The sequence below is a fragment of the Mycolicibacter heraklionensis genome (assembly GCF_001021505.1).
Taxonomy (GTDB): domain Bacteria; phylum Actinomycetota; class Actinomycetes; order Mycobacteriales; family Mycobacteriaceae; genus Mycobacterium; species Mycobacterium heraklionense.
This window is the reverse complement of record NZ_LDPO01000001.1, coordinates 1-228659: the sequence shown is the minus strand read 5'-3', so window position 1 is coordinate 228659 and position 228659 is coordinate 1. Positions and strand designations below refer to the sequence as shown.

The following is a 228659-nucleotide window of genomic DNA, read 5'->3' as shown; positions in this document are numbered from 1 at the left end:
CTACTGCGGCACGTACTACCCCAAAGACGCTTTCCTGAACCTGCTTTCGGCGATCACCGCCACCTGGAGCGAACGTCGCGACGAAGTGGAGGAGGCGTCCGACAACATTGCCGCCGAGTTGCGCTCGATGGCCGCCGGACTGCCGGGGGGCGGCCCACCGGTCGATGCGATGCTGTGCGACGCCGCGGTGGCCGCGGTGCTGCGGGACGAGGACGTCGTCCACGGCGGATTCGGCGGTGCGCCGAAGTTCCCGCCGTCGGCGCTGCTGGAAACCCTGCTGCGCCACCATGAACGGACCGCGACCCGCCCGGCGCTCGACGCGGTGGAACGCGCCGGGGCGGCGATGGCCCGCGGCGGCATCTACGACCAGCTTGCCGGCGGCTTCGCCCGCTACAGCGTCGACAACGCCTGGGTGGTGCCGCATTTCGAGAAGATGCTCTACGACAACGCCTTGCTGCTGCGGGCCTACGCGCACTGGGCCCGGCGCACCGGCGACCCGCTGGCCGCGCGGGTGACCGCCCAGACCGCCCGATTCCTGCGCGACGAGCTGTCCGACGGCGGGATGTTCATCTCGTCGCTGGATGCCGACGCCGACGGCCGCGAGGGTTTGACCTATGTGTGGACGCCCGAGCAGCTGACCGAGGTTCTCGGTGCCGACGACGGGGCTTGGGCGGCAGAGGTTTTCGGGGTCACGGCGAGCGGCACCTTCGAGTCCGGCGGTTCAGCGAGGCTCGACGAAGGAGAGGGGAAGCTGGGACCGCCGAATGAACAGGGCCGCTCCGTGCTGCAACTTCAGGCCGATCCCGATGATTCGGAGCGCCTCGACCGGGTCCGGCAGCGGCTGCTGGCGGCTCGGCGGTCCCGGCCCCAGCCCGGGCGCGACGACAAGGTGGTCACCGCCTGGAACGGAATGACGCTCACCGCGTTGGCCGAAGCGGCTGTGGCTCTGGGAGATCCAAGCCTGGCCGCTGCGGCCCAGGAGTGCGCCGGCACGCTGCTGGACCTGCACCTGGTGGACGGCCGGCTGCGCCGGGCCAGCCTGGGCGGCCGGGTGGGGGACAGCGTCGCGATCTTGGAGGACTACGGCGCGCTGGCCACCGGCCTGCTCAGCCTGTACCAGCTCAGCGGTGAGCAACACCTGTGTGATGCCGCGGCCGGCCTGCTGGACACCGCGCTGGAGCATTTCGCCGACCCGGACTCACCCGGGCGCTGGTTCGACAGCGCCGACGATGCCGAGGCTCTGGTGCTGCGGCCCAGCGACCCGCTGGACGGCGCCACCCCGTCGGGCGCGGCGTTGATCACCGAGGCGCTGCTGACCGCGGCCCATCTGGTCTCCGCCGACCGTGGCGAGCGTTACCGCCAGGCGGCCACCGATGCGCTGGCGGCGCATGCCGTGCTGTTGGAGCGCACCCCCCGCGCCGTCGGGCACTGGCTCGGCATCGCCGAGGCCTACGTGCGGGGTCCGCTGCAGATCGCGGTGGCCTGCGACCGGCCGGACTCGGAGCTGTTGGCGCAGGCGCGCCGCCTGGCTCCCGGCGGGACGATCGTGGTCGGCGGGGCGGCCGACTCGTCCGAGCTGCTGACCGGGCGAGACCGGGTCAACGGCGTCGACACCGCCTACGTCTGTCGGGGCCCGGTGTGTGACTTGCCGGTGCGTAGCGCGGCGCAGTTGGCCTCGGCACTTGGCGTTGCCCTTGAGGTGCCCGTAAATCCGCCATCCGTGTAACGTGCGGCACATGACGACCGCACCGGAAAAGGCACAGGCCATCACCGAGACCGTCCACCGCTACATCGAACTGGTCGGCGGCGGTGAAGTCGAGGATCTGGTGCAGCTGTACGCGGCCGACGCCACCCTGGAGGACCCGGTCGGCGGCGAGGTGCACATCGGTCACCAGGCCATTCGCAACTTCTACTCGACCCTCTCCGGGCTGAACCGTCAGTGTGAACTGGTGACGCTGAGGGTCTCCGGAAACGAGGCGGCGTTGCACTTTGCGCTGACAATCACCAACGGTGAGCACCGGATGCGCATCGAGCCGATCGACGTGATGGTGTTCGACGGCGACGGCAAGATCGCCGGGATGAAGGCCTACTGGTCGGCGGAGAACGTCACCCAGCTCTAGCCGGAACCGCGGCGCCCCCGGCTAGTAGAGCGCCGCGAACCAGATCGCGATGTACTGGCAGACCGCGGCCAGTGCGGTGCAGGCGTGGAAGAACTCGTGGTAGCCGAACGTTTCGGGCCAGGGGTCTGGCCACTTCAGCGCGTACATGATCGCGCCGACGCTGTAGAGCATGCCTCCCACGGCCAGCAGCACCATTGCGGCGACACCGGCGTTGTGCATGATCGTCGCGATGAAAAACGCTGACACCCAGCCCAGCAACAGGTAGAGCGGCACCCCGACCCACTTCGGGGCGGTCGGCCAGCACAGCTTGAGCACCACGCCGGCCAGCGCGCCACCCCACACGATCGTCATCACCAGCCGTTCTTGGGCGCCGTGGTCCATCGCCAGCAGCGCGAACGGGGTGTAGGTGCCGGCGATGAAGATGAAGATCATCGCGTGGTCGAGGCGCTTCATCCGCATCCGGGCGGCGACCGTCTTCCAGGTGATCCGGTGGTAGGTCGCGCTGACCGCGAACATCCCCACCACCGAGATGGAGTACGCCACCGACGCCAAGCCGGCCTCGAGCCCGGCCAGCGGCCAGGTCACCGCGACCAGAGCGATACCGGCCACGAGCGCCACGATGGCGGACACGAAGTGAATCCACCCGCGGGCCCGCGGCTTGGCGTGCGGCACGGTGATGCCCGCCGGCAGATCGTTCGGATTCGGCTCGGCGATGGTTTCGGTGTGGGTGCTCATGGGCCTTCCTGAACTCCACGCGGATCCCGGACTGATTCCCGTCAATGCTCGCAGATCACAGTAGTCTGGGTTTTTGTGGCGATCATCCCGGCGCGCTTGAAGGAGCCGCTGTACCGGATCTATGAGCTGCGTCTCCGGCAGGGCTTGGCGGCGTCGCGGTCGAATCTGCCGCGCCACATCGCGGTTCTCTGCGACGGTAACCGGCGGTGGGCGCGAGACGCGGGCTACGACGACGTCAGCTACGGCTACCGGATGGGCGCGGCCAAGATCGCCGAGATGCTGCGCTGGTGCGCCGACGCGGGCATCGAGATGGCGACCGTCTACCTGCTGTCCACCGAGAACCTGCAGCGCGACCCCGCTGAACTGGCCGCGCTCATCGAGATCATCACCGACGTGGTGGAGGAGATCTGCGCGCCGGCAAACCGGTGGAGCGTGCGCACCGTGGGGGATCTGGAGCTGCTGGGCGAAGAGCCCGCTCGCCGCCTGCGTGAGGCGGTAGAGAGCACCACCGCCAACGGCGGTGGGGCCTCCAACCTGCACGTCAATGTCGCAGTCGCCTACGGCGGCCGGCAGGAGATCGTCGATGCGGTGCGCGGGCTGCTCAGCAAGCAGCTGGCCAACGGCGCCACCGCCGAGGAACTCGTCGACGCGGTGACCGTCGAGGGCATCTCGGAGAACCTCTACACCTCGGGTCAGCCGGACCCGGACCTGGTGATCCGCACCTCCGGGGAGCAGCGGTTGTCCGGCTTCCTGCTGTGGCAGAGCGCCTACTCGGAGATGTGGTTCACCGAGGCGCACTGGCCGGCGTTTCGCCGGGTCGACTTCCTGCGAGCGCTGCGCGACTACAGCGTGCGGCACCGGAGATTCGGGCGGTAGCGAGGGAGTGGTCGTGTTGTCGGCGCTGGTCTTCACCCTGAGTTGGTGGCTCGGGATGTACCTGCTGGCCCGCGACCCTCGCAAACCGGTACTGGTGCTGGCCGCTGTCGGGCTGTGCGGTTTCGCCGCTGTTGTGGCCGCCGACGCGGTGCGGGCGGTGTGGCATCCGGCGCTGCTCGGGCGCGTGGAGATCTACCTGGCGGTACTGCCCGGGGTGGCCTGGTTCGCCGTGCTCTTGGAGCTGACCCGGCCGTGTGACCGCTGGACTGGTCGGGCACGCGATGTGGCGTTCATCGGCGCGGTCGCGGCCGCCGCGCTGGTCGGGGCAACGTGGGCCGGCAGTGTCGAAGGCCCACCGCGGGCCGGGCACTGGCTGCTGTTCGCGGTGATCTCGGTGTCGACGTTGGCGGCCATGGTCAAGGCGCTGATCCGTCCGGCGCAGCCCGGTTCGGTGCTCGGCGTGGCCGCCGTCGCGACGTTGTTCTTCGCCCTGGCCAACGCCATCCTGATCATCCCGCTGGGCGTGGTGCCCAGCGGATTCGCGCTGGCCAGCACCGGCGTCGACGTGCTTCTGCTGGGCCTGGCGGTGGCGCTGTGGGACGCCTTCGACGAGGGGCAGGCGCTGCGGCTGGACATGCTGCGGTCGTTTCTTGCCGCCGTCGCGATGGCGGCGTTGCTGGGCGGGCAGGTGTTGATCGGGCTGTGGCTGACCCGAACCGAATCCGTGGCCCAGACCGCACTGACGGTGCTGCTGTTCACCACGATCGCGGTCGGCATTGAGGTCCAGGTGTTCGTCGACCGGCTGGCCGGACTCTGGGACCGGCTGGCGTTCTGGCGCTCTCCGGCGCTGCGGGCCGACCGCGCCGCGTTGCGCGGCACCGAGGCCGCGCTGGCCCTGCGCTCGACCAGCCCGCTCGACGACCTCGACGAGGAAACCTTCGTCCGGCTGACCCGGCGGGCGTTGGGGCACTACAGCGACCTGTCGAAGCTGGTCGCCAGCCCGCTGACCGCGTTGCCGGTGATCGACGAGCGGTTGGCCGCCCGTGGCGCACCCGATGCGCCGCTGGAGCGAGCCAACGAACTCAAGGCCCTGCTGGCCGACCGGATCGCCGCGCTCAAACCGCGCGACGGCGGCGAGTTCGGCACCACCGAGCAGTGGCGGCACTACAACGCCCTGTACTTCCCCTACGTGGTCGGAGTGCGCGCCTATGCGCAGAACGCCACCGCGGCCGGACTGGATCCCACCGCCCGGCAGGCGTGGCAGTGGCTGGTCACCGAGGTACCGCAGCGTTCGCTGCACAACTGGCAGAACGCCGGGGCCCGGGTGATCGCCGCCGACCTACGAGGCCGGACGACGGTGTCGTCAGGTCTCTGACCTGCGCTTGGCAGTGCTTGGCAGCGTCGCGGGTCGATGTGGCAGCGGTTGCGCCGCAAGGTCGAGGGGTGTTCCCACCACACTCGAAGGGAGTTTCCTCATGACCGCCATCACCACCCCGGTCCTGTTCGACTCGACCGACTCGCTGTTGCGCTTCGCGCTCCGCGCCGACGCCGCCGTCACCGGAACCGTCGGCCTGGCCGGCGTGTTCGCCGCCCGCCCCATGGCGGCCCTGGAGGGCCTCACCGCGGCCCATGAATACGCCGTGGCCTCCTTCTGCATCCTTTACGGAGTCGTCGTCTACTTCCTGTCCGCGCTGCCGGACCTGCGCCGCGCGGGCATCGGTGTGATTGCCGCCAATGTGGCGTGCACCGTTGCGGCGATTGCGGTGGTCGCGGCGGGCTTGCTGCCGCTGACCGGAATCGGCGTGGTCGCCATGCTGGCGAGCGCCGTCTACACGGCGTTCTTCGCGCGGATGCAGTACCGGGGGTTGCGCCGCCTGGGCTGAGACGCAGCCCACTCAACGTGTCGCCGCGGCCGTCACCGTCTACAGTTCTGTCCCATGAAGTGGCGGCTGGCGGCGATGACGCTGATCCCCGGAACCCTGATCTACGCCGCCGCGCCGGCGCAGGCCGACGAGAAGACCTACCTCAGTTACCTTGAGTCGCACGGCTTCAAATACCAGAACAGTCCCGGGCTGACCACCCCGTCCGGGGCGGTGCAGTTCGGCAAGATCATCTGCGAGAACCTGCGGAAGGGTCGCCCGGCCAAGGACCGGTTCGGCACGAAGGTTGCCGACGGCGTCACCAAGGTCATGATCGACGGGGCGCAGCGCGAAATGTGCCCGGACACGTTGGCGGCCGCCGCCAACCCGACACCGACGCCCGCGGTGCCGCCGCCGCCCGCAGGTGAACTGCCGCCCCCAGCGGGCGAGATTCCGCCGCCGGCGCCCGAGCCGGCACCTCCGCTGTTCCCGCCGCCCCCGGGCTTTCCGCCGCCGCCGGGTTTCCCCCCGCCGCCCGAGCCGCTGCCGGCGCCCGCACCCGCGGACGAGTTGCCGCCGCCACCGCCTGGGCCCGAGCCGGCGCCCCCGCCGCCAGGCCAGCCGCAGCCGGGAACCGCTACGCAGCCCTAGCGATCTAGGGCTAAAGCTTGCGCAGCCGCAGCCTGTTGATGGAGTGATCGGCGTCCTTGCGCAGTACCAGGGTCGCTCGCGGCCGGGTGGGCAGGATGTTCTCGATCAGGTTGGGCCGGTTGATCGATCGCCAGATGTCGCGCGCGGCGGCCACCGCCTGCTGGTCATTGAGTGCCGCGTAGTGGTGGAAGTGCGAGTCGGGGTTGGCGAACGAGGTGGAGCGCATCGCCAAGAACCGCGAGATGTACCAGTGCTCGATGTCTTCCACCCGGGCGTCGACGTACAGCGAGAAGTCGAACAGGTCGGAGATCATCAGCGTCGGCCCGGTCTGCAGCACGTTGAGGCCTTCGAGGATCAAGATGTCGGGGTGGCGGACCACCTGCTTGGCGCTGGGAACGATGTCGTAACTCAGGTGTGAGTACACCGGCGCGCACACATAGTCTGCGCCGGACTTCACCGAGGTGACAAACCGCATCAGCGCCCGGCGGTTGTAGCTTTCCGGAAACCCTTTGCGGTGCATCAAGTTCCGGCGCGCCAACTCGTCATTGGGATAGAGGAAGCCGTCGGTGGTGACCAGGTCCACCCGCGGGTGGTGATCCCAGCGGGCCAGCAGCGCCTGCAGCACGCGGGCCGTCGTCGACTTACCGACGGCCACGCTGCCGGCCACGCCGATGATGAACGGCACCGGCCGGTCGGGGCTCTGATCGTTCTCCCCGAGGAACTCCGCGGTCGCGGCGAAGAGCTGCTGGCGGGCGGCGACCTGCAGGTGCAGAAGACGCGCGAGCGGCAGATAGACCTCTTCGACCTCCAACAGGTCGACCTGCTCGCCGAGGCCGCGTAGCGCCACGACTTCTTCCTCGGTAAGCGGCATCGGCGTCGACATACGCAGTGTCCGCCATTGACGTCGGTCGAACTCCACGTAGGGACTCGGCTCGCTAAGCCGCCGCATGACCATACAGTCTTGCAGTAGCCGCGACGGTTAGCCTGATCGGGTATGGAGCCCGCCGCCTTGATCCGTGAATACCTGTTGCTCGGTCTGCGCTTCGACCGCATCGAACAGGGTTATGTCGACGCCTTCACCGGCGACCCCGAGTTGCAGCGACTGGTCGCTAACGAGCCGATGCCCAACCCGTCCGACCTGGCCCGCCAGGCCGAGAAGCTGGTCGCGGCGCTGCCCAGCGGCCTCGATCCGGCGCGTGCCGAGTACCTCCGGGTGCACCTGCGGGCGCTGGCGTGCGCCGGGCGCAAGTTCGCCGGGGAGCAGGTCGGCTTCGTCGACGAGGTCAGTGACTATTTTGACCTGCCGGTCATCGTCAAGGGGGACCCCGACCGCTATCGCCAAGCCCATGCCCGGCTCGACGAAGCGCTGGGTGGCGCTGGTCCGCTGGCCGAGCGGATGGCCGCGCACCGGCGGGCCGAGGAGATTCCGCCGGAGCGGCTCGAAGCGGCCATCCACGCGTTCTCCTCGGCGCTGCGCGACCGGGTGCGGGTGGACTTCCCGCTGCCGGAAACCGAAACCATCACCTACGAGGTGGTCACCGACAAGCCGTGGTCGGGGTTCAACTATTACCGCGGCGACTACCGCTCCACAGTGGCGGTCAACGCCGACCTCAAACAGCTGATGTCGAATCTGCCGCGGCTGGTGGCCCACGAGTCCTACCCGGGTCATCACACCGAGCACTGCCGCAAGGAGGCCGGGCTGGTCGCCAAGCTCGGCCAGGCCGAGCAGACCATCTTCCTGGTCAACACTCCGCAGTGCCTGATGGCCGAGGGCCTGGCCGACTTGGCGCTGTATGCCGCGGTCGGGCCGGGCTGGGGTGCCTGGGCCGCTGAGATCTACGCCGACCTGGGCCTGCAGTTCGACGGTGAGCGGGCCGAAGCGGTGTCCGAGGCCGCCGCGGCGCTGGCCGACGTCCGGCAGGACGCGGCGCTGATGCTGCACGACGAGCACCGCGACGCCGACGAGGTGGCCGACTACCTGCGCCGCTGGCTGCTGATCACCGACGACCGGGCCCGCCAGACGCTGCGGTTCCTGTCCTCGCCGCTGTGGCGGGCCTACACCTCCACGTATGTGGAGGGCTACCGGCTGCTGCGCGGCTGGCTGGACGCCGCGCCGCCCGGGGTGAGCCTCACCGAGCGGTTCGGTCGGCTGCTCGACGAGCCGCTCACCCCGTCGGCGTTGCGGGCCCAGTAGCGCCCCCACAGCACCGGCCCGGCCGGGTGAGTGTGCGGATTTACACACCGGACCTCGTAATTTGCGGATAAATCCGCACATTCGGCGCAACGGGAGCGATCGCTGGCCTGCGGCGATCGAGTGAACGTCACCGTGCCAGACTGGAGGGCGTGACTGCCGCACCGAACACCCGCCCCGCATCCACCATGTCGACTCCGCTGGCCGACCTCGACCCCGACATCGCCGAGCTGCTCGGCAAGGAACTGGGGCGTCAGCGCGACACGCTGGAGATGATCGCCTCGGAGAACTTCGTGCCGCGGGCGGTGCTGCAGGCGCAGGGCAGCGTGTTGACGAACAAGTACGCCGAGGGCCTGCCGGGCCGGCGCTACTACGGCGGGTGCGAGCACGTCGACGTGGTGGAGAACATCGCCCGTGACCGCGCCAAGGAGTTGTTCGGCGCCGACTTCGCCAACGTCCAGCCGCACTCGGGCGCGCAGGCCAACGCCGCGGTGCTGCAGGCGCTGATGGAGCCCGGTGACCGACTGCTGGGCCTCGACCTGGCCAACGGAGGACACCTGACCCACGGGATGCGGCTGAACTTCTCCGGCAAGCTTTATGAGAACGCCTTCTACGGCGTCGACCCCGTCACCCACCGCATCGACATGGACGTGGTCCGGTCGCAGGCACTCGAGTTCAAGCCGAAGGTGATCATTGCCGGCTGGTCGGCCTACCCGCGCATCGTTGACTTTGCGGCGTTCCGCTCGATCGCCGACGAGGTCGACGCGACGCTGTGGGTGGACATGGCCCACTTCGCCGGGCTGGTGGCCGCCGGGCTGCACCCGTCGCCGGTGCCGCACGCCCAGGTGGTCTCCACCACCGTGCACAAGACCCTCGGCGGCCCCCGCTCCGGTCTGATCGTCGGCCAGAAGGAATTCGCCAAGCAGATCAACTCGGCGGTCTTCCCCGGCCAGCAGGGCGGTCCGCTGATGCACGTGATCGCCGCCAAGGCCGTCGCGCTGAAGATCGCCGGCACCCCCGAATTCGCCGAGCGTCAGCAGCGGGTGCTCTCCGGCGCGAAGATCCTCGCCGAGCGGCTGCTGGCCGCCGACGTGGCCAAGGCCGGCGTCTCGGTGGTCAGTGGCGGCACCGATGTGCACCTGGTGCTGGTCGACCTGCGGGACTCGCCGCTGGACGGCCAGATGGCCGAGGACCTGCTGCACGAGGTCGGCATCACCGTCAACCGCAACGCCGTCCCGAACGACCCGCGACCGCCGATGGTCACCTCCGGGCTTCGGGTGGGCACCCCCGCGCTGGCTGCCCGTGGCTTCGGCGACGCCGAGTTCACCGAGGTCGCCGATGTCATCGCCACGGCGCTGGCGGCCGGTTCGGCCGCTGACGTGCCGGCGCTGCGGGCCCGGGTCGCCAAGCTGGCGCAGGACTTCCCGCTCTACGACGGCCTGGAGGACTGGAAGCTCGCCTGACGGGACACGCCGCACCCGGGTTGACAAGATAGTGTGAATTCGGGTTACAGTTACTTTCATGGCTGAACGTCCCGTTGCTAATGCACTGATCCGCGAGCTGGAGCCGGTGGTCGACGCGAACCTGGTCCGGCACATTGACACGGTGGACCCGTGGTTCGCGCACGACTTCGTGCCGTTCGAGCAGGGCCAGAACTTCGCCTTCCTCGGTGGCAAGGACTGGGACCCGTCGCAGGTCAGCTTGCCCAAGGCGATCACCGACGCCTGCGAGATCCTGCTCGTCGAGAAGGACAGCCTGGCCGGCTACCACCGTGAGCTGGTCGAGCACTTCATCCTCGAGGACAAGTGGGGACGCTGGATCGGCAGGTGGACCGCCGAAGAGCACCTGCACGCCATCGCGTTGCGCGAGTACCTGATCGTGACCCGGGAGATCGACCCCGACGAGAACGAGCGTGTTCGCATGGAGCACGTCCAGAAGGGCTACCGCGCCAACCATTACAGCCAGGTCGAGACGCTGGTGTTCATGGCCTTCTACGAGCGCGCCTGCGCCGAGTTCTGCCGCAATCTGGCCGACAAGACCGACGAGCCGGTGCTCAAGGGGCTGATCGGTCGGATCGCAGCCGACGAGGAACGCCACGAGGAGTTCTTCTCCAACCTGGTCGCGCACTGCCTGGACTACGTGCATGACGAGACGGTGGCCGCGATCGCAGCCCGCGCCGCCGAGCTCAAGATCGTCGGCGCCGACATCGATGGCTACGCCGACCGGCAGGCCGGAATCGCCGAAGCGGGCATCTTCGGGCCCGACCAGTTGCGCCGGGTGATCTCCGACCGAATCAGCGCTTGGGGCTTGGCTGCCAACCCCGATCTGAAGCCGTTCGTCATCGGCTGAAAACTCCGGCGCGCCTGCGCAGCGCGCACGCGGCGACGGGGGTACCGTCGCAATCGATGGCTAGCCACACGCTTCGCTGTCTCATCGGCACCACCGGTCGTGATTACGACAGGACCGGCCCCGGTCCTGTGCCGTGCCCCCCGTCGAAATGTTCGCGCGGGGTCGCGCGTGCCCTCACCGCTGGAGCGCTTAGTGCCTGAAATCCGGACGTACGTGCTCGACACCTCCGTGCTGCTGTCGGACCCGTGGGCTTGCACCCGGTTCGCCGAACATGAGGTTGTCGTCCCACTGGTGGTTATCAGCGAGTTGGAGGCTAAACGCCACCATCACGAGCTCGGCTGGTTCGCCCGCCAGGCACTGCGCATCTTCGACGACATGCGACTAGAGCACGGACGGCTTGACCAGCCCATTCCCGTTGGGACGCAGGGCGGTACGTTGCACGTCGAGCTCAACCACAGCGACCCGGCGGTGCTGCCGACCGGGTTCCGCACGGACAGCAACGACTCGCGGATCTTGACCTGTGCGGCTAACCTGGCGGCCGAAGGGCGCCGGGTCACGTTGGTGAGCAAGGACATTCCGCTGCGGGTCAAGGCCGCCGCCCTGGGGCTGGCCGCCGACGAGTACCACGCCCAGGACGTCATCGTCTCCGGCTGGACCGGAATGGACGAGGTCGAGGCGTCTGTCGAGGACGTCGACGCGCTGTTCGATGAGGGCGAGATCGACCTGGCCGTCGCCCGGGATCTGCCGTGCCACACCGGAATCCGTCTTCTCGCCGGCAGCTCGCACGCATTGGGCCGGGTGAACGCGGCCAAGCGGGTGCAGCTGGTCCGCGGCGACCGGGAGGCGTTCGGCCTGCGCGGGCGGTCCGCCGAGCAGCGGGTGGCGCTGGATCTGCTCCTGGACGAATCGGTGGGCATCGTCTCGCTGGGCGGCAAGGCCGGCACCGGGAAGTCTGCGCTGGCGCTGTGCGCCGGTCTGGAGGCCGTCTTGGAGCGGCGCACTCAGCGCAAGGTGGTGGTGTTCCGCCCGCTGTACGCCGTCGGCGGACAGGAACTCGGCTATCTGCCGGGTAGTGAGAACGAGAAGATGGGGCCGTGGGCTCAGGCGGTGTTCGACACCCTTGAGGGCCTGGCCAGCCCGGCGGTGCTCGAGGAGGTGCTGTCGCGCGGCATGCTCGAAGTGCTGCCACTGACGCACATCCGCGGCCGCTCGCTGCACGACTCGTTCGTGATCGTCGACGAAGCGCAATCGCTGGAGCGCAACGTGCTGCTGACCGTGCTGTCGCGGCTGGGCACCGGCTCGCGGGTGGTGCTCACCCACGACGTCGCGCAGCGGGACAACCTGCGGGTCGGCCGGCACGACGGGATCGCCGCGGTGATCGAGAAGCTCAAAGGTCACCCGTTGTTCGCGCACATCACCCTGCTGCGCAGCGAACGGTCGCCGATTGCCGCCCTGGTCACCGAGATGCTCGAGGAGATCAGCGGACCCGACCTGAGCTGAGCCCCGGTAGGCTGCCGGGGTGGCAAAACCCTGGCATGTCGGTGTCGTTGCGATGGCCGTTGCGGTGCTCGGCGCCTGCACCAGCCATGTCCACGAGGCGTCGGCCGAACCGGTGGACTGCGCCGTGGACAAGTGTGTGGCGCTGACATTCGACGACGGTCCGTCGCCCTACACCGACCGGCTGTTGGGGATCTTGAACGACGCCGGTGCGCGCTCCACGTTCTTCCTGATCGGCAACAAGGTGGCGGCCGACCCGGCTGGCGCCAAGCGGATCGCTGACGCCGGCATGGAGATCGGCAGTCATACCTGGGAACACCCCAACATGACCACGATCCCGGCGGCGGACGTGCCCGCGCAGTTCGCCAAGGCCACCGACGCGATCCGCTCCGCCACCGGCGTCACTCCGACGCTCTGGCGCCCACCCGGCGGGCTCACCGACGCGGCGGTCAACGCTCGGGCCGCCGAGGCCGGACAGGCCGCGATCCTGTGGGATGTCATCCCGTTCGACTGGATCAACGACGCCGACACCAATGCCACCCGCTACATGCTGATGACCCAGATCAAGCCGGGGTCGGTGGTGTTGTTCCACGACACCTACTCGTCCACGGTGGATCTGGTCTACCAGTTCCTGCCAGTGCTCAAAGCCAATGGCTACCACGTGGTTACGGTCAGCCAGCTGCTCGGCCCGCGCGCGCCGGGCAGCGTGTACGGGAGCCGGGAGAACGGCCCGCCGGTCAACGAGCTGCACGACATCCCACCCTCGGACATCCCGGGACTGCCGGCCACGCCGTCGCCGCCGCCGATGCCGAATTTCCCGATCACCGACATCGCCGGGGCGAATTCGGGGGGACCCAACAACGGGGCGTGACGCTGCTAGGTGCTTGTTCGCGAGATTGCGCTCACGCAGGTGGCTACTCGAACTTTTCCTGCATGGTTGCGATCTCGCGGCTTGGGTCCGGGGATCCTCGGCTCTCGACCCTTGACACCTTGACACAAAAAACTATTCTTTGTGTCAAGCGAGCCGAGGAGGCCACAGATGACGGCAGCGACCCGTCCGATCACCAGCATCGATCCCGCCACTCGGATTCGGCCTGAGGTGATGGCCCAGTTCCGCAGGCACTCCGGCAGCGTGTTGTCTGGCCTGTTCGGGGCCGCGGCGTTCGACGAGGTGGCGTTGGTGCCGGTGGCCGCCGCAGTGGACAAGACCGGACGCTTCGAACGCAACTTCACCGACCGCGCCATCCGCAGCGGATTCTCTGCGCTGCTTGCCATCTGGGGCGACGCCGAGGATCGTGCCGCCGAGGGTGAGCGACTCAAGCGGATGCACCGCGACGTTCACGGCCGCGGCAAGGGGGACTTCGCCGATGTCCGCTACAGCGCGCTGAACCCGCGCCTGTGGAACTGGATTGCCGTCAGCGGCATGTTCGTGACCCTCAATTCGTTCACTCCGGTCACCGGTATCAAATGGAATGACGCCGAGCGAGAGGCGGCCTACCAGCAACTGGTTGAGGCGTTCCGTGCGCTCGAGTTGCCCGGCAAGGCCGGCAAGTTCCCTGCGACCTACGCCGAGGCCGTCGAATACTACGACCAGATGGTGCAGACCGACTTGGCGGCCAACCCGTTCTTGGATCGGGTCACTGCCGGCCTGGGCAAGTTGCCGCTGCCGTCGGCGCTACCGGCACCGGTTCGTACCGCGGCTGCTCCGCTGTGGTCTGTGGTCAGCGCGGGGGCCGGCCGGGTGGTCAAGATCTGTTCGTTCGGGATCATGCATCCCGGCGTACGGGAGCTGACCGGCTTCCGGTGGCAGCCACACCACGACGTCGAATTCAACTTCTACACCCAGCTGCTGCAGATGGCGTGGCGGGTGTTGCCCGATCGCGTCGTGCTGGTGCCGCTGGCCTACAACCGGCTGCAGTACGAGAAGCTGGTGAAGATGCACCGCTCAGTCGCGCTGGATTCCTTTGCGCCGCCCGGCGGCTGCCCGATGGGATGACACACTGGTGCCGATGACATCGCGACGCAGTACCGCGAGCCCAGCCGAGCAAGAGGCGGCCATCCTCAAAGCGGCCGCCGAAGAAGTCGGACTGGTCGGGGTGGGCCGCGCCAGCCTCGATGTCATCGCCCGCCAGGCGGGGGTCAGCCGCAGCACCCTGTACCGGCGCTTCCCGACGCGGGACGCACTGATCACCGAGCTCGGTCGCCGGGCCTTCGACAATGCGATGGTTCAGCTGCGCACCGTCGCGGTGGACTCCGGGCCGAAGAACGCGGCGGTGGCGGCGTTTCGTGCTGGGTTGCGGCTGCTCACCACCGATCCGGTGGTGCGAAAGCTGCTCCGGCTTGACGCCGGTGTGCCGATGATGGCCGGGATGTACCAGGAGGCCGAGGCATTCCTGGAAAGCGCGTCGAGCGCGATGGCCAAGGCACTGCGCGCCGCCGGCGCCACCATGCCCGACGCCGACTTGGTGGCCGCCGCCGAACTGCATGTGCGCTTGGCTGCGTCGATTGCCCAGGTGTCGACGCCGGTGCTCGAGCCGAGTGACGACGAGGCGGTCAGCGCCTACGCGCAGAAGTATCTGGCGCCGCTGGTCTGGTAGACGGGGCGGAGCCGAGAACGATCACGACGGCGGCCGAAGCCAGCGAGAATGCCCCCACCACCCATAGTGCGGCCTTGCCGTCGCCGGTCAGATCCGTCAGCCAACCCGTGACGTAGGGACCACCGAAGCCGCTGATGTTGCCCAGCGAGTTGATCAAGGCGATGCCGCCGGCCGCCGCGGTTCCGGTGAGGAACGTCGAGGGCAGCGCCCAGAACACCGGCATGGCGCACATGATCGAACACGTCGTCAACGTGATCGCGACCATCGCCAGGTACGGGTTGGCCATATACAGCGCCGCCGGGATGCACACCCCGCCGACGATCGCGGGGATCGCCACATGCCAGACGCGCTCGCCCGTCCGGTCGGCGTGGCGGGCCCAGGGCACCATCACGATCGCCGCGATCGCGTAGGGGATAGCGGTCACCAGGCCGCGCCCGATGATGCTCAGGTGGCTGCCGTACTGCTGCTGAAATCCCGAGACGATGGTCGGCAGGAAGAACCCAACGGCGTACAGCCCGTAGACGATCCCGAAGTAGACGAACGCCAGGGCCAGGATCCTGGGGTGGCTGAGCGCCTTGCGCAGCGGCCAGTGCTGACCGGCCTCCGCGGCAGCACGTTCGTCGGCCAAGGTGGTTTCCAGCCACTGCCGCTCGTCGGCGTTGAGCCAGCCCGCCGCGGCCGGGCGATCGGTCAGGTAGAACCAGCAGGCGAACGCCAACGCAATGGCCGGCAACCCCTCGACGAGGAACATGAACCGCCACCCGGCCAGTCCGAAAACGCCATGGCCCCAGTCGATGACGAGTGCGGACAAGGTGGCGCCGATGGCTGTGGACACCGGCACCGACACCATGAACAGCGAGATCGCCCGGGATCGCTGCTTCTGCGGGAACCAGAACGTGAGGTAGAGGATGATGCCCGGGAAGAAGCCGGCCTCGGCCACGCCCAGCAGGAACCGCAGCGCGACGAGCGTCGCTGCGTTGGGCACGAAAGCGATTGCGGTGCTGACGATTCCCCAGGTCAGCATGATCCGGGCCAGCCAGCGTCGGCCGCCGAACCTGTGCAGCGCGATATTGCTGGGTATCTCCAGCAACAGGTAGCCGAAGAAGAAGATCCCCGACGCGAACCCGAAGGTGGTGGCGGTCAGGCCGAGCTCGGCGTTCATCCCGTTGGGCCCGGCGAAGCCGATATTGACCCGGTCCAGGTAGTTGACGACGAACAACAGCGCCAGGAAAGGGATGAGCCGACGAGAGACTTTCGCCAGCGTCGCCCGGCCCAGCTGAGGCCCGGCGGGGTCAGCGTTCATCCGCGGCCTGGCGGACTAGTCCTTCACCTTGGCCATCGCCAGCACGTCGAGGCGCTTGTCCAGCTCGGCCTCCGACAGCTTCTCGCCGATCAGGCCGCGGTCGATCACCGTCTGACGGATGGTCTTGCGCTCCTTGAGGGCCTGCTTGGCCACCGCGGCGGCCTCCTCGTAGCCGATAGCGGAGTTCAGCGGCGTCACGATCGACGGGCTGGACTCGGCCAGCTCCCGCAGGTGCTCCTCATTGGCGACCAGTCCGACGATGCAGCGCTCGGCGAACAGCTTCGAGACGTTGGTCAGCAGCTTGAACGACTCCAGCATGTTGCGGGCCATCATTGGGATGTAGACGTTCAGCTCGAAGGCGCCGTTACCGCCGCCCCAGGCGATCGCCGCGTCGTTGCCGATCACCTGCGCCGCCACCTGGGTAACCGCTTCGGGCAGAACGGGATTCACCTTGCCCGGCATGATCGAGCTGCCGGGCTGCAGGTCCGGCAGCTGAATTTCGGCCAGGCCGGTCAGCGGCCCCGAACCCATCCAGCGGATGTCGTTGGCGATCTTGGTCAGCGACACCGCGATGGTGCGCAGCGCCCCGGACGCCTCGACCAGGCCGTCGCGCGCCGCCTGGGCCTCGAACGAGTTCGCCGCGGTACGCAGCTCGGTGATCCCGGTCTCGGCGACCAGCACCTCGACCACCTTGGCGCCGAAACCCTCCGGGGCGTTCAACCCGGTGCCGACGGCGGTGCCGCCGATGGCCAGCTCACCCAGCCTCGGAAGGCACCCGCGCACTCTTTCTATGCCGGCCTCGATCTGGCGGGCGTAACCGGAGAACTCCTGGCCGAGTGTCACCGGGACGGCGTCCATCAGGTGGGTGCGGCCCGACTTGACCACGGTGCGCCACTCGACGGCCTTGGCGGCCAGCGCGTCGTGCAGGATCTGCAGCGCCGGAATCAGATGGCGCACCGCGGCCTCGGTGGCCGCGATGTGGGTGGCGGTCGGGAAGGTGTCGTTGGAGGACTGCGACATGTTCACGTCGTCGTTGGGGTGCACCGTGACGCCGTTCGCGGCGGCGATCGATGCGATCACCTCGTTGGTGTTCATGTTCGAGCTGGTGCCCGAGCCGGTCTGGAACACGTCGATGGGGAACTGGTCGTCGTGCTTGCCGTCGGCGATCTCGGCGGCGGCGGCCTTGATGGCGGCGGCCTTCTCCGGGGCCAGCAGGCCAAGGTCGGCGTTCACCTGCGCGCACGCGCTCTTGAGCAGCCCGAGCGCCCGGATCTGGGTGCGCTCCAGGCCGCGCCCGGAGATCGGGAAGTTCTCCACCGCGCGCTGGGTCTGCGCGCGCCACAGCGCGGTCACCGGCACCCGGACCTCGCCCATGGTGTCGTGTTCGATGCGGTATTCGATCTCGCTCATAGCTTTGGGTCCTCGCTTGACGGTCAGGGCAGGGGGTAGGCGGCGCGGGAGTCGCCGGTGAAGTCGACGGCCGAGTACTCATTGAGCTTCGACAGCCGGTGGTAGGCCTCGATCATCCGGACGGTGCCGGACTTGGAACGCATCACGATCGACTGGGTGGTGCAGCCGCCGGGGTAGTAGCGCACGCCCTTGAGCAGGTCGCCGTCGGTGACCCCGGTGGCACAGAAGAACACGTTCTCACCGGAGACCAGGTCCTCGGTGCTCAGCACCGCGTCCAGGTCGTAGCCGGCGTCGAGGGCTTTCTGCCGCTCGGCCTCGTCGGTGGGCGCCAGCTGGGCCTGGATCGCCCCGCCCATACAGCGGATCGCGGCCGCGGCGATGATGCCCTCGGGGGTTCCGCCGATCCCGGCGAGCATGTCGGTGCCCGAGTCGGGGCGGCACGCCGAAATGGCGCCGGCCACGTCACCGTCGGTGATCAGCCGGATGCGCGCACCGGTGGCGCGCACGTCGTGGATCAGCTGGCGGTGCCGGGGCCGGTCCAGGATGCACACCGTCATATCCCGGGGTGACAGGCCCTTGACCTTGGCGACCGCGGCGATGTTGTCCGCGATCGGCTTGGTGATGTCCAGCACGTCGGCGGCCTCCGGGCCGACGGCGATCTTGTTCATGTAGAACACCGCCGACGGGTCGAACATCGCGCCGCGCTCGGCCACCGCCAGCACCGAGATCGCGTTGGGCATGCCCTTGCTCATCAGGGTGGTGCCGTCGACCGGGTCGACGGCGAAGTCGCAGTCGGGGCCGTCACCGTTGCCCACTTCTTCGCCGTTGTAGAGCATCGGCGCGTGGTCCTTCTCGCCCTCGCCGATCACCACCACGCCGCGCATGGACACCGAGTTCACCAGTTCGCGCATCGCGTCGACGGCCGCGCCGTCGCCGCCTTCCTTGTCGCCGCGGCCCACCCAGCGGCCGGATGCCATGGCACCGGCCTCGGTCACCCGCACCAGCTCCAAGGCCAGGTTGCGGTCTGGGGCTTCGCGTCGAGTTGGTCCCGTCATGCCAGTCACGGCTGATGATTCTCCCAGAACCAGATCGGCACCGTTGAGCTGGGATACTGGCTTCCGTGACCACAGAGCCCCAGCCGGCGCCCAAGCCCGCGAAACCACGCATATTGCAGGACTGGCGCGACATGTTCTGGTCGCTGGTGCCGCTGGCCCTGGCGTGCGTTGCGCTGGCCGGACTGGCCGGAACCTGCGCATTTCGGCCGGGGGGCATCACCGCCGGGCCGGTGCCGCCCTATGACGCCGTCGCGGCGCTGAACGCTGATGCGCAGACTCTCGGGTTCCCGGTCCGGCTGCCGCAGCTGCCCGACGGCTGGCAACCCAACTCCGGCACCCGCGGCAGCATCACCGACGGCCGCACCGACTCCGCGGGCCAGCGGTTGCGCGCGGTCACCTCTCGGGTGGGCTACGTCAGCCCGACCGGGATGTACGTGAGCCTGACGCAGAGCAACGCCGACGAGGTCCCGCTGGTCGCGTCGATCCAGCCTGGCCTGCACCCGACCGGGACCGAGGACGTCGACGGCATCCGGTGGGTGGTCTACCAAGGCGACGGCGATTCGGTGTGGACCACCCGCCTGGCCGGAAAATCCGGGGCAGCCCAGCTCGCGATCAGCAGTTCGGGCGGTCCCGAGTTGTTCCGGACTCTGGCCGCGGCCGTGCAGTCGCAGGCGCCGCTGCCGGCGACCCGATAGGGGACGACTCGGTAGGGACTACGACCCCACAGATTTCGGCTACGCGCTTTGACCGATGGTGCGAGCCCGCCGGTGCCACATCCTGAGCTGAAACAGGAGGTGGACGGTGATGGGCAATCACGCGATCGTGTTGGGCGGAAGCATGGCCGGTCTCCTCGCCGCGCGCACCCTGGCCGACTTCTACACGGCGGTGACGGTGATCGAGCGAGACACCGTGGCGGAGTCGGTGGCGGTCCGCCGCGGAGTGCCGCAGGGCAGGCACACCCATGGCCTGTTGATGCGCGGCGCAATGGCGCTGGAAGAGCTGTTTCCCGGCTTCTTGGATCAACTCGTTGAGCGGGGCGCGGTCCTCAATGACGGCACGGACCTTTCCCGGCTGCACTTCTGCATGAACGGGCATGTGGCCGTCCATTCCGGTGCCGCCCCGGCATTCCGGGCCTACAACATGACGCGCCCTTTCCTCGAACGACACGTCCGCGGTCGGGTCATGGCCCTGCCCAATGTCAGCGTCCTCGGTGGCCGTGAGGCAGTGGAGCTTTGTCTCACCGAAACCGGCCGGGTGAGCGGCGTACGCGTCGTCGACCGCACCGACAACGTCACAGCCGAGTTGGCAGCCGACCTGGTGGTAGACGCGACGGGGCGCGGCTCGCGGACTCCCGCGCTGTTGGAGCGGGCCGGATTCGCCGCGCCCACCGAAGACGAGGTCCGCGTGGACCTGATGTACGCCAGCCAGCTCCTGCGGCTACCCGACGAGAGCTTGCGCGAATACGGTCTGATCGTGTCGCCGGTGCCGGGGCGCCCGACCGGAGTTGCCCTCGCCAAGTGTGAGAACGACACCGTCTTCTTCACGGTCTTCGGCATGGCGGGGCGTCATCCACCACTCGACCTGGCGGGCATGTGCGACTTCGTGGCCGCCGTGACACCGCCGCACATTCTGGCAGCGGTGCGTTCCGCTGAGCCGGCGAGCCCAGTCGCCCAACACCGGTTTCCTTCCAGCCGGTGGCGTCGCTATGACAAGCTGGCTCACCCACCGGCGGGACTGGTGGTCGTCGGTGACGCCGTGTGCAGTTTCAACCCGATCTATGCGCAGGGCATGACGGTGGCGGCGGTGGAAGCACTCGTGCTGCGCGACTGCCTGGCCCAGGGCACAGATGACCTGTCGCGGAGGTTCTTTCGGGCGGCGGCCAAGCCGATCCGGCAAGCGTGGCAGATGGCCGCCGGTGGTGACTTGAGCCTGCCCGAAATCGCCGGAACACCGCCGTTTGCGACGCGGGTGCTCAATGGCTATCTGGAGCGAGTGCTGGCGACCGCCGAGCACGACATCGAGGTGTTCGAGCAGTTCATCAAAGTTGCGTGGCTCGTCGACCAGCCGAGCCGGCTGCTGCGTCCCGGCATGATTCGTCGGATCGCGTTCAGTCGTCGTGGCGTCCGGCTTCCTGAACCAGTTGTACCCGTGAGGTCAGGTTGAGCTTGGTGTAGACGTGGGTGAGATGGGTCTGCACGGTGCGCGGTGAGACCAGCAGGCGGGTGGCGATCTCCTTGTTGGCCAGACCAGCGCACACCAGCCGGACGACCTCGCGCTCGGTCGGTGTCAGCGAGCCCCAGCCCATGGAGGGCCGCCGGCGTTGCCCTTTGCCGCGCTGCGCATACTCGATCGCTTCGAAACCGGTCAGCGTCGCGCCTTCGGCTAATGCGGCGTCGAAGTCCTTGTTGCCCAAAGCATTACGGACCGCCCGCATTGTCGCTCGATTGGCGGCGTCGTGAACCGTGAACCGGGCCGTGTGCATTCGTCGGCGCATACCGTCGGCTGCGCCCAGCAGCCGGGCGGAACGGCGCGGAATTCCGTTGACGCAGGCCGTTGCGGCCAGGCATTCGAGCAGGTCCGGAAGCGACAGACCCGCGTCGAGGTCCACGGCGAGGGCGAGAGCAGCGTAAGCGTCGCGTTCGCAGAGCTCCGGCTCGCGTTCGGCCAGCTTCACCCGCGCCCGGGTGGTCAGTGACAGGATGCGATGCCACCCGGTGGTCGACGAGACCGCTTCGTCGGCCACGCGACGTGCCCCGATCAGATCACCGCGCGCCAGCGCGACTTCGGCGAGCACATAGGTGTACATCCGTTGGTGCAGCGGAACCCCAGACAGCGATTCCCAGGCCACTCGGATGCAGTGATCGGCTTCGTCGATACGGCCGTCGGCCAACGCCATGATGGCACGTACGCCGCGCGAGTTGCCCATCCATAGCTGCCCAAGTTCTTCGGCCGCCGACACCGTCGGGGCGATCTCGGCCATGGCTGAGCGCGGATCTCCTTGATAGCTGAAGGATTGCGCACGGTAGTGCCCGCTCACCACTTCCCAGAGCACGTCCCGGTCGGTGCGGGCTTCGTCGGCTATCGCCCCGAAGTGCGCTGCCGCGCCGACCGCATCTCCAGCGACCAGCTGCGCCCAGGACGACCACGTGCGGCACTGGCGGGAGGTGAACCGATCACCGATCTTGTCGGCAATCTGGACACCTTCGGAGGCTGCAGCGCGCACCCTGACCGGATCACCTTCCAGAAAGGCCATATTCGCTCGCCAGCCCAAGATTTGGCAGAGCCGCCAGCGGTCGTCCACCGACCGGGCCAGCTCGGCGGCCTCGGCGAAATACTGCTCGCCTGGCTCGCCGTGCAGGGCAGCAATGATGCCGCGGGTGGTCAGGGCCCGCGCGAGCAGCGCCGGGTTGTCCTGTGTTCGGGACTGGGCCACAGCGAGCTCCGCTGGTTCGGGCTGGTGGGCACTAGCCACCCAGCCGTCCAGCAGTGCTCGATCGGCCAGTGCGGCCGCCCGCGTAGCGGGCGCCAGGTCTGTCGAGTGGTCGTTGGTGAGGACAGCGTCAAACCAGGCCAGCCCCTCCAGAATGCGGCCCGAGGCCAGCCAAAGCGGTAGCAGCGACGACGCCATTGTCAGCGCCGTGTCGTCGTCGGCGCAGTGGCGGCTCCAGGCGAACGCGGCGCGGAAGTTGTCGAGTTCCAGGACGGCCTGCTGCAGCCCGCACTGCAGGCTGGTACCGGAGAGTGCGTCGATCGCGGATGCCGTCGCTGCGTAGAAGTCCCGGTGCCGGCACTGCGCGACGTCGCATTCGCCGGCCTCCTCGAGCCGTTCAAAGGCGTACTCACGCACCGTCTCCAGTAGCCGGTACCGGGTCCGGTCCTGGTTGTCGACGACCATCACCAGGGACTTGTCGATCAGCTGGGTGAGGAGTTCGAGGATCTGGTCAGCGCCCAGGCCGTCACCGGAGGCGGTCGCGGCAGCAGCGGACAGATCGAATCCCCCGACAAACACCGCAAGACGCCGGAACAGGACGCGCTCATCCGGGGTGAGCAGCGCGTGTGACCAGTCCACCGATGCCCGTAACGTCTGCTGACGTGGAACAGCCGTGCGCGCGCCACCGGTCAGCAGCGCGAAGCGATGCTGCAACCCCTCAAGAATCTCGGTGGGCGACATGGCCCGTAGGCGGGCGGCAGCCAGTTCGAGGGCCAACGGCATGCCGTCGAGGCGGCGGCAGATCTCAGCGATCGTGGCCCGGTTCGCGTCGGTCAGGGTGAACGTCGGGAGCACCAGGCGAGCTCGGTCGGTGAACAACGTCAACGCTTCGTCATCCAACGACAGCGACGGCACACGCCAGGTGGTCTCTCCGGCCAGCCCCAGTGGCTCCCTGCTGGTGGTCATCACCGTCACATTCCGGCAGCCGGTCAACAGCACATCGATCAAGGATGCGATGGGGTGCAGCAGGTGCTCGCAGTTGTCGCAAACCAGGAGCAGCTGCCGGTCGCCGATGAAATTCAGCAGGCTGTCCGTAGCTGAGCGGCCAGGTTGATCCGGTAGGCCCAGTGCCTGGGCAAAGGCGACCGCTACCAGATCCGGGTGTGCGAGCGGAGCGCAGTCGACGTAGCAGGCTCCCGCCGTGAAGAGGGGCGCGATCTGACGGGTGACTTCAATCGCCAAACGAGTCTTTCCCGAACCACCCGCGCCGCTCAGCGTCAGCAGCCGACTCACGGCCAGCAGTGAGCGCAGCTCATCGATCTGCCCCTGGCGCCCGATGAAACTTGTCAGCGGCACCGGTAGATGCGGCACCGTGCTGTCGCCCACGAGGAAGATCGTGTCATCACATCGTCGTGGCGGGCGTCAAAATGACCCGGGGTGATCCGCAGCTGACACCGGTCGCGGTCGGCAATGGCTCGCGGTGTTGCGCCACCGTGTTCGAACTGGTGGCCGGGCTCAGTGACGGCGAGGCCGCCGCCGCATATGTGTCTCGGGATCTTCTTGGCGGGAGCTAACTCAGGGGCACCATGGCGGGATCGGGCAGAAGTTGAGGGCCGGCGCGGGTGGGGGCCTGGGCGGTGGATTCTCTCCGTCCCAGATCAGGCTGGAAACGTTGCCCATCCCCGGCCACACGAAGTAATACGTGTGACACACATTCCAATCCCAGTTCAGTGGGTCGGTGATGTGATTGCCGGTCTTCGGCACCGGCTGCTCTCCGGGGCACCAATGATGTGGTGGGCCCCAATCACTGTCGCTTGCTCCGGGCTCGGCGTGGGCGATGCCCGCGACTAGTGCCGAAGCGGCTCCGACACTCCACAGCAGGGCCCCGGCAATGGCCCGTTTCAGCGAATAGCTGCTGTTCAATTCTTTTCCTCCCATTCGCGACTAGGGGATCCACAAAGGCGGAATAGGTCGCGCAGGAGCAATGCCCTCGATGACTTGCATACCAGGTGCGTCCGCGTAATACCAGCTTTTCCCTGGCGCCAGGTGTAACAGGGGCATAGGTCGTTGCGCGCGGGATTGGGCCTGGCCCGGGAGGCCCCCACGTGCCCCGGGGCGTGAGCAAGTAGGAATTCAATTCTCTATTCCTTTCGGCCCATTCCGATACCCGCGGTATCTGGCCCCGCGCACGCTTCTCAATGTGCGCGACGGACCCGTCGAAACGCATGAGGTGTTCACCCCATATTTGGCCCGAAGATGCGGTGATCGCCATGGCGGCGTCGGCCGCTGGATGTTCCCCCCGCGATGTCGATATCCCGACAACCGCCCAGGGCCAGCTTGCCGTTCACCGACCTCGATCATCCCTCCGGCGTGACCGTCAACACCGGCGGCGCCGTATACCTCGTCGACGCCTGCAACTTCCGGGGTCAGTGGCTCTCACAAGTCGATGGCCCGCAGGAAGTTTCGGTGTCCCGCACGGAACTCTCTTCGCTGCTGGCCTGAGCCGCTCGGCGCCGCAACCATTTTCGTCGCTGCTTCGGTTCCTCGTCGTGGGTCTGCAATTCCACACCGTGGTATACCGCCAGGTAGACGTCGATAGTGGTGACGATGATGATCATCACCACCGGGCCGATCACGATGCCCCAGAAGCCGAACATGGCGATACCGGCGAAGACGGCCAGCAGCATCAGCGCGGAATTGAGCCGGGCGTCGCGCGGCACCAGCACCGGGCGCAGGAAATTGTCGATGTTGGTCACCACGATCAGGTGGAAGAAAAACACGAAAAGCCCACCGGCGACGTTGCCGAACAACGCCATGCCGATGCCGAACGGCATGGTCACGATGCCCCCGCCCAGTGGGATGATCGACAGCGCAGTCAGCAGGATCGCGAAGATGAAGAACGCCTGGTGGAATCCGGCGATGTAGATCGAGGCGGCGCCGGCGACCCCCTGGCAGAACGCGATGACGAACTGGCCGCCGACGGTGCCGCGCACCATCGAGCCCATCTTGGCCAGGTACAGATCGGTCACCTCGGCGCCCAGCGGGTTGAGCCGGCGAATCAGGGTCTGCAGTTCCTCGCGGTGGGTCAGCAGCGCGAGGAATACGTACAAGAAGATGATCGCCGAGGTGACCGCGCCGACCACGCCGCCGACGGCGCCCTGCAACACGTGCAGCAGCAGATCGCCGCCCTTCTGCGCGACGTTGACCATCGCGCCGCGCAGCGATTCCATGGTCAGCTCGACGTGCACGAACGGCACCTTGGCCAGTGCGCCGTTGATGAATTTCAGCACTTTGTCGCCCAGGGCGTTGGGGTCGGTGGCCTGCACCCATTCGGCGACCTCGCCGACGGTGCGGGAGATCTGCACAACGGCCAGAAAAACTGTTAACCCGACCGGCACGATGACAGCGACCAGTGCCGCCAGCAGTGTCCCGGTGGCCGCCAACCCGGTGGACACCCGCCGGCCGAGCAGCCGGAACAACGGGGTGAACAGGTAGGCGCCGACCGCGGCCACCACGATCAGCACGAAGTAGATGCGCAGGAAATAGGCGCCGAACATCAGCGCGATCACGGTGAAGACCGCCAGCGCCCGTCGTTGGGTGGGAGTGAATTCTTGGTTCATGGGCGTGGGTCACTCCATTTGTCGGCGATGGCCCGCCACGGGTCGGCGAACCGCTGGCCCGTGCGGTGGTAGGGGGAGCGGGTGCGCAGCACGGCGCGGGCCAGTGGAGCGACCGCCCGCAGCAGGTAGCGCTGTGCGCCGGCTCGGGCGGCCGTCTCGGCCAGCATGTCCGGCCAGGAGTGGTGCTGGAAGCCCAGCGCCTCCTGGGCGCGGCTGGAGTCCATCCAGTCGGTGTTGAACCAGTCCTCGTCGCGGTCGGGATTGCCCGGAAGTCCGGCGGGCAGGCCGTTGACCAGCCCCAGCGCGCCGGCTATCGCCGACGCGACGTCGCCCTGGATCTGGCGGTGCGAGTCGTCGCCACCGATCAGCAGGGTTTCCCCGACGACGGGCGCGGTGGTGGCTGCGACGAACGCGGATGCGACATCGCGGACGTCGACGGTCTGTAGCCTGCCGTCGGTGGGGAGCAGCTGCTCGAAGTACAGGTTGTCGAGCTTCATGTAGGAGCCCGGGTTGACCGTCAGCACCCCGCCCAACCGCAGGATGACCCAGTCCAACGGCGAGGCGCGGACCAGTTGTTCGGCCTGCACTTTGTGGTCGCCGTAGACGTCGGCGGGATGGGTCGGGGTGTCTGCGGTCAGCACGCCTGAGACGGTGTGGGGGTTGCGTGACCCGTACACCGCGATGCTTGAGGCCAGCACGAATCGCGGCGGTTTAGCGAGGCTCGACGGAGGAGAGCCGAAGCTGGAACCGCCGTATGAACCCGGCGGTTTAGCGAGGCTCGACGGAGGTTCGGGCTGCGCGGCGAAGGCCGCCAACAGGTGCCCGGTGGCCTCGACGTTGACCCGTCGCGCCAGCTCACGGCGCATGTAGATGAACGGCGGGATCACCGCGGCCAGGTGGATGATCGCGGCGGGTCGGACAGCGCCGACCAGGGCGTCGACCGCGGCAGGATCGGTCAGATCGGCGTAGCGCACCTGCACCGACGCCGGCAGGGCGGCGACCGCCTTGCGGTGGGCCGGGGTGTTGAGGTCGGTCGCGACCACGGCACGGCCCTCGGCGGCCAACTGCCGCACCACCGCCGAACCGACCAGCCCGAATGCGCCGGTAACCAGGACCGTGTCCATGAGACCCCTCGATTGGAAAGTGTTCTCGCGATTTTGCAATACGTAGCTGGTCAGGGTGGATGAGTTTATTCTTTTCCGGTCGGATGAAATTCCGGATCGGCGGCCTAGCGATGAGCGCGACAATCATGTGCCGGACGTGCGGCAGGCACTGCTTGGGGCTGCGCGCGTCGGCGCTGGTGCGGCGGCGATGACATGACCGCCTGCGCTTCGTGTGCCACCGAGTTGCCGCTGAACGCCAAGTTCTGTTTCGAATGTGGCGCTCCGGTCGCGGCGCCACCGCCCGCCGAATACAAGCAAGTCACGGTGCTGTTCGCCGACGTGGTCCATTCGATGGACATCGCCGCTGCGGTGGGCCCGGAGCGGTTGCGCGAGATCATGACCGAGCTGTTCAACCGGTGCGCGGAGGTGGTGCGGCGGTATGGCGGGCGGGTGGAGAAGTTTATCGGAGATGCCGTGATGGCGGTGTTCGGTGCGCCGGTGGCGTTGGAGGACCACGCTTTTCGGGCATGTCTGGCGGCGTTGGAGATTCAGCGGGTGAATACCGCGACCGGCGACGGTGGGCTGCAACTACGAGTCGGCCTGAACTCGGGCGAGGTTGTTGCGGGTGAGATCGGTTCGGGGCCAGGCAGCTATACCGCGATGGGTGAGCAGGTCGGGCGGGCGCAGCGGATGGAATCGGTCGCGCCGGCAGGCGGGGTCTTGCTCAGCGATTCGACGGCGCGCTTGGTCGGGGGCTGGGTGGTACTGGCGGACCCGGAGTGGGTCCAGATCAAGGGTGCGACAGAACCGGTACGGGCGCATCGGTTGTTGGGGGTGTCGCCGGAGCATCGGCATGCCGCTCGACAGGATCCTTCGTTGGTGGGTCGCGGCTGGGAGATGGGGGCACTGACCGGCATTCTCGAGCAGGCGATCAGCGGTACTGGCTGCGTGATCGGTGTTGTGGGACCACCGGGAATAGGGAAGAGCCGCATTGCCCGCGAGATCAGCGGCGTCGCTCAAGGCCGGGGCGTGGAGGTGTTCGCCGCCTACTGCGAGTCGCACGCCGCCGATGTCCCGTTCCACGCGGTTACCGGGCTGCTTGTCACCGCGCTCGGGATCAGCGGACTCGACGACGCGGCGGCGCGTGCGCGAATCAGGGGGCGCGCGCCGGACGCCGATCCACAGGATCTGCTCCTGCTCGACGATCTACTCGGTATTCGGGGCGACAGCGTCGATCTGGCTGTGATCGATCCCGATGCGCGGCGCCGCCGACTGACGCGGCTGGTCAACAAGGTTTCCATGGAACGGCAGGAGCCGGTCGTGTACGTCATTGAGGACGTGCATTGGATCGATGAGGTCAGCGAACTGTTGCTGGCCGATTTTCTCGCGGTGATCCCGCAGACCGCATCACTGGTGGTGATCACCTACCGGCCCGAATACCACGGCGTTCTGGCCCGGACGCCGAACTCGCAGACCATCACCCTGGCACCGTTGAATGCGGCCCACTCCCTAACGTTGGCAACCGAATTGCTCGGCTCGCACCCGTCTGTGTCGACGTTGTGCGGGCGGATCGTCGAGCGGGCGGCCGGAAATCCGTTCTTCGCCGAGGAGATCGTGCGGGACCTGGCCGAGCGCGGGGTGCTCAGCGGTTCCCGCGGTGGCTATGTCTGCGCTGTCGATGATGCCGACATCGTCGTGCCGGCGACATTGCAGGCCGCCATCGCCGCCCGTATCGATCGGCTCGAACCGGTCGCCAAACAGACGCTGAATGCCGCTGCGGTGATCGGACTGCGTTTCGACGCAGAGCAATTGGCGGTTCTCCACAGCGGTGTGCAGCTGGATGGGTTGATCGCTGCCGAATTCGTGGAGCAGGTGCGGTTCACCCCGCACGCGGAGTACGCCTTCCGTCATCCGCTGGTTCGGATCGTCGCCTACGAGTCACAACTCAAGGCGCAGCGTGCCGATCTGCACCGGCGGCTGGCCACCGCGATCGAACAACGTCACTCCGATGCGGTCGACGAGAACGCGGCGCTGATCGCCGAGCATCTGGAGGCCGCCGGTGACCTGCCCGCGGCGTACGGCTGGCGCATGCGGGCCGGGGCCTGGGCACAGCATCGCGACATCAGAGCCGCGCGAGTCAGTTGGGAGCGTGCCCGCGCGATCGCCGACCGATTGCCCGCCGACCACCCGGGTCGGGAGTCCGAGCGGATCGCCCCGCGCACCATGCTCTGCGCGAGCACCAGCTGGGTCAGCGGCAGCGTCGCCGATGCCGGCTTCGCCGAGCTGCGCGAACTGTGCACCGCCGTCGACGACAAACTCTCGCTGGCCATTGGCATGGCCGGTCTGATGACGGTGCTGATCTTTCACAGCCGGTGCGTCGAGGCATCACGTGTCGCCTCGGACTGCAGCCGACAGCTGGAGTTGATCGGCGACCCGACCATGACGGTTGCGCTTGCCATCGCGCCGTGCAACATCAAGGTTCAGGCCGGCGAGGCCGCTGAAGGCCTGCGCTTGGCGCAGCGCGTCATCGACCTGGCCGACGGAGATCTGGCCAAGGGCAATCTGCTGATCGGCTCACCGCTGGCGATCGCGCTCATGTTCCGCGGTTCCTGCCGGTATGGCCTTGGGCTCACCGGCTGGAAAGAAGACCTCGATCAGGCGATGGCGATGGCCCGCCGTGTCGACGCCAGGACCTATGTCACGGTCGTGCTGGGCAAGTATGGCTTCGCCGTCTACGCCCGGGTGGTATTGCCCGACGCGGCGGCCGAGCGCGAGACCGCTCGGGCGCTGGAGATGGCCGAGCAGTCCGGTGACGACTACGCGGTGGATACCGCACGACTGGCTCGAGGTCTCGTTCTGCTCAACCAGGATGCTTCCCAACGTGAAGCCGGCTTGGCGCTGCTGACTCAGTACCGCGACGCCTATCTGCGGCACGGCTACGCACAAGGGGCCGTGCGATTTTTTGATGCCGAGCTCGCGCGGGAGAAGGCTCGCATCGGCGAGATCGATGACGCTGTCGAGCTGGCCCGCACCGCCGTCGACTACCTGTACGACACCGGCGACATGATCACCCGCGGTGAGACCACCAGAGTGTTGGTGGAAGCACTGCTACAGCGCGGCAACAGCACTGACCTCACGGAGGCGCAGGTCGCCATTGACCGATTGGCAGCGGTGCCCACCGACGAGGGCTACGCGTTGTTCGACGTCCCGCTCCTCGGGATGCGTGCGTTGCTTGCACGCGCGAACGGTGACCAGGACGGCTACCGCGGACTCGCCGACCAGTACCTCAAGCGGGCCACCGAGGTTGGCTACGAAGGGCATATCGTGTTGGCCGAGGCCATGAAGTGAGGGCAGGGATCGTGCGTGTGTCGTGGCCGTTGACCGCCCGCCCGGCGGAGATGCGGACTGTTGAGGCGGCCATCGCGGCCCCGGATGTCGCCGGAATCGTCATCCACGGCGCTTCCGGTGTGGGGAAGAGCCAGATCGCACGTGAGGCATTGTCGGCGGCCCAAGCGCGCGGAGTCGAAACGCGCTGGGCGGTAGGCACATCTGCGGCCCGCGCCATTCCGCTCGGCGCCTTCGCGGCGTGGACGCCGCCGGGTGTCACCGACACGGTTCAGTTGCTGCGGGGGGTGATCGAGTCGCTGGTCGCGGCCCCGCCCGGCGCCATGGTGGTGGTCGGCGTCGATGACGTGTACCTGCTCGACGACCTGTCGGCATTTGTTGTGCAGCAGATCGTGCAGCGGGGCTTGGCCAAGGTGATTCTCACCGTCCGCGACGGCGAACCCATTCCCGCCGCGGTGCGCGAGCTTTGGGTGTCCGGCCGGTTCGAACGACTTGACCTGCAGCCGTTGTCGATCGACGAAACCGACACACTGCTGTCGGCAGCTCTGAACGGGCCGGTGGATCCTCAAGCGGTTCAGCGTCTTTGGAAGCTGACTCACGGGAATGTGTTGTACCTGCGTCACATCGTCGAGCAGGAGTTCGCCGACGGCCGGATCGAACAACAACGCGGCTACTGGCGGTGGATCGGGGATCCGATCATGCCGCTGGGCCTGGTCGATCTCATCGAATCCCGTTTCGGCGCCTTGCCCGGGCCGATCAGCGATGTGATCGACACATTGGCGGTCGGGGAGCCGATCGATCTGACTGCCTTGACCCGGATCACCGATCCGGCGGCGGTCGAGGAAGCCGATACCCGCGGCCTGATCACGGTGGAGTCCCTCGTCGGCGGTGTACAGGTGCGGGTCGCGCATCCGCTCTACGGTGAAGTGCGGCGCACCCGCGCGCCGGCCACCCGGCTGCGGCGGTTACGAGGCCTGGTTGCCGCGGAACTCGCCGCGGCCGAGGATCGAGACGATATCCAGGTGGTGGTGCGCCGTGCCACCTTAAGTCTTGACTCCGACCTCGTGCCCGACGCCGAGTTGCTGGTCAGGGCAGCCCATGGCGCCGTCTGGCTGGCGGACTTGACTCTCGCCGAAAGACTTGCCGGAGCCGCGATCCGGGCCGGCGGGGGACCGGAGCCGACTTTCGTTCGCGCACACGCACTGTCATGGCTGGGACACGGCGGGGAGGCTGACAGTGTGCTCGCCGAGATCGCCGGCGGCGACCTGGCCGACAGCGACCGCGCCCGGTTGGCGTTTCTGCGAGCCAGCAACATGCTCTGGGCACTCGGTGAGCCGGCGCGGGCGAAGGAGATCATCGACGAGGCGTCGCGCACCGTAGCGCAGCAGGCTCGCAGTTATATCGATGCCTTCCTCACGGTGTACTGGTTTGCCGTGGACCGCCCGGATGCGGCGAGGCAGGCCGCCGAAGTACTTGACGTGGAGGAGTTGCCGGCCGTTGTCGGCGCTGAGATCGCCTGGGTGCTCTCCGCCATAGCCGCGGACGCCGGGTGCACCGCCGAGGCCCTGGCCACGGCTGAGGCCGGGTATGGCATTGTCGCCCGTTCCCTGGACGCGCCACAGATGAGTTTCAACATCGCCGATGCACACGTCGGCGCTTTGCTGTTGGCGGGACGAGTGAACGAGGCGGTCGAGGCGGCCGAGCGGGTCAGCCAACAGGCAGCCGAGCTGCCGGGAGCGGCCGGGTCACTCGGCGCCGCCGTGGCAGGCGTGGCTGCCCTGGGCGCCGGTCGCCTCGACGCCGCTTGCCGACTGCTGGAACAGGCGGCAGCAGGATTGTCCGCCAGCCATGCCATCGGTTGGGGTTACCGCTATCTCGTGCCGGCCATCACCGCGCTGGCGATGCGTGGTGCAACTGACGAGGCCGTCGCTGCTCTTGCCACGCTCGACAAGCTGCGGCGTCCGTTCCGACTGCTCGACTGTGACCGGAGCCTGGCCCGGGCGTGGGTGGTCGCCAGTCAGGGCGCAGTCAGCGAGGCGATCACGATCGTGAGGTCGGCGGCCGAGACAGCCGCGGCGAGAGGGCAATTCGCAGCGGAAGTGGTCTGTCTGCAGACCGCCGCCCAGTTCGGGGATCGTACCGGTGCGGTCCGATTGCGCGAACTCGAAGCTGTCGTCGAGGGTCCGCGGGTGGGGCTGGCCGCACGGCTCGCCGCCGCGCTGCGTGACGGCGACGCCGCGGAGATGGCTGCTGTGTCGCTGGAATTCGAGCGCATCGGGGATCTGGTTGCCGCGGTCGATGCCGCCGCCCGCGCAGCGATCGAGTACCGCCGCCAAGACCTGCGGGGAACAGCGCTGGTGTGCGCGACCCGCGCCGCCACACTGGCCGATCAGTGCGGTGGTGCCAGTACCCCGGCGCTGCGCCAGGCCGCAGAGCCGTTGCCGCTGACCGATCGCGAACAAGAGATCGTGATGTTGATCGGCGCGGGACTGTCCAACCGAGCGATCGCCGAGCGACTGAGCGTCTCCGTTCGTACCGTGGAAAGCCACATCTATCGAGCCATGTTGAAGACGGACACCAAGGGCCGTGACGAACTGGCAGCCCTGCGTCCCCGCCGCCGGAGCTGAACGGTTACTCAGTGACGCCGTCCGAAGACTGAGTGAAACTGCAGTGCTGCACTACTGACGTCGTCCTATCTCACGTCACTGACGATTCGTATCGCAGAACGAAATCGGCGGGAGATGACGATGATCGCTCCACATGAGTGCGGTCACGATTGGGCCAAGGACGGCACATTGCTGCGCGTCGACTACGAACACGGCATCGGCTGGGTTGCCACGCATTACAGCCGGAACATGGAAGTCGTCCAGCTGGTCAGGGGTTCTGCGGAGGAAGTGCACCGGGCAGCGGCCCGGTGGGCGCTGATCAAGGAGGAACAATTATGACTCATGCCTCTGGCGCCCTGCTAGGTGCCTTCCTCCTCGTCATCCCCCCGGTGGGCGGGCCCAATGTCGAGTACCGGGCGGTGGCGCTTACGGCCGCTGAGCATTCCATCGATCTGGTGAGTCCCGTCGATGCGGTGGCGAATAGTCTCGGCGCCGAGAGCGTGTCGCCGTTGGCTGCGGTCATCGAGGACCTGACCTCCGATGACGGGGCATTGAACTGGGTGCTCAGTGCCGAACCGGCCCTTGCCGATCCCCTCGGTGATTTCGGGGACTTCATCGCGAACCTCCTCACCGATATCCTTCTCGGCGGCTTTTTCGTCTTTGGCGGCCTCGTGGTCAGCGTTGGGCAGTTCTTCGAAACCGCATGGGACTGGATCGCGGGTCTCTTTGGTTTCGATCCGTATGTCTACTCAGCAGAGGCTTCGGGCACCGGGGACATCACCGCGCTGGTCGAAGATCTGAACCCGGTGCTCGATCCCGGCGCGTCCGGCATCGAGGACATCGGGGCACTTGTGGACAGTCTGATCTCCTGACCCGGGTCAGCCGGCACGTTGAAACCGGTGCAGGTGTTCCCGGATCGCAGGACTTGACATGGCCTCGAATTCCCGGGGCGGCAATGACATCTGAAAGACCAGCCCACGGCCGTCTGCCCCTTCCATCAGGGCGCCGAGTCCCGCTACGGGCAACCTCATCAACGGAGTGCAGTACGACGGCAAGGTGTCTTCGAAGTGGATGCGGTAAACGCCGAAGCCGCTCCAGTTGGTGATTATCGGATTCCACCGGGCCGGATTGAAGGCAGTGGATACGCAGCGAGCGGCCCGCCATGCGCCGGCAGCGTCCAGAAACTGCTGGTTGATGCGCATGTCGCAGTGTTCGTCGGCAAAGTGGTCCACACTGTGGCGGATGCGTTCGGCGATTGAACTGGCGGCCTCCCCACGTCGCAGGTCCAGGTTGAGCGTCGTGATGATGTTGCCGACAAGCATCGGATCGAGGCCACAACGCTTCCGTGCATTCACGGCGATCGCGAGACTACGTCGATTCACCGCGGGATCTGACTTCATGAGCGATTCGGACACATGCGCGCATACAACGTCGTTGGCAGACAAACGCATCCGGCTGCCGTAGGCGTCACGCATGCGGGCGATTTCGTCGTCGCTGAAGTAGAGATTCAGAGTCCGCTGCTTCCGGGCATCCTTTGCCAGGTACAGCGCACTGCGGGCAAGTTCGGCGAACCCGAGACAACGCACCCCGGGCTCCCGAGTGCCGTCGGCAGGCAGATGGTCATCGAGGAAGGCGGCACGATCTTCCACGATCAAGGGCTCGGCGACCGGCTTGCCGGCAGCGGCAGCTACCCATGAGTTCATCAAGTGCATCGCTGTCTGCATGTCGCCGATCGCGTGGTGCCAGGAGACGCCGATCGCCGTTGCATCGTTCGCGAGTTGCGTGACACGCACCTTGCACAACGGACCTCGTCCCCATCGAGCCGTCGGGCCGCTCACCGGGTCGACGAGCCAGCCTCCGGTGTCATCCGACGCCGAACGAATCGCCTCACGCAGCGTGCGGTCCGATGACGCAGTGCTGAACGGCACCCCCTGCCCGTGGCATCGGATCCGCATCCTGCCGCGGCTCATGCCCATCCGTCCCGCGAAGACTGGAAGATCGGTGAGCGCCTGCGCAAATGCGCCGGCGAGCGCCCTGGCATCGAGTTGCCGTTGGAAGAAGAAGACCATGTGGACCGCCAGGTTCGCGACAATCGCATCGCCGACGTTGCAGCGGATTTCGAACCGCCGTGGGTGCAGTGGCCGGACGAGGTGGGTCGACATGATGGTCTACGTTCGCCGGTGCATTGTGATGCGGGCGCCAAGTTTCGGGGTATGAGCGACTCCCCGGAAATACGACTTCTCGGCGGCGGCGTCGTCGGACTGGATCGAGAAATTCCGCAACACCGTCCGCAGCACGACATCTATTTCGGCGATCGCAAAATCAGCGCCGAGGCAGCGGCGTGCTCCACCACCGAACGCCAGCCATGCAGGTGAAACGGGCCTGGTGTAGCGGAAGCGATACGGATCGAACCGTCCCGGGTGCGGGAAGATCTCTGGATTGTCGTGCAGATCGGCGATACGCACGAGCACGGTGCGTCCCCGCGGAATCCGCCACTGGCCGAGGTCGAAGTTCGACGCCGTAACCTGGCGGCCGATCACGTCGACGACGGTGCGTACTCGCAGCACCTCCAAGATTGTGGCCCGGCGAAGCTCACCGCCCCCCTCATCGACCTCTCTGACCAGATCGGCCAGCAGATCTGGGTGACGACGCAGCCGCTCGAACGTCCAGCTCAATGCCGTTGCCGTGGTTTCGTGCCCCGCGCCGATGAAGGTCAGCAGCTCGTCGCAGAGGTCGCGTCGCGGTATCGGGGTTCCGTCGTCGTGCCTGCTGCGCAGCAACATTGCGAGGATGTCCGCCCGTTTGGCGAGATCCGGATCGGCATCGGCCTGCGCGATCTGGGTGAACATGATCCGGTCGATCGCCTTGCGGAGCTTGTCCAGCTTGGCCCACGGGCCGTGGCGTCCGGCCCAGAATGGTGGCGCCGGCACGAAGGCCATGACCTGCCCCAGCTTCATATAGGGCGGGACGATCTCACGTAGTTGGTCGAGGTCCGAGGCTTCGGCGCCATCAGCACCGAAGATGGCCCGCAATATCACGTTCAGTGTGATCCTGCTCATTGGCTCGAGAATCCGAAATTCTTTGCCCTCAGGCCAGTTTGCACATTCGCGCTGGGTTTCTTCCTCGATGACCTTCTCGTAGTTTTCCAGACTCCGGCCGTGAAGTGCCGGCGCGAGCAGCCGGCGACGAGCGTGATGCACAGCGCCTTCGAGCCCGAAGACGGATCCGGGTCCGAACCAGTTGCTGAGGTTCGGTTGCACATTGGACAACTGATCGGTGCTCGCAGTACACACCGACCTCACCAGGGCAGGTTCGGACACGACGACGGATGGGCCAAAGAAGGGGACGTTGATCTCGAAGACGTGTCCGTGCCGCGAGATCCAGTACCTCATCGCTTTGCGGCGGAAGAAGGCGAATCCAACCCCCTGCACGAGCTTGGGTAGGCGCACCGGTGGCGGGTTTCTGGATGCCGTCGTTTCTTCGCCGGGATTGGCCATAGCCAGAGCGGTCATGCGTCCCTCCAACGGTGATGTGCTGCTGCGCCCTGAAGAAATGGTCGCTGGTGTGCCGTGGAACGAGCTCGGTAGTGCAGTACTGCAAACCGGCGAGATTGCAGTGGTCCGCTACTGCGCTCGCCGTGCCAGGCGCGAGCAACGATTTCAAGATCGCAGGACAGAAGAAAGAAGGCGCACATCATGTCCACGTTGTCCGCGGTGCACGCCCATCCGTTGCTGACGCCGCGCTTGAACCATTTCCATGTAGTCGACGCCTTGCGGGCGATGATCCACCCCGCGAGGCGGCCGGAACGGACGCACTATCCATCTCCGTTGAACTTCTTTCTCGAGGACGCTGCCATGGCGCGAGAGATGCGCCACCTGTGACGGCGCAACCCGCGCCGGTCGGTGAGCAGCGTGCTTCCGGCCGACACCGCTATCGCGGTGATCCGAAGCCGGCAGCACTGCAGCTCGAGGGAGTCGCCAAGCACTACCACCGGGGAGACGAGCAGGTGAGCGTGCTTGTCGAGTTCGACTTCGGAGTCAACGCCGGAGAATTCGTCGTCGTGACCGGACCGTCGGGGGCCGGCAAATCGACCCTGCTGCACATCGCGGGCGGGTTGGATGCGCCGGATACCGGCACGGTCGCCGTGGCCGGTCACGACGTGTGGGCGATGAGCGCTCGGGCCCGCGCCGAGTTCCGGCGACGCAACCTCGGGTTCGTGTTCCAGTTCTTCAACCTGGTGCCGATGCTGACTGCCGTCCAGAATGTGTCTTTGCCGTTGGTGCTCGACGGCGTGTCGGCTCGGTCAGCGGACGCACGCGCCGAGGAACTGCTGCACCGGGTGGGGCTCGCCGACCGAGCCAGACACCGGCCGGCGGAACTGTCAGGTGGACAGATGCAGCGGGTCGCGGTGGCGCGTGCGCTGGTGGCCCGGCCGTCCGTCATCCTCGCCGACGAGCCGACCGGGAACCTCGACCGGCGTACGTCGATGGAAATCGTGGAGCTGCTGCGCTCGCTGTCTGATGAGGACGGCACCGCGGTGGTGGTGGTGACACACGACCGGGGTGTAGCCCGCTACGGATCCCGCGAGGTGCACTTGGTCGACGGTCGCGCTTACGCAGTCGCCGGCGTAGCCGGCGCGAGGCGATGATGGCGCGACCGTCGTTCGGATGGCTGTCTTTTCGGCGGATCCACCTCGCCGCATTGGCAGCCGATTGGCGCCGCACCCTGCTCAGTGTGATCGGCGTCGCGGTGGGGGTGACGGTGGTTCTCGGGGTCTTGGTACTCAAGTCCGAGCTGGTCCGTCCGTTCGACGCGTTCGGCCCGTCGCTTGCCCACGCCGCGGGCAACGGGGTGGTCGAGGTCACTCCGAACGTCAACGGCCGGTTACCGATCGAGACGGTGGACCGGCTGAGCGCCGAGGTGACCGGAGCGCAGGCGGTCATCCCGATCGTCGCCAATCTGACACCGGTGGACATCGACGGAGGCGGCGGCACACGTGCCGCTCAGTCGCCCCCGGGTTTCTTCCTGCTGGGCGGGTCGTGTCAGATCGAGCTGCTGGTCGGTTCGTTCAACTGCGAGCGGCGGGCCAATGACGAGAAGCCCGCGGCCGGCCCCGGTGTGCCACTGGAGATTCCGACGGTGATCGCGCAGCGCCATCACCTGCAGCTCGGCGCCGAACTGCGCATCCCCGGTCTGCCCCCGGGCTCGGCGCATGTGGGGTGGACGTTCTCGGAGTTCGACCGCGTGTCGGGAATCAACGGCGGCTACGTCCTGTTGGCGCCCTCCGCGGACATCGCCGCTGACCTGCTCTCGGCGCGCGGTTACGCTACCGGCGCGTTCGTGGTGCCGAGACCGGGCGGTGAGATCACCGCCGGTATCGACCGCGTCATCGCCGGCGTCGCAACGGCAGGCCCGCCCCGTCCGCACCAGCCGGCCGTGTTCGCCAACGCCACACAGAGTCTTGACTTGACCGCGCTGTGCGGTGTCTTGATCGGTTTCCTCATCGCGATGAACACCATCCTGTTGGCCGTGGAGGATCGGCGGGCGGTGCTGGGGACCATCGGAGCGATCGGCGCCAAGCCGGTCGGGCTGTTTGGCGGAATGCTCGGCGAGGGCGCCGCGGTGGGCTTTCTCGGGGGACTGGCGGGGGTTCCCGGCGGCTTTCTGCTGGGATGCTACTTGGTGGACCGGTTCGGGCGGTCCATGTTGTCCGGCTCGGGTGGCACTGTGACAGCGCACTTCACACCGAGCCTGATCGTGGTGGGCGCGGCGGCGGGGACGCTCTGCGGAATCCTCGCGATGATCGGACCGGCCATGCGGCTGGCCCGGGAGGGGCCGTTGGCGTCGATGGCGAGCGCCGGCGGGGTGCAGCGTGCCCGGACCATCCCGATCTGGCCGCTGCTGGCCGGGACGGCGGCGCTGGCGGGCGCCTTCGTCGTGATGACGATCTTCGAACACGGGTCGCTGCCTGCAAATGTAGGTATCAACGCAATATCGTTGTGGCAGTTCGGGGTGGCGATGATGACGGTGTGGCTCGCCCCGCGTGGTGCACGGCTGCTGATCGAACTGTTGACTGTCGCCCGCCCCGACGTCGGGCGTCTGCTGGGAGCCGACGTCCGGCGCTACGCGCTGCTGTTCGCCGTCTCCGCGGCGATACTGGCTACCGGGGCAAGCTTGGCCATTGCGGCGCAGAGCATGCAGTTGCTTGGCACCGAGCAGGTCGCAGCGCAGAAGGCCCAGCGATTGCCCGACTCCTTGCTCATCACCGCGCAGTCGATACTCGATCAGCGGGACGGCCAACTCCCCGACGCCACGCTGGCGCTGGTAACCGACGCGGCCGACGGGCACAGCGTGTCGTCGCGGTGGAGGTCGATGATCTCCTCGGGCACCTTGGCGCGCCTCGTCATCGGCGTTACGCCGGGTGACTGGTTCAGCCAGGGGTTGTACCAGCCGACCGGTGCCTCAGACACATTCTGGGAGGGGCTACGGGCCGGGCAGATCGGCCTGAGCGAGATCGCCGCCAGCCGGCTCGGCGTGGCCAGGGGCGGGACGGTCGAGCTGCCTACCGTGGCGGGATCGAAGCGATACCGGGTGGCCGGGATCATCTCACCGCGGATGATCGATGACTCCGCGGTGGGCGACATCGTGGTGGCCTCGGAAGCCGTGGCGCGCTCGGACTGGGCCGCGGCGCGCGATCAGATCGCCGTGCGCTATCCGACCGCCGCCGAGGCGACCGCGCATCGCGCTGACTTTCTGGCGCTGGGCGCCGGCCTGTCGGTGTATGACAACCAGCAGTGGCGTACTGCCGCCACAGGCGGACTCACGCGATTTCTGGAGCCCCTGACGGTCGCCGCATACGTGGTGATGGCCGCAGCCGGGCTGAGCGTGCTCAACGTCTTCGTCCTGGGGCTGGTGCAACGCAAGCGGGAGCGGGCCGTGTTGCGGGCGATCGGCGCACGGCCCGGGCAGGAGCAGGCTGTCGTCGCGGCTCATGCCGGGCTGCTGGGCCTGCTGGTGGCGCTACTCGGTGGGCTCGGGGGAGTGGGACTGACCTATCTCTGGTCGATGGGCTCACCGGTGTTCTACGGCACCAAGATTGACGGTGATGTGCTTGGCCTACCGCTGCGAACCGGGGTGGCCGCGGTGACTGTGCTGGTGTTGGCAGCAGCGGTGTATCCGGCGATCCATGCGCGGCGGTTGGAGACGGCCGACGTACTGCGAACCGCCTGACGTGTGATGCGGGCGCCGGGCAGCTCAACTCCCCACTCAGTGGTACGGCCGCGCAGACCGTGAGATTGCAGTGGCGCGTTACTGAGCGCGGCTTACCCCAACGTGGGTGACGATCCTGGCAGCGGAGCGCCAAGCGAATTCGGGCGTTCCTGACCATGACGGGAGATGGCCATGCAGGCAATACGGCGACCGCATTTCATCACGGCCGCAGCAGTACTCGGCGCCAACCTGATCGCCGTCCCCGCAGTGGCGGCACCGCCAGACTCCCAGGACCGCGACATCCAACTCGCCAGCGGTGGTACGGCATTGGTCTACGACGGCAGCGGTGGCCCGGTGCTGCCGCCCCCGCAGTTTCTCGATGCGATCAACACGCTGTATCTGCAGCCGGGCGGCTTCACCGGCACGACGCAGGCCGCGCTGCTGCCCAACGAGCTCTATCCGATCACCGGCGTCAAGAGCATGGGATTCGGGGCGTCGCTGAGCCACGGACAACCGATCATGCTCTCCGACATCCAAAACCAGATCGCCGCCGGTGGGGTGACGTCGGAGAATCCCGTCGTGGTTTTCGGCTACTCGCAGAGCGCGGGGGTGGCCTCGCAGATCATGCCGCAACTTCGCGACGCGGGTGTCCCCAGCGACCTGGTGCACTTCGTGCTGGTGGGCGATGTCAACAATCCCAACGGCGGCCTGTTGAGCACCTTCGATTTTCCGGCCGGCAACAGCTGGGCCTTCACCGCCGCGAACTTCCCGTTCAGCCCCGCGACCCCGTCGGATCTGTATCCGACCGACATCTACAGCCTCGAATACGACGCCAGCGCCGACTTTCCGCACTACCCGCTCAATCTGTTGTCGGTCCTCAACGCCCTGATCGGAAACTTCACCCAGCACTTCATCTACGCCAACCTCACCCCGGAGCAGATCGATAGTGCGATTCTGCTGCCGGGATCCGAGGCGCTGTCCGGCGAAGGCCTCACCGACTACTACATGATCCCGAGCGCGAGCCTGCCGTTGCTGATGCCGCTGCTGTTCCTGCCCGGGATCGGCCAGCCCCTGTATGACCTGCTGGAGCCCGTCACTCGGATCCTGGTGAACCTGGGCTACGGCAGCATCGACGAAGGATGGAATCAGGGGCCGGCGAACGTCCCCACGACGTTCGGGTTGTTCCCGCAGATCGACCTAAGCCAGCTTTCCACGGCACTGGGCAATGGCCTGCAGCAGGGAATCAACGACGCCCTCAACGCCATTGCGAATCCAGTCAGCTACGAAGAGCAGCTCGCGCCCTGGCTGCCGTTCGCGGACTCGATCTACACCCACGGATTCGCGCCGGAGAACCCGACATTCGACGATGTGATAGAGGGGATTCTCACGCTCGCCGGCTTCCCGGTTTCCGACGTGACGCTCAACTCACCGCCGGCCGACATCATCACCATGATCAACAGCACGCTGGCCTACGACTACTCGGCGCTGCTGCCCGCCGCCGACGCGGTCAGTGCGCTGTTCACCAGCCTCCCCGCATACGCCGCGAACATCTTTGTCGACCAGCTCCAGGCCGGTGACCTTCTTGACGCGATCGGGCTTCCACTGGCGGCTTATTCAGGTCTGGTCCCCTTCGACGCGCTTCTCGGTGCCGCACCAGCGCTGTTCGCCGTCCTGGGCACCGTGGACAACTTCATCGAGCTGTTCTCCTAGCCAGCATTGCCTCCGCCCAGTCGATGTGGCGTTCGAAGCCGAGCGATTCCGCCAGGGCGCGATAGCGATTCACCATCTCCAGGTAGGCGGCCTCGTCGCCGCGCGCACGGCAGAGCAGCGCGGTCAGCCGTAGCAGCGTGATCTCGCACATCGCCGAACTTTGACCGGTCGGCAGGCTCGCCAACCAGTCGATCGCCTCTTCGGCATCGGCGAGGTCGTCGGCTGTGCCGCGCTCCAGCAGCGTCTCCACCAGGACGCCGGTGCCCCACATGCCATAGAAGACGTTTCCGGCATGGCGCAAGTCGTCGACCGCTTCGCGCATCGTCGCAATGGCGCCGTCGCGGTCGCCGGCGCGGGCCGTCTCCCGGGCGGCCCAGACGTCGGTGACCGGGATGAGGAAGAGTGCGCGCTTGCGCAGCCATATGTCGCGGCACTGCATGATCAATTCCAGCCCGCGATGACGGTCGGCCGCGTTGTCCCGGTTGAGCAGCACGACCCCTAACGCGTAGCCGGCCAAACCCAGTGCGCGGTCGCTGCTGGCGCGTTGGGCCGATTGCACCGCCTCCTCGCACGCGCTTTGCGCGGAGTCGCTGGGCCGAAGCACCCCGTACTGCATCGCGAAACCGTAGGTCCAGGCGACGGTGCTGCCGAGGGTTTCCGCGTTGCTTAATCGGGCCATCGCGACGGCATCATCGATGTCTTGACGCCATCCGGGACGACCCAACCACCACCGAGCAGTGCCGCGCCATGCCAACGCGATCGCCAGCGGCGATCCCACACCGAAGTTGGCACCTTTGGCGGGGTCGCCCGCGGCCAGGTCGACGATGGTCTGCGACCACCGCAGGATCGCACCGAATTCCCCGACGCAGAGCCAGTTGACGAAGGCCATGAACGCCAACCCCATGGTCGGGGAGGGATCGCCGATCGACTCGAACAGCGCCATCTGTTGGAATGCCAGCTGCGAGCCTTCACGTGAGCGGCCCGCGTAGATCAGCTCGGTGGCCAGCGCGGTCATCCCGATGGCCAGCGACACCTGGTCCCCGGCCGCGCTGCACAGTTCCCGCAGCTCCTCGAAGCGGCCACGGCTTTCCTGGACCTCTCGGGCTTGCCAGTCGGTGGCGCACAACATGGTCCGCGGGGCGATGCGCATCGACAGTTGGTCTGGGTCGTCGGCAGGCAGTGCGTCGGCGATGCGCCGGGCCCGCTCCCAGCTGCCCCGGGCCGCGACCAGATCGCGGTTGGTGGACCATGCGCCGGCCCGCATGTGCCAGGCGTAGGCCGCGTTCAGCTCGCCCGCGGCCTGCAGATGTTCGGCAATCAGCGCCGCGTTGTCCTCCAGCGATCCGGGAGCACGTTCTTGGATCGCGGCGGCCAGCTTCCGGTGCCACTGGGCGCGATCGGATTTGAGCTGTGATTCGTAGACCACCGCGCGGATCAACGGATGCCGAAAGGCATATTCGGCGCTCGGGGTGAAACGCACCTGATCGATCAGTTCCGCGCCGAGCAGCTCGTCGAACTCCGCATCGACGCCCAGTGCGGGCAGTAACTCCGCGCCGAAGCGTGCCCCGATCACCGACGCCGCGTTCAATGTTCGTTTGGCCTGGCTGCTGAGCTGGTCGATGCGCGCCTCGATGGCCGCCTGTACCGTGGCCGGCACCGTGACGTCCGCGGCCCTGGTGTGGCAGATGTAGTCGCCGTGTTCGCCGGCCAGCTCCCCGCGCTGGGCCAACTCGCGCACCATCTCCTCGGCGAAGAACGGATTTCCGGCAGCTCGCCCGGCGATGATCGCGGCCAGCTCGCCGACTGAGGGATGCGACCCCAAAAGCTCGCCGATCAGCGCCGATATCTCCGTATCATCCAGTGGCGCAAGGACTATTCGCTGGGCGCCGGGTATCTGCATCAGCGCGCCGCGGTATTCAGGGCGATAGGTGATCAGCACCATCGATGGGGTGCGCGGGATCACCGCCAAGAAATCGGCGATCAGCGATTCGCTGGCGATGTCGATCCAGTGCGCATCTTCGATGACGAACAGCGTTGGTTCGGTGCGGGCCAACGATGCGGTGTTGATCAGCCCGGTCAGCCGGCTCCGGCGCACATCCGGGTCGATCTGGGGCAGGGCCACGTCGGGGTCGGCGATGCCCAGCAGATCATCGAGCAGCAGCAGATCCTGCGGATCGGAATGGGGAACGCGTTCCCGGACCCACGCGCGGGCGTCTTCGCCTCGCCGATCGGCCACGCCGAGACTTGCCCGCAACAGTCTCGCCACTGCGTGGAACGGGACGTCGCCAGCATGCGACTCGCAGAACGCCCACGCCACCTCCACCCCGCGACCGGCCGCAGTCGCGGCGGCTTCCCGGGCCATCCGGCTCTTTCCGATACCCGGCGCCCCCACCACGGTGGCCACACCGCCCTGACCGTGGATCGCGCGGTCCAGCATCGTCTCTACGGTGGTCAGCTCCCCGCGCCGGCCGATGAGACTCGACTCAGCACGCCGGACAGCGGAATGGCGGTCGGCCATGCCCAACAGCCGGCGGGCGGGCACCGGTTCCCGGGCACCCTTGATCCGAACCAACTCGACTTCACCCAGTGCAGCCGTGCCTTCAACGAGTTGGGCGGTCGAGACGCTGAGCATGATTCCACCCGGCGGCGCAACCGATTCCATCCGCTGGGCCATCCCGACCTGCTCACCCACGGCGGCGTAGCCGAACGGGCCCGAGCCGATCCCGCCCGCGATCACCTCACCGGAGTTCAACCCGACCCGCAACCGCAGCTCGACGCCATCGCGCTCACCGACATCGACAGCAAGCCGCTTCGACTCCTCTTGGACGTCCAAGGCCGCCCGACAGGCCCGTATCGCGTGGTCTTCCAGGGCGACCGGGGCGCCGAACACCGCCATGATCCCGTCGCCCGTCCACTGTGTGACCGTGCTGCCGTAGCGCTGCACCACCGCCGCACAGCGGTCAGCGAGGTCGGCCATGATCTCACGTAAACGCTCGGCGCCCACCGCTGCGGCGATGTCCATCCAGCGCACCACGTCGGCGAACAGCACCGTCACCTGCTTGTACTCGGCCGGTGGCCGGGCAGTCGGCACTGCTGTTCCGCACTCGTTGCAGAACCTGAAGGTCGCGGGCAGCCCAGTGCCGCATGAACTGCACACCAAGGCTGGCAGTTCCGATGGCGGCCCAACGCCGTTCACGTCGTTATCGTGTCACCGCAGACCCGTGGCTGGATACAGCGTTCCGAAAGAAACTTCCCAGTAATGATGCCGGACTACTCGGGGTGCGGCTCGGCGACCACCGTCGCCAGGTGCGGATGCGCTTCGGCCTTGACCTTCGCGAAGAGCTCCTTGTAGTACGGCATGCAGTCGGCCATCGCCTGCTCGGTGGTGAACAGCGGCCGGTAGCCGAGGTCGCGGTGGGCTTTGTCGATCGAGAAATAGTTGTTCAGGTAAAGCCGTTCCACCGCACCGGGTTCCAACAGCGGTTCGGGCAGACCGAACCGGAAGTGCAGCCACTGCCAGGCGAACATCACATCACGCACCATTCGGCCGGAAACCCGCAGTCGGGGCCAGCGCTCACCGCATGCCTCCATGACCGGTCGAGCGAACTCGAACATGTTGATCGGTTCGCCGTCGTTGATGAAGTAGGCCTGGCCGGGGGCCGACCCGCCCGGCACCAAGTGCTCCGCGGCCAGGATGAAGCCGTGAATCAGGTTGTGCACGTAGGAGTTGTCGAGCTTGGCGCGCTTGCTGCCGATGAGAACTTTGACGTGACCGGCGACCACGCTTTCAAACAGCTTGCGGAACATGGTCTGGTCACCGTCACCCCAGATGCCCGACGGGCGAATGGAACAGGTCAGCATGCCGCCAACGCCATTTTCGCCCAGCACGAACTTCTCGGCGACCACCTTCGTCTCGGTGTAGAGGTCGTTGAACTTGGTGGTGTAGGCCATGGTTTCGTTGCCACCCGAGATGGCTTTGCCGCCCATCACGACGCTGTTGGATGCGGTGTAGACGAACCGCTTCACCCCGGCCAGCTGCCCGGCCTGAACCAGGTTCTTGGTGCCGTCGACGTTGACCGCGAAGCTGCGCCGGCGGATCTCGTCGGTGACTTTCGCACCGCCCTGCAGATCGATGATCGCGGCGGTGTGGAACACGGTGTCGATATCGGAGACCGCCGCGGCCACCGTCTCGGGATCGCAGATGTCGCCTTCCAACTTCTCCAGGTTGGGATGGTCGGGCAGGGAAGACGGCGCGCGGTCGAAGGACCGCACCTGGTAGCCGCGTTCCAGCAGGGTCTTGACGAAATTGGTTCCGACGAAGCCGGAGCCCCCGGTGACCAGTACCCGGCCGAGTTCAGTAGTCAGTGATGGATCACCCATCGGCCGAGCATAACTGAACGTGTTTCAGTTCCCGTGGTCTTGTAAAGAGGGAAGTCACGCGCGGCCGTTCTCGCCGGGGTCGGAATCCAGCGCCTCCTGGACTCGGCGCCGGGCGCCGGCCAGGTGCTCTTCACACCGCTTGGCCAGCTGCTCGCCCCTTTCCCAGAGGCTCAGCGACGCGTCGAGATCCATCCCGCCCTGCTCCAGCCGCTGCACCACGTCGATCAGCTCGTCACGGCATTGTTCATAGCCGAGTTCACTAACGGGTGTCACCGGATCGGATTGCTCAGCTGGCATCGCTGGGTCCTTCAAGAAGTCGCCCCTCACTCGTCGCCGCGACGGCCCCGTCGGCCACCCGGATTCGCAGTCGGGTGCCGGCCGGTGCATCGTCGACCGACCGCAGTACGTGCGGCCCCGCTGCGCCGACAGTCTGGACGACCGCGTAGCCGCGCGCCAATGTCGCGGCCGGGCCCAGGGTAGCCAGCCGCGCCGCCAGGTGCCCCACCCGTTCGGTCTGCACCGTGATCAGCCGAGTGACATCACGGCGCACCGCGGCCAGGGCACGCCGCACCTCCTCGCCGCGCTCGGTCAGCGCGCGCAGCGGGTCAGCCAGCACCGGTCGGCTGCGCAACTGCTTCAGCACCCGGTCCTCGCGTATCACCCAGTTGCGTACGGCCTGCGCGCTGCGCCGGCGTAGGTCGTCGACCAGCGCCTGTTCGGCGGCGGCGTCCGGGACGATCCTCTTCGCCGCGTCGGTGGGGGTGGCTGCGCGCAGGTCAGCGACCAAATCGCACAGCGGGCTGTCGGGTTCGTGGCCGATCGCGCTGACCACCGGGGTGCGGCACGCCGCGATCGCCCGGCACAGGGTTTCGTCGGAGAACGGCAGCAGGTCCTCGACGCTGCCGCCGCCGCGGGCCAGCACGATCACCTCCACGGCCGGGTCGGCGTCCAGGTCGCGCAGCGCCTCGACGATCTGGGGGACGGCGGTCGGCCCCTGGACGGCGGTATTGCGCACCGCGAAGCGCACCGCCGGCCAGCGACCACCGGCGACCGTCATCACGTCGTGCTCGGCGGCGCTGGCGCGCCCGGTGATCAGGCCGATCGTGCCCGGCAGGAACGGGAGCGGCCGTTTGAGTCGCGGGTCGAACAACCCCTCGGCGTCCAGCAGCCGACGCAGCCGCTCGATGCGGGCCAGTAGTTCGCCGATGCCCACGGCGCGGATCTCGCTCAGGCGCAGGGAGAAGGTGCCCCGGGCGGTGTAGAAGTTGGGTTTGCCGCAGACCACCACCTGGGTGCCTTCGGTCAGCTTGACCGGCGCCGACGCCACCAGTTCGGGGCTGCACGTCACCGTCAGCGACATGTCGGCGGCGGGGTCACGCAGCACCATGAACACCGTCCGCACGCCCGGACGCAGATTGATCTGGGTGAGCTGGCCCTCCACCCACACCGATCCCAGCCGGTCGATCCAGCCCTTGACCCGGATGGCAACCGCGCGGACCGGGAACGGGTTCTCGGCGGACTCGCCCGGCGCGGGGGCGGTCACTTGGCGGTGGTGCGGGTGATCCTGTTGGCCAGCAACGTCTGGAACGGTGCCCGGGCCTTGGTGGCCTCTTCATAGGCGAGCAGGGTCTCCAGCTCATCGAGGCTGAGCGAGGCCAGCCGGGCCCGCAGCTGGGCCAGGGTCAACGACCCGTAGTCGAGCTCGTCGACCAGGTCGGGGGTGGGCGCGTCTGCGTTGGCGGCGTCCTTCCGGCCGGCGGGCGCGTCGTTGTCGGCGGGTGCGCTCGGCGGGGCGGCTCCGTCTTCGCTGAAGGAATAGAGGGCGAACCGCCCCTCGGTGCGCGGGCCGGTGTCGTCGTCGAAAGTCGCGGCGCTGCCGTCCACGCCGTCTTCGAGATCATCGTCGAAGGTCGCCCACTCCGGCTGCTCGTCCTTCGGCGGGAACAGCGACTCGAGGGTGGTGTCGCCCTTGTTGACCAGCTCGGCGACACCCTGCTGCCAGCGCATCACCGCGTGCGCGGCCTGGCTGGCCAGCGTCATCGGGTAGGTCAGGATGGTTTGCGGCAGCTTCAGGGTCTCCTCGACCGCGACGGTGGCCGCGCCGACCAGAAGCCGGACTCCAAAGGGTGCAGTTGCCATGGCCCCCAGCCTGCCTTACCTGCCGGTCATCTCCAAGTATTGACCGGCGTGACGCGAGCTGGCGGTCTCGCGTCGGCAGACCGTACGCTGGTTGCCATGCCCCAAACCGTCGACGTGGAGATCGCCTACAGTTCAGCCGCGCAGGTGAGCGGCGCCCCCGCCGGCAAGCGGGTGCTGCTGGCGGAGCCACGTGGCTACTGCGCGGGCGTGGACCGGGCGGTCGAGACGGTCGAGCGGGCGCTGGAGAAGCACGGCGCCCCGGTGTACGTGCGGCACGAGATCGTGCACAACAAGCATGTGGTGGACACCCTGACCAACAAGGGTGCGGTCTTCGTGCACGAGACCGACGAGGTTCCCGAAGGCGCGATGGTGGTGTTCTCCGCGCACGGCGTGGCCCCGACCGTGCACGAATCGGCCGCCGACCGCAGCTTGCGGGTGATCGACGCGACCTGCCCGCTGGTGACCAAGGTGCACAACGAGGCCAAACGATTCGCCCGGGACGGCTACGACATCCTGCTGATCGGCCACGCCGGCCATGAAGAGGTCGTCGGGATCATCGGCGAGGCCCCCAACGACGTGCAGCTGGTCGACGGTCTGGACGCCGTGGACTCGGTGCAGGTACGCGACGAGAACAAGGTGGTGTGGCTGTCGCAGACCACGCTCAGCGTCGACGAGACGATGCAGACGGTGGTCAAGCTGCGTGAGCGGTTCCCGAATCTGCAGGACCCGCCCAGCGACGACATCTGCTACGCCACCCAGAACCGCCAGACCGCGGTCAAGGCGATGGCCCCGGAGTGCGAGCTGGTGATTGTGGTGGGCTCGCGCAACTCCTCGAACTCCTGCCGACTGGTCGAGGTGGCGCTGGGCGCCGGTGCCACGGCCGCCCACCTGGTCGATTACGCCGAGGACATCGACCCGGCGTGGCTGGCTCCCGAAGCCGGCCAGGTGCAGACCATCGGCGTCACCTCCGGTGCGTCGGTGCCGGAGATCCTGGTTCGCGGTGTGCTGGAGCGGCTTGCCGAGTACGGCTACGGCACGGTGTTCCCGGTGGCCACCGCCAATGAGACTTTGGTGTTTGCCCTGCCCCGCGAGATCCGGCCGAGTCGCCGTTAGATGTCGAACTCCCAGGAGTCGGCTTCGTCGCGCGGTTGACGCGAGCGAGTGCGGGGTTGCGCGTCGGCCTCGTCGCCGCCGGACCTGCGGTAGCGCACCTGCGAAACGGGGTGGCGGGTGCCGGTTCCGTTGCCACGGCCCTCGGCGGCCGTCGGCGCCGGCCGGCGGCGGGGCAGCGATTCGGATGCTTCGGTGGGGCGGTAGCGTGACGCGTCCTGGGGCGGGCGCGGCCGCCGCCGCGGCTCGTCTTGCCAGTCGGGTGCCGGCCGGCGTCGCGGCTGCCGCTCGTCGTACCCCTCGGGGGCCGGGCGCCGGCGGCGCTGCATCGGCTCGTCACGTCCGTCGGCTGTCGGGCGGCGGCGCGGGCGCGGGTGCTCCGCGGCGCGGGCGTCCATGTCCGGCCGGACGTGCCGCGAACGCGTCGGCGCCGAGCCGTTGGCCGCACCGCGGCGCTCGGTGGAACGGGTCCGCGACCCGGCCCCGGCGGACTCCCGCGCGGCCCGACGGGCCTCCGCGGTGGCGCGGCGGGGACGCTGACCCTTGCGCTGCTCACGCGGCGCCGGCCGCTCGATGGCGTGCGCGGGGTTGCGGTTGAGGGCCGAGGTGAGCATGGCGCCGATTCGGTCGCTGAGCGTGGCCCGTTTCGGGGTGCCGTCGTCCTCGGTAGTGCGCTTCGCGGTTCCGCCCAGCATGCCGAGGTACCAGCGAACCATCCCGATCAGCAATACGGCTGCGGCCGTGAACACCATCAACGGGAATCGTTCGATCAGGGGATAGCCGCAGTTGATGACGATGGCCTTGAGGCCGGGAAAGCCGCCGCCGCGCAACATCCAGTACGCGCTGGGCACGCTGACGAACAGGATCAAGGGCGGCTGAACCACCGTGGTGAACACCGCCGATTGCTGCACCATGAGCACCGCGGCGATACACCCCATCGCGTAGAGCGTGGAGAAGACGATGGTCAGTTCTTTGTCTCCGGAGCCGGCGTCGAACGCCACTCCGATCGCGGTCGCGACCACCGCCACCGCCACGGCGCTCCACCACGGCAAACCGGCGATGCTCGGCAAAATCGAACGGTGGTCAGCTGCCACTGCCGACTTCTCCCGCGCTACTGCCACACACTGACGGTACCGGCTGGCGGCGGCGGGGGCGCACGGCGGCACGCCCCGGGCTTTAGACTTGGCTCCCTGTGAGCCTGAGCCTGGGAATCGTGGGGTTGCCCAACGTTGGTAAGTCGACCCTGTTCAACGCGCTGACACACAACGATGTGTTGGCCGCCAACTACCCGTTCGCGACGATCGAGCCGAACGAGGGCGTGGTGCCGCTGCCCGACCCCCGGCTGGCCAAGCTGGCCGAGATCTTCGGATCCGAGCGGATCCTGCCCGCGCCGGTGACGTTCGTCGACATCGCCGGCATCGTCAAGGGTGCCTCGGAGGGCGCCGGCCTGGGCAACAAGTTCCTGGCCAACATCCGCGAGTGCGACGCCATCTGCCAGGTGGTGCGGGTCTTCGCCGACGACGACGTGGTGCACGTGGACGGCAAGGTCGATCCCGAAGCCGACATCGAGGTGATCGCCACCGAGCTGATCCTGGCCGACATGCAGACCCTGGAGAAGGCGATCCCTCGGCTGGAAAAGGAAGCCCGCAACAACAAAGACCGCAAGCCCGTGCACGAGGCCGCGGTGGCCGCCGCGGCGATCCTCGACACCGGCAAGACCCTGTTCGCCGCCGGGGTGGACACCGCGCCGCTGCGCGAGCTGAACCTGCTGACCACCAAACCGTTCCTGTATGTGTTCAACGCCGACGAGTCGGTGCTCACCGATGCCGCACGGGTCGCCTCGCTGCGGGAGCTGGTGGCCCCGGCCGACGCGGTGTTTTTGGACGCCAAGATCGAAGCCGAGCTCGCCGAGCTCGACGACGAGTCGGCGATGGAATTGCTGGAGTCGATCGGGCAGAGCGAGCGCGGCCTGGATGCGTTGGCACGGGCCGGTTTTCACACCCTGAAGTTGCAGACCTACCTGACCGCCGGGCCCAAGGAGGCGCGAGCCTGGACCATCCACCAGGGCGACACCGCACCCAAGGCGGCGGGGGTGATCCACACCGACTTCGAGAAGGGCTTCATCAAGGCCGAGGTGGTCTCCTACGACGACCTGGTCGAGGCCGGGTCGATGGCCGCCGCCAAGGCCGCCGGCAAGGTGCGCATGGAGGGCAAGGACTACGTCATGGCCGATGGGGACGTGGTGGAGTTCCGGTTCAACGTGTGACGCTCGAGAACACCGCGGTCCCTTCGCCGAGGAGCGTGAGGCCGCTGAGAAGTCGCCGACGTGTGTCTCGGCGGTGACCTCACCGCGACGGCGATAGGGGAGGCTCTTCCTCATGTCGGTGGTTGAGGCGATCTATCTGGTCGCGGCGGTGCTGTGGATTGTCGTGGTGGTGGCCGCGGCGTGCATCGGAGGCCACTACCTGATCAAGCTTCGTGCCAGGCGGCGCCAGGTGACCGGGCTGATCGACACCGTGCGGCTGTCCATCGAGCGCACCATCGTCCCGTACCGGGCAGTGGCCGCCGGCGGTGTCGCCGTTCATCAGCGGGTAGTTGCCGGCAGCGGAGTCTTCGGGAGCATCGCTCAGTTGATGATTACGTCGATCCCCTCGGCTCGCATCGCCGCCAACCGGTCGCGCCATTCCTGAAGCGCCTCGGGCGTCAGTCGCGGCCAATCGTGGATCTCTTCGACGACGCGCAGCGGCTCGCTGCTGCGGTAGGAGCGGGTCGGATTGCCGGGGAACTTCTTGTCGGTGACGTTGGGATCGTTCTCGCACTCACCGGTGGGTTCCACGCGATACACCCGCGGCGTGCCACCGCTGACCAGCGCGGTGAAGTAGATGCGGTTCATCACGATCTCGGGTCGGTAGTTGGAGCAAAAGCCGGTGGTGAGTGGGTCCCCAACCACCAGTTCGGCCTTGGTGCCGTGAAAGAACGGGCCTCGTCGTCGATCGCGTCCATTGGGTCGAGGGTATCGATTGGAGCATCGGCTGTTCCTGCGCCACGGCTCCATTGGCGGCATACGCTCGCACGATGATCTATCGCTGGTTGGTACGCAAGCAGGCTGCGGCCGGGTGGCAACGACTGTCCGAGCAGCGGTTCGACGAAACTCCGCTGGCCGATGACATCCACTTCGTGTTCCTCGGTGACCACGAATTGTCCGCCGACCTTCGCGGGGCTGAGACGGTGCGCAATTGGCTGCGCGATCAGCTGCTGGCCCGGTTGCCGAACCTACGGTTCGTGGTCGACGAGACGCTCGTCGAAGGCGGCCCTTGGTCGACACGGGTGGCGACTCGCTACCACACCGAACAAGACGGCCGGCTCGTCTACCGCGGCGTCTATTTCGGGCGCATCGTGTGGGGCAAGGTCGTTGAAGAGATCATTCTTCCTGATACCAAAGCGCTTTCGGCTGCACTGACCCGGTAGCCTGACCGCGGTGCGGATTCGTGACTGCGTCGGCCCGGCCGAATATCCCCGGCTGGTGGCGATCTGGCGCAGCGCCGTCGACGCAACGCACGACTTTCTGACAGAAGCCGACCGCGCGGCCATCGAAAGCCAGCTGGCGGACAACTACTTTCCCGGGGTTCGTCTCACGGTCGCGGAGATAGACGGTGAGCCGGTGGGTTTCGCCGGCACAGCGGGCGAGCACCTGGAGATGTTGTTTGTCCACGCCGATGCCCGCGGCCATGGCGTCGGGACAGCTCTACTCGAACACGCGATGGCCAAGCAGCAGGTCTGCTTGGTCGACGTCAATGAGCAGAACGGGCAGGCGGTCGGGTTCTACGTTCGGCGCGGTTTCGTCGTCACCGGTCGCAGTGAGCGTGACGACGCGGGCCGGCCATACCCATTGCTGCACATGGACGCACTGCTCACGCCGGTGCTGCGCTATCTGGACGAGCACCGGCCGGGTGAGCTGGTAGGGGCCTATCTCTACGGTTCGGCGGCAAGCTCCGGGCTGCGGCAAGACAGCGACGTCGATCTGTTGGTCCTCACCCGCGCGACGTTGTCCGAGTCCGAGCGGGCGTCGCTGGTCTCCGTGCTGCTGCGTGCGTCCGGGTGGCGCGGGCATGCTGCCGAATTCCCCGATGTCGCCGATCGTCGGCCGTTGGAACTGACCAGCCTGGTCGTGACCGACGTTGATCCGTTGCCGCAGACACCCCGCCGCGACTTTCAATTCGGCGAATGGCTGCGCGCGGAGCTGCTGGACGGCCATGTCCCGCCTGCGGTTTCCGACCCCGACGTAGCCGTGCTGCTGGCCACCGCCCAGAGCGCGCATCGGGTGTTGCTTGGTCAGCCGCTCGAAGATCTCGTCGCTTCGGTGCCGCCGGATCTGCTGCGGAGTGCCCAGCTCGCCTTGCTGCCCGAGCTCATGGACGACCCGGCGGGCGAGGAGCGGTTCTTCCTACTGACCTTGGCTCGCATCCTGGTCACGATCGAGACCGGGAAGATTGTCGCCAAGGACGTTGCCGCGCAACGTGTCGCACCCAGACTGACCGGACAGGACCGTGTTCTGCTGGAGCTAGCCGGACAGGACTACCTCGGCCTCGCCCAGGTGGACTGGCGCGACCACTACGACCATGTGGTGGCGTTGGTTCCGACGCTGATTGACCTGATCCGGCAGGCCGCCGACGTCTGAGACCGCGGTCAGTCGATGGGTTCGACCCATTGAACGCGCGATGGTCCGGGGCTGAAGGGGTCGCCGAAATACTGCGTCTCGCGGACCACCTCACCGTCCACGAACTCCATGAGGCTCACCACGTAAGACGGCTGACTGAGATGCCCCGGTTTCGGTGCACATCAAGGCGTGCATCAAACCCGGGGTGGTTCAGCTCACAACGGGTTGCTGCGAGCGGGCCAGGCGGTGGAAACGGGTCGCGCGTTAAATCATTGAAACATCGGGTGCGCAAAGGGTCGGTAGGCGGTTAGCTGAAGGGTAACTGCGGATGGAGGGAGCGCTGAATGGTTACGCGCAAGCCTCGATTGCGGACGGTTTCGGATGATCCGGCCCGAGTCGAATACCGAACCGTGCACGGATATCGCCGGGCGTATCGGGTGGCCGGGGACGGGCCGCCGCTGCTGTTGATCCACGGGATTGGAGACAATTCGTCGACCTGGAAGCCGCTGATCCCGCTGCTGGCGCAGAAGTACACGGTGATCGCCCCGGATCTCCTCGGTCACGGGCTCTCGGATCAGCCGCGCGCTGACTATTCCGTCGCCGCGTTCGCCAACGGCATGCGAGATCTGCTGTCGGTCTTGAGTTTTGACCGGGTGACGGTCATCGGGCACTCCTTGGGCGGCGGGGTGGCGATGCAGTTCTGCTACCAGTACCCACAGATGGTTGAGCGGCTGGTGTTGGTGGCAGCCGGCGGTGTGAAGCGTGAGGTCAACCCCGCGCTGCGGCTGGCGTCGCTGCCGGCCGCACCGCAGGCGCTGGCCGCACTTTCAGTGCCAGGATTGGAGACAGCGCTTCGGATGGTTCGGGGGCAGATCGACAAGGTGAACCTGCCTGCGCTTCTGGTCGATCTGCCCGAGATCTTGCGGGTGCTAGGTGATTTGAGTTCGCCGAACAAGCGGGCGGCGTTCGTGCGGACGCTGCGCGCCGTGGTGGATTGGCGCGGGCAGATGGTCACCATGCTCGACCGCAGTTATCTCACCGAACGGCTCCCGATCATGATCGTCTGGGGCACCCACGATCTGGTGCTGCCGTATTCGCACGCCAAGCTCGCACACGCCGCTATGCCGCATTCGCGGCTGGAAACCTTCGTCGATTCCGGTCATTTCCCGTTCCGTGACGACCCGCTACGCTTCGCCGACCTCGTCGACGACTTCATCACCAGCACGGTGCCGCTGGATTTCGACCTGGAACGGTGGCGTCGGCTGCTCACCGACGGAGCGGCCGACCCAGCGGTGGCGGATCCGGATGAGGAGTTGCTGCGCGCGTTGAGCGACGTCCGCAGCGCAACCTGACCCGCGGGGCCTGGCGTCATGACCGATGGTCTGAACGCGCCGAACGGGGGGAAACGGGCAGCGCCAGACTGCCCAGAACTACGCCCTCGTCGCCCTCATCCGAGGGCTCGATTCCGAGGAGCGGCCCTCAGAATGTTGGCATCCGAACTGGGTCGGCGCAGTCGATCGTGGCCCCTGACCAGCGAGTTTCCATGCGTGCCCTGGTTCATTCGCCTAGCGTCACCGCGCCCGTCTTCCGCCGCGCTAGAATTCTGTACATGACTACGCTGCCGCTCGCTGAGGTGCGGGCCAACCTGTCCAAATTGGTGGATGAGGCCGTGCGCACGCATCAGCGGGTGGAGGTCACCAAGAACGGGCGCCGCGCCGCCGTGCTGATCAGCGCCGACGACTACGACTCACTCATAGAGACGCTCGAGATTCTGGGTGATCGAGAAGCGATGGAGGCCATTCGCGAGGCGGACGCCGATATCGCGGCCGGCCGCGTCTACCCGCTTAACGAGGTGGAGGCCGAACTCCGTGCGAGGGGCATCATCACTTCATGACGTACCGGGTCGAGCTGACTCGGCGCGCCCGGCGAAGTTTGTGCGAGGAGCTTCCCGAGGTGGTCGCCGCGGCTTGTTGGGAGTTCATTCGCGGTCCGCTTGCCGAGAACCCGCAGAGGGTCGGCAAGCGCCTGCGCGACGAGTTGGCTGATCGCTGGTCGGCGCGGCGCGGCGAGTTTCGGGTTGTCTACGAGATCCACGAGGACGTCGTCGTTGTCCGGGTTATCGACGTACGGCATCGTGGTGATGTTTATCGGTGACGGAACGTGGTGGAGTATCGGTTTAACGTATAACGTTATTGACGAGATGCGTTATACGATGGTCTCGTGATCAGATCGTTCGGCGACAAGGACACCGAGCGGATCTGGCAGGAGCGGTACGTCACGGGTGTGGATCGGACGATCCAGCGGGCGACGTTGCGGAAACTCGAACTGATCCACGCAGCCAAGGTCGTCGACGATCTTCGAATCCCTCCGGGCAACCGCTTGGAACGACTGGGCGGTGATCGTCGCGGACAGCACAGTGTCCGGGTGAATGCCCAATGGCGAATCTGCTTTGTCTGGACAGAAGGAGGTGCAGAAGATGTCGAACTCATCGACTACCACTGACTCGGATCGGATCGAGCCGATCCATCCGGGGGAGATCCTGATGGAGGACTTCATCGAGGGCTTTGGGATCACCCAGAACAAGCTGGCCGTGTCCATCGGTGTGCCGCCGCGTCGGATCAACGAGATCGTGCACGGCAAGCGTGGAATCACGGCCGACACGGCGATCCGTCTGGCGCGGTACTTCGGGACGTCGGAGGAGTTCTGGATGAACCTTCAGTCGCACTACGAACTCCGGACCCAGCGTCGTGCGCTGATGGATCAGGTCGAGGCCATCACGCCTTTGGAGCGTGCGTAGCTGCTGATGACGGAAAGTCTTGCGGGTCAATGGAGTCTCGTACGAGATGTGGTGCTTCGCTCATTGCGGGCCACGCGCGCGTCTGACCGCCCGGTTTCACCGCGATCACCTCTCCAAGGAGCGCGGAGAGCACCGAACGAGAAGTCACCGACGTGTGTCTCGCCGGTGACCTCACCGCGACGGCGGTAGGGGAGGGTCATCCTCATGTCGGTGGTTGAGGTGATCTATCTGGTGGCGGCGCTGCTCTGGATTGTCGTGGTGGTGGCTGCGGCGTGCATCGGAGGCCACTATGTGGTGAAGCTTCGTGCCAGGCGGCGCCGGGTGACTGGGCTGATCGACACCGTGCGGCTGTCCATCGAGCGCGTCACCGTCCCGTACCGGGCAGTGGCCGCCGGCGGTGCCGTTGTTCTTCAGCGGATGGTTGCCGGAAGCAACGTCTTCGGGAGCGTCGCTCAGTTGATGATCTCGTCGAGCCCGTCAGCGCGCAACGCGGCCAGCCGATCACGCCATTCCTGAAGGGCCTCGGGTGTCAGTCGCGGCCAGTCAAGGATCTCTTCGACAACGACCAGCGGTGCACTGCTGCGATACGAGCGGGTCGGATTGCCGGGGAACTTCTTGTCGGTGACATTGGGGTCGTTCTCGAATTCCCCGGTCGGTTCGACGCGATACACCCGCGGCTCCCCGTCGCCGGCCGCGAGCTCGGCCGCCAGCCCTGCACCGTTGACTAGCGCGGTGAAGTAGATGTGGTTCATCACGATCTCGGGCCGGTAGTTGGACCGGAAGCCCGCGCTGAGCAGTTCACCAACCACCAGTTGAGCCTTGGTGCCGTGAAAGAACGGGCCTTCGTCGTCGATCACGTCCATCGGTTAAAGGGTAGCGACCCGCGCCCTGCGGGTTCGTGGCTGCGTCGGCCCGGCCGGCGCCCACACAGCGGCCCGGTCGCGGCGCTAGGGTTGAGCTGTGGTCGCATCCGATGACCGTCAGAAGGCCCTCACGCAGCGCGAGGCGGAGCTGCTGCGGCGCGAGCGAGTCGCTGATGAACGAGATCGCGCCGCTGACCAGCGGGACCAGATCGCAGACACTCGCGAACAGGACGCAGACGATCGAGAGGCGCGTGCGGACGAGCGTGAGGGAGCAACTGCGCAGCGCGAGCGGGAGCGACTACAACGCGTCGACGACCGAGCGGACCGTCAGCAAGCCGCGGCTAGGCGGGAGAACGCTGAAGTCAGGCGCGCGATGGCCGAGTCCCGGCGAGATCTGAACAACCAGCCGTAAGAACCTACAGCTAGGGGACGTTCGTCGTCACGATCACGTTGATCGAAACCAGCGTTGCGTGACGGCTACCAGATGACGGCCAGCCCGGCGGCCGTCAGGGCCAGCGCGCCCGCGGCGTAGAACAGCGGGCGAGGGGCTTCCCCGCCTGACTTGCGTTGCCGGGCCCGGCCGATGCCCAGAACGGCGCCCAGGGCGATCAGGATCACCAGCTTGATCTCGATCTTGGGGTAGTTGAGCACCACTCCAGCGGGCCAGGGCGCGGCCAGCGCAAGTCCGGTCAGCAACGACAGCACCACGCCGTAGTCCATCACCGGGGTGAGCTGGAAACGACGTGCCGCGGCTTCGGCGATCAACGCGCCGAAGGTCACCGCGAATCCGACGATGTGCAGCAGAACTATTACGTGTCGTAGTACCTCCACGTCGCTCAGGCTAGCCCCTGGCGGCGGCAAATGGTATTCGATCCGACGACCTGGTGGCCGCGTCGTTCGCCGACCTGAGGGCGGGTCTCTACCCTTACCGGCATGACTTCTTCGACAACTCGCCTGGCCGCCGTCGTCGCCGCCACCAGTGACCCGGCCGCCGCCGACCCGGCCGGCTCCCAGGTCGTCTTCCGTGCCTCTGCCGTAGCCCATGACGCAGTGGCCAGCACGATCACCCTGGGCCAATACACGGTCGAAGTTGACGAGCCGCCGGCGCTCGGCGGTGAGAACACCGCCCCCAATCCGGTCGAGTACTACCTGGGGTCACTGCTGTCCTGCCAGGTGGTCACCTGGCGGTACTGGGCCGAGAAGCTGGGTATCGCGGTCGACGAGATCACCGGGCGCGCCGAGGGAGATCTCGACGTGCGCGGGTTCTTCGGGCTGGACGACGCGGTCCGCCCCGGCTTCAAGGAGGTGCGGGTGGTTGTCACCGTGACCGGCCCGGAAACCGAAGAGCGGTACCGGGAACTGCACCAGGTCGTCGAAAAGCACTGCCCGGTACTGGATTTGACCACCAACGTCACTCCGGTGCGCAGCACGCTGGAGATCGGGTAGCGGCGGTGATCTTCATCGTGGTCAAGTTCACGGTCAAGCCGGAGTGGGCGGAGCGCTGGCCGCAGCTGGTGGCCGGCTTCACCGCGGCCACTCGCGCCGAGCCGGGCAACCTGTGGTTCGACTGGTCACGCAGCCTGGAGAATCCAAACGAGTACGTGCTCGTCGAGGCCTTCCGGGACGGCGACGCCGGCAGTGCGCACGTCAACAGCGACCACTTCAAGCAGGCCATGGCCGACATGCCGCAGGCATTGGTGTCGACGCCGAAGATCATCAGCCAGCAGATCGACGCCACGGACTGGTCGGCGATGGGTGAGCTGACGGTCGATTAGCGCACGACGACGATCTCCCGGCCCAGCTGGTAACCGGGGGTCAGCGGCAGGATATCGCCGCTCCAGAACGATCCGGGGTCGAACCAGTTGGAGTTCTTGTCGGTCGACAGCAATCCCATCTCCTCGTAGGTGATGGCCACCGTCTCGGCGCAGTACGCGGTCTGCAGTCCGACGCGGCTGTGGCGGGCCTTGCGCCGTTGGGTGATCTCGTGGACCTTGCGGTCCAGAAACGGGATGCCGCGCGTCCAGTCGCGCGCGGTCGGCAGCCGCCCCCGCAGCCACCGGCCCGTGAGCCGCGCTGTGGTGGGGAAGGCGGTGCCGTCCATCCGCGCGATCGCCTGCAGCAGGTGGTTCTCCTGCTTGCGGGTGATGGTCCCGCTGAGCTGGCGGAACCAGCAGCGCTGCTCATAGCGGCCCATCCACTGTTCCACCGCGGCCCGGGCGTCGTTGAGCTGTACACCGCGGTGGTTGGTGCCGGTCCAGAAGTCGTGCAGCTTGTCGCCGAGCTCGGCATGCCAGATCAGCGGCGGCAGGTCATCGAGGGCCACCGTCATCCCGACGTGGTTCACCGGGGCATTGGACAGGGTTTGGATGGCGCGGTCCGGGCCGGAGCGGCCCCGGAAGAGCCAGATATCGCCGGTGCGCGTCTCGGCCAGCGCCCGCTCCAACGTCACTGTGTGTTCGTCCACGCTCAGCACCATAAAGTGTGAGCGTGCGCAGCATCTGGAAATGGATCGGCCTGGCGGGTGTGGTCGGGGTCGCCGCCGGCGGAGTGCTGGTGGCGCGGGACCAGCGACGGCGACGGGCCTACACGCCCGACGAAATCCGCGCCCGGCTACATGAGCGGCTGGCCGAGGCCGGCGGCGAAGACTAGCGCGGACTACTCCGTGGTGAGGTCGACGGCATAGAGGCGGTGCGTGCCGGCGAAGCCCTTCAGCTCGGCGTCGCGGCCGGCGCCGACGACGATGTCGTCGCAGTCCTTGACGGCGTCGCGCACCGGTCCACTGATCAGGATCTGGCCGCCCTCGGCGGCCGCGGCCACTCGTGCGGCCATCGCGACGTTGCGCCCGAACAGGTCGTCACCGCGGCGCACCGAGCGGCCCATGTGCACGCCGATCCGGACCCGGATCGGGTGCTGCGGCTTACGCCCGCGTCGCGACGCCAGCGCGTGCTGGATGTCGATGGCGCACCGCACCGCTTGGTCGGGTTGAGCGAAGGCGATCATGAAGCCGTCGCCCTGGCTCTTGACCACATGCCCGGAGTGCTGCGCGACCAGACGCTGCACCATCTCGTCGTGCCGGGCGATCAGCTTCACCCAGGCGCGATCGCCGATCCGCTCGTTGAGCGCGGTGGATCCTTCGATGTCGGTGAACAGCACCACCACGTGTCCGTTCGGGGTCAGGCGGGCCAGGTCGGGACGTTCCACCTCCGCCCAGTCGGCGAGGTCTTCGATCGAACTGCGTACGGCCGCGCCGAATCCCTTCTTGCGCACCAGGTTTGCGGTCTGCCAGACGGTCTTGACGGCCTCACGTCCGCCGGTCAGCAGTAGGTTGCGGGTGTCGACCTGACTGCGCAGCGCCTCGTTCTCGGCGCGGACCGTCCGCAACTGACGGGTCAACAGCGCGAGGCCGACGGCTTCGGTGAGCGCCACCGCCGCCAGCACACCGGCCGCCAGCAGCGTCGGCGTCAGCCATCCGATCCCGAACATTCAGCCGGACACGAACTCGACGACGGCCGCGCTGAAGGCATCGTTGTCGTCGCCGGCCGCGGTGTGCCCTGCGTCGGACAATTCGACGAGCCGCGCGCCCGGGACCTTGGACAGGAAGTCCGCGACACCCTCGGCGCTGACCACGTCGGACAGCTTGCCGCGGATCAGCAGGATGGGGACCTGCAGGCCCATGGCGGCCGCCTCGATCTTCTCGGTGCGCAGCGCCGGGTCGTCGCCGGGTTTGGTCATCAGCGCCGGATCCCAGTGCCAGTACCATCGGCCGTCGCGGAACCGCAGATTCTTCTTCAGCCCCTCGGGGCTGCGGGGCTTGGTCCGGTGCGGCAGATACGCGGCCACCGCATCGGCGGCCTGTTCGAGGGAATCGAAGCCGTCGATGTGGCCGAACATGAAGTCGCGGATCCGGGCGCTGCCGTCCTTCTCGTAACGCGGCACCACGTCGACCAACACCAGCTTGGTCACCCGCTGCGGCCCGGCCTGATCGGCCACCAGAATGCCGGTCAGCCCGCCCATGCTCGCCCCGATCAGTGCCACCGGCCGGCCGATCGCCGTGATCACCGCGACTGCATCGGCGGTCAGCGTCTCGATGGCATAGTCGGCGTTCGGTGCGCGGTCGCTGTCGCCGTGGCCGCGGGTGTCGAGCGCGACGACGTGATAGCCCCGGTCGGCCAGGATCTGGCCGGTCTTGTGCCAGGAATGCCGATTCTGTCCACCGCCGTGCAGCATCACGATGCTCGGATGCTCAGCGGCTTCGGTGGCACCCCGGTTCCACTCGTCGGCGACCAGCGTTACTCCGCCGACGCCGTCGTACTCGACGGTCTGGGCTGTGCGCATCTCAAGATGGTAGATAGTTTGGACGACAGGGCGGACAGAAACGCCTGCCCGGGGTGGCCTGAGGGGTATGTGATGAGTGAACCGCGGTGGATCGATGTGTCTACGCCCGGGGTCGCGCTCAAGGCCTTGAGTTGGGGGACGCCGGGTGACCCGGTGGCGTTGTGCCTGCACGGATTTCCCGACACCGCCTACGGCTGGCGCCGGTTGGCGCCGCGGCTGGTCGCGGCCGGCTGGCATGTGGTGGCGCCGTTCATGCGCGGCTACGCCCCGTCCGCGATTCCGGCCGACGGCAGCTACCACATCGGCGCGCTGATGGACGACGCACTGCGCGTGCACGCCGCCGTCGGCGGGACCGGTCGCGACGTGGTGATCGGGCATGACTGGGGCGCGATGGCCGCCACCGGGCTGGCTGCGATGCCGGACAGTCCGTTCACCAAGGCGGTGATCATGTCGGTTCCGCCACCGGCGTCGCTGCGCGCGGTCCGCGGGACAGACCGGCTCACCCTGGCCGGCTACCTGCCGGCGCAACTGCTGCGCAGCTGGTACATCAGCTACTTCCAACTGCCGTGGCTGCCGGACCACTCCGCCTCGTGGGTGCTGCCGCTGTTGTGGCGGCGGTGGTCGCCGGGGTATCCCGCCGAGGAGGATCTGCGGCACGTCGACGCGGCCATCGGAACGCCGGAGGGTTGGCGCGCCGCGCTCGGACCGTACCGGGCGCTCCGCAGCCTGCGGGTTCCCGACCGCTACGCCGAGCTGCACCGACACTGGCTGCAGCTGCCACGCTTGCAGAGCCTGTACCTGCACGGGCGCACCGACGGCTGCATGTCGCCGGGGTTCACGCGGTGGGTGGAACCGGCCTTGCCCGACGGGAGCGCCGTGGCCATCGTCGAGAACGCCGGCCACTTCCTGCAACTCGAACAGCCCGATGAGGTTGCGGATCGGGTGCTGCGATTCCTGACCTGATGCGTGCGCCGGCGCGCGGCCGGCTGATGACCGCGATCGACGCGCAGTTCTACTGGATGTCGGCGAAGATCCCCAGCGACCAGTTCCTGCTGTACGCCTTCGCCGGGGTGCCGGCCGACCTCGACGACGCCATCGCGGAGGTGCTCGACCGGGCCCGGGCGATCCCGGACCTGAGCATCCGGGTCGCCGACGCCGGTGTGCTGCGCTACCCGCGGTGGGTGCCGATCACCGAGCCCAGCGAGGACGTAGCCGCGAGCCGGCGTCGCGCCCCGGGCGACGGCTGGGCCGGTTGCCTGGATGCGGTGGTGGGCCTGGCCGGCGAGCAGCTCGACGTCCGGGTGAGGCCCTGGCGTTTGCACGTATTCGCACCGGTCCACGACATTCCCGGGCACCGCGACGCGGGCACGGTCGCGGTGCTGCAAGTGGCGCATGCGCTGGCAGACGGCGGGCGGGCTTCAGCGTTGGCCGCCTGGCTGTTCGGCCGTGCCGCACCGGTGGCCCCGGTGCACACGCCGGGCCGCGGCTTCCTGCCGTGGCGCGCCGTTGTCGCGGCGCGCACCCACCGCAGCCGGGTCGACGACACTGCGGCGGGACTGCTGCCGCCCCCGGTCGGCGACCGCCCGCCGTTGGCCACCAACAACCGGCCGGCCGGCGGCCGAGCAGTGCGCACCCTGGTGCGGCAGCGCAGCGAACTGAGCGGACCGAGCGTGACCGTGGCGGTGCTGTCGGCGGTGTCGGCGGCGCTGTCGGAGTATCTCGACGAACCCTGCGATGAACTGGGCGCCGAAGTGCCGATGGCCAAAGCCGGTGAACGCCAAGCCCACAATCACTTCGGCAACATTCCGGTCGGGCTGTACCCGCTGCTGAGCCACGATGCCCGCTGCGAACGGATCGCTGCCGACATCGCCGGGGGCCGGCTCCGTGGTCGCCACCCCGCGTCGGCCGCGGCCGATCGGGCCTTCGCCGCGACACCCGCGGCACTGCTGCGCTGGGGCGTCGACAATTTCGACCCCGACGCCCGGCCGGAGCGAGTCACCGGCAACACCGTGGTCTCCAGCGTGCACCGCGGCGCCGCGGACCTGCATTTCGGTGCGGCGCCGGTGCTGCTGACCGCAGGGTTCCCGGCGCTGTCCCCGGCGATGGGACTGACCCACGGGGTGCACGGCATCGGCGACACCGTGGTGATCAGCGTGCATGCCGCCGAGTCAGCGGTCAGGGATATCGAGGTATATCTGCGACTGCTGGACGCCGCGTTGTAGTTTGAGCAGATGGTCACTGCTGCTGATGTCGCATTGCTGCTCCTGCGTCTGGTTCTGGGTCTGACCATGGCGGCGCACGGGTTCAACAAGTTCTTCGGCGGAGGCCGAATCCCGGGCACGGCGGGGTGGTTCGAAAGCATCGGGATGAAGTACGGCAAGTTCCAGGCGGTGACGGCGGCAACCGCGGAGATCGCCGCCGGGCTGGGGCTGGCGGTGGGGCTGCTGACCCCGATCGCCGCCGCCGGATTCGTGGCCCTGATGGCGGTGGCGGTGTGGACCGTGCACCGCTCGAACGGCTTCTTCGTGCTGACCAACGGCTGGGAGTACAACCTGGTGCTGGCCACCGGCGCCGTCGTGGTGGCGATGCTCGGGCCGGGCTACCTCAGTGCGGACCACCAGATCTTCTGCCATTGCTGGAAGAACGGCTGGCCGGGCCTGTGGATCTCGCTCGGCCTCGGGCTGGCAGGCGCCATCGGCCAGCTGGCACTGTTCTACCGTCCGGGCGGAACCGACACGACCGGCGAGTAGGGCAGCCCGCTGCCGGCGTTCTCGTCGACGACGACCCGCCGGCCCAGATAGGGGAAGGCGCGCTGCGGGCATGCCTCGCGCTCGCAGATCTTGCAACCCGCTCCGATCGGCACCACGGTGGCGTCGTCATTCAGGGCGACACCGGTGGAGTACACCAGCTTGTCGGCGTGCGCCAGGTCGCAGCCCAACCCGACGGCGAAAGTCTTGTGCTGGCCCAGATAGCCGCGCCCCTCGGGCGGTGTCGTGGTGGCGATCCAGAAGTACTTGCGGCCGTCGGGCATCTGCGCCACCTGGGTGACGATCCGGCCCGGTTGGCTGAACGCGTCGTGCACCACCCACAGCGGACAGCTGCCGCCGACCCGGCTGAAGTGAAACGCGGTGGCGGACTGACGCTTCGAGATGTTTCCCGCCTTGTCGGTGCGCACGAAGATGAATGGCACCCCGCGTCGTCCCGGCTGTTGCAGGGTTGAGAGCCGATGGCACACGGTCTCGAAACCGACCTCGAAGCGGCGTCCCAGCAAGTCGATGTCGTAGCGCAGGTCGGTTGCCGAACGCTGAAACTGCCGATACGGCAACAGGAACGCGCCGGCGAAGTAGTTGGCCAACCCGATCTTGGCGACATCGCGAGACTCCGGGCTCAACGACTGGTCCTGCGCCACAATGTCCGACATCAGCTCCTGTTGGGTGAGCAGAGCCAGTTGGGTGGCGATTTGGAAGGCTCGCTGGCCCGCCAGCAACCAATGCGCGATGCGCAGCACCCGGGTCGCTGGGTCGAAGACCCGTTTGGTTCCGGTGGGGAGGTCGTCGACGATCGCGACGGTGATGTCGAATCGTTCGGCCATCAGCGTCGACAGCTGAATGTCTAAGCCGCCGAAGCGCATCCCGGTCTCAACGAACAGTCGCTCGGCAGCGTTGTCGAGCTCACCGATGTAGTTGTTGCGGTCGTAGAAGAAGTCACGGACCTCCTCGAACGGCATGGGCCGGGCCACCGACTGCGCCGAGTCACCGGAGATCTGTGACCGGTAGGACTCCAATTCCTCGGTGGCACCGCGCAGCTGGCGATGCATGGTCAGCAGACTGTTGCCGATATCGGGCATGCGCGCGACGAGTTCCTCGATCTGACTGTCGCTGGCGGCGTGTTCACCGGCGGTCGCAGTGAACATGTCGCGCAGATCGGCCACCATTCGGGCGTCGGCGTCCCCGGAGAAGTACTGCGCGGGCAGGCTGAACCGGTCGGTCAGTGCCAGCAACACCGGGACAGTGATCGGCCGCTGGTCGTTCTCGAGCTGATTGACGTAGCTGGTCGAGAGGTTCAGCGCGCGTGCCAGGGCCACCTGGGTCAGGCCGCGTTCCTCACGTAGGCGTCGCAGCCGCGCCCCAGCGAAGGTCCGGGTGGTGGTGGGTGCCATGTCGTGCAGCGTAACCCGCCAATACGTTCGCAAAGTTTGCAATTCCGGTCAACATAGGACGCATTAATACGCATTTCCCGTGCATATCAGGGTTGAGCTGTGGTGCGTAGGGTGTGGAATATGCAGCTACATGACGTGAAGACCCGCCGCAGTGCCGATGACTTCCCCCGCTCCGAGCACCTCGCCTGGAAGATCGCGCAAGTGGCCGCCGACCCGGTGGCGGTTCCCGACGACACCGCGGCAATGGTCATCAACCGGATCATCGACAACGCCGCCGTCAGCGCTGCTTCCGTACTGCGCCGGCCGGTGACCGTCGCCCGCCGACAGGCTCAGGCGCACCCATCGACCCCAGGTGCTGCGGTCTTCGGTATCGAGGGAACCTACTCCGCCGAGTGGGCCGCCTGGGCCAACGGCACCGCGGTGCGCGAACTGGACTTCCACGACACCTTCCTGGCCGCGGAGTACTCGCACCCCGGCGACAACATCCCCCCGCTGGTGGCGGTCGCCCAGCAGCTCGGGCTCTCCGGCACCGACCTGATCCGCGGCCTGGCCACCGCCTACGAGATCCAGGTCGACCTGGTCAAGGGCATCTGCCTGCACGAGCACAAGATCGACCACGTCGCCCACCTGGGACCGTCGGTGGCCGCCGGAATCGGCACCATGCTGCGGCTGGACCCCGAGGTCATCTACCAGGCGATCGGCCAGGCGCTGCACCTGACCACCGCCACCCGCCAGTCCCGCAAGGGACTGATCTCCAGCTGGAAGGCCTACGCGCCCGCCTGGGCCGGCAAGGTCGGCATCGAGGCCGTGGACCGGGCGATGCGCGGTGAGGGCGCACCCGCCCCGATCTGGGAGGGCGAGGACGGCGTGATCGCCTGGATGCTGTCGGGCAAAGACCACACCTACCAGGTGCCGCTGCCCGGCCCCGGCGAGGCCAAGCGCGGCATCTTGGACACCTACACCAAGGAGTACTCCGCGGAATACCAGAGCCAGGCGCTGATCGACCTGGCCAAGCGGCTGCGCGGGCGGATCGGCGACCTGAGCCAGGTGGCCACGATCAAGTTGCACACCAGCCACCACACCCACTACGTGATCGGGACCGGCTCCGGCGACCCGCAGAAGTTCGACCCGGACGCCTCGCGGGAGACCCTGGACCACTCGGTGATGTACATCTTCGCCGTCGCCCTGGAGGACGGCAGCTGGCACCACGTACGGTCGTACTCCCCGGAGCGTGCGCACCGTCCCGAGACCATCGCGTTGTGGCGCAAGATCTCCACCGTCGAGGACCCGGAGTGGACCCGGCGCTACCACTCGACCGACCCAGGTGAGAAGGCATTCGGAGCGCGCGCCGAGATCACCCTGGCCAGCGGGGAAGTCATCACCGACGAGCTCGCGATCGCCGACGCGCACCCGCTGGGGGCCCGGCCGTTCGAACGCAAGCAGTACATCGGCAAGTTCACCGAGCTCGCCGAGGGTGTCGTGACGGTGGCCGAGCAGGAGCGGTTCCTCGCCGCCGCCGAGGGCCTTGCGGGGCTTTCCGGTGCTCAGCTCAGTGAGCTCAACATTGTGGTCGAGCCCGCGGTGCTGGACCAGGCGCCGTCGACTCCCGACGGGATCTTCCGGTGAGTGGGCTGCTCGGGGCCGCCGCGGTCCCGGCGGACAAGCGGGCGGACTTCCGGGCCGGACTGCAATCCGGTCGGCTGCAACGGTTCCCGGGGGCGTTCTCGCCCCTGGTCGCCAAGCTGGTGGCCGAGATCGGCTTCGAGGGTGTCTACGTCTCCGGTGCGGTGCTCTCGGCCGATCTGGGGCTGCCGGACATCGGGCTGACCACGCTGACCGAGGTGGCCGGGCGCGGCGCGCAGATCGCGGCCGCCACCGAGCTACCGACGTTTATCGACGCCGACACCGGCTTCGGCGAGCCGATGAGCGCCGCCCGCACCATCACGGTGCTCGAAGACTCCGGGTTGGCCGGCTGCCACCTCGAGGACCAGGTCAACCCCAAGCGATGCGGGCACCTCGACGGCAAGGCCGTGGTGCCGACAAGTGAGATGGTCAAGCGACTGCGGGCCGCGGTCGCGGCACGTCGGGACCCGAACTTCATCATCTCCGCCCGCACCGATGCCGCTGGCATCGAAGGGCTTTCGGCCGCGATCGACCGGGCGAAGGCCTATGCCGACGCCGGAGCGGACCTGATCTTCACCGAAGCGCTGCGCGGGCCGGCCGATTTCGAACAGTTCCGTGCTGCAGTCGATGTCCCGTTGCTGGCCAACATGACCGAGTTCGGCAAATCCGAGCTGCTCACCGCTGCTCAACTCTCCGACCTCGGCTACAACGCCGTGATCTATCCCGTCACCACACTGCGGCTGGCGATGTTCGCCGTCGAAGTCGGGCTGCGGGAGATCGACACGGCCGGAACACAATCCGGGCTACTGGATCAGATGCAGCACCGCAGCCGGCTCTACGAGCTGCTGCGTTACGCCGAGTACAACCAGTTCGACTCTGAGATCTTCAACTTCACCATCCAGGGAGGCCAACGGTGACCACCGCAGAAATCCGCAAGGGACTCGCAGGTGTTGTCGTCGACACCACCGCTATCTCCAAGGTGGTACCGGAGACCAACTCGCTGACCTACCGTGGCTACCCCGTACAGGACCTGGCCGCGCGTGTGAGCTTCGAGCAGGTCGCCTACCTGCTCTGGCACGGTGAGTTGCCGACCGACGCCGAGCTGGCGCTGTTCTGCCAGCGTGAGCGGGCGGCCCGGCGGGCGGACCGGTCGCTGCTGGCGCTGGTGGAAAAGCTCCCGGAGAACTGCCACCCGATGGACGTGGTGCGCACCGCGATCAGCTACCTGGGTGCCGAGGACGCCGAAGAGGACGACCCTAGTGAGTCGGCGAACTTCGCCAAGGCGCTGCGGATGTTCGCAGTGCTGCCGACCATCGTGGCCGCGGACATGCGCCGCCGGCGCGGTCTGGACCCGATCGCGCCGCACAGCCACCTCGGCTACGCCGAGAACTTCCTGCGGATGTGCTTCGGTGAGGTGCCCGAGCCGGTGATCGTGCAGGCGTTCGAGCAGTCCATGACCCTCTACGCCGAGCACAGCTTCAACGCGTCCACCTTCGCCGCACGAGTGGTCACCTCCACCCAGTCCGACATCTACAGCGCGGTCACCGCCGCGATCGGCGCGCTCAAGGGCTCGCTGCACGGCGGGGCGAACGAGGCGGTCATGCACGACATGATCGAGATCGGTGAGCCGGCCAACGCCGCGGAGTGGCTGCACGGCAAGCTATCCCGCAAGGACAAGGTGATGGGCTTCGGTCACCGCGTGTACAAGCACGGTGACTCCCGGGTGCCGACCATGAAAGCGGCGCTGGAACGCGTCGCGGCGGCCCGCGGCGGCCAGCGCTGGTTGGACATCTACCAGATCCTGGAAGCCGAGATGTTCGCCGCCACCGGGATCAAGCCCAACCTGGACTTCCCGACCGGGCCGGCCTACTACCTGATGGGCTTCGACATCCCGATGTTCACCCCGCTGTTCGTGATGAGCCGCATCACCGGATGGACCGCGCACATCATCGAGCAGACCGCGTCCAACGCGCTGATCCGCCCGCTGAGTGCCTACTCGGGCAGTCCGCAGCGCGCCCTCAAGGCGGTCTGAGCCCGACCCGGAGCTACCATCCGGGAATGTCGCAACTGTTCCCCGATTACCGCCCGCTCTGGGAGACCGACCAGCATCGCGAACTGCGCAAGCACGCCGCGGAATTCCTGCGCAAGGAGGCCACCCCCCACCAGGAGCGCTGGGTCGCCCAACACGGCGTAGACCGCGAGTTCTGGAACAAGGCCGGCGACGCCGGCCTGCTGGGACTGGATCTGCCCGAGGAATTCGGCGGAGCCGGCGGCGACTACGCCATGCACTCGGTGGTCCAGGAAGAACTCGTCTACGCCCACGACCAGTGCTTCGGCTTCTCGGTGCATTCGCCGATCGTGGCGCACTACCTGTACGCCTACGGCAACGACGAGCAACGCAAACGCTGGCTGCCCAAGGTCATCAGCGGCGAGGCGGTGCTGGCCATCGCGATGACCGAGCCGGGTACCGGCTCGGATCTGCAGTCGGTGCGCACCACCGCGGTGCGCGACGGCGACCACTACGTCATCAACGGCTCGAAGACGTTCATCTCCAACGGAACCCACTGCGACCTGCTGGTGATCGTCGCCAAGACCGACCCGTCCCAGGGGGCCGCCGGGGTGTCGCTGATCGTCGCCGAGACCAGCGGACTGGCCGGCTTCGAACGCGGCCGGGTGCTGCAGAAGATCGGCCAGCACGGCCAGGACACCCGGGAACTGTTCTTCACCGATATGCGGGTGCCGGTCGCCAACCTGCTCGGTGAGAAGGAGGGTCTGGGCTTCTACCAGCTGATGGACCAGCTGGCCCGGGAGCGGCTGATCATCGGGACGCTGTGCGCGGCACTGGCCGAGGCGGCCGTACTGGAGGCCATCCGCTACTCCAAGGAACGCGAGGCGTTCGGCCGGCCCATCGGCAACTTCCAGCACACCAAATTCGTGCTGGCCGAATGCAAGACGGAGACGCTCGCGATCAAGACCCTGGTCGACTACGCGATCAGCCAGTACGTCGGCGGCAAGAACGACCCGATGACCGCGTCGATGGCCAAACTGTTCGCCGCCGAGAAGTCCGACCAGATCGTCGACAAGTGCCTGCAGATCTTCGGCGGCTACGGCTACATGGCCGAGTACCCGATCGCCAACATGTACACCGGGTCGCGGGTGAACCGGATCTACGGCGGCACCAGCGAGATCATGAAGGAGATCATCAGCCGGTCGCTGTGAGCGCCCGGTTTCGCCGCGCAGACCTAGAACACGTTCTAGTCTGACCGTCATGGGATTTCTCAAACCTGAACTGCCCGTTGTCGACTTCGCCGAATGGAGCAAGGGCACGCGCAGCGAGAAGATCCGGCCGATGGCCCGGCACTGGGCCGAGGTGGGTTTCGGCACGCCGGTGGTGCTGCACCTGTTCTACGTGCTCAAGATCGGCCTCTACATCCTGGGCGCCTGGCTGTTCGCGTTGAGCACCGCCGGTATCGATGGCTTCGGGCAAGTGCGGCAGTGGTGGAGCGAGCCGATCGTCTTCGAGAAGGTCGTGCTCTACACGATGTTGTTCGAGGTGATCGGCCTGGGCTGCGGCTTCGGTCCACTCAACAACCGCTTCTTCCCGCCGATGGGGTCGATCCTGTACTGGCTGCGGCCGGGCACCATCCGGCTGCCACCGTGGCCGCGGCGCATTCCGCTGACCGCTGGAACCGGCCGCACGCCGGTGGACGCCGCCTTGTACGCGGCACTGCTGGGGATGCTGCTGGTCGCGCTGGTCTCCGACGGGACCGGGCCCATTGCCGCGCTGCACACCGAAGTCGGGGTGCTGCCGCACTGGCAGATCCTGACGATTCTGGGGATCCTGGCGGTGGTCGGCCTGCGGGACAAGGTGATCTTCCTGGCCGCGCGTGGCGAGGTCTACGCCCCGCTGGCAGCGGCGTTCCTGTTCACCGGGGTCGACATGATCGTCGCGGCCAAAGCCATCTTCATGGTGATCTGGATGGGCGCGGCGACGTCAAAGCTCAACCGGCATTTCCCGTTCGTGATCTCGACCATGATGAGCAACAACCCGCTGATCCGGCCCAAGGCGCTCAAACGCGCATTCTTCAAGAACTTCCCCGAAGACCTCCGGCCGGGCGGCCCGTCGAAGGCGCTGGCGCACGTGAGCACGGCGATCGAGATGCTGGTGCCGCTGCCGCTGTTCTTCTGCCACGGGGGCCTGCCCACCGCGATCGCGGCTTTCGTGATGGTCTGTTTCCACCTGGGCATCCTGGCGGCGATCCCGATGGGAGTGCCGCTGGAGTGGAACGTATTCATGATCTTCGGGGTGCTGTCGCTGTTCGTCGCGCACGCCGATCTCGGGCTGTCCGACCTCAACAACCCGCTGGCGGTCGCGCTGTTGTTCGCCGTCAGCGCGGGCACGGTGGTGGTGGGGAACCTGTTCCCGCGCAAGGTTTCGTTCCTGCCCGGGATGCGGTACTACGCCGGGAACTGGGACACCACGCTGTGGTGCCTGAAGCCGTCGGCCGAAGAGAAGATCGCGCGCGGCATCGTCGCGATCGCCAGCATGCCCGCCGCGCAGCTGGAACGCTTCTACGGCAGTGCGGAAGCCGCGCAGATCCCGATCTACATGGGATATGCGTTCCGCGGCTTCAACACCCACGGCCGGGCGCTGTTCAGCCTGGCGCACCGGGCGATGGCCGACGGCGACGAGAGCGACTACTCGCTGACCGATGGGGAGCGGATCTGTTCGACGGCGGTCGGCTGGAACTTCGGTGACGGCCACATGACCAATGAGCAGCTGATCGAGGCGCTGCAGCAGCGCTGCGGATTCGAGCCGGGGGAGGTGCGCGTGGTGATCCTCGACGCGCAGCCGATCCATCGCCAGACCCAGGCCTACCGGCTGGTGGACGCCGCCACCGGTGAGTTCGAACGCGGCCACGTCAAAGTGGCGGACATGGTGGAGCGCCAGCCCTGGCAGGACGACCTGCCCATATACGTCGATCGCGCCGCCGCGGTGTGATCCAGATAACTGGTACAACCAGTTGACCAGTGGGGTGGGTTGCCTGAGCATGTAGACCATGGACCTGGCGCCCATTTCCCGCACCGCGCTCTCCGACACGATCTTTGTGCGGCTTGTCGAAGAGATTCTGACCGGACGCCTGCTGGCCGGTGAGCCGCTTCCGTCGGAGCGCGAACTGGCGCTGACTCTGCAGGTCAACCGGCATGCGGTCCGCGAAGCACTCAAGCGGCTGCAACAGGCGGGACTGGTCCGTATCAGTCACGGCGGAAAGACCCGGGTGCTGGACTGGCGCCAAAGCGCCGGTCTGGATGCCCTGACCGGGTTGGCCGTCGCCGGGGCGATCCCGGCGCGCCAGATCATCGGCGACGTCGCGGTGATGCGACGCTCGATCGCCGCGGACGCCGCGCGGCTCTGCGCGCGGAACGCTTCGGGAGAACAGCGGGCCGCGATCACCGCGGCTGCCGCGGAGTATCCGACCTCCGGGGACCTCACCGCGGTCAGCGACGCCGACTTGGCGTTCTGGATCGCCGTAATTGACGGGTCCGGCAATATCGCCTATCGGCTGGCTCTCAACACCTTGGTCGCCGCGTACGACGAGATCGGCCGCGACGCCATCTACGCGCTGGGTGCCGCCGAGTTCGCCGATCGCAGCGCCCACATCGACCTTGCCGCCGCGATCGCCGCCGCCGACGAGGAGGCGGCGTACCGCCTCGCCGACGAGTTGCTGACCCGGTTCGTCACGGCCTGCCAGGCCGGCGCCGAGGGGGAGGGATAGCCGTATGTTCGACCTGATCGCGCACGCCATCCCGGTCTTCGTACTCTGCCTGCTGCTGGAAGTCGTGTCGTTCGCCGTGCGGCCCGACGACGACGAGCGCGGCTACGAACTGCGCGATACCGGCACCAGTCTGACGATGGGCATCGGCAACGTGATCATCAACATCGGCTGGAAGCTGGTGGTGCTGGCGGTCTTCAGCGGGGTCTATCTGCTGGCGCCGGTTCACCTTCCGGCCGCCAACCCGCTGACCTGGATCGCGCTGTTCGTCGCCGACGACTTCGCCTACTACTGGTATCACCGCACCCACCACACCATCCGGGTGTTCTGGGCCAGCCACGTGGTGCACCACTCCAGCCAGCACTACAACCTGTCCACCGCCCTGCGTCAGACCTGGACGCCGTTCACCGCGGTCCCGTTCTGGATCCTGTTGGCGTTCGCCGGTTTCGCCCCGTGGATGATCCTGCTGCAGCAGTCGGTCAGCCTGCTCTACCAGTTCTTCATCCACACCGAGCGGGTCGGCAAGCTCTGGCGGCCAATCGAGTTCGTCTTCAACACCCCGTCACACCACCGGGTGCACCACGGGGCGAACCCGCAATACCTCGACAAGAACTACGGCGGAATCCTCATCGTGTGGGACCGGCTGTTCGGCACGTTTGAGCCCGAGGACGAGCGCGCGGTCTACGGGTTGACCAAGAACATCGACACGTTCAATCCGGTGCGGGTGGCCACCCACGAGTACGTCGCTATCTGGCGCGACATCCGCGCGGCGCGTAGTTGGCGTGCGGTGTGGGGCCACCTGTTTCGCGGCCCGGGATGGGCACCGGCCGGTTAGGAGTTGGGCTTGACCCACTCGTCGTAGAACGGCGGCATCGCCGAGGCCCGGGAGGTGAACTGCGGGTCGCGCTTCTCCAGAAACGCGCGCACCCCGTCGGCGCCGTCACCGATGCTGGTGTAGAACATCGCCAACGAGTCCACCCGGTGCGCCTCGACCGGGTCGGGCTGCGCGGAGTTGCGGTAGAGCATCTGGCGGATCAACGCGAACGAGACCGGCGAACGGCCCTTGGTCCAGGCGTCGGCGATCGCCCGTGCCTCGGCCAGGAGTGTCTCTGGTTCGTGGACGGACTGGGCGATCCCGCAGGCGCGCGCGCCCTCGGCGTCGAGGATGTCAGCACGGTAGAGCAGATCCAAAGCCGTTGGCACACCGACGATGCGGGGCAGGAACCACGTGGAGCAGGCCTCCGGGGTGATCCCCAGCTTCCCGAACACCAGGCCGAAGCGTGCCTTGGTCGAGAACAGCCGGGCGTCCATCGCCAGCATCATGGTGGCGCCGATGCCGACCGCGGCGCCATTGACCGCGGCGATCACCGGCTTGCGACAGCCGTAGATCGCCAGCGTCACCCGTCCGCCGGTGTCGCGCACCCGGGCCAGCTCCGGGTCGTCGAGGTCGGCCATGTCGGCCAGTGACGGCGACTTGGACTCGTCGAGCCCGAACACGTTGCCCGAGCTGGACAGGTCCATGCCCGCACAGAACGCGCGCCCGGAGCCGGTGACGATCACCGCGCGGACGGCGTCGTTGTTGTTGACCTCGACGAAGGTGCGCTCCAGCTCCTCGGCCATTTCGACGGTGAACGCGTTGAGATTGTCCGGTCGGTCCAGGTACACGGTGAGAATGCCGTCTTCGACCTCGTGACGCAGCGTGTTCAACTCCATGCGCCGAGGCTAGTTGCACCGATCTGTTGACTCTGCCCCCGGGGGAGATTCGAGACTGGACTGCATGCCGACACTGTTGCCCATCGGGGACTTCTCCCGGATGACCTATCTGACCGTCAAGGCGTTGCGGCTCTATCACGAGCGCGGCCTGCTGGCGCCCGTTCAGGTCGATCCCTCATCGGGGTACCGCTACTACAGCCCGGGCCAGGTGCCGATCGCCCAAGTCATCCGCCGGCTGCGTCTACGACTAGTTTAGCTATCCTAGCTAGGGGCGCTTCCCGGTGAGTTTCTCTTTCAATCATCAGCGTCCGCCCACATAATGTCGGTTGGGGATTCTGATGCCGCAGCGTTCGTACGCCGCTGGGTCGATTCAAGGTCGCGACGATCCCGAATGAAGTCGGGATCCGCCACTTCCGTCTCAACCTGCCGCATCATCTCGATTGTCTCGTCGAGGAGCTCGGGTTTGCCATGCCCTTGAGCCATAGCGATACCCACATCAGCGAGTACTCGATAGTTGTAGCGATCGTGGGGTGCGTGCGCGACGCACTCGCGAGCAACCCTGGCTGCTTCCAGGAGCATCGCGAAGCGGTCGCTGTCTTGTAGTCCAGGAGCTGTCTCGGCACGACGAATCAGCAATGTTGCTTGGTAGCGTTTGATAATCGAGTCTTTCCCGATCTCGCGTCGAGCCACCCGGATTGCTTGATCGGCTTCGTCGTACTTACCTTCTTCAAGTAGCAATCGGATGAGTCGCCGCCTTGGGGTCCGTTCGGCAGGAACTACGTCGATCAACCTCCGAAGAAGCTGTTCGCGCTGACCTCGATCGGTGAGGCGCTGGATCCCCATTTCGTGCGCTGCCATGCCGCGCGCTGTTTCCAGTTCTACGAATTGCGTGGGGTTCAAACCATCGATCAATCGCTCGATTAAACGGAACAGCTCGCCCTCGTCGGCGAACTTATATTTGGCGATCGTTTCTGCGATCACGTCGTGCCGCGTCGTCAAGCCATACAAGCCGTCCTTCGGTTTAATGTCGTATTCTGACACCACGTCTTCCATGCGCCCTAGCAGATTAAAGAACCCGCCAGCTTCGACCTGGAGGAGGCGCAGCACCAGCTGCCGATGCACTTTCCCGCCCATTGCTTGTATTGCTGCTACATAGCGGTAGACCTTCTGTGCATCTTCATCGAGTTCCGCAAATTCGCGTAGCACAATTGTGTCAAGCTGCTCTGTCTGGAAGATATTCTTCAGGCACACATACATTTCGGAGCTACAGCGCTCGCGCAAACGTCGAATTTTGTCATCAAAGCCTAACCGCAGGAAATCATCTTCTACGAGGTTACGGATCTCCTGTTTTCGATCTACAAGGTTAATTAAGGACCGGAGGTCACTTTCCGCCAGCGAGGACAAGCGCTCAATGGTGCCGCGGCTGAAAAAGAAGGGTGATTTGGGGCGTGTCTTCCATTGGGACGTGTTAACGGTGACAACCAGGCGGAGGAACGGACGATCGATCTTGCCCAAGCCATCTACGAGGCGATTTACGGTCCCTAGATTTCTGGCGCAGTCATCGATCAGGAGCATCCCTTGCCTTTTTGCGCTGCGGAGGGACGCCTCCACGTTGAGCCAAGCTTGGACGTCGAGCGGGTAGTCATTCTGATGCTCCCATGCAACGAATCGTTCCGTATGGCGGCGGTACATTAGGCGTCTTGCAAGAGTGGTCTTACCGACCCCGGCAGCACCAGACAATACGAGGAAATAGCCACGCCGCTGATTTTGGGCCTCAAATAGAAGGTCCTCGCGGTGACGCTGAATGGTGAAGTTATGGTGTATATCCGCATACGATCCGGGACTCCCGTTGAACAAGCGAACGATATTCGGTGTCAAGCCGCTGGCGTGGTCAACCGCAATAGTGGTCGTCGCAAGACTGGGCGGGAGGGTTCCGGGAGAACTCGCCGAGTGCGTCAAGGCATTGCCACTCGGTGGAGGCTGTAGCGAGCCAAGCTGGAATAGAAAATCTTCTAGGGTTCCCGCTGCAACTTGGATTCCACGCTGCTCAAGGAGTTTGGCCCGGTCGGGGTCGTAGTCGTAAACCAGTAGATAAATTCGCCCTGGCACGCCCTCCATTCGAAGGCTGCCGACCGTCTTCGCAAGATCGCGCAAATGAGCGTCCGTCAAAGATTGGCCGATTATCAGGGTGGTGCTGGATATCATTTGAAGCTGGAGGCTTGAGAATAGTGCTTGACGGTATTTCTCGACATCTTCGTAGTCGACCTCGGTCAAGACCATCTGAGCGTGATCGCCAAGTGCGATATCTTTGCTGATGCACCCATGTATTTTGTAGAGAGGGACGATGTTATCGTTCGAGGATTTAGTAGAAAACTCATAGTTGGTTCGAACTACATTCAGCTCGGTCTTTGATAGCTTGTAGGATTTTTCAACCAATTGATCGAAATTAGTGGTGTAGATAGCTTTCCAATTGAACGCAGGTAAAGCCAACATTCCGCCGGTCGGCTCCAGGTCGTTGAGCCGTCGGCGCACCGCCAGCACAAGGTCTTTGCGCCCTAGCCGGTTTTCGAAGATGCCTGCGATTTCGGATAGATCGTCGCCGTCGGGTACAGGTGAGAGCTTCCCTGCGAGGTGCCTCGCGAGAGCCGCGCCTGTCGGCGCCCCGGACGGTATCGATGCTCCAGCGCCGAGCAGAAGCGCTGTTCTTGCTGGCTCAATAGCGTTCGCCAGCTCTGTTAGCTCCAATTTTCTCCCCACACTGGATCGCAGTTTGTTTCCCTGTTGTCCATGTGGTTGTAACATGTAATAGCAGCGAAGTCTCAGACCTGCCGGGCTTGCTCGCGAGCGCGTCGCACGCTCGAAGTCGCAGTCGGTTCTGGGGCATCCCGCCGAGGGGGTTAGCTACCGTCGGAGTTCGTGGGATTACCTGCCTTCCAGGCTTTGATGCGTCTAGTACTCGCGGCTAGCCACGGGACGGACCAAAGCTGCATGCACAGAGAAGAGACTCGGCGGCGCTGAGTGTTTCGTTGAGGGTGGGCAGGCAATGCTGCCTAGCGGCAAGCAGGAGCTTTTTACCAATCGGGCGGCTTGGGCTATAACGCACATGGCCCAAGCCGGCCTACTCGTTAGGCCCGAACGGGGCCCGCATTGATGTTCGGGACTACCCAGATGGGGTGGAGGCCTGTACGTATTAGCACAGTTCCCCGAGTGGCGAGACTTCTGGAATCGCAGCAAGAGTGAGAAAGCAGAACAAGCCCGACGACGTAATTGCAGGGGAGGCGTCGCCGAATGAGGCCGTCCGTACTTTGTTCCGGCGGCGGAACTGGCGGGCGCGGTACACCGCGGGGCGTTCGTCGAAGTGGATCGCACCTACGTCGCTTTGGGCACGCACGTCGTCGAAGGCGAACTCGGTGTCAACGGGCCAATCCGCGAGTATTACCTGGTGTCCGGCTATGACACCGACGGCTTGGCGTAATTCCATTGGCAGACCACGCCGACGGCGGTTACCGATGGAGAATCCTGGCCGACCCCCAGGGCAACGAGTTCGACATCTTGGCGGCCTGACTGCAGGACGGCACCCTGCCGGACGGCTCCGCGATCCGATGGAGCTTCCGCGACATCGGCCCGGACTCCTTTCGCTGGCGAGACGAACGCAGCGACGACGGGCGCACCTGGGTGCTCAAGCAGGAGTATCTCGCCCGTCGCCGCTGAATCCGGTGTCACGCGCTAACAGCGTCCTTCGCACTGGCGGTCGGCAAGAAGCGGGGCGCGATGCCCGCCGCGGTGGTCGCGACCGCCGCCGATCCCAGCGCCTGAGCCCAGCCGATCGGACCCAGCGGCGTGCATCCCATGAACTGGCTGATACCGGGGATGCTGATCAACAGTGCCATTGCCGCGAACGACCCGCCCGCGGTCGCCAGCAGCACCGGCGAGCGTGACTCCAACAGTGTCTGGCCCAGCTGGGTGGTCACCAGGGCGACCAGCGCCACGGTGGATGCGCGTCGGGGAAAACCGGTCAGCCGCGCCATGAACCAGGCCGCAAGGGTTGCGCTGGCCGTGGTCGTGCCACGCAGCGCCACCGCGCGCAACAGTGCCTTCTCGTCGGGCCCGCGACCCCCGAAGGGCATGGGCCGCCGGGGTTGGCTGATCGCCAGCGCCGTGGCCGGGAACGCGTCGGTCACGATGTTGACCAGCAGCAGTTGCCGGGTGCTCAACGGTGACTGACCGGTCAGGGCGCTGCCGATGATCGCGAACAGTGCGCCGCTGGCGTTACCGCCCAGCAGCACCGCCACCGCCGCCTGCACCCGCTGCCACAGTTGGCTGCCCTCGTTGAGGGCGTCCAGCAGGGTCTCGATGCGGCCGTCGAGCAGCACCACGTCGGCGGCCGTGTGGGCGGCGTCGCTGCCCTGGGCGACGATCCCGATGCCGACCGTGGCGGCCCGGATTGCGGCGGCGTCGTTGGCGCCGTCGCCGACCATCGCCGACACCTTGCCGCTGCGTTCCAGCGCCTGCACCACCTGCACCTTGTTCGCCGGCGACATCCGGGCGAACACCACCCGCTCGGCCACCGCGCGTTCCTGCTCCTTACCCGAGAGGGTTTCCCATTCCGAGCCGGTGATGACCTGATCGGGAGCCAGCTGCACACCCATCTTGCGGGCGATGGCCCGGCCGGTGGTCGGGTGATCACCGGTGATCATCCGCACCGGTACCTGCCGGCGGTGCAGCTCGGCGAGCAGGCCGGCAGACCCGGCGCGCGGGGTGTCGGCGATGCCGACGAAGCCGACCAGGGTCAAGCCCTCGGCGCACTGCTGGGCCATGGCCGCGAGCTGGGCTTCGGGGTCGTCAGGATCGGCCGAAAGCGACTGCACCTGAGCGGGACTGAGCTCACGCCGGGCTACCGCGAGCACCCGCAGTCCTTCGTCGGCCAGTTGCTCCACCACATCGTGGATATCGGCCGCGACATCGTCGCAGGCAGCCAGCACCACCTCGGGTGCCCCCTTGATGGTCAATTCGGTGCCGAACACCGATGCCGCGAAGGGCCGCCCGGAACGGAACGGCAGATGGGCGTCGGCGGCCCCCGGCGCGACGGCGCCGGGCACGGATTCGGCCGCCGCCACGATCGCGGCGTCGGTGGCGTCGACGTGGCTCTGTCCCTTGGCCGACGGGGTCGCGCGTACCGCGCAACGCAGCACCTCGTCACGGGAATGACCGGCTGCCGTCCGCACCTCGGTGACCCGCAACCGGTTCTCGCTCAACGTGCCGGTCTTGTCGAAGCACACCACGTCGACGCGGCCCAGGGCCTCAACGGAGCGGGGGACCCGCACCAGCACACCGGATTTGGTGAGGCGCTGCGCCGAGGCGTGCTGAGCCAGCGTCGCCACCACCGGCAGGCCCTCGGGGACAGCGGCGACGGCCACCGACACTCCGTTGGCCACCGCCTGCTGCAGCCGGGTGGCCCGCAACACCCCGAGCACGCTGACCAGACCGCCGGCCATCAGACTCAGCGGCCAGGTCCGGCTGGTGATCTGTCCGAGCTGATGGGTCAGGCCGATATCCCCGTGCCGGCTGGTGACAAGGTCGGCGGCGCGCCGCACCTCGGTGTCGGGACCCACCGCGGTCACCAACGCCAGACCGGTCCCGGAGGCCACGGTGGTGCCCGCGAACAGCATGCAGCGCCGCTCGGCCAGCTCGGCGCCCGGAGTGGCGTCGATCTGCTTGGTCACCGGCAACGACTCACCGGTCAGTGAGGCCTCGTCGACCTCCAACTTCTCCAGTTCGATCACCCGGGCGTCCGCGGGCACCACATCGTCGGGACCCACCTCGATCAGATCACCACGCTGCAGCTGCTCGGGGAGCACTTGAACACGGTCGCGTGTGCCGTCGGGCCGGATCGTCACCTTCCAGGCGGGCGGGATCTGCTCGGCCAGTAGCCGATCCAGCCGCAGCTCGGCACTCAACCGTTGACCGGCCGCCAGGACGGCGTTGCTGGCCAGGACAGAGCCGACCATGAGCGCGTCGATTGGTGCGCCCAGCAGCGCGGTGGCAGCGGCACCCAGTCCGAGGACGGGCGTCAGCGGGTCGGACAGTTCGTCACGCACCGCATCGAGGAACTGCCAGACCACGTGCCGCTTGGCGGTGCCGGCGTCCGGTGCGAAGTCGGGCTGCGACGGCGAGGCCAAGGCGGCACGCACCTGTTCGACCGACATCGCATGCCATTCGTCGACCGGGACCGGCCGGGGCAGCGGCGCCGTGATCACCTGGCGGGCCGACCAGTAGCCGGACACCAGACCCACGGCCGCGCCCAGCGCGACCGGTTCGGGACCGCGTCCTCGCACCGTGGGAATGAGCAGCATCGAACCCAATGCCGAAGCGCCGGTGGATAAGGCGATACCAAGGCGGGTGGCCGCCTGGGCTGCGGGCAGGGCATGCAGTACCCGCCACACCCCGGACAAGTCATCGACGATCAGGTCCGCCACCGGCTCGCTGGCGTCGGGCAGGATGCCGACGCCGAGGTCGGCCGCCGACAGCGCCTGGGTAGCCGTCGAGGAGATCACCGCGACGGTGTGGCCTTCCTGCTGGTAGTCGCGCACCGCGTCGAGCAGCGCTTCGTCAATCGAATCGCCTGTCATTGGAGCGATTTCGTCGAACGCGGGCCGAAGTACACCCAGGCCGATGGCGTCGTCCGCGGTCACTGTCTGCACCTGGGCGCGCTGTGTCTCAGCGAGTGTCGCTGCCGCCAGCGGATGCGGCGCCGGAGCAAACAGTGCCTCGGTGCCGGGGCGGCCGGTGACGGGATGCCAACCTGGCCGCAGGTCACCTTCCTCGAGCATCGCCCGGGCGCTCTCCCAGGCGGTCAGATCCTTCTCGTCGGCGCCGCGAACGCGCGCCAAGCGCAACGATTCGGTCCGCAGCACCCGCGGATCGAAGACCACCACGTTGACGCGGTCCAGCCGGCGCAGGCTGTCAGGGTCGATCTGCAGTGCCTCGTCGCGGTTGGCCAGCCCGCGTCCCAACGTCGCGGCGAACGATTCGTGAGTGGCTCGGGTCGCTTTGGGCACCGCGATCAGTGCGGCATTGCCGGCCAGTTCGGGGTCGCGACTGATCGCGGCGACGACGGCTGCGCCGATCGCCTGAATCCAGGTCCCGCGTTGCAGGTTTTGGTCGACCGGGCTCTCCGGGGATTCCGCCGTGCGCTGGGCGGACCCGGCAGCCGGACGGGCCAGCTCCGGCTCGCGCCGCGCCCAGGCCCGGGCGTCAGCGCGCGCTTCGGCGGCCCTGATGGTGTTGATCGCCAGGTCCACGGCCAGCATCGACGGCGCCGCACCGAGTGCGTTGACGGCGGTGGTCGCCATCCCCAACGCAGTGGCGGTGGCGCGCTTGCCGATTCGTTCCTCCAGCAGACGGCGCAGTTGTGGCTGGTGGTCCAGGGTGATGACAGCGCCCTGGAGACTGGAGGGCAACCGGCGAAGCCGCAGGACGCGACTGGCAACTGCGAGACCCAGGCCGACGGCGTTGATGCCGGCCATCGCGGCGCTGCTGACCGCTATCAGACCATCGCCGGGTTCGGGGGCCGGGCGAAGGTGTCGCCGTGGGTGCTCGACCTCCGCCGGTGGGTCGGCAACCACGTCATAGCCCGGTTCGGCATCGTCGATCAGGGCGGGTATCGAGGGGGGCATCGGTCTCCTTCGCTCGGCGACCGAATCCTTGGAGATAGCCCGCGGGACCTTCGGTCGACATGGTGAATCGTCCGAAGGTCTCGCTCGCGAAAGTCCTGGGTCCGCTGAATGACCGGGCGGGTCGAACCGCCGTATTGACGACCATTCACATCCGCCACTGGTGTGGCGGGTAGGAACTACTCCCCTTCCCGACCGAACTTAGGGCCGGCAGGCAGCGGACAGCTGAACGTCGGCGAGACCCGACTTGAAATGCCGGTGAATGCTCTGCGTTGCAGACGGTTTCGCGCCGGTTTCAGGAGCGCGGCGACCAATAGGCGAGCATCTCGGCGAAGGTGTCGAATGCGGGTTTCGAAATGCCGTAGGGAGCCTCGAAGTGCAGGCTCAACGGGAAGCCCAACTCGGCCACGCCGTCGATCACCCGCTTATACAGATCGAGCAACAGGCGACGTTTGACGTCAGGTTCGCCTGCGGCCAGAGTCCGGACGAAGTCCTGCTCGGCGGCGACGGCCTCATTCCCCGGGTCCTGGATCAGCCAATCGATCAGCCCGACTTTGGACTCCATCTTCGGCACGAAGCCGAACGACAACAGGACCTCCGGCCGGTGGTCACTGACGTTCTTGAAGTCGCGGAGGAATCCCACAATCGCATCGGAGTAGAGCAGCTGCGTCATCCCGAAGGTGGCGCCCCGGTCACATTTGAAGGCGAAGCGTTCCTGCTCTGAGTCTCGTGTCGGGATGAGGATGACACCCCGGTGGTCGACCAGATCGTCGAATTTCGACAGGGCATCGGTGGGTGCGACGCCGCCGCCCTCACCGTCGTTCAGCGTGCGCGGGACACCGACGAAGATGATTCCGTCAAATCCGGCCTGGCGCAGACCCGACAGTCGCGTCCGCAGTGCCGTCTCGTCGAGGAAGGCGGTGACCTGCGTGCACAGCCCGTGTACGCCGGGCAGTTCGGGGTGAATGACCGACCAGAAGTCGGAGACATCGAGTTTGGGTTGGATCTCGACCGGCCGATCGTCATCCTCGGGGATCAACCCGGGGATCATGACATGACCGATCCGGCCCGCGATACCCGCTTGCTCGGATAACTGCAGGACCTTGTGGGCCTCTTCGCGGGCGTGCTCGACTCCGCGATCGGTATTGGGCGGCACCAATTCCAGTGCAATGGTGTTCAACGGCACCAGGGGACTCCGTATCTCATTAGAACGGACATGTTGCGCCCCAGAGACAGCTCTGGGGCGCAACATGTCAGACGGTCACAGGCTGGCGCGAGCTTCCTTCGCGGCGGCGACCAGGTTGGCCAACGACGCGTTCACCTCGTCGGGCTTACGGGTTTTCAGGCCGCAGTCCGGGTTGACCCAGAGTCGTTGCGCCGGAACAGCATCCAGCGCCTCGCGTAGCGAAGCGGCCATCTCGTCGGTGGACGGAACCCGCGGCGAGTGGATGTCGTAGACACCCGGCCCCACCCCGTTGGAGAACCCGATCGCGTTGAGGTCGTCGAGCACCTCCATGTGCGAGCGGGCCGCCTCGATCGAGGTGACGTCGGCGTCCAGGTCGGCGATCGCACCGATCACCTCGCCGAACTCCGAGTAGCACAGGTGGGTGTGGATCTGCGTCGCATCGGAGACCCCCGAGGTGGCCATCCGGAACGAGCCGACCGCCCAGTCCAGGTAGGCCGCCTTGTCGGCGTCGCGCACCGGCAGCAGCTCGCGCAGGGCGGGCTCGTCGACCTGGATCACCGCGATGCCGGCCTTCTCCAGGTCCACCGTCTCCTCGCGGATGGCCAGCGCCACCTGGTAGGCGGTGTCGGCCAGCGGCTGGTCGTCACGGACGAACGACCAGGCCAGGATGGTGACCGGACCGGTGAGCATGCCCTTGACCGGCTTGTCGGTCAGCGACTGGGCGTAGGTGGCCCAGGCAGTCGTCATCGGGTGCGGCCGCGTGACGTCGCCGAACAGCACCGGCGGACGCACGCAGCGGCTGCCGTAGGACTGCACCCAGCCGTTGCTGGTGGCGAAGAAGCCGTCCAGCTGCTCGGCGAAGTACTGCACCATGTCGTTGCGCTCCGGCTCGCCGTGCACCAGCACGTCCAGGCCCAGCTCCTCCTGCAGCTTGATGACGGCCGCGATCTCGGCCTTCATCCGGTTGGTGTACTCCGCCTCGTCGATCTCTCCGGCCACCAGCGCGGCACGGGCCTTGCGGATCTCCACGGTCTGCGGGAACGAGCCGATCGTGGTGGTCGGCAACGGCGGCAGGTGCAGCCGCTCGTCCTGCGCGGCGCGGCGCGCCTCGGCCGAACCACGCTGAATCCCGGCCGCCTTGATCTTGGCGATCTCCGCGCGCAGCGCGGCGTTGTTCAGCCGCGGGTCGGACTTGCGCGACGCGACCGCGGCGTTGGACGCGGCGATCTCGTCGGCCACCGCTTCGCGGCCCTCACGCAGGGCGCGGGCCAGGGTGGCCACCTCGGTCACTTTCTCGGCGCCGAACGCCAGCCAGCTGCGCAGCCCGTCGTCCAGACCGGTCTCGGGCTCCAGCGAGTAGGGCACGTGCAACGTCGAGCACGACGTAGACACAGCTACGGCACCGGCTGGGCCCAGCAGCGCCGCCAGCTTGGCCAGCGCGGCCTGCAGGTCGGTGCGCCAGATGTTGCGGCCGTCGACGACACCGGCGACCAGCGTCTTGGAGGCCAACTCCGGCACTGCGGCGATGGCGGTGTTGGGGCCGTAGACCAGGTCGACGCCGATCGCCTCGACAGGGGTGCGGGCCAGGGCCGGCAGCCCGGCGCCGGGGTCGCCGAAGTAGGTGGCCACGAAGATCGACGGCCGCTTGCTCAGCCCGCCGAGGCGGTTGTACACCTGCTCGGCCAGCGCGGGGGCGTCGGCAGAGATGTCGGTCACCAGCACCGGCTCGTCGATCTGTACCCACTCGGCGCCGGCGTCGGCCAGCTTGCCCAGCAGCTCGGCGTAGACATCGGTCAGCTCGTCGAGGCGGGAGATCGGCGCAGGCGCACCGTCGACGGCCTTGCTGAGCAGCAGGAACGTGACCGGTCCGATGATCACCGGACGGGCCACGTTTCCGCCGAAGCCCTGTTCCTGGGCCTCGGCGAGCTCGGAGAGCACCTTGGCGGGGTTCAGCGTGAACGTCGTGTCCGGGGCGATCTCGGGAACGATGTAGTGGTAGTTGGTGTCGAACCACTTCGTCATCTCCAGCGGAGCGATCTCCTTGTTGCCCCGGGCCGCGGCGAAGTAACGGTCCAGCTCGTCGGCGACGCCGGCTACCCGGGCCGGGAGAGCACCCAGCAGCACCGCGGTGTCGAGCATCTGGTCGTAGTAGGAGAACGTGTTCACCGGCACCGAGTCCAGCCCGGCGGCGGTCAGCTGAGCCCAGGTGTCGCGGCGCAGGCCGGCGGCCACCTTCTTCAGTTCGTCCTGGCCGATCCGGCCGGCCCAGTAGCTTTCGGTGGCGCGCTTGAGTTCACGTCGAGGCCCGATTCGCGGCGAGCCGAGAATGGTTGCGGTAAAAGGTTGAACGGTCACGATGTGGTCCTTCAATTGACGAGGGTGGGTCAACGCCAGCAGCCGCCCAGCTGATCCGGTCCCGTGCCTATATAAAGCACTATAACCCTCAAAACCAGACGCCCATTCCGCGAGGCGTTGATCCGCTGGGCGCGGCGCGCCCAGCACAACGGGCAGGTATTCGGACTCGCAGGCGCGCACCGAGGTGCTCCTAGTGGCCGTCGCTTCCCAGTCGGTGGGCGAACCCGTGACCAGTGCTTTGTGACGGCGGTCGTTCCTGCATACCGCTGCGGGACAGTCCCGGATTCTCACCGGGTTCCCTCTCGCGCTCCGCGGAAAACCGCGTTGCGCTCGATGCCGAAACCGCCTTGCGGCGACGACGGCAAACCAGTTGCGTGATCGAGATTACCCTGGCCGACCGGCCGCAAGTGCCTCCGGGATGGGCGTCTGGCCGTCGTTGAACTCGATGGTGCGCCCGACCGTCGAGTCGTTGGACAGGCAGGCCGCGATCGCTAACGCGACGTTGCCGCGTGACACCTGTCCTTTGTTGGCGTCCGGGCCGACGGCGATCCGGCCGGTCGCAGGATCGTCGGTGAGTCGGCTCGGCCCCAGCACCGTCCAGTCCAGATCCGTGGCCCGCAGGTGGGCGTCGGCGGCGGCCTTGGCCTGCGCGTACGGGAAGAACGGATCCTCTTCGGGAACACCATGGTCGGGGCCGGCGCCGAAATAGGACACCATCACGAACCGCCGGACACCGGCTTTCGCGGCGGCGTCGATGCTGCGGATCGCCGCGTCGCGGTCCACGGCGTAGGTGCGTGCCGGGTTGCCACCGCCGGCGCCGGCGGAGAACACCACCGCGTCATGGTCGGCCACGAGCCGGGCCAGGCCGTCGGTGTCGAGCTGCTCGATATCGGCCACCACCGGGACCGCGCCGGTGACCGCGACCTCTTCGGCGTGGTCGGGGTTGCGGAACACCGAAGTGACCTGGTCGCCCGGTTCATGCGGCGGTTCGGTCAGGATCCGGGCGAGTAGCAGGGCGACCTTGCCGTGGCCGCCGATGATCACGATGCGCGCCATGGAATCGACGCTACCTGCTGCGGTTCTGAGGTCTACCTGCCTGGGCCGTTGGGCCACTTGAGCAATGAGCCGGCATCGACGCGGATGTGCTGGCCGGTGATGTAGCGCGCGTCATCGCTGGCCAGGAACACCCCGAGGTTGGCCATGTCTTCAGGCTCCACGTAGGGGATCGGCATGGCCTGGAAGAGAGTGAACAGCGGCTCGGCGTCCTCGCGGGTGGCCTTCTTGCCTTCGGCGGTCAGGTCGGGACGGAACATCGAATACATGCCGTCGTTCTGCAAGAGGTGGGTGTTGCAGTTGGTCGGGTGAATGGCGTTGACCCGGATCATCCTGGGCGCCAGGTGTAGAGACATCTCGTCGACGTACTCCATGACGATGCGCTTGCTCCAGCCGTAGCCGGCGCCGCCCGGCCCCATGTTCGGGTTGTCGGTGGTTCCGCGGATCATCCCGGCGGTCGAGCCCGTGACGATGATGGATGCCCCGTCGGGCAGATGCGGAATGGCGACGGCAACCGTGTTCATCACGCCCAGCAGGTCCACGTCGGAGGCGTCGACGAACTGCATCGGGTCCGGCTTGCCCATCGCCATCGGCAGAATTCCCGCGTTCGCGACCACGATGTCGATCCTGCCCAGATCGGCCATCCCGGCCTCGACCGCGTCGCGCAACTCGTGGCGCTCGCGGACGTCGGCGATCCGGGCGACCACCCGTCGGCCGAGTTCCTTGACCGCCCGTTCGGTTTCGGCCAGATCGTCGGGGGTGGCAAGCGGGTAGGGGTTCGACTCGATCTGGCGACAGATGTCGACGGCGATGATGTCGGCACCTTCTCTGGCCATCGCGAGGGCATGGGCACGCCCCTGCCCCCGGGCAGCACCGGTGATGAATGCGACCTTGCCGCTGAGCTTTCCGGACATGGACCGAACCTATGCGACCGCTTGGCCTTTATCAATAGGTTTCGGAACAAAACTTTGGTAGCACCCCGGGTGGGGTGTTGCTACCCGGTGGGTTTGCGCTGCGCGGCCCCCCGGACCAGCGTGTCGCGGGCCAGGGTCAACGCGGTACGGGTGCCCTGGCCCCGCACGATGTTCTCCGGAATCCACAGCAAGTCCATCACGCATCGCGACAACATCTCCATGGAGGGAGTCTCGATTCGGATTTCGCCCGAGCGGGTCCCGTCGGACAACAGCGACTTGAGCTGTCGCAGCCGGGTGGTGAATGCCAGGCCGGGGTTGGGAGTGTCCGGCGGGGAATAGCGCATCCACGCGAGCTGGATCTTCCACTCATCTGGGAACTGTTCCAGGGCATTGATATTGATCCAGCTCAGGGCGTCGAGTTTCTCAATGGGCGTTGCGTCCGCGCGCAGCACGGCCGCGAACCCGCCACCGGCTTTGGCTCCGAACGACGCCATGATCGATGCCAGGAGTTCGTCCTTGGAACCGATCAATCGGTAGACCGTGCCGGTTCCCATTCCCGCCGCGGAAGCGATGTCGCGAACGGTGGTGACCTCGTAGCCCTTGCTGCCGAACTCAGCGCGAGCCACCGCGCGAATGTGCGCGGCCTTGTCGTTGTCTTCCGCCGGATTCTCGTCAGCCCAGGTCTTGATTGCCTCTTCGGCGGCGACGAAGGCGGGGGAGTGGTCCAACTCCTCATCGCTGTGCTCACGGGCGGCCAAGCCCTGCAACATGATGCGGCTGAGCAGCGCTGCGGTCTGATCAGCGGCCGCCTTGTGCCGAATGACGTCCAGCCCTACGTGCATCATCGACTGACAGATCCGGTCGGCCAGCGTCGGCAGGTCGATATCGGGCCGGATGTAGCCGCTCCATCGTGCGGCCCGCAGCGTCTGCAGCATCGCCTGCTGGGCGTTGGTGGGCGGTTCCTGAAGCAGCTTGACCAGTTCGGGGTTTGCGCTGGGCGCCTCGTAGAACGACATCTGCAGCGCGGCACGATGTGCGACGGCGCACCGCGCGATCGCCGATCCCAGTTCGACGATGGCTTCGGCACCTGGCTGGGGTCCCAGTTCGTCCAACCGCTCATGTGCCACCTCGCCGAGGCGCTCGAGGTCGGCATGGTAGCGCCGGACCAGCTCGACCAGGATGGCTTCTTTGGAGTCGAAATGGTGGTACAGGCTGCCGGGCAGAATCCCGGCGGCGTCGGCGATCTCCTGCAGCGAGGTTCGTAGGCCCGACGAGGCGATCAACGTGGCGGCGGTCTGGAGAATCTCGGTGCGGCGTGTGCCGTCGTCATAGCCGCCGGTGTGGTTCGCAGAAGATGCCGCTCCGGTTGGCTTTCGGCGCCCCACCGCACCTCCACTGCTCCCGTGATCAGCCGGGACGGCCCGAGCACGAACGACCGAATATTTGGTTGAACGGTACCAGAATGTGACTGCTGGACCGGGCAGTTGGGGCCGGGGCCCGGTCAGGTTCCGGTGGGCAGCTTGGCGGCCAGGTCGAGGACCGTCACGGTGTCGGTGCCGGTCTTCTTCAGCCGCTCCGAGGAGCGGTAACCCAGGTCCACATCGCGGGCCTGCGCCCGCAGTGCGCCTACCGTGACCTGGTCCCGAGCCAGGTGCCCGAACATGTCAAAGGAGAAGAGCCGCAGTGCGTTCTCGTGGGTGATCTTGTCGATCTCGTCATCGGGAACCCCGGTCAGGTAACCGGCGAGCGACTCCGGCGCCAGCGGCCACGTCGAGTCCGAGTGGGGGTAGTCGCACTCCCAGGTGATCATGTCGAGGTTGAGCTTGTGCCGGCTCTCGATACCGAAGCCGTCGTCGATGAAACACGTCACGATCCGCTCCAGGAAGACCTCGCTGGGCAGCTTGTCACCAAAGTTCTGATGGGTCCAGGCGCGGTGCATCTTGTAGACCCGGTCGACGCGCTCGAGGAAGTACGGAATCCAGCCGATGCCGCCTTCGGAGAGCGCGAAGGTCAGCTCGGGAAACTTGCGCAGCGTCGGCGACCAGACCAGGTCCGCCGCCGCGTTGACGATGCTCATCGGTTGCAAGGTGATCATCGTGTCGACCGGGGCATCGATGGACGTGATCACGACCGACGAAGACGACCCGATGTGCAGGCAGACGACCGTGTTTTCGTCACTGCAGGCCTGCCAGAACGGATCCCAATGTGGATCGTGCAGCGACGGGTATTCCAGCTTGGTCGGGTTCTCCGAGAAGGTGACCGCGTGGCAGCCCTTCTTGGCCACTCGCCGGACTTCGTCGGCCATCAGGTTCGGGTCCCAGATCGGCGGCAGAGCCAGCGGGATCATCCGACCCGGGTAGGTGGCGCACCATTCGTCGATGTGCCAGTCGTTGTAGGCCCGCAGCACCGCCAACCCGAGGTCTTTGTCCTTGGCGCGCGCGAAGTACTGTCCGCAGAACTGCGGATAGGACGGGAAGTTCATCGCGGCGGCAACGCCGTTGGCGTTCATGTCGCGGATCCGCTCGTGGATGTTGTAGCACCCCTCCCGGATCTCGCTCAATTTCGTCGGCTCCGCGCCATACTCATCCGGCGGACGACCGGCCACTGCGTTGAGGCCGACGTTGGTGGCCTCTTGTCCCTCGAAGACCCAGGCGTCAGTACCGTCGGCGCGCTGGATCAACTTGGGCACATCGTGTTTGTACCTATCTGGGATGTGACCGTCGAACATGTCGGGCGGCTCGACAAGATGATCGTCGACGGAAACGAGGACGAAGTCGTCCATGTTCATACGGGCTCCTTGTGCTGTGCGGGTATGCCACACTCGTCGCCCGTCCGACTCTACGGCGGAACAGATATTTGGTCAACGTTGGGAGATCGAGAGAAACTCCGGCGCGATCTGATCGTCGATCGTCGGCCAGGGGACCGTGACGACCTTGATCCCTGGGCCGAATTGGACCGGGGGAAAGTGAAACTCAACGCCCTCGCGCGTTGGGATCCAATACTTGAAGTTGACATCGACCGGGGCAAACTGGCCGGCGCGCCGCCAGTCGCGCAACTGCGTCGGCGAAGCCACCGTGGCGAGCCTCGCCTCTACCCCCTCCCCGAGGCGGATCAGGCCGGCCGTTTTGTCGCGAAACAGGTTGTCCCAGGTGATGATGTCGCCGCTGCGGGTGTCGCAGACGACAGTGCCCACCGTTTGCCTTGGCATGTGCGGTTCGGCGGTGTTGTATGCACCGACGAACACCTCGGACACGGTCGCGGGCCGCACGCTGATCGTTCCGGTCGCATCGAATGTCCAGGGCCGTCTGGTGGATCCGTCCCACGTGGCTTGGGTGACTTCACGGTTCGCCTCGGCGTCAATGTGATCGTTGATGGCCTGGTCCACCGGTGAGCCGCCGTCGTCGAGGCGTTGATAGTGCACTGTCCAAGTCCCCAGCCCGTCCGGGCTGGTACCGGAGATCATTGCTTCGGCAGGCCCGGCTCGGGCCACACCCGCAAGGACGATGTTGCTCAGTGTGAGCAGCACCAGCAGCATCGCAATACACCGTGCAGCGAGCACTATTTCAGCTCGACGCGACTGGCCAGCCATCGGCCGCCGATCAGTTCCATCGTCATTGCCACCCGGCTACGGTCAAGCCGGGTATTGGGATTGGCTACGTTGGTGATCGCCTGGTCAACGAACAGCAGGACCTCGACCTTGTGCTTGGCCGCCGACTTGACCGCAGCGTCCACGACAACTCCCTTGCTCATCGCCTTGTTGTCGATCAGCACCTGTCGCAACTGGGTCGCGGACTGGCTGTACATGTCCTTGAACTCGCCCGTGGCACCGTCGACGACCTTCGCAAAGTTGTCGTCGACACCGCTGGAATCGATGCTCGTCAGCGCTACGGCGTAGTCGCGGGCGGCGGCCAGCGCCGCTCCACTCGCCGCCGCGACATCGTCGTGCTGTTTGTATTGCCAGCCCAGGAATGCCAGTGCTGCCGCTGCGGATATGACGGCCGTGGCCGCGAACAGGTTACGGCGGCGTCGGTGCCGGGGTTCGGCGGTTGTCGCGCCAGCAGCTGCGCTGTTCTTCTCGGAGACGCCGGCCGCGACGTCTTGCTCGACGAGTTGCGTTGCCATGCTTGCCTCTTTCATCAGCTCGGCGGGTCCGGGGGTAGTTGCACCTGCATCGGTACGCCACCGAATGGCGTCTGCAGCGTGCGTGGGTCCGGCGGAACCGGATCGGCTTGAGCCCTCGGGTCATAACCGGGGGGTGGGCCCGCCGTGTCATCCTCGGGCGGACGTGGTGCGTTACGGGCGCCGCGGACCAGAACGGACGGGTCGGGATTTTTGCAGTAGGTGTACAGATACGGCTCGGGATAGTTCGGTATGGCGGGCGGAAGCGGCGGAAGCCCGTAGTCGCAGCTGTACCGCGGGTAGAGATCCGCGATCACCCAGACCGCCCCGTCGCGCACCACGCCGCTCAACGCCTCTACCGCCGAGCCGCCGCGATCCGAGTTGACGATTTCGTTCAGGGCGGGCAGCCGCGCGGACGAGAGTTGGGCGGTGCTGACGAGATTGCCCAGCAGCTGGACCATCGTGTCGGAGTTGTCGTCGACGATTCTGTCCATCATGGTGAGGGGACGCTGGCCGCGATCCATCAGGACGCGGAATCCACCATCCATGGACCGGGCTCCTGCCATGATGTCGTGCAGGTTGTGCGAGGTGCTGATCAACCCGGGTCCGGTGTCGGCGAAGGTGGTCAGGACGGTACGGCTGGTCCGCAGGACACTCACTGTTTCGGGCAGTACCGAGTCGAGGGTTGAGATGAGGAATGCCCCGCCGTCAAGCAGGGCCGCGAGCTTGGCCGGCCCCTGATTCGATACCCGAAGTTCGGTGGTGATGGCAGCAAGCTTCTCTGGATCCACTTGAGCCAGCAGCCCGTTGGCGTCGGCAAGAAGTTGCGCCAGCGAGACCGGCACCGCGGTCTGGTCCTGGTCGATGACGGCACCGTCGGTAAGGGCGGGCCCGCCGGGCTGCTCGGGCTGGAAGTCCAGGTACTGCTCGCCAGCCGCTGACAGAGCTGAAACCCGGACTCGGCTGTTTCGCGGCACCCGCTTCCGGCTGTCGATCGAGACCGATGCGACGACATCGGTGTCGCCGAGCAATACCGCGTCGACCTTGCCGATCCGTACCCCACGCAACGTGACGTCCTGATTCGGCAGCAGACCCCCTGATTCGCGCAGGTGCACCCGCACGGCGATGGTCGAACGGAAAGGGCTTATGCCCAGGGTTCCGCCGACGATATAGACCAACACGACGATCAGGGTGATGATGATGCCAGCCGCCGACACCGCGACACGGTGGCGGCGCAGGGTGTGTGCCGAATCGACCAGCAGTCGCGCCGGCGCTTCCAGGAGGTGCAGTGGGCTGTTCATCATCGCGGCTGATGCTCAGGCCCGTATATGCGGCTCAACAACAGGTTCCACTCATATCGGAGGCTGCCGATCATGGCGTGCCAGTCCGTGCCGTCGGGACCGTGAATTCCGGGATCACCGGGATAGTTCTTGTCGGGCAACGCCGCGATCGCCAGCTGCGTGACGACTCCGACCGCGTGGATGTCGGGCCCGCTGGTGATATGGGTGATCCCGGTGATCATCCGATTCCAGATGTTCAGATTGAGGTCAGGGTCGGTGGCGATCTGGTTGAAGACGTCGGACAGTCGGTTGAGATCGCTGATGGTGCTCCGGGTATCGGTGCCCTGCATCGATGGAAAGCGGTTGAGCTGGGCGGTGATCCGGCCGGTCGCAGAAAGCAGGTCGGCGACGCTGGTGGCGTTGTCGGCGAGGGCCTCCGTGGCCGGCGTGGCCGCTGCGAGAACCGTATTGAGGGTCTCGCGGCGATCCGACAAGGTGGCGGCGAGATCGGAGGTGTTGCGCAGCGCGTTGTCGATCTGCGTCGAGCGGTCATTCAGCCGCGCCAGCAGTGCGTTGGAGTTATGCAGCAGTGCGGCGACCTTTTCGCCCCGCCCGCCCACCGCCGTGCCCGCCCCATTGACCGTTGACACCAGACGGCGTATCGCGCCGCCGTTGACCAGGAGCGCGGCCGAGCCGAGTACGTCTTCGATCGTTGCGGCGGAAGTCGTGTGGTCCAAGGCGATGGTGTCGCCGTCGCGCAGCCGCGCAGAATCGTCCGTGGTATTGGATCCGCGTCGCACCGCGATGAAGATGTCGCCCAGTGGAGTCGCTGAGCGCAACTCGGCGATGGTGTCGGTGTACAGCGCTATGTCGGCACTGACTTTCATCGTCACCACAGCCGAGAAGTCTTGAGCATGAATGGATTCGACTTCGCCGATGTCGGCGCCGTTGAGCTTTACCTTCGCTTTCACGGGAAGGTTCAACGCGTTGGTGAATAGGGCTGTCAGGGTGATGTCCCCGTCGACCCGCCCCGGCGCCGGCAGGGGAATGTCTGCCAGGCCGCCCGCGCAACCGGCCAACGCCCATACCAATCCCGCGGCGACCGCGGATCGGACCGCACGGCGGACCGCGGTGATCCCCCGCTGTGGCGTCATCGTCCGACTCCCGCCATGTGTTCGAGTAGTCCGGTCATTCCCTCCACGAAGAAAGTGGTGCCGAATTCTGGTGCATTGTCGGCGACCGTCCCGGTGGCACAGCCAAGGTCTTTGATACCGGCCAGATTGCAGATCTCCTTGGCCATCTGGCCGTTGAGCAGCAGCTTGTCGAGCGTGGGGTGGATCCGCAGGGTGTGGCCGCTGGGATCAACGGCGTTGTAGATGTTGGTGCCCACCAGGGGCAGAACGTCGAGGATCTCTTCGACCTGGCGGCGATTGTCGGTGAGAGTGGTCGTGAGGGCGCCGAAATCACCGACGGCGCCTTTCATGGTGTCGCGATTCCTTTCCAGCAGGGCTGCGGCCTGGTCCAGGATCTGGTTGGCCTTGGCGCCGGTACTGCCGGCACCAAGGTTCTCGGCGGCGATCACATCGCTGAGCGCGCGAATGTTCGAACCGAATTCGCGGATCGTGGTGTCGTTGTCCGCAGCCGCCTGGGTCAAGTCGGCGAGGCTGGCGGCGATGGACGAAATGGTCTTTCCGGTGGCGGCGCCGTTGTCGGAGCTCAGGCGTAAGGCCGCAGAGAGCTGATCGAGGGCCGACTTGATCTCGGGTCCGTTGCCGGACGATATCTTGGCCCCGATTCCGATCAGGTTGGCAAGCGGACCGCGGCCCTGACCATCACCGTCCAGAGCGCGAGACAGCTTGTCGGCCATGGCCAGTGTGCGATCGAACTCGACGGGCGTTCTGGTGCGGGCCAGACCCACCACGTCGCCGTCGCGCAATTTTGGACCGCCGCCGTACGTGGGCGTCAGTTCGACATGCCGATCGGTGAGGATGGACGTGGCGACGGTAACCGCCTGAACATCGGCGGGAATGTCGATGTCCCTATCGATGACGAGCTTCACCTCCACGTAGCTGTCTTTGGGGTTGATCTCGGTGACTTTCCCGACCGGCATGCCGAGCACTGATACCGCATTGCCCTCGTAGAGTCCGACGGCTTCTTCGAACTGCGCCGTAACGGTCAGCGCGCGGTGTGGGTCGCCGGATGTGAGGCACCAGATCAGAATTCCGCTGAACGCGACGAGGGCCAATCCGATCGCGATGGACTTGGTGCGAGTGGTGTGACGGTTCATCCGGGCAGCCTCGCCGGGTCCGGTGGCGGCCAACCCGGAAACGGGTCCGCGGTGGGTTGGCAATCGGTGAAGTATTGCGCCAGCCCGAACTGCGTGCCGCGCCCACTGAGCGCACACATCCAGGAATCGATGAGCACCCCGGACGGCAGATTGATGTCGAGTGCGGTGCCGCTGCCGCTGGCATTGGCCAGATTGCGGAAGGCCACCGGCATCACTTGCAGCGTGTTGCGGACCAGCGCGTCGTGCTTGGCGGCCATCTCGGCGAATTGCTGCATGTTGGCCAGCATTTCGTTGATCGCGGGCTCGTCGTCGAAGATCGTCTTCAAAGTGTCGACCAATACGGTGGTGCCCTCGAGTAGCCGGTGTAACGAAGCCTGCCGGGCGTTGACCGTTTGGAGTAGGTCTCTGCCTTGGATCACCAGCGCGCCGAGGTCGGCCTTCTGGTCGCGGATGACGCGGGTGATGGTGTCTACGTTCTTCAACAGTGAACCGATCTGATCGCGGCGGGCTGAGATCACGGCCGCCAGTGATTGGACGTTGCGCAGGGCCTCGGGCAGCGCCTCGGGTACGCCGGAGAGGCCGTTGCTCATCTCGGCCATCGACTCAGCGATGCGGTCGGCGTCCACCTGCTCGAAGGTGGTGGTCGCGTCGGCCAGCGTGGCCTGGAGGTTATAGGGGACCGACGTGTTGGCCAATGTGATGGTGCGGGAAGGAAGTTCGCCGGCTCCGGCGGGGGAGAGCTCCAGATAGCGCCGGCCCAGCAGAGTTGTCAGTTTGATTGCCGCCCGCGACGCATCGCCCAACCGCACACCGTTGCCGACGGTGAATTTCACTGTGATGCGATCGCCGCTGAGTGCGACGTCTTTCACGGTGCCGACTTCGATTCCCGCCACGGTGACCTGGTCACCGGGACTGAGCTGGGCGGCCTGCGCGAACTCGGCCCGATACCCGGTCCGGCCGAGTGACAACTTGCCGATACCGACGATGGCCATGATGACCAATGCCATGACGGCCACTGAGACGGTGCCCACCCAGATCGGGTTGTAACCCTCGATCGGGCGCTTGCGGCTCAGCGACATCGTGCGTCTACCTGCAGATCGGTGAATGTTGGACGATGTTGCCCGGCGAGGCGAGTTTGACGGTGCCGGGGATCACCCGGCCCAGGAACGCGAACACCGTGGAGTTGATGTCGCAGATGTATCCGTCGATGTAGCTTCCGCTTTGGGTTGCCCGGGCGAGGCCTTTGAGAACCAGTACGAGATTCGCGCCGTAATGAGCGAACCGTTGCCGTCCCTCGCCCGTGAGATGCCCGACGAATCCGGGCTCGCGCAGCAGCAATTCTTCAAGCTGTGGATAGACCGCATCCAGGAGCACCGACAATCGATCCGTTGCGTGGGTGATCGAACCGGTCGACGCCACCAGCTCATCGCGGCGGGCGGCCAGGGTCGACAAGGCGGCGCGGGAGTGGTCGATCACGGCTTGCAGGTCGCGGTCTTGGCGCGCCAGGATCGCGGCGACCTCGTCGAGGTTTGCGATGACGTCGCCGAGGATCTGATCGGGACCCGCGAACGACTCGGCAAGTGCCGAGGTCTGACTGATCAATGTCACCAAAGACGCGGAATCGCCTTGTAAGGCCGCAATGATGCCGCTGGTGAGGTTGTCCACCTGTTGCGGGCTCAAAAGGGTGAACAGCGGCTCGAATCCGTTGAGCAGATAGGAGATGTCGAACGACGGGTTGGTGCGCTCGACCGGGATGCTGGCGTGATCCGGTAACAAGTTGTGCGGGGACGCGGTTCCGGGGGAGAGTCCCAGGTACCGCTGGCCGATGATGTTCTGATACGTCACCGATGCGGTGGTGTCGTCGTAGAGTGCGTGGGTCTTCGGCACCCGGAAGGTGACCTTGGCCAGGTTGCCCTCCAACTCGACTCGGTCCACGCGTCCCACCCGAACACCCGCGGTGCGTACGTCGTCGCCGCTGTGCAGACCGGATACGTCGGTGAATACCGCGCTGTAGCTGTTCGTCGGGCCGGTGACTTCGCGGCGCAGGGTGACGAAGACCAACCACGTGGCGGTGGTGGAAACCACCAGGAACAGGCTCAGCCCGAGTAACGCCTTGCGATACCTCATCGGTCACCGCCGGAGTACGCCGTCAACCGAACCGTATTGCCGCGCAGCAGCGGTGCGAGGAGCAGTTCGGCGGCAGTGTTGGCCTGATCGCCCATGATGACCTCCAACTGTTGCTTCTCCCTGGTGCTGCCGACCGGGCCCACGTTGCCGCCGATGACGGCCGCCTGAGGCTGTGCCGGAGCCGCGGGCTCGGGGCCCGGGGCTACCGGCTCCGGCGGTGCCGGTTCGGGGCCGCCGGCGGGCGGCAACACCGAACCCCGCGGCGGTGCGAAGTTGGGGCGGTTCTCGGTAATGCCGGGAGGCAGTGGAAACCCGCGGGATTCGAGCGACGGTGTCAATGCCGGCGCGGTCGGGACCTCGGGGGCGGTGAAGCAACTGGGCCCGGCCATGTCGCCGTAACGCGGGCAGTCAGCTCGTACGTAGGTCCTGGTCGGGTTCAGCGAGATGACGGCTTTGGCTTGCAGCTGGTTCGTGTCGTAGTTCCAGGCGACTTCCATGACCCGGCCGACCAGTGTGGTCAGCCGGGTGGCGATCGCGTGCAGGGTCTCGGCGTGATCGCCCAGCACGCCCAAGACGGGTGTCAGCTTGGTGGAGATGTCGATCATCCGGTCGGTGTTGTGGTCGAAGGCATCGCCGAGAATTCCGGTTGTACCGAGGCCGGCGGACAGCAGATTCATCAGTTCCGAACGCTTTTCGGCGAGCGTGCGCATGGGCGTAACGGCGCCGTCGAGTGCGTCGAGGAGTTCCGGCGCGGTGTGACCGAGCGCAGCGGTGGCCTCGGTCAGTGCGGCGATCGTCGACGGTCCCAGCTCGTCGCCGGTGACAACCGTGTTGAGTTCGTCGACGATCTCGTTCAGGTTGCGACCGGCCTGCTGCAGCCGATCGCCCCGTCCGCTGGTGGCATCGCCCAAGGCAGTGAGCCATCCGACGCTGTCGGTGGAGGGCCGGCGGCCCACGGCGGCGAGCACTTGACGGAACTTGTTCAGCGTGGTCTGGAACAGCACCGTCGGCAACGCCTGATCTTCGCCGATCACCGCTCCCGACCGCACCGGGGCCGAGTGGGTGCCGTTGTCGACCAGCTGCACTGACGAGACCGCGAAGACGTTGGACGGCACCACTCGGGCGGTAACTGTGTCGGGAATCCCGGGCGCATACGCGGGGCTGAGGTCGATACGGACGATGTTGGGATGACCCGCCGTCGCGGGCGTGACTGCTGACACGAATCCGACCAGGACGCCGCGGAACTTCACGTCGGATTTCACCGGCAGGCCGTCGCCGACGTTGGTGAGTTCGGCACTGACCCGAACGGAATGCTGCAGGACACCCTGTGACTGCGCGATCAGCAGTGCCACGCCGATCGCCACGATCGCCAACAAGACCAACCCGCTGACGAACAGTCGAAGGTTGGAAGGTCCGCGGTCATTGGCGTCGAAAGAGTTCGGCATGATCAGCCACCGAACCTCGCGCCGGCGTTGACGCCCCACATCGCCATCGTCAGTAGGGCGTTCAAAATGATCACCACCGTGATGGTGGCCCGCATCGCGTGGCCCGCGGCGACTCCGACGCCCTGCGGACCTCCCGAAGCGAAATAGCCGTAGTAGCACTGAATTACGGCGGCAAAGAAGATGAAAACGACGCCTTTGATCGTCGCGTAGAAGACGTCACGAGCGCTGCTGAACAGGGCGAAATAGTGTCCGTAGGTGCCCGCGGAGGTGTGCGCGATGACTCCGACCACGACCTGCGCAGAAAGGTATGCCGCAGCCAGGCAGACCAGGAACAGCGGAATGGCAGCCAACACCGACGCCGCCACCCGGGTGGTCACCAGGTAGGGAATGGGCTTGATCGCCAGCGCATCCATGGCGTCGATCTCTTCGGCGATGCGCATGGCGCCCAGTTGGGCGGTGAAACGGCAGCCCGCCTGGGTGGTGAAAGCGATGGCGATCATGACCGGCACCAACTCGCGGGTCGATCCCCACGAGGACAACAGGCCGGTTGCCGGACCCAGGCCCAACAGGTTCAGTGCGTTGTAACCCTCGATGGCCAGTAGTGCGCCGGCAGTGATACCCAGCACGACCGATACCCCCATCGTGCCGCCGCCCACGACGAGCGCCCCGTTGCCCCAGGCGATGTCGGACAGGTTGCGGATGAACTCCCGACGGTAGCGAGCCAGCATGACCGGGACCGCCACCAGAACACGACAGATGAAGTCCAGCATGTGGCCGGCCTTGGCGATGGGCCGCCACACGACCTCGGCCGCTTGAAAGACATGGTGAACCGCACGGGGGCGGTAGACGGCTACGGCCATGGCGACTACAAGCTCGCTTTGGGAAAGAGCAGCAGGTAGAGCTGGCTCATTCCGACATTGACGATCATCAGCAGCAGAATCGATTCGACCACCGCAGCGTTCACCGAATTCGCGACCCCGGCCGGTCCGCCACGGGTGTCCAAGCCCTTATGACATGCCACGACGGCGACGATCGCGCCGAAGGCGATCGCCTTGGCCAGGGCCAGGACGAGGTCATCGACGGTCGCGAAGGAGGCGAAGGTTGCGACGAAAGATCCCGGTGTTCCGCTCTGAACGTAGACGTTGAACAGGTAGCCGACGAAGAACCCGGCGCACGTCGCGAGACCGGTCAACGCAACGCCGACCAGAATCAGCGCGGCGAAGCGCGGAACGACCAATCGGCGTATGACGGAAACCCCCATCACCTCCATCGCATCGACTTCTTCGCGCATGGTCCGGGAACCCAGGTCCGCACTCACCGCCGAACCGACCGCTGCCGCCAGCAATATCGCGGCGACCAGGGGAGCGCCCTGGCGTATCACCACCAGCCCGTTCGCGGCGCCTGACAGAGACTCCGCGCCGACTTGGCCGGCCAGCACGGCGAACTGGATCGACAGCGTGACACCGACGGGGATCGTCACCAGCAGTGTCGGCACCAGTGCGGTGCCGGCCATGAATGCCGCCTGCTTGACGAACTCCGACATCGCGAAGCGTCCGGTGAACAGGTCGATGAACAGGTACTGCACGGTGCGCAGCCCGAGAGTGGTCTGGCCGCCCACCGTTCCCAGCGATCGCAACGGGTGCGACCAGGCGTAGGACCGAAGCCATGCTCCGACCTCGGCGAGCGAATCTCCGTCGGCATACTCCCCACGCTCCGATGAGACAGTCAGCGGACCCTCCCCGTTCTGCTCGACGATCGCGACCCGAAAGTCACCATCGGACGCCAAGCCGTTGACCGACCTACGTACCAAACCGGCCCCACCTGCAGAAGCCGCAATGCCGTCGTCTCGGCATAGCGGACCCAATGTTTGGTTTCGTCAGCGGAGCCTATCGCGCGGTGCGGTATGTGGTCAACGCTTTGGCGCCGCCTGGTGAGGGCCTTGTCAAGGCACCGTCAACGGCCCTCGAGAGGCTGGTTCGGCACGCCCGGGAACAGTGGCTCGCTGGGGCCCGCGGTCACCCAGCCGCCGAGCTTGGTGGCGAGATGGGGCGCGAAGACCGCTCCGTACAACCCGTTTCCGATCACAATGACCGCGATGATGGACAGCACCGACGATTGCAGCCGAGTGGTCGACCGTTTGTCGGCCCACATCTCGATGACATTCCTTCCTTGCGAATCCGTTCGGCCGAGCAGGTAGGTGAAGACCATCATCTGCACACCCATGGCCAGCGAGTCGTAAAGCGGGTACTGGTGCGGGGTTCCCTCCCACAGCGCCAGGCCGGGAATCACGTAGCCGTAACAGAAGTTACCGAGTCGGGCGCCCAGGATGGCGTTGAAAAGAAATGCCCAGCAGCAGCCCACGATGAGCCCCACGGTCAGCAACGTCGTCGGTCGTCGCCAACCGAACCTCGTGGCCATTCCGCGCCCGAGCCGGGCACCCACCAGCGCGGGCAGCACGAAGTACGAGATGTATCCGATGGGCACGGCCAAGGGCAGGCCGCCCCAGGTCATATTCAGCGGCCACCACGAAGGCATGCGGGGCAGTGCCGGCGGAAACTGCGCATACACCGCCCAGTCGTAGGGTGCCTCGATCCAGGAGAACGATATGGCTGAGATGCTCAAGAGCAGCAGTGGGTGCAGGTGTCGCCGCCGCCAGCTCAGGTAGGCGCCCATAGCGAAGAACGCGATTCCGCTGATGTAGGAGAAACTTTGGGCGGCCTGCAGTGAGGGCGCCAGCCCGGCGTTCACCGGCGTGCTTCCGGATCGAAACGCAGCACGAGGGCGTAGATCAGGACGATCAGTCCGAACAGCGTGCCCAGCATGATCACAGCACCCACGTCCGCGCCTCCTTCGACGGCGACTTTCAATAGATAGCGGCCACTATCCAATGTAGATAGTGGAGACTATCCTAAAGTTGTCCGACGGCGAGTGCGATTCAAGGAGTGGAACAGATTGCCCCAGCGAGTTTCCAACACCGCGCAGCCTGGCCCGGCCATGCGCAGGTCGCGCGGCGAGCCGCGTCGGCTGCTGCTTGACGCCGCCCGAGACCTCTTCGCCCGCCAGGACTATCGCAGCACCACCACGCGCGAGATCGCGCAGGTGGCCGGGGTCACCGAACCCCTGTTGTTCCGTCACTTCGGCTCGAAGGCGACGTTGTTCCGTGAGGCACTCGTCACGCCGTTCACTAGTTTCGTCGATGAATTCTGCCGGACGTGGCAGTCGCTCGATCCGGAACAGACCGGCGAAGAAGAGTTGGCCCGCCATTTTGTCGGGCGGCTCTACGACGTGTTCGTCCGCCATCAGGGGCTGCTGGTCACGCTCATGGCCGCGGACTCGCTCACCGAGGAAGAGGCAGCGCAGGCTGGCATTGCCGACGTTCGGCGGGCGATCACGCTGCTCGGCCAGATCAGCGCGGAGGGGATGAACCTGCGATCGATCGGATCAGCGCACCCGAACCTGCCGGCGCACTCCACCGTGGCGATGATCGCCGGAATGGCCGCACTGCGGTCGACGTACTTCGGGGCCAGGCCTCCTTCGCGAAAGGTGATCGTCGAGGAACTCACCCAGGCGAGCCTGCACGGCTTCCTGCACCGGAGCGACCAAGGGACACGACCATGACAGGCGCCAGCGCGGTCGGGCTCTACTACGACCCGTTCGACAGCGATATCGATGACGATCCGTATCCGGTGTGGAAGCGCATGCGTGACGAAACGCCCTTGTACTACAACGAGAAATACAATTTCTACGCGCTGAGCCGCTACGACGACGTGGCGCGCGAGCTGCCGAACTGGGACACCTATCGCTCTGGTCGAGGGACCACCGCCGACATCTTGTTCAACAACCTCGAGGTACCGCCGGGCATCCTGCTGTTCGAGGATCCGCCACTGCACGACCTGCACCGCAGCCTGCTCTCGCGAGTCTTCACCCCGCGGCGGATGCTGTCCGTAGAACCTCTGATCCGTGACTTCTGCGTCAAGGAGCTGGACCCCCTGGTAGGTGCCGGCGGGTTCGACTTCATCGCCGATCTCGGGGTGGTGATGCCGATGCGGACGATCGGCTATCTACTCGGGATCCCGGAGACGGACCAGGAGGCGATCCGGGAGCGCAACGGTTCTTTCATCGAGATGGCCGAGGGGCGCGAACCCGGTGACATCAGCCAACAGATATTCGCCGACGCCATCGTCATGTTCGCCGAGTACATCGAGTGGCGCGCCAACCATCCCTCCGATGACCTGATGACCGATCTGTTGCGGGCGGAGATCGACGAGCCCGACGGCACGCGACGTCCGCTGTCTCGCACCGAAGTGCTGGCCTATACCGCCATGATCGCCGGGGCCGGAAATGAGACCACGGCCCGGCTGATCGGTTTCATGGCGCAACTGCTCTCGGATCATCCCGATCAACGCCGCGAGGTCGCCCGCGATCCTTCGCTGATTCCCGGTGCGGTCGAGGAAACCCTGCGCTACGAACCGCCGTCGCCGGTGCAGGCGCGCTATGTCGCGCGCGACGTCGAGCACTACGGCCGCCAGGTTCCCGAAGGGTCGTTCATGTTGCTGCTGAACGGTTCTGCCAACCGTGACCATCGGCATTTCGCCGACCCGGATCGCTTCGACATCCACCGCGAGGGCGGCCACCTCAGCTTCGGCAAGGGCGTGCACTTCTGCCTCGGGTCGGCGCTGGCCCGGCTGGAGGCGCGGGTGGCCTTCGAGGAGGTCCTCAAGCGGTGGCCGGACTGGGAAGTCGACTACGCAGGTGCTGAACGCGCGCACACCGCCAGCGTGCGGGGGTGGGCGCGGCTACCCGTTGCCACCCGATGACACTCACATCGCGATGCCGAGCCGATCGCAGACACCGAACACCTCGTCGAAAATGGAGTCCGGAACCGTGAACGGCTCGGTCGACGACACTTGTGCCAGGTGCGCCGCGACGTCGTCGGCGGTGGGATCGTCACCGGTATCGGCAGCCCACCCGTGGCCGAGGCCGACGAAGACACGTGCGAACCGGCCTGCGCAGGCTGAGTAGTTGTGATGGGTGAGACCGCAGTCGCGGCTGGCCAGGTAGACCACCATCGGAACCACCAGCTCGGGCCGGATCGCCTGGAGGAACCCGGCTTCTTCGATCGCCGTCGGGTCGGCCACCGTATCGGTGACCATTCGGGAAAACCCAAACGGCAGTACGGTATTGGATCTGATGCCGTGTGGCGCGCCCTCGATCGCGATAACGTTGGACAGCCCGACCAATCCGGCTTTGGCGGCGGCGTAGTGCGCCTCCAACGGTTGGCCGAACATGCCGCCCGATGACGAGATGAACACGAACCGGCCGTAGCCCTGCTTCTTCATCACCCGGTAGGCGGGCCGGCTCAGGTAGAACCCGCCGTCCAGGTGCACTCGTAGCATTCGCCGCCAGCTGTCGGCGGACATGTCCTCAAACGCAATGCTGTTGAAGATCCCGGCATTGCTGACCACGGCATCGAGGCGGCCGAAACGTTCGACGGCACGCGCGACGATTGCCTCCCCGCCGGTCGGGCCATCCACCGAGTCGTGCGATGCGACGGCGACGCCGCCGGCGGAAGTGATCTCGTCGACCACCAGGTCGGCCACCTGGGCGTCCGCGCCGTCGCCGTCCATCGACCCACCGAGGTCGTTGACCACTACCGAGGCGCCGCGCTTCGCCAGCTCTAGCGCGTAGAGCCGGCCGAGGCCGCGCCCAGCCCCGGTCACGACGACAACCTGGCCGATGAAATCGATCAACGCGGCGCCTACCCCTCGACTGATTGACTGCGGTCGTGCCGGACTCTACGGTGGAACAGATATTTGGTCAATTAGCGGATGGGGGTCCGTGACGAACCACCACGAAGCCGCCGAATCCGTGCAGCGCTGGAACCTGTTGGCATCCGCGCTGTCCGGCCGTGCACTGCAGGTGGCAGCAGCCGGTGTCGGCGAACTCGCGTGGACCGACGGCAAGACCGTCTTCGTGGACCCGGCCGCCGGCGCGGCCGGTCAACTCGAGGCGGTCACCGTTCAGGCCTGCCTGCTCGCGGCCGGAAGCCTGGAGCCCGAACTGGTGCGCAGGCTGGTCCGGCGCCCCGCGCTCACGGCCCGCTACCTCGCTGTCGAAGGGCATCGGGCGTTGGCGGCCGGCGTCGAGCTGCTGCCGCCGGCGGTGGCGTCGTTGATCGACCACGAGCTGGCCGCCCGCAGCGAATCGCCCGCCGAATCGCTGACCTTGGCAAACGCGGTCGACGCCACTGCACCACCCGCGTTCGGCGTCATTCGGCCGGGAAAGTTATTGGCTGAGCACAAGAACGGAGCCAAGCCGCTGGCCCAGGACGCGCAGCGACCGCGCCGCCAGAGCGGACCGCTGGCCGACCTCGACGAGGGTGACGCCGCCGAAGACGCGGTAGACATCTTCTCGAGTCCGGTCGGCGGCAGCGGCGCGCTCGGCCGACTGGTCGCCAAGATGCTCGAGGTGACCCGCCGGTTGCGGGGCAATGGGCCACCGGGTGCGGATGCGCCCACCCATCGGACTCGATCGGGGGTCCGGGGTTTCGGCAATGCCGTGTCGTCGGCCGGTGTCGGCGCCGTTGAGGATGACAACGTCGCGCGCGACCCGGTGGGCGCGACGTATCACGAATGGGACGTTCACCGCCGGTGCTACCGGCCGAACTGGTGCACCGTCGTGGAGGTCGTGCCCAGTCCCGATACCAAGACGGTGCTGCGGCCCGCCGACTACGGCTTGCGCCGGCCGTTGGCCCGGCTCGGGGTGGGCTTGGATCGCTATCACCGGCAACCGCAGGGCGACGACATCGATCTGGATGCGGCGATCGAGGGCCGGGTCGAAGCGCTGGCCGGTTCGGCGCCCGACGAAGCGGTCTACCTGGACAGCCTGCGCCGGCGGCGAGATCTTGCCGTGCTGATCCTGCTGGACGTCTCGGCCTCCGCGGCTGAGCCCGGCACCCTTGGTGAGACCGTGCACGAGCAACAACGCGCGGCGGCCGCTGCGTTGGCCACGGCTTTGCATGACCTGGGGGATCGCCTCGCGCTCTATGCGTTTCACTCGCAGGGCAGATCCGCGGTGCACGTCAGCCCGGTCAAGCGCTTCGACGAGGCGCTCGACGTCCTGGCGATGCGGCGGTTGCAGGGTCTGAAACCCGGTGCCTACTCGCGGCTGGGGGCCGCCATCCGGCACGGCTCCACCGTCTTGGAACGCCGTGGCGGGACTCCGCGGCGGCTGCTTGTCGTGCTCTCCGACGGGCTCGCCTATGACCACGGCTACGAGCGCCGCTACGGCGCGGCCGATGCCCGCCGCGCACTCGCTGAGGCGCGCCGACGCGGCACCGGTTGCCTGTGTCTGACCGTCGGGGCGGCCACCGACGTCGAGGAGTTGCGCCGGGTGTTCGGCAGCGCCGCGCACGCGACCATTCCCCGCTTGGACCAACTCAACCGGGTGATCGGACCGCTGTTCCGCTCGGCGTTGTGCTCGGCCGACCTGCGACGACGTGTTGCGTGAAGAGAAGGGTATGAAGAACATGACACCTGCGGCCCACGGTCCGCGCCCCTACTACGTGTCGACCGGCAACGAGGAACAGGTCTTCAAAGCCGCCTACCGGCAAGGGTTGTCGATCGTTCTCAAAGGCCCCACCGGCTGCGGGAAGACCCGCTTCGTCGAAGCGATGGCCCATGACTTGGACCGGCCGCTGGTCACCGTTGCCTGCCATGACGATCTGACCACCGCGGATCTGGTCGGCCGTTTCCTGCTGCGCGGCGGTGAGACCGAGTGGGTGGACGGGCCGCTGACGCGGGCGGTGCGCGAGGGCGCGATCTGTTACCTCGACGAGGTGGTGGAGGCCCGCCAGGACACCACCGTGGTGCTGCACCCGCTGGCCGATCACCGCCGCCAGTTGCCGATCGAGCGGCTGGGCGTGACCCTCGATGCCGCGCCGGGGTTCGGCCTGGTGGTGTCCTACAACCCCGGGTACCAGAGTGTGCTCAAGGATCTCAAGGATTCGACTCGGCAGCGGATGGTGGCCATTGAATTCGGTTTCCCCGCAACCGACGTCGAGGAGAAGATCGTTGCGTGTGAGGCCGGTGTCGACCACGAGCGATCCGCCGAACTGGTCCGGCTCGGGCAGGCGATTCGACGCGTGGAGACCGGCGGGCTGCGTGAGGTGGCGTCGACGCGGGTGCTGATCGCCGCCGGGCGACTGATCGCCGAGGGGCTGGCCCCGCGCGAGGCGGCCCGCGCGGCCATCGCGGGACCGCTGACCGACGACTCGCAGGTGAGCGGCGGACTTGCGGAGATGATCGACGTGTACCTGCCCGAGAGATGATTGACGGTCCGTCGACTGCGCGCTAGTGTCTGAACAAATATTAGGTTCATCACGGAGGCGAGATGTCCTACGAGAGCACCGCGGAACCGATCAAGATCGGTTATCTGATGGACTTCCGGCTCCCCGAAGGCTTCCCGAAGACCTATTTCGAAGACCTGACCCAACCGTTCGACCTGGTCTTCAAGCAGGTGACCGAACAAGGTCTGCTGGACCGGCCGATCGAGATCGTCTATCGCGAAGTCGAGGGCCTGCCCAAGGGCTCGGTCAAGGCGGTCATCGACGCCTACGGCGAATTGTGCGACGAGGGCTGCCTGGCCATCTTCGGGCCGCACATCACCGACAACTGTGTGCCGACGCGCGAGGCGATCGAGGAGCGTTTCAAGGTGCCGTGCATCAGTGTCACCGGCTCCGACGAAGCGCTGGGGGAGTGGTTCTTCGCGTTCCCGCAGGGATCGCTGACCGATGAGCCCATCTTCTGGACGGACCTGCTCGCCAAGGCGGGGCACACGGAAGTCGGAGTGCTCAAGGAACAGTCGCTGGTGGGCGAAACCTACCTGAAGAACTTCCGCGAAGCGTGTCGGCGCAAGGGCATCCGGATCGTGGCCGAGGCGACGATCGCTCAGACCGCCCAAGATGTCTCGGCCGCAGTGCGTACCTTGCACGAAGCCAAGGCGCCGGCGATCGTGCACTGCGGCTTCGGATTCGGTGTGGTCTTCATCAACCCGGCATTGCAGGAGCTGAATTGGGACCCGCCCCGATTCACCAGCACCGCCTTCCAGAACGCCTGGATCAACCCGATCATGTGGAACGCGTTCATGGGCTGGGTCGGCATCGACCAGTACGACGAGGGCAATCCGATCGGGCAGGCGTTCCTCGACGACTACCAGCAGGCTTACGGCCGTCGCACCCAGTGGTGCGTGTCGGTGGTGAACCGGGACGTCGCAATGACACTGGTACGCGCACTGAGCGACGCCCATCCGCTGAGCCCGCGCGGCGTCAAGGAAGCCCTGGAGCGGGTGAAGATGATGCCCGCCGCCTCCGGGGCGCCGGGCACCCGGGTGTCGTTCGGGAACTGGACGCGCCGCGCCTGGATGGGCGCCGGCTATCTGGTGGCCCGCAGGCTCGACGCCGACGGCGTCAACTCTCATCTCGTCGATCGTTTCGGAGAGGAATAACCCGATGACCGCAGAGCAGTCAGCGCCGTCCGCCCCCGCTACAACTCATGAGCCGGAACGGGGATCGCCGTGGCTGTGGATCTGGATAGCCGCCGCGGTCGGAGTGCTCGGCTTCTTTCTGGCCAATGCCCGCACGGGTTTGGGCTCCGACCGGGTCCGTAACCCCGTCGACGTCGGGTCACCGCCGCCGCGGCCGGTGCCGGTGCTCTTCGGATTCGAGCACTGGCTGGGGCTGCTGGAGGCGTTCACCGTCGTCGTGATGGTTCTCATCACCGTGGTCTACGTGGTGGCCTGGCGTCGCCACCCCTATCACCCCGTGCTGTTGATGGGGATCGTCACCACGCTGATCGTCTGGCAGGACCCGATCATGAACTGGGCGCCGTATGCGGTCTACAACCCGGAACTGCATCACCTGCCCGAGGACTGGCCGCTGGTCTCGCTGTCGCCGACCGTCGAGCCGTTCGTGGTGCTGGGCTACATCATGTTCTACCTGGCCCCGTACTTCCCGGGCATCTGGCTGCTGCGCCGGATTCAGGCGCGCCGGCCGGTCGACTCCTTTGTGTGGCGCCATCCGCTGATCAGCCTGGCGATCTGCATCCTGCCGTTCGGGATGGTGATCGACGCGGCGCTGGAGATCACGCTGGTGCAGACTGGAATGTACATCTATTCCCAGGTCCCGTTCGGCTCGATCTTCATGGGCCAGACGCACCAATTCCCGTTCATCTTCGAGATTTTCGCGGTGAACTTCGTGATGGTTCCGGCCGGGGTGTTGCTGTACCGCGACGACACCGGCCGGACGGTGGCCGAAAAGCTGGCGCAGCGGGCGAAGATCTTCGCCGGCCGCCCCGTGCTCGGGATGTTCATGGTGATGCTGGTCCTGATCAACCTCGGCTACTTCTGCTACGGCAGCACCTTCGCCTTGGTCAAGGCGGCGCACCTGTCTCGGACGGTGGCCTGCCCCTGGCCGTACCCCGAAGCCAAGATCTATGACCCGCAAGGCTTCTACGAGGAGGCGGGTCAACCAGGTCCGTACTCGGTGGGCATCTGGTCGACGTGGCTGAGCGGCCAGCCCGACGGCCGTCCCGACGTCGAGCTGCCCGCCGACGGAGGACGCTGCGGACCGGTCAATGGGTGAGCCGCGCAGCATCGTCATCACCGGCGCCTCGCGGGGGCTGGGGCTGGCGTCGGCGGTGCGCATGTACCGCAGCGGCTGGCGGGTAGTCGCCGGGATGCGTTCTCCCGAAAAGGGACTGCAGGCACTGCGCGAGGCCACCGGTGCGTCCGAGGACGACACGCGGCTGATCGGAATCCCGCTGGACCTCACCGATGCCGCATCGGTGGCCGCAGCGGCGAAAGCCATCGAAGCAGCGGTCGGTGCGCCGAACGCCGTGGTGCACAACGCCGGGATATCCGCAGCGGGGATGGCCGAAGAGACCCCGACCGAGCTGTGGGAGCGCATGTTCGCAACCTCGGTGTTCGGACCGGTGGCGTTGACCAACGCGCTGTTGCCGTCGATGAGGGCGGCCGGCCGCGGACGCATCGTCTTGGTCTCCAGCCAGGGCGGAGTCCGCGGCATGCCCGCGACCGCGGCGTACTCCGCCGCCAAAGGCGCATTGGAGCGGTGGGGTGAATCGCTGGCCTGCGAGATCGCTCCGTTCGGCCTCGGCGTCACCGTTCTGGTGACGGGCACCTACGACACCGAGATCATCACCGACGCCGGTACCACCGACTGCCGCGACTTCGCCGGCCCCTACGCGCGACACCACGCCACCATGGACCGACGGGGTCGCTTCGCCATGAAGGTCGCGGCCCGCTCGCCGCAGCGGTTCGCGGCCGGACTGGCCAAGGCGCTGGAGTCTCGTGCGCCTTTTGTGCGGCGCCCGGTGGGCCCCGACGCACGAATGCTGTTGATTGCCAGCCGAGTATTGCCCGCCGCAGCACTGCACCAGATGATCCGGGTGATGATGGGGCTGCCGCGGTTCGGCTCTTTGACGAAGGACCAGAATGGCTGAGCAACTCCCGGTGCGGTTCGAATCCCGGATGATGATCGACGGCAAACTCGTCGACGGGCAAGCAGGTACGTTCGCCAACACCAACCCGGCCACTGAGGAGCTGCTCGGGGAGGTCGCCGACGCGTCCGCTGCGGACATGCACCGGGCCATCGACGCCGCGCGGCGCGCCTTCGACGACACCGACTGGTCGGTCGATCATGCGTTCCGGCAGCGCTGTCTGCGGCAACTGCAGGAGGCGCTGGAAGCCGAACAAGAACAACTGCGCGAAGAACTGATCGCCGAAGTCGGCTGCCCGCGGGCGATCACGCACGGACCGCAGCTCGACGCGCCGCTGTCCGACGCGCTGAACTACCCGGCGCAGCTGATCGACGACTACCCGTGGGAAACGTCGCTGGGCGACGCGTTCGTCTCGGTGACCGGGGCCAACACCACCCGAAAGGTCTGGCGTGAAGCCGTCGGTGTGGTCGGGGCCATTGTGCCGTGGAACTTCCCGTTCGAGGTCACCATCCACAAGATCGGCCAAGCGCTGGCGACCGGAAACACTGTGGTTCTGAAACCCGCACCGGACACCCCGTTCAACGCCACCCGCCTGGGCCGGTTGATCGCCGAGAACACCGACATCCCAGCGGGAGTCGTCAACGTGGTCACCGCGTCGGACCCGCTGATCGGCGAGGAGCTGACGCTGTCGCCCAAAGTCGACATGATCTCGTTCACCGGATCCACCGCCGTGGGCAGACGCATCATGGAAAAGGGCGCGGCGACCATGAAGCGGCTCTTCCTGGAACTCGGCGGAAAGTCCGCGACGATCGTGCTCGAGGACGCCGATCTGGCGCTTGGCGCCATGATGGGCATCGCGCCGTGCATGCACGCCGGCCAAGGCTGCGCCAACCCGACTCGGCTGCTATTGCCGCGGTCGCGCTACGCCGAAGGTGTCGCCATTCTGCAGGGCATCTATGAGGGCGTTGCCCCAGGTGACCCGCAGGATCCGGCAACACTGTGCGGTCCGGTGATTTCGGCCAAGCAGCGCAGTCGGATTCGCGGGTACATCCAGAAGGGTATCGATGAAGGTGCCCGACTCCTGGTCGGGGGAGCGGATTCACCGAACGGCTTGGAGCGCGGATTCTTCGTCCGCCCGACGCTGTTCACCGACGTCGACAACTCGATGACCATCGCCCAAGAAGAGATTTTCGGCCCGGTGCTCGTCGTCATTCCTTACGACGATGAGGACGACGCGGTGCGGATCGCCAACGACAGTGTGTACGGGCTGGCCGGCAACGTCATGTCGGGATCGCTGGAACACGCTCTGGCCGTGGCCAAACGCCTGCGCGCAGGATTCCTGGGCATCAACGGTGCCGCGGGTTATGGCGCCGACACACCGTTCGGCGGCTACAAGGCCAGCGGGGTCGGACGCCAGAACGGCGTCGCCGGATTCGACCAGTACACCGAGATCAAATCCGTGGCTTACCCCGCCGGTTAAGAGGAGCAGCTGTGCAACTGTTTGACGATCTGGAGGACTTCGGCGCCTTCGACGACGTGGTGTCGGGGGACGTTCGTGACCCGTACACCGAACTGGCCCGGTTGCGTCGCGAAGAGCCGGTGCAGCGTATCGACATGTCGGGGATGCCGCATGAGGAATCCAAGCCGGTCTTCATGGTGTACCGCCACGAAGACGTGATAAAGATGTTGCGCGACAACGAGGCATTCTCGTCGTCGATCATCATCGACACCTTCGGCGACGTGCTCGGCGAGCAGGTCATGCTGGGCATGGACGAGCCCGTGCACGGCCGCCACCGGGCACTGGTGTCCAAGGCGTTCTCGCCCAGGGCGGTGGCCGGCTGGGAACACGAGCTGGTGATACCGGTGGCCAATCTGCTGATCGACCGGTTCGCCCAGCGGGGCCACGCCGACCTGGTCAAGGAATTCAACTTCGAATACCCGACCCGGATCATCGCCCGGATCCTGGGCCTGCCCGAGCAGGACTACGAGCAATTCCAGCGCTGGTCCATCTCGCTGCTGTCCTTCACCATCAATCCCGAACGGGGGCGCGCCGCGTCGCTGGCCCTGCGCGACTACTTCACTCCGATCCTGGCCGCTCGTCGGGTCGAACCGCGCAATGATCTGATCAGCCGGCTCGCCGACGCCGAGATCGACGGCCAGAAGTTGTCCGACGAGGAGATCTTCTCGTTCCTGCGGCTGCTGCTGCCGGCAGGCATCGAGACCACCTACCGCTCACTGGGCAACCTGTTGTTCGCCCTGCTCACCCACACCGATCAACTCGACGCCGTCCGCACCGATCGGTCCCTGCTCCCTCAGGCGATCGAAGAGGGGGTGCGCTGGGATGCGCCGCTGCTGACCATCACCCGGGTGGCCACCTGTGACACCGAATTGGGCGGGGTGCCCATTCCGGCCGGCTCCGCGGTGATGCCGATGCTGGGGGCCGCCAACCGTCAGGAGGACCGCTACTGCGAACCGAACCTGTTCGACATCTTCCGCGAGTCCAAGGTCCACGTCTCGTGGGGGCATGGCGCCCACGTCTGCCTGGGCAGCCACCTGGCCCGGATGGAGATGCGCGACGCGCTGGGTCTGATGTTCGACCGGCTGCCCAACCTTCGGCTGGACCCCGACGGGGGTGATCCGCACATCCGCGGCCAGGTGTTCCGGTCACCGACGGCGCTGCCGGTACTCTTCGATGCCCCATGAGCCCGTTGCGCTTTGACGGGCGGGTGGCCGTCGTCACCGGCGCGGGGCGCGGGGTGGGACGCAGCCACGCGATGCTGTTGGCGGCCAGGGGAGCTCGCGTGGTGGTGGCCGACTACGGGGCCGGCATCGACGGTGTCGGTTCGTCGTCGGCGCCGGCAGACGAGGTGGTGCGTGAGATCACCGACGGCGGCGGCCAGGCGGTCGCATGTTATGCCTCGGTAGCCGACCCGCAAGGCGCACAAGCCATCATCGATACTGCGGTCGAGACGTTCGGCCGGATCGACGTGGTGGTCAACAACGCCGGCATCCACGATCCGGGCCTGTTCGAAACCTTGTCGGTCGAGCGATTCCGCAGCATGTTCGACGTGCACTTCTTCGGCACCCTGCTGGTAACCCGTGCCGCCTGGCCGCATTTCGTCGCAGCGGGCTACGGACGCATCGTCAACACCGTCTCCGAAGCCATGCTGGGCGGCATCTCTGAGCTGACCAGCTACGGCGCCGCCAAGGGAGCAGTGTTCGGCCTGACCCGCAATCTGGCGACCGAGGGCATCGCACACGGCATCCGGGTCAACGCCGTCGCGCCCCGCGCCTACACCCGCATGTCCGCGTCCCACTCGGACTCCGTGGCAGCCCAGCTGGCCATCCCCACAGAGGTCATGGACACCATCAACGCCAGCATGCCCCCCGAATTGTGCGCCCCCGCAGCGGCATTCCTCGCCCATGAAGACTGCTCGCTCAACGGAGAGGTGCTGCAAGTCGGCATGGGCGGGGTGGCACGCATCGCCGTGGTGCGCACCGCGGGTGTGATGAAGACACCGCTGACCGCCGAGGACATCGCCGAGAACCTCGAGGAGATCATGAGCATTTCCGGCGCCCAGGTGACCGCCGTTACCGAGATGGTGCAGTGACTAGCGTAGGAGGCGCGCTGTGAGCGAATTCGAATCGGTCGACTTCTTCACCGACCAATCCTTGATCCCGGACCCGTACCCCTATTTCGACCATCTACGAGCGAAATGCCCGATCGTGCACGAACCGCACCAGGGCGTGCTCGCCGTCACCGGGCATGCCGAAGCCCTTGCCGTGTATCGGGATCCGGCGTTCTCCTCGTGTGTGTCGGTTGCGGGGCCGTTCTCCGGGCTGGCGTTCGAACCCGTCGGTGACGATGTCGGCGACCTGATCGAGCAACACCGCTCCGAGATCCCGATGAACGAGCACATCGTCACGCAGGACCCACCGGAGCACACCCGAACGCGCGGGCTGCTGAGCCGGCTGCTGACCCCGAAACGCCTCAAAGAAAACGAAGAGTTCATGTGGCGGCTGGCGGACCAGCAGCTCGATGAGTTCGTCGCCCGAGGCCGGTGCGAATTCATCGAGGACTACGCCAAACCGTTCTCGATGCTGGTCATCGCGGACCTGCTCGGGGTGCCCGCCGCCGACCACCGCGAATTCCGCAAGGTGCTGGCCAACGAGCTGGTGGGTGCGGTCGACGACGACGACCCGGTCCACCACAATCCCCTGCAATGGCTCGACGACAAGTTCTACTCCTACATCGAAGACCGGCGTAGGGAGCCGCGCGGGGACGTGCTGACCGACCTGGCCCAGGCGAAATACGAAGACGGGTCGACGCCCGAGATCATCGACGTGATGCGGGTGGCGACGTTCCTGTTCGCCGCCGGCCAGGAGACCACCGTCAAGCTGCTCAGTGCCGGCCTGCGGGTGATCGCCGAACGGCCCGACATTCAGGCCTTGCTACGTGAGGACCGCAGCCGCATCCCGGCGTTCCTGGAGGAGACACTACGGACCGAAAGCCCGGTCAAATCGCACTTCCGGATGGCGCGCACCACCACGACCGTCGGGCAGACAACGGTGCCCGCTGGCACCACCGTGATGCTGTTGCCAGGTGCCAGCAACCGGGACCCGCGCAAGTTCCCCGATCCCGAGCAGTTCCGGGTCGACCGGGCCAACGTGCGCGAACATGTCGCGTTCGGGCGTGGGGTGCACTCATGCCCCGGCGCGCCGCTGGCCCGCGCCGAGGGAAGGATCTCCCTGAACCGCATCCTGGACCGGATGGCCGACATCCGCATCTGTGCCGACCGGCACGGACCGCCCGAAGCGCGCCGCTACTCGTACGAGCCGACGTTCATCATGCGGGGGCTTCAGGAGCTGCACCTGGAGTTCACTCCGGCCGGCTGACCAGGGGCCGGCCACCCCCCCGCGGGCGCCAGCGATGGGTTGGTTGACAATCGACGTCAACTACACCTCGTTGATTAAGGAGCACCCATGGCTGAAGCCGTCATCGTCGAAGCGGTGCGCGCGCCTGTCGGCAAGCGCAACGGCGGACTGTCCGGGGTACACCCGGCCGAACTGTCCGCCCAGGTGCTCAACGGCCTGGTCAACCGGGCCGGTGTGGACCCGGCGCTGGTCGACGACGTGATCTGGGGTTGCGTCATGCAGGCCGGAGAGCAGGCCCTGGACATCGGTCGTACCGCCGTGCTGAGCGCGGGCTGGCCGGAGACGGTGCCCGCGGTGACCGTGGACCGCCAGTGCGGATCCAGTCAGCAGTCGGTGCACTTCGCCGCCGCCGGTGTGATCGCCGGACACTACGACGTCGTCGTCGCCGGGGGCGTCGAGTCGATGTCGCGCACCCCGATGGGCTCGTCGCTGGCCAACGGTGGCCGGCCCTACGGCGACTCCTTCAAGGCGCGCTACAGCCAGACCCCCAACCAGGGCATCGGTGCGGAGATGATGGCCACCAAGTGGGGCCTGAGCCGCACCGCGCTCGACGAGTTCGCGCTCGCCTCGCACGAAAAAGCCGGTGCCGCACAGGACTCCGGCGCCTTCAAGGACGAGATCGTCTCGATCACCGACTCCGAGGGCAATGTCGTCAGCGAGGACGAGGGCATCCGCCGCGGCACCACGCTGGAGAAGATGGCCCAGCTCAAGCCCGCCTTCAAAGAGGACGGCGTGATCCACGCCGGTAACTCCAGCCAGATCTCCGACGGCTCGGCGGCGCTGCTGTTCATGTCGGCGGCCAAGGCACGCGAACTGGGGCTGACCCCGCTGGCGCGGGTGCACACCGCGACGCTGGCCGGTGCTGACCCGGTGATGATGCTGAGCGCGCCGATCCCGGCAACCCAGAAGGCGCTGCAGCGCTCCGGTCTGAGCGTCGACGACATCGGGGTGTTCGAGGTCAACGAGGCGTTCGCCCCGGTGCCCATGGCCTGGCTGGCCGACATCGGTGCCGACCCGAAGAAGCTCAACCCCAACGGCGGTGCGATCGCGCTGGGCCACCCGCTCGGCGGCTCCGGCGCCCGGATCATGACCACCATGCTCTACCACATGCGCGCCAACGGGATTCGCTACGGACTGCAGACCATGTGTGAAGGCGGCGGCCAGGCCAACGCGACCATCCTGGAGCTGCTGTGAGTGACGCGGCCGTTCTGGTAGAACGGCGCGGAAACGTCCTGCTGATCACGATCAACCGGCCCGAAGCCCGCAACGCGATCAACGGCGCCGTCAGCGCCGGCATCGGCGACGCTTTGGCGGCGGCTCAAGACGACGACGAGGTGCGCGCGGTCGTTCTCACCGGAGCCGGCGACAAATCGTTCAGTGCCGGAGCCGACCTCAAGGCGATCGCCAACCGGGAGAACATCTACCACCCCGAACACCCGGAGTGGGGTTTCGCCGGCTTCGTGCAGCACTTCATCGACAAACCCGTCATCGCGGCGGTCAACGGCACCGCGCTGGGAGGCGGCACCGAGATCGCGCTGGCCAGCGACCTGGTGATCGCCGAGCAGCGTGCCCAGTTCGGGCTGCCCGAGGTCAAGCGCGGCCTGATCGCCGGTGCCGGCGGGGTGTTCCGCATCATCGATCAGCTGCCCCGCAAAGTTGCCCTGGAGCTGCTCTACACCGGGGAGCCCATCTCGGCGGCCGACGCGGCCCGCTGGGGACTGGTCAACCGCGTGGTCGAGGACGGCGGGGCGCTGGAGGCAGCCCTGGAGCTGGCCGAACGGATCACCGGCAACGCGCCGCTGTCCGTGCGGGCCAGCAAGCGGATCGCCTACGGCGTCGATGACGGGGCCATCCCCGGCGAAGTGGACGGTTGGGCCCGAACCGGCCGAGAGTTCTCCGCCCTGCTGCGGTCCGAGGACGCCAAGGAGGGACCCCGGGCGTTCGCCGAGAAGCGCGCACCAGTGTGGAAGGCGCGTTGAGCGGCGTGCCCGAGCCGCTTCTCATCTCCATCCGCGGGCGCGCCCCGCAGCTGCACCCGGAGGCCTGGGTGGCGCCCAACGCCAGCCTGATCGGCCAGGTCAGCCTGGCCGCCCGGGCCAGCGTCTGGTACTCGGCGACGCTACGTGCCGAGGTCGAGCCGATCGAGATCGGCATCGACACCAACATCCAGGACGGCGTGACCGTCCACGTCGACAAGGAGTTCCCCTGTCGAGTCGGGGCGCACGTCAGCGTCGGGCACAACGCGGTGCTGCACGGCTGCACAATTGAGGACGACTGCCTGATCGGGATGGGAGCGATCGTCCTCAATGGCGCCGTGGTGGGGGAGGGGTCGCTGGTCGCGGCCGGTGCCGTCATCCCGCAGGGGATGGTGGTGCCGCCCCGGTCGCTGGTGTCCGGGGTGCCGGGCCGGGTACGACGAGACCTGAGCGAGGCCGAGGTCCGCAACAATCGGTACAACGCCGCGGCGTACCGGCGACTGATCGAAGTCCATCGAGCGAACTAACGCATTTGGGCCACCGGCCGCCGTTTCGCCGCTACGTTTTAGGGACGTTGCTCAACCCGCCGCTGAGGGGACGTCCTCCTATGACCCAGATCAGTCCATCCCGCCCCGGCCTGCTGCGCGAGATCACCGACATCATGACCAGGGTCGCCCTGCCCTATCACGAACCGCGGGCAGTGGTGCAGCGGCGTCGCGTCGTCGTCGGAGTGGTGGTGCTGATCGGTGCCGCGGTGCTGGTCGCCATGCACAGCAAGCTTCCAGGCGACCCGGCGTTCTACTGGCTGTCGCTGGTCTTGGCCGCGGTCTGGACCGTGGGGGCCGTGGTGGCCGGACCGCTGCACCTGGGGGTGTTGCGGTTCCGCGGGCGCAACGAGCGGCCGGTGTTCACCGGCACCGGCGTCGGCCTGGTACTCGGCGGGGTGTTCCTGCTGGGCGGGCTTGCGGTGCAAGACATTCCGCCGCTGGCCGATCAGGTGGTCGCGATCCTGGCCTACACCACCGAGGTCTCGTGGCGGCTGGTGGTGCTGATCGCCCTGGTCAACGCGATCGCCGAGGAGCTTTTCTTCCGCGGCGCGCTGTTCAGCGCGTTCGGTCGCCGCTCCCCGCTGGTGTTTTCGACCCTGCTCTACGTTGCGGCGATGATGGCCGCAGGCAACCTCATGGTGGGATTGGCTGCGCTGGTGCTCGGCACCGTCTGCGCCATCGAGCGTCGAGCCACCGGTGGGATACTGGCGCCGGTGCTGACCCACCTGGTGTGGGGGCTGATGATGGTGCTGGCGCTGCCCCCGATTTTCGGGATGTAGCCCCCAAATTCCGCGCAAATTCCGCGCGAGTGTGCGTGTTTGCCCCGCGACACGCCGTCGCGCGTGGCATTCTGCGCACGCTCGCCAAATCAGAAGTCGGTGAAATTGGCCGAACGACGCTCCTGAAAAGCGCGGGCTCCCTCGCGGAAGTCGTGGGAGTTCAACAGGATTGACTGCCCGACGTATTCACGGTCCAGGGCCGCGTTCAGCTCGGTCAAGGTCGCGGCGTTGATGGCCTGCTTAGTTTTCGCCAACGCCTTGGCCGGGCCGGCCAGCAAGGAGGCCAGCAGCTTGTCCACCTCGGCGTCGAACTCCTGCGCCGGGTACACCGCGCTGATCAGCCCCCACTCCAGGGCTTCGGCAGCCGACAGTCGTTCGGCCAGCAGCGCCAGCCGCATGGCGCGGGTGCGGCCGACGGCCGCGGCGACCAGCGCTGAGGCGCCACCGTCGGGCATCAGCCCAATCTTGGTGAACGCCAACAAGAAAAATGCCTTGTCCGAGGCCACGACCAGGTCGCAGGCCAGGGCCAGGGATACCCCGACGCCGGCGGCCGGACCTTGTACCACGGCCACCACCGGCCGCGGCAGCGCGACGATCGCCCGGATCGCGCGGTTGGCCTCGACGATGATCTCGGTCGGCAGCTCGTCGGCTGCGTCCTCGGCGCCGATCCCGGCTCCGGAGCTGAACCCGCGCCCGGCGCCGCCGAGCCGCACCGCGCGCACCCGCGGGTCGCGGGCGGCGGCTTCCATCGCGTCGGCGATACCGGCCAGCACCGGCGTGGTCACCGAGTTGAGGCTGTCCGGGCGGTCGATGGTCACCGAGAGGACGCCGTCGGCCAGGGTGACGGACACACCCGCCGTCGGGGCGAGGGTGTCGATGCCGGAGTCGATTGCAGTCATGGGTGTCACCTTAGGATGCAGATCACACAGGCACACGACGAGGAGGCAGATATGGCGGGACCACTGGCGGGGCTGCGGGTCATCGAGCTGGCCGGGATCGGACCGGGACCGCACGCGGCGATGATCCTCGGCGACCTGGGCGCCGACGTGGTCCGCGTGGAGCGGCCGCCGAAATTCGGTGGCGGGGCCAGCAAGGACACCATGCTGCGCAACCGGCGCTCGGTGACCGCCGACCTGAAGTCGCCGGAAGGCCGCGACCTGGTGCTGCAGCTGGTCGCCAAGGCCGACGTGCTGATCGAGGGCTTCCGGCCCGGCGTCACCGAGCGACTCGGCCTCGGCCCCGAGGACTGCGCCAAGGTCAATGAGCGGCTGATCTACGGCCGCATGACCGGCTGGGGGCAGACCGGCCCGCGCGCCCAGCAGGCCGGCCACGACATCAACTACATTTCGCTGAACGGGCTGTTGCACTCCGTCGGCCGCAAGGGCGAACGTCCCGTGCCGCCGCTGAACCTCACCGGCGACTTCGGCGGCGGGTCGATGTTCCTGCTGGTCGGCATCCTGGCCGCGCTGTGGGAGCTGCAGCGTTCCGGCAAGGGGCAGGTGATCGACGCGGCGATGGTCGACGGGGCCAGTGTGCTCTCGGCGATGATGTGGAGCTTCCGCTCGCAGGGGCTGTGGAGTGACGAGCGTGGCGTCAACATGCTCGACACGGGTGCGCCCTACTACGACACCTACGAGTGCGCCGACGGGAAGTATGTGTCGGTCGGCTCGATCGAGCCGCAGTTCTACGCGGAACTGCTGACCAAGCTGGAGCTGGACCCCGCCGAGTTGCCGGCGCAGAACGACGTCAGCGGCTGGCCGGTGCTGCGGGAGAAGCTGACCGCGGCGTTCGCCGCCCACGACCGTGACCACTGGGCTCAGGTGTTCGCCACCTCCGATGCCTGCGTGGCGCCGGTGTTGGCCTTCAACGAGGTGCAGGCCGACTCGCACATCACCGAACGCGACACCTTCTACGACGTCGACGGTTATCTGCAGCCGATGCCGGCGCCGCGGTTCTCCCGCAGCGTTCCCGACGTCCCGACGCCGCCGGCCGTTCTGGGAGCCGACAACGAGACCATCCTGAACGACTGGGTATAGTCCCGACCAACCAGACGGTTGGGACTGAGAGGGGCCAAGGGAGTGCAGATCAAGGACGCGGTAGCCGTTGTCACCGGCGGTGCCTCCGGGTTGGGATTGGCGACGGCCAAACGCCTGCTGGATGCGGGTGGCCAGGTCGTGGTGATCGACCTCAAGGGCGAGGACACCGTCAAGGAGCTCGGTGACCGGGCCCGCTTCGTGGAGGCCAACGTGGCCGACCCCGATGCGGTCAGCGCGGCGCTGGACGTCGCGGAGTCGCTCGGCCCGGTGCGGATCAACGTGAACTGCGCCGGCATCGGCAATGCGATCAAGACGCTGAGCAAAGATGGCGCGTTTCCGCTGGATGCCTTCACCAAGATCATTCAGGTCAACTTGATCGGCACGTTCAACGTCCTGCGGCTGGCCGCGGAGCGGATCGCCAAGACCGAGCCGATCAACGGCGAGCGTGGCGTCATCATCAACACTGCCTCGGTGGCGGCGTTCGAGGGCCAGATCGGGCAGGCCGCCTACTCGGCGTCCAAGGGCGGCGTGGTCGGTATGACGCTGCCGATCGCCCGTGACCTGTCGCGTGATCTGATCCGGGTCTGCACCATCGCTCCGGGCCTGTTCAAGACGCCGCTGCTGGGCTCGCTGCCCGAGGAGGCGCAGAAGTCGCTGGGCGCGCAGGTGCCGCACCCGTCGCGGCTCGGTGACCCCGACGAGTACGGCGCACTGGCCGAGCACATCATCAACAACCCGATGCTCAACGGCGAGGTCATCCGCCTCGACGGTGCGATCCGGATGGCCCCGAGGTAGGAGAGACGATGGCTATTACAACGAAGTTCACCGAGGTATTCGGGGTCGAGCACCCCATCGCTCAAGGCGGCATGCAGTGGGTGGGTCGCGCGGAGCTCGTGGCGGCGGTTGCCAACGCCGGAGCGCTGGGTTTCCTCACCGCGCTCACCCAGCCGACGCCGGCCGACCTGGCCAACGAGATCGCCAAGACGCGGGATCTGACCGACAAGCCGTTCGGGGTGAACCTGACCATCCTGCCCGCGATCAACCCACCGCCCTACGACGAGTACCGGCAGGTCATCGTCGACGCCGGCATCAAGATCGTGGAGACGGCCGGATCCAACCCGGCGCCGCACCTGCCGATGTTCCATGACAACGGAATCAAGGTGCTGCACAAGTGCACCTCGGTGCGCCACGCCGTCAAGGCGCAGAGCCTGGGCGTGGATGGCATCAGCATCGACGGTTTCGAGTGCGCCGGGCACCCCGGCGAAGACGATGTCCCCGGCCTGGTGCTGATCCCGGCCGCTGCCGCCAAGATCGAGATCCCGATGATCGCCTCCGGCGGTTTCGCCGACGCCCGCGGCCTGGTCGCGGCGCTGGCTCTGGGCGCCGACGGCATCAACATGGGATCGCGGTTCATGTGCACCGTGGAGTCGTGCATCCACCAGAACGTCAAGGAAGCGATCGTGGCCGGTGACGAGCGCGGCACCGAGCTGATCTTCCGGTCGTTGCACAACACCGCTCGGGTCGCCAGCAACGCGGTGTCCCGCGAGGTGGTCGAGATCCTCAACAAGGGCGGTCAGTTCCCGGACGTGCAGGAGCTGGTGGCGGGCGTGCGCGGCCGCCGCGTCTTCGACGAAGGCGACGTCGACGCCGGAATCTGGACGGTGGGCACGGCAATGGGGCTGATCAACGACATCCCGACCGTCGACGAGCTGGTGTCCCGGATCGTTTCGGAGGCCGAAGAGATCATCCTCGGGCGCCTGGGCAGCATGGTCGAGGACGACGACGAGGAGAACGTCGCCTGACACTGGTGTTTAGGCCGTCGGCCTGACGCTTACCCGCGCCGAACGTGTATCTAGTGCGAAATTCTTGCCGGTTTTTCGCACTGGTTGCACGTTCGGCGTTGGCGTCGAAGGACACCGGCCGGATTGCTGAGTGCTGGCCGCACGCGGGGGTCTTCCGAAGTGCCCCGGGGCTCAAGCTGAATACAAGAGAAATGGATTGACTCACACATGGCGTCCTGCCCGGATGGGGGTGGCCGCCGTCGCGCAATCACGCAACTATTGAAAGGCGCCGCTGTCGCGGCGCCGATCAATCAGCTGGCCAGCGAATGCAGGCCGTCGAACTGCTCCGAGGTGTCGCCCTCGACGAGGAAATCGCCGTGGTACAGGGCCTCGAAGTCGACTTTGATGACGTCGGCACTTGAGTCGTCGATCCACATGACCCTGAGCTTATTGGTCACTATTAAGGAATCATTGAGTCACGTTTCGGGAAATGGTGGCAATACTACCGACGGGTAGCGTTTGCGGGGCTCGTTCCGGCGTCCCGCTAGGGTGGCTCCCATGACCGCACCGACCACCCTGGACCACCCGCTGTTCGCCCGGATCTGGACCTTCATGTCCAGCCACGAGACCGACTGGCTGCGGGACCGCCGCCGGGAGAACCTGGAGGGCTTGTCGGGGCGCGTCTTGGAGGTCGGGGCGGGTACCGGAAGCAACTTCGGCTTCTATCCGGATACCGTGACCGAGGTGGTGGCCGCCGAACCCGAGTCGCACCTTCGCGACGCCGCCCAGGACGCCGCGGCAGCGGCACCGGTCCCGGTTGCCGTGGTGGCGAGCACCATTGAGGCCCTGGACTCCGGCGAGCCCTTCGACGCGATCGTGTGCTCGCTGGTGTTGTGCTCGGTGGGCCAGCCCGAGGACGTGCTGCGCCAGCTCTTCACATTGCTGAAGCCCGGCGGCGAGCTGCGCTACTTCGAGCATGTCGCCAGCGCCGGGGTGCGCGGCGGCCTGCAGCGGCTGGCCGACGCCACCTTCTGGCCCCGCTTGTTCGGCAACTGCCACACCCACCGGGAGACCGAGCAGATGATCACCGCTGCCGGCTTCGTCGTCGATAGGTCGCGGCGCGGGCACCAATTCCCGGCGTGGGCCCCGGTTCCGGTGTCGGAATTCGCGCTGGGATCGGCCAGCCGCCCGGCCTGAGACGGGTCAGCCCAGCAGGAACGGCAGCCGCTGCGCCATTCCCGGCAGTGCAGCTGAGGCGGTAGTGCGCAGGAACACCGTGGCCCGCTCCGACAGCGGCGTCGGCTCCGGGTTGACCTGAATGACGGTCTTGCCCAGCTCGAGCGCCCGTTCGGGCAGGCTGGCCGCCGGGTACACCACCCCGGACGTGCCGACCACGATCAGCGCATCGGCGGCGTCAATTGCCTCGACCGCTGCGTTCCACGGCTCGTCGGGCAACTGTTCGCCGAACCAGACCACGTCCGGGCGGATCAAGCCGCCGCACTCGCACTGCGGCGGCATTATTTCGAGGACGGGCTCTGCCAGCTCGGGCAGCTGCGTGTCGTGCGGTTGCTCGCAGTCCGAGCAGCGGAAGGTGAACATCCGGCCGTGCAGATGGTGAACGGTGGAGCTGCCGCCGCGCTCGTGCAGATTGTCGACGTTCTGAGTGATGACCTGAACGTCGTCGACGTGCTGTTCCCAGTCCGCGATCGCGGTATGGCCCAGGTTCGGCTCATAGCGGCGCGCCAGCTGACAGCGCCACACATACCAGCCCCAGACCAGTTCTGGCTGCCGATTCCAGCCATCGATGCTCGAGACCTCGTAGGGGTCGTATTGCGACCAGAGCCCCTTCTCGTCATCGCGGAAGGTCGGTATCCCGCTCTCCGCCGAGATCCCTGCGCCACTGAACACCACCACCCGCACGCCACCAACATAGCGGGATACTGGCCGAATGAACTTCTCCGACCTGCTGAAAACCGACGTGCATCAAGACGTGCCGCTGTTCGAGCAGATCAGAGTTGCACTGATCGCCGCGGTCCGGGCCGGGTCACTACCCGCGGGAACCCGGCTGCCGACGGTGCGCGACCTTGCCAATCAGCTGGGCCTGGCGGTGAACACCGTCGCGCGCGCCTACCGCGAACTGGAGACCGGCGGCGTCGTCGAAACCCGGGGACGTTTCGGCACTTTCGTGGCCAACAGCGACCCGGCTGACGCCGCCATGACGCAGGCCGCAGGCGCTTTCGTCGCCGCAGCCCGCGCGGTCGGGCTGGGCAAGGCCGATGCGCTGCGCTACCTCGACGCGGCCTTCGGCAGCGCCGGGAGCGGTGTCTCCTAGCCGAACTCCAGCAGGGTCAGTGACGGGCGGACCGGGTCCAGGAAGCGCAGCCGGTAGGCGCTCGAGAGCAGCGTGTTGAACAGCCACCCGCGGCCGGCCGGTAGCTGCAGGTCACGGACGGCCCGGATGCCTGGCACGGTATTCACCAGATCGGCGGCGGCGTTCACCGACAGGTTGAACGGCATCGGCGGAACCCTGTAGCGCAGCGACGTCCGAATCCCGCGGCGCATCAGCATGGCCAGCACGGGAGGCGGCACGTCGAAGAGCAGCCGACCGCCGGGGAAACGGCGGGCGCACTCGGCGATCAGTCCGAGCGACTGCTCGGGCTGCAGGTACATCAGCAGGCCCTCCGCGCTGACGAACACGCCCTTGTCCGGGTCGACCTGGTCCATCCAGCTGTAGTCCAGCGCGGACTGGGCGCAGACCGAAACCTGCGGCGACGCCGGCAGCAGCCGGGTGCGGATGTCGATGATCGGCGGCAGATCGACCGTGAGCCAGCGGAACGCGGTGTCGGGAACGTTCGCACTCACCCGCCAGAAGCTGGTCTGCAAGCCCTCGGCCAGAGCCACCACGGTGCCCGACGGGTGCTGGCGCAGAAACTGCCGGGTCTGGTCGTCGAAGGCCAGTGCGCGCAGGGCGATGTCCTGGCGGGTGGGCCCGAACTTCGCGAAATCGAAGTCGATCGAATCGACGAGGCTGATCGCCATCGGGTCGTCGATGATTCCGTCGGAACGGCGGGCTTCGGTCGCCCGAGCGTTCAAGGTCAGCAACGCGGTTTCGGAGACCCCGGTCAGGGTGACTTTTTGTGCCTGGCTCACCTGTGCGACCTTACCGGTGGGCGGCGGCCTTACCGGTGGGCGGCGGCGTGCAGCACTTTGTTCAGGGTGCGCAGGTTGCGGGTGGTGGTAGCGGACTTATAGCGCTTGTTGCCCATCGTCTTACCCACGGTGCTGGTCAGGGTGTCGCCCTTGGGGATCTGCCAGTAGATCACCCCATCGCCGAGGGCGATCTTCTCGTCGGCATCTCCCGCGAGCTCGGACAGCTTGGACAGTTCGGTCAGCACCGCGTCGTCAGCGACGAACGTGACATAGGAGTGCAGACCCGCGACCTCGGGTTCGAAGGGAAACCCGGCCACGATGTCGCGCACCGTCTCGACGTTATAGACCAGCACCCAGGCCTGATAGCCGAAGCGCTCCCGCAATGCAGACTCGGCGGCGGCACGAACCGCCGCGGCATCGGTGGGTGACTCCAGCAGCACGTTGCCGCTCGCGAGCAGCGTGCGAACCTCCGTGAATCCGGCGGCGGTCAGTGCGGCGGCGACCTCGGCCATCTTGAGATTGACTCCGCCGACGTTCACGCCACGCAGAAACAGCGCATAACGGGTCATGAGGCGAACTCCAATCGGCGGAAGAACGATGGTAATAACCGGACACGTCGGTACGCTTCGATCATGGGACGCCAGGTATTCGACGACAAGTTGCTTGCCTTGATCAGCGGGAACTCACTTGGCGTACTGGCCACCCTCAAACGAGACGGCCGCCCCCAACTGTCGAACGTGCAGTATCACTTCGACCCGCGGGCCCTCGTCGTGCAGGTGTCGGTCACCGAGCCGCGAGCCAAGACCCGCAACCTGCGCCGTGATCCCAGAGCGTCGCTTCTGGTCAGCTCCGACGACGGCTGGTCCTACGCCGTCGCGGAGGGGGATGCCCAGCTAACGCCGCCGGCCGCCGCACCCGACGACGACACCGTCGAAGCGCTGATTGCGTTGTACCGCAACATTGCCGGGGAGCATCCGGACTGGGACGAGTACCGCCAGGCCATGGTGACCGATCGCCGCGTGCTGCTGACGCTGCCCGTTCATCACCTGTACGGCATGCCCCCGGGTGTGCGCTGAGCATCTCCCACCCAGTACGCCGTGCGCTGAGCTAGGCTCCCGGGTATGCCCGAATCAGATTCCGCCGCAGACGAGAACAAGCGCAAGTTCCGGGAGGCGCTGGAACGTAAGAACGCGAAGTCGGCGGGCGGCTCTGACCACAAGGACGCCGGCGCCAAGCAGTCGCGGTCGCACGGACCGGTGGAGAGCCGCCGGGAGTTCCGCCGCAAGAGCGGTTAGCTACTGCACTGGGCAGGCGTACTTACGTGCCACGTCCATCACCCGCTGGTTCGCGCCGGGCCCGACGACCCCCTGCGCCGCGAGTTCCAACCCGATATAGCCCGGAAGTCCGCCTTCGCATGCCTGGTGGGCCAGGCGCCAGGCGGTGTCCGGGTTCAGGTTGAACCCGTTGCGTTCCAGGCCTTCCATGTAGGTGTCGAATTCCGGGGTGCCCTGGTCCGGTATGGCACCGGCCGTGGCCGCCAGACATACAGCCGTAGCCATCGCTGCGATCAGCGCTGCCGCTACACGTCTCATGGTCCTTCTCCTGGAGATGCATCCGCTCGTGGTCGCTACACGGTTGCACACTCCACCGACACAGACCAACGGAACCATTTAGTTGGCCGGGGTGGACGGTCTGCGGGTTGGGGGCCCCCGGGTGGTCCTAGACTGGCGGGGTGCCGAAGCTGCAGCTGGTAGGGGACCCGCCTGCGGATGAGTTGCTGAGCGCCGACCCGTTCGCGCTGCTGGTCGGAATGCTGCTCGATCAGCAGATTCCGATGGAGGTCGCATTCGCCGGCCCGAAGAAGCTCGCTGACCGGATGGGCAGTCTGGACCCGCACGACATCGCCGCGCGCGATCCGGACGAATTCGCCGCGTTGTTCGCTGAAAAGCCTGCGGTGCACCGGTTTCCGGGTTCGATGGCGGGCCGTGTCCAAGCCCTGGCCAAAGCGGTGGTCGATCAGTATGGCGGCGACACGACCGCCTTGTGGACGGTCGGGGAGCCCGACGGCGCCGAGGTGTTGAAGCGCCTCAAGGCACTGCCCGGCTACGGCGAGCAGAAGGCCCGGATCTTTCTGGCCCTGCTCGGCAAGCAATACGGTGTCACCCCGTCGGGATGGCGGGAGGCTGCCGGGGCATACGGTGAGCCCGGAACACATCTGTCGATCGCCGACGTCGTGGATGCGTCGTCGCTGCAGCAGGTGCGGTCCACGAAGAAGGCCCAGAAATTGGCTGCGAAGCAGGCCGGAGAGAGTAAGGGAAAGGCGACGACGTGAAAACTCACCTGAACTGTCCGTGTGGCGAGGCGATGACCGGCACGGACGAGGACAACCTCGTCGAGGTGGTGCAGAAGCACCTCGCCGATGTGCACCCCGGCATGGAGTACGACCGGGACGCCATCTTGTTCATGGCCTACTGACGCGGCCGTCGGGCCCTGCGGCGCAGGACCATCACGACGGCGGCGATCGCCACGATCACCGGCAGCCAGGGCAGTAGGAATCCCGTGACCGAGATCAGGCCGTGGGTGAACGACAGCAGTGCGTGCCAGCCGTGGCGAACCGACGTGACGAATCCGGGCGCGGTCGACTCGAACTCCGACGCCAGCGAAACGGTGAGCGTCGCGTAGTTGATCTGGTCGCCGAGCTGGGTGCGCTGCGCCCGCAGGCTGTCGAGGTCGGCCTGCCGCGACGTCAGCTCCTTCTCGGCCTCCAGCAGATCGGCCGTGGTGGAGGCTGACTTCATCAGTGCGGTCAACCGGTCCACCGACGCCTGCAACGCGGCGACCCGTGCATCGAGGTCGACACGCTGTCCGGTGACGTCGTCGTGCCTCAAGGCGATCGATGAGACATCTCCCAGTTGCTTTGCGTCGTCGAGGAATGCATCGACCTTTGCGGACGGGATGCGCACGGTCAGCTCGGCGGTGTGGGACTGACCCGGTGCCGTGCTTTCGGTGCGATCATCGACGCGGCCGCCGAGTCCGGTGGTCAGGTCGATGAGTCGGTCCACCGCTACGCCGACGTCGGTCACCGCGATATTGAGGCTGCCGGTGGTCACGACGTCCCGTTGCACGTCCTTGTGCAGCGGCTGATTCGGCGGGCTCATCGGCGCGGGCGCGGAAACAGCGGCATCCGACGGCGCCCGTTCCGGTGACGGCCGTTCCCCGGCGCAACCGCTGATCGCGAGGACCAACACGGCAGCCAAGCCGATCAACAGCGTCCAAGGTGCCGACTTGCGGGGGACGGTCATGGCCGTCAGGGCACCACGGTCGAGCCGATGGTGGGCAGGAAGTTGCACTGGTGGTCCTTGGTGCTGACCTGACCGAAGATCGTCGACATGATGCTGCCCGAGCCCGTGTCGACGATCGCGGTCAGCGTTGTCGGCCCCTCGGGGTTGATGTCGGTGCGCGGCTGCAGGGTGGCGCTGCCGGACTTGCCGGTGGTCAGGTTCACCCACGTGACGTTCAGCGGCAGCTTCTGCGTCTCGGCCGGGCCGGGGGTCCCCATGGCGGTGAACACGTAGGCGGTCTGACCGGGCTTGGGGCCGGGGGTCGGAATCGTGGCCGGGCCGGCCACCGACAGTGCGGTGGCGATGACGTTGCCGCCGTCGGCCTGGCAGTTCTGGCCGATGGACGGGTACATGAAGTCCTGGGTCGGCGGGGCGTCCGGACCGAATCCGGGATTGGCCGCCGGGGCCGCGTCGGGCGCCGGCGCCACGAGCGCGGCTTCGGGGGCTGCCGGGGCCGCGTCGGGGAGAGCTTCGGCGGGCGCGGGCAGGGCTTCGGGCGCATTCGGTGCGGCCTGGGGCGCCGGGCCCACCGACTTGGCCGGGTCGATGCCGCTGGGCAGGTGGGCCACCATTCCGGGTTCCGAGCCGGCCGTCGGTACGTGATTGCTCGGCAGCGTCTCGGGCGGCGACTGCACGAACTGCGCCACCGAGTCGGCCACCTGCCGGGAGCTGGCGGGCGTGTTGGAGTTTCCGGTGAATGCGGCGGCCGCGGCCATCAGCAGCGAGGTCGCCCCGGCGGGGTCGGCGGCAGCCTGCTGGATCACCGGGCTCAACTGCTCGATGGCGGGCAGCCCGGGAAATCCCGCGGTGGGCAGCGGCAGTGCCGGCATGGCCGGGTCGGCCATGGCCACCCCGCCGACGGCGCCGAAGACCAGCAGGGCCGACGATCCGGCGGCGACGGCCGCCTTGGCGGCGGTGGCACCCTGCGTCTTGAAATGCGTCGTGGCGAACAGCGTCTGGAGGCGCGACATGACTTCCCCAATCGTCGGCGGTGGCTTCCTGAAAACCGAAGCTAGCCTGTTGCTGGTGAGGCTCAAGTGACACGTGTGTCATTTATGGAACCGTTACGGACCCGAACCGCGACGGTGATCTGGCGGCCGTTCGATAAAGTCGTGCCGGTAGACACCACCTTGAACACCGGGGCCACCCCGCCTGCGCGTTCGCTGACGACTCGCCTGACCGCGTGGGCCCCCTTGCTGCTGGCGATCAGCATCGCGGCGCGACTCGCCTGGACCTACCTCACCCCGCACGGCGCCAACTTCGTCGACCTGCACGTTTACATCAGCGGCGCGGCCGCGCTGGCCCAGCCCGGCGCGCTGTATGACTACGTCTACGCCGACCAGACCCCGGACTTCCCGCTGCCGTTCACTTACCCGCCGTTCGCGGCGGTGGTGTTCTACCCGCTGCATTTCCTGCCGTTCGGGCTGGTGGCGCTCCTGTGGCAGATCGGCACGATGGCCGCACTGTATGGCGTGGTGCGGCTGTGTCAGCGACTCCTCGGGGAATCGGCCACCGCGGGCCGTCAGGTTGCGATGCTGTGGACCGCCGCGGGGATCTGGACCGAGCCGTTGCGCAGCACCTTCGACTACGGCCAGATCAACGTGATCCTGGTGTTGGCGGTGCTCTATGCGGTCTACAGCCGGCGGTGGTGGGTCTCGGGGCTGTTGGTTGGGCTGGCCGCCGGGGTGAAGCTCACCCCGGCGATCGCCGGGGTCTACCTGGCCGGGGCACGGCGCTGGGCCGCTGCGGTGTTCTCGGCGGTCGTCTTCGCCGGCACCATTGCGGTGTCGGTGTGGGTCACCGGGGACCAGGCTCGCCGCTACTTCACCGAGCTGCTCGGCGACGCCCATCGGGTAGGCCCGATCGGAACGTCGTTCAACCAGTCCTGGCGGGGCGGGATCTCCCGCATCCTCGGACACGACGCGGGTTACAGCCCGCCGGTGCTGATCGCGATCGGCGTCACTGCGGTGCTGGCGGTGCTGGCCTGGCGGGCGCTGAACAGTGGACCTGGGGCGGACCCGCTGGGGTCGTTGCTGGTGGTCGAGCTGTTCGGGCTGCTGGCCTCGCCGATCTCCTGGACTCATCACTGGGTGTGGCTGGTGCCGCTGATGATCTGGCTGCTGCACGGGCCCTGCTCGGATCGCCGCGGCGCCCGGGTGCTGGGCTGGGGCTGGCTGGCCGTGGCCCTCATCGGGGTGCCGTGGCTGCTCAGTTTCTTCCAGCCGACCATCTGGCAGGACGGCCGGCCCTGGTACCTGGCGTGGGCCGGCCTGGTCTACATCGTCGGCGCGCTGGTGACCCTGGGCTGGATGGCGACCGCGCGGGTCAGCTCGCCAGAATCCGGTTGATCTCGCTGGCCATCCCCACGTCCTTGTCGGTGATGCCGCCTTCGGAATGCGTCACCAGGGCGAACGTCACCGTGCGCCAGCGGATGTCTATGTCGGGGTGGTGATCGGCCGCTTCGGCGCGCTCGGCGACCTGCCGCACCGCGTCGATACCCGCCAGAAAAGCCGGGAACTTGACCGAGCGGCGCAGCGCCCCGTCGGCCCGCTCCCAACCGTCGAGTGAGGTCAGCGCGGCGTCGATTTGGTCGTCAGTCAACAAAGCCATGGTTCGAGGGTCATACCCGGTGCAGGCCGCCGTCAACCACGATGGTTTGGCCGGTGATGAACGCGCTGTCGTCACCGGTGAGGAAGCAGACGGCGCCGGTGATGTCGCTCGCCGTACCGACGCGTTTGATCGCCTGCATCGCCGCGACTTCGGTCAACAACCGGTCGCCGATGTTGCGCCGTCCGCCGGGGGTGCTCGACGCCGCGGGCTCGATCGCGTTGACGGTGATCCCGTAGGGGGCCAGGTCGTTGGCGAGTGCCCGCGTAAGACCGATCACGCCGCCCTTGCTGGCCATGTAGTGCGCCAGGCCGCCCACGGTCAAGCCCAGGGAATTCGAGGCGACATTGACGATCCGGCCCCAGCCGTGCTGCCGCATGCTGTCGATGACGGCCTTGGTCATCAAGAATTGTGAATCGAGGTTGATCTCCAGCGTGCGCTTCCATTCGTCGAATCCGAGATCGAAGAGATCGCGGAACGGGAAGACGCCCGCGTTGTTGACCAGAATGTCGACTCGGCCGAACACGCTGAGCATCTCGCGGCCGATCCCCGCGACTTGATCGGGCTGGGACACGTCGGCTTGCAGATTCAGCACAGCGCGACCGAGGTCGGTTATCGCTGCTGCGGTCTCGTCACCGGGTTGCAGATCGACGGCGACGATATCCGCGCCGCGGCGTGCCAGCTCGACGGCGATTGCTCGCCCGAATCCGCTTGCGGCGCCGGTCACTACGGCGACGCGTCCGGAGTGGGAGGTCATCGGCTACAGGCGCAACAGGCGCTCGGCGTTGAGATGGCTGATCTTGGCCCGGTCTTCCTCGGAGATCGGCGTGGTGCGCAGGAACTCGGTTGCCGTGGCCATGTCCTCATACGGGTAGTCGGTGCCGAACAAGACATGGTCGGCACCCAGCTCCGCGAGCGTACACACCAGCGGAGCGGTGGAGCAGACCCCGCTGGTCGTCACATAGAGATTGTGGCGGAGATATTCCGACGGGTTGCCCCGCGCGAGCTCGATGCCACGATGGTTGTGGAAATCCCAGCGCGAGTCGAGCCGCCACAGCGAGAACGGCAGGCTTTCGCCCATGTGCCCGATCATCAGTTTGGCGTTCGGGAAGTCGTCGAAAACACCACTGAAGATCAATCGCAGGGTGTGCGCGGCGGTTTCGGGTCCCCAGCTCCACATCGGACCGATCAGTTCCGGGTGGTCGCCGAGCACATGCGGAACGTCAAATCCATTGGCGGGGTGTAGGTACAGCGGAACGTCGAGGCCCTCGGCGGACTCCCAGACGACGCGCATCGTCGGGTCGTCAAGGTAGCGACCCTGGGTGTGGGCGTTGACCAAGGCTCCCCGCAGACCGAGCTGGTTGACCGCGCGGTCGAGTTCTTTGGCAGCGGCCTGCGGATCCTGGAGCGGCAGTGCGGCGAATCCGGCGAAACGATCCGGGCGGGCTTCGATCGTTGCCGCGAGCAGATCGTTGACGGCAGCGGCGCGTGCCACCGCGAGGCCGGCATCGGGCTCAGCCTGAATCCCGGGAGCCGTCAACGACAGGACCTGCATGTCGAGCCGCGCGGCGTCCATTTCGGCCAGCCTCTGATCGGCCAGATCGAGCAGCTGCCGGGAGACCTTCGCCCAACGGTCCGGGGTGGTGATCGCCTTCGAGCTCGCACTGTAGGGCGCCAGCTCTGTGGTGAGGAAGTGTTCTTCGAGCCCGATCGTTCGCATGCATCCTCGATTCACTATTGAGCATTGATTTTATCAATAATGAAAGCGAGGGTTGGCCGTGTCAAGACGCAAGAGGGGTCTGGCGCTGAACCGAGCTGGGCGATCTGAGGGTTCACCATCGCCATCGACTGCGGACGACACGGTGCCTGGTCGAGGTTGGTCAGCACGCGTCACGGGTCTGGCCCGGCAACTTATGGCGAGGTCTCCGCAGCGTCGGCCCGATGGCGCGACTTGTCAGTTCGCTCCGCGGTCGGTCTGGGCCGAACCTAGTTCGTTCGACATCGTCGCGGTCAGCGAAAGCAGTTGTTTCGAGACCGCATCGACGGTGGTGCGGGTCGCGGCCTGGGCCGGGAGAACCACTGCGACGACAAGCGGCAGCGACTCCCCGGCTGCGAAGACTGGTGCGGCGACTGAGGCGATGCCCGGGATGATGCCGCCGGAAGTGATCGACAGACCGGAGCGCGCCACCTCCGCAGTGATTTCGGCGATCTCATCGGCGGTCGGGGGGCGCGACCCGGCGGCGGACTCCCGCCGCACGACCGGTTTGGTCAGGGCGCTCGGCAGATAGGTCAGGAATACCCGGCCGACGGAGCTGGTCAGCAGTGGGAGCGTGGCTCCGACCCGGACCGTGATAGGCAGGGCATACGAGCCGTAGTCCCACCGGACGATGACCGGACCGTGATCCGACCAGACCGCCAGGTTCACGGCGTGGGATGTGCGATCACGCAGGCCGGGAAGGTGTTCGGAGATCAGCGCGACCTCGTCCATGCGGCGCAGCGACTCGATTCCGAGCCGGCGCAGGGCGGGGCCCATGTCGTAGAGGCCGGTACTCGGTGATCGTGCGACGAGTCCGACCCGCGAGAGGCTGACGAGGTAGCGATGCACCTTGCTGGGTGTCATGCCGCTGGCGGTGGCGAGCTGCGTCAGGCTCATCGGGGAACGACCGTCCTCGAGTGCCTGCAGGACGGTCATCGCCAGTTCGACAGATTGGATGCCCTGGCGAGCCGACGGGTCGTCGTCGGTCTTGGCGGAGCCGGTCCTTAGCTTGTCTGCCACGAGAGAACTATAGGGAAGCGCGCCGCAGACGTCAGCGCCGTCAACCGCCCAGCGGGGCATAGCTCTGGGTGATCTGTTTGTACTCCAGGAAATCCTCGATGCTGGCCAGGCCGCCCAGGCGCCCCACTCCGCTGGATTTGAAACCGCCTTCCTCGAACTCGACTGTGAGGTTGGCCCAGCTGTTGATCGAGATGAGTCCCGCGTCGAGCCGGCGGGCAAGCCGGGCCGACCGGTCGACGTCACGGCTCCAGATGCACGCGCTGAGACCGTATTCGGTGTCGTTGGCCAGGGCGACGGCGTCGTCTTCGGTGCCGAACACCTGAACCGTCTGAACCGGGCCGAAGGTCTCCTCCTGCACGATCGGCAGCGACGAATCGTCCACCGCCAGCAGTGTCGGATGATAGAAGGCGCCGCCCGCCAACTCCGGAATGGTGCTGGGGCCGCCGCGGACAATCGCTTTGGCCCCCGCGGCGATCGCCGTTTCGACAGCGGCGTCGACCCGGGCCACCGAGGCGGTGTCGATCATCGGGCCGATCTCGCTGGCAGGATCGGATGCGGGGCCGGGGCGCACGTTCTCCAGCCGGCCCGCCAGGGCCTCGATGAATGCGTCGGCAATTTCACGCTGTACCAGAATCCGGCTGCCGGTCATGCAGAACTGGCCGGCGAACACGGTCGAGGAATGCACCACTGTGGTCAGCGCCGCATCGAGGTCGGCGTCGGAGAACACCAGGTGCGGAGTCTTGCCGCCGAGTTCGAGCCCGACACGTTTGAAACGAGCGGCAGCGGCCTGCGCGACAAGTCTGCCGGTCTGCGTGCTCCCGGTGTAGCTGATGACCGGGACCTGCGGCGACTCGACCAACAGGCGGGCGACGTCCGAACCGGATTCGATCACGACGTTGACGACGCCGGCCGGGATCTCCGGGATGCTCGCCAGGATGTCGCTCATCAGCGCCGCGGTCTGGGCGGCCTGGCCGGGCATCTTGAGCACCGCCGTGCAACCGGCCGCCATCGCCGGCGCGAGCGCCCGGATCGCAAGGTAGGCCGGCGAGTTCCACGGGATGATCAGCCCGGCCACTCCGGCCGGTTGGCGGATCGACATCGCTTGCAGCCCCGGCCGTGGGTCGGTGGCGTGCCCGGTCGGATGCACCGCCAGCCCGGCGGCGAACCGCAGTGCGCGTGGGATGAACTGCGCCTCGAATCCGGCCTCGTCCCGCAGTTTTCCGTTCTCGCGGCACAAGGTGTCGATGACCTCATTCGCCCGGAGTGTGTAGGAGTCGGCCAAGTGGCTCAGCGCGGTTGCGCGTTGCATGGGGTCGATCCGCCACGTGGTGTCGGCGAAACTGCGTGCGGCGGCGTCGATCGCTGCCTGGCCCTCGGTGGCACTCGCGTCCGCGTAGCTGCCGATGACTTCGCCGGTGGCCGGGTTGATGCTGTTCGAAGTTCGGTCCGAGCGGATCCATTCGCCGCCCAGCCAATGGTGGACCGGTTCCCGATTCGTCATCTCAGCCCATCTCCCGTTCGAATCCGGTCGCTCCGAACGTGCGGGCCGACCGCGATATTCACCGTATTCGATCATGTCGAAGCTATTGACAAGTGGCGTTGGTCACCCTCAGACTCGGGTCACACAGTATGCAACATAGTGAAACAAATGCAAGATAGTGAAATCGGAGGGCAAGTCTTGATCTCCTTGGCGGGGGTGTCCAAGCCGGCCTCGGTCATCGGAGGCTTCTTCGCAATGGCGCTGGACGTGCTGGTCGCGGTACCGCGCCGGCCGTTTGCCTGGCGCGAACTGATCCTGCAGTCGTGGTTCGTCGCGCGTGTGTCGCTGCTGCCGACGTTGATGTTGGCGGTTCCCTACACGGTGCTGGTGGGCTTCACGTTCAACATCTTGTTGTCAGAGTTTGGTGCTGCGGACTTCAGCGGCCTGACCGCCGCGTATGCCACCGTCACTCAGGTCGGCCCGATCGTGACGGTGTTGGTGGTTGCCGGCGCCGGGGCGACGGCCATGTGCGCCGACCTGGGTGCCCGCACCATCCGCGAGGAACTCGACGCACTCCGCGTGATGGGCGTCGATCCGCTGCAGGCGCTGGTGGTGCCGCGGGTTCTGGCCGCGACCCTTGTCGCGACGCTGTTGTCATCGATGGTCATCATGGTCGGTCTCGTCGGCGGCTTCTTCTTCTCGGTGTTCGTCCAACACGTGACTCCGGGCGCTTATGCGGCCGGTATGACGGTGCTCACCGGGGTCGAAGACATGATCGTCGCGATCATCAAGGCCGCGTTATTCGGACTCGCTGCTGGGCTGATCGCCTGCTACAAGGGAATTTCCGTTGGCGGGGGACCTGCCGGAGTAGGCAACGCCGTGAACGAAACCGTCGTCTACGCCGTTGGGGCGCTGTTCGCCATCAACGTGATCACCACCGCCGTCGGCATCAACGTCACGACGTGAGGTGTCGAGCATGACCGTTGCGCCTGCACGGCTCCCCCGAGTGACGTTGCTGCTGCGGAACTGGGCAGCCGGTTGGAACAGGGTGGGCGGCCAAACTCAGTTCTACGCGAAGGCTCTGGGCTCGACCGGCGAAGTGTTCGTCAGCTACCGGACCGAGCTGCTGCGCTTGATCGCGCAGATGGGCTTGGGCACCGGAGCACTGGCCGTCATCGGCGGCGCCGTGGTGATCGTCGGATTCTTGACGATCACCACGGGGGCACTGGTTTCGGTGGCAGGGTACAACCAGTTCTCCGAAATCGGTGTCGAGGCGTTAACCGGGTTCGCGTCCGCCTACTTCAACGTAAGGCTGGCGGCGCCATTGACCGCGGCGATTGCGTTGGCGGCCACCATCGGTGCCGGCGCGACCGCGCAATTGGGCGCCATGCGGATCAACGAGGAGATCGATGCCCTCGAGGTGATGGGCATTCGCTCGATCGCCTACCTGGCGTCCACCCGGCTGGTGGCCGGGGTGATCGTGGTGATCCCGTTGTACTGCGTGGCTGTGCTCGCGTCTTTCACGGCGGCCCGGTTGAGCACAACGGTGATCTACGGTCAGTCCGCGGGCGTCTACGACCACTACTTCAATACCTTCCTGTACCCGATGGACCTGATCTGGTCGTTCCTGCTCGCGGTCACGATGGCCGTGGTCATCATGCTGGTGCACACCTACTACGGCTTCACCGCTTCCGGCGGCCCGGCCGGCGTCGGTGAGGCTGTCGGCCGCGCCGTGCGAACTTCGCTGGTCGCATCCGGTGTGCTCACCGTGTTCATCTCACTGGCTGTCTATGGGCAGTCCGGCAACTTCCACCTGTCGGGCTGACGCGATGACGACTCGATCCCGGCGATTGCGTATCCCCCCGGCGTGGTGGACCGCCATTCTGGTGGTTGCCGTCGGGGCATTCGTGTGGTTGTGCTCAGCATCGTTCGCCGGAACGTTGAAATCCTCAGTGCCCGTGACGTTGACGTCGCAGCGCGCCGGTCTGGTGATGGAATCGGGCGCCAAGGTCAAGATGCGCGGCGTGCCGGTGGGCAGGGTGGCCGGGGTCGAAGGAGGATCCGAGACGGTACACGTCAAGCTGGAGCTGTTTCCCGACCAGGTCAAGTACATTCCGGCCAATTCGCAGGCGGAGATCCGCGCGACCACGGTCTTCGGAGCGAAGTACGTCGACCTGATCTATCCGGAGAATCCCAGCGCGCAGCACATCACCGCCGGGGCGGTGTTGCGTTCCCGCAATGTCAGCACCGAGGTCAACACCGTCTTCGAAAACCTCGTCGGCGTGCTGCACCAGATCGATCCGCCCAAGCTCAACGCGTCCCTCGCCGCGGTGGCCGAGGCCGTGCGAGGCCGTGGGAACCAGATCGGCGAAGCCACCACCGCTACCAATCATGTGCTCGCCGCGGTCAACCCCCGCATGGGAGCCGTGCGTGACGACTGGCGCGCACTTGCCGGTGCAGGTAATGCCTACGGAACGGCCGCGCAGCACATCTTGTCCCTCCTTGACGCGGCCAGTGTCACCAGCGCCACGGTCAGCGGCCAAGCGGGCGACCTGAATACGTTGCTGCTCAACACCATCGGATTCACCCAATCCGGTATCGACGTGATCGGCCCCAACCGGGACAACCTGGTGCGATCGGTCACCGCGCTCGAGCCGACAACCGATCTGCTGGCAACGTACGACCCCGAATACACCTGCCTGCTCCAAGGCGCCAAATGGACACTGGACAACGGCGGTTACGAGCAGGCGGGCGGCGGCGACGGGGCCACCATCGTGATCGACGACGCCTTCCTGTTCGGCGACGACCCGTACCGGTTCCCGGACAATCTGCCGATCGTGGCGGCCAAGGGCGGCCCGGGCGGCAGGCCGGGTTGTGGGTCGCTGCCCGACCCCAGTAAGAACTGGCCGGTGCGGCAGTTGGTCACCAACACCGGCTGGGGAACCGGGTTGGACATCCGGCCGAACCCGGGTATCGGCTTCCCGGGTTGGGTGGACTATCTGCCGGTCACTCGCGGAGTGCCCGAACCACCGAGCATCCGCAATCTGGGACCGCCGGCGATCGGACCCGTGCCCTATCCGGGAGCGCCACCTTACGGCGCACCCGTACCAAGTCCGGCGAGCATGCCGCCGGCCGCACCGGGAGCGCAGCCGTGAGAGACAACCTGGTAGGTGGGCTGTGGCGTCTCACCGTCTTCGTCGTGGTATGCGGCCTGGGAACGTTTGCGCTGTTCATGGTGTTTGCGCAGCTCCGCTTTCAACCGGAGCGGACTTACAACGCCGAATTCACCAACATCAGCGGGTTGAAACAGGGCGACTTCGTTCGTATCGCGGGCGTGGAAGTCGGCAAAGTCCGACACATCGCGGTCAAGCCCGACAATGTTGTGGCGGTTCGGTTCTCCGCTGACGACACCGTGGTCCTCACCGAAGGCACCCGAGCGCTGATCCGCTACGACAACCTGATCGGGGATCGCTATCTGCAGCTGGAAGAGGGTGCGGGCGGTCTAGGGCGACTGGATGCCGGACAGACCATTCCGGTGCAACGCACTGCGCCTTCGCTGGACCTGGATGCGTTGATCGGGGGCTTTCGCCCACTGTTCCGGGCACTGGATCCGGAGCAAGTCAATACGCTTACCGGCCAGCTCATCCAAGCATTTCAGGGTCAAGGTGCGGCAATCAACTCGTTCATGGCCCAGGCCGCGACGCTGACCAACACGCTGGCCGACCACGACGAGGTGATCGGGCAGGTGATCACCAACCTCGACACCGTGCTGGGATCGCTGCGCGATCAGAGCAAACAATTCGACACGGCGGTAGCCTCACTGGCCGAGTTGGTCCACCGGCTGGCCGCCGGAAAGACCGACATCAGCCATTCGTTGGCGTACAGCAACGCCGCGGCCGGGACGATTGCCGACCTGCTCGCCCAGGCGCGGCCCCCATTCAGAAATGTTGTGGCGCAATCCGACCGGATGAACAGCGTCGTCGTCGCCGACCATGACTACTTCGACGACCTGCTCAACACGCTGCCCGAGGCATATCAGGCGGTCGCTCGGCAGGGCTTGTACGGCGACTTTTTCACCTTCTATCTCTGTGAAGCGGTGCTCAAGATCAACGGCAAGGGTGGCCAGCCGATGTATGTGCGGCTCGCCAGCCAGGGCGGCGGGCGGTGCGCGCCGAAATGAAGCCCTTCTCCGAGCGGAACACAGCGGTCATCGGTGTCGTCGGCGCCGCTGTGATCGCCGCGGTCGTCGTCGGCGCCCTGCAATACCAAAGGTTGCCCCTCTTCAGCATCAAGAAGGCCGTCCACGCCGCCTACTTCGCCGAATCGAGCGGGCTGACATCGGGCGCGCACGTCCAGGTTTCCGGCTTCCAGGTGGGAGAGGTGACCGGCGTCGAGCTGGAAGGACCACGCGTGCTGGTCACGTTCAACGTGGACAAGAGCATTCGCCTCGGGGAGCGCACCGAGGCGGCCATCAAAGCCAAAAGCCTGCTCGGAGTCAAGGTACTCGAGATCACCCCGCGTGGAGACGGTCGCCTCTCGGGTGCGATCCCGCTGGAGCGCACCACCCCGGCCTACCAACTCCCCGACGCTCTGGGCGATTTGGCGCACACCATCCGCGGACTCGACACCGATCAGGTCAACGAGTCGTTGCTCACGCTGGCGCACGAGTTCCACGACACACCGCCGGAGCTGCAGACAGCGCTGCGCGGTGTCGCCCGGCTGTCGCAGACCCTCAACGAGCGAGACAGGCAACTGCGCGGCCTGCTGGCCAGCGCCAACTCGGCGACCACGGTGCTGGCGCAGCGGACAGATCAAGTCGCCGGCCTGATCGTCGACACCGACGGGTTGCTGGCGCAGCTGCAGACACAGAGCGCGGCACTGGACCAGATCTCGGGCGAGATCGCGGCCTTGTCGAAGCAAATCACAGGCTTCGTCGCCGACAACCGCGACCAACTGCGGCCTGCGCTGGACAAGTTCAACGACGTCCTGACTGTCATCGACAACCGCAAGGAGCGCGTGCAAAAGTCGATCAAGCTGCTTCATGCCTATGCGATGTCGCTGGGCGAGTCGGTCTCGTCGGGCCCGTTTTTCAAGGCTTACGTGGCGAACCTGCTGCCCGGCCAGTTCGTCCAGCCATTTGTCGACGCCGCATTTTCCGACCTGGGTCTCGACCCGAATGTGCTGTTGCCGTCGGAGCGCGTCGATCCCCCCACCGGACAACCGGGGACCCCCGCGCTGCCGGTGCCCTATCCGCGGACCGGCCAGGGCGGTCCCCCGAATCTCACGCTTCCCGACGCGATCACCGGCAAGCCGGGTGACCCCCGCTACCCCTACCGCGAGCCGCTTCCTGCGCCGGCGCCCGGCGGCCCGCCGCCCGGCCCGCCCGCGATAGGGGGTGGCTGATGGAACGACACAACGCTCGCCTCGGGCTGGCCGTCGGACTGGTCGTGGTGCTGATCGCCGGAATCATCACGCTGCGGGCGGTGGCCGCCACCGCCAGGACCGAAGTCGTGGCCTACTTCGACAACAGCAACGGCATCTTCGCCGGCGACGACGTGGTCATTCTGGGGGTGAAGGTGGGCCAGATCCGGTCCATCGAACCGCAGCCACAGCATGCCAGGATCAGCTTTTGGGTCGACGGCAAGTACCGGCTTCCGGCCGACGTCAACGCGGTGATCCTGTCGCCGAAGCTGATCACCTCGCGGGCAATTCAGCTGACTCCCGCCTACACCGCCGGTCCTGTGCTGCCCGACGGCGCGGTGATTCCGCAAGACCGCACCGCGGTACCGGTGGAATTCGACGATCTGCGCCAACAGTTGGAGAAGCTCAGCCAGAGCTTGCAACCCACCGAGCCCGGCGGCACCAGCGCGTTCGGAGAAATCATCAACACCGCAGCGGACAACCTGCGCGGCCAGGGCACCTCCATCCGCGACACGATCATCAAGTTTTCACAAGTGATGTCGGCGCTCGGCGATCACAGCACCGACATCTTCTCCACCGTCAAGAATCTTTCGACGCTGGTAACGGCGCTGCACGACAGCGCAGACCTGATGCGCCAGCTCAACCAGAATCTGGCTGCGGTCACCGCACTGCTGTCCGACGACCCCGACGAGATAGCCAATGCGGTCAGCGATCTCAACACTGCCGTCACCGTCGTCACCGATTTTGTCGCCGAGAATCGAGAATCTATCGGCGCCACCTCCGACAAGCTCGCGTCGATCAGCACCGCCCTCGTGGACAGCCTCGACGACGTCAAACAGAGCTTGCACGTGCTTCCCAACGCGCTGCAGAACTTCGTCAACATCTGGGACCCGGCGCACGGCTCGATCACCGGCATACTCGGGTTGAACAACTTCTCCAACCCGATCACGTTCCTGTGCGGGGCGATTCAGGCGGCCTCTCGTCTCAACAGTGAGCAGTCGTCGAAGTTATGCGTCCAGTACCTCGCGCCGATCATCAAGAACCGCCAGTACAACTTTCCGCCGATCGGGGCGAACCCGTTCGTCAATGCCAAAGCCCGGCCCAACGAGATCACTTACAGCGAGGACTGGCTGCGTCCGGACCATCCGGCACCGTCGCCGGCTCCCGAACCTGCCCCGGCCGCGGGTGCCCCCGCATGGACCGACGCCGCGACCGCCAATCCCGCCGATGGCCTGCCGGGACTGATGATTCCGACGGGAGGCGGGTCATGAGGCGGGTTGATCTCGCCGGCAAGGCCGTGGCGATGATGCTGTGTGTCGTCGCGGTGGCTGTCGGCGGTTGCGGGTGGCGGGGCGTGAACTCGCTGCCCCTGCCCGGCACCGAGGGTGGTGGAGTCGGGTCGTACCTGGTGAAAGCGGAACTTCCAGACGTCACCAACATCGCGCCCAACACCCGAGTTCGAGTCGGCGATGTGACCGTCGGCACCGTCACCAAGGTTGAACGCCAGGGCTGGCACGCACTGATCACGATGAAGCTGGCTGGCGATGTCAGCCTGCCCGCCAACGCCATCGCCAAGGTGGGCCAAACCAGTCTGCTCGGCACCCTGCATGTCGAGTTGGCGTCACCGGCCGACGAGCCGCCGACCGGCCGACTGCACAACGGGGCACTGATTCCACTGGAACGTGCTGGCGCCTATCCCAGCACCGAGCAGACCCTGGCGGTGACCTCGATGCTGCTCAACGGTGGTGGCCTCGGGCAGATCCAGGACATCACCACGGCGTTCAGCTCCGCGTTCGCCGGGCGGGAAACCGACTTGCGTGGCGTCATCAACCGGCTCGACGAATTCATCGGCCACCTTGATGAGCAGAAGAACGACATCATCGCCGCCACCGAGGGCATCAACAACGCAGCCGGCCAGTTCGCCGAACGAAAACCTGTGCTGGACAAGGCCCTTAAGACCATTCCCGACGCTTTGTCGGTGATCAGCGAGCAACGCGACAACCTCGCGCAGGTTCTGGTGAAGCTCGGCCAGCTCAGTGCGCTGGCCGCCGACTCGGTCAACCAGACCAAAGAGGCACTGGTGGCGGAGTTGGAAGATATCGGCCCGGTGCTGGGGTCACTCGCCGATGCCGGACCTGCGCTCACCCGTTCACTGAGCCTGCTGGCGACCTACCCGTGGCCTAAAGAGACCATCACCAACTTCGTCCGCGGCGACGCGGTCAACATCACCATGATCATCGACCTCACGTTGAGCCGCCTGGACACCGCGTTCTTCACCGGGACCCGATGGGAAGGCAACCTGACTCAGCTCGAGATGCAATGGGGGCGCACCATCGGACAATTGCCCAGCCCCACCACGGCCGGCAATCCCCTTGTCGCGCCCTACCGTTTCGATCAAGGGCCCTGACATGCGCCTGAATCGACGTATCAAGATTCAACTGGTCATCTTCACGCTGATCTCGATAGTGGCCGGGTCGGTGATGCTCTTTCGCTATATCAATGCTCCGGCAATGCTGTTCGGCGTAGGCCACTACGCCGTCACACTGGAACTGCAGCAGGCCGGCGGACTGTACCCCAGCGCCAACGTCACCTACCGGGGCACCGAGGTCGGTCGCGTCCGAAACGTTCAACTGTCTCCCTCCGGGGTGCGAGCCGAATTGCTGCTGACATCCCGGATCAAGATTCCCGCGGACCTGCAGGCCGAGGTCCACAGCCAGTCGGCCATCGGTGAGCAGTACGTCGAGCTACGGCCCCGCACGGGGGAGGGGCCGGTGCTGAAGAACGGGGACGTGATACCGGTGCAGGCCACGTCGGTGCCGCCGGCCATGGACTCGCTGCTCGATGCCACCAACCGCGGGTTGGCGGTTATCCCGCACGGCAACTTGCGCACCGTGATCGACGAAAGCTACACCGCGGTAGGGGGATTGGGGCCCGACCTGGCTCGGCTGGTCAACAAGTCCACCCGCTTGGCGATGGACGCGGACAAGAATCTGGACGCCTTGACCGCGGTAATCGACCAATCGGCGCCGGTGCTCGACTCACAAACCGACAGTGCCGACGCCATCAACGACTGGGCCAGACACCTGGCTGTTATCAGCGATCAGTTGCGCACGCGGGACAGCGCGGTGGCCAGCGTGCTGCAGAATGGCGGACCGGCCGCCGACGAGGCCCGGGAACTCTTCTCGCGCCTGCAACCGACGCTGCCGGTGCTGCTGGCCAACCTGGTCAGCGTCGCAGACGTGGCGATCGCCTATCAGCCGGCGATCGAGCAGCTGCTGGTCCTGCTGCCACAAGCGGTGGCGGTTGAGGCGGGTACGACGGTCGCCAATCTGAACACCAAGCAGGACTACAAGGGCCTGTATCTGGACTTCAACCTGAACGTGAACGTTCCTCCGATCTGCCAAACCGGCTTTCTTCCACCCCAACAGTGGCGGTCGGCGTCAGCGGTTGACTATCCGGATCGTCCGGAGGGCGCCCTGTACTGCCGGGTGCCGCAGGACTCGCCGTTCGGTGTTCGCGGTGCCCGGAACTACCCGTGCCTGACCGTTCCGGGGAAGCGGGCGCCGACGGTGAAGATGTGCGAAAGCGACGAGCAATACGTTCCGCTCAACGACGGATTCAACTGGAAAGGCGATCCCAACGCCACCTGGTCCGGACAGGACATTCCTCAGTTGCCACCGGGTTCACCGCCCGCTGCGGCCCCGGCTCCACCGCCGATCGCGGTAGCCGAATACGACCCTGCCACCGGCAATTACGTCGGTCCGGACGGGCGTCTATACAACCAATCGAATCTGTCCCAACGCCTGCCGAAGGAGCAAACATGGCAGTCGATGCTGATACCGCCGCCGTCGAAGTAGACGAAGAAGAAGGCTTGGCCCCGGTTGCGTCGCAGGACGGGCCGGCCGTGCCGGACGACGACGTCGGTCTGGCCGAGGACCGCAAGGGCCCCGGCGTGGGCCTGGCCGTGGCCGTGGGCGTGGCCGCGATCGCGGCCCTGTGCGCCATGGTTGGCTGGTTCGGGTACCGCGGTTATCAGACCCACCTGGCCCAACAGCAACGGCAGCTGTTCCTTCAGGCCGGGCGCCAAGGTGCGCTGAACCTCACCACGATCGACTACGCGCAGGCCGATGCCGACATACAGCGCATCCTGGACTCCGCCACCGGATCCTTTCGCGACGATTTCGAAAAGCGTTCGCAGCCCTTCATCGACGTCGTCAAGAAGGCGCAGTCCAGGTCCGAGGGCACGATCACCGAAGCCGGACTGGAATCCCAGGACGGCAACGAGGCCAGGGTGCTGGTGGCTGTGACGGTCAAGACTTCGCTGGCCGGGGCTGCCGAGCCGGAGCCAAGGGCCTGGCGGATGCGCATGACCGTGCAACAGGTCGGCGATGCCGTCAAGGTCGCCAACGTGGAGTTCGTGCCATGATGCGCGCCACGCTTCGCCGTATCGGCGGTGCCGAACGACAGCGCGGGTGGCGCCTGCTGGCATACGGTGTGCTGCCCGCACTGGTCCTGGCCCTGACCGGGGTGACCGGCTACCTGAAATGGTGTGACGAGCGGTCCGGCGTCATCCGGGAGGCCGCAATCGAGTCCGTAGAGGTGGCCACCGACAGTGCCATCGCGATGCTCTCGTATCGCCCCGACAGCGTCGAGCAGGACCTCGATGCCGCCCGCGGCCGCTTGACCGGAGGGCTCAAAGACTCCTACACGTCGTTGACTCACGACGTGGTGATACCGGGTGCACGGCAGAAGCACATCTCGGCGGTCGCCACCGTCCCGGCAGCCGCCTCGGTGTCGGCTTCAAACAGCCACGCGGTGGCACTGCTTTTCATCAACCAAACGATCGTGATGGGAAACGACCCACCCACCGACACCGCCTCCCGGGTGCGGGTCACCCTCGACAAGGTCGACGGCCGGTGGCTGATCGCCGGCTTCGACCCCATCTGATCGCGGAAGGAGTAGCTCAGATGTGCCGAAATCAGCTGGCCGCGTTGGCAGGTACCGCGGTGATCTGGCCGGGTGTCCTGCTCGCCGCCCCAGCCGCCGTCGCCGATCCGGTGGCCTACCTGGTGAACGTGACGGTGCGGCCGGGCTACAACTTCGCAAATGCCGACCAAGCCCTGGACTACGGCAACGGAATCTGCGACAAGGTCGCGCACGGCCGCAGCTACGCCGAATTGGTCGGCGACGTCAAAGCGGACTTCGCGACGACCGACGACTATCAGGGGTCGTACCTGATCGCTCAGGCGGTCAACGAGCTGTGCCCCGCCCTAATCTGGCAGCTGCGCAACTCGGCAGCCCACTACCGTCCCGCGTCGTAGCGGCAGCACAGGAGGCCCGATTCATGTTCGCACCACGGCGATTCGGAATATTGGGGGTTTCGATCACAGCTACGGCCGTCCTCGGTGCGGGGCCGGCGATGCCGGTCGCGCATGCCGACAACAAGAGACTCAACGACGGCATGGTCGCCAACGTCTACACCATCCAACATCAAGCGGGCTGTACCAACGACGTGCGAATCAGTCCGCAACTGCAGTTGGCGGCGCAGTGGCACGCGGTCGACGTGCTGAACAATCGGGCTCTGGACGGAGATATCGGATCCGACGGTTCCACTCCGCAAAGCCGCGCCCAGGCCGCCGGATTCCAGGGCAACGTCGCCCAGACCGTGGCGATCAACCCCGCGCTGGCCATCAGCGGACTCGAGCTGCTCAACCGGTGGTATTACGACCCGACCTCGTTCGCCGTGATGTCGGACTGCGCCAACAGTGCGATCGGGGTGTGGTCGGAGAACAGTCTGGACCGCACCGTGGTGGTGGCCGTCTACGGCCAGCCGGCCGGAGGGACGCCTCCGTACCTGGAGTCGGAGAACTTTCCGCTCGATCCCAGCCCCGATTACGACGCCAGCGACGAACTGGAATTCGGCTTCAGATGGTTGCCCTGGATTCTGCGAGGCAACTACCCCCCGCCCGGTTATCCGCCGAGCAACTGAGCCTTCGCAGGGACTAGACCCCCATCACAGCCTCGGCATTGCCGTGTGCGATCGCGTGCCGCTGCGCATCGGTGAGGCGGGCCTGCTCAAGGAATTCCGTGACATTGTCGCGGACGATGTAGGGGAAGTCCTCGGAGTAGATGATCCGTTCGGCGCCGATCTCGGCGACGATGAAGTTCAGCTGGTTCTGGTTGTACATCCCCGACGGTGTGGCCCACACCTGTTCGCGGTAGTAGGTGCTCACCGGGCGTTCCAGGTGGGCGCCGCCCCAGGCGACCGCCTCGTCAAGGCGGTCGAGCCAGCCGGCGACGAATTCGCCCCAGTGACCGCTCAGCAGCTTCAGACCGGGGTGGCGATCCAGCGCCCCGGACAGGATCAACCGCAGGATGTGGACGCCCGCCTCGGCGTGCCAGCCGAATGCCGGGCCGGAGAACAGGAAATGCAGCGCAGCCGGCCAGGCGCCGGCGTAATAGGCGTGCGATACCGGGTCCTCCGGCACTCCCGGGTGGACGTAGATGGGCAGGTCAACGGTCTCGGCTGCGGCGAGGACGAGGTCATATCGCTCGTCGTCGAGGAACCGCCCGCCGCACGTTCCGGAGATGAGTGCACCGACGAAGCCCAGTTCGTTGACGCAGCGCTTCAGTTCGTCGGCGGCGGCAGCCGGGTTGTGCAGCGGGAGGGTCGCGAACCCCCGAAAGCGGTCGGGATGCTCCGATATCTGCTGGGCGAGCGAATCGTTGACCATTCTGCACAGCTCGACGGCCTCAGGATGGTCGAGATTGCCGGGACTGTTTGCGCCGTGCGAGACAACCTGCACGTCAATACCGACGCGGTCCATGTGGGTCAGCCGGTTGCCGGCCAGCCGCTCCGCCGAGTCCCGGTCAGGCATGAAATCCCGCAGGAAACTACCGAACCCGTCGTCGGGAACGATGGGCCCTGGCCCGGCTATCTCCAGTACACGTGCGACGGCTTGGGGGTGATGAAAATGCTCCTCGACGGTGACGATGCGCAACGGGATTCCCTCCTGCCCTGATCAGCCACCGCTGTGGGCGCCGGTCATCAGCGCAGCGAGGTCGTCCGGGGCCAAAAAGGACGGCGGCGGCGGTGGACCCCAGTTGAACAGCCCCCGGGCGCCCTCGAGCGTCTCCGGCGTCCACAGCTGATCATCGACGATGCAGTCCATGTCCGCGTAGTACTCACTGAAATTGCCGGCAGGGTCTTTGAGGTACCAGAAGAAATTCGACCCGGCGTGGTGGCGGCCCAACCCCCAGACGTGTCGCTCCGGATGATTCTCGAGCATCGCGGTCGCGCCGCGTCCGACATCGTCGACGTCGTCGACCTGCCAGGAGGTGTGGTGCAGAAACGCCACCGGCGCCTTGAGCACCAGCACGTTGTGGTGGTCGGTCGAGCAACGCAGGAACGCTCCGGCGCCCTTGATCACGTCGCTGACTTTGAAGCCGAGCCCGTCGACGAAGAACGACTGGGTGACCGCGAGATCGGTGGTGCCGATCACGGCGTGGCCGAGCTTGCGGGGGCGCACCGGACCGGTGCGCAGCACGCCGGGGGCGCGAGCATCCTGCCGTACGACACGGCCCGGGCCGTTGTACGACGTTGTAGCGGCGGCGGGTTGGTTCAGCCGGGCGGTGACCTCGACAGTCGCCCGTACCCCGGTCGCGTTGTCGACCGCGGTCACGCTGTGGTCGTCGCGGGTTGCGGTGACACCGAGATGGTCCAGACCGGCCGCGACGCGGTCGATATCGTCGCCGTCATCGGCACCGACCCGCATCTCGATCAGCCGACGGGTGGGCGCCGGCAGCACCTGCAGCTGCCGGCCGCCGTCGCGGGTGCTGAACCAGCCGTCGCTGTGCCGCAACAGCCCGAATTCGGCGTAGTAGGAAGCTGTTTCGTCGACATTGGGAACGCCGATGGCGACCGAACTCAATCGGTGCAGAGCCACGATTGCCCAACCCGCTAATGGCTGCGGGTGTCGGCGATGAAAGTCTGGTGCAACTCGCCGATGCCTTCGATCCAGCTGTCGAGGCGCTCGCCGGCGCGCAGGTACCGCGGTGGTTCGAGGCCGAACCCGACGCCGGCCGGTGTCCCGGTGAAGACGACGTCGCCGGGATACAGAGTCAGGTTCTGCGACAGCATGGCGATCAGGGTTCCGACACTGAAGATCAGGTCGCCGGTGCGGGCCTTTTGGACCTCTTCCCCGTCGATGGTGCAGCCCAGCTCCAGATCGTCGGGATTGCTGAACTCGTCGAGTGTCACCAGCCACGGCCCCTGCGGCGCGAAACCGGGGAAGGACTTCCCGAGGCCGAACTGTGCCGCCGGGCCGCGGAGCTGGGATATCCGCTCCGAGATATCTTGCCCCACAGTGAATCCAGCGACATACGACAGACCCTGGTCGGCGTCGATCCGGCGGGCTTCGCGACCGACGACGGCCACCAGTTCGACCTCCCAGTCCACATTGCCGCCGGCCGGGATGACGACCTCGGAGTCGGGGCCGGTGAAGCTGGAGACGTACTTGGTGAACACCGGCGGCATTTCGGTGGGCAGCTCGAAACCGGACTCCGCGGCGTGCGAGCGGTAATTGAGTCCGGCCGCCAGCACCTGTCGCGGAGCGGGCGACGGCGGGCCCAGGCGCCGGCGATCCACCGGCACCGCACCGGTCAGCGCGCCGGAGTCCAGGCCGGCCGCCCACGCCGTGACCTGCTCCCAGGCGTCGTACACGGAAACGAGATCGGGGCCGAAACGCCCGTCGGATGCCGTGGCGATATCGATGGCCTTTTCGGCGCCGGTGTCGCCGATCACCAGGCTGGCCCGATTGTCGAGGTTGGCGAGACGCATGAAACTCCTTCAGTGGTGGTTGTTCTGGTACGCGCATTCGTGCGCGAAAGCCAGCTGCCGGTAGTGGACGGACGCGCCGATCAGGTGGTGGTCGATGCAGTGCCCCACCCCGTCGACGATCTCGGAGTGAACGCGTTGCTGCGGGGTGAATTTCGCCAGGAAGGTCTGCCGTGCCTCGGTCGAGCCGTCCCAGAGCGCATCGAATTCCGCGAGCGCGTGGTAGATCGGAACGGCGATCGCCGGCGCCACCGCGTCGAGACGGCTCGCCGCCCACTTCGGCGCGGTGGTCAGCTCGATCATGGGGGCCGGTGCGTATGAGCTGCGGGCAGCGGCCACACCGGTAGTCGTGTAGGAGCCGGGAGGCCCGTACCAGAGGTTTTCCCGCTCGGCGATCGGGACGTCGACGACACCGGACAGCGGAAGGGCGCCGAGTTGCTCGGCGGCCCCACCCGTCGGGATACGTGCGCCCATCCCCGTGGCCGCCAGGCCGACCAGGTTCCACGCCGGGCCGCGTGCGGCGATCTCGAAGGCGATCATGCCGCCCACGGAGTGCCCGACCAGCACGACCGGCGGGTTGTCGCAGCCGGCGAGCAGGTCGGCAAGCGCCGCGTCGAGGACGCGGGCCTGTTCGGCGAAGGCGTAATCGTAATCGTCTGCCGGCTGGCCGCTGTCGCCGTAGCCCGGCCGATCGATGACCAGGACGTCAAAACCGTTGCGGTTGGCGATGTCGACAAACGAGCCGGCCGCAGAACCGGCCACCTCGAAGTAGCGGCCGGTGAACAGGCCGCCGTGCAGTGTCACCAGCAGCGGTGCGTCCGCCGCCGGGTGGGCAGCCGGGTAGCGGCGCCCGGCGACGCGGGTCGCATCGACCTGGGCGGTCACGGTGTTCATGCTTCTCCTCGGTGGGCCAGTGGCGCCGCAGTCGCGGTGCGTACCTGTTGCTCGGTGACGCCCGGTGCGCATTCCCGCAATACGAATCCGGTCGGCGTGACATCGATGACGGCAAGGTTGGTGATGACGCGGTGCACCACACCTCGGCCGGTCAGCGGAAGCGTGCACTGCTCAACAAGTTTGGGGTTGCCGTCACGGTCGGTGTGCTCCATCACGACGATCACCCGGCGCGCGCCGTGCACCAGGTCCATGGCGCCGCCCATGCCCTTGACCATGGCGCCGGGCACCATCCAATTGGCGAGATCGCCGTCAGCGGAGACCTGCATGGCGCCCAGCACTGCGGTGTCGATGTGCCCGCCGCGGATCATCCCGAACGACAGCGCGGAGTCGAAGAATGCCGCACCCGGGTTGACGGTCACGGTCTCCTTGCCGGCATTGATCAGATCCGCGTCGACAAGATCTTCGACCGGGTAACGACCGGTGCCCAAAATCCCGTTCTCCGAATGCAATACGACGGTCACGTCGTCATCCAGGTAATCGGGGATCAGAGTCGGCAGTCCGATGCCGAGGTTGACATACTCTCCGGACCGCAACTCGCGTGCGGCGCGTGCGGCGATCTGATCGCGGGTGTAGCCGATCTGGGCGGGTCTGGTCATGAGCTCGCCGCCCCGGCTCGGGTGGTGCGTTTTTCGATGCGTTTGTCCTGTGCGCCGGTGTGCACGATCCGCGCGGTGAAGATACCGGGTAGGTGCACGTGGTCGGGATCGAGTGCACCCGACTCCACCAGATGCTCCACCTGTGCGATGCAGATCCGACCGGCCATCGCCACCAGCGGATTGAAATTGCGGGCCGCCTTGTTGAACACCAGATTGCCGTCGGTGTCGGCGGTGTGGGCGTGCACCAGGGCGAAGTCGGCGGTGATGGATTCTTCGAGCACATAGGGCTTCCCGCGGAAATCTCGGACCTCCTTGGCGAGAGAGGCGACTGCCACCGAGCCGTCGGCGCTGTACCGCCAGGGCAGCCCGCCGTCGGCGACCATCGTGCCGACGCCGGCCGGCGTATAGAACGCCGGGACACCCGTGCCGCCGGCGCGCAGTCTCTCGGCGAGGGTGCCCTGCGGAGTCAGTTCCACCTCGACCTCGCCGGCGAGGTACTGGCGAGCGAATTCCTTGTTCTCGCCGACGTAGGAGGCGGTGATGCGGCGAATCCGGCCGGCGCTCAACAGGACTCCCAGGCCGTGGTCGTCGACGCCGCAGTTGTTGGAGAACACTTCGAGATCGGTGGCATCGCCGGCCGCGATCGCGGCGATCAACTCGTCGGGAATGCCGCACAGCCCGAAACCGCCGACGGCCAGCGACGAACCCGAGGTGATGTCGGCGACCGCTTCGGCCGCTGTGGTGAAGACCGTGGCCATCGTCATGGCTGGACCGCCGAGGCGAATCGGCGGAACAGCGCGGCAGCGTTGGTTGCCTCGACCCGTGCCAGCTGCCCGTCGGCCCAGCCCGAGAAGCCGGTGAGGTTGGCGATATTCGTCGCCACTGTCGGCTCTGGTGCGGCGGGCCAGTCGGTGCCGAATAGCACATGATCGGCCGTGGTGACTTCCAGTGTCGGCAGCAGGGAGTTGCGACTGCCGGCCAGCGCGGTCTCGTAATAGAGGCCTCGCAGCGCTTCGCGCACATGCGCGGGGTCGATCTCGGCGTCGGCAGGACCTCGCCCCATCTGCGTGTGTTCGGCGATCCGCCAGCCCAGGGTGGGCAACACCCCGCCGCAGTGCGCGAGGATCAGTATCAGATCGGGGTGCCGCTGGAAGACACCGGAGTAGATCGCATCGGTGACGGTGCGTGCGGTGTCGCAGGGGAATTCGATGATCGAGCTGGGACGGCCGAACCCGAGGTCGGCGATGTGGGGACAGTCCGCGGGATGCACGAAGGCGGGTACTTGCCGGCGTGCCAGCTCGGCCAGGATCGGCGCGTAGAAATCTCCGCCGAGATAGTGGCCGGCGGCGTTGCTGGACAACAGAACGCCGTCGAGGCCCAGCACGTCGAGCGCGTACGCGACCTCCGACAGCGCGTGCTCCGGGTCATCGGCTGGAATGGCGGCGAACGCACCGAATCGGCCGGGGTAATCGGCGATCAGTGCGGCATATTCTTCGTTCACCTGTCGGCAGAACCTGGTCGCGAACTCGGGGTCGTCGGGTCTGCTGGTGAATGCCCATGGCACCGAGAGGAGTTGGGTGGCGATGTGATGACGTTCCATGAACTCGATGGCTGCCGAAGGAGACCACTGGACCGACATCTTGTATCCACCGCGCAGCGTGAATCCCGAGTTGAACAAGCGCTGAACCGAGCCGCCCAGGTAGTGGGTGTGCACGTCGATGCGGGTGTTGGTCACGTCAAACGCCCGTCGGGGGTCGTCTGCATTCCCGCACACCAGACTCGCCGGATGTTGCGGGTGGCACGAATGTCGGCCAGTGGATCGCCGTCGAGCAGGATGAGGTCCGCGCGGTAGCCCGGCGCCACCACGCCACGGTCACTGAGCCCGAAACATCGGGCCGGCAACGAGGTCGCGGCGCGCAGGGCATCAGTCGTGGACAGGCCGGAGTCGACCAGAAGTTCGAGTTCGTGGTGCAGACTCTCACCGTGCCGCGGTGAAAACGGTACGCCCGGAGTGGCATTGGCATCGGTACCGGCGAGGATCGGAATGCCGGCCTCATACATGGCGGTGACGCTCGAGCGTGCCGCCGCGTAGTCGAGCCCGGCCACCGCTCCGATCTTCGCGGCGATCCCCTCCATCATGGTCAAGGTCGGGATCGCCAGTGTGCCGGCCGCGGCCATCCGACCGATGATCGATGCATCGAGCGGGTGGTCGAGGGGAACGTGGGTGATCATGTCGGCGCCGGCGGTCACCGCCATCGCGAAGGTGGGGGTGGCGGTGGCGTGCACGATGGTCTGCTTGCCTCGGTCGTGAGCGGCGATGACCAGTGCGTCCATCGTGGACTGGTCCGGTCCCGGACTGTCGGCGATGATCTTGATGTAATCCGAACCGGCATCGATTCGCTCGGCGACGAACTGCGCTGCCGCATCCGGGGTGTCGACGAAGCCGGCGGCCGGAAAACCGGGAATGTGGCTGTGCGTGCTGCCCGACGTTGTGGCCGGCGTCCCGGCGCTGCGGATGTCGGTGCACCCGTGCTGATGTCGCAGGCCGTCGACCCTCGCCGACGGCCAGGTCGCCATGTCGAGTGCGGTGGTCACCCCGTAAGCGCACATGCGCTGCAGTGTCTCGATGTCATGCAGGTGAATGTGGGCGTCGATGAGACCCGGGAGCAGCACACCGCCGGCACCGTCGACGATCTCAGCCCCGGCGGCGTCGCTGCCGATCACCGCGTCGTCGATCACGACGGTCACCGGCTCGGTCAGCGCAGAGCCGTCGAACACCCGAACATTTCTCAGCGCGGTCTTCATCAGATCAGCGGGGTGATCTGATCGTCGCGGCCGAGCAGTGCCTTGCCGTAGATCTCGTATCCGATGGCCGGGGTGACCACCGCGTGGCGCGCAGCAACGTTGGAGTCTCGCCAAATACGTTGCAGTGGATTGACGTCCGCGAAGCTGCCCGCGCCGTGCGCGCTGAGCAGGATATCGATCGCCTTGGTGACGTTGTCGAGGACCCAACCGGTGTCGGCGCGAACGCGGGCGCGGGCGAGCTCATCGGGGAAGACGCCGGCTGCGGCGGCGGCATCGATGGCCTCGGCGGCACGGTAGGCGTGCAGATGCGCGGTGTCGATCATCATCGCGGCCTTCGCAAGCTGCAACTGGAACGCCACCGAGTCGGATTGGGAGGTGTAGAAGGTGTAGGAGACCGGCTTTCCGGGCGCCTTCTCCCGAACGATTTCCAGCGCCTTTCGGCCCATGCCGAGCTGGGGGCCGGCCAGCACCAGCGACAGCAGCGGGACGAACGCCGACCGGTAGAGCGCTTCCTCCGAATGCTCGGTGGCGTGGTCGCCGGCGATCGTCTTGGGCACAGAGACGATTCGGTGCTCGGGCACGAACACGTCGGTGGCGACCAGACAGTTGGAGCCACTCGATTTCATGCCGGCGACGAACCAGGTGTCCTCCAGCTGGAGATCGGTGTAGGGGACCAGCGCCAGACCCTGGTCGACGGTCTCACCGGCCTCGTCGGTGATCGGGATCCCGAGCACCGCCCAGTCGGCGTGCCAGGAGCCGGAGTTGTAGAACCACCGGCCGGTCACCCGGAAGCCGCCGTCCACCTTGACCGCCTCCGCGGTCGGTGCAAGCACGCCGGACACTTTCGCCTCGGGAGTCTCGGCCCATACGTCGTTCTGGGCCTGCTCGGGGAACAGCCCGGTCATCCACGCGCAGACATTGCACAGGGTGACCACCCAGGACGTTCCGCCGTCGGCCTCGGCGACCGCCGAGGACACGTCGAGCATGGTGCGCATCGAGGTCTCGTAGCCTCCGTAGCGGCGCGGCTGGGCGATCTTGAAGGCTCCGGCGTCGGTGAGTGCGGTGATGGACTCCTCGACCACGCGGCGCTCGGCTTCACCCTGCGCGGCGTTCTTGGCGATCAGGGGCTGAAGTTCCTGGATCCGCGAGACCAACTCGGCGGTGGTGGGGATGGTGACGGCTGCGTCGACGGTTGTCATTGGCGGTTGTTTCCTCTCGGGATTGCCGTGCTCAGTTCGAGCACGCAGTGATCTGGTCGACGATGGGGCGGCGGGGCCGCTCGGCGTGACGCGAGTGCGTGCCGAAGGTGCGGTGGGCATAGATCAGGGGCGGCAGCTGAGCATGCTGGGTTCGGGTTACCAGGCCGACCAGCAGCAGATGGTCGCCGCCCGGCATGGTGTCGTACAGGTCGCATGCGGCCCAGCCGGCACTTCCGTCGATGCGCGGCAGGCCGGCGTCGTAATGCCACGGCGTGCCGGCGAAGCGATCGGCGTCCCGGCGGGCGAACAGCATCGCCAGCTCGTCCTGACCGTGCCCGAGCAGGTTGACCCCGAAACGGCCGGTGCCCAGGATCCGCTGCAGCAGCGACGATCGACGTTCGAAGGCCACGGTGACCAGCGGAGGCTCGAGCGACAGCCCGGCGAAAGAGCTGACGGTGGCCCCGTGCGGTCCCTGATCGTCGCTGGTGGTCACGATGGTCACCGGTGTGCAGACCCCGGCCATCAGTTCGAGTGCGCGTTGGCGTTCGACCCCGACGGTGCTGTGCTGTGTGCTGGACATGATGGTGACTTTCCGTGCGTTACTCGGCGCCGGTGAGGATCGGCTTGGGGTGGGGCAAGCCGGCTTGCAGAGCCCAAGCCCGGCTGGTGAGTTCTTCGACGCCGGCTCCGGCGCGGCGGGCGACCAGCATCGCTTCCGGATCGAACGCCGGGCCGTAGGAATCGTCGGCGTACTCGGGGCTGTGCATCATGTAGTCGGTAGCCGCTTGCGGGTCGAGGTTGTCGATCTGCAACTCCACGAAGTTGCGGTCGGGATCGCGGTAGTACAACGACGTCGTCACCCCGTGCGCGATGGACACCGCAGGGGAAATGCCGTTGTCGCGCAAGGCGGAATACCGGTCCAGCAGGTCGTCGAGGTGCTCGAATGTGTAGGCGACGTGATGGGCGTAGGCGGCTGTCGCGCTTTTCGCCTGCAAGGGTTGCGGCGCTTTGAGCAGCGCCACCCGGTGGTGTTCGTCGTCGTAGGTGACAAAGCACAACTGGTGGTCCTCGTACACCACGTGGCCGTCGAGCACCGCGCAGTACCAGTCCCGCATCTGTTCGGGTTGGCTGGTCTGAAAGACGACGTGGGCGAATCTGGGCTTAGCCGACACCGCGGACCAACCTCCTGTTAGCCAGGTCACGTTTGTGATGTGACCGAGGCTAGGACGGCCCGACGATCCGCAATATCCACTTTGCGCGATGCCTTGTCCGCTACGCGACCATTGGCACCTGCGGCGATCGGTCCACCATTCGTCCGAGGCGATCGGCCGCCGACCCGTACCATGTGGTGCACGGGCGACGACTACGAGGTAGGCAATGTCAACGGTGCCGGATCTGGACACCTCGCCGACCAACCTGCAGGGCAGGGAACGGCGGACGGTTGTCTGCGCCACCGACGATTTTGACGTCTACCGCGATACCGTCAACGACGTCTACTACCCGGCGCGGCTGGAACTGGTGGGTCCCGACGCTCGGCTGACCGATGCACAGATGTCGGCATTCCGGCTGACCGACTTGACCATCGGGATCGTCCATTTCGGTGCTGAGGTGTCGATTGATCCCGGCGACATGGGCGGCTACCACGTCGATATGCCCCTGGTCGGTTCGGCCGCAACCCGCTGCGGCGCACAGGAACTCATCGCCACCCCGAACTGTGCCGCGGTGTACAGCCCCGGCGAACACACCGTGGTGAACTCGTGGCCCGCGGCCACCACTCAGGTCAGCATCAAGATCGACCGGACGGCGCTGGAGCGTGAGCTGGCGTGCATTCTCGGCCGGCCCGTGGATCAGCGGGTGCGCTTCGACATCGGTTTCGACCTCACCGCGCCTGCCGGGGCGCGATGGCGGTCGATGATCCAGCTGCTGCTGGACACCGTGGCACGCCCGGGCTTCGTTCCGGACGCCGCATTGGCCGCGCAGACCCGCTATCTCGAGCGGGCGGTGATCGCCGGGTTGCTGGCCGGCCAGCCGCACTCGATGAGCGACGTCATCCGGCGCGGCGGGACGCGCGCGTGCTCGTCGGCGCTGCGCAAGGTGGTCGATCTCATCGCCGAAGCGCCCGGTGCGCAGTACACCGTCGTCGACTTGGCCGAGGCTGCCGGTGTGGGGGTACGGCAGTTACAGAAGCTGTTTCGCGACGAGTTCGATACCAGTCCGGCGCAATACCTGCGCAACGCAAGGCTGGACGGTGCGCGAGCGGACCTCATCGACCGGAGTGACACGGTCACGGTCAGTGAGGTGGCCTACCGGTGGGGCTTCAATCACCTCGGCCGCTTCGCCCTGCACTACGAACGACGATTCGGCGAAACCCCGTCGCGGACCTTGCGTAACCGTTAGCCGTCGGCGGCCAGTCGTTCGATCAACGGGGTCAGGCGGAAGTCGACGAGGTTTCGCATCACCAGCGCGGTGTTCGTGCGTTTGACCCCGCGGATGCCGAGAATCTGCCCGGCGATCCGATAGAGGTCGTCGGCGTCGCGTGCCACCACCTGAACCAGCAGGTCGGCGACGCCGCTGAGGCCGTGGACCTCAACGATTTCCGGCACCTCGGCCAGCGCGGCGGCGACTTCGCGCAGCAGTCGTTGCTTGACGTTGGTCAGGACAAAGGCGCGTAGGGGATAGCCCAGGAAGTCCGGAGTGACGGTGCGCTCGAATCGTGCCAGGGCGCCGGTCTCGGACCAACGAGCCAGTCGCGCCTGGGCTGTGTTGCGGGATACCCCGGTCTGCTCGGCCAGCGCGACGGTGGCGGCGCGGGGATCGGCGTTGAGTGCCAGCAACAACCGTGCATCGATCGCGTCGGCAGTGCTCCGGCTTGGCATTCTGACTACCTCGTCTTCCCCGTTGCGACCGGTAGGAGTGCAATTTGATCAGACTATATCGATGCAATTGTCAATTCGCGGTGTTGTTGGTGCACTTGACCCATCTTCTGCCAAGGACGGGTTCGTCCCTGCAACCCCAGGAGCCGCCAGATGACCGCTTTGCCGTTCGCGCCCGGTCAGACGCTCGGCGTCGACGCCCTCACCGACATCGAGCGCCGCGTGCTGTGGCTGTCCACGGCGATGATCCACCACGCCAACCGGGTCCGCCCGAATGCTTCGGGACTGAAGGTCGGCGGTCACCAGGCGTCCTCGGCGTCGATGGTGTCGATCATGACCTCGCTCTGGTTCGAGCATCTGCAGCCCGGAGATCGGGTCTCGGTCAAACCCCACGCATCACCGGTGCTGCACGCGATCAACTACCTGCTGGGCCGGCTCGACGAGAAGTATCTGACCACGCTGCGCTCGTTCGGTGGCCTCCAGGCCTACCCCAGCAGATCCAAAGACCCCGATCCCGTTGACTATTCGACCGGCTCGGTGGGAATCGGTGCCACAGCACCGATTTGGGGTGCCATCGCCCGGCGCTACCTCAACGGCGCCATCGCCGACTCCGGGTCCGGCCGGCAGTACTCACTGCTCGGCGACGCCGAACTGGACGAGGGCGCGGTGTGGGAGGCGATCCTGGACCCGGCCGTGCGTGAACTGGGCGAGATCGTCTGGATCGTGGACCTGAACCGGCAGTCGCTGGACCGGGTGGTCCCCAACATCGCCGCGGGACGGCTGGAGAGCATGTTCGCCGCGGCCGGCTGGCAGGTCATCACCGTGACGTTCGGGACGCTGCTCGAATCGATTTTCGCCCGGCCGGGAGGCGCGGTGCTGCGCGCCCGGATCCTGCAGATGCCCAATCCGGAATATCAGCGGCTGCTGCGATGCGATGCCGAGCAGCTGCGCAGCCGGCTGCCCGGGGCCGGTCCCGACGCCGAGGCCATCACCGCGGTGATCAGCGACCTCGACGACGACACCCTCTGCCGCGCGATTCGCAACCTCGGCGGGCACGATCTGGACGCGCTGCGCGCGGCCTACGCACAGATCGACGACACCCGTCCGACGGTGATCATCGCCTACACCATCAAAGGCTATGGCCTGCCCACCGAGGGGCATCCACAGAACCATTCGTCACTGCTGACCGTCGAACAGTTCGGCGAACTGGCGGCCAGCCTGGGAATGAATCCCGAACGGCCCTGGCAACGGTTCGGCCCCGACACTCCGGCCGGCCGGCTGTGCGCCGCGGCGGCCGCGCGCATGCACCGCGACGACCTCGCCCCCATCCCGCCGCCACCACTTCCCGTGGATATCGGGCGCACCCCGTCGGGTACGTCGACGACGCAGGCCGCGCTCGGCCGCACGCTGCTGGACGTGACCCGAGAGGCGCCGGAGGCCGCTCGGCGCATCGTCACCGTCAGCCCCGACGTCAGCTCGTCGACGAATCTGGCCGGATGGCTCAACAAGGTCGGCGTGTGGTCGCCGAGCGAGCGTCACGACTGGTTCGCCGACGACGCCGAAACGATCATGCACTGGCGGGAGAAGCCGACCGGCCAGCACATGGAACTGGGGATCGCCGAGGTCAACCTGGTCGGGCTGATGGGCGAACTCGGTGCGACGTGGAGCCGATGGGGTCAACCGCTGTTTCCGATCGGCGTTCTCTATGACCCGTTCGTCGAGCGCGCGCTGGAGCCGTGGTCCTATGGGATCTACGCCGGCGGGCAGTCCATCCTGGTCGGCACGCCGGCCGGGGTGAGTTTGGCCCCCGAGGGCGGGGCGCACCAATCCGTCAAGACCCCCTCGATCGGACTCGAGCAGCCCGGCTGCGTCGGTTACGAGCCGGCGTTCGCCATCGAGGTGGAGTGGATGCTGCTGGAGAGCATCTCGCGGCTCGGACGACCCGGTGGCAGCTCGTCATACCTGCGGCTGTCCACCCGCCCGGTCGACCAGACCTTGGCCGCGGTGCCGACGGACCCCGCCGCGCGGGATCGCCGCCGCCGGCAGGTGTTGGCCGGCGCCTACACCTTGCGCAGTTGCGTGCGGCCCGCAATCATGCTCGCCGGAATGGGCGCGATGATCACCGAGACCCTGCAGGCAGCCGAACGCCTCGGCGTCCTCGGCATTGCCGCCGAGGTGGTCTGCATCACCAGTCCGGGACGCATCTTCGAAGCGATGCAGGCCCGGCGCGGCCTGGCCGAGGCGCCCTCGTGGATCCTGGACCAGGTCTTCCCGGCCGACCGGGCCGCACCGATCGTCACCGTTGTGGACGGGCATCCGCACACGCTGGCGTTTCTTTCGACGATCAACCGCGTGCCCGCCGCGTCGCTGGGGGTCACCAGCTTCGGCCAGTCCGGTGACCTCGACGACGTCTATCGGTATCACCAGATCGACGCCGACTCGATCGTGCGTGCCGCCCTCGATCTCGTCGAGTAGTGCCGAGGACCTGCAGAACAGCGATACGGTCCTACACCGTGTCCGTCCAGATCGTTGTCGCCGGAGCCGTCATCGCCGAATCCGCGGCCGGGCGCGCGGTGCTGATCGCGCAGCGACGCCGTCCGCCGGAGCTGGCCGGTCTCTGGGAACTGCCCGGCGGCAAGGTCATGCCCGGTGAGAGCGAACCCGCCGCCCTGGCCCGCGAGCTCGGCGAGGAGCTGGGCCTGGACGCCGACGCCATCACGGTGGGGGAGCGCCTCGGCGCCGACGTCGTGCTGAGCCACGGCACGACCTTGCGCGCCTACCTGGTCGACCTGGCGCACGGCGAGCCACGCCCCCATGATCATCAGGCCCTGCGCTGGGTGACCGCTGTGCAACTGGCCGACGTTGACTGGGTACCTGCTGATCGAGCTTGGCTCGGCGAGCTGACTCGGGCACTCTGGTGAAAAGGCTGTGTAAATCTTGCCGATGAATTCAGTCGCGCAGCGATATACCTAGCTACGCTGGTATTTCGGGTCCGAAAACGTGCGCGGCGGCGGCCCCGCCCTGAACTTGCGCCGCTGGAGTGCGTGACCCGCGAAGGAGAGTCCCGATGACACGCGCAGCGCGACCGCCCACTCGCCGAACCGCCGGAATCGGTGGCCCACTCGAGGAACTGCTGGAACGCAGTGGCCGGTTCTTCACCCCGGGCCAGGTCTCGCCGGATCTACGCACCGTCACCCGCCGGGGCGGGCGTGAGGCGGACATCTTCTACCGGGACCGCTGGAGTCACGACAAGGTGGTCCGGTCCACCCACGGGGTGAACTGCACCGGCTCGTGCTCCTGGAAGATCTTCGTCAAGGACGGCATCATCACCTGGGAGAACCAGGCCACCGACTACCCCTCGGTGGGCCCGGACCGGCCCGAGTACGAGCCGCGCGGCTGCCCGCGCGGCGCCTCGTTCTCCTGGTACTCCTACTCGCCGACCCGGGTGCGCTACCCCTACGCGCGCGGAGCGCTGGTTGAGATGTTCCGGGAGGCCAAGGCACGCCTGGGCGACCCGGTGCTGGCCTGGGCGGACATCCAGGCCGATCCCGAGCGCCGCCGGCGCTACCAGCAGGCCCGCGGCATGGGCGGTCTGGTCCGGGTGTCCTGGGCCGAAGCCACCGAGATGATCGCGGCCGCCCATGTGCACACCATCAAGACCTACGGCCCGGACCGGGTCGCCGGGTTCTCGCCCATTCCGGCGATGTCGATGGTGTCGTTCGCGGCCGGGGCGCGTTTCATCCAGCTGCTCGGCGGGGTGATGACGTCCTTCTACGACTGGTACGCCGACCTGCCGGTTGCCTCGCCCCAGGTGTTCGGCGACCAGACCGACGTCCCGGAATCCGGGGACTGGTGGGATGCGGCCTACCTGATGATGTGGGGCTCCAACGTCCCGATCACCCGCACGCCCGACGCGCACTGGATGGCCGAGGTGCGGTACCGGGGCACCAAGGTGGTCACCGTCAGCCCCGACTACGCCGACAACACCAAGTTCGCCGACGAATGGATGCCGTGCGCGGCCGGCACCGACGGCGCCCTGGCGATGGCGATGGGCCACGTCATCCTCACCGAGTGCTACGTCAAGCAGGAGGTGCCGTTCTTCACCGACTACGTGCGCCGCTACACCGACCTGCCGTTCCTGATCAAGCTGGAGGAGCGTGACGGGCGGCTGGTTCCGGGAAAGAACCTGACCGCCGCCGACCTGGGCCAGGATGTCGAAAATGCTGCGTTCAAGCCGGCCCTGCTGGACGAGGTCACCGACGGTGTGGTGGTACCGCAAGGCTCGTTGGGCTTCCGCTGGGGCGACGAGGGCATGGGCAAGTGGAACCTGGAACTCGGCGATATCCGCCCGGCGTTGACCGTCAAGAACCCGAAATTCCTCAACGGCGATCAGCCTGCTGCGCTGATCTCGCTGCCCGGTTTCGACACGGTGAGCGGCCAGGGCACCGTCGTCGAGCGCGGGGTGCCGGTGCGTCAGGTCGGCGAGCACCTGGTCTGTACGGTTTTCGACCTGATGCTGGCGAACTACTCGGTGCGCCGGCCCTGGCTGCCTGGCGAGTGGCCGACCGGTTACGACGACGACACGCAGGTCAACACCCCGGCATGGCAGGAGTCGATCACCGGCGTCTCGGCCACCCAGGCGATCCGGATCGCGCGCGAATTCGCCCGCAACGCAGAAGAATCCGGCGGACGGTCGATGATCATCATGGGCAGCGGGATCTGCCAGTGGTTCCACGGCGACACCACCTACCGGGCGGTGCTGGCGCTGCTGATGCTCACCGGATCGATGGGACGCAACGGCGGCGGCTGGGCGCATTACGTCGGCCAGGAGAAGGTGCGCCCGCTGACCGGATGGCAGACGATGGCCGCGGGCAACGACTGGTCGCGGCCGCCGCGACAAGTGCCGGGTACCTCCTACTGGTACGCACACACCGACCAGTGGCGCTACGACGCCTACGGGGCGGAAAAACTGACCACGCCGCTCGGGCGCGGCCGATTCGATGGCCGGCACACCATGGACATCCTGGCGTCGGCCACCGCGATGGGCTGGAGCCCGTTCTATCCGCAGTTCGACCGGTCCAGCCTGGATGTGGCCGATGAGGCCGACGCCGCCGGCCGCGATGCGGGGGAGTACATCGCCGAGCAACTCGCCGCCGGCGACCTGAAGCTGTCGGTCACCGATCCGGACAACCCGGTGAACTGGCCGCGGGTGCTCACGGTGTGGCGGGCCAACCTCATTGGCGCTTCCGGCAAGGGTGGGGAGTACTTCCTCAAGCACCTGCTGGGCACCGACGCCAGCGTGATGGGGGAGCCGCCCGCCGGCGGGGTGAAACCCGCCGATGTGCGCTGGGACCGCGACATTCCCGAGGGCAAGCTGGACCTGCTCATGTCGATCGACTTCCGGATGACCTCGACCACGCTGATGTCCGACGTCGTGCTGCCGGCGGCCACCTGGTACGAGAAGGCCGACCTGTCGTCGACCGATATGCACCCCTACGTCCACTCGTTCAGTGCGGCGATCGACCCGCCCTGGGAGACCCGCAGCGACTACGACGCATTCGGCGCGATCGCCCGGACGTTCAGCGCATTGGCGGCTAAGCACCTCGGCGTCCGCAACGATGTGGTGCTCACCGCGATGCAGCACGACACCGCCGATGCGATGGCTTACCCCGACGGCACCGAGCGTGACTGGCTGCGCAGCGGCGAGACGCCGATTCCGGGCAAGACCATGCCCAAAGTTACTGTGGTGGAACGCGATTACACCACCATCGGTGACAAGTGGCAGTCACTTGGTCCGCTGGTGGACACCTTGGGTCTGACCACCAAGGGCTACACCGTGTTCCCGCATGAAGAGGTCGAGGACCTGGCCGCGAGGTTCGGGGTGATGACGTCCGGCGCCGGGACCGGGCGCCCTGCGCTCACCACCGCGACGCGGATGGCCGACACCGTGCTGGCGCTGTCGGGCACCACCAACGGCCGGATCGCGACGGAGGGCTTCCGGGAGCTGGAGAAGCGCACCGGCCGGCGGCTGGCGCACCTGTCCGAGGGCAGCGAGGAGAAGCGGATCACCTACGCCGACACCCAGGCGCGGCCGGTGCCGGTGGTCACCAGCCCGGAGTGGTCCGGCAGCGAGACCGGCGGACGGCGCTACGCCCCCTTCACGATCAACATCGAATGCCTCAAGCCGTTCCACACCCTGACCGGCCGGATGCACTTCTACACCGCGCACGACTGGATCGAAGAGCTCGGTGAGCACCTGCCGATCTACCGCCCGCCGCTGGACATGGCGCGGCTGTTCGACGCCCCCGAGCTCGGTGAGACCGGTGATGGCATCGGGATCACCGTGCGGTACCTGACCCCGCACTCGAAGTGGTCGTTCCACTCCACCTACCAGGACAACCTCTACATGCTGTCGCTGTCCCGCGGCGGCCCCACCATGTGGATGAGCCCGAGTGATGCCGCGAAAATCGGTGTGAAAGACAATGATTGGATCGAAGCGGTCAACGTCAACGGAATCTTCGTGGGGCGCGCGATCGTGAGCCAGCGGATGCCGGAAGGTGTGGTGTTCGTCTACCACGTGCAGGAGCGCACCGTTGACACCCCGCGGGCCGAGACCAACAACAAGCGCGGCGGCACTCACAACTCGTTGACCCGGATCCGGGTCAAGCCCAGCCACCTCGCCGGCGGCTACGGCCAGCACGCGTTCGCGTTCAACTACCTGGGCCCCACCGGAAACCAGCGCGACGAGGTGACGGTGGTGCGTCGCCGCCGGAACCAGGACGTGAGGTACTGAAGCGATGAGAGTAATGGCGCAGATGGCCATGGTGATGAACCTGGACAAATGTATTGGGTGCCACACCTGTTCGGTGACCTGCAAACAGGCTTGGACCAATCGGGAGGGCACCGAGTACGTCTGGTTCAACAATGTCGAAACCCGGCCCGGCGGCGGATATCCGCGGACCTACGAAGATCAGAGCCGCTGGAAGGGTGGCTGGACGCGGGACAAAAAGGGCCGATTGCGCCTGCTGGCCGGCGGTCGACTCCACAAGCTGCTGAACATCTTCGCCAACCCCAACCTGCCGCACCTGACGGACTACTACGAGCCGTGGACCTACGACTACGAGAACCTCACCGCCGCGCCGCTGGGCGACACCATCCCGGTCGCGGCACCGAAGAGTTCGATCACCGGCGAGCCGATGCAGATCCAGTGGGGACCCAACTGGGACGACAATCTCGCTGGTGCGCCGGAGACGCTGGTCAATGACCCGATCCTGGCGAAGGTCGGTGACCGCGTCAAAAGCGAGCTCGAAGAGACGTTCATGTTCTACCTGCCGCGGATCTGCGAGCACTGCCTGAATCCGTCGTGTGTGGCGTCGTGCCCGACCGGGGCCATCTACAAGCGCGAGGAAGACGGCATCGTGCTGGTCGACCAGGACCGCTGTCGTGGCTGGCGGCTGTGCGTGTCGGGTTGCCCGTACAAGAAGGTGTACTTCAACCACAAGACCGGCAAGGCCGAGAAGTGCCACTTCTGTTATCCGCGTATCGAAGTCGGGCTGCCGACGGTCTGCTCGGAGACCTGTGTCGGCCGGCTGCGCTACATCGGCCTGGTGCTGTATGACGTCGACAAGGTGCTCGAAGCGGCTTCGGTGGACAACGACGCGGATCTGTACGAGGCGCAGCGCGGTGTGTTCCTGGACCCGACCGACCCGCAGGTTATCGCGGGAGCTCGCGCCGAGGGGATCTCCGATGCCTGGATCGAGGCCGCGCAGCGCTCCCCGATCTACGCGTTGATCAACACCTTTCAAGTGGCGTTGCCGCTGCATCCCGAATACCGGACCATGCCGATGGTCTGGTACATCCCGCCGCTGTCGCCGGTGGTGGATGCCGTCAGCCGCGACGGGCACGACGGTGAAGACCTGGGCAACCTGTTCGGGGCGCTTGCGGCGTTGCGTATTCCGATGGCTTACCTGGCCGAACTGTTCACCGCCGGCGACACCGGCGTGGTCGAGGGTGTGCTGCGCCGGCTGGCGGCGATGCGCTCCTACATGCGCGACATCAGCCTGGGACGCGAGACCCAGCCGCACATACCCGCCTCGGTCGGCATGACCGAGGAACAGATGTACAACATGTACCGCCTGCTGGCGATCGCGAAATACGAAGAGCGTTATGTGATTCCCACCGCCTACAGCCAGCAGGCGCACGATCTCGAACACCTGGGCTGCTCGATCACCGGCGGGCCCGACGGGTATGGGGAGGATCCGTTCGTCGGAGTCGAGGACGTCGCGAAGTCGTCGTTTCATCTGGTCGAGAACGGGCACGCGCAGCGGCCGCGGGGCCGGACCAACCTGCTCAACTGGGGTGGCGGCGAGCAGGCCGTACCGGAGATGTTCCCGGAGCATCAGTGAAGCGATTCATTCATTCCCTGCGACGCCCACCCGGCGGACCTGCCGACCGGGCGGTGTGGCAGGCCGCGTCCCTGTTGCTGTCCTACCCCGACGAGCAACTGCCCCAGCGGCTCGACACCGCCGAGGCACTGCTTGCCCATGCCGACGCAGCGGCGGCGAATCTGCTGCGGCGTACGGTCACCGCGCTGCGCGAGGCTGACCCGATGGCCGCCGCCGCCGACTATGTCGAAACCTTCGACATGCGGCGGCGCTCGACGATGTTTCTGACCTACTGGACCGGTGGTGACACCCGCAACCGCGGGATGCAGATGCTGACCTTCGCCACCGCCTACCGCGAAGCCGGCGCCGAGCCGCCGGTGGGGGAGGCACCTGACCACCTGCCGGTGGTACTGGAGTTCGCCGCGACGGTGGATCCGCAGGCCGGCCGTCGGCTGCTGCTGGCGCACCGGGCACCGATCGACGTCCTGCATCGTGCGTTGAGTGACGCGGGGTCGCCGTATGCCTACGCCGTGGCAGCGGTCTGCGAGACGCTCCCGGCGGCGACCGATCAGGAGGTGCGCAACGTGAGTGAGCTGATGGCTTCTGGCCCGCCGGTGGAAGCCGTTGGGCTGCAACCGTACTCGGCGGCCGTTTCGCTGGGCCTGCCGAAGGTGCCGACGCGATGACGGGCGTCACCGTGCTCAGCACCGCCGAACTGTGGTGGGACATCGTGCCGTACTTCGTGCTGGCGATCGCGGGCGTCGCCACCTGGTGGCGATACAAATACGACAAATTCGGCTGGACCACCCGCTCGTCGCAGTTGTATGAGTCCAAGCTGCTGCGGATCGGCAGCCCGATGTTCCACTTCGGCAGCTTCGTGGTGATCGCCGGACACATCATGGGCCTGTTCGTCCCGGAGTCCTGGACCCGGGCACTGGGGATGAGCGACCGGCTCTATCACCTGCAGGCGCTGATCCTTGGCCTGCCCGCCGGCATCGCCACCCTGATCGGCGTCGGGCTGCTGATCTACCGGCGCCGCACCGAGCGATCGGTGTTCAAGGCCACCAGCGTCAACGACAAGCTGATGTACGCGGTGCTGGTGTGCGCACTGGTGGTCGGGATGAGCTGCACCCTGATGGGCACCACCGCCTACGGCGAGGCGCACGACTACCGGCAGACCGTCTCGGTCTGGTTCCGGTCGATCTTCACGCTTGATCCACGCGGTGATCTGATGCTGCAGGCACCGCTGTATTTCCAGATCCACGTCATGATTGCGTTGACTTTGTTCGCGCTCTGGCCGTTCACTCGTCTGGTACATGCGTTCAGCGCGCCGATCGGTTATCTGTTTCGGCCATACATCGTCTACCGCAGCCGCGACGTCGCAAGGAGGAATCAACCGATGGGTTCACGACCGCAACGGAGGGGCTGGTGAGAATCCGCGCGGCCCTGCTCGGCGCCCTTGGCTGTATCTGCCTCGCTGCGCCGGCTCACGCCGATCCCTCGGAGACCGACACCGCCTTCCTGGTGTCCCTGCGGGCCGCCGGCATCACCTACACCAATGCTGACCAGGCCATTATCACCGCCAAGTTGGTGTGCGGCTTGATCGCCGAGGGCAAGCCGAGCCCGGAAGTGTTGGAGGGTCTCAAGGCCCGCAACCCGGGCCTGACGACTGAGCATGGAACCCAGTTCGTGGGGATCGCTGCCCAGTCGTACTGCCCGGATCAGCTGGTGCGCAACGGCACCTAGGGCGCGCCGCGACCGTCCTGTCGGTCTCGCGGCCGGAGCTTCTCCAACTCATCGGTGATCAGCGCCTCGATCCGGCCGGGCGGGAACCTGGCGGGTTCGCTGACCGCATGCAATGCCAGGCCGTCGACGAGTGCGCACAGCACATCACACTGCGCGGCGGGGTCGAAATCTGTCCGCAACGAGCCGTTGTGCTGGCCATGGGCCAGCAGTGACCTGATGCCGTTGCGGATGGCCCCATAGCGGGTCTGGAAGGCTGCCGCGAGCGCGGGCTCGGTCTCCGAGCTGGCGAGGACCTGCGCGTAGAAGCGGGGCATGACCTGCTTGGCCTCGGTGGTGGGCAGCGGGATCACGCACATCCGACGGAGCCCTTCGAACGTGTCGGGCATCGCCAGTGCCTGGTCGAGCAGCTCCTCGAACGGGGCCAGGACTGTGTCGGCCGCCGCCACCAGCAACTCTTCTTTACCGCTGAAGTGGTGCATCACCACGCCGGTGGTGTAGCCGATCTCGCGGGCGATCGAGCGCAGCGAGGCGCCGGACAGTCCGTCGCGGGCGATCACGCGCACCGCGGCGTCGGCGACTTCGGCCCGCCGAGCACCCGTGGTCGGTACCCCCGGCCGGGACGCGGGGGCGGATTCGCTGAGGGACATCGGCTTGCTCCGGGGGCTTGACAACGGGGAAAACGTGACCGAGCATAACACCCGTTACGATCATCACAACTGTTATGAGGTAGAGGTCATGCAGGTAACCGAGCAACTGAAGCAGGACTTGGCCGCCGATGGAGCCGCCGTCGCCCCGGGCCTATTCGACGCCCAACAGCTGGGCCGAGTGCGGGAGAGCTACGACTACGGGATCGCCCACCCGAGTCCGCAGGCCAAACGCGTCTACCCGGGCACCCCTGACGAACACTTCAACGAATACGGCAACCCGGACAACATCGAGCAGTACCTCCTGCTGATCAAGGACCTCGGCCTCGCCGACCTCGCGGCATCGCTGTGGGACTCCGAACACGTCTGGTTCCTGGGCGAGGAGCTGTTCATGAAGAAGGGCGGCAAAGCCGGCCGCTCGCCCTGGCACCAGGACACCTCCTACATGCCGGCCAACGGTCCGCACCTGCTCAACATCTGGATCAGCTTCGAAAAGCTACCCCAACGCAACGCGCTTGAGTTCGTCCGCGGCTCCCATCTCGGCACCCAGTACGACGGCACGTCCTACACCGACCCGGCCGACCCCACCAAGCCGCTGTGGGGGAACGGTGACTGGCCTCGGCTGCCAGACATCGAAGCTGACCGCGCACAGGACCCGGCCTCGTGGGATGTTGTCTCCTGGGACCTGGAGCCCGGCGACGCGCTGGTCTTCCACTCCGGGATCCTGCACGGCGGTGCCCCGGTGACCCCGGACTGCCCGGACCGCCACACACTGGTCTTGCGGTTCTTCGGCGACAAACTGTTCTACCGCCCGTTACCGTCGACCAAGCCCGATTTCGGACATGACATCAGTGGCCTCAACGACCCGACCCTCAAGCCGGGCGACCCGTACCACCCCGAGTACTTCGCCCAGCTGCGCTGAATCGGACGCTGAATCGGACAAGGAGCAACCCATGCAGGTCGTGATTCCGGAGTGGATGCAGCCGATCTACGACAACTTTCACTACGCGCCAGCCGTCATCGTCGGCGATCAGCTGCGCTGCTCGGGCATGATCGGGATCCGGCCCGACCTGAGCGTTCCGGAGGACCCGACCGAACAGATCACCCTGGCCTTCGAGAATCTGCGCGGGCTGCTCGGCGAGGTGGGTCTCACCTTCGCCGATGTGGTTGAGATGACCACTTACCACGTCGGGCTCTCTGAGCAGATCGACCGATTCGTCGCCGTCAAGGACACCTTCGTGTCCGCCCCGTACCCCGCGTGGACGGCCGTCGGCATTTCCGAACTGGCCATCCCCGGGGCGGTGGTTGAAATCCGGATCACCGCACGGCTGAGCTGAGCTGCGCGCGCAGGCGCTGGTCGGCATAAAGTTACAGACGTGCCACTGCCTGACGACGTCTATTCCCGGCTGCTTGCGTTCCGCACGCGGCTGCGGCGCTTTGAGCGGTGGAGCGCCGACCAGGCGCAAGCGGCCGGACTCACCCCGGCGCAGCACCAATTGCTGCTGGCGGTGCGCGGCCACAGCGACTCGCGGGGGCCGACGGTCGGCGACATCGCGGAGTACCTGCTGTTGCGCCACCACAGTGCCGGAGAGCTGATCCAGCGGGCCGAAGCCGCCGGCCTGGTCACCCGGGTCCGCGACAGCGGCGATCAGCGGGTGATCCGGCTGCAGCTCACCGAAACGGCGGCGCAGTGTCTGCAATCGCTGACCGAACTGCACCTCAAGGAGCTCGAGAGGTTCTCCGCGGAGTCCCCCCTCGGGCTGTGACGTGGCTTTCACGTTTTCGCGATTGACAGGGTGCGCTGGCAGAATCGCCCGGTGAACTTTCGTAACGTCGCCATCGTCGCGCACGTAGACCACGGCAAGACGACTCTGGTCGACGCCATGCTCCGCCAGTCCGGCGCCCTGCAGGAACGCGGCGAGGCCGCCGACCGGGTGATGGACTCCGGTGATCTGGAGCGGGAAAAGGGCATCACCATCCTGGCCAAGAACACGGCCGTGCATCGCCACAACCCGGACGGCACCGTCACCGTCATCAATGTGATCGACACCCCGGGCCACGCCGACTTCGGCGGCGAGGTAGAACGCGGGCTGTCCATGGTCGACGGTGTGGTACTGCTGGTGGACGCCTCCGAGGGGCCGCTGCCGCAGACCCGGTTCGTGCTGCGCAAGGCGCTGGCCGCGCACCTGCCGGTGATCCTGGTGGTCAACAAGACCGACCGGCCCGACGCCCGGATCGCCGAGGTGGTCGACGCCAGCCACGACCTGCTGCTCGACGTGGCCAGCGACCTGGACGACGAAGCGCAGGCCGCTGCCGAGCACGCGCTGGGGCTGCCCACGCTGTACGCCTCGGGCCGGGCCGGGGTGGCGAGCACGGTAGCGCCGGCCGACGGCCAGGTTCCCGATGGCGAGAACCTCGACCCGCTGTTCGACGTGCTGCTCGAGCACGTCCCGCCGCCCTCGGGCGACCCGGAGGCGCCGCTGCAGGCGCTGGTCACCAACCTCGATGCCTCGCCGTTCCTGGGCCGGCTCGCCCTGATCCGGGTCTACAACGGCCGCATCCGTAAGGGCCAGCAGGTCGCCTGGATGCGCGAGGTCGACGGCGAACCGGTGACCGCAGGCGCGAAGATCACCGAACTGCTGGTGACCGAGGGGGTTGAGCGCACGCCCACCGACGAAGCCGAAGCCGGCGACATCGTCGCCGTCGCCGGGATCCCCGACATCATGATCGGTGACACCCTGGCCGATCTGGCCACCCCGGTCGCGTTGCCGCGCATCACCGTCGACGAGCCGGCGATCTCGGTGACGATCGGAACCAACACCTCGCCGCTGGCGGGCAAGGTCTCCGGCCACAAACTGACCGCGCGGATGGTCAAGACGCGTCTGGACACCGAGCTGATCGGCAACGTCTCGGTCCGGGTCGTCGACATCGGCCGTCCCGACGCCTGGGAGGTCCAAGGCCGTGGCGAGCTGGCGCTGGCCATCCTCGTCGAGCAGATGCGCCGCGAGGGCTTCGAGCTGACCGTCGGCAAGCCGCAGGTGGTGACGCGCAAGGTCGACGGCAAGGTGCACGAGCCGTTCGAGCACCTCACCGTCGACTGTCCCGAGGAGTACGTCGGCGCCATCACCCAGCTGGCGGCGGCACGCAAGGGCCGGATGACCGAGATGGCCAACCACACCACCGGGTGGGTGCGGATGGAGTTCATCATCCCCAGCCGCGGCCTGATCGGTTGGCGCACAGACTTTCTCACCGAGACCCGCGGCACCGGCATCGCCAACGCGGTGTTCGAGGGCTACCAGCCGTGGGCCGGCGAGATCCGCGCTCGGCACACCGGGTCGCTGGTCTCGGACCGGGCCGGCACCATCACCCCGTTCGCGCTGATCCAGTTGGCGGACCGTGGGCAGTTCTTCGTCGAGCCGGGCCAGGACACCTATCAGGGCATGGTGGTCGGCATCAACCCGCGGGCCGAGGATCTCGACATCAATGTCACCAAGGAGAAGAAGCTGACCAACATGCGGTCATCGACGGCCGACGTGATGGAGACGCTGGCCCGCCCGATCGAGCTCGATCTGGAGCAGGCGATGGAGTTCTGCGCGGCCGACGAGTGCGTCGAGGTCACTCCGGAGGTGGTCCGGGTCCGCAAGGTCGAACTGGACTCGACGCTGCGGGCGCGCAGCCGGGCGCGGGCCAAGAACCTCTAGGGTTGGGCGCGGTTTTGCGCGCTGCGCGATGGTCTTCGCGTCGAAATCGCCGCCCGGATACCCTGGTGGCCGTGCCGAGACCAGCCCGCCGAGCCCGTGTCACGGCGGCAGCGCTGGCTTGCGTGATGCTGCTGTTGGTGTCGGGGTGCACGGTGAACCCGCCACCGGCGCCACAGAGCACCGAGACCCCGAAAAGCGCTCCGCCACCGCCCAAGCGCATCAGCCAGATCATCATGGGCATCGACTCCATCGGGGCCGGCTTCAATCCCCATCTGCGCTCGGACCTGTCGGCCGTCACCGCGGCGATCAGCGCGTTGGTGCTGCCCAGCGCGTTTCGGCCCGTCCCGGACTCCAGCACGCCCACCGGGTCGCGGTGGGAGATGGACCCGAACCTGTTGGTGTCGGCCACGGTGACTTCCGAGGCGCCGTTCACGGTGACCTACCGGATCCGCCCCGAGGCGTCCTGGACCGACAACGCGCCGATCGCCGCCGACGACTTCTGGTACCTGTGGCAGCAGATGGTCAGCCAGCCCGGCGTCGTCGATCCGGCCGGTTATGACCTGATCACCGGCGTGCACTCCGTCGAAGGCGGCAAGCAGGTGGTGGTGACCTTCGCCAAGCCGTACCCGGCTTGGCGGGAGCTGTTCAACAACATCCTTCCGGCGCACATCGTCAAGGACGTGCCCGGTGGTTTCCCGGCCGGGCTGGCCCGGGCGCTGCCGGTCACCGGTGGCCAGTTCCGGGTGGAGAACATCGACCCGCAGCGCGACGCGATCCTGCTCGCCCGCAACGACCGCTACTGGGGTCCGCCGGCCAAGCCGGACCTGGTCCTGTTCCGCCGCGCCGGCTCAGCGGCAGCGCTGGCCGACTCCATCCGCAACGGTGACACCCAGGTGGCCCAGGTGCACGGCGGCTCGGCGGCGTTCGCTCAGCTGTCGGTGATCCCCAGCGTGCAGACCACCCGGGTGGTCACGCCCCGAATCATGCAGCTCGCGCTGCGGGCAGCAGACCCCAAACTGGCCGATGTACGGGTGCGCCGGGCCGTTCTGGGACTGCTCGACGTCGGCCTGCTGGCCACGGTGGGCGCCGGCAGCGACAACACCGTCACCTTGGACCAGGCCCAGATCCGTACCCCCAGCGATCCCGGCTACGTGCCCACCGCGCCGCCGGCCATGTCCGAATCGGCGGCGCTGGCGCTGCTGCAGGCGGCCGGCTACCGCGTCGAAAAGGATGCGCCGCCGTCCGCGCTGGTTCCACCGGCCGGCTCGGCCACCGGTGTGCCGCACCCGCCGGAGATCACCCGGGGGCGGATCAGCAAGGGCGGCGAGCAGTTGTCCTTGGTCATCGGGGTGGCGGCCAACGACCCGACCTCGCTGGCCGTGGCCAACACCGCCGCCGACCAGCTGCGCAACGTCGGCATTGCCGCGACGGTGCTCGCGCTCGACCCGGTGAAGCTCTACCGGGAAGCGCTGGTCACCCAGCAGGTCGATGCGATCGTCGGCTGGCAGCAGGCCGGCGGCGACCTGGCGACGCTGTTGGCTTCGCGCTACGGCTGCGGCGCGCTGGCGCCTACCACCGTGCCCACCTCGGGCACACCGGTTCCGGCGCCTTCGACAACTCCGCCGCAGTCCCCGGCGCCCGCACCGGCCACCCCGACCTCGAAGGCACCGCCGCGCACCCCCGCGCCAGGCGCGCTGGTACAGGCTCCGTCGAACATCACCGGCGTCTGCGACCATGCCATCCAGGCTGAGATCGACGCCGCCCTCGACGGCAGCAAACCCATCGGCGAGGTGATCGCCGCCGTTGAGCCGCGGCTGTGGAATATGGCGACGGTGCTGCCCATCCTTCAGGACACCACGATCGTGGCCGTCGGCCCGAGCGTGACCAATGTCAGCCTTACCGGCGCGGTACCGGTGGGCATCGTGGGCGAGGCCGGCAACTGGATCAAGCTGCCCTGATGCTGCCCTAGCGGCGTGCTCCGGGCGCTACGTACGGCCCAGCCGGAATCGGCATTAACGACGTCTTGTGCACAGACAATTCTTGGGTAAGATTAAGCAAACCTGCGCGGGACTCGTCGGAGGGGATTTGTCAATGGAACACCTCGCTCGCCGTTGCGCCACGGTGGCAGCCGCAGCTCTGGGTGTCAGCGGCCTGGTTGCAGTGCTGACGTCGATGACCCCTGCCCTGCCCGATGTACAGATTCGCGACATCGACCTGGCCGCGGCAAACCTCGACGTGACCCCGGGCCTCGACGTGATCGAAAATCACGTCCGCCCGGATTTCGTCGGCAGCGGCGGTGCTGACGGCCCGTACATCAACCTGGGTTCGCTGCTCTTCGGGGGCGGCGACGACGCCTATGGGGTCGGCTCGGCGTTCAATGCGGGCGACCTGGACGCGACGGTGTTGAACGAGTTGACCGGCGGCAGCTTCGATCCGCAGAACCTGCCGCTCGGCGCGCCTTTCACGCCTGACCTCAGCGGGCTGGAGCTCCCGGGTGCCGGCGCGTTCAGCGGCGGAACCGAGCAGACCGCCAACACCGCCGCGGCCGACGCGGTAGCCAACTTCAGCCTCCTGCTGCAGGGCCTCCCGGACCCGCAACAGACGTTGAGCGCCGCCGTCATCGCGATGGAGTCAGGGTTCAACAGTGCCCTGGTCGCAGCGCAGCAGGCCGCCGCCGAGCGGTTGTTCGGCGACAACCCTGAGTTCAACGACGTGGTGAACTGGATCTTCAGCCTCAACAACACGGTGCTGGCGCAGAATGAGGCCGCGTTCAACGACCTGATGGGCATCAGCTTCGACACCCACGACAGCCTGCTCGGCCACTTCGACCCGGCGATCCTCGACGCCGACTGGACCACCATGCTCGGATTGAGCCCAGACGCGTTCAACGACATCGTCAACGCCATCCAGGGCGACAACCTCGCGCTGCTGTTGGGCAGCATCGACTGGGATGGGCTGTTCGCCGGTCTGTTCTGATCGGTTCGAGGGCCGCCGATCCATTCGGCCGTGCGGCGATAGGGTTTTGGCGTGTCGGATCCGATTCCACGGCTGCTGTTCGTGCATGCCCACCCCGATGACGAAACCCTGACGACCGGGGCGACGATCGCCCACTACGCCGCCCGCGGCGCCGACGTGCACGTGGTGACCTGCACGCTGGGGGAGGAGGGTGAGGTCATCGGGGAACGCTGGGCGCACCTGGCGGTGGCGGCGGCCGACCAATTGGGTGGATACCGGATCGGGGAGCTGACGGCGGCGCTGCGGGCGCTGGGGGTCGGCCCACCGGAGTTTCTCGGCGGGGCCGGACGCTGGCGCGACTCGGGAATGACCGGCACCCCGGCGCGGCGACAGCAGCGGTTCATCGACGCCGACGACACCGAGACCGTCGCGGCGCTGGCCACCGTCATCCGCAGGCTGCGCCCGCACGTCGTCGTCAGCTATGACCCGAGCGGTGGTTACGGCCATCCCGACCACATACATGCCCACCACATCACCACTGCGGCGCTGGCCGCAGCGGCAGACGACGCCGACGGCTCCGAATCGGGATGGGCCACGCCGAAGTTCTACTGGACGGTGACCGCCGGCAGCACCAGGCAAACCGCCCTGGAAGAACTGCGGGACGCCGATCGGCTGCCGCAGTGGACGCTGCCGGGCGAGGAGGCGGTCGGGGACTTCCCCGACGACCGGATCGATGCGGTGATCGAGGCCGCTGAGGCTCGCGCGGCCAAGGTGGCAGCCATGAACGCCCACGCCACCCAGATCACCGTCGGGCCGACCGGCCGGGCGTTTGCGCTGTCGAACAACGTGGTCCAGCCGATCTTGGACGCTGAACATTACGTGCTGGCCGCCGGTGCCGCCGGTCCGCGCGACGCTCGGGGATGGGAAACCGATCTCCTGGCCGGACTTCGGCTCGGCGACGACGGCCACCGGGTAAGCTCCTGCTGAGCAGTTTTTGTAGCGGCAAGGACTTAGGTGGGTTAGGCATGGATCCCGATCTGGACCCGAACTTGGAACACTGGCAGTGGTGGCTCGACAGCTACCAGTGGATGGTCGGTTCGTTGGTCAGCCAGCTGGAGAGCATCCCCACTTGAGCCCCGTCGCGTCGCTCACCGAGCCCGCGATGCCCACTGATACGCCGGCCTTCACCTTCGTCGTGCTGGCCCTGCTAGCCCTTGACGGCGTGCTCTGCGCCGTGGCCACCGCGCTGCTGTTGCCCACGCATATCGGTGCCATTCCGTTTCCGCTCAGTGCCCTGGTCGGGGGCCTGGTCAACGCCGGCCTGGTGTGGGTGGCGCTGCGCTGCACGCCGTCGCTGCGGTTGGCCGCGCTGCCGCTGTGGACCTGGCTGCTGACGATCGCGCTGATGACCCTCGGCGGCCCGGGGGACGACCTGATCTTTGCCGACCGCGGCGTGATGGCCTACGGCGTGCTGCTGATGATCGTGCTGGGCAGCGCGCCGCCCGGGTGGGTGCTGTGGCGGCGCCGCCAGGCGCTGGCCGCACCGTCGACGGTCAGGTGACGCCGGCGGACCGTGGGCCGCGGTGTGCGCTCGCCGGCCCGGTTCGCGCGGCGGCTACTGTGGCGCTTATGGCATGCGCGAGATTCCGGATGCGGGTGGCGCGCGGATGACGAACTCGTCGGCCCTGCGCCGCGTCCTGCGACGGGCCCGCGACGGCGTGCTCCTCAATGTCGAGGAAACCGCGATCGCCATGACCGCGCGTGGCAGTGACCTGGCCGACCTGTGTGCCAGCGCCGCTCGGGTCCGAGACGCCGGATTGGTGTCCGGTGGCCGGCGCGGGCCGGGCGGACGGCTGCCGGTGAGCTACTCGCGCAAGGTGTTCATCCCGGTCACGCACCTGTGCCGGGACACCTGCCACTACTGCACCTTCGTCACCGTGCCCGGCGTGCTGCGAGCCCAGGGCAAGCAGATGTACCTGGGGCCCGACGAGATCCTCGACATCGCCCGCCGCGGTGCCGAGTTGGGTTGTAAAGAGGCGCTGTTCACCCTGGGGGACCGGCCCGAGGACCGCTGGCCCGAGGCGAGACAGTGGCTCGACGAGCGCGGTTATGACAGCACCCTGGCCTACGTGCGGGCGATGGCCATCCGGGTGCTGGAGGAGACCGGGCTGCTGCCGCACCTCAACCCCGGGGTGATGAGCTGGTCGGAGATGTCGCGGCTCAAGCCGGTGGCGCCGTCGATGGGCATGATGCTCGAGACCACCTCCCGGCGGCTGTTCGAGACGAAAGGCCTGGCGCACTACGGCAGCCCGGACAAGGACCCGGTGGTGCGTCTGCGCACGCTGGCCGACGCGGGCCGACTCTCGATCCCGTTCACCACGGGTCTGTTGGTCGGCATCGGCGAGACGCTGGACGAACGGGCCGACACCCTGCATGCGATCCGCAAGGTGCACAAGGAGTTCGGGCACATCCAGGAAGTCATCGTGCAGAACTTCCGGGCCAAGGAGCACACCGCGATGGCGGCGGTGCCGGACGCGGGTTTCGAGGATTTCCTGGCCACCGTAGCGGCGACCCGGCTGGTGCTGGGCCCCAAGATGCGGGTGCAGGCGCCGCCCAACCTGGTGTCGGCCGACGAATGCCTGGCGCTGATCGGCGCCGGGGTCGACGACTGGGGTGGGGTGTCACCACTGACCCCCGACCACGTCAATCCGGAGCGGCCCTGGCCCGCGCTGGACGACCTGGCCGCGATCACCGAACGGGCCGGCTACGACCTGGTGCAGCGGCTTACCGCCCAGCCCGACTACGTGCTGGCCGGCGCGGCGTGGATCGATCCGCGAGTGCGCCCGCACGTCGCTGCGCTGGCCGACCCGGACACCGGCTGGGCCCGCGACATCAATCCGGTCGGGCTGGCCTGGCAGGAGCCCGACGACGTGCAGTCCGCCGGCCGGGTGGACCTGCACACCGCGATCGACGTCGACGGCCGAGTCACCGAGACGCGCAGTGATCTGGGCAGTGCGTTCGGGGACTGGGAGTCGATTCGCGAACAGATCCACGACCTGGCCGCCCGTGCGCCGGAACGCGTCGACACCGATGTGCTGGCGGCGCTGCGCTCCGCCGAGCGCGACCCGGCCGGCTGCACCGACGCCGAGTACCTGGCATTGGCCACCGCCGACGGCCCGGCCATGGATGCCGTTGCCGCACTGGCAGACTCGCTGCGCCGCGACGCCGTCGGCGACGATGTGACCTACGTGGTCAACCGCAACATCAACTTCACCAACATCTGCTACGTCGGTTGCCGGTTCTGTGCGTTCGCCCAGCGCAAGGGGGACGCCGACGCCTTTTCGCTGTCGAACGCCGAGGTCGGCGAACGCGCCTACGAGGCGCACCTGGCGGGCGCCACCGAGGTCTGCATGCAGGGCGGCATCGACCCGGAGTTGCCGGTCACCGGTTACGCCGATCTGGTCCGCGCGGTCAAGGCGCGGGTGCCCTCGATGCACGTGCACGCGTTCTCGCCGATGGAGATCACCAACGGAGTGTCCAAGAGCGGCTTGAGCATTCGGGAATGGCTGATCAGCCTGCGCGAGGCGGGCCTGGGCAGCATTCCGGGCACCGCCGCGGAGATCCTCGACGACGAGATCCGCTGGGTGCTGACCAAAGGCAAGCTGCCGACGTCGATGTGGGTGGAGGTGGTCAGCACCGCGCACGAGGTGGGACTGCGGTCCAGCTCGACCATGATGTACGGCCACATCGACTCCCCGCGGCACTGGGTCGGGCACATGCGGGTGCTGCGCGATATCCAGGACCGCACAGGTGGTTTCACCGAGTTCGTGCCGCTGCCGTTCGTGCATCAGAGTTCGCCGCTGTACCTGGCCGGCGGGGCGCGGCCCGGCCCGAGTCATCGCGACAACCGCGCGGTGCACGCGTTGGCGCGGATCATGCTGCACGGTCGGATCCCCAACATCCAGACCAGCTGGGTCAAGTTGGGGGTGGAGCGCACCCAGGTGATGCTCAATGGCGGAGCCAACGACCTGGGCGGCACCCTGATGGAGGAGACCATCTCCCGGATGGCCGGCTCCGAGCACGGTTCGGCCAAGACCATCGCGGAGCTGACGGCGATCGCCGAGGGTATCGGCCGCCCGGCTCGGCAGCGCACCACCGACTACGCGCCGCTGCCGGCCTAGCCTCCGCTGAGATCAGGCGGTTGGCGAACCCGACTGTCCGTTAGAGCCGGAGGCGCCGGTCTTGCCGTCGGCACCGTTGCGGCCTAGGTTCCCGACGCTGCCCTTATAGCCGCCCGAGGGGATTTCACCCGCAGCGCCTCTGGCTCCGCCGTTTCCGCCGGTTCCGCCGGTTCCCCCTACGCCGCCTGTGCCGCCTTCACCGTGCGCGCCATCGTTGCCGGCGCCGAGGGCGGTGCCGCCTGCGCCGCCGGCGCCGCCTGCGCCGCCGGCGCCGCCGTCCCCACCGGCTCCGCCGTTCCCACCGTCGCCGCCGTTGCCGCTGATGGTGCAGCCGCAAATCCCCCTCCCGTCACCGCCGTTGCCGCCGTTGCCGCCGTTTCCGCCGCTGTCGCCGTTTCCACCTGCGGCGCCGTTTCCGCCGGCTCCACCGATGCCGCCGTCGCCGCGGATCACACCGCCGGCTCCACCGGTCCCTCCGGATCCGCCCGCCCCTCCGGCCGTTCCGGCGGCGCCGTCTCCGCCCGTGCCGCCGTCTCCGCCGTAGCCGCCGGTGTTACCGATATCGCTGGAGGGATAACCCAGTGTCAGGGCGTACCCGCCCCTACCGCCGTTGCCGCCGTTGGCGCCGGCGCCGCCGTTGCCGCCGTCACCGCCGTCACCGCCGGTACCGAAATCGCTGCCCTGATCACCGCCGTTGCCTCCGGTGCCGCCGTTGCCGCCCGCGCCGCCGTTGCCGCCGTCTCCGCCATCCCCGCCGTGGGCAGTGCTGCCATAGTTAACGGTGTCGGCGAGGGCGTCGCCGCCGCGCCCACCGTTGCCGCCGTTGGCGTGGTCGGCGCCGTTACCGCCGTCACCGCCGTTGCCGCCGTTGATGGTTCCAGGCCAGAACTGGGTCATTTCTCCGGCTCCGCCGTTGCCGCCGTCGCCGCCGCGTTGGCCGACGGTGCTGCCATTGGCACCGGCTGTGCCGCTGGAGCCATCTCCGCTACCGTCGGGCGCTCCGTTTAATTTGCCGTTGGTCCCTCGTGGCGCGGTGCCGGTCTGGTTGAAGGCGGGATTGACTCCGTTGGTGCCTGCTGAGCCGTTGCCGCCGGTGCCTCCGTTGCCGCCGTTGCCGATGTTGCCGCCGGCGCCGCCGTTGCCGGCGTTGCCTCCGGTTCCGCTGGTGGTGTTGTCGGGGGTGAGGTAGCCGTTGCCGCCGTTGCCTCCGTTTCCGCCGTTGCCGCTGAGGGCGTCGTCGGATCCGCCGTAGCGGCCGTCGGTGCCGCGGGTGCCGGTGGTGGCGCCGTGGCCGCCTTGGCCGCCTTGGCCGATGGTTCCGGCGTCGCCGCCTGCGCCGCCGTTGCCGCCTTGGCCGCCGTGGCTGGCTCCGTCGCCGGCGTTGCCGGCATTTCCGCCATTTCCGCCGGTGCCGCTGTCGCCGCCGTTGCCTCCTGCGCCGCCGTTGCCGTCGGAGGCGGGCGGGCGGAAGCCGAAGATGCCGGTTTTGCCTCCTGCGCCGCCGTTACCTCCTGCGCCGCCGTTTCCGCCGGCGCCGCCGGTTCCTCCTGCGCCGCCGTCGCCACCGTTTCCGCCGGTGGCGGTCACGGTGTTGTCGATGGTGGTGTGGTCGGCGGTGGTTCCGGTGGCGTTTCCGCCGTTTCCGGCGTTGCCGCCGTTGCCTGCGGCGGTGCCTGCGCCGCCGTTTCCGCCGGCGCCGCCGATACCACCGATGCCGGCGGCGCCGAACACCGCGGAGCGGCCGCCTGCGCCGCCGTCGCCGCCGGTGCCGCCGGCGAATCCGGCTACGCCGTTGCCTCCGGTGGCGCCGTTGCCGCCGTTGCCTCCGGTGGCGGTGGCGCCGGTGATGGCGTGGGCCGATCCTCCGTCGGCGCCGTTGCCGCCGTCGGCGCCGGTCGCCCCGGTGCCACCAGTGCCGCCGTTGCCGCCGACTGCGTTGGTGAGGGCGTCGTCGCTGAGGCTGTCTTGACCGGTGCCGCCGTTGCCGCCGCCTTGGGCGCCGGTGTCGCTGAGTGCGCCGTTGGTGCCGTTGCCTCCGCTTTGGCCGGCGGCGTTGAGGGCGGGTTGGATGCCGCGGTCGGTGCCGTCGGTGGCTCGCCCGCCGAGGATGGCGGCGATCCCGTCGGCGCCGCGCCCCCCGGCTCCGCCGGCTCCGCCGATGCCGCCGTCGCCGAATAGGTAGCCGGCGGCGCCGCCGTTGCCGCCGTTGCCGCCGTTGCCGCCGATTCCGTCGATTCCGTTGAAGCCCGCGCCGCCGGCGCCGCCGGCCCCGCCGTCACCCAAAAGCCAGCCGCCGTGCCCGCCGTTGCCGCCGTTGCCGCCGGCGACGTCGACATCGGTGCTGTCCAGGCCGGCGCCGCCGTCGCCGCCGTTGCCGATCCATCCGGCGTTGCCGCCGTCGGCGCCGGCCGCTCCGGTGCCGCCGTCACCGAATAGGAACCCGCCGTCGCCGAGGTCCCCGAATGCTCCTGAGCTGCCGAATACGGAGCCGTTGGTTCCGGTGAAGCCGTCAATGCCGTCGCCGACGAGGACGCGGCCGAACAGATACACAAATGGCTCATTGATACTGGTAATGAGCTGTCCGACAAAAGGATCAGTCAACGCGGACTGGCCTGCGTCGTGAACTGCACCGACAAGCCACTGATCGAATCCGGTCACCACCTCACCTAGGGCCGGTCCCGCAGACGCCTCAGCCCAGCTGAAATCCAGTCCGTCCCACCAGTTCGCCGAATCCCACTGCGGTGACTCCCACCCAGACGGATCGAACAAATCAGCCCACCAGTCCAAACCATCGGCCTGAGCCGACGGCGCCCCCACCACCCCCAACGCCAAAAACGCCCCAACACCCGCACGAACCCGGCTACCACCGGGGCCGCCCTTCACGCCCTGCCTACGCGCCATAACAACTGCTCCCTTCACGATCCACTAAGACAACTCCGGTGAAAAGCCCTGCATGCCGGGGCATGCAGGGCTTCTCGCCGGCCTACGGAGTCAGCTCCCGGGCTGGCCGTCGGCGCCGTTGTCACCAGCGGCGCCTTGGCTGCCGCTGGTACCAGTCGTTCCGCTGCTGCCGACGATGCCGCCCGCGACCGCCGTGCCGGCTGCGCCCGCCGCGCCGCCGGTGCCGCCTGCCCCGCCGGTCCCGCCGGTGCCGCCGGTGCCACCGTTGCCAGCGTCGCCGTCGTCGCCCGCACCGAGGGCTTTGCCGCCCGCTCCGCCGTTGCCGCCCGCTCCGCCCGTACCGCCCGCTCCGCCGGTTCCCGCGGTACCGCCGTTGCCGCCATTGCCACTAGTGCTGCCGGAAATCTGGGCGGCGCCACCGGTTCCGCCGGCCCCGCCGTTGCCACCGACATCGCCGGTGCCGCCGGTGCCGCCGGTGCCCCCCGCGCCGCCGGCGCCACCGTTGCCGCTGATGGTGCCGCCGCTGCCGCCGGCGCCGCCGACCCCTCCGGAGCCGCCGCCCTGTCCGGCCGCGCCGGTGCCGCCGGTGCCACCGTTGCCGCCGTTACCAGCGACGCTGAAACCGGGGTTCTCGACGCTGGTGCCGATCGCGCCGCCGGCGCCGCCGTTTCCGCCGTTGGCCCCGGCGCCGCCGTCACCGCCGTCACCGCCGGTGCCACCGAAGCCGCGGTTGGCGATCCCCGACGTGGTGCCGACGCCGCCGCCGGTCCCGCCGTTACCTCCGGCGCCGCCGTCACCGCCGTGGCCGCCTTGCCCCCCATCGCCGCCGTTGGCGGTGACGATTCCTGAGTTTCTGCCGTAGGCGACGCCGCCGTTGCCACCATTGCCACCATTGGCGAGATCGCCGCCGTTGCCGCCGTTGCCGCCGTTGCCGCCGTTGGTGCTACCACCGTTGCCGCTGTTGATGAAGGCGCCCTGGCCGTTGCCGCCGGTGCCGCCGCCCTGGCCCACGGCGCTGCCGTTGCCGCCGTTGCCGCCGTTTGCGCCGTTGCCGCTGGAACTGCTGCCTGATTGGCTAGTCCCGTTTGCGGCGGTGCTGGTTTGGTTGGCGGTGGGGTTGGTGCCGTTGGCGCCGAGGGCGCCGTTGCCGCCGGTGCCGCCGTTTCCGCCATTGCCGATGATTCCGGCATTGCCGCCGGCGCCGCCGGCGCCGCCATCGGTCCCAGGTGCGGTGGCATCGAGGCCGTTTCCGCCGTTGCCGCCGTTGCCGCCAGTGGCCTGCGTGCCGTCGGCGCCCCCGGTGCCTGCCGTGCCGCCGGTGCCGCCAATGCCTGCCGTGCCGCCGGTGCCACCAACGCCTGCGGTCCCGCGGTCACCGCCGTTGCCGCCGCGGCCACCGTCGACGTGGGTGGTGCCGCCATCGGCGCCTATACCGCCGTTGCCGGCGTTGCCGGCATTGCCGGCGTTGGCGCCGTTTCCGCCGTCGCCGTTGGTTCCTTGGGCGCCGTGGGAGGCGCTGCCGGCGTTGCCGCCGGCGCCGCCTGCGCCGCCGTTGCCACCAACTCCGCCGTTGCCGCCGTCGCGACCGGCACCGTCGTCGACCCCGATTACCCCGGCGGCGCCGTCTCGGCCGTTGCCGCCGTTGCCGCCGGTCGCGCCGTTGCCGCCGTCTCCACCGTTTCCGGCGTTACCGGCCAGCGCGCCACCGTCACCGCCGTGGCCACCGGCACCACCGGCACCACCGTTACCGCCGCTGGTACCGGACTCACCGAAATCGACGCCATCGATGCCGTTGGCTCCGCTTGCGGCGTGGCCGCCGGTACCGCCGTTGCCGCCGTTGCCGATGTTTCCGCCTGCGCCGCCGGCGCCGCCGTTGCCGCCTGTGCCGCCATTGCCGGATTGGGCTGGGTTGAGGGTGTTCAGGTAGCCGGTGCCGCCTGCGCCGCCGTTGCCGCCGTTGCCGCTGATGGTGTTGGTTGCGCCGTAGAGGCCGTCGGTGCCGTTGGTACCTGCGGTGGCGCCGTGGCCGCCTTGGCCGCCGAGGCCGATCGCTCCGGCGTCACCGCCTGCGCCGCCTGCGCCGCCGTTGCCGCCCTGGGTGGTTGCCTCGCCGGCGGCTCCGCCGTTGCCGGCGTTTCCGCCGGTGCCACTGTTGCCGCCTGCGCCGCCTGCGCCGCCGTCTCCGTCAGCGGCTGAGGGGCGCAGTCCGAAAATTCCGGTCTTGCCGCCGGCGCCACCGTTACCGCCGGCACCACCATTGCCGCCGGCACCCCCGACGCCGCCGTTTCCGCCGGTGCCGCCGTTGCCGCCGGTGGCGGTCACGGTGCTGTCGACGGTGGTGTTGTCGGGTGTGGTTCCTGCGGCCAGGCCGCCGGCGCCACCGGTTCCGCCGTCGCCGCCAGCGGTACCTACGCCGCCGGCCCCGCCGGCGCCACCGATACCGCCGATTCCGGCGGCACCGAACAGGCCGGAGCGGCCGCCGGCACCACCATCACCGCCGGCGCCCCCGGCGAAGCCGGATACGCCGTTGCCGCCGTTGCCGCCGTTGCCACCGTTGCCGCCAATGGCGGTTGCAGTGCTGTGCGCCTGAGCTGAACCGCCATCAGCGCCGTTGCCCCCGGCTGCCCCCGTTGCTCCGTTGCCGCCGGATCCGCCGGCTCCGCCGACGGCATTGGTGACACCGTCGTCGCTCAGGCTGTCCTGGCCCGAGCCGCCGTGGCCACCGGCCTGGGCGCCGGTGGCGCTGAGCGCGCCGTCGCTGCCGTTGCCACCGGCCAGGCCCGCGGCGTTGAGGGCAGGCAGTAGCCCGCCGTCAGCACCGTCGGTGGCTCGCCCGTCGAGGACTGGTGCGATGCCGTCAGCGCCGCGCCCGCCGGCGCCGCCAGCACCGCCGGTGCCGCCGGCACCGAACAAGAATCCGCTGGCACCGCCGTCGCCGCCGGCGCCTCCGGCACTGCCGGCGCCGTCGACACCGTTGAATCCGGCCCCGCCGGCGCCTCCGATGCCGCCGTTGCCCAGCAGCCAGCCGCCTGCGCCGCCGTTTCCGCCGATCCCGCCGGCTACCGCGGCATCGGTGCTGTCCAGGCCGAACCCGCCTGCGCCGCCGTTGCCGATCCAGCCGGCGTCGCCACCATCGGCGCCGGCTGCTCCGGCACCGCCATTGCCGAACAGGAAGCCGCCGTCACCGAGATCTCCGAAGATCCCTGAGCTGCCGAACAATGAGTCGTTGGTTCCGGTGAAGCCATCGATGCCGTTGCCGAGCAGTTCGCGGCCGAACAGGTACACGAACGGGTCATTGACGACCGAGACGATCTGCGAGACAAACGGATCGGCCAACACCGATTGGCCCACTCCGTTAACGGTCTCGACCAGCCACTGATCGAAATCGGTCAGGGAACTGCCGAAGGCCGCCCCCGCCAACGGGTCATTCCATGCCAGATCCAGGCTGTCCCACCAAGGTGTTGAGTCCCACCCCGACGCCGCCCACAGGGTCGGATCGAACAGATCGGACAACCAGTCCAGTTCATCTGCTTGGGCTGGCGGCGCTACCGCCGACCCTAAGGCCAAAAACGCGCCCACACCCGCCGCAGCGCACCCGCGCCGGGCACTCCCACGCGCACCAACCCACCCAACGCTGGGACTACCCTTCACGCCCTGCCGACGCGCCATGACACCGCTCCCTCCGAGCTGCAAAACCGCAAACCAACCTGAGAACGCCTCAAGTTGTGCTAAGGAAACCGGATGCCGAAAACCGTGTCCACCCAATGCATCACCATGAAAGAAATGCGCAGGGCTCGGATGTAGAGAAATCTGCCAAGGCGTTACGGCGTCAAATCGACCGGCCGTTCAGATCAGCCTAGGGGAAGCTGATTATGCTGGTGGACAGCAGAATTAGATTTATACGCATCGAGATACGAACTCGTCTCTGCGCGTCATTCGGCCTATTCCCTTGCTGCGCAAGGACGTATGCTAAGGGCTCATCGATCGCGCCCGCAGTGACGCTCGTTACAGTCGTGCCGCGAGCTCGGTGCCCTGCTTGATGGCCCGCTTGGCATCCAACTCGGAAGCCAGTGCCGCCCCGCCGATGATGTGCGGGGTCACACCGCGCATCCGCAAGCCGTCCTCGAGATCGCGCACCGACTCCTGCCCGGCGCAGATCACCACGTTGTCCACGGCCAACACCCGCGGGCGTGACTTGTTCTGGCCGTAGCTGATGTGCAGCCCGTCGTCATCGATGCGGTCGTAGTTCACCCCGGAGAGCTGTTGGACGTTCTTGGCCTTCAAGGATGCCCGGTGGACCCAGCCACTGGTCTTGCCCAACTTGCGGCCCTGGGCACCTTCGGTGCGGGCCAGCAGATAGACCTGGCGGGCCGGCGGCGCCGGGTCCGGCGGAATCAGCGCGCCCCTGGCCTCCCACGGGTCGGCGGCGCCCCACTGGGCCTTCCACTCCTTGAGGTGCAGCGTCGGCGAGGAGTCGGGTGAATCCAGGACCAGGAACTCACTGACGTCGAAACCGATCCCGCCGGCACCCACCACCGCCACCGCGGGGCCCACCGGCCGGCCCGCGATCGCCTCGGCATACGACATCACCATCGGGTGCTCGATGCCCGGAATCTGGGGGATCCGCGGTTTGACCCCGGTGGCCAGCACTACCTCGTCGAAGCCGGTCAGCTCCTCGACGTGGGCGCGGCTGCCCAGACGTACTGTCACCGCGTACTTGTCCAGCATGGTGGTGTAGTAGCGGATCGTCCCGGCGAACTCCTCTTTGCCCGGAATCCTTCTGGCCAAGTCGAATTGGCCGCCGATGAACTCGTTCGCCTCGAACAGCGTCACCGCGTGCCCGCGTTCGGCGGCCGACACCGCCGCCGACAGCCCGGCCGGGCCGGCGCCCACCACCGCGATGCGCCGGCGCCGCCGCGCCGGACGCAGCACCAGCGTGGTCTCGTGACCGGCTCGGGGGTTGACCAGGCAGGAGACCTTCTTGTGCACGAAGGCGTGGTCCAGGCAGGCCTGATTGCATGCGATGCAGGTATTGATCTCCGCGGCCCGGCCCCCGGCGGCCTTGTGCACCCAGTCCGGGTCGGCCAGCATCGGGCGGGCCATCGAAATCAAGCGCACCGAGGTCTCGGCCAGGACCTGTTCAGCCGCCTGCGGCATGTTGATCCGGTTGGACGCCACCACCGGGATCGTGATGTGGTCGGCGACGGCGCCGCTGATGTTGACGAAAGCATTATTGGGGACCGACGTGACGATGGTCGGCACCCGTGCTTCGTGCCAGCCGAAGCCGGAGTTGATCATGGTGGCGCCGGCTGCCTCGACTTCGGTTGCCAGCGCGAGGATCTCCTCCCAGCTCTGGCCATCCTCGACGTAGTCGGCCATCGACATCCGGTAGCAGATGATGAAGTCGTCGCCGACCGCCGCGCGGGTGCGAGCCACGATCTGCACCGGGAAGCGGCGCCGGTTGTCGGCGGTACCGCCGTAGGCGTCGGTGCGCCTGTTGGTGCGCGGCGCCAGGAACTGGTTTACCAGGTAGCCCTCGCTGCCCATGATCTCCACGCCGTCATAGCCGGCCTCGCGGGCGAGTTCGGCGGCTCGGGCGAAGTCGGCGATCGTCGACTCGACCCCGCGCGTGGACAACGCCCTGGGCCGGAAGGGATTGATCGGCGCCTTGATGCTCGACGCACTGACCGAAAGCGGATGGTAGGCATAGCGTCCCGCGTGCAGTATCTGCAGCGCGATCTTGCCGCCGGCGTCGTGCACCGCGTCGGTGATGCGCCGATGGCGTCGCGCGTCGGCGCCGGTGGTCATCGCTGAGGCGAACGGCAGCAGCCAGCCCGACCGGTTCGGGGCGTATCCACCGGTGATGATCAGCCCCACACCGCCGCGGGCGCGCGCCGCGAAGTACTCGGCCAGTTTGCCGGTGTCGCCGGCACGGTCTTCCAGGCCGGTGTGCATCGAACCCATGACCACGCGGTTGGGCAGGGTCGTGAATCCCAGGTCCAGCGGGGACATCAAGATCGGGTACGGATTGGTGGATTCTGTTGTCACAGTGTCCTCTTCACCTCAGTGCCTGTTCGACCTCGTCGAGCCAGTCGATCGCGCTCTCCTCCGCACGAATACCGCCGCGCAACACCAGGTACTGGTGGAGTGCGGCGCCCGTCAGTGAACTGGGATCGGGGAATTGCTTCTTCTCCAGTGCGCGGTAGATGTCCAATCGCTCGCCACGTTCGGTGCGCAGGTCGACGGCCTGTTCGCGCACCGTGGCGCGGTCGCTGTGGCCGGCGCCGCGGATCTTGACCGCCAGTTCGCGCAGCCGGTTGTCCACCACCGAGCTTCCGCGCCCGGCCAGCGGAGCCGCGATCCAACGGGCCAGCTCCGCGCGGCCTGCCTCGGCGACGGTGTAGACCTTCTTGTCCGGGCGGCCCTGCTGGGCCACCTCGGTCACCTGCACCCAGCCGTCGGCCTCCATGGTTCGTAGCGTCCGATAGATCTGCTGGTGGGTGGCGCTCCAGAAATAGCCGATCGAGCGGTCGAAGCGGTGCGCGAGCTCATAGCCCGAACCCGACTGCTCGCTCAGCGACACCAGGATCGCGTGCGGAAGTGCCACGCGGGGAAGCATAGGCAGGCGTGAGCCACCTATGCAACTAGTTGCACAGCAACTGGGTGCATAGTCCGTACCGTGGTGGTCGCGACGCCGCAGCGGCCTCTACTATCAGGACCGATGAATCCGCCCCGTGTCCCCGCAGCCTCGTGAGTCCCGTGCGCGGCGGCAGATCGGCCGCACTGCCGACGTTTCCGTGGGACACCCTGGCCGAGGCGACGGCGCTGGCCAAGGCGCACCCCGACGGCATCGTGGACCTATCGGTCGGCACCCCGGTCGACCCCGTCGCCCCGATCATCCGCGAGGCGCTGGCGGCAGCGTCGTCCGCGCCGGGTTATCCCGCCACCGCCGGTACTCCGGCGCTGCGCGCCTCGGCGGTGGCCGCCCTGGAACGGCGCTATGGGATCACCGGCCTGGCAGAGTCGGCGATTCTGCCCGTCATCGGCACCAAGGAACTCATCGCCTGGCTGCCGAGCCTGCTCGGCCTCGGCGAGCAGGACGTGGTCGTGGTCCCCGAACTGGCCTATCCGACCTACGAGGTCGGCGCCCGGCTGGCTGGGGCCCGCTGGGTGCGCAGCGACGCCCCGCACCTACTCGACGGTCCGCCGCCGGCCCTGGTGTACCTGAATTCGCCGAGCAACCCGACTGGGGCGATCAAGACCGCCGACGAGCTGCGCGCCGTCGTCGGCTGGGCCCGCGAGCACGACGTGCTGGTGGTCTCCGATGAGTGCTACCTGGGGCTGGGCTGGGAGGCCGAGCCACGGTCGGTGCTGCACCCGGCGGTGTGCGACGGCGACCACCGTGGCCTGCTGGCGGTGCACTCGCTGTCGAAGACCTCGTCGCTGGCGGGCTACCGGGCCGGTTTCGTCGCCGGGGACGCCGCGGTGGTGGCCGAACTGCTCGCGGTACGCAAACACGCCGGGATGATGGTGCCCACCCCGATTCAGGCAGCCATGGTGGCCGCCTTCGACGACGATGAGCACGAGCACGAACAGCGTGACCGCTACGCCCGCCGCCGCGCGACGCTACTGCCGGCGATGCAGGCGGCCGGGTTCACCGTGGAGTTGTCCCAGGGTGGGCTCTACTTGTGGGCCACCCGCGGTGAGGGGTGCCGGAACAGTGTCGAGTGGCTGGCGCAGCGCGGCATCCTGGTGGCGCCGGGCGAGTTCTACGGGCCGGCGGGCGCCCAGTACGTGCGGGTGGCGCTCACCGCCACCGACGAGCGGATCGCGGCGGCGGCCGCCCGGCTGGGTTAGCCGCCCGGCGCGCCGCATTCGCCGGTGAGAATCCGCTCGATCGCGTCGTGCTCCGCCTGGGTCACCCATAGGCCGTAGCCGGACTTCACCGCGACGATCCGGGAGACGTAGGCGCAGCGGTAGGACTTGTTGGGCGGCAGCCAGGTGGCCGCGTCGCCATCGCCCTTCTGCTCGTTGATCGGCCCGCTGGTGGCCTGCAGGTTCAGCGGATCGTTGGCGAAGTTGCGGCGGGTGAGCTCATCCCACTGCTGGGCGCCCTTCTGCCAGGCATCCGACAACGCCACGACATGGTCGATCTGTACCGCGGGGGAGGTGCCCCGACCGCGCTGGAACGGGATCGCAGTACCGGTGTAGGGATCATTCAAGACGCCGGATGCCACCACGCAATCGGTTGTGCCCGGCTTGATCTCGATATCGACGAGGTCGCGGCGCAGGATGTCGTTGCGGGTGTCGCAGCCGTTGTGCCCGCCGGGCACCGTGACGTCGTCGCTCCAGGCCTGGCCGAACAGGGCGCGGCTATAGCCGGTCTTGGGCGCGCGGCCTTTGATCGGCAGCGCGTTGAGCAGGCCCAGTTCGGCGGTTCCGTCGGCGGAGCCCACCGGAGCCGGGTCCGCGGTGGCAGCCGGCGCGACGATCAGCAGGGCCGCGGCGAGCACTGCAAAACGCCCCGGCCACCTGCGTCGCTGGTCGACCACGCCACCTCCCCGTCTCTCCGGAACTGGCGCGGACGCTATCAGCACGCTCCGACATGACCGGCTTGGCTGCCGCGACTGGGGCGGTCCGATGCCTGCGCCGATCCGGGGCAGGTAGTGAATGCCTGGTCTGGGCGCCTAGTCTCATATCTGGTCAGCACCACGCCGTCGGGAAACGCCCGGGTCTCCATCAGCGTGAGGTTGCCCCAGCTGTCCACGGCCGTAAAGAACGGCGTGCCCCCGCCTACCAAGAACCAGTGCGGTGGCGCGCACGTACTTGTCGATCAGCCCGGCCGGTGTGGCCGCTCCGGCAAGTTCGGCGCCGCCGATGTCCATGGGCCACCGTCGGCGGCCTTGAGCCGGGTGATCTCGGCGACCGCAACGCCGGTGACAAGGCGGGTGTCCAGTCGATCGTGCTGGCGTAGAGGAGAACACCACCGTCGGCATGCCCCCAACGGCGGGCGAGCGGACACCCATATGACCACGCCTGAGGCCGGCGTCGTGCGGACCTGCGGAGTCTCACTGCCGTCGCGCCGGGAACGCTCCAGACGCGGCCAGGTGCTCGGCAGTCTCCTTCTCGAACCTGACTTTATGGTGCTGGGCTACGCGGCGTTCCACTATGCCACGACTCAAACGCTTTGCGGATCGCCTTCTCGCCCCGCACCCGCATCAATTCCTGGTGCAATGGGGGTGAATCGGTCACTGCAACGATGACCACTGAAGCCTTGTCAGCCCGCCTGTCCGGATGGGAGGCAAAGGTCCGCACCTTCCAACCGAGCCTGCGCCCCGCCTGCCGACCGAGTGCCCGTAGCCGGTCGATCGCCTCACGATCGTCGCCGGGCAGCGTGGCGGTGTATTGGCCGTCGGAGCGCAGGGCCGTAATGATGCGATCGACTATTTGCGAATCAGGAATAGCAGTCATCCGGTCAACTCCCGGTCTCATCGGGGGCTAACGACTCACCGGTGGACTCAGGATCGCCTACGGGCTCGGCGAGCAACGCCTGCAGCACGATTTCCAAGTGCGGAAGTTTGTCGGTCAGTAGCTGCCAGACCAGGGTGGCATCGACGTTCGCGTACCCGTGGATCAGGATGTTCCGGAAGGCCACGATGCGCGGTAGCTCCGGAACCTGCTCGGCCAGGACCGCGTCGCGTTTCGAAAGTTGACTCAATGCCTCACCAACAACCTCGAATTGCCGTTCGACGGCTGAGCGCAGCAAGACGTCGTCCTGGTAGTCCTCGAACGTCTTTCCGCCGGCGAACTGACGCAGTAGTGCCGAGGCATGCAGCGCATCCCAAAGATATTTTCGAGGATCAGGCGGCATAGATCAGTTCGCGCGTCTGCATGACGTCGTGCCTGAAGTAGGGGTTCGCCAATCCTGACGGTGTCACCACGTCAACTGGCCGTCCGATGATTTCTTCAAGTCCCTCTTTGAGCGCGAAGAACTTGTCGAAATCCGGTCCCTCTCCGAACTCCACGAGGACGTCGACATCACTCGTGTTGACGTCAAAGGAGTCACTGACAGCGGAACCGAACACGTCCAGGCGGCGCACCGACAGGTCGCGGCACAAGGCTTGAATCTGCTGTCGCTTCGACTCGACCAGTTCGTGCATCACTGTCACCTCCACCTGCGTATTCTGCCCTACCGGTAGCGCCAATGAGATCAATGCGATGGTGCGGGTAAGTCGGCGAGTTAGCTTTTTCGAACTGGAACCGCCCGAATGTGTCGACGTTGGTCGGCAACCCGGTTGTCGTGCGTCAGATTCGTACGCAGGCCCTCCGGGTCCTCCGGCGGGAGCTTGAAATCGAATGGGCTGGTGCTGTTGAACGCGAGTCCGGCCGCAATAGGCTGAATAGATGCGCATCCATCCCGAGGTCGCCGATGCGTTGGCCACCGGCCGGGCCGTGGTGGCGCTGGAGAGCACCATCATCAGCCACGGTCTGCCGCGTCCGGACAATCTGCGCATCGCCCGCGCCATCGAGAACGCGGTGCGCGCCGGCGGAGCGGTCCCCGCCACCATCGCGATCATCGACGGCCAGCCGCACATCGGCCTCGACGACGAAGCGCTGCACCGCATTGCCACTGGTGGCACGGCGATCAAAGTCAGTGTCCGCGAGATCGCGATGCTGGCCGCGGTGGGCGGCGACGGTGCGACCACGGTCGCGTCGACTGCGCATCTGGCGGCGGCCGCCGGGATCACGGTGTTCGCGACCGGTGGGCTGGGCGGCGTGCACCGCGGCGCGCGGGACAGTTACGACGAGTCCGCGGACCTGACCACGTTGTCGCGTACCCCGGTGCTGGTGGTGTGTTCGGGCGTCAAGTCGATTCTGGACATCGGCGCGACGTTGGAGCGGTTGGAGACGCTGTCGGTGGGGGTGATCGGCTACCGCACCGACCGCTTCCCGGCCTTCTATCTCACCGACTCCGGACACCCGCTCGACTGGTGGGTCCAGACCCCGAAGCAGGCCGCCGCGGTGCTGCGGGCCCGCGCCCGGCTGGGCACCGACGGCTACGGCCTGGTGCTGGCCAACCCGATCCCCGCCGACGCCGAGCTGGACCGCGAGCTGCATGACCGAGTGCTGGCCGACGGGCTGGCCGCCGCCGAGGCCGCGGACGTACACGGCAAGGACGTCACCCCGTTCTTGCTCGACTACTTCCACCGCGAGACGCACGGCGCCTCGGTGGCCGCCAACGTCGCACTGGTGCTGGCCAATGCGCGGCTGGCCGCCGAGATCGCCGTGGCCTACGCGGGCGGCTGAACGGGCGCGAAAGCCGATCCGGGCGCATTCTGGATTATGGACGCCATCACCGAAGTGCCGGTTCCGGTCAACGCGCCGGTGCACGACTACGCCCCGGATTCTGCCGAGCTCGCTCGGCTGCGCACCGCCCTGACCGCGCTCGCCGACCAACCGCGCGACCTGCCGCACGTCATCGCGGGCCGGCATCGGATGGGCGACGGCGCGCGTATCGACGTCGTCGCGCCGCACCGGCACACCGCCGTGCTGGGCACGCTGACCAACGCCACCCACGCTGAGGCCACCGCCGCGGTCGAAGCCGCCGCCGCGGCCAAGAACGACTGGGCGGCAACCCCGTTCGACGAGCGCGCGGCGATCTTCCTGCGCGCCGCCGACCTGCTGGCCGGACCGTGGCGGGAGACCATCGCCGCCGCGGGCATGCTCGGCCAGTCCAAGACCGCCTATCAGGCCGAGATCGACGCGCCCTGCGAGCTCATCGACTTCTGGCGGTTCAACGTCGCTTTCGCCCGTCAGATCCTGGCGCAGCAACCGCTCAGCAGCCCGGGAGTGTGGAACCGCAGCGACTATCGGCCACTGGACGGGTTCGTCTACGCCATCACCCCGTTCAACTTCTCCTCGATCGCCGGCAATCTGCCGACGGCGCCGGCGCTGCTGGGCAACACGGTGATCTGGAAGCCGTCCGTCACCCAGACCCTGGCCGCCCACCTGACCATGCAGCTGCTGGAGGAGGCTGGGCTGCCGCCGGGGGTGATCAACCTGCTCACCGGCGATGGGTACGCGGTTTCGGAGGTGGCGCTGGCGGATTCGCGGCTGGCCGGAATCCACTTCACCGGCTCGACCGACACGTTCCGCGCGCTGTGGCGTCAGGTGGGCGCCAACATCGACCGGTACGGCAGCTATCCCCGGCTGGTGGGGGAGACCGGCGGCAAGGACTTCGTGGTGGCGCACGCGTCGGCGCGACCGGATGTGTTGCGCACCGCGCTGATTCGCGGCGCCTTCGACTACCAGGGGCAGAAGTGCTCGGCCGCCTCGCGGGCCTATATCCCGTCTTCGCTGTGGCGGCAGTTCGGCGACGACCTGCTGGCCGCCACGGCGGAGCTGCGCTACGGCGACGTCACCGACCTGACCAACTTCGGCGGTGCGCTCATCGACAGGCGGGCGTTCGCCAAGAACGTGCGCGCCATCGAGCGCGCCAAGTCCGCACCGGGTGTCGAGATTGCCGTCGGCGGTGACTACGACGACAGCGTGGGCTATTTCGTGCGGCCCACGGTGCTGCTCTCCGACGATCCGACCGACGAGATGTTCAGCTGCGAATACTTCGGCCCGCTGCTGTCGGTACACGTCTACCCCGACGAGCAATACGAGCAGATCCTCGACCTCGTCGACACCGGATCGCGCTACGCGCTGACCGGGGCGGTCATCGCCGAGGACCGGCGCGCGGTCCGCACGGCGCTGCAACGGCTGCGGTTCGCCGCCGGCAACTTCTACATCAACGACAAGCCGACCGGGGCGGTGGTGGGCCAGCAGCCGTTCGGCGGGTCGCGCAACTCGGGCACCAACGACAAGGCGGGCTCGCCGCTGAACCTGCTGCGCTGGACGTCGGCGCGAACCATCAAAGAGACCTTCGTCCCACCCACCGATCATCGCTACCCGCACATGGCCGCGCCGTGAGCCTGATACCCTGGGGGGTATGAGTAACTACCAGGAAGTCCTCAACGAGCTGAACCCGCAGCACCGCGACCTTCGGCAGCAGATCCCCGGCGTGTACCAGGGATTCGGCGAAATGAGCAAGGCCACGTTCGAATCCGGGGCACTGGAGCGCAAGGTCAAAGAGTTGATGGCCATGGCGATGGGGGTGGTTCAGGGCTGCGACGGATGCATCGCCTCCCACGCACGTGCGGCGGCCCGTGCCGGGGCCACCAAGCAAGAGGCCGCCGAGGCCATCGGCGTCAGCATTCTCATGCACGGCGGTCCGGCCACCATTTACGGGGCCCGTGCCTACACGGCGTTCTGCGAATTCGCCGACGACACGGATTGACGATTCCGTGTCTCGGCGGGCGGGCTAGCGGCCGATCACCCTGGCGATGCACATCTCCGGCTCGACGAACGGCTCCAGCTCCGCGCGGCCGCCGGGAGCGTTCTCGGCGTTGAGCAGCCCACGCAGCAGGCCCCGGTGCATGGCGCAGCTGACCTCCGGGTGCGCCCGCGCCAGGTCGCGAACCGGACACGCGTGCAACAGGATCGTGCGTCGGCTGCCGTCGCCGTCCCCGGCCGCGACGAGTTCCGCGCCGAACCCCATCCGAGCGAAGATTCCCGCGATCCGGTCGGCGCACTCGTCGATACCGGCGTCGGGGGCCGAACCGTTCGGCGTGACGGGCCCCTCAGCGACGGTGTCGTCGGACGTCAAGATCCGGTCGGCCCACCGTTGGCCAGCCCGTTCGGCGCGCTCCTGGCGCTCGGCGGCGGTCTCACCGAGCTCCATCGCCAATATCTCGGCCAGGCTGCGATAGTCCAACCGATCGCGGACAGCCACGTAACCGGTGCGGGGCCGCCCGACGCCGTCTCGTTTGATCCGGGTCCGGGCGACCGTCCCGTCCTCGCACAAGGCGTCGAGGTGGAACCGCACCGTGGTGACGTGCAGGTGCATCCGCTCGGCGAGCTCGGCGGCATCGACTGCACCACTGGCAGCGCCCACCAGCCGCAGCACCCGTTCCCGCTGCTGGTTGCGCGGCAACCGATGACTGCGAGGGGTGCCGCGCCGCTGGCCGGACTGGTCGTGCATGGGAGTTCCTCTCCTTGAGGAGTTGCCCACAAATTTAAGGGAAGTAACTCGTTGATACCACTTGTAGCGGTTGGCCGTCGTTCGGTCGCTCGGCTGGGGGCGCGCCGCGGACCGGGTAACGTCCCCCAGATGCTGCTGACCTCGCTGGCTGCCGACGGCTCCAACGCCTCGGACCTCGCCGATGCGGTGCGTATCGACAACACCGTACTGAGCCGTGCCGAGTTGAGTGCCGCTTCCTCGGCGGTGCTCGAAGATCTTGCCGGCGTGCCGACGGTCGCGGTGTTGGCCGCCCCAACGGCGCAGACCGTGCTGGCGGTCACCGGTTGCCTGCTGGCCGGGATACCGGTGGTGCCGGTCCCCGCCGACGTCGGCGTCGCCGAACGCCAGCACATCCTGAGTGACTCGGGTGCACGGGCCTGGCTGGGGGAGCGGCCCGACGACCTCGCCGGCCTGCCGCACTTCCCGGCCCGCGCCGGATCGTCGCACCAGCCATCCGAACCGCAGGATTCTGGCGACCCCGCGTTGATCATCTACACCTCCGGCACCACCGGCCCGCCCAAAGGTGTGCAGCTGAGCGGGCGGGCGCTGGCCGCGGACCTCGACGCGCTGGCGCAGGCCTGGCAGTGGAGTCCCGACGACGTGCTGGTGCACGGCCTGCCGATGTACCACGTGCACGGGTTGGTTTTGGGTCTGCTGGGCTCGCTGCGGGTCGGCAACCGCTTCGTGCACACCGGCAAGCCGACGCCGGAGGCATACGCAGCCGCACGCGGCACGCTGTATTTCGGAGTGCCCACCGTGTGGTCGCGGGTGGTGGCCGACACGGGCGCCGCCGCAGCCTTGCGGCCCGCACGGCTGCTGGTCTCGGGCAGCGCGGCGCTGCCGGTCCCGGTGTTCGACGCCCTCGTCGGGCAGACCGGTCACGCCCCCATCGAGCGCTACGGCAGCACCGAATCGCTGATTACGCTCAGTACCCGGGTCGATGGTGAGCGCCGCCCGGGCTGGGTGGGTCTGCCGTTGCGCGGGGTGCAGACCAAGCTCGTCGCCGACGACGGTGGCCCGGTGCCGCACGACGGGGCGACGATCGGGCGGCTCGCGGTGCGCGGGCCGACGCTGTTCGACGGGTACCTCAACCGGCCCGACGCCACCGCCGAGGCGTTCGACGCCGACGGGTGGTACCGCACCGGGGATGTGGCGGTGATCGACGCCGACGGCATGCACCGGATCGTCGGCCGCGAGTCGGTCGATCTGATCAAGTCCGGTGGTTTTCGGGTCGGGGCCGGTGAGATCGAGACCGCGTTGCTGGGCCATCCCGCGGTTGCCGAAGTGGCCGTCGTCGGTTTGCCCGACGAAGACCTGGGGCAGCGAATCGTCGCGTTCGTCGTCGCCTCGCCGGACGGTTCTGCGCGGCCGACCGAATTGATCGACTATGTCGCTCAACAACTTTCGGTGCACAAACGGCCGCGCGAGGTACGGATCGTGGATGCCCTGCCGCGCAATGCGATGGGAAAAGTGCTCAAGAAGGCGCTGCTGACGTAGGCTCCGCTTGCGCGAATCGAAACCAGAAGGGTGGCCCCGTGAAGCCTAGGAAGCGATTCAGTCTCGCCGCTGTCACCGTCCTCGCCGGCGCGACGGTCCTACTCGGTGGCTGCTCGGCGGTGGACAAGGTCATCAACAAGGGTGGCGACACCACGTGCGGAGAGTTCAACAGCCACACCGACGAGAAGCAGCGCTCCGAAATCTCCAAGATGCTCAAGGACTCCAAGGGCGGCGAGCCGTCGAATCTGGAGCTGTCGGGAACGCAGGTGGCGGTCAGCGCCTACTGCAAGACGATCGGGAAAGACAGCGACAAGATCAGCAGGGTGATGCTGTAACGCTCATCTCAACTCGCGGCTGCGGTCAGCGCAGGGACCCGCGGGTTCCCAGGACTGCATTGCGCACTCGACTCCGTCGTCGTCGAGTGCGGCGATCGGCAGCGGCGTTTGGTCGCTGCGGTGGCGGATGCCGTCGAGGATGATGGCCACATAGCGCCGCCATAGCTCCGGGTCGATGTTGCCGGCGAACTCGCTCACCGTGCCCGCCAGTAGCGCGAAGATCGGCATGTCCGTCGACGACAGTCCGGGCCGCAGATAGCCGTCGCTTTGCGCTCGCTCGACGAGTCTCTTCGTCAGGGGAACAAGTCGCTCTTGGGCGGTCTTGACTCGATCGCCCCCGTAGGCCTTGCTGAACGCGATCTCCCGCAGCCCTCGGTCCGTCGCGGTGATCTCACACATGTGCTCGACGTACCATACGATCGCCTGCCATGAGTCTGGTTGGCACAGAGCGGTTTCCGCGAGATCTGCGAGCTGGTTCAAGCCGTCTTCGAAGATCGCCTCGAGCAGCTCCTCCTTGCTGGCGAACCTCCGGTAGACGGTGCCCACTCCCACGCCCGCATGGTGTGCGACGTCGTTGAGGTTGGGCTCCAGGCCCTTGCTGGCAAACAGGTCGCGGGCCGCTTCCAGGATGCGCTTCCTGTTGCGCTCGGCGTCCTTGCGCAACGGGCGGTCCGTCGTCTCACTCACGTTCACCTGCCAAGTGTAATGGGCGCAACAGCTAAACCGGATTGACTTAATCCGCTTGTATAGTTAGCTTAGCTACCTGGAGCGGAGACGGCGACCGGCCTGGTCAACGTCGGGGAAGGCAGACGATGAAAAGGCTGATCAGCCGGGTTTGGCTGCCCGCTTTGATCGTGACGGCAGTCGCGGCGGGAGCTCTCACCGTCGCCCAGCTGCGGACCGTGTTCGGTGCGCATCCGGTCGTGGTGACCGACTTGTCCTCGGACAACGCCGAGGACTTCAACCCGAAGTTCGTCACCTACGAGATCTTCGGTTCGGGCACCACGGCCGTCATCAACTACATGGACCTCGAAGGCAAGCCGCAGCGCGTCACGGATGTGGCGCTGCCGTGGACTCTGACTCTGCAGACCACCCTGCCCTCGGTGATGCCCAACATCCTGGCCCAGGGCGACGGCGACAGCATCAGCTGCCGGGTCACCGTCGACGACGAGGTCAAACAGGAAAGGACGGCCACCGGAGTGAATGCCGAGACCTTCTGCTTTGTGAAGGCAGCATGACCGCGCCGACGGACGACGCGCCGACCGTGACCATTCCGGCAGCACGTCACGCCGAGCCCCCGCGGCTACCCCGGTTCATCCGGAAGTTCGCGATACCGATCATTCTGGGCTGGATCGCCCTGGTCGCCCTGCTGAACGTCGTCGTCCCGCAGCTCGAGGAAGTCGGCAAGCTGCGTGCGGTGTCGATGAGCCCCAACGACGCACCGTCGATGATCGCCACCAAGCGGGTCGGAAAGGTGTTCCAGGAGTACGACACTTCCAGCTCGGTGATGATCGTGCTCGAAGGCGACGAGCCGCTGGGCGCGCAGGCGCACGAGTTCTATGACCGCATGGTGCGCGATCTGCGTGCCGACACCGCCCACGTCCAGCACGTCCAAGACTTCTGGGGCGACACGCTCACTGCCAAGGGCGCCCAGAGCGCCGACGGCAAGGCCGCCTACGTGCAGGTCTACATCGCCGGCGACCAGGGTGAGACGCTGGCCAACGAGTCGGTGGACGCGGTGCGCCACATCGCATCCGGCCTCCCCGCTCCCGCCGGTGTGAAGGCCTATGTGACGGGGCCGGCGGCAACAAGCTCCGACCAGAACCACGTCGGCGACAAGAGCATGGAGACCATCGAAATGCTCACCTTCGCCGTCATCACGGTGATGTTGTTGGGCGTGTACCGATCCGTCATCACCACGCTGATCGTGTTGCTGATGGTCGTGTTCGAGCTGTCGGCCTCCCGAGGACTGGTGGCATTCCTGGGATTCCACAACCTGTTCGGTCTGACGACCTTCGCCACCAACATGTTGGTGACGCTGGCCATCGCCGCCTCCACCGACTACGCGATCTTCCTGATCGGCCGATATCAGGAGGCACGCAAAGCCGGTGAGGACCGAGAAGCCGCGTACTACAGCATGTTCCATGGCACCGCGCACGTGGTGTTGGCCTCCGGGCTGACCATCGCCGGGGCGACGTTCTGCCTGCACTTCACCCGGCTGCCGTACTTCCAGACGATGGGCTTCCCGCTGTCGATCGGCATGGTGATCGTGGTCGCCGCGGCATTGACCCTGGGGCCCGCCGTCATCACGGTGTGCAGTCGCTTCGGTCGGGTGCTGGAGCCCAAGCGCGTCACCCGGTCGACCGGGTGGCACCGGGTCGGCACCTCAACCGTTCGCTGGCCCGGGGCGATCCTGGTGGCCGCCGTCGCGGCGGCGCTGATCGGCCTGCTCGCGCTGCCCGGCTACCACACCAGCTACAACGACCGCATCTACCTGCCCGACGACGTCGCCGCGAACGTGGGTTACTCGGCCGCGTTCCGGCACTTCTCCCAGGCGAAGATGAACCCGGACCTGATGATGGTCGAAACCGACCGGGACCTGCGTAACCCGGCCGACTTCCTGGTGATCGACAAGATCGCCAAAGCTCTCAAGAACGTGCACGGCATCGCCCAGGTGCAGACCATCACCCGCCCCGACGGGGACCCGGTCAAACATTCGACGATCCCGTACACCCTCGGCCAGAGCGGCACGGCCCAGCTGATGAACAACGACTACATGCAGACCAACCTGGAGAACCTGCTCAAGCAGGCCGACGATCTGCAGGCCAGCATCGACTCGATGACCGAGATGATGAACATCCAGCAGGACCTGGCCGAGGTGTCGCAGCGGATGGCCGACAAGATGTCCAACACGGCGGTCGACATCGGCGAGATGCGTAACCGCATGGCCGATTTCGACGACTTCTTCCGGGTGTTCCGCAACTACTTCTACTGGGAGCCGCACTGCTTCGACATCCCCATCTGCTGGTCTTTGCGGTCGATCTTCGATGCCCTGGACGGCGTCGACACCATGTCCGCCGACTTCGATGAGATCGTGCCCGACATGCAGCGCATGGCCGAGCTGATGCCGCGGATGGTCGCGGTGATGCCGGCGCAGATCCAGTCGATGAAGAACCAGAAGCAGACGTTGCTCAACCAGTACCAAGTGCAGAAGGCCCAGCAGGACCAGAACATGGCGATGCAGGAGAACTCCACGGCCATGGGCGAGGCTTTCGACGCCGCCAAGAACGACGATTCGTTCTACCTTCCGCCGGAAGCCTTCGACACCGCCGACTTCAAGCGCGGTATCAAGCTGTTCCTGTCGCCGGACGGTCATGCGGTGCGGTTCACCATCATTCACCAGGGCGACCCCTTGACGCCCGAGGGAATATCGCGCATCGAATCGCTCAAGGTCGCCGCGGCCGATGCGATCAAGGGAACGCCGTTCGAGGGGGCCAAGATCTATCTCGGCGGTAGCGCCGCGATGTTCTACGACATGCAGCAGGGCGCCAACTACGACCTGATGATCGTTGCGACGGCCGCGCTGATCCTGATCTTCATCATCATGATGGTCCTGACCCGCGCCGTGGTCGCCGCGACGGTGATCGTCGGCACGGTGGTGCTCAGTCTCGGTTCGGCGTTCGGCCTGTCAGTCCTGCTCTGGCAGCACATCGTCGGCATCCCGCTGCACTGGATGGTGCTGCCGATGTCGGTCATCGTGCTGCTGGCCGTCGGCGCGGATTACAACCTGTTGCTGGTCTCGCGGATCAAGGAGGAGATCCACGCGGGCCTGCACACCGGGCTGATCCGCGCCATGGTCGGCACCGGTGCCGTGGTCACGGCCGCGGGTCTGGTGTTCGCCTTCACCATGGCCTCGATGGCGGTCAGCGCGTTGATCGTGATCGGCCAGGTCGGCACGACCATCGGGCTGGGCCTGCTCTTCGACACCTTGATCGTCCGGTCCCTGATGACGCCGTCGGTCGCCACTCTGCTGGGGCGCTGGTTCTGGTGGCCGCAGATCGTGCGTCCACGGCCGGTTCCGCAGCCCTGGCCGCAACCGATCCAGCGGGAGCCGGAGGAAGTGCTGGTTTAGTTGGCGTGCAGGTCCTCGTTGAGGGCGATGCCCTGACCGTCGCGGGCCACCACCTCGACCGCACCGGTCTGCGAGTTGCGGCGGAACAACAGGTTGTTGCCGCCGGCCAGGTCGCGGGCCTTGGTCGTGGTGCCATCGGGCAGGCTGACCTTGGTTCCCGCGGTGACGTACAGTCCGGCCTCGACCACGCAGTCGTCGCCCAGCGGGATGCCCAGCCCGGCGTTCGCGCCCAGCAGGCAGCGCTTGCCGATCGAAATCACCTGTGTCCCACCGCCGGACAGCGTTCCCATGATCGAAGCGCCGCCGCCGACATCCGAGCCGTCGCCGACCACCACGCCCGCGGAGATGCGGCCCTCGACCATCGAGGCGCCCAGCGTGCCCGCGTTGAAGTTGACGAAGCCTTCGTGCATCACCGTGGTCCCCGACGCCAGGTGCGCGCCGAGGCGCACCCGGTCCGCGTCGGCGATGCGCACTCCGGACGGCAGCACGTAGTCGACCATGCGGGGGAACTTGTCCACGCCGTAAACGGTCACCGGGCCGCGTCGGCGCAACCGGGCACGTGTTGACTCGAAGCCCTCGACGGCGCACGGACCGTAGTTGGTCCACACCACGTTGGTCAGCACGCCGAACAGTCCGCCGGCGTTGAGCCCGTGCGGCACCACCAGCCGGTGCGACAGCAGGTGCAGCCGCAGATAGGCGTCGTAGGCGTCGACGGCGGCGTCGTCCAGTGACCCGATCACGGTGCGCACCGCGACCGTCTCGGTGCCACGGTCGTCGTCACGCCCCAGCAGTGCGGCCAGCTCGGCGGGCACCTCGTCCGCGGTAAGGCGGGTGGTCCCGGGCTGGCCGGAGCCGCCCAACTCCGGTGCGGGAAACCAGGTGTCGAGCACCGATCCGTCTGCGGCCAGCGTCGCTATCCCGACGCCCGAAGCTCCAGTCACGCCGGCCAGGCTACTTTCTTTCGGCGAACAGACGCAAAAGCCCCCTGCGCGCCTCAAAATTGGGCGCTTTCACGTCTGCTCGCCGGGAGATGCGACCCGTTAGGCTGAGCCCGTGCTGGACCTGCGCTCCGACCCGATTGCCCTGACTGCGGCGCTGGTGGACATTCCCAGCGAGTCGCGGCACGAGGCGCGGATCGCCGACGAGGTCGAAGCCGCGCTGCGAGCCCAGACGTCCGGTTTCGAGATCATCCGCGACGGTGACGCGGTGCTGGCCCGCACCCAGCTGGGACGCCCGACCCGGGTGCTGCTGGCCGGGCATCTGGACACCGTCCCGGCGGCCGGCAACCTGCCCAGCCGGCGCACCACCACCGGCGAGGAGGGCGACGTGCTGCACGGATGCGGCACCGTCGACATGAAGGGCGGGGTCGCCGTCTTCCTGCACCTGGCGGCCACCGTCGTCGAGCCCGCACACGACCTGACCTGCGTGTTCTACGACTGCGAGGAGATCGAGGCGGCCGCCAACGGGCTGGGCCGCATCGAACGCAACCTGCCGGACTGGCTGACGGCCGACGTCGCCGTCCTCGGTGAGCCCACCGGCGGCTACATCGAGGCCGGCTGTCAGGGCACGCTGCGGGTGGTGATCAGCGCGGCGGGCACCCGGGCGCATTCGGCGCGCTCCTGGCTGGGCGACAACGCCATCCACAAACTGGGGGCGGTGCTGAACCGACTGGCCGCCTACCAGCCGCGCAGCATCGACATCGACGGCTGTGTCTACCGCGAGGGATTGTCGGCGGTGCGCATCGACGGCGGGGTCGCCGGCAACGTCATCCCCGATGCCGCGAGCGTGACCGTGAACTTCCGCTTCGCCCCGGACCGCACGCCCCATGAGGCGCTGACCCATGTGCAGGAGGTGTTCGACGGCCTGCACGTCGTGATCGAGCAGACCGACTCCGCCGCCGGCGCCCTGCCGGGGCTTGCCGCGCCCGCCGCGGCAGCGCTGGTGGCTGCTGCCGGAGGCCGGGTACGGGCCAAGTACGGCTGGACCGACGTGTCCCGGTTCGCCGCCCGCGGCATCCCCGCGGTCAACTACGGGCCGGGCGATCCCAACCTGGCTCACAAGGTCGACGAGCGGGTGCCGGTAGAGCAGATCAGCACGGTGGCCGAGCTGCTGCGCGGGTTCCTCAGCTCCTAGCCAGCGCCAGCGCGGTCCGGCCGAACGCGCAGTCGATCTCGTCGCACAGCCGGCTCAGCGGATCGACGGCCCGGGCATCGCCGAGCTGGGCGGCCACGTACCAGGCCTGCAGCGCCACCGCCGACTGTCCGGTGCGCTCGGCCATCCGGGCGGCGTCTCGGGCCGCGGCGACCGCGCCGTGCTGATCGCGCATGCCGGCCCGCTGCCAGGCGCGCGCCATACCCAACTCCGGAGCGAACAGTGCCGACTTGGTGCCGTGCCGGGATTCGGCCCGGCTCAACGCCTTTGCCGCACCGGCGATGTCGGACTGGCGGGCCAGTGCGGTGGCCAGCAGCGTCAGTGACAGCGGTCCCCACGAGTAGCCGGTGCGTTCCAGGGTGGCCGCGGCCGGTGCCAGCAGCTTGATGGCGGCGTCGTACTCGTCGGCGGCGATCAGCACCTGCGCCACCAGCACCTCGCCGATCGCCCGGCCGGGCTGGGACAGCTCGGCGAAATCGGTGAACTGCCAGGCCAGCTCGCGCGCCTCGGCGAGCCGGTCGGCCATCAGCAGCGCGGTGATCTCGGCGAGCCCGATGGTGAACCGCAGCACCCCGGGATGTTCGGCGTCCAGCGCTCGGCGTGCCAGCGGGCCGACGTCATCGAAGCGGCCGGACCGCGCCGCGCACAGGGCCGCGGCGCTGCCCGCCCAGGCCACCGCCATGTCGTCGGCGGCCGGGTCGGCCAGTACCGCGGTGGCGGCCTCGACGGCGCGGCCGATGTTGCCGGCATTCATCGCGAAGGTGGCGCCGAGCGCGTCCAGGGTGATGCGTGGCGCCGTCCCGGTCACCCGGCCACGCGTGGCGGCCAGAAAGGCGGTGGCGCGTTCGGGCTCGCCCAGCATGAAGAACTGATTGGCGGCCCGCGGCAGCGCCCAGGCCATCAACTCCGGCTCACTGAGCCCGGCCAGGTCGACCGCCGCCAGTACCGCGTCGGCGTCGCGCCCTCGGCCCTGCCAGCCCAGTGCATGCGCCAGCGCCAGTCGGGCCGACAGGCTGTCCGACCGATCCAGGGCATGACGGGCCAGCCGCTCACCCAGTTGCAGATCGCCCAGCCGCAGCGCCTGCTGGGCGGCGTCCACCACGTCCGCGGCGGGCTGGGGTGCGTCGCTGTCGGCGGCCAGCGCCGCCAGCCTCAGCTGCTCGCCGACGTGTGCGCAGGGCCGGGCCGTCAGCGCCCCGACCACCTCGGTGCGCCGGGCGCGCGCACCGTCGGCGCCCAGCGCGCCGCGGGCCCGCTCGGCGAACAGCGGGTGAGCGGTGTAGACGACGGGGTCCGGTTCGCGGCCACCGCGAGCACGGGTCTCCACCGCGCCCAGTTCCTCGGCCTGGCGGACCGCGTCGGCGCTGGTGAGGCCGATCAGGTCGACCAGCGCCAGCGGTTCGAAGACGGCCAGGTAGTCCAGCACCGCACGCGCGTCGGCCGGCAAGCCCGCCACGAAGGCGTCCACGTCACGGCCGGCCTCGCCCGCCTCGTCGGAGGCGGTGATGTCGATGCGGGACAGCAGGTCGTCGCCCCATAGCGCGGTGATCGGCGGCGGTGGCGCGGGGGCGCAGTCGGCGCGGCCGGTGACGATCACTCGGGCCGTCCCGGTCAGCGCCAGCTGGTAGACCAGCGTCGCCGACAAGATGTCGAGCAGGTGGGCGTCGTCGACCACCAGCAGCAGATCGCCCGTCGCCTCGACCAACGACGCCCGCGCCGCCCTCAGCAGTGCGGCGGGTTTGCCGATGTCGGCCACCCGGACCAGATGGCTGACGGCGCCGAACGGCACGTCTCGCTCGGCGGGGGTGCCGATCACCCAGCGCACCCGCGTGCCGGGGTGGCGGTCGGCGTGGTCTTCGGCGGCCAACCGGGCCAGGGTGGACTTGCCGCACCCGTCGGGACCGAGCACCACCGCGCCGGCCCGGGGCCCGTCGGCGTCGAGCGCCGCGGTCAGCTGACCCAACGCCGCCGAATGTTCGGGGACGTTCCACCGGATCGGCATCGCCGAGAGTTTACGGTCTGAGCCAACGGCCCGATAGCCTTTCGGTCGTGCGGTGCAGCGAATGGGCGGTCTGTGTCTACTGCGCGTCCGGTCCCAGCGATCCGGCGCTGTTGGCGCTGGCCGCCAAGGTCGGTGCGGCGATCGCCGAGCGGGGCTGGACGTTGGTGTGGGGAGGCGGCAACGTCTCGGCGATGGGCGCGCTCGCCGTGGCCGCCCGGGAGCGCGGCGGGCATACCGTCGGGGTGATCCCCAAAGCGCTGCTGCATCGCGAGGTGGCCGATGTCGACGCCGACGAGCTGATCGTCACCGACACCATGCGCGAGCGAAAGCAGGTGATGGACGACCGCGCCGACGCATTCCTGACCCTGCCCGGCGGCATCGGCACGCTGGAAGAGCTGTTCGAAACCTGGACCGCGGGGTATCTGGGTATGCACGACAAAGAGGTGGTGCTGCTGGATCCCGACGGCCACTACGAGGCGCTGTGGACGTGGCTGTCCGGGCTGATCGAGACCGGGTACGTGTCCCGGCGTGCGATGGACCGCCTGCTGGTGTTCGACGACATGGAGGCGGCGCTGGACGCCTGTTCACCCGGTACCGCCGGTACCGATTAAGCTCGCGTGGCCACCGACTTCAGCGAAATGAGGCGATAACGTGTCCGACCACGACTCCGGCACCGTCACCCAGGTGGGCCTGGTCGATGTTCTCGCCCGTGCGCCCCGCCTGGTGGCCGACGGGCCGACCATCCTGCGTGGGCTGTGGACCGGTCTGCGGGCCCGCCCCACCTCCAAGGCCTCGATCGGCAAGGTCTTTCAGGACTGCGCGGCCCGCTTCAGCGACCGGGTCTTCATCCGGTTCGGCGAGCAGCAACTGACCTACCGCGAAGCCAACGAGACCGTCAACCGCTACGCCGCCGTGCTGGCCGCCCGCGGCGTCGGTCACGGCGACGTCGTCGGGATCATGCTGCGTAACTCTCCGGACGCGGTGTTGATGATGCTGGCCATCGCCAAATGCGGCGGCGTCGCCGGCATGCTCAACTATCACCAGCGCGGTGACGTGCTGGCCCACAGCCTGGGTGTGCTGGGCTCCACCCTGCTGGTCGCGGAGTCCGACCTGGTCGATGTCGTCAAGGACTGCGGTTCCCCCGACGTGCCGATGACCATCGAGGAGTTCCACCGGCTGGCCGCGACGGCACCGGCCGGCAACCCCGCGTCGGTCAACGCGGTACTGGCCAAGGACACCGCGTTCTACATCTTCACCTCCGGCACCACCGGCTACCCCAAGGCCAGCGTGATGACGCACTACCGGTGGCTGCGTGCGCTGGCGACATTCGGGGGCATCGGGCTGCGGCTGCGCGGCACCGACACGCTGTACTGCTGCCTGCCGCTGTATCACAACAATGCGCTGACGGTGGCGGTCTCGTCGGTGCTCAACGCCGGTGCCACGCTGGCGCTGGGCCGCTCATTCTCGGCCTCCCGGTTCTGGGACGAGGTGATCGCCGCCGACGCCACCGCGTTCGTCTACATCGGCGAGCTCTGCCGGTACCTGCTCAACCAGCCCGCCAAGGCAACCGATCGTGCGCACAAGGTGCGGGTGATCGCCGGCAACGGTCTGCGGCCCGAGATCTGGGACGAGTTCACTCACCGGTTCGGCATCAAGCGGGTCTGCGAGTTCTACGCCGCCAGCGAGAGCAACAGCGCCTTTCTCAACGTGTTCAACGTGCCGCGCAGCACCGGCGTCTATCCGCTGCCGTTGGCCTACGTGCGGTACGACCCCGACACCGGCCTGCCACTGCGCGGCGAGGACGGCTGGGTGCAGCGGGTGCCCGCGGGTCAGCCCGGGCTGTTGTTGAGCCCGGTGAACCGGTTCTCGCCGTTCGACGGTTACACCGACCCGGAGGCCAACGAGAAGAAGCTGGTGCGCAACGCCTTCCGTGACGGCGACTGCTGGTTCAACACCGGTGACCTGATGCGTCCCCAGGGCATGGGGCACGCCGCGTTCGTCGACCGCCTCGGGGACACCTTCCGGTGGAAGGGCGAGAACGTCGCCACCACGCAGGTCGAGGCCGCGCTGACTGCCGACGAGTCGGTCGAGGAGTGCGCCGTCTACGGGGTGGAGGTGCCCGGTACCGGAGGCCGTGCCGGGATGGCCGCGATCAAACTGCGTGACGGCGCGACGTTCGACGGGGCGGGGTTGGCCGCCGTGGTCTCGGACCAGCTGCCCTCCTACGCGGTGCCGCTGTTCGTGCGGGTGGTGCCGTCGATGGCCCACACCAGCACCTTCAAGAGTCGCAAGGTGGAGCTTCGCGAGCAGGGCTACGGCGGTGACGGTGCCGTCATCGAGGACCCGCTGTACGTGCTGGCCGGCCGCGGCGAGGGCTACGTGCCCTACTACGCCGACTACCCCGGCGAGGTGGCCGCCGGTAAGCGTCCGCAGGGCTGAGGCCGCGGGCGGTTTCCCAGCTAACCCGGCTACGGAGTGGCACCGGCATCGGTTTCGCGCAGGCTCGCCCGCTCGACGCTGAGCAGGCTCGCCGTCTCATGTGCTTGTCGGTAGGCCCTGGCGCCGCCGTTCAATCCGAACAGTCGTTTGCTCCAGAGCAGCCAGATCACCGCAGCGACATTGATCAGCAGGGCGACAGCACGAAGAACCGTGATCTTCTCGGTCAGCTCGTAGATCTCCAGGGGGAGAAAGACACCGGTCGCGACCACTGCGAAGTACTCGCCCCACCGTTGCATCAGCCACAGTCCGACCGCCTCGACAAGCTCGATCGCCGCATAGGCCGCCAGCCCCACGGCGATCCACAGCAGCGTCGACGACGACAGGGCGAACGCCTCGGCGATGTGCCGGATGATCTTCGAGTTATCCGGATCCCAACCGATCTGATCTGCCAACGGTCGCAGCAACGGCACGTCTCGCTCAAAGGCGTCGTGCAGGCGTTCGCGTGATCCCCTGACCTTGAACACCCCGGCAGCCACCAACATGAAAATCACGCAGCGAGTAGCGCGTTCCACCGCGAGTGCTCGCATCAGGATCCGGTCGCGCAGCATCGGGCCACGGGGAATCTCCGGCGCGGTGTCGGCTGGGCCGGTGCCGCGGGGCGGCCCCACCACGAAGGTCTCGCAGCGCAAACACCGCCATGCCTCGCCCACGGGTGTATCGGCCCGCAGTCGCGTCCGAAGTTCCGGCTCATCGGGAGCGAACGTCGCGTGCCCACGAACTCCGCACGAGCAGAGAGCAAAATCCACCATGAGAGCACGGTAGTGTCCTGGGGCTCGTAGGCCACCAGGCACCATGGAGCAGTGCAGTCCCACTTCTGCGGCCGTCCGGTGGCGGCGGATCGAGCGCTGATCATGGCGATCGTCAACCGCACCCCGGACTCGTTCTACGACGCGGGCGCCACGTTCGCCGACGAGGCGGCCAAGTCCGCCGTGCACCGCGCCGTCGCCGACGGTGCCGACGTGATCGACGTCGGTGGGGTCAAGGCCGGGCCGGGAGAGACCGTCGATGCCGACACCGAGACCGCCCGGGTGGTCCCGTTCATCGAGTGGCTGCGCGGCGCCTACCCCGAGCAGCTGATCAGCGTCGACACCTGGCGCGCGGAGGTGGCCAAACGTGCCTGCGCGGCCGGTGCCGACCTGATCAACGACACTTGGGGCGGGGTCGACCCGGAGCTGCCGGCGGTGGCCGCCGAGTTCGGGGCCGGGCTGGTCTGCTCGCACACCGGAGGCGCCAAGCCGCGCACCCGCCCGTTCCGGGTGAGCTACGGCACCAGCGTCGACGGGGTGGTGAAAGCGGTGATCGGCGAGGTCACCGCGGCCGCGGAGCGTGCAGTGGCGGCTGGGGTGTCGCGGGAGCGGGTGCTGATCGATCCCACCCATGATTTCGGCAAGAACACCTTCCACGGGCTAGCGTTGTTGCGACACACGGAGGACTTGGTCGGTACCGGATGGCCGGTGCTGATGGCGCTCTCCAACAAAGACTTCATCGGGGAGACTCTTGGAGTGGGTCTCACCGAACGACTGGACGGAACATTGGCGGCCACCGCGTTGGCGGCGGCCGCCGGAGCCCGGATGTTTCGGGTTCACGAGGTCGGGCCGACCCGGCGCGTACTGGAGATGGTGGCATCGATCCAGGGCGTGCGGGCCCCGACCCGCACAGTTAGGGGATTGGCATGACCGAGCTGGTCTCGGCGCCGGGCGACACCCGGCTGTCCGGGCGCACCTGGACCCGGCCGCAGTGGACGGTGGCCGAGCTGCTGGCGGCCAAGGCCAACACCGGTCGCAGCATCTCGGTGGTGCTGCCCGCGCTGAACGAGCAGGCGACCATCGAATCGGTCATCGACAGCATCACGCCCCTGGTCGACAACCTGGTCGACGAACTGATCGTGCTGGACTCCGGCTCCACCGACGACACCGAGATCCGGTCCATCGCCGCCGGCGCCCGCGTCGTCAGCCGCGAACAGGCGGTTCCGGAGGTTCCAACGCAGCCCGGTAAGGGCGAAGCCCTGTGGCGGTCGCTGGCGGCCACCAGCGGCGACATCGTGGTGTTCGTCGACTCCGACCTGATCGACCCCGACCCGATGTTCGTGCCGAACCTGGTCGGGCCGCTGCTGACCAGTGACGGCGTCCACCTGGTCAAGGGCTTCTACCGGCGCCCGTTGAAGGTCAACGGCACCGAGGAACCCACCGGTGGCGGCCGGGTCACCGAGCTGGTGGCCCGACCGCTGTTGACCGCGCTGCGGCCCGACCTGGGCGCGGTGCTGCAGCCGTTGGGCGGTGAGTACGCCGGCAGTCGTGAGCTGTTGGCGTCGGTGCCGTTCGCGCCCGGCTACGGGGTGGAGATCGGGCTGTTGATCGACACCTACGACCGGCTGGGTCTGGAGGCGATCGCCCAGGTCAACCTGGGGGTACGGGCCCACCGCAACCGCCCGCTGGCCGAGTTGGCCGTGATGAGCCGCCAAGTCGTCGCCACGTTGCTGTCGCGGTGCGGTGTCCCGGATTCCGGGGTGGGCCTGACCCAGTTCTTCGCGGACGGTGACGAGTATCTGCCACGTACCACGCCGTTGTCGTTGGTCGACCGGCCGCCGATGAACACCTTGCGCCAGCGTTGACCCCTGGCGATCGCCAGCGCTGATCCAGTCGGCACCGCCCCCCGTGTCGGTGCAATGAGGCACTATCGATGCCGTGACACTGGTGTTGCTGTACCTCGTTGTGCTCGTGCTCACCGCGTTGCTGCTGTTCGGGGTGGCCAGCACGCTGTTCGGCCGGGGCGAGCAGCTGCCGCCGCTGCCGCGGGCGACGACGGCGACCATGCTGCCCGCCTCCGGCGTCACGGGCGCCGATGTCGACGCGGTCAAGTTCTCCCAGGTGCTGCGCGGCTACAACACCGGTGAGGTCGACTGGGTGCTGGAGCGCCTCGGCGCCGAGCTTGACCAGCTCCGCGGCCAGCTTGCCGCGGCGCAGGCGGCCGCCGCGACCGAGGCGGAGTCCCGTTGAGCAGCGCACCCGACGACGGCCAGATCCGGTGCGGCTGGGTCAACAACGGCTCGGTGCTCTACCGCGACTACCACGACCAGGAGTGGGGCCGTCCGGTGCGGGACCGGGCGGCGCTGTTCGAGCGGGTCAGCCTGGAAGCCTTCCAGAGCGGACTGTCGTGGCTGGTGATTCTGCGCAAGCGGGAGAACTTCCGGCGCGCGTTCGCCGATTTCGACGTCGAGACCGTCGCCGGCTTCACCGACGCCGACGTGGCCCGGCTGATGGACGATCCCGGCATCGTGCGCAACCGAGCCAAGATCGAGGCGACGATCGCCAACGCCCGGGCGACCATTGCCCTGGGTTCCACCGATTTGGCGGACCTGTTGTGGTCATTCGCCCCGCCGCCACGTCCGCGCCCGGTGGACCTGTCGGCAATACCCGCCGTCACGCCGGAATCGACGGCGATGGCGCGCGAATTGAAGCGTCGCGGGTTCCGATTCGTGGGACCCACGACCGCGTATGCGTTGATGCAGGCCACAGGCATGGTTGACGACCACATCCAAGCATGTTGGGTGCCGCCGGCAACTGCCTAGATCCACTAAAATGCGACCTGGAATCGGGTCTTGTGCACGCGCCGTCGCCGATAGGGGAGAATGGCGGAGTGAATTTGCAGTTCGAAGCCGGACGCTGCGACTGCCGAGCACACCCGGCGCAGATCATGGGCACGGCCTGCGGGCTGGTACCTGGAGGGAGCACTCGATGGCGGCGATGAAGCCCCGGACCGGTGACGGTCCGTTGGAAGCGACCAAAGAGGGGCGCGGCATCGTGATGCGGGTACCACTTGAGGGTGGTGGACGGCTGGTCGTCGAGTTGACTCCCGACGAGGCCGCTGCGCTCGGCGACGAACTCAAAGCCGTCACCAGCTAAGACGGGTCGGTCTGGCTAGCGGCCCGCCTGCCGGTAGACGGCCAGGGTCTGCTCGGCCACTCGCGCCCAGGAGAACACCTCCTCGCAGCGGCGCCTCCCGGCGTCGCCGTAACGCTGCGCACGGGCCGGGTCGGTGATCAACGCGTTGACCGCTTCGGCGAGTTCGGCGTGGTAGCCGTCCGGATCGGTGCCGTCGTAGTGGACCAGGGTGCCGGTCACGCCGTCGGTGATCACCTCCGGGATACCGCCGACGTCGGAGGCCACCACGGCGGTGCCGCAGGCCATCGCCTCCAGATTGACGATGCCCAGCGGCTCGTAGACCGACGGGCATACAAAAACCGTTGCCGCCGAGAGTAATTCGCGGATCTGTCGGGCGGGCAGGGTCTCCTGAATCCAGAACACCCCGCTGCGGGCGGCGGCCAGATCGGCCACCGCGGCACTGACCTCATCGGCGATCTCCGGTGTGTCAGGGGCGCCCGCGCACAACACCAGTTGCACATCAGGGTGGAACTGGTGGGCGGCGGCCACCAGATGGGCCACCCCCTTTTGGCGGGTGATCCTCCCGACGAAGGCCACCATCGGCCGGTCCGGGTCGACACCGAGTTCGGCCGGCATCGAATCGGCACCGGTGGGCTGCGGACGCCAGACCTCGGTGTCGATGCCGCTGTAGATCACGTGCACGCGGTCGGGTCGCAACTCCGGGTAGACCCGCAGCAGGTCGTCGCGCATGGCCGAGCTGACCGCGATGACCGCGTCTGCGGCCGTCGTCGCCTCCTTTTCGGCCCACGACGACACCCGGTAGCCGCCGCCCAGCTGTTCGGCCTTCCAGGGGCGCAGCGGCTCCAGCGAATGCGCGGTCAGCACATGCGGGATGTCGTACAGCAGCGCCGCCAGCCGGCCGGCCAGCGCGGTGTACCAGGTGTGCGAGTGCGCGACATCGGCCGAGCTGACGGCGTCGACCATCGTCAGGTCGGCCGACAGCGTCCCGAGCGCCGGATTGGCGTCCCGCAGCGCCGGATCGGGCTGATGCGCGTGTGCACCCGGCCGCGGCGCGCCCATGCAGTGCACGTCGACGTGACACAACCGCCGCAGCGCTTCGACCAGGTTGGTGACATGGACACCCGCACCGCCATAGATCTCCGGGGGGTATTCCCGAGTCAGCATCGCCACCCGCATAACCGGCACGGTAGCGGTCGCAGATCGGCGGCCACGCAGCGGATCGACCGGCGATCTGTGACGACGCTTTGGTAAAGAACCGTCGCCAATCGTGCGGTCAACCTGGCAGGGCTTCGAAGTGGCCGATAGGTTTGTGGCCATGAGGGAAGCGCCGCATGTGCTGGGCATCGTCCTGGCCGGTGGGGAGGGCAAGCGGCTGCACCCGCTGACGGCGGACCGAGCCAAGCCGGCGGTCCCCTTCGGGGGTGCCTACCGGTTGATCGACTTCGTGCTGTCGAATCTGGTCAACGCTCGCTACCTGCGGATTTGCGTTCTGACGCAGTACAAGTCGCATTCGCTGGACCGGCACATCTCGCAGAACTGGCGGTTGAGCGGCCTGGCGGGGGAGTACATCACGCCGGTGCCGGCGCAACAGCGCCTCGGCCCGCGCTGGTACACCGGGTCCGCCGACGCCATCTATCAGTCGCTGAACCTGATCTTCGACGAAGACCCGGACTACATCGTGGTCTTCGGAGCCGACCACGTGTACCGGATGGACCCCGAACAGATGGTGCGCTTCCACATCGACAGTGGGGCCGGGGCGACCGTCGCGGGGGTTCGGGTGCCGCGCGCGGAAGCCTCCGCGTTCGGTTGCATCGACGCCGACGAGTCCGGCCGGATCCGCGGGTTCATGGAGAAGCCGGCGAACCCTCCTGGCACGCCCGATGATCCGGCCAGCACGTATGTGTCGATGGGCAACTACGTCTTCACCACCAAGGTGCTGATCGACGCGATCCGCGCCGACGCCGACGATGACCACTCCGACCACGACATGGGCGGCGACATCATGCCGCGCCTGGTGGCCGACGGAATGGCCGCGGTCTACGACTTCTCCGACAACGAGGTGCCCGGCGCCACCGAGCGGGATCGCGGCTACTGGCGTGACGTCGGAACTCTGGACGCGTTCTACGACGCGCACATGGACTTGGTGTCAGCGCACCCGGTGTTCAACCTGTACAACAACCGCTGGCCGATTCACGGCGCGACCGAGAACCTGGCGCCGGCGAAGTTCGTCAACGGCGGCTCGGCGCAGGAGTCGGTGGTGGGCGCCGGCAGCGTCATCTCGGCGGGCTCGGTGCGCAACTCGGTGCTGTCGTCGAATGTGGTGATCGACGACGGCGCGATCGTGGAGGACAGCGTGATCATGCCCGGGGCCCGGGTGGGACGCGGCGCGGTGGTGCGGCACGCGATCCTGGACAAGAACGTCGTGGTCGGGCCCGGCGAGATGATCGGTGTCGACCTGGAGAAGGACCGGGAACGGTTCTCCATCAGCGCCGGCGGCGTGGTGGCCGTCGGAAAGGGAGTTTGGATCTAGCGGATTAGAACGGCTCCTCGGCGCCGCCGGGGTTGCAGCCGTTGGCGAGCAGGTTCAGGGTGCTCACGTCCGGGCGCCACGGCTCCAGATTCCAACTGGTCTTGCCGGGCTGGATGAATTCGGCGAACTGCCAGTGGCACAGGAACTGCGCGCGCATGCCGGGGTTGTTGGCCTCCGGGTTGCGCTTCACGACTTCCGCCCAGGCCTGCTCGCCCTGGCGCAGGGTGCCGGGCTCGCCGGCCTCGGTTCGGCCGGTGTCGGTCGGGTAGACGCGCAGGCTGGTTCCGCCGTCGTAGGTCACCCACTGGGTGTTCGCGACGTACGGCGCCGCGCTGATTCCCGCGGCGCCCAGGAAGCCGCCCGCGCCGCCCAGGCCACCCGCGCCGCCTTCACCGCCGAGGCCGCCGTCGCCGCCGCGGCCGAACAACAGCCCACCCGCGCCGCCGTCGCCCCCGGCGCCACCGTTTTCGTCCCCGTCGCCTTCACCGCCGACGCCGCCGTCGCCGCCGCGGCCCGTCCACCAGGCCCCGGCACCGCCCACTCCGCCGTCACCGCCGATGTCCCCCGCAACACCGATGCCCCCGGCGCCGCCGGTGCCCCCGGTGCCCAGCAGCATGCCGACTCCCACGCCGCCGGTGCCGCCGCCCGCACCCGCGCCGCCGGCACCGCCCGCGCCGCCCACGCCCATGAACCAGCCGCCGGCGCCGCCGTCGCCGCCGGCGGCTCCGACACCGCCCAGCCCGCCCGCTCCACCGTTGCCGAAGAAGCCCGCGTCGCCGCCGGCGCCGCCGATCCCGTCGATACCCGCGACGCCGGCTCCGCCGTCGCCGAACAGGAAGCCGCCATCACCGGCGTCGCCGAACCAGCCCGACTGACCGAACAGGCTGGTGTTGACGCCGTCGAACCCGTCGATGCCGTCGCCGATCAGATCGCGGCCGAACAGCGTGGCAAACGGTGCGTTGATCACACCCAGGCTGAGCTCGCCGAACGGGCTGGCAATCCACTGCTGGAGCCCGTCATGCAGCGGTGCGTAGATGAACTGGTTCACCCAGTCGGCGGTGTCGAGGGACTGGCTCGGGCCGGGCCAGGCCAGCACCGCGTCAATGACGTCGGAGAACAGCTTGTTGGTGGCCGGATCGAGTTGGTCGGTGAAAGACTGGACCAGCGCCATCAGACTGCCCAAGTCGAGCCCGCCTGCCGCGCTGCCGGCGACTTCCACCGGCGCCGCTGCATCGAGCAGCCAGTCCCAGTCCGCCTGCGCCGGGGCGGCGGCCAGCATCGGGGTGAGGCCCACTACCAGGGCGCCTGCTGCAGCGGCGGCCGTACGGGTGGGGGAGACGGTGCGGGTGCCGATACCGCGGGTGACGCTGCCCTGCTTGCGTGCGCGCATGGCTCTACCGATCTTCCTAAGTAGGAACTAACAGTCTTTACTTAGGGAACTGTAAGCCACTGGAGTCCGCGGCGGTATCCCGCCGGGCCCATCACCAGAGGTAGGGCAGCAGACGGTAGCGGACGTGGCGGGTGTATTCGCGGTATCCGCTGAGCTCCTGGGCCAGCAACTGCTCCTCGTCGAGGATTCGGACCACCAGGATGGGCAGGCTGACGAGCACACAGACCAGCCCCCAGTACGAGCCGAGCGCAAGGGACAGGCCGATCATGGTGACCAGCACGCTGAAGTACATCGGGTGCCGGACCAGGCCGTACATCCCGGTCGATATCACCGGCTGTTCGTTCTCGACGGTGATGTTGGCCGCGGCGTAGCCGTTTTCGACGACAGCCAGGACGCCCAGGCACAACCCGAGCGTCACCGTCACCAGCCCGAGGATCGAGACCTCTGTCGGGGGTGTCGACCAGCCGAACCGATGGTCTACGGCGCTGACCACGAACGTGGCGGTGAATGCCCCGATCAGGGCCGTGCTGGCAAACTTCTGGGCGGGCCTGGACTCGGCCGCGGGCCCACCGCGCAGCCGTCGCTGCAACACGCCCGGACTGGTGAGGCCCCAGTAGACGCAGCAGGCGATGCTGATGACCGCGTAGATCGCCAGGAACGCCCAGGCCTGCCAGTAGTCGAAGGTGCCCGCCGGCCAGAACAACACCACGCCCCACAGCACTGTCGCAACCAGTCCGTAGCCCACGGCCTGACCGATGATCTTCATGCGCGCCGCCTTCTCGTTCACCACACGTAGGGCAGCAGTCGGTAACGCACCCGCGCGGTGTACTCGCGATATCCGCTCAGTTCCTGGGTCAGCAACCGCTCCTCGTCGAAGATGCGCACGATCAGCAGGGCCATCCCCGGCAGCAGCAAGACCAGCCCCCAGTAGGAGCCGAGCGCCAGTGGCGTACCGGCCATCAGGAGGACGTTCCCGGTGTACATCGGGTGCCGCACCAGCCCGTACAGGCCCGTGGAGACCAGCGCCTGGCCCGCTTCGACGGTGACGTTGGCCGCCGCGTAGCCGTTCTGGATGACCACCGCCATGGCCAGGAGCAGTCCGGCCGCCACCAGCACGTCGCCGAACAGGCAGACCGCCGTCGGCACCGTCGACCATCCGAGACGGTGATCCACCGCGCTCAGGACGAACAGGGCGGGAAAGCAGATGAAGATGGCGGTGATCACGATCCGTTGCACTGGCCGCGTCTCCGCCAGCGGCCCTACCTGCATCCGCCGATCGAGTGCGGCCGGATTGGTGCGCATCAGGTAGACACTGGGAATCCAGGTGGACGCGGCGAACACCGCGAGGAACACCCAGGCCTGCCAGTAGTGCACTGTCCCGGCCGGCACGAACAGCAGCAATCCGAAGGCAACCAGGCCCAAAAAGGCTGAAAACAAACCTTTGCCAACAGCTTTCACGTCGTCCTCCTCATGTCGTCAGATCCCTGCGCCGGAAAGCCTGCAAGCCCACGGCGATCAGTGCGGCGTCGATCGCCAGCAGCACCACCAGCGGCACGACGCGCAGCGCGCCGTCTCCGATCACCGGGATGTGGGCGAATGGTTCGAGGTCGAGCAGCCACTGCGGCAGTCCGGAGATGGAGCCGAGCAGATACAGCGCGACGAACCCGGTCAGCACCGCCCACGCGGCGGGCGCGACCCTGGGGACGAGCCCGAACAAGGCGACCGCCACGGCCGCGGGCAGCCAGACCGCCGGCAACTGCACGGCGGCGCTGCCCACCACCGCGGGCACCTGGGCGCCGATGTCGCCGGTCGCCGTCCCGTAGACGATTCCGGCCACCAGCCCGGCAGCGAGCATCGCGAGCGTCGATCCGGCCAGTGCGGCCACCAGATGGCTTGCCAACCAACGATTTCGCGACAACGCTCCGGCGAGCAGCGTCTCGGCGCGCGTTGCGGCTTCCTCCTGGTGCAGCCGCAGTACCAGCGACACCGCGAAAGCTGCCGCGACCATGCCCAGCATGGTGAACGCCACCGCGACGAATGCATGCTCCAGCGCCCCGGTACCGCCCAGCCGGATGACGACGTCGCGGGCGCGGTCGCTGCCCACTTCGTCGCCGATACCGTGCACCACGCTGCCGACCAGCAGCCCGTAGAGCACCAGGGCAGTCGTCCACAGCAGCAGCGCCCCGCGGTCGAGCCGCCACGTCAAGCCGAACGTGCCCGCCAGCGTCGGCGCCGCCCGGCGGGGGCCCGGACGGTCGGCCAGCAGCCCGGCCCCGACATCGCGGCGGGCGGCGAGCCGATAGGCCAGCCAGGTGAGCGCAGCCGTCGCGGCCAGATGCAGTAGCAGCACCCACCAGCGGTCACCGGCGTACGGCCGGACCTGTAGCGACCAGCCCAGGGGTGAGAGCCACGACAGCGCACCCGATCCCGCATCGCCCACGGCGCGCAGCGTGAACGCGCCGGCCAGCACGCCGAACGCGGCGCCACGGGCGAACCGTGCGCTGGGTGACAACTGGGCGGCAACCGCGGCCACGGCGGTGAACACCAGCCCGGAGCAGGCCAGTGCCGCTCCGAACGCCCACGATCCGGCGGCCGGCACGGCGGTGGTCAGCAGGCCCGCCGCCCCGATCACACCGGTGGCCACCGACGCACCCGACGCCAGCAGTAGCGCGCCGGTCAGCCCGGCATAGCGGCCCACCGCGGTCGAGTCGATCAGCTCGGTGCGGCCGGTCTCCTCGTCGGCGCGGGTGTGCCGGATGACGGTCAGGATCACCGCGACCGCGATCAGCAGGTGGAAAATCCCGGCCTTCCAAATGCCCACCGCGCCGAGGGAGTCGTTGTAGACCTGGCCGTACATCGCGCGCTGCGCCGGGCTGGCCATGATGGTCGCGGCCAGGCCGGCGCGGTCGGCGGCGCTGGGATAGATCGCCTCGACGCTCGCGATGTAGACGCTGGCCAGCGGCAGCGACAACAGCAGCACCCACAAGGGCAGCACGATGCGGTCGCGGCGCAGGCACAGGCGCAGCAGCCCCAGCGTGCCAACGAGATTCGATCCGCCCCGGCGGTATTGCGGTGACGCGGGTTGGACGACGACGGCAGTCATGCCCGGACCGTGTCGTAGTGACGCAGGAACAGCTCTTCGAGCGTCGGTGGTTGGCTGGTGAGGCTGCGCACGCCGGCTGCGCCGAGCACCGCGATGAGCTCTGCGAGGCTGGCGCTGTCGACCTGCGCATGCAGCACGGTGCCGGTGTATCGCACGTCCGCGACCCCCGGGATGCGGGTCAGATCACCCGGATCGCGCATCAGGTCAGCCTGAATCGAGGTGCGACGCAGGTGCCGCAGCGATTCCAGCGAGCCGCTTTCGACCACGCGCCCGGCCCGGATGATCGTCACCCGCTGGCACAGCGTCTCGGTCTCGGCCAGAATGTGGCTGGACAGCAGAACGGTGGCTCCGCGCCGGCTCGCCCCGGCGACGCATTGCTGGAAGACGTTCTCCATCAAGGGGTCCAGTCCGGTGCTGGGCTCGTCGAGCACGAGCAGCCGGGCGTGCGAGGAGAAGGCGGAGATCAGCGAGACCTTCTGACGGTTGCCCTTGGAGTAGGTGCGGGCCTTCTTGCTCGGGTCCAGGTCGAAGCGCTCGATCAACTCGTCGCGGCGCCGCTCGTCGAGGCCGCCGCGCATCCGCGCCAGCAGGTCGATGATCTCGCCTCCGGTCAATGCCGGCCACAAGGTGACATCGCCTGGAACGTAGGCGATCTCGCGGTGCAGCTCGACCGCGTCGGTCCTGGGATCACCGCCGAGCAGCCGCACGGTCCCGCTGTCGGCCTTCACCAGGCCCAGCAGGATGCGGATGGTGGTGGATTTGCCGGCGCCGTTGGGGCCGAGGAAGCCGTGCACCTCGCCGCCGTAGACGGTCAGGTCCAGTCCGTCGAGCGCCTTGACCTGGCCGAAGCTCTTCTTCAGTCCGCGGATTTCGATTGCCGGCCAATGGTTGTCAGGTCGCATCCGTTCCCCCTTGTTCGGTCGCCAGGAAAGCGTCGTACATGGTGCGGTCGGTCATCAGGCCCTCGGTGTAGATCTCGAGCGCGGGCAAGATCATGTCGCGCGCGTAGTCGCGCAGCACGGCGCGCAGATCGGTCGGGTTCTCGTGCATCTGCAGATACAGCAGGAATCCGCCGCCGTTGTTGACGGCCAGGAAGCGGGCCCGGGCTTTCGGGTCGCGGCTGGGTTTGAGGGTGCCGGCGCGTACGCCCTCGTCGAGGTAGCCTTCGGCGTTGTCCATCATCCTGCGCCACAACGTGTTTGCCAGCTCGCCGCCGGACTGCATGCTGCGGACCAGGTAGGCCATCATCGGCGCATAGGACTCGATTTCGGCCATCTGCGCGAACCAGGTTCCGGGGTCAGCCGAGCGCATCGCCTCGGATTTACCGCTGCGGATCTCTTCGGCGACGAACTCGTCGCAGGCCCTGCGCAGCCCCTCTTTGGAGCCGAAGTGGTGGATGACCAGAGCGGCGCTGACTCCGGCGGCCTCGGCGATAGCCCGGACGCTGACACCGAATCCCTGCCGCCCGAACTGCTCGATGGCCGCATCGCGGATTCTCGCGGTGGCCGTCAAGTCCGCTGAACGCATGTTCAATACGCTAAACACGCGTTCAGTCGAGTGTCAAGACCTTGCCCCCACCCATTGGCGCGAGGGTGCGTGTTTGTCCGTCAGAACGCGGCGTGTCGCGTACCAACGCGCACGCTCGCGCAGGTGGGTGGGGAGCGCAGGTGCGTGCGGGAGTGCAGGTGGGTGGGGGGTGAAGTCTCAGTCGCGGACGGCGGCCAACAGGCCGTCGCCCAGCGGAATCAACGCCGGGGTCAGCCGCTCGTCCACGGCGATCAGCCGGGCGGCTTCGCGCACGGCAAGCACCTCGGGGTCGTTGGCCGCCGGATCTCCGGCCCGGCCGCCCAAGGCGGCCCGGTGCACCACGACCACGCCGCCGGGCCGCAGCAACCGCACGGCTTCCAGGACGTAGCCGGGCTGGTCGATCGGGTCGGCGTCGACGAACACCAGGTCGTAGGACTCGTCGGCGAGACGGGTCAGAACCTCTTGGGCGCGGCCGCTGATGAACCGTGTTCTGCCGGGCCCGATTCCGGCGTCACCGAAGGCCTGCTTGGCGGTCCGCTGGTGCTCGGGCTCGATGTCGATCGTGGTCAGCACGCCGTCTTCGCCCATCCCCGACAGCAGCCACAGCCCGCTGACGCCGGCGCCGGTGCCCACCTCGACCACCGCCTTGCCGCCGCTGAGTTTGGTCAGCAGGCTCAGCAGCGCGCCGACCGCGGCGCTGATCGACCCGACGCCGATCTCCCCGGCCCGGTCGCGGGCGGCTGCCAGAACAGCGTCCTCGGTCATGGAGTCCTCGGCGTGCGCCAACAGAGCATCGGCTCGACTGCGCGGCGGCTCCCCGGGAGTGTCGTCGGTGCTGGCCATGTCCGCAGCGTAGGACAAAGCCGTTTCGGCCCGCGCACCGGCGCGCCCGCCCGACACGCCCGGGGCGCGGCCCGTGTCCGAACTGTTACCTGGTCGTATAACCGCAGTGCGTGGCGTATTCGAACACAGGTTCACAGTCGGAGTTCAGTGACAGCACAGAGCTGGCATACCGCGATAGGCAACGGTATCGGCATGGAACGAGGTAGGAACCGGCCTCGAGACGCTAGGAATACGAGGGGCCCGGTGCGCGTTGACCGCGATAGTGAGCTGCCGTCGCCAGACGGCGGACCCGAGCTAGAGGACGTCGCCATAACCACTTTGCTGCCCCCGGTCGCCATGTCGCACCCGACCACCCACTCGGACCGTTACTCCGACACCGATTGGGTCGAACAGCCCGAGGAGCCGCAGGGCACCGCGGTGTTCGACGCCACCGGAGACGTTGCGGCGATGCCGTCGTGGGACGAACTGGTGCGCCAGCACGCCGACCGGGTCTACCGGCTGGCTTACCGGCTCTCCGGAAACCAGCAGGACGCAGAGGATCTCACCCAGGAGACCTTCATCCGGGTGTTCCGTTCGGTGCACAACTACCAGCCCGGAACCTTCGAGGGCTGGCTGCACCGCATCACCACCAACCTGTTCCTGGACATGGTGCGCAGGCGGGGGCGCGTCCGAATGGAGGCGCTGCCGGAGGACTACGACCGGGTGCCCGCCGACGAGCCCGACCCCGAGCAGATCTACCACGATGCGCGGCTGGACCCGGACCTGCAGGCAGCGCTGGACTCGTTGGCGCCGGAGTTCCGCGCTGCGGTCGTGCTGTGCGACATCGAAGGCCTGTCCTACGAGGAGGTCGGGGCCACGCTCGGGGTGAAGCTGGGCACCGTGCGCAGCCGTATTCACCGAGGCCGCCAGGCCCTGCGTGACTATCTCGCCGCTCGAACCAGTCAGCGCGACGGTTTGGCCTTCGGCGGCGTCGCGGCCGGCTGAGCCGCGCCGCCGACACCTTCGGGTTTCCGCGTCCGCGGGCGGTATCGCGCTACATTCTTATTGGGTCTTTATTGAGCCCGATTGAGTGCTGATCTGGGTATGCGATCGGAGAGGAGTCCGGTGTGACGGACCGCGGAGGTGTCTTCCGTCGCGCATTCTCCTGGCTGCCCGCTCAGTTCGCCTCGCAAAGTGACGCGCCGGTCGGTGCCCCGCGCCAGTTCGGGTCCACCGAACATCTCTGCAGCGAGGCGATCACCGCCTACGTCGACGGTGAGTTGCGGATGAACGCCCACCTGCGCGCGGCCCACCACCTGTCGCTGTGCCCCGATTGCGCGGCCGAAGTGGAATACCAGGGCCGGGCGCGCTCGGCCCTGCGCGATTCGCATCCGATCCGGATTCCCTCCGCGCTGCTCGGCCTGTTGGCCCAGATCCCCGATTCCCCGGCCGACTGTTCGCCCGACGAGCCGACCAGGCCGATGCCCGCCCGGTTCGACGACGGCAAACCTCAAGAACGCCGTAAACGTCGGTAAGGTGGATCTCCAGCGGCGCCAGCGCCCGGTGATGCTGTGCTCGCGGAGCCTGGAAGCGACCCAGGGCTGGACCCGGAAGAGGAATAGGTGAGCTCCAACAACGAGAACGCCGGCGGTAACCGCTTGGCACCGCGACCCGTCTACCGGCCCCCTGTGGACAGTGCGTCCAAAAAGGCCTTCGGCCGGCCCGACGGGGTGCCCGGTTCTTTCATTCCCGCCGACGTACGGCCCAAGAAGTACCGTGAACAGGGCGAGTTCACCCCGCGTGACCTGCCGCCGGACCCGGTGCTCAAAGAGGCCTTCAGTCGGCCCTACGGCAGCGGCCCCTCGTTGCAGCGCCATCCTGCCGACGCCGGCGCGCTGGGCCGCAACGGCAAACCGGACGGGCTGGAAGACACCCGCGACCCGTGGCGTGACCCCGCCGCCGGCGCCGCCCTGGGTGCGCCGGCCGTGGTCCCGCCCGCACCGCGGGCGCCCGGCGAGTGGGGTGGCCGCCTCGGCGTGCGCGACGTGCTGTTCGGCGACCGGATCTCCTACCGGGCGCTGGCCACGCTGGCCGCGATTGCGCTGGCGATCGGCATGGTCGGCGGCTGGGTGGGACGTACCACCGCGCAGGTCGTCGAGGCATTCACGACGTCGAAGGTGACGCTGTCCACCAAGGGCAACGCCGAGGAGCCGGCCGGGCGGTTCGCCAAGGTCGCCGAAGCCATCGCGAATTCCGTGGTGACCATCGAGTCGGTCAGCGACGACCAGGGCATGCAGGGCTCCGGGGTGGTGATCGACGGCAAGGGCTACATCGTCACCAACAACCACGTGATCTCCGAAGCCGCCAACAACCCCAGCAAGTTCAAGACCACGGTGGTGTTCAACGACGGCAAAGAGGTGCTGGCCAACCTGGTCGGTCGCGACCCGAAGACCGACCTGGCCGTGCTCAAGGTCGACAACGTCGACAACCTGTCGGTGGCCCGTCTCGGTGACTCCGACAAGATCCGGGTCGGTGACGAGGTGATCGCGGCGGGAGCTCCGCTGGGCCTGCGCAGCACCGTGACCCACGGCATCATCAGCGCCGTACACCGGCCCGTGCCGCTGTCCGGCGACGACTCCGACACCGACACCGTCATCGACGCGGTGCAGACCGACGCCTCGATCAACCACGGCAACTCCGGCGGTGCGCTGATCGACATGGATGCCCAGCTGGTCGGGATCAACACCGCCGGAAAGTCGTTGTCCGACAGCGCCAGCGGGCTGGGATTCGCGATCCCGGTCAATGAGATGAAGACCGTGGCCGAGGCGCTGATCAAGGACGGCAAGATCGTGCACCCCACGCTGGGGGTCAGCGCTCGCTCGGTCAGCAACGCCATCGCCTCCGGCGCGCAGATCGCCAACGTCAAGGTGGGCAGCCCCGCGGAGAAGGGCGGCATGCTGGAGAACGACGTGGTGGTCAAGATCGGTGACCGTACCGTGGCCGACGCCAACGAATTCGTCGTGGCGGTCCGCAATCTGACCATCGGCAAGGAAGCCCCGGTCGAGGTGGTCCGGGACGGGCGCCATGTGACGCTGACGGTGACCCCCACCCCCGACGGTTAGAAGTTCGCCTCGATGTTCGCGAATGTCGGCTGGGGCGAGATGCTCGTCCTCGTGGTGATCGGGCTGGTGGTCCTGGGCCCGGAGCGGCTGCCGGGAGCCATCCGGTGGACCGCCGGCGCGCTGCGCCAGGCCCGCGACTACGTCACCAACGCCACCGACCAGCTACGCGAAGAGATCGGTCCGGAGTTCGACGACCTTCGGGCGCCGCTGAGCGAACTGCAGAAGTTACGCGGCATGACACCGCGCGCCGCGCTGACCCGGCATCTGCTCGATGGCGACGATTCACTGTTCACCGCAGTCGGTTCGCTGGCCGCAGAGCCTCGCCCGAAGCCGCTGACACCGGCCGTGGTGCCCGAGCCGGGGGGACCGGCTCCCTTCGACACCGACGCGACCTAGACCACACTCAGCGCTGGGAGCCCCCGGTGTCCAAGCCCAGCGACATCCCCACCAGCCCGCGTCGGCGGGTGGCCAGCTGATCGGCGACTCGGCGCAGCTCCTTGCCCGCCACCGAGTCCGGCGAGAGCACCACCGGGGATCCGGAGTCGCCGCCGGTCACCATCTCGCTGTCGATCGGCACCTGACCCAGCAGCGGCACGTCACGGCCCATCGCCCGGGTCAGCCGCTCGGCGACCCGCTCGCCGCCGCCCTCGCCGAACAGGTGCATGGTGGACCCGTCGGGCATGGCCAGTCCGGCCATGTTCTCCACCACTCCGACGACCTGCTGGCGGGTCTGCAGTGCGATCGCCCCGGCCCGCTCGGCCACCTCCGCGGCCGCCTGCTGCGGCGTCGTCACCACCAGGATCTCTGCCGACGGAACCAACTGTGCCACCGAGATCGCGATGTCACCGGTGCCCGGCGGCAGGTCCAGCAACAGCACGTCCAGGTCGCCCCAGTACACGTCGGCCAGGAACTGCTGCAACGCCCGGTGCAGCATCGGGCCCCGCCACACCACCGGTGTGTTGCCCTGGGTGAACATCGCGATCGAGATCACCTTCACGCCGTATCCGATCGGCGGCATGATCATCGAGTCGACCTGGGTGGGCAGGGCGGTGACGCCCATCATCCGTGGTACCGAGTGGCCGTAGATGTCGGCGTCGAGCACCCCGACGGACATTCCGCGTTCGGCCAGCGCGACCGCGAGGTTGACCGTCACACTGGATTTGCCGACCCCGCCCTTGCCCGAGGCGATCGCGTACACCTTGGTCAGTGAGCCCGGCTGGGCGAACGGGATGACCGGTTCCCGAGCGTCGCCACGCAGCTGTTTGCGCAGCTCGGCGCGCTGCTCGTCGCTGAAGACATCCAGGCTGACCTTGACGGGTCCGGTGCCGGGCACGTCGTTGATCGCGGTGGTGACGTTGTTGGTGATCTCGGCTTTCATCGGGCAGCCGGCGATCGTCAGGTAGACCGTGACGTGCACGCTGCGGTCGTCCGCGATCTCGATGCTCTTGACCATGCCCAGATCGGTGATGGGACGCCGGATATCGGGGTCCAGCACATTGCCCAGCGCTGCATAGATCGCGTCGTGCAGGGCCGCAGTCTCATCGTGATTCTCGGACATCGCAACCGAGTCTAGGCCAGCGAGGCAGGGCCTTTGCCTGTGAGATGCGTCAGGCCGGGGGGACGGCCTGCGCTCCGTCCTGGGGTGCACCGGCAGGCGCCTGGGGTGGCGGCGCGCCCGGTACGTCCGGCGGTGCCGGAGCGACGGCGTAGGCCGGCATCGGCGCAGGCGGGGCCGGCGGGGCTTCCGGG

The 228659-nt window shown here is 67.3% G+C and carries 217 protein-coding genes, 1 pseudogene and 1 riboswitch (1 of these 219 running past the window's edge); of the genes and pseudogenes, 127 read left to right on the top strand and 91 right to left on the bottom strand.

Annotated elements, in window-relative coordinates; all coding sequences use genetic code 11:
* Positions 1–1726, top strand: partial view of a thioredoxin domain-containing protein gene (locus ABW16_RS01050; protein WP_047317263.1) — the 3' portion only. It extends 350 nt beyond the left edge of the window; 1726 of the gene's 2076 nt are visible here — the last part of the coding sequence; its start codon lies beyond the left edge, outside the window; its stop codon occupies positions 1724–1726.
* A 10-nt stretch (positions 1727–1736) separates the two neighbouring features.
* Positions 1737–2120 (top strand): nuclear transport factor 2 family protein, encoded by a 384-nt coding sequence (locus ABW16_RS01045; RefSeq protein WP_047317661.1) that lies wholly within the window; start codon positions 1737–1739, stop codon positions 2118–2120.
* Positions 2121–2141: 21 nt separating this feature from the next.
* Here ABW16_RS01045 and trhA read toward each other — a convergent pair whose 3' ends face one another.
* A complete protein-coding gene (trhA, locus tag ABW16_RS01040; RefSeq protein ID WP_047317262.1) occupies positions 2142–2855 on the bottom strand; it encodes a PAQR family membrane homeostasis protein TrhA in 714 nt (237 codons plus the stop codon).
* A 75-nt stretch (positions 2856–2930) separates the two neighbouring features.
* Here trhA and ABW16_RS01035 point away from each other — a divergent pair, with 75 nt between their 5' ends.
* The 4 genes from ABW16_RS01035 to ABW16_RS01020 all read left to right on the top strand — a co-directional run bounded on the left by ABW16_RS01035 (position 2931) and on the right by ABW16_RS01020 (position 6241).
* On the top strand, positions 2931–3731 hold the full coding sequence (locus ABW16_RS01035; RefSeq protein ID WP_047317261.1) for a (2Z,6E)-farnesyl diphosphate synthase: 801 nt from the start codon (positions 2931–2933) through the stop codon (positions 3729–3731).
* 7 nt (positions 3732–3738) lie between these two features.
* Positions 3739–5106, top strand: coding sequence for a hypothetical protein (locus tag ABW16_RS01030; RefSeq protein ID WP_109519436.1), 1368 nt, complete (start codon positions 3739–3741; stop codon positions 5104–5106).
* A gap of 100 nt (positions 5107–5206) precedes the next feature.
* Positions 5207–5614, top strand: a complete 408-nt coding sequence (locus tag ABW16_RS01025) for a hypothetical protein (protein ID WP_047317260.1) — start codon at positions 5207–5209, stop codon at positions 5612–5614.
* 54 nt (positions 5615–5668) lie between these two features.
* Positions 5669–6241 carry a DUF732 domain-containing protein gene (locus ABW16_RS01020; protein ID WP_047317259.1) on the top strand — a complete coding sequence of 191 codons (573 nt, stop codon included), beginning with the start codon at positions 5669–5671 and terminating at the stop codon, positions 6239–6241.
* Positions 6242–6251: 10 nt separating this feature from the next.
* On the opposite strand, the gene coaA is transcribed toward ABW16_RS01020, so the two are convergent.
* Positions 6252–7190 carry a type I pantothenate kinase gene (gene coaA / locus ABW16_RS01015; RefSeq protein WP_047317659.1) on the bottom strand — a complete coding sequence of 313 codons (939 nt, stop codon included), beginning with the start codon at positions 7188–7190 and terminating at the stop codon, positions 6252–6254.
* A gap of 45 nt (positions 7191–7235) precedes the next feature.
* Here coaA and ABW16_RS01010 point away from each other — a divergent pair, with 45 nt between their 5' ends.
* The 7 genes from ABW16_RS01010 (at position 7236) to ABW16_RS00980 (ending at position 14875) form a co-directional block, all read left to right on the top strand.
* Positions 7236–8435, top strand: a complete 1200-nt coding sequence (locus tag ABW16_RS01010) for a hypothetical protein (protein WP_047317258.1) — start codon at positions 7236–7238, stop codon at positions 8433–8435.
* Between the two features lie 185 nt (positions 8436–8620).
* Positions 8621–9895 (top strand): serine hydroxymethyltransferase, encoded by a 1275-nt coding sequence (glyA, locus tag ABW16_RS01005; protein WP_047317257.1) that lies wholly within the window; start codon positions 8621–8623, stop codon positions 9893–9895.
* A 58-nt stretch (positions 9896–9953) separates the two neighbouring features.
* Entirely contained in the window at positions 9954–10781 is an 828-nt protein-coding gene (locus tag ABW16_RS01000) for an acyl-ACP desaturase (RefSeq protein WP_047317256.1), read from the top strand.
* 192 nt (positions 10782–10973) lie between these two features.
* On the top strand, positions 10974–12281 hold the full coding sequence (locus ABW16_RS00995) for a PhoH family protein (RefSeq protein ID WP_047317255.1): 1308 nt from the start codon (positions 10974–10976) through the stop codon (positions 12279–12281).
* A gap of 52 nt (positions 12282–12333) precedes the next feature.
* On the top strand, positions 12334–13149 hold the full coding sequence (locus ABW16_RS00990; RefSeq protein ID WP_082133895.1) for a polysaccharide deacetylase family protein: 816 nt from the start codon (positions 12334–12336) through the stop codon (positions 13147–13149).
* Positions 13150–13317: 168 nt separating this feature from the next.
* Positions 13318–14274: an oxygenase MpaB family protein gene (locus tag ABW16_RS00985; protein WP_047317253.1), complete on the top strand. Its 957-nt coding sequence runs from the start codon at positions 13318–13320 to the stop codon at positions 14272–14274.
* A 13-nt stretch (positions 14275–14287) separates the two neighbouring features.
* Complete coding sequence (locus tag ABW16_RS00980; RefSeq protein WP_047317658.1) at positions 14288–14875, top strand: TetR/AcrR family transcriptional regulator; 588 nt, start codon at positions 14288–14290, stop codon at positions 14873–14875.
* Here ABW16_RS00980 and ABW16_RS00975 read toward each other — a convergent pair.
* From ABW16_RS00975 to glpX, 3 genes are read right to left on the bottom strand one after another with little or no spacing between them, the layout of a single operon-like run.
* Entirely contained in the window at positions 14832–16178 is a 1347-nt protein-coding gene (locus ABW16_RS00975; RefSeq protein WP_047317252.1) for an MFS transporter, read from the bottom strand. The genes ABW16_RS00980 and ABW16_RS00975 overlap by 44 nt on opposite strands.
* A 15-nt stretch (positions 16179–16193) precedes the next feature.
* Entirely contained in the window at positions 16194–17588 is a 1395-nt protein-coding gene (locus ABW16_RS00970) for a class II fumarate hydratase (protein WP_047317251.1), read from the bottom strand.
* A 23-nt stretch (positions 17589–17611) separates the two neighbouring features.
* Positions 17612–18643 carry a class II fructose-bisphosphatase gene (glpX, locus tag ABW16_RS00965; protein WP_200900595.1) on the bottom strand — a complete coding sequence of 344 codons (1032 nt, stop codon included), beginning with the start codon at positions 18641–18643 and terminating at the stop codon, positions 17612–17614.
* Positions 18644–18708: 65 nt separating this feature from the next.
* Here glpX and ABW16_RS00960 point away from each other — a divergent pair, with 65 nt between their 5' ends.
* The gene (locus tag ABW16_RS00960; RefSeq protein WP_047317249.1) at positions 18709–19338 is read left to right on the top strand and encodes a DUF4245 domain-containing protein; all 630 of its coding nucleotides are present in this window, start codon (positions 18709–18711) and stop codon (positions 19336–19338) included.
* 109 nt (positions 19339–19447) lie between these two features.
* Positions 19448–20806, top strand: coding sequence for an FAD-dependent oxidoreductase (locus tag ABW16_RS00955; protein WP_047317248.1), 1359 nt, complete (start codon positions 19448–19450; stop codon positions 20804–20806).
* Here the strand turns inward: ABW16_RS00955 and ABW16_RS00950 are convergent.
* The gene (locus tag ABW16_RS00950) at positions 20751–23459 is read right to left on the bottom strand and encodes a helix-turn-helix transcriptional regulator (RefSeq protein ID WP_052956732.1); all 2709 of its coding nucleotides are present in this window, start codon (positions 23457–23459) and stop codon (positions 20751–20753) included. The two genes, ABW16_RS00955 and ABW16_RS00950, sit on opposite strands and share 56 nt — an antisense overlap.
* 26 nt (positions 23460–23485) lie before the next feature.
* Between ABW16_RS00950 and ABW16_RS26330 the strand changes: the two genes are divergently transcribed.
* Together ABW16_RS26330 and ABW16_RS28075 are read left to right on the top strand one after the other, a co-directional pair.
* Positions 23486–23647 (top strand): hypothetical protein, encoded by a 162-nt coding sequence (locus tag ABW16_RS26330; protein WP_157864224.1) that lies wholly within the window; start codon positions 23486–23488, stop codon positions 23645–23647.
* Positions 23648–24377: 730 nt separating this feature from the next.
* Positions 24378–24575 carry a hypothetical protein gene (locus tag ABW16_RS28075; RefSeq protein ID WP_109519435.1) on the top strand — a complete coding sequence of 66 codons (198 nt, stop codon included), beginning with the start codon at positions 24378–24380 and terminating at the stop codon, positions 24573–24575.
* Here the strand turns inward: ABW16_RS28075 and ABW16_RS00945 are convergent.
* Both ABW16_RS00945 and ABW16_RS00940 read right to left on the bottom strand, forming a co-directional pair.
* Entirely contained in the window at positions 24500–25693 is a 1194-nt protein-coding gene (locus ABW16_RS00945; protein ID WP_047317246.1) for an AI-2E family transporter, read from the bottom strand. The two genes, ABW16_RS28075 and ABW16_RS00945, sit on opposite strands and share 76 nt — an antisense overlap.
* Positions 25690–26817, bottom strand: coding sequence for an NAD-dependent epimerase/dehydratase family protein (locus tag ABW16_RS00940; RefSeq protein ID WP_047317245.1), 1128 nt, complete (start codon positions 26815–26817; stop codon positions 25690–25692). Before ABW16_RS00940 ends, ABW16_RS00945 begins: the two co-directional genes overlap by 4 nt.
* A 192-nt stretch (positions 26818–27009) precedes the next feature.
* Between ABW16_RS00940 and ABW16_RS00935 the strand changes: the two genes are divergently transcribed.
* The 4 genes from ABW16_RS00935 to ABW16_RS00920 all read left to right on the top strand — a co-directional run bounded on the left by ABW16_RS00935 (position 27010) and on the right by ABW16_RS00920 (position 33619).
* Positions 27010–30144 (top strand): adenylate/guanylate cyclase domain-containing protein, encoded by a 3135-nt coding sequence (locus tag ABW16_RS00935; protein WP_047317244.1) that lies wholly within the window; start codon positions 27010–27012, stop codon positions 30142–30144.
* A gap of 50 nt (positions 30145–30194) precedes the next feature.
* On the top strand, positions 30195–32768 hold the full coding sequence (locus tag ABW16_RS00930) for a helix-turn-helix transcriptional regulator (RefSeq protein ID WP_200900600.1): 2574 nt from the start codon (positions 30195–30197) through the stop codon (positions 32766–32768).
* 120 nt (positions 32769–32888) lie between these two features.
* On the top strand, positions 32889–33086 hold the full coding sequence (locus ABW16_RS00925; protein ID WP_131721448.1) for a hypothetical protein: 198 nt from the start codon (positions 32889–32891) through the stop codon (positions 33084–33086).
* Positions 33083–33619, top strand: coding sequence for a hypothetical protein (locus tag ABW16_RS00920; RefSeq protein WP_131721447.1), 537 nt, complete (start codon positions 33083–33085; stop codon positions 33617–33619). The genes ABW16_RS00925 and ABW16_RS00920 overlap by 4 nt, the downstream gene beginning before the upstream one ends.
* Before the next feature lie 6 nt (positions 33620–33625).
* Here ABW16_RS00920 and ABW16_RS00915 read toward each other — a convergent pair whose 3' ends face one another.
* Positions 33626–34909 carry an acyltransferase gene (locus ABW16_RS00915; protein WP_047317240.1) on the bottom strand — a complete coding sequence of 428 codons (1284 nt, stop codon included), beginning with the start codon at positions 34907–34909 and terminating at the stop codon, positions 33626–33628.
* A 6-nt stretch (positions 34910–34915) separates the two neighbouring features.
* The gene (locus tag ABW16_RS00910; RefSeq protein WP_047317239.1) at positions 34916–36259 is read right to left on the bottom strand and encodes a cytochrome P450; all 1344 of its coding nucleotides are present in this window, start codon (positions 36257–36259) and stop codon (positions 34916–34918) included.
* Between the two features lie 183 nt (positions 36260–36442).
* On the opposite strand from ABW16_RS00910, the gene ABW16_RS00905 reads away from it, so the two are divergent.
* The 4 genes from ABW16_RS00905 to ABW16_RS00890 all read left to right on the top strand — a co-directional run bounded on the left by ABW16_RS00905 (position 36443) and on the right by ABW16_RS00890 (position 41666).
* Positions 36443–36628: a hypothetical protein gene (locus ABW16_RS00905; protein ID WP_047317238.1), complete on the top strand. Its 186-nt coding sequence runs from the start codon at positions 36443–36445 to the stop codon at positions 36626–36628.
* The gene (locus tag ABW16_RS00900) at positions 36625–37395 is read left to right on the top strand and encodes an ABC transporter ATP-binding protein (protein WP_082133894.1); all 771 of its coding nucleotides are present in this window, start codon (positions 36625–36627) and stop codon (positions 37393–37395) included. The genes ABW16_RS00905 and ABW16_RS00900 overlap by 4 nt, the downstream gene beginning before the upstream one ends.
* Positions 37395–39977, top strand: coding sequence for an ABC transporter permease (locus tag ABW16_RS00895; RefSeq protein ID WP_109519434.1), 2583 nt, complete (start codon positions 37395–37397; stop codon positions 39975–39977). Before ABW16_RS00900 ends, ABW16_RS00895 begins: the two co-directional genes overlap by 1 nt.
* A gap of 171 nt (positions 39978–40148) precedes the next feature.
* Complete coding sequence (locus ABW16_RS00890) at positions 40149–41666, top strand: PE-PPE domain-containing protein (protein WP_047317656.1); 1518 nt, start codon at positions 40149–40151, stop codon at positions 41664–41666.
* Here ABW16_RS00890 and ABW16_RS00885 read toward each other — a convergent pair.
* From ABW16_RS00885 to ABW16_RS00865, 5 genes are all read right to left on the bottom strand, one after another.
* The gene (locus ABW16_RS00885; RefSeq protein WP_047317655.1) at positions 41647–44835 is read right to left on the bottom strand and encodes an adenylate/guanylate cyclase domain-containing protein; all 3189 of its coding nucleotides are present in this window, start codon (positions 44833–44835) and stop codon (positions 41647–41649) included. The two genes, ABW16_RS00890 and ABW16_RS00885, sit on opposite strands and share 20 nt — an antisense overlap.
* 101 nt (positions 44836–44936) lie before the next feature.
* The gene (locus tag ABW16_RS00880) at positions 44937–46046 is read right to left on the bottom strand and encodes a 3-beta-hydroxysteroid dehydrogenase (RefSeq protein ID WP_047317236.1); all 1110 of its coding nucleotides are present in this window, start codon (positions 46044–46046) and stop codon (positions 44937–44939) included.
* 54 nt (positions 46047–46100) lie between these two features.
* Positions 46101–46343: an exodeoxyribonuclease VII small subunit gene (locus ABW16_RS00875; protein ID WP_047317235.1), complete on the bottom strand. Its 243-nt coding sequence runs from the start codon at positions 46341–46343 to the stop codon at positions 46101–46103.
* Positions 46333–47589: an exodeoxyribonuclease VII large subunit gene (xseA, locus tag ABW16_RS00870; RefSeq protein ID WP_047317234.1), complete on the bottom strand. Its 1257-nt coding sequence runs from the start codon at positions 47587–47589 to the stop codon at positions 46333–46335. Before xseA ends, ABW16_RS00875 begins: the two co-directional genes overlap by 11 nt.
* Positions 47586–48185 (bottom strand): lipid droplet-associated protein, encoded by a 600-nt coding sequence (locus tag ABW16_RS00865; protein ID WP_047317233.1) that lies wholly within the window; start codon positions 48183–48185, stop codon positions 47586–47588. Before ABW16_RS00865 ends, xseA begins: the two co-directional genes overlap by 4 nt.
* A 96-nt stretch (positions 48186–48281) precedes the next feature.
* Between ABW16_RS00865 and ABW16_RS00860 the strand changes: the two genes are divergently transcribed.
* Positions 48282–49298 (top strand): 4-hydroxy-3-methylbut-2-enyl diphosphate reductase, encoded by a 1017-nt coding sequence (locus tag ABW16_RS00860; RefSeq protein WP_047317232.1) that lies wholly within the window; start codon positions 48282–48284, stop codon positions 49296–49298.
* Here the strand turns inward: ABW16_RS00860 and ABW16_RS00855 are convergent.
* Positions 49295–50416: a DUF6542 domain-containing protein gene (locus ABW16_RS00855; protein ID WP_047317231.1), complete on the bottom strand. Its 1122-nt coding sequence runs from the start codon at positions 50414–50416 to the stop codon at positions 49295–49297. The two genes, ABW16_RS00860 and ABW16_RS00855, sit on opposite strands and share 4 nt — an antisense overlap.
* Positions 50417–50487: 71 nt before the next feature.
* Here ABW16_RS00855 and ychF point away from each other — a divergent pair, with 71 nt between their 5' ends.
* The gene (ychF, locus tag ABW16_RS00850; RefSeq protein WP_047317230.1) at positions 50488–51561 is read left to right on the top strand and encodes a redox-regulated ATPase YchF; all 1074 of its coding nucleotides are present in this window, start codon (positions 50488–50490) and stop codon (positions 51559–51561) included.
* A 112-nt stretch (positions 51562–51673) separates the two neighbouring features.
* Complete coding sequence (locus ABW16_RS00845) at positions 51674–51985, top strand: hypothetical protein (RefSeq protein ID WP_200900594.1); 312 nt, start codon at positions 51674–51676, stop codon at positions 51983–51985.
* Here the strand turns inward: ABW16_RS00845 and ABW16_RS00840 are convergent.
* Positions 51922–52248 (bottom strand): NAD(+)--rifampin ADP-ribosyltransferase, encoded by a 327-nt coding sequence (locus ABW16_RS00840; protein WP_047317653.1) that lies wholly within the window; start codon positions 52246–52248, stop codon positions 51922–51924. The two genes, ABW16_RS00845 and ABW16_RS00840, sit on opposite strands and share 64 nt — an antisense overlap.
* A gap of 122 nt (positions 52249–52370) precedes the next feature.
* On the opposite strand from ABW16_RS00840, the gene ABW16_RS00835 reads away from it, so the two are divergent.
* From ABW16_RS00835 to ABW16_RS26845, 8 genes are all read left to right on the top strand, one after another.
* Entirely contained in the window at positions 52371–52763 is a 393-nt protein-coding gene (locus ABW16_RS00835; protein ID WP_052956730.1) for a nuclear transport factor 2 family protein, read from the top strand.
* A 10-nt stretch (positions 52764–52773) separates the two neighbouring features.
* Positions 52774–53973 carry an acetyltransferase gene (locus ABW16_RS27020; RefSeq protein ID WP_082133891.1) on the top strand — a complete coding sequence of 400 codons (1200 nt, stop codon included), beginning with the start codon at positions 52774–52776 and terminating at the stop codon, positions 53971–53973.
* Between the two features lie 323 nt (positions 53974–54296).
* Positions 54297–55304 carry an alpha/beta fold hydrolase gene (locus ABW16_RS00820; RefSeq protein WP_047317229.1) on the top strand — a complete coding sequence of 336 codons (1008 nt, stop codon included), beginning with the start codon at positions 54297–54299 and terminating at the stop codon, positions 55302–55304.
* 257 nt (positions 55305–55561) lie between these two features.
* A complete protein-coding gene (locus ABW16_RS00815; RefSeq protein WP_047317649.1) occupies positions 55562–55846 on the top strand; it encodes a type II toxin-antitoxin system Phd/YefM family antitoxin in 285 nt (94 codons plus the stop codon).
* Entirely contained in the window at positions 55843–56106 is a 264-nt protein-coding gene (locus ABW16_RS00810) for a type II toxin-antitoxin system RelE family toxin (protein WP_047317228.1), read from the top strand. Before ABW16_RS00815 ends, ABW16_RS00810 begins: the two co-directional genes overlap by 4 nt.
* 66 nt (positions 56107–56172) lie before the next feature.
* The gene (locus ABW16_RS00805; RefSeq protein WP_047317227.1) at positions 56173–56454 is read left to right on the top strand and encodes a type II toxin-antitoxin system RelE/ParE family toxin; all 282 of its coding nucleotides are present in this window, start codon (positions 56173–56175) and stop codon (positions 56452–56454) included.
* Entirely contained in the window at positions 56429–56749 is a 321-nt protein-coding gene (locus tag ABW16_RS00800) for a HigA family addiction module antitoxin (RefSeq protein ID WP_047317226.1), read from the top strand. Before ABW16_RS00805 ends, ABW16_RS00800 begins: the two co-directional genes overlap by 26 nt.
* 204 nt (positions 56750–56953) lie before the next feature.
* Entirely contained in the window at positions 56954–57265 is a 312-nt protein-coding gene (locus tag ABW16_RS26845) for a hypothetical protein (RefSeq protein WP_200900592.1), read from the top strand.
* Here the strand turns inward: ABW16_RS26845 and arr are convergent.
* Positions 57202–57612 (bottom strand): NAD(+)--rifampin ADP-ribosyltransferase, encoded by a 411-nt coding sequence (arr, locus tag ABW16_RS00795; protein ID WP_047317225.1) that lies wholly within the window; start codon positions 57610–57612, stop codon positions 57202–57204. The two genes, ABW16_RS26845 and arr, sit on opposite strands and share 64 nt — an antisense overlap.
* A gap of 97 nt (positions 57613–57709) precedes the next feature.
* Here arr and ABW16_RS26705 point away from each other — a divergent pair, with 97 nt between their 5' ends.
* Positions 57710–58024 (top strand): hypothetical protein, encoded by a 315-nt coding sequence (locus ABW16_RS26705; RefSeq protein ID WP_047317224.1) that lies wholly within the window; start codon positions 57710–57712, stop codon positions 58022–58024.
* Between the two features lie 65 nt (positions 58025–58089).
* Here ABW16_RS26705 and ABW16_RS00785 read toward each other — a convergent pair whose 3' ends face one another.
* The gene (locus ABW16_RS00785) at positions 58090–58443 is read right to left on the bottom strand and encodes a hypothetical protein (RefSeq protein ID WP_046283854.1); all 354 of its coding nucleotides are present in this window, start codon (positions 58441–58443) and stop codon (positions 58090–58092) included.
* Positions 58444–58545: 102 nt separating this feature from the next.
* Here ABW16_RS00785 and ABW16_RS00780 point away from each other — a divergent pair, with 102 nt between their 5' ends.
* On the top strand, positions 58546–59058 hold the full coding sequence (locus tag ABW16_RS00780) for an OsmC family protein (RefSeq protein ID WP_047317223.1): 513 nt from the start codon (positions 58546–58548) through the stop codon (positions 59056–59058).
* 5 nt (positions 59059–59063) lie between these two features.
* Positions 59064–59387, top strand: coding sequence for a putative quinol monooxygenase (locus ABW16_RS00775; RefSeq protein ID WP_047317222.1), 324 nt, complete (start codon positions 59064–59066; stop codon positions 59385–59387).
* On the opposite strand, the gene ABW16_RS00770 is transcribed toward ABW16_RS00775, so the two are convergent.
* Positions 59384–60088 carry a guanylate cyclase gene (locus tag ABW16_RS00770; protein WP_167344255.1) on the bottom strand — a complete coding sequence of 235 codons (705 nt, stop codon included), beginning with the start codon at positions 60086–60088 and terminating at the stop codon, positions 59384–59386. The genes ABW16_RS00775 and ABW16_RS00770 overlap by 4 nt on opposite strands.
* A gap of 11 nt (positions 60089–60099) precedes the next feature.
* Between ABW16_RS00770 and ABW16_RS25205 the strand changes: the two genes are divergently transcribed.
* Positions 60100–60261: a hypothetical protein gene (locus ABW16_RS25205; RefSeq protein ID WP_109519456.1), complete on the top strand. Its 162-nt coding sequence runs from the start codon at positions 60100–60102 to the stop codon at positions 60259–60261.
* Between the two features lie 6 nt (positions 60262–60267).
* On the opposite strand, the gene ABW16_RS00765 is transcribed toward ABW16_RS25205, so the two are convergent.
* Both ABW16_RS00765 and ABW16_RS00760 read right to left on the bottom strand, forming a co-directional pair.
* A complete protein-coding gene (locus ABW16_RS00765) occupies positions 60268–61095 on the bottom strand; it encodes an adenylate/guanylate cyclase domain-containing protein (protein ID WP_047317221.1) in 828 nt (275 codons plus the stop codon).
* Positions 61096–61947: an alpha/beta fold hydrolase gene (locus tag ABW16_RS00760; protein ID WP_047317220.1), complete on the bottom strand. Its 852-nt coding sequence runs from the start codon at positions 61945–61947 to the stop codon at positions 61096–61098.
* A gap of 72 nt (positions 61948–62019) precedes the next feature.
* Here ABW16_RS00760 and ABW16_RS00755 point away from each other — a divergent pair, with 72 nt between their 5' ends.
* From ABW16_RS00755 to ABW16_RS00745, 3 genes are read left to right on the top strand one after another with little or no spacing between them, the layout of a single operon-like run.
* On the top strand, positions 62020–62910 hold the full coding sequence (locus ABW16_RS00755; RefSeq protein ID WP_047317219.1) for an alpha/beta fold hydrolase: 891 nt from the start codon (positions 62020–62022) through the stop codon (positions 62908–62910).
* Positions 62910–64169: a WS/DGAT/MGAT family O-acyltransferase gene (locus tag ABW16_RS00750; protein WP_412178171.1), complete on the top strand. Its 1260-nt coding sequence runs from the start codon at positions 62910–62912 to the stop codon at positions 64167–64169. The genes ABW16_RS00755 and ABW16_RS00750 overlap by 1 nt, the downstream gene beginning before the upstream one ends.
* Positions 64170–64178: 9 nt before the next feature.
* The gene (locus tag ABW16_RS00745; RefSeq protein ID WP_047317218.1) at positions 64179–64697 is read left to right on the top strand and encodes a DoxX family protein; all 519 of its coding nucleotides are present in this window, start codon (positions 64179–64181) and stop codon (positions 64695–64697) included.
* Here ABW16_RS00745 and ABW16_RS00740 read toward each other — a convergent pair.
* The gene (locus ABW16_RS00740; RefSeq protein ID WP_047317217.1) at positions 64661–66106 is read right to left on the bottom strand and encodes a short-chain fatty acyl-CoA regulator family protein; all 1446 of its coding nucleotides are present in this window, start codon (positions 66104–66106) and stop codon (positions 64661–64663) included. The two genes, ABW16_RS00745 and ABW16_RS00740, sit on opposite strands and share 37 nt — an antisense overlap.
* A gap of 120 nt (positions 66107–66226) precedes the next feature.
* Between ABW16_RS00740 and prpD the strand changes: the two genes are divergently transcribed.
* The 7 genes from prpD to ABW16_RS00705 are packed head-to-tail and all read left to right on the top strand — an operon-like array spanning position 66227 to position 74338.
* Complete coding sequence (gene prpD / locus ABW16_RS00735; RefSeq protein ID WP_047317216.1) at positions 66227–67732, top strand: 2-methylcitrate dehydratase PrpD; 1506 nt, start codon at positions 66227–66229, stop codon at positions 67730–67732.
* Positions 67729–68646: a methylisocitrate lyase gene (gene prpB / locus ABW16_RS00730; RefSeq protein ID WP_047317215.1), complete on the top strand. Its 918-nt coding sequence runs from the start codon at positions 67729–67731 to the stop codon at positions 68644–68646. The genes prpD and prpB overlap by 4 nt, the downstream gene beginning before the upstream one ends.
* Entirely contained in the window at positions 68643–69761 is a 1119-nt protein-coding gene (locus tag ABW16_RS00725) for a bifunctional 2-methylcitrate synthase/citrate synthase (RefSeq protein ID WP_047317214.1), read from the top strand. Before prpB ends, ABW16_RS00725 begins: the two co-directional genes overlap by 4 nt.
* Before the next feature lie 26 nt (positions 69762–69787).
* Positions 69788–70948, top strand: a complete 1161-nt coding sequence (locus ABW16_RS00720) for an acyl-CoA dehydrogenase family protein (protein WP_047317213.1) — start codon at positions 69788–69790, stop codon at positions 70946–70948.
* Between the two features lie 49 nt (positions 70949–70997).
* The gene (locus tag ABW16_RS00715; RefSeq protein WP_047317212.1) at positions 70998–72731 is read left to right on the top strand and encodes a DUF3556 domain-containing protein; all 1734 of its coding nucleotides are present in this window, start codon (positions 70998–71000) and stop codon (positions 72729–72731) included.
* Between the two features lie 58 nt (positions 72732–72789).
* Entirely contained in the window at positions 72790–73506 is a 717-nt protein-coding gene (locus ABW16_RS00710) for a FadR/GntR family transcriptional regulator (protein ID WP_047317211.1), read from the top strand.
* A gap of 4 nt (positions 73507–73510) precedes the next feature.
* The gene (locus ABW16_RS00705) at positions 73511–74338 is read left to right on the top strand and encodes a sterol desaturase family protein (RefSeq protein WP_047317210.1); all 828 of its coding nucleotides are present in this window, start codon (positions 73511–73513) and stop codon (positions 74336–74338) included.
* Here ABW16_RS00705 and ABW16_RS00700 read toward each other — a convergent pair.
* Positions 74335–75216, bottom strand: coding sequence for a crotonase/enoyl-CoA hydratase family protein (locus tag ABW16_RS00700; RefSeq protein ID WP_047317209.1), 882 nt, complete (start codon positions 75214–75216; stop codon positions 74335–74337). The genes ABW16_RS00705 and ABW16_RS00700 overlap by 4 nt on opposite strands.
* 64 nt (positions 75217–75280) lie before the next feature.
* Here ABW16_RS00700 and ABW16_RS00695 point away from each other — a divergent pair, with 64 nt between their 5' ends.
* The gene (locus ABW16_RS00695) at positions 75281–75472 is read left to right on the top strand and encodes a MerR family transcriptional regulator (protein ID WP_047317208.1); all 192 of its coding nucleotides are present in this window, start codon (positions 75281–75283) and stop codon (positions 75470–75472) included.
* Between the two features lie 38 nt (positions 75473–75510).
* Here the strand turns inward: ABW16_RS00695 and ABW16_RS24105 are convergent, their stop codons facing one another.
* A complete protein-coding gene (locus ABW16_RS24105; protein WP_157864223.1) occupies positions 75511–77757 on the bottom strand; it encodes an SIR2 family protein in 2247 nt (748 codons plus the stop codon).
* A gap of 502 nt (positions 77758–78259) precedes the next feature.
* Between ABW16_RS24105 and ABW16_RS28070 the strand changes: the two genes are divergently transcribed.
* Positions 78260–78367: a winged helix-turn-helix domain-containing protein gene (locus ABW16_RS28070; RefSeq protein ID WP_082133889.1), complete on the top strand. Its 108-nt coding sequence runs from the start codon at positions 78260–78262 to the stop codon at positions 78365–78367.
* Positions 78368–78935: 568 nt separating this feature from the next.
* Here the strand turns inward: ABW16_RS28070 and ABW16_RS00685 are convergent.
* From ABW16_RS00685 to ABW16_RS00600, 18 genes are all read right to left on the bottom strand, one after another.
* Complete coding sequence (locus ABW16_RS00685; RefSeq protein WP_047317206.1) at positions 78936–82892, bottom strand: cation-translocating P-type ATPase; 3957 nt, start codon at positions 82890–82892, stop codon at positions 78936–78938.
* Between the two features lie 292 nt (positions 82893–83184).
* On the bottom strand, positions 83185–84075 hold the full coding sequence (locus ABW16_RS00680; RefSeq protein WP_047317205.1) for a mycobacterial-type methylenetetrahydrofolate reductase: 891 nt from the start codon (positions 84073–84075) through the stop codon (positions 83185–83187).
* A gap of 75 nt (positions 84076–84150) precedes the next feature.
* Entirely contained in the window at positions 84151–86430 is a 2280-nt protein-coding gene (metE, locus tag ABW16_RS00675; RefSeq protein ID WP_047317646.1) for a 5-methyltetrahydropteroyltriglutamate--homocysteine S-methyltransferase, read from the bottom strand.
* A 134-nt stretch (positions 86431–86564) separates the two neighbouring features.
* A riboswitch (cobalamin riboswitch) is annotated at positions 86565–86770 on the bottom strand.
* Positions 86771–86814: 44 nt separating this feature from the next.
* Positions 86815–87486 (bottom strand): SDR family oxidoreductase, encoded by a 672-nt coding sequence (locus ABW16_RS00670; protein WP_047317204.1) that lies wholly within the window; start codon positions 87484–87486, stop codon positions 86815–86817.
* A 32-nt stretch (positions 87487–87518) separates the two neighbouring features.
* Complete coding sequence (locus ABW16_RS00665; RefSeq protein WP_047317203.1) at positions 87519–88397, bottom strand: mycofactocin-coupled SDR family oxidoreductase; 879 nt, start codon at positions 88395–88397, stop codon at positions 87519–87521.
* An 80-nt stretch (positions 88398–88477) separates the two neighbouring features.
* A complete protein-coding gene (locus tag ABW16_RS00660; RefSeq protein ID WP_047317202.1) occupies positions 88478–89782 on the bottom strand; it encodes a TetR/AcrR family transcriptional regulator in 1305 nt (434 codons plus the stop codon).
* A gap of 116 nt (positions 89783–89898) precedes the next feature.
* Positions 89899–91185, bottom strand: coding sequence for an amidohydrolase family protein (locus tag ABW16_RS00655; RefSeq protein ID WP_047317201.1), 1287 nt, complete (start codon positions 91183–91185; stop codon positions 89899–89901).
* 72 nt (positions 91186–91257) lie between these two features.
* Positions 91258–91932, bottom strand: a complete 675-nt coding sequence (locus tag ABW16_RS00650; protein ID WP_052956729.1) for an RsiV family protein — start codon at positions 91930–91932, stop codon at positions 91258–91260.
* Positions 91933–91955: 23 nt separating this feature from the next.
* On the bottom strand, positions 91956–92519 hold the full coding sequence (locus ABW16_RS00645) for a hypothetical protein (RefSeq protein WP_052956770.1): 564 nt from the start codon (positions 92517–92519) through the stop codon (positions 91956–91958).
* A gap of 14 nt (positions 92520–92533) precedes the next feature.
* Complete coding sequence (locus tag ABW16_RS00640) at positions 92534–93820, bottom strand: MlaD family protein (protein WP_082133888.1); 1287 nt, start codon at positions 93818–93820, stop codon at positions 92534–92536.
* On the bottom strand, positions 93817–94950 hold the full coding sequence (locus tag ABW16_RS00635; protein ID WP_047317199.1) for an MCE family protein: 1134 nt from the start codon (positions 94948–94950) through the stop codon (positions 93817–93819). The genes ABW16_RS00640 and ABW16_RS00635 overlap by 4 nt, the downstream gene beginning before the upstream one ends.
* Complete coding sequence (locus ABW16_RS00630; RefSeq protein ID WP_052956769.1) at positions 94947–96083, bottom strand: MlaD family protein; 1137 nt, start codon at positions 96081–96083, stop codon at positions 94947–94949. The genes ABW16_RS00635 and ABW16_RS00630 overlap by 4 nt, the downstream gene beginning before the upstream one ends.
* Entirely contained in the window at positions 96080–97162 is a 1083-nt protein-coding gene (locus tag ABW16_RS00625) for an MCE family protein (RefSeq protein ID WP_047317198.1), read from the bottom strand. The genes ABW16_RS00630 and ABW16_RS00625 overlap by 4 nt, the downstream gene beginning before the upstream one ends.
* A 7-nt stretch (positions 97163–97169) precedes the next feature.
* A complete protein-coding gene (locus ABW16_RS00620) occupies positions 97170–98210 on the bottom strand; it encodes an MCE family protein (protein ID WP_047317197.1) in 1041 nt (346 codons plus the stop codon).
* Positions 98207–99655, bottom strand: a complete 1449-nt coding sequence (locus tag ABW16_RS00615) for an MlaD family protein (protein WP_047317642.1) — start codon at positions 99653–99655, stop codon at positions 98207–98209. Before ABW16_RS00615 ends, ABW16_RS00620 begins: the two co-directional genes overlap by 4 nt.
* A gap of 2 nt (positions 99656–99657) precedes the next feature.
* Positions 99658–100515, bottom strand: coding sequence for an ABC transporter permease (locus ABW16_RS00610; protein WP_047317196.1), 858 nt, complete (start codon positions 100513–100515; stop codon positions 99658–99660).
* A 5-nt stretch (positions 100516–100520) separates the two neighbouring features.
* A complete protein-coding gene (locus ABW16_RS00605) occupies positions 100521–101384 on the bottom strand; it encodes an MlaE family ABC transporter permease (protein WP_047317641.1) in 864 nt (287 codons plus the stop codon).
* A 224-nt stretch (positions 101385–101608) separates the two neighbouring features.
* Positions 101609–102403 (bottom strand): spirocyclase AveC family protein, encoded by a 795-nt coding sequence (locus ABW16_RS00600; RefSeq protein ID WP_047317195.1) that lies wholly within the window; start codon positions 102401–102403, stop codon positions 101609–101611.
* A 246-nt stretch (positions 102404–102649) separates the two neighbouring features.
* On the opposite strand from ABW16_RS00600, the gene ABW16_RS00595 reads away from it, so the two are divergent.
* Together ABW16_RS00595 and ABW16_RS00590 are read left to right on the top strand one after the other, a co-directional pair.
* Positions 102650–103273, top strand: coding sequence for a TetR/AcrR family transcriptional regulator (locus ABW16_RS00595; protein ID WP_109519433.1), 624 nt, complete (start codon positions 102650–102652; stop codon positions 103271–103273).
* Complete coding sequence (locus ABW16_RS00590; RefSeq protein WP_047317194.1) at positions 103270–104472, top strand: cytochrome P450; 1203 nt, start codon at positions 103270–103272, stop codon at positions 104470–104472. The genes ABW16_RS00595 and ABW16_RS00590 overlap by 4 nt, the downstream gene beginning before the upstream one ends.
* 3 nt (positions 104473–104475) lie before the next feature.
* Here the strand turns inward: ABW16_RS00590 and ABW16_RS00585 are convergent, their stop codons facing one another.
* Positions 104476–105405, bottom strand: a complete 930-nt coding sequence (locus tag ABW16_RS00585; RefSeq protein WP_047317193.1) for an SDR family NAD(P)-dependent oxidoreductase — start codon at positions 105403–105405, stop codon at positions 104476–104478.
* An 88-nt stretch (positions 105406–105493) separates the two neighbouring features.
* On the opposite strand from ABW16_RS00585, the gene ABW16_RS00580 reads away from it, so the two are divergent.
* The 13 genes from ABW16_RS00580 to ABW16_RS00520 all read left to right on the top strand — a co-directional run bounded on the left by ABW16_RS00580 (position 105494) and on the right by ABW16_RS00520 (position 119406).
* Complete coding sequence (locus ABW16_RS00580) at positions 105494–107164, top strand: nitric oxide reductase activation protein NorD (protein ID WP_047317192.1); 1671 nt, start codon at positions 105494–105496, stop codon at positions 107162–107164.
* 10 nt (positions 107165–107174) lie between these two features.
* Positions 107175–107984, top strand: a complete 810-nt coding sequence (locus tag ABW16_RS00575; protein WP_047317191.1) for a CbbQ/NirQ/NorQ/GpvN family protein — start codon at positions 107175–107177, stop codon at positions 107982–107984.
* Positions 107985–108046: 62 nt separating this feature from the next.
* Complete coding sequence (locus ABW16_RS00570) at positions 108047–109159, top strand: ABC transporter substrate-binding protein (protein ID WP_047317190.1); 1113 nt, start codon at positions 108047–108049, stop codon at positions 109157–109159.
* A gap of 4 nt (positions 109160–109163) precedes the next feature.
* Positions 109164–110294, top strand: coding sequence for a spirocyclase AveC family protein (locus tag ABW16_RS00565; RefSeq protein ID WP_047317189.1), 1131 nt, complete (start codon positions 109164–109166; stop codon positions 110292–110294).
* The gene (locus tag ABW16_RS00560; protein WP_047317188.1) at positions 110287–111171 is read left to right on the top strand and encodes an SDR family oxidoreductase; all 885 of its coding nucleotides are present in this window, start codon (positions 110287–110289) and stop codon (positions 111169–111171) included. Before ABW16_RS00565 ends, ABW16_RS00560 begins: the two co-directional genes overlap by 8 nt.
* Positions 111172–111199: 28 nt before the next feature.
* Positions 111200–112648 (top strand): aldehyde dehydrogenase family protein, encoded by a 1449-nt coding sequence (locus tag ABW16_RS00555; RefSeq protein ID WP_047317639.1) that lies wholly within the window; start codon positions 111200–111202, stop codon positions 112646–112648.
* 11 nt (positions 112649–112659) lie between these two features.
* Positions 112660–113871, top strand: a complete 1212-nt coding sequence (locus tag ABW16_RS00550; protein WP_047317187.1) for a cytochrome P450 — start codon at positions 112660–112662, stop codon at positions 113869–113871.
* A complete protein-coding gene (locus ABW16_RS00545) occupies positions 113868–114779 on the top strand; it encodes an SDR family NAD(P)-dependent oxidoreductase (RefSeq protein ID WP_047317186.1) in 912 nt (303 codons plus the stop codon). The genes ABW16_RS00550 and ABW16_RS00545 overlap by 4 nt, the downstream gene beginning before the upstream one ends.
* A 19-nt stretch (positions 114780–114798) precedes the next feature.
* Positions 114799–116064, top strand: coding sequence for a cytochrome P450 (locus ABW16_RS00540; protein ID WP_047317185.1), 1266 nt, complete (start codon positions 114799–114801; stop codon positions 116062–116064).
* An 87-nt stretch (positions 116065–116151) separates the two neighbouring features.
* Entirely contained in the window at positions 116152–117297 is a 1146-nt protein-coding gene (locus ABW16_RS00535) for a thiolase family protein (RefSeq protein WP_047317184.1), read from the top strand.
* Complete coding sequence (locus tag ABW16_RS00530) at positions 117294–118082, top strand: crotonase/enoyl-CoA hydratase family protein (protein WP_047317183.1); 789 nt, start codon at positions 117294–117296, stop codon at positions 118080–118082. Before ABW16_RS00535 ends, ABW16_RS00530 begins: the two co-directional genes overlap by 4 nt.
* A 5-nt stretch (positions 118083–118087) precedes the next feature.
* Positions 118088–118606 carry a gamma carbonic anhydrase family protein gene (locus tag ABW16_RS00525; protein WP_047317638.1) on the top strand — a complete coding sequence of 173 codons (519 nt, stop codon included), beginning with the start codon at positions 118088–118090 and terminating at the stop codon, positions 118604–118606.
* An 80-nt stretch (positions 118607–118686) separates the two neighbouring features.
* Complete coding sequence (locus ABW16_RS00520; RefSeq protein ID WP_047317182.1) at positions 118687–119406, top strand: CPBP family intramembrane glutamic endopeptidase; 720 nt, start codon at positions 118687–118689, stop codon at positions 119404–119406.
* A gap of 89 nt (positions 119407–119495) precedes the next feature.
* Here ABW16_RS00520 and ABW16_RS00515 read toward each other — a convergent pair whose 3' ends face one another.
* Entirely contained in the window at positions 119496–120305 is an 810-nt protein-coding gene (locus ABW16_RS00515; protein WP_047317181.1) for an enoyl-CoA hydratase, read from the bottom strand.
* Between the two features lie 51 nt (positions 120306–120356).
* On the opposite strand from ABW16_RS00515, the gene ABW16_RS00510 reads away from it, so the two are divergent.
* From ABW16_RS00510 to ABW16_RS00500, 3 genes are read left to right on the top strand one after another with little or no spacing between them, the layout of a single operon-like run.
* A complete protein-coding gene (locus tag ABW16_RS00510; RefSeq protein ID WP_047317637.1) occupies positions 120357–121442 on the top strand; it encodes a CaiB/BaiF CoA transferase family protein in 1086 nt (361 codons plus the stop codon).
* A gap of 42 nt (positions 121443–121484) precedes the next feature.
* Positions 121485–122237, top strand: a complete 753-nt coding sequence (locus tag ABW16_RS00505) for a 3-hydroxyacyl-CoA dehydrogenase (protein ID WP_047317180.1) — start codon at positions 121485–121487, stop codon at positions 122235–122237.
* Between the two features lie 8 nt (positions 122238–122245).
* The gene (locus tag ABW16_RS00500) at positions 122246–123244 is read left to right on the top strand and encodes an NAD(P)H-dependent flavin oxidoreductase (RefSeq protein ID WP_047317179.1); all 999 of its coding nucleotides are present in this window, start codon (positions 122246–122248) and stop codon (positions 123242–123244) included.
* Between the two features lie 290 nt (positions 123245–123534).
* Here the strand turns inward: ABW16_RS00500 and ABW16_RS27700 are convergent, their stop codons facing one another.
* Complete coding sequence (locus ABW16_RS27700) at positions 123535–123660, bottom strand: hypothetical protein (RefSeq protein ID WP_096867583.1); 126 nt, start codon at positions 123658–123660, stop codon at positions 123535–123537.
* 121 nt (positions 123661–123781) lie between these two features.
* Between ABW16_RS27700 and ABW16_RS00495 the strand changes: the two genes are divergently transcribed.
* Positions 123782–124420: a methyltransferase domain-containing protein gene (locus ABW16_RS00495; protein WP_047317178.1), complete on the top strand. Its 639-nt coding sequence runs from the start codon at positions 123782–123784 to the stop codon at positions 124418–124420.
* Positions 124421–124426: 6 nt separating this feature from the next.
* Here ABW16_RS00495 and ABW16_RS00490 read toward each other — a convergent pair whose 3' ends face one another.
* Positions 124427–125143 carry an SIR2 family NAD-dependent protein deacylase gene (locus ABW16_RS00490; protein ID WP_047317177.1) on the bottom strand — a complete coding sequence of 239 codons (717 nt, stop codon included), beginning with the start codon at positions 125141–125143 and terminating at the stop codon, positions 124427–124429.
* A 28-nt stretch (positions 125144–125171) separates the two neighbouring features.
* Between ABW16_RS00490 and ABW16_RS00485 the strand changes: the two genes are divergently transcribed.
* Positions 125172–125555, top strand: coding sequence for a GntR family transcriptional regulator (locus ABW16_RS00485; protein WP_047317176.1), 384 nt, complete (start codon positions 125172–125174; stop codon positions 125553–125555).
* Here ABW16_RS00485 and ABW16_RS00480 read toward each other — a convergent pair.
* Complete coding sequence (locus ABW16_RS00480; protein WP_047317175.1) at positions 125552–126373, bottom strand: class I SAM-dependent methyltransferase; 822 nt, start codon at positions 126371–126373, stop codon at positions 125552–125554. The two genes, ABW16_RS00485 and ABW16_RS00480, sit on opposite strands and share 4 nt — an antisense overlap.
* Before the next feature lie 29 nt (positions 126374–126402).
* The gene (locus ABW16_RS00475) at positions 126403–126942 is read right to left on the bottom strand and encodes a DUF1697 domain-containing protein (RefSeq protein ID WP_047317174.1); all 540 of its coding nucleotides are present in this window, start codon (positions 126940–126942) and stop codon (positions 126403–126405) included.
* 63 nt (positions 126943–127005) lie between these two features.
* Between ABW16_RS00475 and ABW16_RS00470 the strand changes: the two genes are divergently transcribed.
* Entirely contained in the window at positions 127006–127449 is a 444-nt protein-coding gene (locus ABW16_RS00470; RefSeq protein WP_047317173.1) for a PPOX class F420-dependent oxidoreductase, read from the top strand.
* A gap of 45 nt (positions 127450–127494) precedes the next feature.
* On the top strand, positions 127495–127668 hold the full coding sequence (locus tag ABW16_RS25195) for a DUF5302 domain-containing protein (protein ID WP_109519432.1): 174 nt from the start codon (positions 127495–127497) through the stop codon (positions 127666–127668).
* Here ABW16_RS25195 and ABW16_RS00465 read toward each other — a convergent pair whose 3' ends face one another.
* Entirely contained in the window at positions 127669–127965 is a 297-nt protein-coding gene (locus ABW16_RS00465; RefSeq protein ID WP_047317172.1) for a DUF732 domain-containing protein, read from the bottom strand. It abuts the gene before it with no gap.
* Between the two features lie 140 nt (positions 127966–128105).
* Here ABW16_RS00465 and ABW16_RS00460 point away from each other — a divergent pair, with 140 nt between their 5' ends.
* Complete coding sequence (locus tag ABW16_RS00460; protein ID WP_047317171.1) at positions 128106–128705, top strand: HhH-GPD-type base excision DNA repair protein; 600 nt, start codon at positions 128106–128108, stop codon at positions 128703–128705.
* A complete protein-coding gene (locus ABW16_RS24095) occupies positions 128702–128848 on the top strand; it encodes a hypothetical protein (RefSeq protein WP_064888412.1) in 147 nt (48 codons plus the stop codon). Before ABW16_RS00460 ends, ABW16_RS24095 begins: the two co-directional genes overlap by 4 nt.
* Here ABW16_RS24095 and ABW16_RS00455 read toward each other — a convergent pair.
* Together ABW16_RS00455 and ABW16_RS00450 are read right to left on the bottom strand one after the other, a co-directional pair.
* Positions 128842–129675 (bottom strand): DUF4349 domain-containing protein, encoded by an 834-nt coding sequence (locus ABW16_RS00455; protein ID WP_047317170.1) that lies wholly within the window; start codon positions 129673–129675, stop codon positions 128842–128844. The two genes, ABW16_RS24095 and ABW16_RS00455, sit on opposite strands and share 7 nt — an antisense overlap.
* Before the next feature lie 5 nt (positions 129676–129680).
* Entirely contained in the window at positions 129681–130685 is a 1005-nt protein-coding gene (locus ABW16_RS00450; protein ID WP_109519431.1) for an Rv1157c family protein, read from the bottom strand.
* Positions 130686–130769: 84 nt separating this feature from the next.
* Between ABW16_RS00450 and ABW16_RS00445 the strand changes: the two genes are divergently transcribed.
* A complete protein-coding gene (locus tag ABW16_RS00445; RefSeq protein ID WP_412178170.1) occupies positions 130770–132062 on the top strand; it encodes a mannosyltransferase in 1293 nt (430 codons plus the stop codon).
* Here ABW16_RS00445 and ABW16_RS00440 read toward each other — a convergent pair.
* The 5 genes from ABW16_RS00440 to ABW16_RS00420 form a co-directional block, all read right to left on the bottom strand.
* Positions 132040–132324, bottom strand: coding sequence for a 4a-hydroxytetrahydrobiopterin dehydratase (locus tag ABW16_RS00440; protein WP_047317169.1), 285 nt, complete (start codon positions 132322–132324; stop codon positions 132040–132042). The two genes, ABW16_RS00445 and ABW16_RS00440, sit on opposite strands and share 23 nt — an antisense overlap.
* Before the next feature lie 10 nt (positions 132325–132334).
* On the bottom strand, positions 132335–133078 hold the full coding sequence (locus ABW16_RS00435; RefSeq protein ID WP_047317168.1) for an SDR family NAD(P)-dependent oxidoreductase: 744 nt from the start codon (positions 133076–133078) through the stop codon (positions 132335–132337).
* 3 nt (positions 133079–133081) lie between these two features.
* Positions 133082–134041 (bottom strand): amidohydrolase family protein, encoded by a 960-nt coding sequence (locus ABW16_RS00430; RefSeq protein WP_047317167.1) that lies wholly within the window; start codon positions 134039–134041, stop codon positions 133082–133084.
* Between the two features lie 234 nt (positions 134042–134275).
* A complete protein-coding gene (locus ABW16_RS00425; RefSeq protein WP_047317166.1) occupies positions 134276–135097 on the bottom strand; it encodes an IclR family transcriptional regulator in 822 nt (273 codons plus the stop codon).
* 40 nt (positions 135098–135137) lie between these two features.
* Entirely contained in the window at positions 135138–136598 is a 1461-nt protein-coding gene (locus tag ABW16_RS00420; protein ID WP_047317165.1) for an aldehyde dehydrogenase family protein, read from the bottom strand.
* A 234-nt stretch (positions 136599–136832) separates the two neighbouring features.
* Between ABW16_RS00420 and ABW16_RS00415 the strand changes: the two genes are divergently transcribed.
* The 12 genes from ABW16_RS00415 (at position 136833) to ABW16_RS00360 (ending at position 147987) form a co-directional block, all read left to right on the top strand.
* Positions 136833–137543 carry an MlaE family ABC transporter permease gene (locus ABW16_RS00415; RefSeq protein WP_047317634.1) on the top strand — a complete coding sequence of 237 codons (711 nt, stop codon included), beginning with the start codon at positions 136833–136835 and terminating at the stop codon, positions 137541–137543.
* Between the two features lie 10 nt (positions 137544–137553).
* Positions 137554–138402, top strand: coding sequence for an ABC transporter permease (locus ABW16_RS00410; RefSeq protein ID WP_047317633.1), 849 nt, complete (start codon positions 137554–137556; stop codon positions 138400–138402).
* Positions 138403–138406: 4 nt separating this feature from the next.
* On the top strand, positions 138407–139732 hold the full coding sequence (locus ABW16_RS00405) for an MCE family protein (protein WP_047317164.1): 1326 nt from the start codon (positions 138407–138409) through the stop codon (positions 139730–139732).
* Positions 139729–140757, top strand: coding sequence for an MCE family protein (locus ABW16_RS00400; RefSeq protein ID WP_047317163.1), 1029 nt, complete (start codon positions 139729–139731; stop codon positions 140755–140757). Before ABW16_RS00405 ends, ABW16_RS00400 begins: the two co-directional genes overlap by 4 nt.
* Positions 140754–141980, top strand: a complete 1227-nt coding sequence (locus ABW16_RS00395) for an MCE family protein (protein ID WP_047317632.1) — start codon at positions 140754–140756, stop codon at positions 141978–141980. Before ABW16_RS00400 ends, ABW16_RS00395 begins: the two co-directional genes overlap by 4 nt.
* Entirely contained in the window at positions 141980–143269 is a 1290-nt protein-coding gene (locus ABW16_RS00390; protein WP_047317162.1) for a virulence factor Mce family protein, read from the top strand. The genes ABW16_RS00395 and ABW16_RS00390 overlap by 1 nt, the downstream gene beginning before the upstream one ends.
* Entirely contained in the window at positions 143266–144405 is a 1140-nt protein-coding gene (locus ABW16_RS00385; protein WP_047317161.1) for an MCE family protein, read from the top strand. Before ABW16_RS00390 ends, ABW16_RS00385 begins: the two co-directional genes overlap by 4 nt.
* A 1-nt stretch (position 144406) precedes the next feature.
* Positions 144407–145855, top strand: a complete 1449-nt coding sequence (locus tag ABW16_RS00380) for an MCE family protein (protein WP_047317160.1) — start codon at positions 144407–144409, stop codon at positions 145853–145855.
* Positions 145819–146424, top strand: a complete 606-nt coding sequence (locus ABW16_RS00375) for a hypothetical protein (RefSeq protein WP_047317159.1) — start codon at positions 145819–145821, stop codon at positions 146422–146424. The genes ABW16_RS00380 and ABW16_RS00375 overlap by 37 nt, the downstream gene beginning before the upstream one ends.
* Positions 146421–146945, top strand: a complete 525-nt coding sequence (locus ABW16_RS00370) for a hypothetical protein (protein WP_047317158.1) — start codon at positions 146421–146423, stop codon at positions 146943–146945. The genes ABW16_RS00375 and ABW16_RS00370 overlap by 4 nt, the downstream gene beginning before the upstream one ends.
* A 20-nt stretch (positions 146946–146965) precedes the next feature.
* Complete coding sequence (locus ABW16_RS00365; protein ID WP_047317157.1) at positions 146966–147319, top strand: DUF732 domain-containing protein; 354 nt, start codon at positions 146966–146968, stop codon at positions 147317–147319.
* A 98-nt stretch (positions 147320–147417) separates the two neighbouring features.
* Positions 147418–147987: a CAP domain-containing protein gene (locus ABW16_RS00360; protein WP_109519430.1), complete on the top strand. Its 570-nt coding sequence runs from the start codon at positions 147418–147420 to the stop codon at positions 147985–147987.
* A 13-nt stretch (positions 147988–148000) separates the two neighbouring features.
* Here ABW16_RS00360 and ABW16_RS00355 read toward each other — a convergent pair whose 3' ends face one another.
* From ABW16_RS00355 to ABW16_RS00305, 11 genes are read right to left on the bottom strand one after another with little or no spacing between them, the layout of a single operon-like run.
* Positions 148001–148999 (bottom strand): amidohydrolase family protein, encoded by a 999-nt coding sequence (locus ABW16_RS00355; RefSeq protein ID WP_047317155.1) that lies wholly within the window; start codon positions 148997–148999, stop codon positions 148001–148003.
* Positions 149000–149020: 21 nt separating this feature from the next.
* Positions 149021–149944 carry a VOC family protein gene (locus ABW16_RS00350; protein ID WP_047317154.1) on the bottom strand — a complete coding sequence of 308 codons (924 nt, stop codon included), beginning with the start codon at positions 149942–149944 and terminating at the stop codon, positions 149021–149023.
* 14 nt (positions 149945–149958) lie between these two features.
* Positions 149959–150837: a fumarylacetoacetate hydrolase family protein gene (locus ABW16_RS00345; RefSeq protein WP_047317153.1), complete on the bottom strand. Its 879-nt coding sequence runs from the start codon at positions 150835–150837 to the stop codon at positions 149959–149961.
* Positions 150838–150846: 9 nt separating this feature from the next.
* Positions 150847–151728, bottom strand: a complete 882-nt coding sequence (locus ABW16_RS00340; RefSeq protein WP_047317152.1) for an alpha/beta hydrolase family protein — start codon at positions 151726–151728, stop codon at positions 150847–150849.
* On the bottom strand, positions 151725–152384 hold the full coding sequence (locus ABW16_RS00335) for a CoA transferase subunit B (RefSeq protein ID WP_047317151.1): 660 nt from the start codon (positions 152382–152384) through the stop codon (positions 151725–151727). The genes ABW16_RS00340 and ABW16_RS00335 overlap by 4 nt, the downstream gene beginning before the upstream one ends.
* On the bottom strand, positions 152381–153142 hold the full coding sequence (locus ABW16_RS00330) for a CoA transferase subunit A (RefSeq protein ID WP_047317150.1): 762 nt from the start codon (positions 153140–153142) through the stop codon (positions 152381–152383). The genes ABW16_RS00335 and ABW16_RS00330 overlap by 4 nt, the downstream gene beginning before the upstream one ends.
* Before the next feature lie 2 nt (positions 153143–153144).
* Positions 153145–154119: an amidohydrolase family protein gene (locus ABW16_RS00325; protein ID WP_047317149.1), complete on the bottom strand. Its 975-nt coding sequence runs from the start codon at positions 154117–154119 to the stop codon at positions 153145–153147.
* Positions 154116–155189: an amidohydrolase family protein gene (locus tag ABW16_RS00320; RefSeq protein WP_047317148.1), complete on the bottom strand. Its 1074-nt coding sequence runs from the start codon at positions 155187–155189 to the stop codon at positions 154116–154118. Before ABW16_RS00320 ends, ABW16_RS00325 begins: the two co-directional genes overlap by 4 nt.
* Entirely contained in the window at positions 155189–156388 is a 1200-nt protein-coding gene (locus ABW16_RS00315; RefSeq protein ID WP_047317147.1) for an acyl-CoA dehydrogenase family protein, read from the bottom strand. Before ABW16_RS00315 ends, ABW16_RS00320 begins: the two co-directional genes overlap by 1 nt.
* Before the next feature lie 31 nt (positions 156389–156419).
* A complete protein-coding gene (locus ABW16_RS00310; RefSeq protein ID WP_047317146.1) occupies positions 156420–156968 on the bottom strand; it encodes a flavin reductase family protein in 549 nt (182 codons plus the stop codon).
* A 19-nt stretch (positions 156969–156987) separates the two neighbouring features.
* Complete coding sequence (locus tag ABW16_RS00305; RefSeq protein ID WP_047317145.1) at positions 156988–157560, bottom strand: VOC family protein; 573 nt, start codon at positions 157558–157560, stop codon at positions 156988–156990.
* 205 nt (positions 157561–157765) lie between these two features.
* Here ABW16_RS00305 and ABW16_RS00300 point away from each other — a divergent pair, with 205 nt between their 5' ends.
* Positions 157766–158785, top strand: a complete 1020-nt coding sequence (locus tag ABW16_RS00300) for an AraC family transcriptional regulator (RefSeq protein WP_047317144.1) — start codon at positions 157766–157768, stop codon at positions 158783–158785.
* Here ABW16_RS00300 and ABW16_RS00295 read toward each other — a convergent pair.
* Complete coding sequence (locus ABW16_RS00295) at positions 158782–159264, bottom strand: Lrp/AsnC family transcriptional regulator (protein WP_047317143.1); 483 nt, start codon at positions 159262–159264, stop codon at positions 158782–158784. The two genes, ABW16_RS00300 and ABW16_RS00295, sit on opposite strands and share 4 nt — an antisense overlap.
* 150 nt (positions 159265–159414) lie before the next feature.
* On the opposite strand from ABW16_RS00295, the gene ABW16_RS00290 reads away from it, so the two are divergent.
* From ABW16_RS00290 to ABW16_RS00260, 7 genes are all read left to right on the top strand, one after another.
* Positions 159415–161736, top strand: coding sequence for a transketolase-like TK C-terminal-containing protein (locus ABW16_RS00290; protein WP_047317142.1), 2322 nt, complete (start codon positions 159415–159417; stop codon positions 161734–161736).
* A gap of 38 nt (positions 161737–161774) precedes the next feature.
* A complete protein-coding gene (locus tag ABW16_RS00285; RefSeq protein WP_047317141.1) occupies positions 161775–162182 on the top strand; it encodes a (deoxy)nucleoside triphosphate pyrophosphohydrolase in 408 nt (135 codons plus the stop codon).
* A gap of 146 nt (positions 162183–162328) precedes the next feature.
* Entirely contained in the window at positions 162329–166054 is a 3726-nt protein-coding gene (locus ABW16_RS00280) for a nitrate reductase subunit alpha (protein ID WP_047317140.1), read from the top strand.
* A gap of 4 nt (positions 166055–166058) precedes the next feature.
* Positions 166059–167666 (top strand): nitrate reductase subunit beta, encoded by a 1608-nt coding sequence (narH, locus tag ABW16_RS00275; RefSeq protein ID WP_047317139.1) that lies wholly within the window; start codon positions 166059–166061, stop codon positions 167664–167666.
* Positions 167663–168331 carry a nitrate reductase molybdenum cofactor assembly chaperone gene (narJ, locus tag ABW16_RS00270; RefSeq protein ID WP_047317138.1) on the top strand — a complete coding sequence of 223 codons (669 nt, stop codon included), beginning with the start codon at positions 167663–167665 and terminating at the stop codon, positions 168329–168331. Before narH ends, narJ begins: the two co-directional genes overlap by 4 nt.
* On the top strand, positions 168328–169077 hold the full coding sequence (narI, locus tag ABW16_RS00265) for a respiratory nitrate reductase subunit gamma (RefSeq protein ID WP_047317137.1): 750 nt from the start codon (positions 168328–168330) through the stop codon (positions 169075–169077). The genes narJ and narI overlap by 4 nt, the downstream gene beginning before the upstream one ends.
* Positions 169074–169391 carry a DUF732 domain-containing protein gene (locus tag ABW16_RS00260; protein ID WP_047317136.1) on the top strand — a complete coding sequence of 106 codons (318 nt, stop codon included), beginning with the start codon at positions 169074–169076 and terminating at the stop codon, positions 169389–169391. The genes narI and ABW16_RS00260 overlap by 4 nt, the downstream gene beginning before the upstream one ends.
* On the opposite strand, the gene ABW16_RS00255 is transcribed toward ABW16_RS00260, so the two are convergent.
* Complete coding sequence (locus ABW16_RS00255) at positions 169388–170038, bottom strand: TetR/AcrR family transcriptional regulator (RefSeq protein ID WP_047317135.1); 651 nt, start codon at positions 170036–170038, stop codon at positions 169388–169390. The genes ABW16_RS00260 and ABW16_RS00255 overlap by 4 nt on opposite strands.
* An 88-nt stretch (positions 170039–170126) precedes the next feature.
* On the opposite strand from ABW16_RS00255, the gene ABW16_RS00250 reads away from it, so the two are divergent.
* The 9 genes from ABW16_RS00250 (at position 170127) to ABW16_RS00210 (ending at position 180872) form a co-directional block, all read left to right on the top strand.
* A complete protein-coding gene (locus ABW16_RS00250) occupies positions 170127–170957 on the top strand; it encodes a phytanoyl-CoA dioxygenase family protein (protein ID WP_047317631.1) in 831 nt (276 codons plus the stop codon).
* Between the two features lie 31 nt (positions 170958–170988).
* Complete coding sequence (locus ABW16_RS00245) at positions 170989–171372, top strand: RidA family protein (RefSeq protein ID WP_047317134.1); 384 nt, start codon at positions 170989–170991, stop codon at positions 171370–171372.
* A 39-nt stretch (positions 171373–171411) separates the two neighbouring features.
* Complete coding sequence (locus tag ABW16_RS00240) at positions 171412–171801, top strand: MarR family winged helix-turn-helix transcriptional regulator (protein WP_047317133.1); 390 nt, start codon at positions 171412–171414, stop codon at positions 171799–171801.
* A 51-nt stretch (positions 171802–171852) separates the two neighbouring features.
* On the top strand, positions 171853–173736 hold the full coding sequence (typA, locus tag ABW16_RS00235; protein ID WP_047317630.1) for a translational GTPase TypA: 1884 nt from the start codon (positions 171853–171855) through the stop codon (positions 173734–173736).
* A 65-nt stretch (positions 173737–173801) separates the two neighbouring features.
* On the top strand, positions 173802–175694 hold the full coding sequence (locus ABW16_RS00230) for an ABC transporter family substrate-binding protein (RefSeq protein ID WP_167344253.1): 1893 nt from the start codon (positions 173802–173804) through the stop codon (positions 175692–175694).
* Positions 175695–175827: 133 nt separating this feature from the next.
* Positions 175828–176712, top strand: coding sequence for a hypothetical protein (locus ABW16_RS00225; protein WP_233424655.1), 885 nt, complete (start codon positions 175828–175830; stop codon positions 176710–176712).
* Positions 176713–176763: 51 nt separating this feature from the next.
* Positions 176764–177678 carry an N-acetyl-1-D-myo-inositol-2-amino-2-deoxy-alpha-D-glucopyranoside deacetylase gene (mshB, locus tag ABW16_RS00220; RefSeq protein ID WP_082133884.1) on the top strand — a complete coding sequence of 305 codons (915 nt, stop codon included), beginning with the start codon at positions 176764–176766 and terminating at the stop codon, positions 177676–177678.
* Between the two features lie 175 nt (positions 177679–177853).
* Complete coding sequence (locus ABW16_RS00215) at positions 177854–178252, top strand: hypothetical protein (RefSeq protein ID WP_052956767.1); 399 nt, start codon at positions 177854–177856, stop codon at positions 178250–178252.
* Positions 178253–178325: 73 nt separating this feature from the next.
* Entirely contained in the window at positions 178326–180872 is a 2547-nt protein-coding gene (locus ABW16_RS00210; RefSeq protein ID WP_047317131.1) for a bifunctional FO biosynthesis protein CofGH, read from the top strand.
* 12 nt (positions 180873–180884) lie between these two features.
* On the opposite strand, the gene ABW16_RS27695 is transcribed toward ABW16_RS00210, so the two are convergent.
* From ABW16_RS27695 to ABW16_RS00190, 4 genes are all read right to left on the bottom strand, one after another.
* Complete coding sequence (locus ABW16_RS27695; RefSeq protein ID WP_157864222.1) at positions 180885–183773, bottom strand: PE family protein; 2889 nt, start codon at positions 183771–183773, stop codon at positions 180885–180887.
* A 90-nt stretch (positions 183774–183863) separates the two neighbouring features.
* The gene (locus ABW16_RS27955; RefSeq protein ID WP_052956726.1) at positions 183864–187286 is read right to left on the bottom strand and encodes a hypothetical protein; all 3423 of its coding nucleotides are present in this window, start codon (positions 187284–187286) and stop codon (positions 183864–183866) included.
* 492 nt (positions 187287–187778) lie between these two features.
* Complete coding sequence (locus ABW16_RS00195; protein ID WP_047317625.1) at positions 187779–189785, bottom strand: NADPH-dependent 2,4-dienoyl-CoA reductase; 2007 nt, start codon at positions 189783–189785, stop codon at positions 187779–187781.
* A gap of 46 nt (positions 189786–189831) precedes the next feature.
* Positions 189832–190380 (bottom strand): PadR family transcriptional regulator, encoded by a 549-nt coding sequence (locus tag ABW16_RS00190; protein ID WP_047317130.1) that lies wholly within the window; start codon positions 190378–190380, stop codon positions 189832–189834.
* 152 nt (positions 190381–190532) lie between these two features.
* Between ABW16_RS00190 and dapC the strand changes: the two genes are divergently transcribed.
* Positions 190533–191630: a succinyldiaminopimelate transaminase gene (gene dapC, locus ABW16_RS00185; RefSeq protein WP_047317624.1), complete on the top strand. Its 1098-nt coding sequence runs from the start codon at positions 190533–190535 to the stop codon at positions 191628–191630.
* A gap of 8 nt (positions 191631–191638) precedes the next feature.
* On the opposite strand, the pseudogene ABW16_RS00180 reads toward dapC, so the two are convergent.
* From ABW16_RS00180 to ABW16_RS00170, 3 genes and pseudogenes are all read right to left on the bottom strand, one after another.
* Positions 191639–192286 (bottom strand): annotated as a pseudogene (locus ABW16_RS00180) (HNH endonuclease family protein); the annotation flags it as partial.
* A 962-nt stretch (positions 192287–193248) separates the two neighbouring features.
* Positions 193249–193644: a HepT-like ribonuclease domain-containing protein gene (locus ABW16_RS00175; RefSeq protein WP_047317129.1), complete on the bottom strand. Its 396-nt coding sequence runs from the start codon at positions 193642–193644 to the stop codon at positions 193249–193251.
* Positions 193634–193933, bottom strand: coding sequence for a nucleotidyltransferase family protein (locus ABW16_RS00170; protein ID WP_047317623.1), 300 nt, complete (start codon positions 193931–193933; stop codon positions 193634–193636). Before ABW16_RS00170 ends, ABW16_RS00175 begins: the two co-directional genes overlap by 11 nt.
* A 244-nt stretch (positions 193934–194177) precedes the next feature.
* Here ABW16_RS00170 and ABW16_RS00165 point away from each other — a divergent pair, with 244 nt between their 5' ends.
* From ABW16_RS00165 to ABW16_RS00155, 3 genes are read left to right on the top strand one after another with little or no spacing between them, the layout of a single operon-like run.
* The gene (locus ABW16_RS00165; RefSeq protein WP_047317128.1) at positions 194178–195080 is read left to right on the top strand and encodes a pseudouridine-5'-phosphate glycosidase; all 903 of its coding nucleotides are present in this window, start codon (positions 194178–194180) and stop codon (positions 195078–195080) included.
* Between the two features lie 36 nt (positions 195081–195116).
* A complete protein-coding gene (pruA, locus tag ABW16_RS00160) occupies positions 195117–196748 on the top strand; it encodes an L-glutamate gamma-semialdehyde dehydrogenase (RefSeq protein WP_047317127.1) in 1632 nt (543 codons plus the stop codon).
* A 19-nt stretch (positions 196749–196767) separates the two neighbouring features.
* A complete protein-coding gene (locus ABW16_RS00155; RefSeq protein ID WP_047317126.1) occupies positions 196768–197115 on the top strand; it encodes a carboxymuconolactone decarboxylase family protein in 348 nt (115 codons plus the stop codon).
* A 24-nt stretch (positions 197116–197139) separates the two neighbouring features.
* On the opposite strand, the gene ABW16_RS00150 is transcribed toward ABW16_RS00155, so the two are convergent.
* A complete protein-coding gene (locus ABW16_RS00150) occupies positions 197140–197859 on the bottom strand; it encodes a helix-turn-helix transcriptional regulator (RefSeq protein WP_047317125.1) in 720 nt (239 codons plus the stop codon).
* Positions 197860–197988: 129 nt separating this feature from the next.
* Between ABW16_RS00150 and ABW16_RS00145 the strand changes: the two genes are divergently transcribed.
* Together ABW16_RS00145 and ABW16_RS00140 are read left to right on the top strand one after the other, a co-directional pair.
* Complete coding sequence (locus ABW16_RS00145; protein ID WP_047317124.1) at positions 197989–199395, top strand: acyl-CoA synthetase; 1407 nt, start codon at positions 197989–197991, stop codon at positions 199393–199395.
* A gap of 38 nt (positions 199396–199433) precedes the next feature.
* Positions 199434–199730: a hypothetical protein gene (locus tag ABW16_RS00140; RefSeq protein ID WP_047317123.1), complete on the top strand. Its 297-nt coding sequence runs from the start codon at positions 199434–199436 to the stop codon at positions 199728–199730.
* A 3-nt stretch (positions 199731–199733) separates the two neighbouring features.
* Here the strand turns inward: ABW16_RS00140 and ABW16_RS00135 are convergent, their stop codons facing one another.
* Positions 199734–200423: a TetR/AcrR family transcriptional regulator gene (locus ABW16_RS00135; RefSeq protein WP_047317122.1), complete on the bottom strand. Its 690-nt coding sequence runs from the start codon at positions 200421–200423 to the stop codon at positions 199734–199736.
* A gap of 119 nt (positions 200424–200542) precedes the next feature.
* Here ABW16_RS00135 and ABW16_RS00130 point away from each other — a divergent pair, with 119 nt between their 5' ends.
* Together ABW16_RS00130 and ABW16_RS00125 are read left to right on the top strand one after the other, a co-directional pair.
* On the top strand, positions 200543–200968 hold the full coding sequence (locus tag ABW16_RS00130; protein WP_047317121.1) for an MmpS family transport accessory protein: 426 nt from the start codon (positions 200543–200545) through the stop codon (positions 200966–200968).
* Positions 200965–203862, top strand: coding sequence for an MMPL/RND family transporter (locus ABW16_RS00125; protein ID WP_047317120.1), 2898 nt, complete (start codon positions 200965–200967; stop codon positions 203860–203862). The genes ABW16_RS00130 and ABW16_RS00125 overlap by 4 nt, the downstream gene beginning before the upstream one ends.
* On the opposite strand, the gene dapD is transcribed toward ABW16_RS00125, so the two are convergent.
* The gene (gene dapD, locus ABW16_RS00120; protein WP_109519449.1) at positions 203859–204812 is read right to left on the bottom strand and encodes a 2,3,4,5-tetrahydropyridine-2,6-dicarboxylate N-succinyltransferase; all 954 of its coding nucleotides are present in this window, start codon (positions 204810–204812) and stop codon (positions 203859–203861) included. The two genes, ABW16_RS00125 and dapD, sit on opposite strands and share 4 nt — an antisense overlap.
* Positions 204813–204915: 103 nt before the next feature.
* Between dapD and dapE the strand changes: the two genes are divergently transcribed.
* Entirely contained in the window at positions 204916–205995 is a 1080-nt protein-coding gene (dapE, locus tag ABW16_RS00115; protein ID WP_047317118.1) for a succinyl-diaminopimelate desuccinylase, read from the top strand.
* On the opposite strand, the gene ABW16_RS00110 is transcribed toward dapE, so the two are convergent.
* Positions 205985–208015, bottom strand: a complete 2031-nt coding sequence (locus ABW16_RS00110; RefSeq protein WP_047317117.1) for a hypothetical protein — start codon at positions 208013–208015, stop codon at positions 205985–205987. The genes dapE and ABW16_RS00110 overlap by 11 nt on opposite strands.
* Before the next feature lie 47 nt (positions 208016–208062).
* On the opposite strand from ABW16_RS00110, the gene ABW16_RS00105 reads away from it, so the two are divergent.
* Both ABW16_RS00105 and fadD6 read left to right on the top strand, forming a co-directional pair.
* Complete coding sequence (locus ABW16_RS00105) at positions 208063–208626, top strand: LOG family protein (protein ID WP_047317116.1); 564 nt, start codon at positions 208063–208065, stop codon at positions 208624–208626.
* Between the two features lie 40 nt (positions 208627–208666).
* Entirely contained in the window at positions 208667–210454 is a 1788-nt protein-coding gene (fadD6, locus tag ABW16_RS00100) for a long-chain-acyl-CoA synthetase FadD6 (protein ID WP_047317115.1), read from the top strand.
* A gap of 29 nt (positions 210455–210483) precedes the next feature.
* Here fadD6 and ABW16_RS00095 read toward each other — a convergent pair whose 3' ends face one another.
* Positions 210484–211263 carry a DUF2127 domain-containing protein gene (locus ABW16_RS00095; RefSeq protein ID WP_047317114.1) on the bottom strand — a complete coding sequence of 260 codons (780 nt, stop codon included), beginning with the start codon at positions 211261–211263 and terminating at the stop codon, positions 210484–210486.
* A gap of 102 nt (positions 211264–211365) precedes the next feature.
* Here ABW16_RS00095 and folP point away from each other — a divergent pair, with 102 nt between their 5' ends.
* The 5 genes from folP (at position 211366) to ABW16_RS24060 (ending at position 214416) form a co-directional block, all read left to right on the top strand.
* Positions 211366–212190, top strand: coding sequence for a dihydropteroate synthase (gene folP / locus ABW16_RS00090; RefSeq protein ID WP_233424682.1), 825 nt, complete (start codon positions 211366–211368; stop codon positions 212188–212190).
* Positions 212187–213125 carry a glucosyl-3-phosphoglycerate synthase gene (locus tag ABW16_RS00085; RefSeq protein WP_047317112.1) on the top strand — a complete coding sequence of 313 codons (939 nt, stop codon included), beginning with the start codon at positions 212187–212189 and terminating at the stop codon, positions 213123–213125. The genes folP and ABW16_RS00085 overlap by 4 nt, the downstream gene beginning before the upstream one ends.
* A gap of 73 nt (positions 213126–213198) precedes the next feature.
* The gene (locus ABW16_RS00080; protein WP_047317111.1) at positions 213199–213510 is read left to right on the top strand and encodes a DivIVA domain-containing protein; all 312 of its coding nucleotides are present in this window, start codon (positions 213199–213201) and stop codon (positions 213508–213510) included.
* Positions 213507–214082, top strand: coding sequence for a DNA-3-methyladenine glycosylase I (locus ABW16_RS00075; protein WP_047317110.1), 576 nt, complete (start codon positions 213507–213509; stop codon positions 214080–214082). Before ABW16_RS00080 ends, ABW16_RS00075 begins: the two co-directional genes overlap by 4 nt.
* A 166-nt stretch (positions 214083–214248) precedes the next feature.
* Positions 214249–214416 (top strand): DUF3117 domain-containing protein, encoded by a 168-nt coding sequence (locus ABW16_RS24060; RefSeq protein WP_003885506.1) that lies wholly within the window; start codon positions 214249–214251, stop codon positions 214414–214416.
* A 15-nt stretch (positions 214417–214431) separates the two neighbouring features.
* Here the strand turns inward: ABW16_RS24060 and glgA are convergent, their stop codons facing one another.
* On the bottom strand, positions 214432–215592 hold the full coding sequence (gene glgA / locus ABW16_RS00070; protein WP_047317109.1) for a glycogen synthase: 1161 nt from the start codon (positions 215590–215592) through the stop codon (positions 214432–214434).
* A gap of 139 nt (positions 215593–215731) precedes the next feature.
* On the opposite strand from glgA, the gene glgC reads away from it, so the two are divergent.
* Entirely contained in the window at positions 215732–216946 is a 1215-nt protein-coding gene (glgC, locus tag ABW16_RS00065; RefSeq protein WP_047317108.1) for a glucose-1-phosphate adenylyltransferase, read from the top strand.
* Positions 216947–216950: 4 nt separating this feature from the next.
* On the opposite strand, the gene ABW16_RS27685 is transcribed toward glgC, so the two are convergent.
* The 7 genes from ABW16_RS27685 to ABW16_RS00030 form a co-directional block, all read right to left on the bottom strand.
* Positions 216951–218336: a DUF2599 domain-containing protein gene (locus ABW16_RS27685; RefSeq protein WP_052956725.1), complete on the bottom strand. Its 1386-nt coding sequence runs from the start codon at positions 218334–218336 to the stop codon at positions 216951–216953.
* A gap of 91 nt (positions 218337–218427) precedes the next feature.
* Complete coding sequence (locus ABW16_RS00055) at positions 218428–219102, bottom strand: methyltransferase family protein (protein ID WP_047317621.1); 675 nt, start codon at positions 219100–219102, stop codon at positions 218428–218430.
* A 17-nt stretch (positions 219103–219119) separates the two neighbouring features.
* Positions 219120–219794, bottom strand: coding sequence for a methyltransferase family protein (locus tag ABW16_RS00050; RefSeq protein ID WP_047317107.1), 675 nt, complete (start codon positions 219792–219794; stop codon positions 219120–219122).
* Between the two features lie 10 nt (positions 219795–219804).
* Positions 219805–221439, bottom strand: a complete 1635-nt coding sequence (locus tag ABW16_RS00045; RefSeq protein WP_200900590.1) for an ABC transporter permease — start codon at positions 221437–221439, stop codon at positions 219805–219807.
* A complete protein-coding gene (locus tag ABW16_RS00040) occupies positions 221436–222341 on the bottom strand; it encodes an ABC transporter ATP-binding protein (RefSeq protein WP_047317106.1) in 906 nt (301 codons plus the stop codon). The genes ABW16_RS00045 and ABW16_RS00040 overlap by 4 nt, the downstream gene beginning before the upstream one ends.
* Complete coding sequence (locus tag ABW16_RS00035; RefSeq protein WP_047317105.1) at positions 222331–222966, bottom strand: TetR/AcrR family transcriptional regulator; 636 nt, start codon at positions 222964–222966, stop codon at positions 222331–222333. The genes ABW16_RS00040 and ABW16_RS00035 overlap by 11 nt, the downstream gene beginning before the upstream one ends.
* A 177-nt stretch (positions 222967–223143) precedes the next feature.
* Complete coding sequence (locus tag ABW16_RS00030) at positions 223144–223809, bottom strand: O-methyltransferase (protein ID WP_047317619.1); 666 nt, start codon at positions 223807–223809, stop codon at positions 223144–223146.
* Between the two features lie 192 nt (positions 223810–224001).
* Between ABW16_RS00030 and sigE the strand changes: the two genes are divergently transcribed.
* The 4 genes from sigE (at position 224002) to tatB (ending at position 227306) form a co-directional block, all read left to right on the top strand.
* Positions 224002–224793: an RNA polymerase sigma factor SigE gene (gene sigE / locus ABW16_RS00025; protein WP_082133880.1), complete on the top strand. Its 792-nt coding sequence runs from the start codon at positions 224002–224004 to the stop codon at positions 224791–224793.
* Positions 224794–224915: 122 nt separating this feature from the next.
* Positions 224916–225323 carry an anti-sigma E factor RseA gene (gene rseA, locus ABW16_RS00020; RefSeq protein ID WP_047317104.1) on the top strand — a complete coding sequence of 136 codons (408 nt, stop codon included), beginning with the start codon at positions 224916–224918 and terminating at the stop codon, positions 225321–225323.
* A gap of 87 nt (positions 225324–225410) precedes the next feature.
* Positions 225411–226910: a serine protease HtrA gene (gene htrA, locus ABW16_RS00015; protein WP_047317103.1), complete on the top strand. Its 1500-nt coding sequence runs from the start codon at positions 225411–225413 to the stop codon at positions 226908–226910.
* A 12-nt stretch (positions 226911–226922) separates the two neighbouring features.
* Complete coding sequence (gene tatB, locus ABW16_RS00010) at positions 226923–227306, top strand: Sec-independent protein translocase protein TatB (RefSeq protein WP_047317102.1); 384 nt, start codon at positions 226923–226925, stop codon at positions 227304–227306.
* 7 nt (positions 227307–227313) lie between these two features.
* On the opposite strand, the gene ABW16_RS00005 is transcribed toward tatB, so the two are convergent.
* Positions 227314–228468, bottom strand: a complete 1155-nt coding sequence (locus ABW16_RS00005; RefSeq protein WP_047317101.1) for an Mrp/NBP35 family ATP-binding protein — start codon at positions 228466–228468, stop codon at positions 227314–227316.
* Positions 228469–228659 lie beyond the last annotated feature (191 nt).

What these genes read in the sequence shown, in the direction of transcription:
- ABW16_RS01045 (WP_047317661.1), top strand. Translation starts at nt 1,737, where the DNA reads ATGACGACCGCACCGGAAAAGGCACAGGCCATCACCGAGACCGTCCAC.
- trhA (WP_047317262.1), bottom strand. Translation starts at nt 2,855, where the DNA reads ATGAGCACCCACACCGAAACCATCGCCGAGCCGAATCCGAACGATCTG.
- ABW16_RS01025 (WP_047317260.1), top strand. Translation starts at nt 5,207, where the DNA reads ATGACCGCCATCACCACCCCGGTCCTGTTCGACTCGACCGACTCGCTG.
- ABW16_RS01020 (WP_047317259.1), top strand. Translation starts at nt 5,669, where the DNA reads ATGAAGTGGCGGCTGGCGGCGATGACGCTGATCCCCGGAACCCTGATC.
- coaA (WP_047317659.1), bottom strand. Translation starts at nt 7,190, where the DNA reads ATGCGGCGGCTTAGCGAGCCGAGTCCCTACGTGGAGTTCGACCGACGT.
- ABW16_RS01010 (WP_047317258.1), top strand. Translation starts at nt 7,236, where the DNA reads ATGGAGCCCGCCGCCTTGATCCGTGAATACCTGTTGCTCGGTCTGCGC.
- glyA (WP_047317257.1), top strand. Translation starts at nt 8,621, where the DNA reads ATGTCGACTCCGCTGGCCGACCTCGACCCCGACATCGCCGAGCTGCTC.
- ABW16_RS01000 (WP_047317256.1), top strand. Translation starts at nt 9,954, where the DNA reads ATGGCTGAACGTCCCGTTGCTAATGCACTGATCCGCGAGCTGGAGCCG.
- ABW16_RS00990 (WP_082133895.1), top strand. Translation starts at nt 12,334, where the DNA reads ATGGCCGTTGCGGTGCTCGGCGCCTGCACCAGCCATGTCCACGAGGCG.
- ABW16_RS00985 (WP_047317253.1), top strand. Translation starts at nt 13,318, where the DNA reads ATGACGGCAGCGACCCGTCCGATCACCAGCATCGATCCCGCCACTCGG.
- ABW16_RS00980 (WP_047317658.1), top strand. Translation starts at nt 14,288, where the DNA reads ATGACATCGCGACGCAGTACCGCGAGCCCAGCCGAGCAAGAGGCGGCC.
- ABW16_RS00975 (WP_047317252.1), bottom strand. Translation starts at nt 16,178, where the DNA reads ATGAACGCTGACCCCGCCGGGCCTCAGCTGGGCCGGGCGACGCTGGCG.
- ABW16_RS00970 (WP_047317251.1), bottom strand. Translation starts at nt 17,588, where the DNA reads ATGAGCGAGATCGAATACCGCATCGAACACGACACCATGGGCGAGGTC.
- glpX (WP_200900595.1), bottom strand. Translation starts at nt 18,643, where the DNA reads ATGACGGGACCAACTCGACGCGAAGCCCCAGACCGCAACCTGGCCTTG.
- ABW16_RS00955 (WP_047317248.1), top strand. Translation starts at nt 19,448, where the DNA reads ATGGGCAATCACGCGATCGTGTTGGGCGGAAGCATGGCCGGTCTCCTC.
- ABW16_RS28075 (WP_109519435.1), top strand. Translation starts at nt 24,378, where the DNA reads ATGTCGATATCCCGACAACCGCCCAGGGCCAGCTTGCCGTTCACCGAC.
- ABW16_RS00945 (WP_047317246.1), bottom strand. Translation starts at nt 25,693, where the DNA reads ATGAACCAAGAATTCACTCCCACCCAACGACGGGCGCTGGCGGTCTTC.
- ABW16_RS00940 (WP_047317245.1), bottom strand. Translation starts at nt 26,817, where the DNA reads ATGGACACGGTCCTGGTTACCGGCGCATTCGGGCTGGTCGGTTCGGCG.
- ABW16_RS00935 (WP_047317244.1), top strand. Translation starts at nt 27,010, where the DNA reads ATGACCGCCTGCGCTTCGTGTGCCACCGAGTTGCCGCTGAACGCCAAG.
- ABW16_RS00930 (WP_200900600.1), top strand. Translation starts at nt 30,195, where the DNA reads ATGCGGACTGTTGAGGCGGCCATCGCGGCCCCGGATGTCGCCGGAATC.
- ABW16_RS00925 (WP_131721448.1), top strand. Translation starts at nt 32,889, where the DNA reads ATGATCGCTCCACATGAGTGCGGTCACGATTGGGCCAAGGACGGCACA.
- ABW16_RS00920 (WP_131721447.1), top strand. Translation starts at nt 33,083, where the DNA reads ATGACTCATGCCTCTGGCGCCCTGCTAGGTGCCTTCCTCCTCGTCATC.
- ABW16_RS00915 (WP_047317240.1), bottom strand. Translation starts at nt 34,909, where the DNA reads ATGTCGACCCACCTCGTCCGGCCACTGCACCCACGGCGGTTCGAAATC.
- ABW16_RS00910 (WP_047317239.1), bottom strand. Translation starts at nt 36,259, where the DNA reads ATGACCGCTCTGGCTATGGCCAATCCCGGCGAAGAAACGACGGCATCC.
- ABW16_RS00905 (WP_047317238.1), top strand. Translation starts at nt 36,443, where the DNA reads ATGTCCACGTTGTCCGCGGTGCACGCCCATCCGTTGCTGACGCCGCGC.
- ABW16_RS00895 (WP_109519434.1), top strand. Translation starts at nt 37,395, where the DNA reads ATGGCGCGACCGTCGTTCGGATGGCTGTCTTTTCGGCGGATCCACCTC.
- ABW16_RS00890 (WP_047317656.1), top strand. Translation starts at nt 40,149, where the DNA reads ATGCAGGCAATACGGCGACCGCATTTCATCACGGCCGCAGCAGTACTC.
- ABW16_RS00880 (WP_047317236.1), bottom strand. Translation starts at nt 46,046, where the DNA reads ATGGGTGATCCATCACTGACTACTGAACTCGGCCGGGTACTGGTCACC.
- ABW16_RS00875 (WP_047317235.1), bottom strand. Translation starts at nt 46,343, where the DNA reads ATGCCAGCTGAGCAATCCGATCCGGTGACACCCGTTAGTGAACTCGGC.
- ABW16_RS00865 (WP_047317233.1), bottom strand. Translation starts at nt 48,185, where the DNA reads ATGGCAACTGCACCCTTTGGAGTCCGGCTTCTGGTCGGCGCGGCCACC.
- ABW16_RS00860 (WP_047317232.1), top strand. Translation starts at nt 48,282, where the DNA reads ATGCCCCAAACCGTCGACGTGGAGATCGCCTACAGTTCAGCCGCGCAG.
- ABW16_RS00845 (WP_200900594.1), top strand. Translation starts at nt 51,674, where the DNA reads ATGTCGGTGGTTGAGGCGATCTATCTGGTCGCGGCGGTGCTGTGGATT.
- ABW16_RS00835 (WP_052956730.1), top strand. Translation starts at nt 52,371, where the DNA reads ATGATCTATCGCTGGTTGGTACGCAAGCAGGCTGCGGCCGGGTGGCAA.
- ABW16_RS00820 (WP_047317229.1), top strand. Translation starts at nt 54,297, where the DNA reads ATGGTTACGCGCAAGCCTCGATTGCGGACGGTTTCGGATGATCCGGCC.
- ABW16_RS00815 (WP_047317649.1), top strand. Translation starts at nt 55,562, where the DNA reads ATGACTACGCTGCCGCTCGCTGAGGTGCGGGCCAACCTGTCCAAATTG.
- ABW16_RS00810 (WP_047317228.1), top strand. Translation starts at nt 55,843, where the DNA reads ATGACGTACCGGGTCGAGCTGACTCGGCGCGCCCGGCGAAGTTTGTGC.
- ABW16_RS00800 (WP_047317226.1), top strand. Translation starts at nt 56,429, where the DNA reads ATGTCGAACTCATCGACTACCACTGACTCGGATCGGATCGAGCCGATC.
- ABW16_RS26845 (WP_200900592.1), top strand. Translation starts at nt 56,954, where the DNA reads ATGTCGGTGGTTGAGGTGATCTATCTGGTGGCGGCGCTGCTCTGGATT.
- arr (WP_047317225.1), bottom strand. Translation starts at nt 57,612, where the DNA reads ATGGACGTGATCGACGACGAAGGCCCGTTCTTTCACGGCACCAAGGCT.
- ABW16_RS00780 (WP_047317223.1), top strand. Translation starts at nt 58,546, where the DNA reads ATGACTTCTTCGACAACTCGCCTGGCCGCCGTCGTCGCCGCCACCAGT.
- ABW16_RS00770 (WP_167344255.1), bottom strand. Translation starts at nt 60,088, where the DNA reads ATGGTGCTGAGCGTGGACGAACACACAGTGACGTTGGAGCGGGCGCTG.
- ABW16_RS00765 (WP_047317221.1), bottom strand. Translation starts at nt 61,095, where the DNA reads ATGTTCGGGATCGGATGGCTGACGCCGACGCTGCTGGCGGCCGGTGTG.
- ABW16_RS00760 (WP_047317220.1), bottom strand. Translation starts at nt 61,947, where the DNA reads ATGCGCACAGCCCAGACCGTCGAGTACGACGGCGTCGGCGGAGTAACG.
- ABW16_RS00755 (WP_047317219.1), top strand. Translation starts at nt 62,020, where the DNA reads ATGAGTGAACCGCGGTGGATCGATGTGTCTACGCCCGGGGTCGCGCTC.
- ABW16_RS00750 (WP_412178171.1), top strand. Translation starts at nt 62,910, where the DNA reads ATGCGTGCGCCGGCGCGCGGCCGGCTGATGACCGCGATCGACGCGCAG.
- ABW16_RS00745 (WP_047317218.1), top strand. Translation starts at nt 64,179, where the DNA reads ATGGTCACTGCTGCTGATGTCGCATTGCTGCTCCTGCGTCTGGTTCTG.
- ABW16_RS00740 (WP_047317217.1), bottom strand. Translation starts at nt 66,106, where the DNA reads ATGGCACCCACCACCACCCGGACCTTCGCTGGGGCGCGGCTGCGACGC.
- prpD (WP_047317216.1), top strand. Translation starts at nt 66,227, where the DNA reads ATGCAGCTACATGACGTGAAGACCCGCCGCAGTGCCGATGACTTCCCC.
- ABW16_RS00720 (WP_047317213.1), top strand. Translation starts at nt 69,788, where the DNA reads ATGTCGCAACTGTTCCCCGATTACCGCCCGCTCTGGGAGACCGACCAG.
- ABW16_RS00715 (WP_047317212.1), top strand. Translation starts at nt 70,998, where the DNA reads ATGGGATTTCTCAAACCTGAACTGCCCGTTGTCGACTTCGCCGAATGG.
- ABW16_RS00710 (WP_047317211.1), top strand. Translation starts at nt 72,790, where the DNA reads ATGGACCTGGCGCCCATTTCCCGCACCGCGCTCTCCGACACGATCTTT.
- ABW16_RS00705 (WP_047317210.1), top strand. Translation starts at nt 73,511, where the DNA reads ATGTTCGACCTGATCGCGCACGCCATCCCGGTCTTCGTACTCTGCCTG.
- ABW16_RS00700 (WP_047317209.1), bottom strand. Translation starts at nt 75,216, where the DNA reads ATGGAGTTGAACACGCTGCGTCACGAGGTCGAAGACGGCATTCTCACC.
- ABW16_RS00695 (WP_047317208.1), top strand. Translation starts at nt 75,281, where the DNA reads ATGCCGACACTGTTGCCCATCGGGGACTTCTCCCGGATGACCTATCTG.
- ABW16_RS28070 (WP_082133889.1), top strand. Translation starts at nt 78,260, where the DNA reads ATGCTGCCTAGCGGCAAGCAGGAGCTTTTTACCAATCGGGCGGCTTGG.
- ABW16_RS00685 (WP_047317206.1), bottom strand. Translation starts at nt 82,892, where the DNA reads ATGCCCCCCTCGATACCCGCCCTGATCGACGATGCCGAACCGGGCTAT.
- ABW16_RS00670 (WP_047317204.1), bottom strand. Translation starts at nt 87,486, where the DNA reads ATGGCGCGCATCGTGATCATCGGCGGCCACGGCAAGGTCGCCCTGCTA.
- ABW16_RS00665 (WP_047317203.1), bottom strand. Translation starts at nt 88,397, where the DNA reads ATGTCCGGAAAGCTCAGCGGCAAGGTCGCATTCATCACCGGTGCTGCC.
- ABW16_RS00655 (WP_047317201.1), bottom strand. Translation starts at nt 91,185, where the DNA reads ATGAACATGGACGACTTCGTCCTCGTTTCCGTCGACGATCATCTTGTC.
- ABW16_RS00650 (WP_052956729.1), bottom strand. Translation starts at nt 91,932, where the DNA reads ATGCTGCTGGTGCTGCTCACACTGAGCAACATCGTCCTTGCGGGTGTG.
- ABW16_RS00645 (WP_052956770.1), bottom strand. Translation starts at nt 92,519, where the DNA reads ATGGCAACGCAACTCGTCGAGCAAGACGTCGCGGCCGGCGTCTCCGAG.
- ABW16_RS00640 (WP_082133888.1), bottom strand. Translation starts at nt 93,820, where the DNA reads ATGATGAACAGCCCACTGCACCTCCTGGAAGCGCCGGCGCGACTGCTG.
- ABW16_RS00635 (WP_047317199.1), bottom strand. Translation starts at nt 94,950, where the DNA reads ATGACGCCACAGCGGGGGATCACCGCGGTCCGCCGTGCGGTCCGATCC.
- ABW16_RS00630 (WP_052956769.1), bottom strand. Translation starts at nt 96,083, where the DNA reads ATGAACCGTCACACCACTCGCACCAAGTCCATCGCGATCGGATTGGCC.
- ABW16_RS00625 (WP_047317198.1), bottom strand. Translation starts at nt 97,162, where the DNA reads ATGTCGCTGAGCCGCAAGCGCCCGATCGAGGGTTACAACCCGATCTGG.
- ABW16_RS00620 (WP_047317197.1), bottom strand. Translation starts at nt 98,210, where the DNA reads ATGAGGTATCGCAAGGCGTTACTCGGGCTGAGCCTGTTCCTGGTGGTT.
- ABW16_RS00615 (WP_047317642.1), bottom strand. Translation starts at nt 99,655, where the DNA reads ATGCCGAACTCTTTCGACGCCAATGACCGCGGACCTTCCAACCTTCGA.
- ABW16_RS00610 (WP_047317196.1), bottom strand. Translation starts at nt 100,515, where the DNA reads ATGGCCGTAGCCGTCTACCGCCCCCGTGCGGTTCACCATGTCTTTCAA.
- ABW16_RS00595 (WP_109519433.1), top strand. Translation starts at nt 102,650, where the DNA reads ATGCGCAGGTCGCGCGGCGAGCCGCGTCGGCTGCTGCTTGACGCCGCC.
- ABW16_RS00590 (WP_047317194.1), top strand. Translation starts at nt 103,270, where the DNA reads ATGACAGGCGCCAGCGCGGTCGGGCTCTACTACGACCCGTTCGACAGC.
- ABW16_RS00575 (WP_047317191.1), top strand. Translation starts at nt 107,175, where the DNA reads ATGAAGAACATGACACCTGCGGCCCACGGTCCGCGCCCCTACTACGTG.
- ABW16_RS00570 (WP_047317190.1), top strand. Translation starts at nt 108,047, where the DNA reads ATGTCCTACGAGAGCACCGCGGAACCGATCAAGATCGGTTATCTGATG.
- ABW16_RS00565 (WP_047317189.1), top strand. Translation starts at nt 109,164, where the DNA reads ATGACCGCAGAGCAGTCAGCGCCGTCCGCCCCCGCTACAACTCATGAG.
- ABW16_RS00560 (WP_047317188.1), top strand. Translation starts at nt 110,287, where the DNA reads ATGGGTGAGCCGCGCAGCATCGTCATCACCGGCGCCTCGCGGGGGCTG.
- ABW16_RS00555 (WP_047317639.1), top strand. Translation starts at nt 111,200, where the DNA reads ATGATGATCGACGGCAAACTCGTCGACGGGCAAGCAGGTACGTTCGCC.
- ABW16_RS00545 (WP_047317186.1), top strand. Translation starts at nt 113,868, where the DNA reads ATGAGCCCGTTGCGCTTTGACGGGCGGGTGGCCGTCGTCACCGGCGCG.
- ABW16_RS00535 (WP_047317184.1), top strand. Translation starts at nt 116,152, where the DNA reads ATGGCTGAAGCCGTCATCGTCGAAGCGGTGCGCGCGCCTGTCGGCAAG.
- ABW16_RS00520 (WP_047317182.1), top strand. Translation starts at nt 118,687, where the DNA reads ATGACCCAGATCAGTCCATCCCGCCCCGGCCTGCTGCGCGAGATCACC.
- ABW16_RS00515 (WP_047317181.1), bottom strand. Translation starts at nt 120,305, where the DNA reads ATGACTGCAATCGACTCCGGCATCGACACCCTCGCCCCGACGGCGGGT.
- ABW16_RS00510 (WP_047317637.1), top strand. Translation starts at nt 120,357, where the DNA reads ATGGCGGGACCACTGGCGGGGCTGCGGGTCATCGAGCTGGCCGGGATC.
- ABW16_RS00500 (WP_047317179.1), top strand. Translation starts at nt 122,246, where the DNA reads ATGGCTATTACAACGAAGTTCACCGAGGTATTCGGGGTCGAGCACCCC.
- ABW16_RS27700 (WP_096867583.1), bottom strand. Translation starts at nt 123,660, where the DNA reads ATGTGGATCGACGACTCAAGTGCCGACGTCATCAAAGTCGACTTCGAG.
- ABW16_RS00495 (WP_047317178.1), top strand. Translation starts at nt 123,782, where the DNA reads ATGACCGCACCGACCACCCTGGACCACCCGCTGTTCGCCCGGATCTGG.
- ABW16_RS00485 (WP_047317176.1), top strand. Translation starts at nt 125,172, where the DNA reads ATGAACTTCTCCGACCTGCTGAAAACCGACGTGCATCAAGACGTGCCG.
- ABW16_RS00475 (WP_047317174.1), bottom strand. Translation starts at nt 126,942, where the DNA reads ATGACCCGTTATGCGCTGTTTCTGCGTGGCGTGAACGTCGGCGGAGTC.
- ABW16_RS00470 (WP_047317173.1), top strand. Translation starts at nt 127,006, where the DNA reads ATGGGACGCCAGGTATTCGACGACAAGTTGCTTGCCTTGATCAGCGGG.
- ABW16_RS25195 (WP_109519432.1), top strand. Translation starts at nt 127,495, where the DNA reads ATGCCCGAATCAGATTCCGCCGCAGACGAGAACAAGCGCAAGTTCCGG.
- ABW16_RS00465 (WP_047317172.1), bottom strand. Translation starts at nt 127,965, where the DNA reads ATGAGACGTGTAGCGGCAGCGCTGATCGCAGCGATGGCTACGGCTGTA.
- ABW16_RS00455 (WP_047317170.1), bottom strand. Translation starts at nt 129,675, where the DNA reads ATGACCGTCCCCCGCAAGTCGGCACCTTGGACGCTGTTGATCGGCTTG.
- ABW16_RS00450 (WP_109519431.1), bottom strand. Translation starts at nt 130,685, where the DNA reads ATGTCGCGCCTCCAGACGCTGTTCGCCACGACGCATTTCAAGACGCAG.
- ABW16_RS00445 (WP_412178170.1), top strand. Translation starts at nt 130,770, where the DNA reads ATGGAACCGTTACGGACCCGAACCGCGACGGTGATCTGGCGGCCGTTC.
- ABW16_RS00440 (WP_047317169.1), bottom strand. Translation starts at nt 132,324, where the DNA reads ATGGCTTTGTTGACTGACGACCAAATCGACGCCGCGCTGACCTCACTC.
- ABW16_RS00435 (WP_047317168.1), bottom strand. Translation starts at nt 133,078, where the DNA reads ATGACCTCCCACTCCGGACGCGTCGCCGTAGTGACCGGCGCCGCAAGC.
- ABW16_RS00430 (WP_047317167.1), bottom strand. Translation starts at nt 134,041, where the DNA reads ATGCGAACGATCGGGCTCGAAGAACACTTCCTCACCACAGAGCTGGCG.
- ABW16_RS00420 (WP_047317165.1), bottom strand. Translation starts at nt 136,598, where the DNA reads ATGACGAATCGGGAACCGGTCCACCATTGGCTGGGCGGCGAATGGATC.
- ABW16_RS00415 (WP_047317634.1), top strand. Translation starts at nt 136,833, where the DNA reads ATGGCGCTGGACGTGCTGGTCGCGGTACCGCGCCGGCCGTTTGCCTGG.
- ABW16_RS00410 (WP_047317633.1), top strand. Translation starts at nt 137,554, where the DNA reads ATGACCGTTGCGCCTGCACGGCTCCCCCGAGTGACGTTGCTGCTGCGG.
- ABW16_RS00405 (WP_047317164.1), top strand. Translation starts at nt 138,407, where the DNA reads ATGACGACTCGATCCCGGCGATTGCGTATCCCCCCGGCGTGGTGGACC.
- ABW16_RS00395 (WP_047317632.1), top strand. Translation starts at nt 140,754, where the DNA reads ATGAAGCCCTTCTCCGAGCGGAACACAGCGGTCATCGGTGTCGTCGGC.
- ABW16_RS00390 (WP_047317162.1), top strand. Translation starts at nt 141,980, where the DNA reads ATGGAACGACACAACGCTCGCCTCGGGCTGGCCGTCGGACTGGTCGTG.
- ABW16_RS00385 (WP_047317161.1), top strand. Translation starts at nt 143,266, where the DNA reads ATGAGGCGGGTTGATCTCGCCGGCAAGGCCGTGGCGATGATGCTGTGT.
- ABW16_RS00380 (WP_047317160.1), top strand. Translation starts at nt 144,407, where the DNA reads ATGCGCCTGAATCGACGTATCAAGATTCAACTGGTCATCTTCACGCTG.
- ABW16_RS00375 (WP_047317159.1), top strand. Translation starts at nt 145,819, where the DNA reads ATGGCAGTCGATGCTGATACCGCCGCCGTCGAAGTAGACGAAGAAGAA.
- ABW16_RS00370 (WP_047317158.1), top strand. Translation starts at nt 146,421, where the DNA reads ATGATGCGCGCCACGCTTCGCCGTATCGGCGGTGCCGAACGACAGCGC.
- ABW16_RS00365 (WP_047317157.1), top strand. Translation starts at nt 146,966, where the DNA reads ATGTGCCGAAATCAGCTGGCCGCGTTGGCAGGTACCGCGGTGATCTGG.
- ABW16_RS00360 (WP_109519430.1), top strand. Translation starts at nt 147,418, where the DNA reads ATGCCGGTCGCGCATGCCGACAACAAGAGACTCAACGACGGCATGGTC.
- ABW16_RS00345 (WP_047317153.1), bottom strand. Translation starts at nt 150,837, where the DNA reads ATGCGTCTCGCCAACCTCGACAATCGGGCCAGCCTGGTGATCGGCGAC.
- ABW16_RS00340 (WP_047317152.1), bottom strand. Translation starts at nt 151,728, where the DNA reads ATGAACACCGTGACCGCCCAGGTCGATGCGACCCGCGTCGCCGGGCGC.
- ABW16_RS00335 (WP_047317151.1), bottom strand. Translation starts at nt 152,384, where the DNA reads ATGACCAGACCCGCCCAGATCGGCTACACCCGCGATCAGATCGCCGCA.
- ABW16_RS00330 (WP_047317150.1), bottom strand. Translation starts at nt 153,142, where the DNA reads ATGGCCACGGTCTTCACCACAGCGGCCGAAGCGGTCGCCGACATCACC.
- ABW16_RS00320 (WP_047317148.1), bottom strand. Translation starts at nt 155,189, where the DNA reads ATGAAGACCGCGCTGAGAAATGTTCGGGTGTTCGACGGCTCTGCGCTG.
- ABW16_RS00315 (WP_047317147.1), bottom strand. Translation starts at nt 156,388, where the DNA reads ATGACAACCGTCGACGCAGCCGTCACCATCCCCACCACCGCCGAGTTG.
- ABW16_RS00310 (WP_047317146.1), bottom strand. Translation starts at nt 156,968, where the DNA reads ATGTCCAGCACACAGCACAGCACCGTCGGGGTCGAACGCCAACGCGCA.
- ABW16_RS00300 (WP_047317144.1), top strand. Translation starts at nt 157,766, where the DNA reads ATGTCAACGGTGCCGGATCTGGACACCTCGCCGACCAACCTGCAGGGC.
- ABW16_RS00295 (WP_047317143.1), bottom strand. Translation starts at nt 159,264, where the DNA reads ATGCCAAGCCGGAGCACTGCCGACGCGATCGATGCACGGTTGTTGCTG.
- ABW16_RS00290 (WP_047317142.1), top strand. Translation starts at nt 159,415, where the DNA reads ATGACCGCTTTGCCGTTCGCGCCCGGTCAGACGCTCGGCGTCGACGCC.
- ABW16_RS00280 (WP_047317140.1), top strand. Translation starts at nt 162,329, where the DNA reads ATGACACGCGCAGCGCGACCGCCCACTCGCCGAACCGCCGGAATCGGT.
- narH (WP_047317139.1), top strand. Translation starts at nt 166,059, where the DNA reads ATGAGAGTAATGGCGCAGATGGCCATGGTGATGAACCTGGACAAATGT.
- narI (WP_047317137.1), top strand. Translation starts at nt 168,328, where the DNA reads ATGACGGGCGTCACCGTGCTCAGCACCGCCGAACTGTGGTGGGACATC.
- ABW16_RS00255 (WP_047317135.1), bottom strand. Translation starts at nt 170,038, where the DNA reads ATGTCCCTCAGCGAATCCGCCCCCGCGTCCCGGCCGGGGGTACCGACC.
- ABW16_RS00250 (WP_047317631.1), top strand. Translation starts at nt 170,127, where the DNA reads ATGCAGGTAACCGAGCAACTGAAGCAGGACTTGGCCGCCGATGGAGCC.
- ABW16_RS00245 (WP_047317134.1), top strand. Translation starts at nt 170,989, where the DNA reads ATGCAGGTCGTGATTCCGGAGTGGATGCAGCCGATCTACGACAACTTT.
- ABW16_RS00225 (WP_233424655.1), top strand. Translation starts at nt 175,828, where the DNA reads ATGGAACACCTCGCTCGCCGTTGCGCCACGGTGGCAGCCGCAGCTCTG.
- ABW16_RS00215 (WP_052956767.1), top strand. Translation starts at nt 177,854, where the DNA reads ATGCCCACTGATACGCCGGCCTTCACCTTCGTCGTGCTGGCCCTGCTA.
- ABW16_RS00210 (WP_047317131.1), top strand. Translation starts at nt 178,326, where the DNA reads ATGCGCGAGATTCCGGATGCGGGTGGCGCGCGGATGACGAACTCGTCG.
- ABW16_RS27695 (WP_157864222.1), bottom strand. Translation starts at nt 183,773, where the DNA reads ATGGCGCGTAGGCAGGGCGTGAAGGGCGGCCCCGGTGGTAGCCGGGTT.
- ABW16_RS00195 (WP_047317625.1), bottom strand. Translation starts at nt 189,785, where the DNA reads ATGTCCCCGCTGGACCTGGGATTCACGACCCTGCCCAACCGCGTGGTC.
- ABW16_RS00175 (WP_047317129.1), bottom strand. Translation starts at nt 193,644, where the DNA reads ATGCCGCCTGATCCTCGAAAATATCTTTGGGATGCGCTGCATGCCTCG.
- ABW16_RS00170 (WP_047317623.1), bottom strand. Translation starts at nt 193,933, where the DNA reads ATGCACGAACTGGTCGAGTCGAAGCGACAGCAGATTCAAGCCTTGTGC.
- ABW16_RS00165 (WP_047317128.1), top strand. Translation starts at nt 194,178, where the DNA reads ATGCGCATCCATCCCGAGGTCGCCGATGCGTTGGCCACCGGCCGGGCC.
- pruA (WP_047317127.1), top strand. Translation starts at nt 195,117, where the DNA reads ATGGACGCCATCACCGAAGTGCCGGTTCCGGTCAACGCGCCGGTGCAC.
- ABW16_RS00155 (WP_047317126.1), top strand. Translation starts at nt 196,768, where the DNA reads ATGAGTAACTACCAGGAAGTCCTCAACGAGCTGAACCCGCAGCACCGC.
- ABW16_RS00150 (WP_047317125.1), bottom strand. Translation starts at nt 197,859, where the DNA reads ATGCACGACCAGTCCGGCCAGCGGCGCGGCACCCCTCGCAGTCATCGG.
- ABW16_RS00145 (WP_047317124.1), top strand. Translation starts at nt 197,989, where the DNA reads ATGCTGCTGACCTCGCTGGCTGCCGACGGCTCCAACGCCTCGGACCTC.
- ABW16_RS00130 (WP_047317121.1), top strand. Translation starts at nt 200,543, where the DNA reads ATGAAAAGGCTGATCAGCCGGGTTTGGCTGCCCGCTTTGATCGTGACG.
- ABW16_RS00125 (WP_047317120.1), top strand. Translation starts at nt 200,965, where the DNA reads ATGACCGCGCCGACGGACGACGCGCCGACCGTGACCATTCCGGCAGCA.
- ABW16_RS00110 (WP_047317117.1), bottom strand. Translation starts at nt 208,015, where the DNA reads ATGCCGATCCGGTGGAACGTCCCCGAACATTCGGCGGCGTTGGGTCAG.
- ABW16_RS00095 (WP_047317114.1), bottom strand. Translation starts at nt 211,263, where the DNA reads ATGGTGGATTTTGCTCTCTGCTCGTGCGGAGTTCGTGGGCACGCGACG.
- folP (WP_233424682.1), top strand. Translation starts at nt 211,366, where the DNA reads ATGGCGATCGTCAACCGCACCCCGGACTCGTTCTACGACGCGGGCGCC.
- ABW16_RS00085 (WP_047317112.1), top strand. Translation starts at nt 212,187, where the DNA reads ATGACCGAGCTGGTCTCGGCGCCGGGCGACACCCGGCTGTCCGGGCGC.
- ABW16_RS24060 (WP_003885506.1), top strand. Translation starts at nt 214,249, where the DNA reads ATGGCGGCGATGAAGCCCCGGACCGGTGACGGTCCGTTGGAAGCGACC.
- glgA (WP_047317109.1), bottom strand. Translation starts at nt 215,592, where the DNA reads ATGCGGGTGGCGATGCTGACTCGGGAATACCCCCCGGAGATCTATGGC.
- glgC (WP_047317108.1), top strand. Translation starts at nt 215,732, where the DNA reads ATGAGGGAAGCGCCGCATGTGCTGGGCATCGTCCTGGCCGGTGGGGAG.
- ABW16_RS27685 (WP_052956725.1), bottom strand. Translation starts at nt 218,336, where the DNA reads ATGCGCGCACGCAAGCAGGGCAGCGTCACCCGCGGTATCGGCACCCGC.
- ABW16_RS00055 (WP_047317621.1), bottom strand. Translation starts at nt 219,102, where the DNA reads ATGAAGATCATCGGTCAGGCCGTGGGCTACGGACTGGTTGCGACAGTG.
- ABW16_RS00045 (WP_200900590.1), bottom strand. Translation starts at nt 221,439, where the DNA reads ATGACTGCCGTCGTCGTCCAACCCGCGTCACCGCAATACCGCCGGGGC.
- ABW16_RS00040 (WP_047317106.1), bottom strand. Translation starts at nt 222,341, where the DNA reads ATGCGACCTGACAACCATTGGCCGGCAATCGAAATCCGCGGACTGAAG.
- ABW16_RS00035 (WP_047317105.1), bottom strand. Translation starts at nt 222,966, where the DNA reads ATGCGTTCAGCGGACTTGACGGCCACCGCGAGAATCCGCGATGCGGCC.
- ABW16_RS00030 (WP_047317619.1), bottom strand. Translation starts at nt 223,809, where the DNA reads ATGGCCAGCACCGACGACACTCCCGGGGAGCCGCCGCGCAGTCGAGCC.
- sigE (WP_082133880.1), top strand. Translation starts at nt 224,002, where the DNA reads ATGGAACGAGGTAGGAACCGGCCTCGAGACGCTAGGAATACGAGGGGC.
- tatB (WP_047317102.1), top strand. Translation starts at nt 226,923, where the DNA reads ATGTTCGCGAATGTCGGCTGGGGCGAGATGCTCGTCCTCGTGGTGATC.
- ABW16_RS00005 (WP_047317101.1), bottom strand. Translation starts at nt 228,468, where the DNA reads ATGTCCGAGAATCACGATGAGACTGCGGCCCTGCACGACGCGATCTAT.